The organism is Mucilaginibacter sp. L196 (assembly GCF_009765905.1).
Classification (GTDB): domain Bacteria; phylum Bacteroidota; class Bacteroidia; order Sphingobacteriales; family Sphingobacteriaceae; genus Mucilaginibacter.
The window spans coordinates 394,627-625,312 of record NZ_LMUO01000009.1 but is presented as its reverse complement, the minus strand read 5'-3'; the positions used below and the strand labels follow the sequence as shown (position 1 = coordinate 625,312).

General features: G+C 40.2%; 206 protein-coding genes, 3 tRNA genes, 1 pseudogene and 2 riboswitches (1 of these 212 cut by a window edge). Of the genes and pseudogenes, 79 read left to right on the top strand and 131 right to left on the bottom strand.

Annotated features, from left to right (window positions below):
* On the top strand, positions 1–1,014 hold the 3' portion of the coding sequence (locus GSQ74_RS06355) for a DUF885 domain-containing protein (RefSeq protein WP_158991201.1). The gene continues 297 nt to the left of window position 1, outside the view; 1,014 of the gene's 1,311 nt are visible here — the last part of the coding sequence; the start codon falls outside the window, past its left edge; it ends in the stop codon at positions 1,012–1,014.
* A 413-nt stretch (positions 1,015–1,427) separates the two neighbouring features.
* Here the strand turns inward: GSQ74_RS06355 and GSQ74_RS06350 are convergent, their stop codons facing one another.
* Together GSQ74_RS06350 and GSQ74_RS06345 are read right to left on the bottom strand one after the other, a co-directional pair.
* On the bottom strand, positions 1,428–2,228 hold the full coding sequence (locus tag GSQ74_RS06350) for an aldo/keto reductase (protein WP_174236916.1): 801 nt from the start codon (positions 2,226–2,228) through the stop codon (positions 1,428–1,430).
* A 119-nt stretch (positions 2,229–2,347) separates the two neighbouring features.
* On the bottom strand, positions 2,348–3,331 hold the full coding sequence (locus GSQ74_RS06345) for an aldo/keto reductase (protein WP_158991197.1): 984 nt from the start codon (positions 3,329–3,331) through the stop codon (positions 2,348–2,350).
* 151 nt (positions 3,332–3,482) lie between these two features.
* Between GSQ74_RS06345 and GSQ74_RS06340 the strand changes: the two genes are divergently transcribed.
* Positions 3,483–4,379, top strand: coding sequence for an AraC family transcriptional regulator (locus GSQ74_RS06340; protein ID WP_158991193.1), 897 nt, complete (start codon positions 3,483–3,485; stop codon positions 4,377–4,379).
* Positions 4,380–4,953: 574 nt separating this feature from the next.
* Here GSQ74_RS06340 and GSQ74_RS06335 read toward each other — a convergent pair.
* The gene (locus GSQ74_RS06335) at positions 4,954–5,247 is read right to left on the bottom strand and encodes a putative quinol monooxygenase (RefSeq protein ID WP_158991191.1); all 294 of its coding nucleotides are present in this window, start codon (positions 5,245–5,247) and stop codon (positions 4,954–4,956) included.
* A 151-nt stretch (positions 5,248–5,398) separates the two neighbouring features.
* Here GSQ74_RS06335 and GSQ74_RS06330 point away from each other — a divergent pair, with 151 nt between their 5' ends.
* The 6 genes from GSQ74_RS06330 to GSQ74_RS06305 all read left to right on the top strand — a co-directional run bounded on the left by GSQ74_RS06330 (position 5,399) and on the right by GSQ74_RS06305 (position 12,109).
* Positions 5,399–5,986 (top strand): Crp/Fnr family transcriptional regulator, encoded by a 588-nt coding sequence (locus GSQ74_RS06330; RefSeq protein WP_158991188.1) that lies wholly within the window; start codon positions 5,399–5,401, stop codon positions 5,984–5,986.
* 83 nt (positions 5,987–6,069) lie between these two features.
* Positions 6,070–6,822 (top strand): SDR family oxidoreductase, encoded by a 753-nt coding sequence (locus GSQ74_RS06325; protein ID WP_158991185.1) that lies wholly within the window; start codon positions 6,070–6,072, stop codon positions 6,820–6,822.
* A gap of 231 nt (positions 6,823–7,053) precedes the next feature.
* Positions 7,054–7,656, top strand: a complete 603-nt coding sequence (locus GSQ74_RS06320) for a peroxiredoxin (RefSeq protein ID WP_158991182.1) — start codon at positions 7,054–7,056, stop codon at positions 7,654–7,656.
* Positions 7,657–8,415: 759 nt separating this feature from the next.
* On the top strand, positions 8,416–9,354 hold the full coding sequence (locus GSQ74_RS06315) for a heme-binding domain-containing protein (RefSeq protein WP_158991180.1): 939 nt from the start codon (positions 8,416–8,418) through the stop codon (positions 9,352–9,354).
* 3 nt (positions 9,355–9,357) lie between these two features.
* A complete protein-coding gene (locus tag GSQ74_RS06310) occupies positions 9,358–9,831 on the top strand; it encodes a hypothetical protein (protein WP_158991177.1) in 474 nt (157 codons plus the stop codon).
* 532 nt (positions 9,832–10,363) lie between these two features.
* Entirely contained in the window at positions 10,364–12,109 is a 1,746-nt protein-coding gene (locus tag GSQ74_RS06305; protein WP_158991174.1) for a hypothetical protein, read from the top strand.
* A 474-nt stretch (positions 12,110–12,583) separates the two neighbouring features.
* On the opposite strand, the gene pepE is transcribed toward GSQ74_RS06305, so the two are convergent.
* The 5 genes from pepE to GSQ74_RS06280 all read right to left on the bottom strand — a co-directional run bounded on the left by pepE (position 12,584) and on the right by GSQ74_RS06280 (position 16,081).
* The gene (gene pepE, locus GSQ74_RS06300) at positions 12,584–13,285 is read right to left on the bottom strand and encodes a dipeptidase PepE (RefSeq protein WP_158991171.1); all 702 of its coding nucleotides are present in this window, start codon (positions 13,283–13,285) and stop codon (positions 12,584–12,586) included.
* 495 nt (positions 13,286–13,780) lie between these two features.
* Positions 13,781–14,617, bottom strand: coding sequence for an SDR family NAD(P)-dependent oxidoreductase (locus tag GSQ74_RS06295; RefSeq protein ID WP_158991169.1), 837 nt, complete (start codon positions 14,615–14,617; stop codon positions 13,781–13,783).
* A 23-nt stretch (positions 14,618–14,640) separates the two neighbouring features.
* The gene (locus GSQ74_RS06290) at positions 14,641–14,877 is read right to left on the bottom strand and encodes a tautomerase family protein (RefSeq protein WP_158991167.1); all 237 of its coding nucleotides are present in this window, start codon (positions 14,875–14,877) and stop codon (positions 14,641–14,643) included.
* Positions 14,878–14,891: 14 nt separating this feature from the next.
* Positions 14,892–15,284 (bottom strand): cupin domain-containing protein, encoded by a 393-nt coding sequence (locus GSQ74_RS06285; protein ID WP_158991165.1) that lies wholly within the window; start codon positions 15,282–15,284, stop codon positions 14,892–14,894.
* Positions 15,285–15,319: 35 nt separating this feature from the next.
* Complete coding sequence (locus GSQ74_RS06280; protein WP_158991163.1) at positions 15,320–16,081, bottom strand: SDR family NAD(P)-dependent oxidoreductase; 762 nt, start codon at positions 16,079–16,081, stop codon at positions 15,320–15,322.
* Positions 16,082–16,268: 187 nt separating this feature from the next.
* Here GSQ74_RS06280 and GSQ74_RS06275 point away from each other — a divergent pair, with 187 nt between their 5' ends.
* From GSQ74_RS06275 to GSQ74_RS06265, 3 genes are all read left to right on the top strand, one after another.
* A complete protein-coding gene (locus tag GSQ74_RS06275) occupies positions 16,269–17,165 on the top strand; it encodes an AraC family transcriptional regulator (RefSeq protein ID WP_158991161.1) in 897 nt (298 codons plus the stop codon).
* Positions 17,166–17,302: 137 nt separating this feature from the next.
* Entirely contained in the window at positions 17,303–17,860 is a 558-nt protein-coding gene (locus GSQ74_RS06270; protein WP_158991776.1) for a Crp/Fnr family transcriptional regulator, read from the top strand.
* A gap of 96 nt (positions 17,861–17,956) precedes the next feature.
* Positions 17,957–18,961: a zinc-binding dehydrogenase gene (locus GSQ74_RS06265; RefSeq protein ID WP_158991159.1), complete on the top strand. Its 1,005-nt coding sequence runs from the start codon at positions 17,957–17,959 to the stop codon at positions 18,959–18,961.
* Positions 18,962–19,141: 180 nt separating this feature from the next.
* Here the strand turns inward: GSQ74_RS06265 and GSQ74_RS06260 are convergent, their stop codons facing one another.
* The gene (locus GSQ74_RS06260) at positions 19,142–19,498 is read right to left on the bottom strand and encodes a nuclear transport factor 2 family protein (RefSeq protein ID WP_158991156.1); all 357 of its coding nucleotides are present in this window, start codon (positions 19,496–19,498) and stop codon (positions 19,142–19,144) included.
* Positions 19,499–19,616: 118 nt separating this feature from the next.
* Here GSQ74_RS06260 and GSQ74_RS06255 point away from each other — a divergent pair, with 118 nt between their 5' ends.
* The 4 genes from GSQ74_RS06255 (at position 19,617) to GSQ74_RS06240 (ending at position 23,919) form a co-directional block, all read left to right on the top strand.
* On the top strand, positions 19,617–19,892 hold the full coding sequence (locus GSQ74_RS06255) for a hypothetical protein (protein ID WP_158991154.1): 276 nt from the start codon (positions 19,617–19,619) through the stop codon (positions 19,890–19,892).
* 52 nt (positions 19,893–19,944) lie between these two features.
* Positions 19,945–20,763, top strand: a complete 819-nt coding sequence (locus GSQ74_RS06250) for an AraC family transcriptional regulator (protein ID WP_158991151.1) — start codon at positions 19,945–19,947, stop codon at positions 20,761–20,763.
* Between the two features lie 40 nt (positions 20,764–20,803).
* Positions 20,804–22,348 (top strand): FAD-dependent monooxygenase, encoded by a 1,545-nt coding sequence (locus GSQ74_RS06245; protein WP_158991149.1) that lies wholly within the window; start codon positions 20,804–20,806, stop codon positions 22,346–22,348.
* A gap of 203 nt (positions 22,349–22,551) precedes the next feature.
* Positions 22,552–23,919 carry a DUF4403 family protein gene (locus tag GSQ74_RS06240; protein ID WP_158991147.1) on the top strand — a complete coding sequence of 456 codons (1,368 nt, stop codon included), beginning with the start codon at positions 22,552–22,554 and terminating at the stop codon, positions 23,917–23,919.
* A gap of 533 nt (positions 23,920–24,452) precedes the next feature.
* Here GSQ74_RS06240 and GSQ74_RS06235 read toward each other — a convergent pair.
* From GSQ74_RS06235 to GSQ74_RS06225, 3 genes are all read right to left on the bottom strand, one after another.
* Positions 24,453–25,844: a YeiH family protein gene (locus tag GSQ74_RS06235; RefSeq protein ID WP_158991145.1), complete on the bottom strand. Its 1,392-nt coding sequence runs from the start codon at positions 25,842–25,844 to the stop codon at positions 24,453–24,455.
* A 441-nt stretch (positions 25,845–26,285) separates the two neighbouring features.
* Positions 26,286–26,777: a peptide-methionine (S)-S-oxide reductase MsrA gene (gene msrA, locus GSQ74_RS06230; RefSeq protein WP_158991143.1), complete on the bottom strand. Its 492-nt coding sequence runs from the start codon at positions 26,775–26,777 to the stop codon at positions 26,286–26,288.
* A 71-nt stretch (positions 26,778–26,848) separates the two neighbouring features.
* Positions 26,849–27,772: a Dyp-type peroxidase gene (locus GSQ74_RS06225; protein WP_158991141.1), complete on the bottom strand. Its 924-nt coding sequence runs from the start codon at positions 27,770–27,772 to the stop codon at positions 26,849–26,851.
* A gap of 362 nt (positions 27,773–28,134) precedes the next feature.
* Here GSQ74_RS06225 and GSQ74_RS22650 point away from each other — a divergent pair, with 362 nt between their 5' ends.
* Complete coding sequence (locus GSQ74_RS22650; RefSeq protein ID WP_216846681.1) at positions 28,135–28,326, top strand: hypothetical protein; 192 nt, start codon at positions 28,135–28,137, stop codon at positions 28,324–28,326.
* 4 nt (positions 28,327–28,330) lie between these two features.
* On the opposite strand, the gene metF is transcribed toward GSQ74_RS22650, so the two are convergent.
* From metF to murQ, 5 genes are all read right to left on the bottom strand, one after another.
* On the bottom strand, positions 28,331–29,290 hold the full coding sequence (gene metF / locus GSQ74_RS06220; protein ID WP_158991139.1) for a methylenetetrahydrofolate reductase [NAD(P)H]: 960 nt from the start codon (positions 29,288–29,290) through the stop codon (positions 28,331–28,333).
* 129 nt (positions 29,291–29,419) lie between these two features.
* The gene (gene metH, locus GSQ74_RS06215) at positions 29,420–33,112 is read right to left on the bottom strand and encodes a methionine synthase (protein ID WP_158991137.1); all 3,693 of its coding nucleotides are present in this window, start codon (positions 33,110–33,112) and stop codon (positions 29,420–29,422) included.
* A gap of 161 nt (positions 33,113–33,273) precedes the next feature.
* A riboswitch (SAM riboswitch) is annotated at positions 33,274–33,385 on the bottom strand.
* 199 nt (positions 33,386–33,584) lie between these two features.
* The gene (locus GSQ74_RS06210; RefSeq protein WP_158991135.1) at positions 33,585–34,319 is read right to left on the bottom strand and encodes a Bax inhibitor-1/YccA family protein; all 735 of its coding nucleotides are present in this window, start codon (positions 34,317–34,319) and stop codon (positions 33,585–33,587) included.
* Between the two features lie 114 nt (positions 34,320–34,433).
* On the bottom strand, positions 34,434–35,000 hold the full coding sequence (locus GSQ74_RS06205; protein WP_158991134.1) for a hypothetical protein: 567 nt from the start codon (positions 34,998–35,000) through the stop codon (positions 34,434–34,436).
* Positions 35,001–35,031: 31 nt separating this feature from the next.
* On the bottom strand, positions 35,032–35,856 hold the full coding sequence (murQ, locus tag GSQ74_RS06200; protein WP_158991132.1) for an N-acetylmuramic acid 6-phosphate etherase: 825 nt from the start codon (positions 35,854–35,856) through the stop codon (positions 35,032–35,034).
* A 362-nt stretch (positions 35,857–36,218) separates the two neighbouring features.
* On the opposite strand from murQ, the gene GSQ74_RS06195 reads away from it, so the two are divergent.
* Positions 36,219–37,814 carry a S41 family peptidase gene (locus GSQ74_RS06195; protein ID WP_158991130.1) on the top strand — a complete coding sequence of 532 codons (1,596 nt, stop codon included), beginning with the start codon at positions 36,219–36,221 and terminating at the stop codon, positions 37,812–37,814.
* A 93-nt stretch (positions 37,815–37,907) separates the two neighbouring features.
* On the opposite strand, the gene der is transcribed toward GSQ74_RS06195, so the two are convergent.
* Entirely contained in the window at positions 37,908–39,209 is a 1,302-nt protein-coding gene (gene der, locus GSQ74_RS06190) for a ribosome biogenesis GTPase Der (protein ID WP_158991128.1), read from the bottom strand.
* Positions 39,210–39,326: 117 nt separating this feature from the next.
* A complete protein-coding gene (gene era, locus GSQ74_RS06185) occupies positions 39,327–40,202 on the bottom strand; it encodes a GTPase Era (RefSeq protein ID WP_158991125.1) in 876 nt (291 codons plus the stop codon).
* A gap of 144 nt (positions 40,203–40,346) precedes the next feature.
* Here era and GSQ74_RS06180 point away from each other — a divergent pair.
* Positions 40,347–40,419, top strand: a tRNA-Met gene (locus GSQ74_RS06180).
* Here GSQ74_RS06180 and GSQ74_RS06175 read toward each other — a convergent pair.
* From GSQ74_RS06175 to GSQ74_RS06170, 3 genes are all read right to left on the bottom strand, one after another.
* Complete coding sequence (locus tag GSQ74_RS06175) at positions 40,379–41,941, bottom strand: recombinase family protein (protein WP_158991774.1); 1,563 nt, start codon at positions 41,939–41,941, stop codon at positions 40,379–40,381. The two genes, GSQ74_RS06180 and GSQ74_RS06175, sit on opposite strands and share 41 nt — an antisense overlap.
* A 14-nt stretch (positions 41,942–41,955) precedes the next feature.
* Positions 41,956–42,132, bottom strand: a complete 177-nt coding sequence (locus GSQ74_RS22605) for a hypothetical protein (RefSeq protein ID WP_174236915.1) — start codon at positions 42,130–42,132, stop codon at positions 41,956–41,958.
* A 576-nt stretch (positions 42,133–42,708) separates the two neighbouring features.
* A complete protein-coding gene (locus GSQ74_RS06170) occupies positions 42,709–43,137 on the bottom strand; it encodes a helix-turn-helix transcriptional regulator (protein ID WP_158991123.1) in 429 nt (142 codons plus the stop codon).
* 184 nt (positions 43,138–43,321) lie between these two features.
* Here GSQ74_RS06170 and GSQ74_RS06165 point away from each other — a divergent pair, with 184 nt between their 5' ends.
* On the top strand, positions 43,322–43,729 hold the full coding sequence (locus GSQ74_RS06165; RefSeq protein ID WP_158991121.1) for a helix-turn-helix domain-containing protein: 408 nt from the start codon (positions 43,322–43,324) through the stop codon (positions 43,727–43,729).
* 15 nt (positions 43,730–43,744) lie between these two features.
* Here the strand turns inward: GSQ74_RS06165 and GSQ74_RS06160 are convergent, their stop codons facing one another.
* From GSQ74_RS06160 to GSQ74_RS06130, 7 genes are all read right to left on the bottom strand, one after another.
* Positions 43,745–43,972 carry a hypothetical protein gene (locus tag GSQ74_RS06160; protein ID WP_158991119.1) on the bottom strand — a complete coding sequence of 76 codons (228 nt, stop codon included), beginning with the start codon at positions 43,970–43,972 and terminating at the stop codon, positions 43,745–43,747.
* An 81-nt stretch (positions 43,973–44,053) separates the two neighbouring features.
* Positions 44,054–45,196 carry a relaxase/mobilization nuclease domain-containing protein gene (locus GSQ74_RS06155; RefSeq protein ID WP_158991117.1) on the bottom strand — a complete coding sequence of 381 codons (1,143 nt, stop codon included), beginning with the start codon at positions 45,194–45,196 and terminating at the stop codon, positions 44,054–44,056.
* Entirely contained in the window at positions 45,171–45,527 is a 357-nt protein-coding gene (gene mobC, locus GSQ74_RS06150; protein WP_158991115.1) for a plasmid mobilization relaxosome protein MobC, read from the bottom strand. The genes GSQ74_RS06155 and mobC overlap by 26 nt, the downstream gene beginning before the upstream one ends.
* Before the next feature lie 648 nt (positions 45,528–46,175).
* Positions 46,176–47,498: an HlyD family efflux transporter periplasmic adaptor subunit gene (locus GSQ74_RS06145; protein WP_158991113.1), complete on the bottom strand. Its 1,323-nt coding sequence runs from the start codon at positions 47,496–47,498 to the stop codon at positions 46,176–46,178.
* Between the two features lie 2 nt (positions 47,499–47,500).
* Complete coding sequence (locus GSQ74_RS06140; RefSeq protein WP_216846680.1) at positions 47,501–49,744, bottom strand: peptidase domain-containing ABC transporter; 2,244 nt, start codon at positions 49,742–49,744, stop codon at positions 47,501–47,503.
* 28 nt (positions 49,745–49,772) lie between these two features.
* A complete protein-coding gene (locus GSQ74_RS06135; protein WP_158991111.1) occupies positions 49,773–50,981 on the bottom strand; it encodes a hypothetical protein in 1,209 nt (402 codons plus the stop codon).
* 21 nt (positions 50,982–51,002) lie between these two features.
* Positions 51,003–51,689: a hypothetical protein gene (locus GSQ74_RS06130; RefSeq protein ID WP_158991109.1), complete on the bottom strand. Its 687-nt coding sequence runs from the start codon at positions 51,687–51,689 to the stop codon at positions 51,003–51,005.
* Positions 51,690–51,758: 69 nt separating this feature from the next.
* Between GSQ74_RS06130 and GSQ74_RS06125 the strand changes: the two genes are divergently transcribed.
* Positions 51,759–53,405 carry a hypothetical protein gene (locus GSQ74_RS06125; RefSeq protein WP_158991107.1) on the top strand — a complete coding sequence of 549 codons (1,647 nt, stop codon included), beginning with the start codon at positions 51,759–51,761 and terminating at the stop codon, positions 53,403–53,405.
* Here the strand turns inward: GSQ74_RS06125 and GSQ74_RS06120 are convergent.
* The 23 genes from GSQ74_RS06120 to GSQ74_RS06010 all read right to left on the bottom strand — a co-directional run bounded on the left by GSQ74_RS06120 (position 53,378) and on the right by GSQ74_RS06010 (position 77,992).
* The gene (locus GSQ74_RS06120) at positions 53,378–54,739 is read right to left on the bottom strand and encodes a TolC family protein (RefSeq protein WP_158991105.1); all 1,362 of its coding nucleotides are present in this window, start codon (positions 54,737–54,739) and stop codon (positions 53,378–53,380) included. The two genes, GSQ74_RS06125 and GSQ74_RS06120, sit on opposite strands and share 28 nt — an antisense overlap.
* A gap of 944 nt (positions 54,740–55,683) precedes the next feature.
* Positions 55,684–56,739, bottom strand: coding sequence for a DUF2931 family protein (locus tag GSQ74_RS06115; protein WP_158991103.1), 1,056 nt, complete (start codon positions 56,737–56,739; stop codon positions 55,684–55,686).
* Position 56,740: 1 nt separating this feature from the next.
* Positions 56,741–58,366, bottom strand: coding sequence for a DUF2235 domain-containing protein (locus GSQ74_RS06110; protein ID WP_158991101.1), 1,626 nt, complete (start codon positions 58,364–58,366; stop codon positions 56,741–56,743).
* A 5-nt stretch (positions 58,367–58,371) separates the two neighbouring features.
* Complete coding sequence (locus tag GSQ74_RS06105; protein ID WP_254060821.1) at positions 58,372–59,373, bottom strand: DUF2931 family protein; 1,002 nt, start codon at positions 59,371–59,373, stop codon at positions 58,372–58,374.
* A gap of 92 nt (positions 59,374–59,465) precedes the next feature.
* Positions 59,466–59,909, bottom strand: coding sequence for a DUF4280 domain-containing protein (locus GSQ74_RS06100; RefSeq protein ID WP_216846679.1), 444 nt, complete (start codon positions 59,907–59,909; stop codon positions 59,466–59,468).
* A 19-nt stretch (positions 59,910–59,928) separates the two neighbouring features.
* Positions 59,929–60,834 (bottom strand): hypothetical protein, encoded by a 906-nt coding sequence (locus GSQ74_RS06095; protein ID WP_158991097.1) that lies wholly within the window; start codon positions 60,832–60,834, stop codon positions 59,929–59,931.
* 74 nt (positions 60,835–60,908) lie between these two features.
* Complete coding sequence (locus tag GSQ74_RS06090; RefSeq protein WP_158991095.1) at positions 60,909–61,511, bottom strand: hypothetical protein; 603 nt, start codon at positions 61,509–61,511, stop codon at positions 60,909–60,911.
* A 15-nt stretch (positions 61,512–61,526) separates the two neighbouring features.
* Positions 61,527–61,865 carry a hypothetical protein gene (locus tag GSQ74_RS06085; RefSeq protein WP_158991093.1) on the bottom strand — a complete coding sequence of 113 codons (339 nt, stop codon included), beginning with the start codon at positions 61,863–61,865 and terminating at the stop codon, positions 61,527–61,529.
* A gap of 106 nt (positions 61,866–61,971) precedes the next feature.
* Entirely contained in the window at positions 61,972–62,319 is a 348-nt protein-coding gene (locus tag GSQ74_RS06080; protein ID WP_158991091.1) for a hypothetical protein, read from the bottom strand.
* Positions 62,320–62,321: 2 nt separating this feature from the next.
* The gene (locus GSQ74_RS06075) at positions 62,322–64,007 is read right to left on the bottom strand and encodes a hypothetical protein (protein ID WP_158991089.1); all 1,686 of its coding nucleotides are present in this window, start codon (positions 64,005–64,007) and stop codon (positions 62,322–62,324) included.
* Positions 64,008–64,009: 2 nt separating this feature from the next.
* A complete protein-coding gene (locus GSQ74_RS06070) occupies positions 64,010–65,878 on the bottom strand; it encodes a type VI secretion system Vgr family protein (protein WP_158991087.1) in 1,869 nt (622 codons plus the stop codon).
* 18 nt (positions 65,879–65,896) lie between these two features.
* On the bottom strand, positions 65,897–66,505 hold the full coding sequence (locus GSQ74_RS06065) for a hypothetical protein (protein ID WP_158991085.1): 609 nt from the start codon (positions 66,503–66,505) through the stop codon (positions 65,897–65,899).
* Between the two features lies 1 nt (position 66,506).
* On the bottom strand, positions 66,507–67,400 hold the full coding sequence (locus tag GSQ74_RS06060) for a hypothetical protein (protein ID WP_158991083.1): 894 nt from the start codon (positions 67,398–67,400) through the stop codon (positions 66,507–66,509).
* A gap of 90 nt (positions 67,401–67,490) precedes the next feature.
* Positions 67,491–67,883: a type VI secretion system tube protein TssD gene (gene tssD / locus GSQ74_RS06055; protein ID WP_158991081.1), complete on the bottom strand. Its 393-nt coding sequence runs from the start codon at positions 67,881–67,883 to the stop codon at positions 67,491–67,493.
* Between the two features lie 70 nt (positions 67,884–67,953).
* Positions 67,954–68,355, bottom strand: a complete 402-nt coding sequence (gene tssD, locus GSQ74_RS06050) for a type VI secretion system tube protein TssD (RefSeq protein WP_158991079.1) — start codon at positions 68,353–68,355, stop codon at positions 67,954–67,956.
* 107 nt (positions 68,356–68,462) lie between these two features.
* On the bottom strand, positions 68,463–69,032 hold the full coding sequence (locus tag GSQ74_RS06045) for an NAD(P)H-dependent oxidoreductase (protein ID WP_158991077.1): 570 nt from the start codon (positions 69,030–69,032) through the stop codon (positions 68,463–68,465).
* Positions 69,033–69,142: 110 nt separating this feature from the next.
* Positions 69,143–70,522, bottom strand: a complete 1,380-nt coding sequence (locus GSQ74_RS06040; protein WP_158991075.1) for a DUF5458 family protein — start codon at positions 70,520–70,522, stop codon at positions 69,143–69,145.
* Positions 70,523–70,563: 41 nt separating this feature from the next.
* Positions 70,564–71,001 (bottom strand): type VI secretion system contractile sheath small subunit, encoded by a 438-nt coding sequence (locus GSQ74_RS06035; RefSeq protein ID WP_158991073.1) that lies wholly within the window; start codon positions 70,999–71,001, stop codon positions 70,564–70,566.
* A gap of 90 nt (positions 71,002–71,091) precedes the next feature.
* Positions 71,092–73,566: an ATP-dependent Clp protease ATP-binding subunit gene (locus tag GSQ74_RS06030; RefSeq protein WP_158991071.1), complete on the bottom strand. Its 2,475-nt coding sequence runs from the start codon at positions 73,564–73,566 to the stop codon at positions 71,092–71,094.
* A 1-nt stretch (position 73,567) separates the two neighbouring features.
* Positions 73,568–75,967: a type VI secretion system protein TssR domain-containing protein gene (tssR, locus tag GSQ74_RS06025; RefSeq protein WP_254060820.1), complete on the bottom strand. Its 2,400-nt coding sequence runs from the start codon at positions 75,965–75,967 to the stop codon at positions 73,568–73,570.
* A gap of 7 nt (positions 75,968–75,974) precedes the next feature.
* Positions 75,975–76,937 (bottom strand): PKD domain-containing protein, encoded by a 963-nt coding sequence (locus GSQ74_RS06020; protein ID WP_158991067.1) that lies wholly within the window; start codon positions 76,935–76,937, stop codon positions 75,975–75,977.
* Between the two features lie 41 nt (positions 76,938–76,978).
* Positions 76,979–77,467: a type VI secretion system transmembrane protein TssO gene (locus tag GSQ74_RS06015; protein WP_158991065.1), complete on the bottom strand. Its 489-nt coding sequence runs from the start codon at positions 77,465–77,467 to the stop codon at positions 76,979–76,981.
* A gap of 6 nt (positions 77,468–77,473) precedes the next feature.
* A complete protein-coding gene (locus GSQ74_RS06010) occupies positions 77,474–77,992 on the bottom strand; it encodes a type VI secretion system TssO (protein WP_158991063.1) in 519 nt (172 codons plus the stop codon).
* Between the two features lie 213 nt (positions 77,993–78,205).
* Here GSQ74_RS06010 and GSQ74_RS06005 point away from each other — a divergent pair, with 213 nt between their 5' ends.
* Both GSQ74_RS06005 and GSQ74_RS06000 read left to right on the top strand, forming a co-directional pair.
* The gene (locus GSQ74_RS06005; protein ID WP_158991061.1) at positions 78,206–78,640 is read left to right on the top strand and encodes a GPW/gp25 family protein; all 435 of its coding nucleotides are present in this window, start codon (positions 78,206–78,208) and stop codon (positions 78,638–78,640) included.
* 17 nt (positions 78,641–78,657) lie between these two features.
* Positions 78,658–80,511: a type VI secretion system baseplate subunit TssF gene (locus GSQ74_RS06000; RefSeq protein ID WP_158991059.1), complete on the top strand. Its 1,854-nt coding sequence runs from the start codon at positions 78,658–78,660 to the stop codon at positions 80,509–80,511.
* On the opposite strand, the gene GSQ74_RS05995 is transcribed toward GSQ74_RS06000, so the two are convergent.
* On the bottom strand, positions 80,512–81,447 hold the full coding sequence (locus GSQ74_RS05995; RefSeq protein WP_158991057.1) for a type VI secretion system baseplate subunit TssG: 936 nt from the start codon (positions 81,445–81,447) through the stop codon (positions 80,512–80,514).
* 112 nt (positions 81,448–81,559) lie between these two features.
* Here GSQ74_RS05995 and GSQ74_RS05990 point away from each other — a divergent pair, with 112 nt between their 5' ends.
* The 3 genes from GSQ74_RS05990 to GSQ74_RS05980 all read left to right on the top strand — a co-directional run bounded on the left by GSQ74_RS05990 (position 81,560) and on the right by GSQ74_RS05980 (position 84,683).
* Positions 81,560–82,453: a TssN family type VI secretion system protein gene (locus tag GSQ74_RS05990; RefSeq protein ID WP_158991055.1), complete on the top strand. Its 894-nt coding sequence runs from the start codon at positions 81,560–81,562 to the stop codon at positions 82,451–82,453.
* A 20-nt stretch (positions 82,454–82,473) separates the two neighbouring features.
* Positions 82,474–83,613 (top strand): hypothetical protein, encoded by a 1,140-nt coding sequence (locus GSQ74_RS05985; protein WP_158991053.1) that lies wholly within the window; start codon positions 82,474–82,476, stop codon positions 83,611–83,613.
* Positions 83,614–83,807: 194 nt separating this feature from the next.
* Positions 83,808–84,683: an AraC family transcriptional regulator gene (locus GSQ74_RS05980; protein WP_158991051.1), complete on the top strand. Its 876-nt coding sequence runs from the start codon at positions 83,808–83,810 to the stop codon at positions 84,681–84,683.
* A 24-nt stretch (positions 84,684–84,707) separates the two neighbouring features.
* On the opposite strand, the gene GSQ74_RS05975 is transcribed toward GSQ74_RS05980, so the two are convergent.
* A complete protein-coding gene (locus GSQ74_RS05975; RefSeq protein WP_158991049.1) occupies positions 84,708–87,584 on the bottom strand; it encodes a glycosyl hydrolase 115 family protein in 2,877 nt (958 codons plus the stop codon).
* A 13-nt stretch (positions 87,585–87,597) separates the two neighbouring features.
* On the bottom strand, positions 87,598–88,686 hold the full coding sequence (locus tag GSQ74_RS05970; protein ID WP_158991047.1) for an endo-1,4-beta-xylanase: 1,089 nt from the start codon (positions 88,684–88,686) through the stop codon (positions 87,598–87,600).
* A 692-nt stretch (positions 88,687–89,378) separates the two neighbouring features.
* Between GSQ74_RS05970 and GSQ74_RS05965 the strand changes: the two genes are divergently transcribed.
* The 3 genes from GSQ74_RS05965 (at position 89,379) to GSQ74_RS05955 (ending at position 95,726) form a co-directional block, all read left to right on the top strand.
* Positions 89,379–92,489, top strand: a complete 3,111-nt coding sequence (locus tag GSQ74_RS05965; RefSeq protein ID WP_158991045.1) for a TonB-dependent receptor — start codon at positions 89,379–89,381, stop codon at positions 92,487–92,489.
* Between the two features lie 18 nt (positions 92,490–92,507).
* A complete protein-coding gene (locus GSQ74_RS05960; protein WP_158991043.1) occupies positions 92,508–94,286 on the top strand; it encodes a RagB/SusD family nutrient uptake outer membrane protein in 1,779 nt (592 codons plus the stop codon).
* Between the two features lie 81 nt (positions 94,287–94,367).
* Complete coding sequence (locus tag GSQ74_RS05955) at positions 94,368–95,726, top strand: acetylxylan esterase (RefSeq protein ID WP_158991041.1); 1,359 nt, start codon at positions 94,368–94,370, stop codon at positions 95,724–95,726.
* Between the two features lie 144 nt (positions 95,727–95,870).
* Here the strand turns inward: GSQ74_RS05955 and uxuA are convergent, their stop codons facing one another.
* A complete protein-coding gene (gene uxuA, locus GSQ74_RS05950) occupies positions 95,871–97,061 on the bottom strand; it encodes a mannonate dehydratase (protein WP_158991039.1) in 1,191 nt (396 codons plus the stop codon).
* A 301-nt stretch (positions 97,062–97,362) separates the two neighbouring features.
* Between uxuA and GSQ74_RS05945 the strand changes: the two genes are divergently transcribed.
* Both GSQ74_RS05945 and GSQ74_RS05940 read left to right on the top strand, forming a co-directional pair.
* Positions 97,363–98,394 carry a LacI family DNA-binding transcriptional regulator gene (locus GSQ74_RS05945; protein WP_158991037.1) on the top strand — a complete coding sequence of 344 codons (1,032 nt, stop codon included), beginning with the start codon at positions 97,363–97,365 and terminating at the stop codon, positions 98,392–98,394.
* Between the two features lie 16 nt (positions 98,395–98,410).
* Positions 98,411–99,157 (top strand): SDR family NAD(P)-dependent oxidoreductase, encoded by a 747-nt coding sequence (locus GSQ74_RS05940; protein WP_158991035.1) that lies wholly within the window; start codon positions 98,411–98,413, stop codon positions 99,155–99,157.
* A gap of 74 nt (positions 99,158–99,231) precedes the next feature.
* Here the strand turns inward: GSQ74_RS05940 and GSQ74_RS05935 are convergent, their stop codons facing one another.
* The 3 genes from GSQ74_RS05935 to GSQ74_RS05925 form a co-directional block, all read right to left on the bottom strand.
* The gene (locus GSQ74_RS05935) at positions 99,232–100,920 is read right to left on the bottom strand and encodes a sodium/solute symporter (protein ID WP_158991033.1); all 1,689 of its coding nucleotides are present in this window, start codon (positions 100,918–100,920) and stop codon (positions 99,232–99,234) included.
* Positions 100,921–100,984: 64 nt separating this feature from the next.
* Positions 100,985–102,316 (bottom strand): xylose isomerase, encoded by a 1,332-nt coding sequence (xylA, locus tag GSQ74_RS05930; RefSeq protein WP_158991031.1) that lies wholly within the window; start codon positions 102,314–102,316, stop codon positions 100,985–100,987.
* Between the two features lie 24 nt (positions 102,317–102,340).
* Entirely contained in the window at positions 102,341–103,825 is a 1,485-nt protein-coding gene (locus tag GSQ74_RS05925) for a xylulokinase (RefSeq protein WP_158991030.1), read from the bottom strand.
* Between the two features lie 135 nt (positions 103,826–103,960).
* Here GSQ74_RS05925 and GSQ74_RS05920 point away from each other — a divergent pair, with 135 nt between their 5' ends.
* Positions 103,961–104,998, top strand: coding sequence for a LacI family DNA-binding transcriptional regulator (locus tag GSQ74_RS05920; RefSeq protein WP_158991029.1), 1,038 nt, complete (start codon positions 103,961–103,963; stop codon positions 104,996–104,998).
* 20 nt (positions 104,999–105,018) lie between these two features.
* Here GSQ74_RS05920 and GSQ74_RS05915 read toward each other — a convergent pair whose 3' ends face one another.
* Positions 105,019–106,977, bottom strand: a complete 1,959-nt coding sequence (locus tag GSQ74_RS05915; RefSeq protein ID WP_158991028.1) for a sialate O-acetylesterase — start codon at positions 106,975–106,977, stop codon at positions 105,019–105,021.
* Between the two features lie 183 nt (positions 106,978–107,160).
* The gene (locus GSQ74_RS05910) at positions 107,161–107,802 is read right to left on the bottom strand and encodes a FadR/GntR family transcriptional regulator (RefSeq protein ID WP_158991027.1); all 642 of its coding nucleotides are present in this window, start codon (positions 107,800–107,802) and stop codon (positions 107,161–107,163) included.
* A 294-nt stretch (positions 107,803–108,096) separates the two neighbouring features.
* On the opposite strand from GSQ74_RS05910, the gene GSQ74_RS05905 reads away from it, so the two are divergent.
* The 5 genes from GSQ74_RS05905 to GSQ74_RS05885 all read left to right on the top strand — a co-directional run bounded on the left by GSQ74_RS05905 (position 108,097) and on the right by GSQ74_RS05885 (position 111,741).
* Complete coding sequence (locus tag GSQ74_RS05905) at positions 108,097–109,278, top strand: cupin domain-containing protein (protein WP_158991026.1); 1,182 nt, start codon at positions 108,097–108,099, stop codon at positions 109,276–109,278.
* Positions 109,279–109,458: 180 nt separating this feature from the next.
* Complete coding sequence (locus GSQ74_RS05900; RefSeq protein WP_158991025.1) at positions 109,459–109,818, top strand: hypothetical protein; 360 nt, start codon at positions 109,459–109,461, stop codon at positions 109,816–109,818.
* A gap of 298 nt (positions 109,819–110,116) precedes the next feature.
* Positions 110,117–110,187 (top strand) — tRNA-Cys (locus GSQ74_RS05895).
* A 165-nt stretch (positions 110,188–110,352) separates the two neighbouring features.
* Positions 110,353–110,424, top strand: a tRNA-Cys gene (locus GSQ74_RS05890).
* A gap of 30 nt (positions 110,425–110,454) precedes the next feature.
* On the top strand, positions 110,455–111,741 hold the full coding sequence (locus GSQ74_RS05885) for a DUF4010 domain-containing protein (protein ID WP_158991022.1): 1,287 nt from the start codon (positions 110,455–110,457) through the stop codon (positions 111,739–111,741).
* Here GSQ74_RS05885 and GSQ74_RS05880 read toward each other — a convergent pair.
* A complete protein-coding gene (locus GSQ74_RS05880) occupies positions 111,691–112,806 on the bottom strand; it encodes a cysteine desulfurase family protein (protein WP_158991020.1) in 1,116 nt (371 codons plus the stop codon). The genes GSQ74_RS05885 and GSQ74_RS05880 overlap by 51 nt on opposite strands.
* Before the next feature lie 83 nt (positions 112,807–112,889).
* A riboswitch (SAM riboswitch) is annotated at positions 112,890–112,990 on the bottom strand.
* 226 nt (positions 112,991–113,216) lie between these two features.
* Here GSQ74_RS05880 and GSQ74_RS05875 point away from each other — a divergent pair.
* The gene (locus tag GSQ74_RS05875; RefSeq protein ID WP_158991018.1) at positions 113,217–113,429 is read left to right on the top strand and encodes a hypothetical protein; all 213 of its coding nucleotides are present in this window, start codon (positions 113,217–113,219) and stop codon (positions 113,427–113,429) included.
* A gap of 398 nt (positions 113,430–113,827) precedes the next feature.
* Here the strand turns inward: GSQ74_RS05875 and GSQ74_RS05870 are convergent, their stop codons facing one another.
* Positions 113,828–114,061, bottom strand: coding sequence for a hypothetical protein (locus GSQ74_RS05870; RefSeq protein WP_158991016.1), 234 nt, complete (start codon positions 114,059–114,061; stop codon positions 113,828–113,830).
* Positions 114,062–114,325: 264 nt separating this feature from the next.
* Between GSQ74_RS05870 and GSQ74_RS05865 the strand changes: the two genes are divergently transcribed.
* The gene (locus GSQ74_RS05865; RefSeq protein ID WP_158991014.1) at positions 114,326–114,847 is read left to right on the top strand and encodes a hypothetical protein; all 522 of its coding nucleotides are present in this window, start codon (positions 114,326–114,328) and stop codon (positions 114,845–114,847) included.
* Positions 114,848–114,938: 91 nt separating this feature from the next.
* Here the strand turns inward: GSQ74_RS05865 and GSQ74_RS05860 are convergent, their stop codons facing one another.
* From GSQ74_RS05860 to GSQ74_RS05800, 13 genes are all read right to left on the bottom strand, one after another.
* Positions 114,939–116,240 carry a hypothetical protein gene (locus tag GSQ74_RS05860; protein ID WP_254060818.1) on the bottom strand — a complete coding sequence of 434 codons (1,302 nt, stop codon included), beginning with the start codon at positions 116,238–116,240 and terminating at the stop codon, positions 114,939–114,941.
* 161 nt (positions 116,241–116,401) lie between these two features.
* The gene (locus GSQ74_RS05855) at positions 116,402–116,761 is read right to left on the bottom strand and encodes a hypothetical protein (protein ID WP_158991012.1); all 360 of its coding nucleotides are present in this window, start codon (positions 116,759–116,761) and stop codon (positions 116,402–116,404) included.
* A gap of 24 nt (positions 116,762–116,785) precedes the next feature.
* Complete coding sequence (locus tag GSQ74_RS05850) at positions 116,786–118,861, bottom strand: acylase (RefSeq protein ID WP_158991010.1); 2,076 nt, start codon at positions 118,859–118,861, stop codon at positions 116,786–116,788.
* An 83-nt stretch (positions 118,862–118,944) separates the two neighbouring features.
* A complete protein-coding gene (locus GSQ74_RS05845) occupies positions 118,945–120,120 on the bottom strand; it encodes an AraC family transcriptional regulator (protein ID WP_158991008.1) in 1,176 nt (391 codons plus the stop codon).
* Between the two features lie 102 nt (positions 120,121–120,222).
* Positions 120,223–121,962: an ATP-binding protein gene (locus tag GSQ74_RS05840; RefSeq protein ID WP_158991006.1), complete on the bottom strand. Its 1,740-nt coding sequence runs from the start codon at positions 121,960–121,962 to the stop codon at positions 120,223–120,225.
* 827 nt (positions 121,963–122,789) lie between these two features.
* Entirely contained in the window at positions 122,790–123,566 is a 777-nt protein-coding gene (xth, locus tag GSQ74_RS05835; protein ID WP_158991004.1) for an exodeoxyribonuclease III, read from the bottom strand.
* Positions 123,567–123,610: 44 nt separating this feature from the next.
* Positions 123,611–124,573: a Gfo/Idh/MocA family protein gene (locus GSQ74_RS05830; protein WP_158991002.1), complete on the bottom strand. Its 963-nt coding sequence runs from the start codon at positions 124,571–124,573 to the stop codon at positions 123,611–123,613.
* Between the two features lie 167 nt (positions 124,574–124,740).
* On the bottom strand, positions 124,741–125,820 hold the full coding sequence (locus tag GSQ74_RS05825) for an efflux RND transporter periplasmic adaptor subunit (RefSeq protein ID WP_158991000.1): 1,080 nt from the start codon (positions 125,818–125,820) through the stop codon (positions 124,741–124,743).
* Positions 125,817–129,062: an efflux RND transporter permease subunit gene (locus tag GSQ74_RS05820; RefSeq protein WP_158990998.1), complete on the bottom strand. Its 3,246-nt coding sequence runs from the start codon at positions 129,060–129,062 to the stop codon at positions 125,817–125,819. The genes GSQ74_RS05825 and GSQ74_RS05820 overlap by 4 nt, the downstream gene beginning before the upstream one ends.
* Positions 129,063–129,068: 6 nt before the next feature.
* Positions 129,069–130,451: a TolC family protein gene (locus tag GSQ74_RS05815; protein ID WP_254060817.1), complete on the bottom strand. Its 1,383-nt coding sequence runs from the start codon at positions 130,449–130,451 to the stop codon at positions 129,069–129,071.
* 704 nt (positions 130,452–131,155) lie between these two features.
* The gene (locus GSQ74_RS05810; RefSeq protein WP_216846678.1) at positions 131,156–133,132 is read right to left on the bottom strand and encodes an OmpA family protein; all 1,977 of its coding nucleotides are present in this window, start codon (positions 133,130–133,132) and stop codon (positions 131,156–131,158) included.
* 436 nt (positions 133,133–133,568) lie between these two features.
* Positions 133,569–134,369, bottom strand: a complete 801-nt coding sequence (locus tag GSQ74_RS05805; RefSeq protein WP_158990996.1) for a polysaccharide deacetylase family protein — start codon at positions 134,367–134,369, stop codon at positions 133,569–133,571.
* 29 nt (positions 134,370–134,398) lie between these two features.
* Positions 134,399–134,857 (bottom strand): hypothetical protein, encoded by a 459-nt coding sequence (locus GSQ74_RS05800; RefSeq protein WP_158990994.1) that lies wholly within the window; start codon positions 134,855–134,857, stop codon positions 134,399–134,401.
* A 132-nt stretch (positions 134,858–134,989) separates the two neighbouring features.
* Here GSQ74_RS05800 and GSQ74_RS05795 point away from each other — a divergent pair, with 132 nt between their 5' ends.
* From GSQ74_RS05795 to GSQ74_RS05785, 3 genes are all read left to right on the top strand, one after another.
* Positions 134,990–138,742, top strand: a complete 3,753-nt coding sequence (locus GSQ74_RS05795) for a gliding motility-associated C-terminal domain-containing protein (protein ID WP_158990992.1) — start codon at positions 134,990–134,992, stop codon at positions 138,740–138,742.
* Positions 138,743–138,813: 71 nt separating this feature from the next.
* Positions 138,814–139,128 carry a hypothetical protein gene (locus GSQ74_RS05790; protein ID WP_158990990.1) on the top strand — a complete coding sequence of 105 codons (315 nt, stop codon included), beginning with the start codon at positions 138,814–138,816 and terminating at the stop codon, positions 139,126–139,128.
* Entirely contained in the window at positions 139,112–139,783 is a 672-nt protein-coding gene (locus GSQ74_RS05785; protein WP_158990988.1) for an ATP-binding cassette domain-containing protein, read from the top strand. The genes GSQ74_RS05790 and GSQ74_RS05785 overlap by 17 nt, the downstream gene beginning before the upstream one ends.
* Here GSQ74_RS05785 and GSQ74_RS05780 read toward each other — a convergent pair.
* Positions 139,780–140,535, bottom strand: a complete 756-nt coding sequence (locus GSQ74_RS05780) for a hypothetical protein (protein ID WP_158990986.1) — start codon at positions 140,533–140,535, stop codon at positions 139,780–139,782. The genes GSQ74_RS05785 and GSQ74_RS05780 overlap by 4 nt on opposite strands.
* A 59-nt stretch (positions 140,536–140,594) precedes the next feature.
* Positions 140,595–141,734: an FAD-binding oxidoreductase gene (locus GSQ74_RS05775; protein WP_158990984.1), complete on the bottom strand. Its 1,140-nt coding sequence runs from the start codon at positions 141,732–141,734 to the stop codon at positions 140,595–140,597.
* A 117-nt stretch (positions 141,735–141,851) separates the two neighbouring features.
* On the opposite strand from GSQ74_RS05775, the gene GSQ74_RS05770 reads away from it, so the two are divergent.
* Positions 141,852–142,826 carry a YXWGXW repeat-containing protein gene (locus GSQ74_RS05770; protein ID WP_216846677.1) on the top strand — a complete coding sequence of 325 codons (975 nt, stop codon included), beginning with the start codon at positions 141,852–141,854 and terminating at the stop codon, positions 142,824–142,826.
* 400 nt (positions 142,827–143,226) lie between these two features.
* On the opposite strand, the gene apaG is transcribed toward GSQ74_RS05770, so the two are convergent.
* Both apaG and dusB read right to left on the bottom strand, forming a co-directional pair.
* Positions 143,227–143,613, bottom strand: coding sequence for a Co2+/Mg2+ efflux protein ApaG (apaG, locus tag GSQ74_RS05765; protein ID WP_158990982.1), 387 nt, complete (start codon positions 143,611–143,613; stop codon positions 143,227–143,229).
* Positions 143,614–143,658: 45 nt separating this feature from the next.
* Positions 143,659–144,651: a tRNA dihydrouridine synthase DusB gene (gene dusB / locus GSQ74_RS05760; protein WP_158990980.1), complete on the bottom strand. Its 993-nt coding sequence runs from the start codon at positions 144,649–144,651 to the stop codon at positions 143,659–143,661.
* Positions 144,652–144,689: 38 nt separating this feature from the next.
* On the opposite strand from dusB, the gene GSQ74_RS05755 reads away from it, so the two are divergent.
* The 4 genes and pseudogenes from GSQ74_RS05755 to GSQ74_RS05740 all read left to right on the top strand — a co-directional run.
* On the top strand, positions 144,690–145,634 hold the full coding sequence (locus GSQ74_RS05755) for a CPBP family intramembrane glutamic endopeptidase (protein WP_158990978.1): 945 nt from the start codon (positions 144,690–144,692) through the stop codon (positions 145,632–145,634).
* Complete coding sequence (locus GSQ74_RS05750) at positions 145,635–145,847, top strand: putative signal transducing protein (RefSeq protein ID WP_158990976.1); 213 nt, start codon at positions 145,635–145,637, stop codon at positions 145,845–145,847.
* Positions 145,844–146,656 (top strand): phosphatidate cytidylyltransferase, encoded by an 813-nt coding sequence (locus GSQ74_RS05745; RefSeq protein ID WP_158990974.1) that lies wholly within the window; start codon positions 145,844–145,846, stop codon positions 146,654–146,656. Before GSQ74_RS05750 ends, GSQ74_RS05745 begins: the two co-directional genes overlap by 4 nt.
* A 56-nt stretch (positions 146,657–146,712) precedes the next feature.
* Positions 146,713–147,366: pseudogene (locus GSQ74_RS05740) on the top strand (phosphatidylserine decarboxylase family protein); the annotation flags it as partial.
* Positions 147,367–147,905: 539 nt separating this feature from the next.
* On the opposite strand, the gene rplS reads toward GSQ74_RS05740, so the two are convergent.
* From rplS to GSQ74_RS05715, 5 genes are all read right to left on the bottom strand, one after another.
* Positions 147,906–148,253 (bottom strand): 50S ribosomal protein L19, encoded by a 348-nt coding sequence (gene rplS, locus GSQ74_RS05735; RefSeq protein ID WP_158990970.1) that lies wholly within the window; start codon positions 148,251–148,253, stop codon positions 147,906–147,908.
* 129 nt (positions 148,254–148,382) lie between these two features.
* Positions 148,383–149,411, bottom strand: a complete 1,029-nt coding sequence (locus tag GSQ74_RS05730) for a hypothetical protein (protein WP_158990968.1) — start codon at positions 149,409–149,411, stop codon at positions 148,383–148,385.
* A 47-nt stretch (positions 149,412–149,458) separates the two neighbouring features.
* The gene (trmD, locus tag GSQ74_RS05725) at positions 149,459–150,139 is read right to left on the bottom strand and encodes a tRNA (guanosine(37)-N1)-methyltransferase TrmD (protein ID WP_158990966.1); all 681 of its coding nucleotides are present in this window, start codon (positions 150,137–150,139) and stop codon (positions 149,459–149,461) included.
* Positions 150,140–150,226: 87 nt separating this feature from the next.
* Complete coding sequence (rimM, locus tag GSQ74_RS05720) at positions 150,227–150,751, bottom strand: ribosome maturation factor RimM (protein WP_158990964.1); 525 nt, start codon at positions 150,749–150,751, stop codon at positions 150,227–150,229.
* A 154-nt stretch (positions 150,752–150,905) separates the two neighbouring features.
* Positions 150,906–151,448 carry a 30S ribosomal protein S16 gene (locus tag GSQ74_RS05715; protein ID WP_158990961.1) on the bottom strand — a complete coding sequence of 181 codons (543 nt, stop codon included), beginning with the start codon at positions 151,446–151,448 and terminating at the stop codon, positions 150,906–150,908.
* A gap of 165 nt (positions 151,449–151,613) precedes the next feature.
* Between GSQ74_RS05715 and GSQ74_RS05710 the strand changes: the two genes are divergently transcribed.
* The gene (locus GSQ74_RS05710; RefSeq protein WP_158990959.1) at positions 151,614–151,898 is read left to right on the top strand and encodes a hypothetical protein; all 285 of its coding nucleotides are present in this window, start codon (positions 151,614–151,616) and stop codon (positions 151,896–151,898) included.
* A 42-nt stretch (positions 151,899–151,940) separates the two neighbouring features.
* On the opposite strand, the gene GSQ74_RS05705 is transcribed toward GSQ74_RS05710, so the two are convergent.
* From GSQ74_RS05705 to rsfS, 3 genes are all read right to left on the bottom strand, one after another.
* On the bottom strand, positions 151,941–152,579 hold the full coding sequence (locus GSQ74_RS05705; protein ID WP_158990957.1) for a lactate utilization protein: 639 nt from the start codon (positions 152,577–152,579) through the stop codon (positions 151,941–151,943).
* 76 nt (positions 152,580–152,655) lie between these two features.
* On the bottom strand, positions 152,656–154,776 hold the full coding sequence (gene ftsH / locus GSQ74_RS05700; protein ID WP_158990955.1) for an ATP-dependent zinc metalloprotease FtsH: 2,121 nt from the start codon (positions 154,774–154,776) through the stop codon (positions 152,656–152,658).
* A gap of 66 nt (positions 154,777–154,842) precedes the next feature.
* Positions 154,843–155,217, bottom strand: coding sequence for a ribosome silencing factor (gene rsfS, locus GSQ74_RS05695; RefSeq protein ID WP_158990953.1), 375 nt, complete (start codon positions 155,215–155,217; stop codon positions 154,843–154,845).
* A gap of 54 nt (positions 155,218–155,271) precedes the next feature.
* Here rsfS and GSQ74_RS05690 point away from each other — a divergent pair, with 54 nt between their 5' ends.
* The 4 genes from GSQ74_RS05690 to pfkA all read left to right on the top strand — a co-directional run bounded on the left by GSQ74_RS05690 (position 155,272) and on the right by pfkA (position 159,368).
* Positions 155,272–156,045 carry a biotin--[acetyl-CoA-carboxylase] ligase gene (locus tag GSQ74_RS05690; protein WP_158990951.1) on the top strand — a complete coding sequence of 258 codons (774 nt, stop codon included), beginning with the start codon at positions 155,272–155,274 and terminating at the stop codon, positions 156,043–156,045.
* A gap of 12 nt (positions 156,046–156,057) precedes the next feature.
* A complete protein-coding gene (locus GSQ74_RS05685) occupies positions 156,058–156,513 on the top strand; it encodes a protein-disulfide reductase DsbD domain-containing protein (RefSeq protein ID WP_158990949.1) in 456 nt (151 codons plus the stop codon).
* An 18-nt stretch (positions 156,514–156,531) separates the two neighbouring features.
* Positions 156,532–158,244: a protein-disulfide reductase DsbD gene (locus GSQ74_RS05680; protein WP_254060816.1), complete on the top strand. Its 1,713-nt coding sequence runs from the start codon at positions 156,532–156,534 to the stop codon at positions 158,242–158,244.
* 146 nt (positions 158,245–158,390) lie between these two features.
* Positions 158,391–159,368: a 6-phosphofructokinase gene (pfkA, locus tag GSQ74_RS05675; RefSeq protein WP_158990947.1), complete on the top strand. Its 978-nt coding sequence runs from the start codon at positions 158,391–158,393 to the stop codon at positions 159,366–159,368.
* 5 nt (positions 159,369–159,373) lie between these two features.
* On the opposite strand, the gene GSQ74_RS05670 is transcribed toward pfkA, so the two are convergent.
* Positions 159,374–161,116 (bottom strand): PAS domain S-box protein, encoded by a 1,743-nt coding sequence (locus GSQ74_RS05670; RefSeq protein WP_158990945.1) that lies wholly within the window; start codon positions 161,114–161,116, stop codon positions 159,374–159,376.
* 68 nt (positions 161,117–161,184) lie between these two features.
* A complete protein-coding gene (locus GSQ74_RS05665) occupies positions 161,185–162,297 on the bottom strand; it encodes a metallophosphoesterase (RefSeq protein ID WP_254060815.1) in 1,113 nt (370 codons plus the stop codon).
* Between the two features lie 354 nt (positions 162,298–162,651).
* Here GSQ74_RS05665 and GSQ74_RS05660 point away from each other — a divergent pair, with 354 nt between their 5' ends.
* Positions 162,652–163,722 carry a PA0069 family radical SAM protein gene (locus GSQ74_RS05660; protein ID WP_158990943.1) on the top strand — a complete coding sequence of 357 codons (1,071 nt, stop codon included), beginning with the start codon at positions 162,652–162,654 and terminating at the stop codon, positions 163,720–163,722.
* 138 nt (positions 163,723–163,860) lie between these two features.
* On the opposite strand, the gene GSQ74_RS05655 is transcribed toward GSQ74_RS05660, so the two are convergent.
* The 4 genes from GSQ74_RS05655 to GSQ74_RS05640 form a co-directional block, all read right to left on the bottom strand.
* Positions 163,861–164,256, bottom strand: a complete 396-nt coding sequence (locus tag GSQ74_RS05655) for a hypothetical protein (protein ID WP_158990941.1) — start codon at positions 164,254–164,256, stop codon at positions 163,861–163,863.
* A gap of 28 nt (positions 164,257–164,284) precedes the next feature.
* Positions 164,285–165,502 (bottom strand): metallophosphoesterase, encoded by a 1,218-nt coding sequence (locus GSQ74_RS05650; protein ID WP_158990939.1) that lies wholly within the window; start codon positions 165,500–165,502, stop codon positions 164,285–164,287.
* A 206-nt stretch (positions 165,503–165,708) separates the two neighbouring features.
* Complete coding sequence (locus GSQ74_RS05645) at positions 165,709–166,452, bottom strand: zinc ribbon domain-containing protein (protein ID WP_158990937.1); 744 nt, start codon at positions 166,450–166,452, stop codon at positions 165,709–165,711.
* On the bottom strand, positions 166,452–167,549 hold the full coding sequence (locus GSQ74_RS05640) for a Nif3-like dinuclear metal center hexameric protein (RefSeq protein WP_158990935.1): 1,098 nt from the start codon (positions 167,547–167,549) through the stop codon (positions 166,452–166,454). Before GSQ74_RS05640 ends, GSQ74_RS05645 begins: the two co-directional genes overlap by 1 nt.
* A 63-nt stretch (positions 167,550–167,612) precedes the next feature.
* Between GSQ74_RS05640 and GSQ74_RS05635 the strand changes: the two genes are divergently transcribed.
* Positions 167,613–167,810: a DUF2683 family protein gene (locus GSQ74_RS05635; RefSeq protein ID WP_158990933.1), complete on the top strand. Its 198-nt coding sequence runs from the start codon at positions 167,613–167,615 to the stop codon at positions 167,808–167,810.
* Positions 167,801–168,091 (top strand): Txe/YoeB family addiction module toxin, encoded by a 291-nt coding sequence (locus GSQ74_RS05630; protein WP_158990931.1) that lies wholly within the window; start codon positions 167,801–167,803, stop codon positions 168,089–168,091. The genes GSQ74_RS05635 and GSQ74_RS05630 overlap by 10 nt, the downstream gene beginning before the upstream one ends.
* A gap of 12 nt (positions 168,092–168,103) precedes the next feature.
* Here GSQ74_RS05630 and GSQ74_RS05625 read toward each other — a convergent pair whose 3' ends face one another.
* The 3 genes from GSQ74_RS05625 to GSQ74_RS05615 form a co-directional block, all read right to left on the bottom strand.
* Complete coding sequence (locus tag GSQ74_RS05625; protein ID WP_158990929.1) at positions 168,104–168,478, bottom strand: TM2 domain-containing protein; 375 nt, start codon at positions 168,476–168,478, stop codon at positions 168,104–168,106.
* 130 nt (positions 168,479–168,608) lie between these two features.
* A complete protein-coding gene (locus GSQ74_RS05620; protein WP_254060814.1) occupies positions 168,609–168,920 on the bottom strand; it encodes a DUF2752 domain-containing protein in 312 nt (103 codons plus the stop codon).
* Positions 168,913–169,320: a DUF4199 domain-containing protein gene (locus GSQ74_RS05615; protein WP_158990927.1), complete on the bottom strand. Its 408-nt coding sequence runs from the start codon at positions 169,318–169,320 to the stop codon at positions 168,913–168,915. The genes GSQ74_RS05620 and GSQ74_RS05615 overlap by 8 nt, the downstream gene beginning before the upstream one ends.
* 154 nt (positions 169,321–169,474) lie before the next feature.
* On the opposite strand from GSQ74_RS05615, the gene mfd reads away from it, so the two are divergent.
* The gene (gene mfd / locus GSQ74_RS05610) at positions 169,475–172,828 is read left to right on the top strand and encodes a transcription-repair coupling factor (protein ID WP_158990925.1); all 3,354 of its coding nucleotides are present in this window, start codon (positions 169,475–169,477) and stop codon (positions 172,826–172,828) included.
* Positions 172,829–173,017: 189 nt separating this feature from the next.
* Here mfd and hpt read toward each other — a convergent pair whose 3' ends face one another.
* Positions 173,018–173,548, bottom strand: coding sequence for a hypoxanthine phosphoribosyltransferase (hpt, locus tag GSQ74_RS05605; RefSeq protein WP_158990923.1), 531 nt, complete (start codon positions 173,546–173,548; stop codon positions 173,018–173,020).
* A 76-nt stretch (positions 173,549–173,624) separates the two neighbouring features.
* On the opposite strand from hpt, the gene GSQ74_RS05600 reads away from it, so the two are divergent.
* Positions 173,625–174,854: a pitrilysin family protein gene (locus GSQ74_RS05600; RefSeq protein WP_174236918.1), complete on the top strand. Its 1,230-nt coding sequence runs from the start codon at positions 173,625–173,627 to the stop codon at positions 174,852–174,854.
* A gap of 18 nt (positions 174,855–174,872) precedes the next feature.
* The gene (def, locus tag GSQ74_RS05595; RefSeq protein ID WP_158990919.1) at positions 174,873–175,445 is read left to right on the top strand and encodes a peptide deformylase; all 573 of its coding nucleotides are present in this window, start codon (positions 174,873–174,875) and stop codon (positions 175,443–175,445) included.
* Here the strand turns inward: def and GSQ74_RS05590 are convergent.
* The 3 genes from GSQ74_RS05590 to GSQ74_RS05580 all read right to left on the bottom strand — a co-directional run bounded on the left by GSQ74_RS05590 (position 175,442) and on the right by GSQ74_RS05580 (position 177,675).
* Positions 175,442–176,104, bottom strand: a complete 663-nt coding sequence (locus tag GSQ74_RS05590; RefSeq protein WP_158990917.1) for a hypothetical protein — start codon at positions 176,102–176,104, stop codon at positions 175,442–175,444. The two genes, def and GSQ74_RS05590, sit on opposite strands and share 4 nt — an antisense overlap.
* Positions 176,105–176,211: 107 nt before the next feature.
* Positions 176,212–176,490, bottom strand: a complete 279-nt coding sequence (locus GSQ74_RS05585; protein WP_158990915.1) for a NifU family protein — start codon at positions 176,488–176,490, stop codon at positions 176,212–176,214.
* Positions 176,491–176,586: 96 nt separating this feature from the next.
* Entirely contained in the window at positions 176,587–177,675 is a 1,089-nt protein-coding gene (locus tag GSQ74_RS05580; protein WP_158990913.1) for an Mrp/NBP35 family ATP-binding protein, read from the bottom strand.
* A 547-nt stretch (positions 177,676–178,222) separates the two neighbouring features.
* On the opposite strand from GSQ74_RS05580, the gene GSQ74_RS05575 reads away from it, so the two are divergent.
* Positions 178,223–180,424: a transglycosylase domain-containing protein gene (locus GSQ74_RS05575; protein WP_158990912.1), complete on the top strand. Its 2,202-nt coding sequence runs from the start codon at positions 178,223–178,225 to the stop codon at positions 180,422–180,424.
* 155 nt (positions 180,425–180,579) lie between these two features.
* Positions 180,580–180,969, top strand: a complete 390-nt coding sequence (locus GSQ74_RS05570) for an RNA-binding protein (RefSeq protein WP_158990910.1) — start codon at positions 180,580–180,582, stop codon at positions 180,967–180,969.
* 233 nt (positions 180,970–181,202) lie between these two features.
* On the opposite strand, the gene GSQ74_RS05565 is transcribed toward GSQ74_RS05570, so the two are convergent.
* On the bottom strand, positions 181,203–181,388 hold the full coding sequence (locus GSQ74_RS05565; protein ID WP_158990908.1) for a hypothetical protein: 186 nt from the start codon (positions 181,386–181,388) through the stop codon (positions 181,203–181,205).
* Between the two features lie 560 nt (positions 181,389–181,948).
* Between GSQ74_RS05565 and GSQ74_RS05560 the strand changes: the two genes are divergently transcribed.
* Entirely contained in the window at positions 181,949–182,428 is a 480-nt protein-coding gene (locus tag GSQ74_RS05560) for a hypothetical protein (protein ID WP_158990906.1), read from the top strand.
* A 234-nt stretch (positions 182,429–182,662) separates the two neighbouring features.
* Here GSQ74_RS05560 and dapF read toward each other — a convergent pair whose 3' ends face one another.
* The 4 genes from dapF to GSQ74_RS05540 form a co-directional block, all read right to left on the bottom strand.
* Complete coding sequence (dapF, locus tag GSQ74_RS05555) at positions 182,663–183,622, bottom strand: diaminopimelate epimerase (protein WP_158990904.1); 960 nt, start codon at positions 183,620–183,622, stop codon at positions 182,663–182,665.
* A 285-nt stretch (positions 183,623–183,907) separates the two neighbouring features.
* A complete protein-coding gene (locus GSQ74_RS05550) occupies positions 183,908–184,150 on the bottom strand; it encodes a hypothetical protein (protein WP_158990902.1) in 243 nt (80 codons plus the stop codon).
* A 55-nt stretch (positions 184,151–184,205) separates the two neighbouring features.
* A complete protein-coding gene (locus tag GSQ74_RS05545; RefSeq protein ID WP_158990900.1) occupies positions 184,206–185,789 on the bottom strand; it encodes a hypothetical protein in 1,584 nt (527 codons plus the stop codon).
* Positions 185,790–185,858: 69 nt separating this feature from the next.
* Positions 185,859–187,919, bottom strand: coding sequence for an ATP-binding protein (locus GSQ74_RS05540; protein WP_158990898.1), 2,061 nt, complete (start codon positions 187,917–187,919; stop codon positions 185,859–185,861).
* 107 nt (positions 187,920–188,026) lie between these two features.
* On the opposite strand from GSQ74_RS05540, the gene GSQ74_RS05535 reads away from it, so the two are divergent.
* Positions 188,027–188,416: a YidH family protein gene (locus tag GSQ74_RS05535; protein ID WP_158990896.1), complete on the top strand. Its 390-nt coding sequence runs from the start codon at positions 188,027–188,029 to the stop codon at positions 188,414–188,416.
* A 64-nt stretch (positions 188,417–188,480) separates the two neighbouring features.
* On the opposite strand, the gene GSQ74_RS05530 is transcribed toward GSQ74_RS05535, so the two are convergent.
* Positions 188,481–190,748: an aconitate hydratase gene (locus GSQ74_RS05530; RefSeq protein WP_158990894.1), complete on the bottom strand. Its 2,268-nt coding sequence runs from the start codon at positions 190,746–190,748 to the stop codon at positions 188,481–188,483.
* On the opposite strand from GSQ74_RS05530, the gene GSQ74_RS05525 reads away from it, so the two are divergent.
* Entirely contained in the window at positions 190,747–190,890 is a 144-nt protein-coding gene (locus GSQ74_RS05525; protein ID WP_158990892.1) for a hypothetical protein, read from the top strand. The genes GSQ74_RS05530 and GSQ74_RS05525 overlap by 2 nt on opposite strands.
* 246 nt (positions 190,891–191,136) lie before the next feature.
* Here the strand turns inward: GSQ74_RS05525 and GSQ74_RS05520 are convergent, their stop codons facing one another.
* Positions 191,137–191,364 (bottom strand): hypothetical protein, encoded by a 228-nt coding sequence (locus GSQ74_RS05520; RefSeq protein ID WP_158990890.1) that lies wholly within the window; start codon positions 191,362–191,364, stop codon positions 191,137–191,139.
* A 357-nt stretch (positions 191,365–191,721) separates the two neighbouring features.
* Positions 191,722–192,369: a polysaccharide deacetylase family protein gene (locus GSQ74_RS05515; protein ID WP_158990888.1), complete on the bottom strand. Its 648-nt coding sequence runs from the start codon at positions 192,367–192,369 to the stop codon at positions 191,722–191,724.
* A 17-nt stretch (positions 192,370–192,386) separates the two neighbouring features.
* Between GSQ74_RS05515 and GSQ74_RS05510 the strand changes: the two genes are divergently transcribed.
* The 5 genes from GSQ74_RS05510 (at position 192,387) to GSQ74_RS05490 (ending at position 197,206) form a co-directional block, all read left to right on the top strand.
* Complete coding sequence (locus tag GSQ74_RS05510; protein ID WP_158990886.1) at positions 192,387–193,829, top strand: TolC family protein; 1,443 nt, start codon at positions 192,387–192,389, stop codon at positions 193,827–193,829.
* 96 nt (positions 193,830–193,925) lie between these two features.
* Positions 193,926–195,257, top strand: a complete 1,332-nt coding sequence (locus GSQ74_RS05505) for an efflux RND transporter periplasmic adaptor subunit (RefSeq protein ID WP_158990884.1) — start codon at positions 193,926–193,928, stop codon at positions 195,255–195,257.
* 267 nt (positions 195,258–195,524) lie between these two features.
* Positions 195,525–196,532 carry an NAD(P)H-dependent glycerol-3-phosphate dehydrogenase gene (locus tag GSQ74_RS05500; RefSeq protein WP_158990883.1) on the top strand — a complete coding sequence of 336 codons (1,008 nt, stop codon included), beginning with the start codon at positions 195,525–195,527 and terminating at the stop codon, positions 196,530–196,532.
* 25 nt (positions 196,533–196,557) lie between these two features.
* Complete coding sequence (locus GSQ74_RS05495; RefSeq protein WP_158990881.1) at positions 196,558–196,836, top strand: hypothetical protein; 279 nt, start codon at positions 196,558–196,560, stop codon at positions 196,834–196,836.
* Between the two features lie 43 nt (positions 196,837–196,879).
* Positions 196,880–197,206, top strand: coding sequence for a hypothetical protein (locus GSQ74_RS05490; RefSeq protein WP_158990879.1), 327 nt, complete (start codon positions 196,880–196,882; stop codon positions 197,204–197,206).
* A 92-nt stretch (positions 197,207–197,298) separates the two neighbouring features.
* On the opposite strand, the gene GSQ74_RS05485 is transcribed toward GSQ74_RS05490, so the two are convergent.
* Both GSQ74_RS05485 and GSQ74_RS05480 read right to left on the bottom strand, forming a co-directional pair.
* Entirely contained in the window at positions 197,299–199,200 is a 1,902-nt protein-coding gene (locus tag GSQ74_RS05485) for a DEAD/DEAH box helicase (RefSeq protein WP_158990877.1), read from the bottom strand.
* A 116-nt stretch (positions 199,201–199,316) separates the two neighbouring features.
* Complete coding sequence (locus tag GSQ74_RS05480) at positions 199,317–200,906, bottom strand: alpha-amylase family glycosyl hydrolase (protein WP_158990875.1); 1,590 nt, start codon at positions 200,904–200,906, stop codon at positions 199,317–199,319.
* Between the two features lie 281 nt (positions 200,907–201,187).
* On the opposite strand from GSQ74_RS05480, the gene GSQ74_RS05475 reads away from it, so the two are divergent.
* A complete protein-coding gene (locus GSQ74_RS05475; RefSeq protein WP_158990873.1) occupies positions 201,188–201,640 on the top strand; it encodes a 3-oxoacyl-ACP synthase in 453 nt (150 codons plus the stop codon).
* Positions 201,641–201,769: 129 nt separating this feature from the next.
* Here the strand turns inward: GSQ74_RS05475 and GSQ74_RS05470 are convergent, their stop codons facing one another.
* The 3 genes from GSQ74_RS05470 to ileS are packed head-to-tail and all read right to left on the bottom strand — an operon-like array spanning position 201,770 to position 206,144.
* Positions 201,770–202,375, bottom strand: coding sequence for a lipoprotein signal peptidase (locus GSQ74_RS05470; RefSeq protein WP_158990871.1), 606 nt, complete (start codon positions 202,373–202,375; stop codon positions 201,770–201,772).
* On the bottom strand, positions 202,375–202,758 hold the full coding sequence (locus GSQ74_RS05465) for a TraR/DksA C4-type zinc finger protein (RefSeq protein WP_158990869.1): 384 nt from the start codon (positions 202,756–202,758) through the stop codon (positions 202,375–202,377). Before GSQ74_RS05465 ends, GSQ74_RS05470 begins: the two co-directional genes overlap by 1 nt.
* On the bottom strand, positions 202,758–206,144 hold the full coding sequence (ileS, locus tag GSQ74_RS05460; protein ID WP_174236914.1) for an isoleucine--tRNA ligase: 3,387 nt from the start codon (positions 206,142–206,144) through the stop codon (positions 202,758–202,760). The genes GSQ74_RS05465 and ileS overlap by 1 nt, the downstream gene beginning before the upstream one ends.
* 257 nt (positions 206,145–206,401) lie before the next feature.
* On the opposite strand from ileS, the gene GSQ74_RS05455 reads away from it, so the two are divergent.
* Positions 206,402–207,637, top strand: coding sequence for an ABC transporter permease (locus GSQ74_RS05455; protein WP_158990865.1), 1,236 nt, complete (start codon positions 206,402–206,404; stop codon positions 207,635–207,637).
* 198 nt (positions 207,638–207,835) lie between these two features.
* Here the strand turns inward: GSQ74_RS05455 and GSQ74_RS05450 are convergent, their stop codons facing one another.
* The 4 genes from GSQ74_RS05450 to GSQ74_RS05435 are packed head-to-tail and all read right to left on the bottom strand — an operon-like array spanning position 207,836 to position 211,928.
* Positions 207,836–208,579, bottom strand: coding sequence for a tyrosine-protein phosphatase (locus GSQ74_RS05450; protein ID WP_158990863.1), 744 nt, complete (start codon positions 208,577–208,579; stop codon positions 207,836–207,838).
* A 32-nt stretch (positions 208,580–208,611) separates the two neighbouring features.
* Positions 208,612–209,637: a UDP-glucose 4-epimerase GalE gene (gene galE, locus GSQ74_RS05445; RefSeq protein ID WP_158990861.1), complete on the bottom strand. Its 1,026-nt coding sequence runs from the start codon at positions 209,635–209,637 to the stop codon at positions 208,612–208,614.
* Positions 209,637–210,617 carry a UDP-glucuronic acid decarboxylase family protein gene (locus GSQ74_RS05440; RefSeq protein ID WP_158990859.1) on the bottom strand — a complete coding sequence of 327 codons (981 nt, stop codon included), beginning with the start codon at positions 210,615–210,617 and terminating at the stop codon, positions 209,637–209,639. Before GSQ74_RS05440 ends, galE begins: the two co-directional genes overlap by 1 nt.
* A complete protein-coding gene (locus GSQ74_RS05435) occupies positions 210,618–211,928 on the bottom strand; it encodes a UDP-glucose/GDP-mannose dehydrogenase family protein (protein WP_158990857.1) in 1,311 nt (436 codons plus the stop codon).
* A 60-nt stretch (positions 211,929–211,988) separates the two neighbouring features.
* On the opposite strand from GSQ74_RS05435, the gene GSQ74_RS05430 reads away from it, so the two are divergent.
* From GSQ74_RS05430 to GSQ74_RS05400, 7 genes are all read left to right on the top strand, one after another.
* A complete protein-coding gene (locus GSQ74_RS05430; protein WP_174236913.1) occupies positions 211,989–213,275 on the top strand; it encodes a 3-deoxy-D-manno-octulosonic acid transferase in 1,287 nt (428 codons plus the stop codon).
* Positions 213,276–213,281: 6 nt separating this feature from the next.
* Complete coding sequence (locus tag GSQ74_RS05425; protein WP_158990855.1) at positions 213,282–213,914, top strand: lysophospholipid acyltransferase family protein; 633 nt, start codon at positions 213,282–213,284, stop codon at positions 213,912–213,914.
* A 65-nt stretch (positions 213,915–213,979) separates the two neighbouring features.
* Complete coding sequence (locus GSQ74_RS05420; RefSeq protein ID WP_254060813.1) at positions 213,980–214,999, top strand: glycosyltransferase family 2 protein; 1,020 nt, start codon at positions 213,980–213,982, stop codon at positions 214,997–214,999.
* A complete protein-coding gene (locus GSQ74_RS05415; protein ID WP_158990851.1) occupies positions 214,978–215,649 on the top strand; it encodes a carotenoid biosynthesis protein in 672 nt (223 codons plus the stop codon). The genes GSQ74_RS05420 and GSQ74_RS05415 overlap by 22 nt, the downstream gene beginning before the upstream one ends.
* Before the next feature lie 264 nt (positions 215,650–215,913).
* Positions 215,914–216,441, top strand: coding sequence for an SHOCT domain-containing protein (locus GSQ74_RS05410; protein WP_158990849.1), 528 nt, complete (start codon positions 215,914–215,916; stop codon positions 216,439–216,441).
* 71 nt (positions 216,442–216,512) lie between these two features.
* Positions 216,513–217,364 (top strand): 4-hydroxy-3-methylbut-2-enyl diphosphate reductase, encoded by an 852-nt coding sequence (locus GSQ74_RS05405; protein WP_158990847.1) that lies wholly within the window; start codon positions 216,513–216,515, stop codon positions 217,362–217,364.
* Between the two features lie 121 nt (positions 217,365–217,485).
* Positions 217,486–218,172 (top strand): fatty acid desaturase, encoded by a 687-nt coding sequence (locus tag GSQ74_RS05400; RefSeq protein ID WP_158990845.1) that lies wholly within the window; start codon positions 217,486–217,488, stop codon positions 218,170–218,172.
* 10 nt (positions 218,173–218,182) lie between these two features.
* Here GSQ74_RS05400 and GSQ74_RS05395 read toward each other — a convergent pair whose 3' ends face one another.
* The 4 genes from GSQ74_RS05395 to GSQ74_RS05385 all read right to left on the bottom strand — a co-directional run bounded on the left by GSQ74_RS05395 (position 218,183) and on the right by GSQ74_RS05385 (position 220,277).
* Positions 218,183–218,503, bottom strand: a complete 321-nt coding sequence (locus GSQ74_RS05395) for a hypothetical protein (protein ID WP_158990843.1) — start codon at positions 218,501–218,503, stop codon at positions 218,183–218,185.
* On the bottom strand, positions 218,503–218,625 hold the full coding sequence (locus tag GSQ74_RS22860) for a hypothetical protein (protein ID WP_256366261.1): 123 nt from the start codon (positions 218,623–218,625) through the stop codon (positions 218,503–218,505). Before GSQ74_RS22860 ends, GSQ74_RS05395 begins: the two co-directional genes overlap by 1 nt.
* A gap of 565 nt (positions 218,626–219,190) precedes the next feature.
* Positions 219,191–219,916 (bottom strand): DNA repair protein RecO, encoded by a 726-nt coding sequence (recO, locus tag GSQ74_RS05390; protein WP_158990841.1) that lies wholly within the window; start codon positions 219,914–219,916, stop codon positions 219,191–219,193.
* Positions 219,906–220,277, bottom strand: a complete 372-nt coding sequence (locus tag GSQ74_RS05385) for a diacylglycerol kinase family protein (RefSeq protein ID WP_254060812.1) — start codon at positions 220,275–220,277, stop codon at positions 219,906–219,908. Before GSQ74_RS05385 ends, recO begins: the two co-directional genes overlap by 11 nt.
* A 578-nt stretch (positions 220,278–220,855) precedes the next feature.
* Between GSQ74_RS05385 and GSQ74_RS05380 the strand changes: the two genes are divergently transcribed.
* Together GSQ74_RS05380 and GSQ74_RS05375 are read left to right on the top strand one after the other, a co-directional pair.
* Positions 220,856–221,632, top strand: coding sequence for an SDR family oxidoreductase (locus tag GSQ74_RS05380; protein ID WP_158990839.1), 777 nt, complete (start codon positions 220,856–220,858; stop codon positions 221,630–221,632).
* A gap of 114 nt (positions 221,633–221,746) precedes the next feature.
* Entirely contained in the window at positions 221,747–222,157 is a 411-nt protein-coding gene (locus GSQ74_RS05375) for an SPW repeat protein (RefSeq protein ID WP_158990837.1), read from the top strand.
* A gap of 523 nt (positions 222,158–222,680) precedes the next feature.
* On the opposite strand, the gene rpiB is transcribed toward GSQ74_RS05375, so the two are convergent.
* The 9 genes from rpiB to GSQ74_RS05330 all read right to left on the bottom strand — a co-directional run bounded on the left by rpiB (position 222,681) and on the right by GSQ74_RS05330 (position 229,840).
* Positions 222,681–223,118, bottom strand: a complete 438-nt coding sequence (gene rpiB, locus GSQ74_RS05370) for a ribose 5-phosphate isomerase B (protein WP_158990834.1) — start codon at positions 223,116–223,118, stop codon at positions 222,681–222,683.
* Between the two features lie 54 nt (positions 223,119–223,172).
* Positions 223,173–224,024, bottom strand: a complete 852-nt coding sequence (gene tatC / locus GSQ74_RS05365; RefSeq protein ID WP_158990832.1) for a twin-arginine translocase subunit TatC — start codon at positions 224,022–224,024, stop codon at positions 223,173–223,175.
* Between the two features lie 63 nt (positions 224,025–224,087).
* The gene (gene accC / locus GSQ74_RS05360) at positions 224,088–225,428 is read right to left on the bottom strand and encodes an acetyl-CoA carboxylase biotin carboxylase subunit (protein ID WP_158991753.1); all 1,341 of its coding nucleotides are present in this window, start codon (positions 225,426–225,428) and stop codon (positions 224,088–224,090) included.
* Between the two features lie 109 nt (positions 225,429–225,537).
* Positions 225,538–226,014 carry an acetyl-CoA carboxylase biotin carboxyl carrier protein gene (gene accB / locus GSQ74_RS05355; protein WP_158990830.1) on the bottom strand — a complete coding sequence of 159 codons (477 nt, stop codon included), beginning with the start codon at positions 226,012–226,014 and terminating at the stop codon, positions 225,538–225,540.
* Positions 226,015–226,198: 184 nt separating this feature from the next.
* Complete coding sequence (locus tag GSQ74_RS05350; protein ID WP_158990828.1) at positions 226,199–227,194, bottom strand: beta-ketoacyl-ACP synthase III; 996 nt, start codon at positions 227,192–227,194, stop codon at positions 226,199–226,201.
* 11 nt (positions 227,195–227,205) lie between these two features.
* A complete protein-coding gene (gene plsX, locus GSQ74_RS05345; protein WP_158990826.1) occupies positions 227,206–228,141 on the bottom strand; it encodes a phosphate acyltransferase PlsX in 936 nt (311 codons plus the stop codon).
* Between the two features lie 14 nt (positions 228,142–228,155).
* Positions 228,156–228,347, bottom strand: coding sequence for a 50S ribosomal protein L32 (rpmF, locus tag GSQ74_RS05340; RefSeq protein ID WP_158990824.1), 192 nt, complete (start codon positions 228,345–228,347; stop codon positions 228,156–228,158).
* A gap of 15 nt (positions 228,348–228,362) precedes the next feature.
* Entirely contained in the window at positions 228,363–228,887 is a 525-nt protein-coding gene (locus GSQ74_RS05335; RefSeq protein ID WP_158990822.1) for a DUF177 domain-containing protein, read from the bottom strand.
* 464 nt (positions 228,888–229,351) lie between these two features.
* Positions 229,352–229,840, bottom strand: coding sequence for a DUF1003 domain-containing protein (locus GSQ74_RS05330; RefSeq protein ID WP_158990820.1), 489 nt, complete (start codon positions 229,838–229,840; stop codon positions 229,352–229,354).
* A gap of 153 nt (positions 229,841–229,993) precedes the next feature.
* Between GSQ74_RS05330 and GSQ74_RS05325 the strand changes: the two genes are divergently transcribed.
* Entirely contained in the window at positions 229,994–230,416 is a 423-nt protein-coding gene (locus GSQ74_RS05325) for a DUF2147 domain-containing protein (protein ID WP_158990818.1), read from the top strand.
* Positions 230,417–230,686: the final 270 nt, after the last annotated feature.

Here is a 230,686-nt window from a genome sequence, read left to right as displayed (position 1 = left end):
CTGGAAAGGCTGGAATTGGAAACAAAATGGTTAACCTATTCTCCGGCGACAGTGCCCGACAATAATATAGCTGCAATTCCAGACGGCAAAGCATGGTACGCTTATCTGTTAAAGAGGTGGCTGGGTGCAGATGTTACTCCGGATGAAATTTTTAAGTTTGGATTGAATGAAGTAGATGATGCAAATACGCACATAAACTTTATTCGCCGGCAAACAGGACTGGATTCAATTGCTTTTTACCGTAAAATTAATAGCGCCGAATTTTTGATAAATAATCCGGAGATTATTCAGGAACGTTTTGAACAGACCCGGGAAAATATAGACAGCAGGTTGAACGTCTTGTTTTACCCCCATCAAATCCCGGTAGTAAAAATTAAACAGGGGCCCAAAGAATTGGTGGTGCACACGCCTGGTTTTTACAGAGACGGAACATTTTATTATAACTTATCCGGTAAGCCCTATAACAGCAGGCAGTTCGGATGGCTTTTTCTTCATGAAGCGATACCGGGGCATCATTATCAAACTTCCATAAATGAGAAGGAGCCGCATAGTAACGTGCAGGACCTTTTTTTTTACGTAGGTTCTGCTGAAGGATGGGCGGCCTACGTGGAAAGATATGGTAAGGAACTTGGTGTTTACAAAACGCCTTATGATGAGCTCGGCCACTGGGAATGGGACCTGGTAAGGGCGGTAAGAATCCCAATGGATATTGGAGTGAATTATTATGGATGGACGGATCAGCAAGCGCTGGCGTTCTGGAAAAAGCATGTAAATAATCAGGATGACATTGCCATGCGCGAAATTCAAAGGGTAAGGCACTGGCCGGCTCAGGCCATTACCTACAATTACGGTGCTGCACAAATAGCCCAATGGAAAGCCGAATTACAGGTCAAATTAGGAGATAAATTTAATATAAAGGATTTTCATGAATGGGTTCTGGCAAACCTTTCATTGCCGTTTGCCATCGCTAGAGATGGTGTATTTAAAGAGGCTGCATTAAAAACCAGTAACTAGGCCATTTTTTTAGCGATATAGAAAATAAAGCCCAATGCGCTTTGAACCGGTCATTTTTTTGTAGATATAGGTTTGATATTTAGAATTGTTTAAAGGGCCAATTGTGCCCCCCGATTCTCCAATGAAAGGATTAAACCCCATTAATTTTTCAATTATATTTTTCGCATTTATAATCGCCTCAACATCAATAACAAAAGCCGCCCAATTGCGTGTCCCTTCTACAAACGAGAAAGCCTCAAGTCGAAAGATTTGAGGCTTTTTTGCGTTTGGGGTAGTCGGAGGCTATATGCATAATGTTATCCATAGATATAATCTACGGATAACAGAGAAAAATATTACTGTTTGGCGCAAGGGCTTGATTGGATTGGAGGAGATGTCTTCGATGATTACATTCGATTACCATTAAACGTCTTTTAAACATGATAAATTAGTCCACTACCTTTATCTAGCGATTTGATAGTTGTCATATCATCGGAAGACAACTCAAAGTCAAATACATTGAAATTTTCATTTATCCTTTTCATATTTGCTGATTTCGGAATAACCACGACTTCTTTTTGAATTAACCATCGTAGAACCACTTGGGCAATACTCTTATTATATTTGCTTGAAATCGCTTTTAAAAGTGCATTATTAAAAAGATTGTTTTTACCCTGAGCAAAGGGGGCCCATGACTCCAACTGGATGCCTTGAGATTTCAAAGCTTTCTGCATTTCTGTTTTTTGGGAAAATGGATGTGTCTCCACTTGATTGACTGCTGGTATCACACTATGCTGCTTAAGTAAATCCTGAATCTGATTCATATTGAAATTACTTACACCTATAGCCCTTACTTTACCTTCTTTATATAATTCTTCCATTGCTGTCCAGGAGGAATTGAGGTCTCCCTGCGGGATATGAATCAAGTATAGATCAATATAGTCAAGACCCAATTTTTTTAGTGATGCTTCAAAGGCGCGCTTTGCTTTCTCATACCCGGGATCCACTGGCAAAAATTTTGTGGTCACAAAGATTTCTTCTCGTTTGACATTACTTCTTTTAATCGCTCTGCCCACCGATTCCTCATTATTGTATGCCGCGGCTGTGTCGATCAGTCTGTAGCCAATATTTAAAGCATTTAGCACAGACTGCTCACACTCTAAACCGTCTCGAAGCAAGTAAGTGCCAAAACCAAGCAGTGGCATTTTTATGCCGTTATTTAATGTTATATTCATCACTTTATACCTATCTACTTTAGATTACTTAATTTTGTATGCAAGCTGAACTATTTATTCAATTCCGGTTGCGGCGGTCCATAGAAATTAGAAGCCATATCACCGGGAGTATGGCTTGCTTACCTGCCTTGCAGGTCTGCCATGCTTGTGGGATAGCGTTCCCCCTGAAGGCTGATGTTGTCCAAAGCCTTGTTGACATTGGCTAAATCATCATCGCTTAAGTTGATGTATGCACCACCTATATTTTCTTCTAAGCGAGTCATTTTTGTGGTTCCCGGAATAGGTGCAATCCATGGCTTTTGCGCCAGCAGCCATGCCAATGCAATCTGCGCTGGCGTTGCGTTATGTTCTCCCGCAATCTTTGTTACAAGGTCAACAATGGTTTGATTCGCTTCGCGGTTTTCTTTGGTAAAACGAGGGAAGATATTTCTGGCATCGGTCTTGTCAAATTCAGTGTCCGCATTCATCTTACCCGTTAAAAACCCTTTGCCCAACGGGCTAAACGGAACGAAGCCAATGCTCAATTCTTCAAGCAATGGAATGATTTCTTTTTCAGGTTCGCGCCAGAACATGGAGTACTCGCTTTGCAGGGCTGCCACGGGTTGTACGGCATGCGCTCTGCGTATACTTTGCACGCCGGCTTCACTCATACCAAAGTGTTTTACTTTGCCTTCGGCAATCAAATCCTTTACGGTTCCGGCAACGTCTTCAACAGGCACATTCGGGTCCACACGGTGTAGATAAAACAAGTCGATATAATCGGTTTGCAGATACCGGAGCGAGTTTTCCGCCACCTGCCTGATGCGTTCCGGGCGACTATCCAAACCATCTGTATTCTTGCCGTTTTTAAAGCCAAACTTGGTAGCGATGATTACTTTATCACGTACATCGTGCAATGCTTTTCCTACCAATTGTTCATTGGCGCCTTGTGCATACACTTCTGCGGTATCAAAGAAAGTAATGCCCAATTCATAAGCTTTTTTTATGAGTGCAATGGCATCGCTTTCATTTGTTGCCGGACCATAACCATGGCTTAATCCCATGCAGCCGAAACCAAGTTCGGACACTTCTAATCCTGAGGTTCCTAATTGTCGTGTTTTCATTTTGTATGTTTACTGATGCAAAATTGCGGAAGAAGGGCGAGCCGTTTTGTATACAGATTACGGTTTTTCTTACCAATAACACTGATTGGGAAGGCCGGTATCAAAAAAGCTTGCGAAAACCTGTAATTTTGTAGCGATAAAAGAACAAGGTATGGAAGAGATTGTAAAAATCAGCAGCATCGCGCAATACAATACCATGCGGGGCATAACTACCAAACATCCGCTGGTTGCGGTGATTGATCTCTCGAAAGCGCAACCGATGCCCGCCAAATCATTCAACATTGGTTTGTATGTGGTGGGTCTGAAAGAACTGCACTATGACCAATTACGCTATGGAAAAAGGCACTATGACTACCAGGAAGGAAGCCTGATATTTGTAGCGCCCGGACAGGTGATAGGTGTGGAACCCGGCGTTGAACTATTTGCCCCGAAAGGCTGGGTATTGCTCTTTCATCCCGACCTGATAAACGGCACTCCATTAGGCAAACACATTCAGGATTATTCTTTCTTTTCGTATGATGTAAATGAAGCGCTTCACCTGTCGGATAAAGAGAAAAGTATTGTGATTGATTGCTTCGCAAAAATCGAGTATGAACTGGATCAAAATATAGACAAGCACAGCAAAGGACTGATTGCATCCAACATCGAGTTACTGCTCAATTATTGCATCCGTTTTTACGACCGCCAGTTCATTACGCGCGACAATGCAAACAAAGGAATCCTGGAACGGTTTGAATACTTATTGAAAGGCTATTTTTCATCCGATAAACCGCAGAGCGAAGGCCTGCCTTCCGTAGCTTATTGCGCCGAAATCCTACATTTATCACCCAACTATTTTGGTGACCTGGTGAAGAAAGAAACCGGCAGATCTGCTCTGGAATACATTCAATCAAAAGTGATAGATGTGGCGAAAGAGAGACTGTTTGACATGAATAAATCTGCGAGTGAAATTGCCTACGAATTGGGCTTTAAATACCCGCAGCATTTCACCCGTTTATTTAAACAAAAAGCAGGCGTTACGCCGAATGATTACCGGATGATGAATTAAATGAACTCATTTAAAATTTCATCTTTAGGGATTTTGAAACTTTCGTGCCAGCCCGATCATTACTCTTTAATCTTACAGGCAAACTGATACTCACCCGCTGCCGCCGTTACAACACTCCATTTATTTGTAAGCGCAGCATCAGCAGATTTTATTTACTTCAATCCCAAAATCATCCAAAAAAGTTAAATGGCATAGGTGTTGAATAGTACTCTCTCCTTTTCAAACGAAAAGAGTTAAACTACGTTAATTCTTTCAATTATATTTTTCGCATTTATAATCGCCTCAACATCAACAACAAAAGTCGACCGATTGCGTGTCCCTTCTACATAAAAATCAGCCTGTTACATTTATTTGCAATGGGCCTTTTCATTCTTGTTAACGTATTGTTAACGGTTCTTAGCTTGACTTTGACTTGATTAAGCTTACGAATAATCAGTCGAATTACAAAGAAAATCATACGAGTAACTAATCCTAAAGATACTTCAGAGCATTGCGGCGCCGATTACTTTATTTGTAAGCCACCAGCGCCGATTACCGCTCCCGCAGGTTAAAGCCTGTGGTAAGTAGCCTGGAATTATTTAATCGCCAGCAAGTTTACTTTTTCGATTATCGGACTTGTAGCCAGCAACTCAGGTGCTTTAGCCATCAGTGCTTTGGCGATCTCGCCGCCCAGGTGCGCGTTGCGGCCGGCCTCATCCGTAAAGGTGTCGAAAATACCGAAAGTAGATACCCCGATTTGAAGAGCGTACCAACGCACAGTTTCTGTTTCGGCTTGAGCCAAAGGTAAAGCGCTTTTTATAAAATCAGCCACTTCCTGTTCTTTGCCGGGTTTAGCTTCCAGGCGTGCGAGTAATGCAAATTTTTCCATGATGTTTATTTGTTGAATGCGTTAAAAAAAACACTAATCAGGATCAGCCCCAATAGCAGATAACAAAACTACCCAACCTATCCCTCAAAAAAGGTGAACTGGTTCACAAAAAATGCTTCCCGAAAAATGCGTTAATTTGTAATTGAATACCATGGAAGACCTGTCGCCCTTTATCGAAAACATAAATCATAAAACCCGCCTTTCGCCTGAAAATATGGAGCGGCTGATCACCGCATTCCAGGTGGTGAAGGTCAAAAGAAAACAATTACTCATCCAACCCGGTTTTGTCGCCAAATACCGGATTTACGTCTTGAAAGGCGCTTTTCATTCTTATGTGATAGATGATAAGGGAAACGAACATACGATACAGTTTGCAGTTGAGGACTGGTGGCTTTCGGACTATAACAGTTATATTCACCAAACGCCGGCCACGCAGTTCGTAGAAGCCTTAGAAAATAGTATCATTCTCCAGATTGATCACCAGGCCGAGCAGCAACTCAAAGACTCCAATTGGGAATTGGCGACACTGTTCCGGGTGATGGCCGAGCATTCGGCGGCTTACCTTGCGCGGCGCATCGTATCTAATTTAACGCAAAGCGCCGAAGAACGTTATAATGAATTTGCTGCCAAATACCCGCAAGTGGTGCAGCGCCTGCCGCAATACGCGCTCGCCTCTTATCTTAATATGACCCGCGAGTTCCTGTCGAAGATCCGTAACGACAAGGTGCGAAAAAAGTGAACCAGTTCACGTGTTTTTCTTAAGCTAGTTCATCGTTCTGTAAGTACGATTGTCCTCAACTTTGTGGTCTAAAATTTAATATTATGCCACAAAAATTGAACAATAAAGTAGCCGTTATTACAGGGGGTAGCAGCGGTATCGGTTTAGCCATCGCCAAACGTTTTGCACAGGAAGGCGCTAAAGTCGCCATTACCGGCCGCAACCAAAAAACTATAGATCAGGCCATCGCCGAGATCGGCTCCAACGGCCTCGGCATCCAGGGCGATGTTTCCAAACCGGATGACCTGACCCGAATCTATCAAACAGTAGCAGACCATCTGGGTAAGATAGACACGTTGATTGTGAATGCAGGTGTTTATGTTTTAGCGCCACTGGCGAGTTTTACTGAAGAACAATTTGACCAAGTAAGCGATATTAATTTCAAAGGCGCTTTTTTTTCGGTACAAAGAGCACTTCCGGTATTAAAAGACGGCGCGTCGGTGGTACTGATTTCTTCGACAGTCAACGGTAAGGGTATTCCTAACCATTCGGCTTATTCAGCAACCAAGGCCGCCGTGCGTTCACTGGCCCGCAGTTTTTCTGCCGATTTGCTTGACCGAAAAATACGCGTTAACACATTAACGCCGGGGCCTGTAGATACACCGGTGTTCGCATCGGTCACCGGTAACGCAGAAGAAGCCAATGCAATGAAAGAAGCTATGGGAAATTTCACACCGATTAAGCGCGTAGCTATGCCGGAGGAACTTGCGGCTGCAGCTCTTTACCTGGCCTCGGACGACTCTGCCTTTATGCTCGGTGCCGAGCTATTGCTGGATGGCGGTCTCAGGGATCTCTAATGTTTCCTATTTTGACAGACTTATAGAATTACAAATCATCTAGCTGATTCAAATTTAGCACGAATGGTTCGTAACCATTATTGCTCCGCCACAAAGTTAAAGCCTCAAGTCGAAATATTTGAGGCTTTAATGAGCTGTAAACCCACAGTAAAATTTTAATGACAGATAAACCTATATTCTATTACTATCGTAGATTTGACATAACAACATAAGAAATTAAAACCATCTGCTATGATCAAAAAATATTATTGTCTGTCTTTGTTAATTTTCAGCATTTCACTCCTAACAGCCCTTTCTGGTTTTGCCCAATCGAAGATGTTGGAAAAAGGAGATGCAGCACCTATATTTACTGCTAAAGCCAGCCTGGCAGGTAGTGAATTTAATTTTTCATTAAAAAAATCCCTGGCCAAAGGGCCGGTTGTAGTCTACTTCTATCCTTCTGCCTATACCGGTGGCTGTGATGCGGAAGCTCATGCCTTCGCTGAAATAAAGGATAAATTTACAGCGGCAGGAGCCACTATTATCGGTGTTTCCGGAGACGATATTCAGCGACTGAATACATTCTCTGCCGATCCGAATTACTGTGCGGGCAAGTTCGCAGTCGCGTCAGACGCCGAAGGTAAAATTGCGGCAATGTACGGCCTGCTAATCAATCCACCAAAGCTTGGAATGAAAGACGTACGCGGTATAGAGGTTAACCACGGTTTCATCCCGCGCACCACTTATGTAATTGGTAAAGACGGTAAAATTATAGCGGTTTTTTCATCAGAAAACGACCACATTTCACCTACCGAGCATGTCGAAAAATCACTGGCGATTGTAAAAGGATTATAATTCACGGGCCTGGATTAAAATTTATCCTACTACCGCTACCTGAAAGAAAGGCAGTTACTATATAAAGTAGCTGCCTTTCTTTTTTGCTATTAACGTATTGTTAACTGTCTTTGGCTTAGTTAAATTTGCGAATAACAAGTGTAACTACGGTAAAGTTATTTTAAGCAACAAAAAATCCCTGTTTCCGGAAGAAACAGGGATTTGAAAGAAACTTATACTTTTGAAACAATTATTTTTTGCGTTTTGGTGAAACCATCGTCAACCAATAATCCCGTCTTATTGTCTTTCAGATTGGGGAATTGTACACCGAAAGAAAATTGTCGGGAAATAATGTTCGTTCTTTGTTGGGTGTTGAACTTCCCGAGTAAATTTTGTGTCTTTATTTATTGCTTATTTACAGCGGATTATAAGCAATGAAAAAAGCGGCATACGGGAATTAAATCTGGATTTTGCCGCTTTAGCCTGTTTAGTAGAAGGAACACGGAATCGGTCGACCTTTACAGTTGGTACACAAAACCATCAAAAAACACCCAAAACGACCTAAAAAAGCCTGTTTTTAAATCCATTTTAACGCATTTTATGGGTCAAAAACGTCTATTTGGGCTCAAAAACCATTCATTTTTTACCTTTTCCACTCGTTTTTACCCGTTAATTACCGCATTTTCCATCAAAAAAGAGTCACATTTTAATACCACCGTAACATATGTACAGCTACGGTGTCAGTTTATAAAACGTACCTTTAGAGAAACAAGATCCCCTATGTCATTCAAGAAAATTTCCGTCAATATCATTGCGGCGTTATTCATTTGTTTTGTGCTGATCCAATTTATCCGCCCGACGATCAGCCACCCATCGGGTACAGGCGACATCCAGGCCCCTGTACAGGTCAAAGCCATATTGCAGCGAGCCTGTTATGATTGCCATTCCAACCAAACCGACCTGCGCTGGTACGACCAGATCCAGCCTGTATACTGGCAGGTGGCAGCCCATGTAAAAGCCGGGCGTAAAGGCCTGAATTTTTCAGACTGGAAAAGCATGGCAAAACCCGACCAGCAGGCCAAACTTTGGGAAGCGGTTAACCAGATTGCCGAGGGTGCCATGCCCATTAAGAGTTACGCCATGGTTCATCCTTCAGCCAAAGTTTCGGCAGCCGACTTGCAGGTTTTGAAAGCCTACCTGCTCACCATGGTAAACAATAAACCTGCCGACACCTCCAAAACTAATGCGCTGGAAAAACAATATCTGCAACAACAAAACCCACACCCGGCCACTCCCCTGCCTACAGCGCTTAATGGCATCACTTATATACCCGACTATAAAAACTGGCAGCCCATCAGCACTACAGATCGTTTTGATAACGGCACCATGCGGGTGATCTTCGGCAACGACGTAGCCGTTAAGGCAATTAAAGACGGGCATATTAACCCCTGGCCAAACGGTACTATTTTCGCCAAGGTTGCCTGGGATAAGCTATCGGATAAAGATGGCAATACCAAAACCGGTGCTTTTAAGCAGGTTGAATACATGATTAAGGACGACCAAAAGTACGCCTCGACCAAAGGCTGGGGCTTTGCCCGTTTCAAAACGCCAAAAATGGTGCCTTATGGTAAAACCGTAATGTTTGCCACCGAATGCATAAACTGCCACCGCCCAATGAAAGACAATGATTTTGTATTTACCGAACCCCTAAAATTTTAAGCCATGAAACCGTTAAATTATAGCATATTATTCATTCTCTCGTTATTCGTGGCCGCCTGTTCAAACCCGCCGGGCAACCCGCTAAATCAGGAGGCATCCTTCCCGCCATCGTTCGATCTTACCAAAATGGGGCTCAAGGTAATTACCTCGTCCATCAACAAAAAGCAGGCAACCATGAACACCCTGTATGGTAACGCGGCTGCATTAAAAGACGCCACCGACAGCACCCAACACCAACCCGGCGAAACGTTTGCCCTGGTAACCTGGAAACAAAAAGCCGACGGCCACTGGTTTGGCGCCAACATCCCCGGCGACCTGCAATCCGTCACCATGCTCAAAACCAGCGGACAATCCGGCGCAATAACCCTTAACTGCCAAAAATACACTGGCAAAAACTTAACGATGTCTGCTGATACGGTAGGCAATTCAGCAATCACGAAATTTATTTTAAGTGAGCGGGCTTCGGTGATGCCTTGAGATTGTTTGGGCGTTTTCCGCTGATAGAAGTGGGCAGGGTTATCCACTCATACGCCTGCAAGGCCTTAAACCTACCTGAACGTAGTCGAAGAGCATTGTAGGCTCTAACGCATGGGCTTTACACTCACCACCCTGTCATTGTTGTGAGTACCGAAGACAACCGGCCAAAGGGGCTCATTAATATCGATAAAACAAACACATCTTTAATAATCGCGAAGATTGCATACTTCGCCTTGCTTTCGTGCGGTTGCTTTGTTCCTTACAGCAATGACAAATTTTTTAGTTTTCCACACCCGCTGTTTGTGTCCTCACAAACAGCATTAATTCAGCCGGTCTTCGGTGTTTTCACCATAAATGTTCAAAAGATGAAAAAAGAGTGTTATGCTGGTACGAAGCATCTGGACACGCGTAAACCGACTTACAGATTTTTCGAATTTTAAAATGGATGATTGAACTTTTACAGCGTTAATTGCTATAAATAAATCGCACGTATCAGGGCAACTTATAATACCTTTATGAACTAAAGTGAAACATGATCAGCTTTAAAAAGTATAAGAATGGATTATTATCGTTGACCGATGTGGTGGACCAACTAAAAACAACAATTGTGAAAGAAGACTTCTTTAGGTTGTCAGACACAGAACTTGCCTATAAAGCGCTGCGACAGTTCAATTTTAAGAAATTGGAGGCAACCCAAGAATCTATTTCTCAATATGCGCAAAGGGTCATTGATGTGACTGGCTTTTTAAAAAACTCTGATAACCCTACTAGTTCCTTCTTACGTATCTACCTTAATCTTGGATCAAAATTACTTCAAGTAAAAAATCAACTTGAAGCAGAGGCAAAAAAACATTTGAAGCAGATAAATGACTTGCTTAACTATTATGGGACACTTCCTTTCATTATTAAATATAAAACGGAGCCCACTGCTCCCCGCAATAATGAAGAACGAAAGCAGCTTGAGTTTTATAAAAGGACGCTTGTAAAAAAAGAACAGATTATCGCCTATCTGCTGGATGGAATTTTGGATCGTGCACTGGAAAAATCAGCCACTGTAGTCCGAAGCGAATGGGGTGAAAACCTTAAAGATATTATGGCAGAAATAGAGAAATCCGAAGACTTCCCATATCTGGATTTTATATATGGCCTGGAGTATAAGCATGCCCTTGATATGGAAAGACTGGATTTCCGTCAAATAAACCCGCTGAAAAATAAGTTTCAGTGGATTGACAAGGCGCTATTGGAGGCTTCATCTTATACATCAGAAATTGACGAAGGTTTTGAACGGCATATACTGCCTGTGATTTTCTTTTCCAAAATGATCGTTAAGTTGAAAGACATCCCTATAGTGAAAGATAGACTGAGCATCTTCGAGGAAATGGACGATCTTTTTACCGCACAAAAATGGTATGCATTATACGCACTGGCATTACCACAAGTAGAAGGCATTTTCACTGAAATGCAAGAAATGACACCCAAGAAGAGAGTAAAAAACTCATTGACTGAAAAGGTAAATAATTTGCGTAGTGTTTATGAAATGGCACAATACACTTTTGATTATTATGAATTCACACTTGCTGATTTGCGAAATAGCTTTTCACATACCGGGAAAATAGATCAGCCTAAGAGGAAATGTTACCACCTGTTGGCAGATATCTGGTACTTACTTGAGATTTGCACAGAACTCGATACGCCACTGAGCAAACTTGCCAAACTCATAAAAGAGGGAAATACTTCGTTCAAGCATATAGGGAACTTCAGTGGTTTTATTAATCTGCTCATGGAGATCGACAAGAATAGTCAATTAGCTCTGATTAAATCGCAGGCGGATGAATTCATTTATAAGGATATAGTCAAGAATATTAATCTTAGAAAGCTCATCGATAGTTTAGAAAAAGATTTTGAAAAATCGGTAGCTAATTTTAATACAAATATGGCTACCCTCATGCAAGTAATGGGTGAAAAGCCGCTAGTCCTTTTTGCCGCCTCCATCAAAGACATCCGACCCAGAATAAGTGCTATTGAGTCAGCCTTTAATAAATTACCGATTTTGGTAAATGAAGATCTGAAATTGCTGCTCGACAGCAATAATTTCCTGCATCATTTTGTCAAAATCTTCCCAAAAATCCACAAGTCGGTAAGGGATAGGATTGAATTGTTTCGCTCCAAACATAAGGACACACTAAAAATCATCAACTTTTTGAACGAACAGGTAAAGCTGGAAGTTCCAGATGATTTTCTCTTGTTTACCAGAAAACTGGAACATTATATTAAGTAGTGCCAACACTTTTTAATTCTCGCAGGGCCTACCCTGCGCTTCAAATTCCACGGTTCTGTACAGCAAAGAGATTGCTTCGTTCCTCGCAATGACAATCGTAAAAAAAGCACAAACCCTCCGTTAACCGCAAAAACCGGCATCGTCTGGTTCGGCAACCACGCCAGAAGTAGTCGCACTAACACTAAAAGAAGCAGGCGCAGCCGGGAGTTTATTCACAAGTTTTTTTGTTTTTTAATGGTGTTCATGAGGTCGCTCCGCTTAGTTTCTTTTGGTTACTTTCTTTTGCGGAAAAAGAACGGCGGAGCCCTCTTGAGAGCCGTTGAAAACAAACAATCGAAAAACGTGACGCCTTAGCGGCCAGCGATACCAAAGAACAACAAACGGATACAACAATAACACACGTGCTTTAAGAGTTAACATCGCACTCTTAATCCGGCTAAAAAACTTCTTTGTTGCTGTTAAAAAACCAAGACTTTAAAATAATAACCGGTTGCCAGGAGCAACTTCATAGGCATCCCTACCCTGTTCAAATATCCTTGAACCAAATAAACCCTCGGTGGTGACGGTTTCGCCTTGTACCCTGATCCAGCTGCCTTCCCGTAATCCAATTACTGGCATGGCATGCTGTGTATGAAATTCCTTAATTCGCGTTTCCCTGGTTTCGCCATTATGCTTCGAATTAGGATCGGGATCAAGATAATGTGGATTGAGGTTAAACGGAACAAGCCCCATAGTATTTAAGCTTGGCGGCAAAACAATAGGCATATCATTGGTAGTATGCATGGTTAGTCCGCCTATATTGCTACCCGCGCTTGTACCGAGGTACGGCGCGCCTTTTTCCACAGCCTCCTTCAATGCATTCATCAAGTCCCGTTCGTGCAAGGTTTTTACCAATAGAAATGTATTACCGCCACCGGTAAAAAACCCTTTTGCTTTGCGAACGGCCGCCGCGGGATCCTCGAATGTATGAAGCCCGGTTACACGAATATCCATAACAGAAAAAGCGTCCGCAACCTTTTTAGTATAATCATCATGCGAGATACCACCCGGACGCGCAAAGGGAACAAAAATAATTTCATCAGCTCCGCTAAACAGATCGGCTATATATGGCTTAAGATAAACCAGGTAGTCTTCACCAAACAATGCAGAGGTGCTGGCAAGCAGGATGTTTTTCATATCCCGAATTTAAGAAATTTAAGATCATGATTTTGTTTGTAGCTAACCACGATCGTAAAAATCTGTGTTTCGGGTAAATTTTTATTGCACCCAATTTATTTAAGTATGAGCAGCTTTTTTTTACCATTTGAGATAAACAACAAAGGCCGGTGATTAGCCGGCCTTTGTTGTTACCTGTGATGTTTAACAACAACTACGTGACGCCTAACAATTACGTGACGTTTTTTGTAATGTCTTTTTCTAACGTGATGAACCTGCGCGTTAACCGCACCATAACTAAATACCATTAGCATTAATGCTACCAAGATTTTCATTGCTTTCATAAGTGAATTGTTTAATAAGATTCAAGGTATCTATATAATAATAGATGCCTAACTGTGTAACATTTATTTTACCCAAACACATTTAAAATCTCCCGCTATCCTAAGTTTATAAATCGGACACGATAAGTTGGTAATCTGCTACACATTACAAATCCTATTTTTAAACTTAACCTTAATCGTACGCTAAGGATGAAGACAATTCCCGGTAACTATCAGTCTGCTCCTTAAGCGTTACAACCACCTGATCGGCAGTGCCAACAGCATCTGCCCCGGCAATAAAACGCAGCGGTGGTTTTTCTTCGTTCGCGATGGTAAGAATGGCTTGGGCAAGTTTGGCAGGGTCGCCGGATTGTTGTCCGTTCGCACCTTCCCAAAACGTAATTTGTTGCTTTCTTCCCTCGTCATAATCTGCTATAGGCTTATCGGCATATTGTGTTGATTCTTTGGTGAGTAATTCGGTACGAAAAAAACCAGGATTCACAATCGTAGTTTGTATCCCGAATTGTTCTACTTCGCTTTGCAACGATTCCATCCAACCATCCGTGCCAAACTTAGATGCAGAATAGGCCGAACAAAAAGCATAACCAACTAAACCGCCAGTTGAAGAAATTGTAATAATATGCCCCGAACGTTGCTTACGCATTTGTGGCAATACCGCACGCGTTACTTTCATCGGCCCGAAAAGGCTGGTCGAAAATTGCAGTTCGATTTCTTCCATAGATAATTCCTCAAAGTAGCCTGCGTAGAAACTGGCTGCATTGTTAACCAGCACATCAATTTTACCAAATTTTTTAATTGTTTCCGCAACAGCGGCTTCGGCTTCGGCGGAATTTGTAATATCCAACTTTACAACCAAAAGATTTTCAGATGTACCTATTGCTTTAGCAACCTTATCCGTGTTTCGGCCTGTTGCTACTACTTTATTCCCCGCAGCCAGTGCAGCCTTCGCTATATCAAGGCCCATGCCGCGCCCGGCGCCGGTGATGAACCATACTTTATTATTTTCCATGATTTGTATTATTATTTAAATATTTACTTGTTGCCCAAAGGATCATATTCGGGCTTTTTGTATAACTGCTCCCAATGGCCAAGTATATCCGGCTTATATACCTTCTCGGTCCAATCAACTTTTTCAACGTCTTCAATACTTATCGAGATATTGCCTTCTTTAGCTCCAACTGCATTTACTACAGCTTTAGTAATCTCTTGGGCTAGCGCTGTTTTTTCTGCTTCAGATTTACCAACTATTTTAACATGTATATGTGGCATATTCTTTTTGTTTATTATTTATACTGCGCGTCTGTAACATGTTCCATCCAGTCAACCGGTGAGCCGTTCAGTTTTTCCTGTATAGCGATGTGGCTCATCGCGGTAGTATCGGTTGCACCGTGCCAGTGTTTTTCATTTGGGAAAAAATACACAACATCTCCCTGAAAAATATTTTGTTTTGCTTCGCCTTCGCGTCGTACCCATCCCGCGCCTGCGGTAACAATTAAAGTTTGCCCAAATGGATGAGTGTGCCAGGCCGTACGCGCGCCAGGCTCAAATGTTACCAATGCCATAGACACCCGTGATGGTTCCGGTGGATTAATAAGCGGATCAATCCGTACTGTTCCTGTAAAATAGTCTGCGGGGCCTTTGCCCGATGGCTGAGAGCCATTTCGTATAATTTCCATATTGATCGTTTTTTACTAATTACTTACTTGTTAAATTACTGTATGCTATAACCACCATCTACCATTAATGTGTGACCTACCACCATACTGGCCGCATCGCTGCAAAGGAAAAGAACGGCACTCGCAATTTCCTCCGGGCGACCAAGCCGGGCTACCGGTACTTGTTGTAGTATGGCATCCAAAGCTTCCTTCTGGCCTTCTGCTATCATTTTGTCAGACATCGGCGTTTGAAAAAGACCCGGACAAATACTGTTTATCCTGATACCTTGTGCAGCATATTCCAATGCTGCGCTTTTGGTTAAACCAATAACGCCATGTTTTGCACCATGATAAGTTCCGCGTTGCGCACCGCCCAAAATACCCCCGATAGACGAGCAATTCACAATAGCGCCGCTACCCTGTTTGCGCATGTGCTGTAGTTCATATTTCATGCTGCTCCAAACACCGCCATAGTTAATAGCGGTAACACGGTCAAAATCATCTCTTGTCTGGTCAGCCGCATCTTTCAGCTCATTTTGTACACCGGCATTATTATAAGCGGCGTCTAAGCGGCCAAATGTAGCTATCGTTTTGCTTACCATTTCTTCTACCTGTTTATCATCAGAAACGTCACATTTTATAGCAAGCGTTTGATAACCTTCGGCTGCCAGTTTTTCCGCCGCGGCTTGTACGGCTTTTTCGTCCCAATCCGCTAATGCAACAGCTGCGCCAGCTATGGCAAATGCCCTTGCTGTAGCAAATCCTAATCCCGATGCTGCGCCTGTAACCAGCGCTACTTTACCTTTCATTAATTCCATAACTTAATTCTATATTTTAATTGATAGTCTTGGATGTTATCCTTATGTCGATACAAAGGTCCTGTCATTTAAGCAATCATCGGTTACCCCGGTTACGGATGTCCCTACCATTTTTACTGATTTGCCAGATATGAATGGCTGAGCTAAGAATAAACGGTAAATTTGTATCAACTAATAAGTTAAAGACATGGACAAAGTTTTGAAGATTGATACCGTTAGCGAACACGACGCTTTCTATCAACAGGAAAATTTGCACCCGCTGGTTAGTGTTATCGACTTTAAAAACACAGCACCTAAGATATTGGCAAGCCGGATGAATTTTGGTTTTTACGCGGTATACTTAAAAGATGTACAATGCGGTGACATTAAATACGGGCGTAATACCTATGATTACCAGGACAGGACATTAGTATTTGTAGGCCCCGGACAAGTGATTAATGTTAACATTTACCCCGACTATAAGCCACAAGGTTTCGCGCTTTTGTTTCATCCTGATTTGCTCCATGGCACTCATCTGGGTAAACATATAAATGATTACTCTTTTTTTTCCTACGAATCAAGGGAAGCCTTACATCTGTCTAAAAAGGAACGGATAATTGTTTTGGATTGCTTCGCGAAGATCAAATACGAGCTAGAACAAGGAACGGATAAACATAGCAAAAAACTTATCGCCTCAAATATTGAGTTGTTCCTTGATTATTGTGCGCGTTTCTATGATCGTCAGTTCATCACCCGGAACGATGTAAACAAGGATATTTTAGAAAAATTTGAGGATATACTAAACAGCTATTTTCAATCGGATAAGCCGCAAACAGTTGGCTTACCCGCGGTAAGTTATTGTGCAGACCTGTTGAATCTTACCCCAAATTACCTTGGCGACCTTATAAAAAAAGAAACCGGTAAAACGGCTCTGGAATACATCCAGTTAAAGGTTATGGGCATGGCTAAAGAAAAAATATTGGACACCAATAAATCGGTTAGTGAAATTGCCTATGAGTTAGGGTTTAAATATCCGCAGCATTTCACTAGGGCATTTAAGAAAAACACGGGCTACACACCCAATGAATATAGGATGGTGAATTAGCAGGATATACTTACAATATCAACCTGAATAAATAGGTTTAAACTGTTTTTTCATCTACTTTTAAATCTTAATCAAACAGCGCAAAATAATCAGTCGTGCAGGAAGGGATCAAAAATAAAGAATTGCTTTTAGCACATATGAGTTCGGCTTTTTCCTTAACAGGTGACGAGATAGAAGTACTGATCTCGCTGTTTGCCGAACGACAAGTAAAAAGACGTGGTTTTATACTCCACCAGGGCGACATTTGCCGGCATTTTACTTTTGTTGTTTCCGGATGCTTTAAGATGTATACAATTGATCGCGGCGGCAAAGAATTCAACCTGGAATTTGCCGCGGAAAATGAATGGATAAGTGACCTCAACAGTTTTTATGCTGAAAAGCCCACAACTGTTTACATTGAAGCGATAGAACCCTCGGTTATCCTTCAAATAACGAGGCAGGACCTTATCTATCTTTATGGCAACTACCCAAAGTTCAACAGCACTTTCCGCATTATCATTGAACGCAAATACATGGAGCTGCAAAACCGTGTGCTGCAGAATATTAGCGCAACCGCAGAAGAACGGTATAGCAATTTCTTACACCAATTCCCAACACTGGCTGCGCGGTTACCCAACACCCAAATCGCCTCATACCTGGGAATCACTTCAGAATTCCTAAGCAAGGTAAGGAAAGACCTGGCCCATAAACGCTGAACCCTTAATATATATTAAGGGTATTTCTTAAGATTGTTTATTGGTGGTTGATCCTCCCGATACGGACATTTGTATTGTTATTAAAAACAATATAAAATGGACGAATTAATGAAAGCAATTGTGTTGTCGAATGATATTTTGACCGTGCAAAATTTTAAGAAACCAACCACCACAGAACCCGGTCATCTCATAGTTAAAATGAACTCTTCTGCTATAAATTCCGGGGATAAGTTTTTCCTGAAACATCCCACGCCTCCTGGCGCGCCAAAAAGCCTTTATGATATTAAAGGCGTATCAGGCGCAGGTATGGTATTACAAATTGGCGAAGGTGTGCCGGAAGAATACTTGGGGAAAAACATTACTTTTTATCGCCAATTAAAGTATAGTGAAAGTGTGGTGGGTTCATGGAGTGAATATGCGCATATACCTTTTTTGGATTGCGCGATCCTTCCCGCAGATGCAGATCCCCAAGATTATTCAGGTTCAATGGTGAATATCATTACGCCTTTTGCTTTCTTAAAACAAATTATTGGTGAAGGACACAAGGGCATCATCAGTACGGCGGGTAATTCAGCAACAGGTATTGCGCTGCTGGGTTTTTGCCTCACCCATAACTTCCCGCTGATCTCCATCGTGCGAACCGATGAAGGCAGGAAAGAACTGGAATCACTTGGCGCCAAAAACATTATTGTTCAAAGCGACCCGGATTTTAGTGGACATTTGTCCGATATAGCTCAAACCTTAAATGCAACAGCAATTTTTGATGGCGTGGGCGGTGATATTTTAAATAAAATATTAACCCTGATCCCAAGAAGTTCGGTCATTTATACCTATGGTTATGTTGGTGGCGACGTGCCATTTACATTTCATACCAGCATTTTAACCCTTAAAAACATAATAATAAGGCCGTTTTCCAATCTTAATACCGAGACAGTTAAAAATCCAGGAAATTTAGAAAAAGCGTTAAAAGAAATAACTGCGCTGCTTCATATGCCTCATTTCAAAACTAAAATAGGAAAGAAATTCCGCTTGGAGGAAATTAATGATGCATTAACTTACGCCGGAGGCAACGGCAAAAAAGCTATTCTATATCATAAATAATTTTAGTTCCCGCAGGGTTTCTCGAAGAGAACCCTGCGTTCAAGTTCCACGAATCAGTACAGCAAAGAGATTGCTTCGTCCCTCGCAATCACAATTTAAGGGAAAATCTGCATAAAATGTCGCTGTCCGAAATTTATAACTTCGGATACAATAAGCTTGTAGTCTGCGACTACATTACAATCACATCTGCGCTTTCAAATAATATGCGATTACTTTAACAGCCAACCCTTCAGCATTTAGCTCAACAGCATCCAGTACCTGGTTATTGTTTTCCCGATGATAAAGTACGGCATAACCATTTGGCGACCATAAAATCTGGTCCACTTCAAAACGAATTTCCGGGGCCAGTTCCAAACCTTTTGCAAAATGTTTTCTTAATTCAATTTTGCCTACAAGCTTTCCGTCAGTTTTACCCCACCTTGCAACAACAGTTTGAGCAGTGAACTCAATTTCTTCCGCATAGTGGGCCATTATCCTGTCAATGTCATGGCAGTTCCAGGCATCCAGCCAGTCTGCAATAATTTCATTTTTTTCCATAGGATACTTAAAAAAGATAATTTACATAGTCAATAAAGATATACATTGAAAATAAGGACGATCGTTCATCATGTATTTAAAGTTTGTAATTTGCACTTGGTATAATTAAGATTTAGAGATGTGGAAGAAATTATCGTATGAACTAAAAACGCCAACGGGCAACAGGCAACTCCAGATTTATTCAAATTTTCAAAAAGATGATGATGAATATTTGGTAGACAAAGGGAAATATACCGTAAAAGAGAACTCAATTAAGCTAGGTGATTTGCATATCGACCTTTACATTGGTGACGGTATAACCTGGGAGGGTAAACCAAATGAGTTTACTACTGATCAGTTAACAGAGATTGCAAATTATATAAAGGGCCATGATTCAGGCGATGAACTCGAGTGACATATAAATAGAATTGTCATTATGAGAAACGAAGAAGATGGTATCTTTGAAAATGCAGCATCAAGAATTTGAACCTCCTGAAGAGCTACGGGATACCATAAAGTGCTTTTGGTACAACAGAAGAGATTCCGGAGAATTGCAATCGAGTTATGAGGTAGTACCTGATGGCTACGCCGAAATTATTTTTCATTTCGGAGGTGACCTTAGCATTTCTTACAATGGAGGTTTGCAGCCATTACCATCACCTTTTATGATGGGGCTGCTTAATCAGCCTGTTATTTTTCACACAAAAAACTGTTTAGAAATCATTGGTATCAGGTGTTTTCCCTGGACCGTATTCGATTTGCTCGGACTGCCGTCCGGCAAAGACGGTGTGCACATATTTGAGCACCCTATCGCCCAGCTTCAATCCGCGTTGAATAAGTACATTGATGCTGGTAAGATAGATGAAGCACTCACCCAGGTAAAACAATACTTCTTGAATGCACGGTCGGGGATTGCTAGTGAGAGTATGTTATTCAAAGCGGGAGTTGCTATGACTAAAGCAAACGGCACCCTGCCGGTAAGCCTGGTAGCGGCGGCGGCTCATGCCACGGTTCGTACATTGGAAAGGAAGTTCAAGCAATCGTCTGGCTATACTGTTAAAGATGTATCTGGTTTGATGCGCTTTGAGCAGGTACGAAACCAATTATGGCTTTATCCGGATGCTGACATTGCCCGCTTAGCTTATGAGCTGGGCTATGCAGATCAATCCCACCTAAGCAAGGAATTCAAACGCTACAGCGGCACTACGCCAGCAGCATTCGCGCGAAAAGCAAAGAAAAGGAAACAGGTTATAGACAGCGATTTTGTCGCGTTTGTACAATCCTAGCGCAGGAGCATTCCATAATTTTGTGTTTCAATCATTCTATATGAAAGCAACACTTGAAAACAATAAATCCGCACAAGATAATTCTATCCACGATGTAATTATTTCCGGCGCAGGGCCTGTAGGCCTGTTTCTCGCCTGTGAACTGGCCCTGGCCAAATGTTCAGTACTAATACTGGAAAAGGCCGAGAATCCGCACTCGCCATTAAAACAACTTCCTTTCGGGATGCGGGGACTTTCGGCCCCAACTATTGAAGCGCTTTATCGCCGTGGCTTGCTAAAAGAACTTGAGCTACATAAACGACTTAAAAACCCCCACCAAAACGCCATACAAGGCCCCCGTCGCCAGGTTGGTCATTTCGCTGGCATTCCACTTCATGAAGGCGATATTGATACCTCGCAGTGGAGTTATCGACTGCCAAGCTCGACCGAAACCAGCTTAATTTCAGAACTGAAAGAACTTGAAACAGTGCTGACCCGCCGCGCAGAAGCCTTAGGTGTAGAAATCAAGCGCGGATTTGCTATTACCGGCTTTCATCAAACCACGGACGGGGTAACTGTTCAATCAGGTAACCAATCGTTTCAAGGTAAATGGCTTGTGGGTTGCGATGGAGCCCGTAGTGTTGTTCGAAAGGCGGGCGGTTTTGAATTCGCCGGTACCGAGCCGGAATTTACGGGTTATTCTGCTAAAGTTGATATTGTCGACCCGGAGAAACTAAAACCCGGCCGAAACGTGACACCAACAGGCATGTATCTCCAATCGCAGCCGGGCTACCTGAATATACAAGATTTTGATGGCGGGGCTTTTCATAGTTCAGATAAGCCAATCACGCTTGAACACGTACAGGAGGTGCTGCGCCGTGTCTCGGGCACCGACGTTACGATCAACGCCCTGCACATCGCAACCACATGGACTGACCGGGCACGGCAGGCCACAACCTACCGCAACAGACGGGTACTTTTAGCCGGCGATGCCGCGCATATCCACGCACCGTTGGGAGGCCAGGGGCTTAACCTTGGGCTGGGCGATGCCATGAACCTGGGCTGGAAGCTCGCCGCAACTATCCATAAGGAAGCGCCGGAAGGCTTGTTGGACAGTTACTATACCGAACGGCATCCAATTGGGGTACAGGTCCTGGATTGGTCACGCGCCCAGGCTGCAATCATGGGATCAGAACCACATGCCCGTGCGCTGTATGCGATTATCCGCGATCTAATGAATACGCGCGATGGTGCCACCTACTTTGCAGGAAGGGTGTGGGGCGTTTCCACACACTACAATTTCGGTAGCAACCACCCGTTGGTCGGCCACAGCGTTCCCAACTTTGAGTTGGAAGATGGCACAACGATTGGCGAGTTAATGTATGATGGCCAGGGGATACTGCTTGATTTTGATAAGAATACTTCACTTAAAACTTTGGCGGGTGAATATGGCAACCGAATCAAATATATTTCAGGCAATGTAAAAGACCAATTAGGCTTGAGTGCTGCACTGATACGCCCTGATGGGATTATCGCCTGGGCTGCTGACAATGACCCCGATTGCAGCGAACTCCAAAAGGTTGTCGCTCGCTGGTTTGTTTTGTAATTAAGCTAAAATTTATTTTGAGTGAACGTGCTTCAGCGATACCTTAATATTGAGATGGGCGTCTCCCGCCTGTAAAAGCGGGAAACGCCCATTAACCTATTCTTCAGTAAAAACCTCTTTCCCTCTGTAAAATTATGGATATATCATAAACACTTATACATTACCAGCATAGTTGACCGTTAGATTGATTTTAAACCAACAATTTGAAAGCTTTCCCCTTCCTGGTAGTCGCGTTATTGATTCTTGCTTCGTGCAGCAGTATAAAACCCGCCGCACCTGATTTGCCGCTATCTCAACTTAACGAAACCGAGCTCCCCGAGTCAAAAATTGACATACCGGTCAGCATCAATCTTCAAAATGTTTTAAACGATTATAGCGCTAAAATCCCATTGCAAATTTCGGGCGAAGGTAAGCTTGGCCCTGGTAAATATACATGGCAGGTAAACAGGCAACCTTTTCAATTAAACTTTTTGGGCGATACCATGCATATTGCTGACGATGCAGGGTTTAACATCAATGGCTTTATAAAAAACCCCTTTAACGGGCAATGGAAAAATATAGGCCACTGCAATGCTACGCTGAATATTGGCTTAAGCACCAACTTTGGTATTTCCGCGAATTATGGGTTGTTTAAAAACACACATCTAACGCAGTTTGACTTGAATGCCTGCAACCTGAATATTGCCGGGCTAAATATTACACCAGCCATAAAGCCACAGGCGAAAGAAGTACTTAGCAGGATACTTGACACCCTGGGCAATAGAATAGATAATTATAACTATAAGCAATTACTCCAACCCATTTGGTCATCGCTTAATAAGCCGGTGAAGATTGGCGACATTGGTTATATCAACATTAACCCTTCAGCAATCAGAGTCGGACAGTTGGCAACATCGGGTAATACCTTAAGTTTGGTAGCTGGGATAACAGCAAAACCTGTTTTTTCGCTTGCTAATCCGGCTAAAAACACGGGCTCCCCTTTACCTGATCTCCTTACAACCGATGCGGGTGGTAATGGATTTAACTTGCATATTGATATTCATTTAGATTACCAGCCCCTGAACCAATTACTGAATAACACGATAGCGAACAAAGAGATAGCGGTTGGCGCCAAAGGGCATCTTTTAATAAAATCAGCAGAGATTTATGGCACCGGTAATGAGCATTTATTGATAAAAGTAAACTTTACCGGCCGCCAGAATGGGATACCCTATCACGGCTTGCTTTACTTCACCTGTCTGCCGGTCTATCAGCCCGAAACGGGTGATCTATATGTAGAAAATATCGACTTTGATGCCAATACAATTACCCGGTTAAAAGAGGGGCCGACTGTATGGCTGCTGGATGCCGGAATAAAAAAATATTTACATGATCAGCTCCACTTCAATATCTCCAGTCAAATAAACACCTTAAAAGACAAACTCAACCAAGCTTTAAACCAGCCAGTTAATAACAGGCTGGTACTAAGCGGGCATATAGATACTATTAAGGCTGATGGCTTGCTACCGCTGAAAGATTATGTATTATTGAGGGTAAGTACTGTTGGTAATTTATCAGTCAGCGTTAATTAAATTACGCCGGATTGAGTTGGCCTTCACAAGTTAAGGGAAAATATCTTCCAATGCTTTTTACCCTCTTTTTTGCTTGCAAAAGAGAGGGTGGTCGAGCGAAGCAAAGACCGGGTGAGTAAAATATACGAGCGGCATTAGCGCAATTGCCCGGCGCATAGTCGACTCACCCCGAATGCGCTGCGCTCTTCGACCCTCTCTCCGGCAAACCGGAAAGAGGGTGAAAATATTTCTCCTTAACTATCCAATTCCCAACCATACTAATTTAGATAGCGAAGCTATTGGCTCGCTGCCTCTTCTAAATTAGTCTCAGCCCCGTGCGGCGTAAAGTGCGGGCAACTATCCCGTGCGGAAAGGTAAATCTCATTATAACTACACAAACCGTCCCGGTCCCGCACCGAGGCGAACCCCGAGCTCATGACCGTAAGCCCAGGATAGGCCGCTTCAATGAGAGACGGATCGTTTTGAAAATAGGTACATTGCTGGCAGCTCGGCCCGGAATTACCTAACCCTATCGAATTAAAAATCTTCATCCGTTAATGCGTCACAATAGATGACCAGTAATGGCCGAATACAACTACTGACAGAACATATCCCAAAGCCACGTTTACCACCACCCCGAAAGTAAACGCCACAAATGGCTTGAAACCTGTACTCGCCAGATCACGGAACCTTGTCGTAAGTCCGATACTTAAGAAACTAAAGGTGAACGCCCAGGTCCGCAACGCCGTGATGGGTAATATAAGGGATGGTTTTACCAGTTTGTTGTAATCGGCCAGTGAATTGCCATGGACAATCAGTGTGGTAACCACGGAAGCGATCAGAAATCCGATTACGAATTTCGGGAAGCGCCACCAGATCTGCCCCACCTGTACTTTTGAATCGGTTTCATTGCGTTCCCAAACGGTAACGGCAATGAGCGCCAATACAAACGACCAGATACCGATCCAAATATCCCGCCCGATAACTTTGATCAGCGTATAAGATGCAAGCGCCTGGTCTGCTGTGCCTGCAATGCCCAGGTGATGGCCTGCTAAATTACCATAGGATTGGGCAGCGGCCAGGCCGGCAGCATCCGCAAATTCCGATGTACCGATCCAGGCACCGGCTACGCCTGTAGGTAAACCAAGTGCGCGGCAAACCAGTGGCAACACGAAGATAAGGACGATAGCCCACAACACTACCAGGCTTATAGCAATTGGCGGATGCTCCTTTTTAGCCCTTACAGCACCAGCAACTGCAATCGAAGCGGAAACACCGCACACAGCGCCACCGGCTCCTAATACCGCTGCAAGGCGGTGATCTAAACCAAGTTTTCTGGCCGTAAGGAAAATTACAAAAAAGGTAACCAGCGAAACAATAGAAGCCTGTAAAATAGCAACAGGACCAGCCCAGATAATTAACGTGAACGGCAAAGTGGCCCCCAACAGCACAATACCCAGTTTAATATAAAATTCCACCCGGAAACCCGCATCGAGCCAGCGGGGCAACCCGATTACATTGGAGATGATCAGCCCCAGCAGGAGCGCCACCAGCGGTGGTTCCAGGTTATAGCGATTGGCCTGATCCCAGGCACCTACAATGTAAATGATTGTTGAGAGTATAAAGATAAAAATGAAAGACTTGATAAATGCCTTTGGCTTTTGCCCGATGAATGAGATTACGATGGTAAAAAGGACCAGGAAAGCGGCGAGCAAAGCGAGGTACTTAATGCCATTCTTTGAAAGTTGCGCGCCAAGCTGTGACAAGGTCGACCATTTGCCCGGAGCTACCGCGATCCATGAAATGCTGGAACCGGCAAGATAAAAGATATAGGCCAGCGCCACAATGCCCAGCCCTAGCCAAACCGCCCACCAGTCTTCCTTCGACCAGAATTCCTGCCAGCCGGAGGTTTTTACACCTGTTGTTTCAGTAGTGTTTGTTGCCATAATGAGTTTTTTGTTTTATTAATTATGTAAGGTTGATTGCTAAAAGAAAAATTGACAGGCATATTCATAAATGCCATTTAAAGAAGCCGGTAAAATATCAGCAGCCTTGTTATTTACAACAACAATAAAAACATTCACTTTGAAAAAGTGCTGTTGGGTAAGTAGTAAAAGATCCTCTTTTTTGAGTAAAAGAAGTATTCATTGCATTAATTTTTAAGCCATTGTAAATATATAGAATATATTACTATAATTCCTATAGATAATATAGTAATTAATTAAATTGGGCTTTTATTTATAAAATACGATTTATGTTTCCCTATTCATCCACCACCAAAACCATCATATACAAAAAATGCTGCCCTGATAGGCAGCATTTTTGCGGTTTAGTATTTTTACTGCTGATAGTCTGAGTTCTGTCGCCGCGCTGCAAAAATCTCCTAATTACGCCAGTTTCCATTCAGGCCTTTCAAAGTGACAGGTATACCCATAAGGATGTTTTTGCAGATAATCCTGGTGTTCTGCTTCGGCGTTCCAAAAATCAGTGGCAGGTGCCACCTCCGTAATTATTTTCCCCGGCCATTTGCCTGATGCTTCCATCTCAGCAATTAACGCTTTGGCGGTTTCCTGCTGTATTTCATCGGTATAAAAAATAGCTGAACGGTAAGACGAGCCAATATCGTTGCCCTGTCTGTTTCTTGTTGTCGGGTCATGGATCTGGAAAAAATATTCCAGCAGTTTACGATAGGATAATTGCGCCGGATCAAATACGATCTCAATGCCTTCGGCATGTGTTCCGTGGTTTCTGTAGGTTGCATTCAGCACATCACCGCCGGTATAGCCAACCACAGTTGAAATAACACCAGGCAATTGCCTGATCAATTCTTCCACGCCCCAAAAACATCCGCCGGCCAAAATAGCTTTTTCAGTATTCATATATTATCTTTTGTTTCTGTATCGTCAACGCTTAATTCCTTAGAAAAGTTTTCACCCATGCACTAGCGTAATCAACCTGAAAAGTCATCTATCATGTTAAATGTCGGCACAAAAAATAAAGTGCCGGTTTTAGCTGTGCTGAAATCTAATATCCTGTCATAATTCCCTTCAGACGAACCAATAAACATGTTATTCAGCATTTTTTGCACCGTAGTAAATGTGCTTGCATAAGCTATAAAATAAGTCCCCATTTCATTGGTAGACATATTACCAAATGGCATATTATCACGAACAATTTTAAAGTCGTCGCCAACATTGGCCAAAGCTATGTGCGAGTTAGAAGGTTTTACTTCGTCCGACATCTCTATATCATTTGCCTTATACCTTCCGATTACTTTTTCCTGATCTTCGATAGTGAGGTCTTTCCACGCTGATAAATTATGGATGTATTTCTGCGTAAAAAGATAACTTCCACCTTTATAGTCTGCATCTTCATCCCCTATCATACTAAATAGCTCCCTATCCTGCCCTTGAGGATTTTCAGTACCATCAACAAAACCTAAAATGGAACGGCTATCCCAATACCTAAACCCATGAATCTCTTCGGTACTAATGGCCACAGGACTTAAAACATCCGAAATAGCCTCTGCCATATCGTAGCATATACTGGTAGTATCTGCCCTGATATGAAAATGCAGGTCTCCTTTGGTAGATACCGCGGTATGTTTCCCGCCAACGATGGGAGCAAAATCTGCCAGTTCCTTAGGTAACGGAACAGGGAGTTTCAGTTTAAGCCAGGCATCATAGCCAATCCCCATTACACAGCTCGCCCTCGAAACCGGAAAACGGACATTAGCCGAATTATTAAGGTTGATAATCAATTTGCAAAGCTTGCTAAAAACTGCCCCAACCTCCAGGTTGTCCCTAAAACTCCAAACCATAAATATGGTATTGTTATTGGTGTAGTCTGTTACATTTTGTGAATCCGGATTCATAAGCTTATGATGTGTTTCTATCGTGAAAAGCCCTTTCAGTAAAAACAGGAGCTTTTTGTTATTTTGATAAATATCCAAAAATAAGTTTTTAATATATAGATTATCCGATTATTTAGTTGCTGATGGATAACAACCTATGATGCGGTGAAGTTCGGAAGATCAAAAAAGGTGTCATAAAAAGGGTGTCATGCTAAGCGTAGTCGAAGTATGTGGGCGGGCCTCTGCGCCAACCCGCTGCTGTACGAAGTTTTAATCTTTACCGGACAGTAATAGTCCAGACTATAGGCTTTGTGAGTTCGTAGACATAGTCTACGAACAGCAATCTTAATTAAAAAAAACAAAGAGTATATTAGATACCTATTATGATTAAACCCAACCCTTCTTTAATACTCGGCTCCATAGTTTTAGGACTACTTATGATATGGGCCGGTTCATCCTTTGACTTCGCTAACTCTTTTAAAATCACATTACTATTTGGAGGAGCTTTATTAGTAATGGCTGCCTGCGGATATTGCGGGTATCAACTTTACAAAATCATATCCGGCAAGTTTTAATCTATTAAAATATCGCCTCAGCAATCTTTTTAGTCGGGCCAGGATTACTCATGGTATAAAAGTGAAGCACAGGTACACCAAAAGCCATTAGCTCTTTACATTGATTAATCATCCACTCAATACCTAATTCCTTGACTTCCTTCTCTGATTTACAGGCGTGTACAGCATCGCTCAAATCCTCCGGCATATCTATATGGAAAGTTTTGGCTAAACCTGTTAATTGTTTTGAGCCGGTGATAGGTTTTAAGCCCGGGATAATCGGTACATTAATACCATTAGCCCTGCAATTATTTACAAAATCAAAGTATCTCTGATTATCGAAGAACATCTGGGTCACGATAAAATTCGCCCCCATATCAACCTTTTGTTTCAGGTACTTAAAGTCAGTTTTAAGGTTTGGCGCTTCGAAATGTTTCTCAGGGTAACCGGCTATGCCTATACAAAAATCGGTTCTCAGGTTTTCATCGCTATGCTGCTCATGCAGGTAAACACCATTATTCATATTTACCACCTGCTGTAACAGGTCGGTAGCATAATTATGCCCGTTAGACGTTGGCACAAACGAAGCATCACCACGACGGGCGTCACCACGTAAAACCAGTACATTTTCAATACCTAAAAATTGCAGATCAACCAAACCATTCTCGGTTTCATCCTTAGTAAAACCACCACACAACAAATGCGGAACGGTATCCACCTTATACTTATTCATGATAGCAGCGCAAATAGCAATAGTACCAGGGCGTTTGCGATAACTCAATTTTTCGAGCAAACCGTTAGGATGTTCCTTATAAATAAAATCCTCACGCAACGATGTTACATCAATAAACGGTGGTTTAAACTCCATTAACGGATCGATAGCATCATAAATCCCTTGTATGCTGTGGCCTTTTAATGGCGGTATAAGCTCGAAGGAGAATAAGGTTTTGCCGTTGGCGTTTTTGATGTGTTCTGTGATTTTCATTTAGCGTTGATATATAAACTCTATATTTTTACCGTCATTGCGAGGTACGAAGCAATCTCTACATAAGCAGATCCGCTTTGTAAAGCATAGAGATTGCTTCGTACCTCGCAATGACGTTTATTTTTCATATTAATAGTTCAAATTCGGCCCCAGCCATCTTTCAACAGTTTCCAAATCCATCTTTTTCCGCTTAGCATAATCCTCAACCTGATCCTTACCAATCTTACCCAAACCAAAATAACGTGATTGCGGGTGAGCGAAGTAAAAACCACTTACCGAAGCAGCCGGTGTCATGGCAAGGCTTTCAGTTAAATGCATATGGGCATTATCTTCAGCTTTCAACAATTCAAATAATGTTGTTTTTTCGGTGTGATCCGGGCAGGCAGGATAACCCGGTGCCGGGCGGATACCCTGATATTCTTCTTTGATCAGTTCAACTGTATCTAATTGCTCCGTTTTCGCGTATCCCCAGTAATCCTTGCGGACAAGCTCATGCATTTTTTCGGCAAAGGCCTCCGCAAAACGATCAGCGAGTGCTTTGGCCATGATGCTGTTATAATCATCATAATCCCTTTCAAACTCGGCCACTAACTCATCACAACCTATGCCCGTAGTCACGGCAAAACCACCCCAGTAATCAGGTACACCGCTATCTTTTGGCGCGATAAAATCTGCCAAAGCATAATATGGTTCTCCTTTAACTTTTTCGCCTTGCTGGCGAAGGGTGTATATGGTAGTTAATACTTGCGTACGCGTATCATCGGTATACAATTCTATATCATCACCAACGCTGTTAGCAGGCCAAAAACCAATTACTCCATTTGCTTGTAATAGCTTTTCTTCCACTATCCTTTTTAGTAGCTGTTGCGCGTCATCATATAATTTCTTCGCCTCAACCCCTACAAATTTATCATCAAATATTTTGGGGAAACTGCCGCGCAATTCCCAGGTATGGAAAAATGGCGTCCAGTCGATATACGATATTAATTCTTCCAACGGATACGCCTCAAAAACCTTTGTACCGGTAAAGGTTGGTTTAGGTGGCACCATACCGTTAAGGTTGATCTGGCATTTTGAAGCGCGGGCCTGATCAATGCTCACAAAACGTTTATCCGATTTTTTATTCAGATGCGCTTCGCGTGCTTTGGCATATTCATCTTTTATACCTTGTATATATTCATCCCTGCCTGTTTCGCTCATTAAACTGCTACAAACCGTTACACTCCGCGATGCATCCAGCACGTGTATAGCAGGCCCTGAATAATTCGGCGCTACCTTTACGGCAGCATGTATGCGGGAGGTGGTTGCTCCACCGATGATCAATGGAATAGTAAAGTTTTGGCGCTCCATCTCTTTGGCGAAGTGCACCATCTCATCTAATGATGGCGTGATCAATCCACTAAGGCCAATGATGTCAACTTCTTGTTTAATGGCTTCTTCAATTATTCGTTGGGCTGGTACCATCACCCCCAAATCAATCACCTCGAAATTATTACAGGCTAAAACAACGCCGACAATATTTTTACCAATATCGTGTACATCACCCTTAACTGTCGCCATTAATATTTTACCGGCATTGGCACGTGAATCAGCCGCAGTATCCTCGCCGGAGGCTAAAACACGTTGTTTTTCCAATTCGATAAACGGCAGCAGGTAAGCCACAGCCTTTTTCATTACACGGGCCGATTTTACCACCTGCGGCAGGAACATCTTACCCGAGCCAAACAAGTCGCCCACAATGTTCATACCATCCATCAGCGGGCCTTCAATCACCTCCAGCGGACGGGCATATTTTTGGCGAGCCTCTTCGACGTCATCATCCAGATATTCAATAATACCCTTTACCAAAGCATGCGATAATCTTTTTTCAACCGGATCTTTACGCCATTCCTCATCACGCACAATTACTTTGCCTTTGCTTTTGATGTTATCGGCAAATTCAACCAATCGCTCGGTAGCGTCCGGGCGACGGTTTAATAGTACGTCTTCAACAAGCTCTAATAAGTCTTTGGGAATTTCCTGGTAAACCTCAAGCATACCGGCATTCACAATACCCATATCCATACCTGCTTTAATAGCGTGGTACAAAAATGCGGAGTGCATAGCCTCGCGCACCACGTTATTACCGCGGAACGAGAACGAAATATTACTCACCCCCCCGCTTACCTTAGCATATGGCAGGTTTTCTTTTATCCAGCGGGTCGCATCAATAAAATCAACCGCGTAATTGTTATGTTCTTCTAAACCGGTTGCTACAGTTAATATGTTTGGGTCGAAGATGATGTCCTGCGGTGGGAAACCAACCTCGTTAACCAATATATCGTATGACCGCTGACAAATCTCTTTACGTCTTTCCAGTGAATCAGCCTGACCGGTTTCATCAAAAGCCATTACCACCGTGGCAGCGCCATAGCTTAATATTTTGCGGGCGTATTCTTTAAATTTCTCTTCGCCTTCTTTTAGCGAGATAGAGTTAACGATGCCTTTACCTTGTAAACATTTCAACCCGGCTTCAATAACCGTCCATTTAGATGAATCCACCATGATGGGCAGCTTGGCAATATCAGGTTCAGAAGCTACCAGGTTCAGGAATTTCACCATCACCGCTTCAGAGTCGATCATCCCTTCATCCATGTTGATGTCGATCACCTGCGCACCGCCTTCTACCTGTTGCAAAGCAACGGCAAGGGCAGCTTCATAATCCTCACCCAAAATCAACTTGGAGAACTTTGGCGAACCTGTAATATTTGTACGCTCACCCACATTCATAAATACACTTTCGGGTGTTAGCGTTACCGCTTCCAAACCGCTTAAGCGCATATTGGGTTGTATTTCGGGTATTAACCTTGCGGGATATTGGGCAGCTTTATCAGCAATACATTTGATATGCTCAGGCGTTGTACCGCAGCATCCACCAACGATGTTCACCAAACCGACTTGCATAAAATCATCTACCTGGTGGGCAGTTTCATGCGCGGTTTCGTCGTACTGGCCGAATTCATTCGGCAAACCTGCATTGGGATATGCTGAAATAAATACATCAGCAATATTTGAAAGCTCCTCTAAGTGCGGGCGCATTTCTCTTGCACCTAAAGCGCAATTCAAACCAACAGATAACAAATTTGCATGGCGGATAGAATTCCAAAATGCCTCAACGGTTTGCCCCGATAAAGTTCTGCCCGAAGCATCAGTAATCGTACCGGAAATCATGATCGGCAAATGCTTGCCGGATTCCTCAGCATATCTATTGATCGCAAATAATGCCGCTTTGGCATTCAGCGTATCAAAAATGGTTTCAACCAAAAGCAAGTCCGAACCACCATCAACCAAACCCCTAACCTGATCGTAATAAGCCTCTGCGAGGTCATCAAAAGTAACGGCACGGTAACCCGGATCGTTAACATCCGGCGATAAAGATGCGGTACGGTTTGTAGGCCCAACTGCACCGGCTACAAAGCGTGGTTTTGTTGGATCTTTTTTGGTGTATTCATCGGCAACTTCTTTTGCTATACGTGCACCTTCAAAACTTAGCTCATAGGCCAGCTCTTCCAGGTGGTAATCAGCCAATGAAATTATTTGCGTACTGAAGGTATTAGTTTCAATAATATCGGCGCCGGCATCTAAATACTCGGCGTGTATTTCTTTTATAATATCGGGGCGTGTAATATTCAACAGGTCATTATTTCCCTGCAGATCAGATAAATGATCACGAAATCTTTCCCCACGAAAATCCGCTTCGGTTAACTGATACCGCTGTATCATGGTACCCATTGCCCCGTCAATTACGAGAATGCGTTTTTCTAATTCTTTTCTGATATCCATTTTTTAGTATCAAGTAATTAGTATCAAGTATCAAGTACTAAAACAGCCTTGATTTGTAACTAATCCATACAGCAAGCAAATAATCTTGCTACTTGATACTAGCTACTCGATACTACTATAAAAACATGCTTATGTCGAAAAGTCGGCGATATATTGACTTTCGCTTATCTTTCCTAACCCTTTGTATTTGAGTTAAGTAGAATGTAGCACCTTGTGAAGCACAGGTTGCTAAGACATCGCAGGGTCTAATCCCTCCGTCTTTCTCTATAAGCAGTGCAAATGTGCGTAATTAAGTTGTAAAATGCAATAGGACATATATATCCTATTGTCATTTCGAAGTGAACTGTAAGACTTACGAAGTTTTTAAAAACTTCGTAAGTCTGTTTACTATTTCTCTCTCCGGTCGAGATGGTATTAAAACAAAAAAAGCCGTCTCTCTTGAAGACGGCTTTCAATAAATGTTTCTTTATGATTAGCGTCTTCTACCGAAAATACGCATCATTGACATAAACAGATTTATGAATGTAGTATACAGTACAAATGCACCGATAATTACTAATTTTTTCGATTGCTCGTTACCATACTCAATACCTGCGCCAATGCGTTTCAGCATTTGCATGTAGTAAGCGGTTAAACCAACCATAATAGCTATAAATAAGAAGCTAATGATGTAATCCAATTGAGCGCTTCTGAAAAGGAAGTTAACTAAACTTGCTACAAATACACCGATAAATACCATGAACAAGATAGAACCGAATTTACTAAGGTCCATTGAAGTTCTGTAACCGGCGATGGCCATTATACCAAATACAAGTGATGCGCTTAAAAACACGCTGAATATAGAACCTGAAGTGTAGATCAAGCCGAAGATACTAAGCGTTATACCTATAGCAACCGAATACGCAAGATATAAAACCACCATTGCCACATACGACAAGCGGTTAAAACCAAAATTTATCACCAGTGAAAATGCTAATGGTGCAAATATGGCCACATAACCTAAACCTGTAAAACCACCTGCAACCGGATCAATGATCAAACTCAACAAGCTTGGTGTCAGGAAAAACTCAAACGCGGTAAAAGCTGAAACACCTAATGCCACAAACATCCAGGCAAAAACTTTTGCCAGATATTTGCGCGATGCGGTTTCGCTGTCGTCTAATTGTACTACACTATTATACGTGTAGTTAGGATTATTACTTTCCATTTTTAAATTTATTTTCTTTTTGGGTTATACAATTATAAATATTAGATATGATATTTTGAATAGTTAGATACCAATATCCTGATATAGTTTAATCTCAAATGTTATACCGTAGTATTAATTAAGCCTTTTTGTCAGTTGTTCTTCAATAAGCTTGAATACTTGCAGTGGTTTTAACCCACGCCAGTTCAATTCATCAAGCGCACCGCCAAAGTTTATATAATAATCAATGTTGTTGCGTTTAAACTCTTCGATCACATGCTCCCGGAAATTGATACCCGCTATCCAGCCATCCTCAACCTCCTGAAACCACTCCTCATAATAACAATCATCGGATGAATGGAAGTTAAGCACATTTTCGCCGATCAATATAAAACAGTTAATACCCTGATCTATCATCAAATCGATCAACTCCCGCTTCATCAGCATAATATCATTATTGATGGCGTCGTTCCATTCACCTATAAATTCGATAATGGTATAGCCGCGATCATAATCAACAAACAATACTTTTAAATATAAAGTATTTGAGCCGAAAGAATCCCATTGCGGGTGCAGCAAATAGTTATATACCTGCTTATCAAATTCAAACTCACTGTACTGCGTAGCGTAAAAAGGCGAAAATTTGTCCTCCGATGCTACGTAGTCATCTCTCCAACGGTAATATGGTTCTATTTCGTGCATTAAATCTAATTCAAAATTCTAAAGTCAAAAATCACTTTGTTGGACTTAAACTTAATTTATAACTATCAACGGCTTTTCTAACACTGCCATATTGCTTTAACAGGTCGGCTGCGGTTGGTTCATCTAATCCTGTTTCGTTCATTACCATGTGGGTACCGCGATCTACCAGTTTGTTGTTGGTGAGTTGCATATCCACCATTTTATTGCCTTTCACCCTACCCAGCTGTATCATCACCGCGGTACTCAGCATATTCAATACCAGTTTTTGTGCCGTACCCGCCTTCATCCGTGTAGATCCCGTTAAAAATTCAGGTCCGGTCACTACCTCAACCGGGTATTGTGCCTCGGCAGCAACCGGGCTGCTACTATTACATACGATGCAACCCGTTGCAATATTGTTTTGGTTAGCCATTTTTAGCCCCCCGATGACATAAGGCGTTGTGCCCGATGCCGCGATACCTACCAAAACATCTTTATCATTAATGTTATACTCCTGCAGATCCTTCCAGGCCTGCTGGGCATCATCTTCGGCAAATTCAACCGCTTTACGGATGGCGCTATCCCCACCTGCAATTATTCCAACCACCATATCAAAGGGCACTCCAAAGGTTGGCGGGCATTCCGATGCATCAACCACACCTAAACGGCCACTGGTACCTGCACCAATATAAAATAAACGTCCGCCAGCTTTCATTCTATCAGCAGCAATACTTACCAGCTTTTCAATTTGCGGCAAAGCCTTGGCTACCGCGAAAGGAACAGTTTGGTCCTGGTCATTTATATTTTGGAGGATTTCTGCAACAGACATATTCTCCAAATCATTATACAGCGAGCTTTTCTCGGTGGTAAGTTCCATTTCGGGCGATGTTTTTACAAAATTGGTTAAAAATGAAACAGGATTATAATTTTTTTAGTATGCGTTGACTAATAAAACGAAAGGATCAACTATTCTGCCAAACATTAAGAAGCTGTTTAAAAATGACAAAACTATCGTTATTGCGAGGTACGAAGCAATCTCTATACTTTAGAGAGCTGCTTTGCAGGTTCAATGCCTTGCCTATGTAGAGATTGCTTCGTACCTTACAGCAATGACGGTTTGCTTTTAGATAAACACAAGATTTAGTAGTTTTTAAACAACTTAATAAAATTTAGCAAAAGTTAATTTTATAATTTTTTCTGATCGCGGCAATTGGCTAACTTTGTGTGTGACAATTTAGTATGAAAAAGGGCGCGGGCATCATCTTCAGATCTGTTATTTTAATTTTAATAGGTGTAGCTATTGGCCTTCTTATCGGCGATAACGATTTTTCATCGAGATATCTTGATGAACCTACCGTAAGAAACGACAAACTGGCTAAAGTGCTGCAACTGGTACGCCAAAATTACGTCGACTCCATAAATGTAGATAGCGTTGAAGGCGTAGCAGCCAATAACTTGTTGCAAAATCTCGATCCACACTCAGTTTACCTGCCCCCAAAACAAGCGCAGGCGATTAATGAAAAACTGGAAGGCGGCTTTAATGGTTTCGGCATTGAGTACCAGCTTTTGCGCGATACACTTTTCATCACCCAGGTTTATCCAAACGGACCGGCTCAAAAGGCTGGTTTAGTTAGTGGCGATGCGATTATCGACATTAATAATAAAAAATTTGCGGGCACCAATCTTACTACCGATAAGGTTGACAATGTATTTACCGACGAAAATAATAAACAATTAGCCTTCAACGTAATAACACCTATCGACCAGCATAGTAAAGCATTCACCGTGAAGCGTGGCTATGTTGACCTGAGCAGTATTGATGCTTATTATATGGCAATACCAACCATTGGCTATGTTAAAATAAGCAAGTTTGCCTCCACTACCGATAATGATTTCAGGCACGCCCTGATTGACCTTAAACAAAAGGGGATGAAAAAACTGATACTGGACATCAGGGGCAATGGAGGTGGATATTTAAACACCGCTACCGCTATGGCCAACGAGTTTTTAACCAAAGGCCAGCTGATAGTTTACACCAAAGGCTCACATGAGCAGCGTACAGATTACTTCGCTACAGATTCGGGGGTATTTCAACAAGGCAAAATGGCCGTTTTGATAGATGAGTATTCTGCTTCGGCAAGCGAGATATTGGCGGGAGCCCTACAGGATTTGGACCGTGCAGTAATCATCGGCCGCCGTTCATTTGGTAAGGGGTTGGTACAACAGCAATTTCCGTTTGATGATGGCTCAGCAGTTAATTTAACGGTGGCGAGGTATTATACTCCTTCAGGCAGATCGATACAAAAATCATATGCTGGTGGCATTGATAATTACCATCAGGAATTATCAAACCGGATGAAAAAAGGCGAACTATTTTCGGCCCAGAGCAATATGAATGATAGCCTTTTCAAACAGCAATCGCCTTACCATACCTTGAGCGGAAAACAGGTTTACAGCCACGGTGGTATTATGCCAGATATTTTCATACCTGCGGATAGCTCCGAGGACACCCAACTGGTACAGGAATTAGACGACAATCAACTTTTTTCTGCTTATGTGCTGGACAGAATGCAGCCAGTATTGGGTAAATACACCTCAGCAGAAGATTTTATAAATCACTTTACAGTAACTGGAAACACGTTTGATGATTTTATCATCTATGCATCAGGCACTATAAAAGAGATGGACCCGGGAGATATTATCGTATCCAAAACAACCATAAAATTGCTATTGAAAGCCTACTCCGCGCGTTTTAAATGGGGTGATGAAGCCTATTTTGAAACCGTGAACAACGAAGATGTCGGGTTTAAAACTGCAGTGAACACGATTAAATGATGAGAACCTGGATTAAACGGATTTATTAGATTTACAGGATAACAAAGCACTATCCTGTAAATCATCTGTTTAATCAAATAAATCTTGATTCACCTATTTTTGTCTGAACCAAATCTGCACAGGTGCGCCGGTAAAATCGAAATGCTCTCTTAGTTTATTCTCAACAAAGCGATAATATGGTTCTTTAACATACTGCGGCAGGTTGCAAAAGAACGCGAACATTGGCGATGAGCCTGCAATTTGGGTGATGTATTTAATTTTAACGTATTTGCCTTTTATTGACGGTGGCGGCATAGCATCGATAATCGGCAGTAATACTTCGTTTAATTTTGATGTAGGGATGCGTTTAGCACGGTTTGCATAAACTTCGTTAGCCACCTCAATAACCTTTAACACACGTTGTTTTTCGGTAACCGAAGTAAATACGATAGGTACATCAGTAAACGGCGCGATCTTCTCGCGGATCATTTCCTCAAATACTTTAATGGTTTTGTTGTTCTTCTCGATCAAATCCCATTTGTTTACTACAATAACAACACCTTTTTTATTCTTCTCAGCAAGGTGGAATATATTAATGTCCTGCGACTCGATACCTTCAACAGCATCAATCATCAGGATGATCACGTCCGCCTCTTCAATCGCCTTAATGGTACGCATAACCGAGTAAAATTCGATATTCTCCTTTACCTTGGTTTTTTTACGCATCCCGGCAGTATCAATCAACATAAAGTCATGACCGTACTGGTTGTAATGAATATGGATTGAGTCACGGGTTGTACCTGCTATCGGGGTAACAATATTACGATCCTTACCAATTAATGAATTGATGATTGATGATTTACCCACATTTGGGCGACCAACAATCGCATATTTTGGTAAAGTGTTTACTTCAGTTGGCTCGTCATCAAAATGCTTAACAACATCATCCAATAATTCACCTGTTCCTGAGCCGGTCATGGATGAGATATTGTATAACTCGCCCAAACCTAAACTATAAAATACCATTGAATCAGACAATAACGATGTGTTATCCATTTTGTTAACCACCACAAATACTGGTTTTTTGCCTTTACGCAGTAATGCAGCAATTTCATCGTCTAAGTCGGTGATACCTGTGGTTACATCAACCACAAATAAAATAACGGTAGCTTCTTCAATAGCGATAACCACCTGCTCGCGGATGGCGGCCTCAAATACATCTTCAGAATTTGCTACATAACCGCCTGTATCAATAACGGTAAAGCTGTGATGCGTCCATTCAGATACACCGTAGTGCCTGTCGCGTGTTACGCCGCTTACGTCATCAACAATGGCCTTGCGGCTCTCAGTTAAACGGTTATATAATGTTGATTTGCCTACGTTGGGCCTGCCCACTATGGCTACTATATTGCTCATATTCTATTTTAGATTTTAGAATTACGATTTACGATTTTAAATCGCCTTCATAATTCCATGCTAATTTACTAACCCTATCAGTTAAATCTGAAATCGTAATTCGTAAATCGTAATTAACTATTCGTACCCAAATTTTTTCAGGTAATTTTTTTTGCTGCGCCAGTCGGGGATCACCTTGACAAACATTTCCAGGAAGATCTTCTTTTGGAAGAAGTCTTCCATATCGCGGCGGGCGTAAGTGCCAACAATTTTAAGCATGCTACCGTCCTTGCCTATCAATATATTTTTCTGCGAATCGCGTTCCACAATAATCTCAGCACTTACACGGTGAAGCTTTTCGCCCTCAACAAATGCGGTGATGATTACCTCGCTGCTGTATGGAATTTCTTTTTTGTATTGCTTAAAGATCTGCGCACGTATCATCTCCGAAGCAAAAAACCTGTCGTTACGATCAGTCAAGGCGTCCTTTTCGTAATACGGCGGATGCTCAGGCAAATGCTCAATAACAAAATTCATTACCGCCAATACGTTATAATCCTTTAATGCTGATATTGCAAAAATCACTTTTGGATTTAGCTTTTCTTTCCAAAATTCAACTTTAGCTTTAACTGTTTCCTCGTCAGATTGATCTACCTTGTTGATCAATACAGCTACCGGCGCTTGCGTGCCTTCCAGCTTTCTTAATACGTCGGCTTCATCATACTCCTCGTAGATGTCGGTAACCAATAAAATCAGGTCAGCATCAACTATAGAACCATCAACCTGGTGCATCATACTTTCGTGCAGCGCATAATGCGGTTTAATAACTCCGGGGGTATCAGAAAACACAATCTGGTAGTCCTCTTCGTTAACAATACCTAAAATACGGTGACGTGTAGTTTGCGCCTTTGGGGTAATGATTGACATTTTTTCGCCCACAAGCGCGTTCATCAGTGTTGATTTACCTGCATTTGGCTTACCTATTATACTTACAAAACCTGCTCTGTGGGCCATAAAAAAATAAATGAAATAATATTTGGACTGCAAAGAAACGAATTATATCTTTGCAGTCCAATTTAAACAGGATGTAAATTGCATTTTTGGTTTAACTGGAACACTTTTAGCAGTTATGAGCTAAGAGTTATAAAACAAACACAGTGCGGGATGGAGCAGTTGGTAGCTCGTCGGGCTCATAACCCGAAGGTCGTAGGTTCGAGTCCTGCTCCCGCTACCGAATCGGACAGCTTAGATAAATCTAAGTCTGTCCGATTTTTTTTTGCGCCTAACTTGCTGTTAATCAAAAACATTAGTTGTGCCGCTTGATTCGTTTCAGCGGTTCGATAAGCAGAACCGTCAAAACATAGCTTTTCTGGATATATCGAACCAATGATGGCGCGTTTACCAGTAGTGTCAGAACTGGTGTAAAGCGTATTTAAGCGGGATAGGTTATTCAATGCCTTATTTGTACAGTCATTCAGATTAAATACCTCTGGCTTAACAAAGTCAGATAGCTTTGCTTCAAGTCTCAATAATTTGGTTTCGCATTCTGCTTTGATCAGTTTGTAATCAGTGCTGTCAATCGCATCTTCCAGCAATAGTTTCCTTGCCTTTGTTACTTTGTCATTCTCAACCTGCATTTGATTCAATAATTCTTTGCGCCCATCTGTATATGGACTTGTCTGCTGATTGAAAATATCTTTAACTACCAGCTTATACAATTCAGCAATTGCTGCTGTTTTAGGTACGAATTTATTTAGCTCTTCTATAAAGGCTTCATTAGCCTGCTGTGCCTTAAAGCGCATACCACATGAAGAAACACAATGATAGTAGTAGTAATAGCTATGTCTTCCTTTAGATGCACTTCCCGTTAGCTGTTTGCCGCATTTGGGGCAAAGTAAAAATCCTCTTAAAGGAAGTTGCTGCTCGGTTGTGGTCTTTACAAGCTGAACCCGTTTCTTGCCATTCAGAATATCCTGCACTTCATAGAATAATGATTCACTGATAATAGCGTCATGCTGCCCTTGGACAAGCTGCATTTCTTCATCCCGGTAAGCCGGAACTACAATCTTCCCGCAATAAACAGGATTTCTTAATAGCGTATAAAAGTTGCTTTTACTGCAATTCAATCCTTTACTGTTAACCTCGCGTCTGATCTCATCGATATGATACCGCTGCCTGGCAACTTGCTCAAACGCCCATTGAACAATACTGGCTTTCGACTCCACTGGAACAATCATTTTTTTTCCACCCTCTGTAGTGCGGTTGATATAACCATAAGGACCGGTTGTCAGATACCTGCCTTCCTTTCTCGCTCTGCGCATACCATAAAAAGTATTAAGCGCTCTCCTGTCATTCTCAACCTCGGGTGCTGCAAGGTAGAAAGCCAGCATCATCTTATTTTCAGGTATCGAGAGATCGAGCGGCTGTTCCACAGCCTGCGGGTCGATACCGCATTTACGGAGTATGTTAATCATTTGATAAGCATCACCCGCATTCCTGCTGAACCTGTCCCATTTGGTAAAAAGCAATAAGTCGGTCGATTTACCTTTCTCCTTTTTAACTCGGTTAAGCATTTCAGTCCACGCTGGCCGATTAAAAGTTTTGGCAGAATAATCTTCACAAATTACTCTTCCAACGGAAATATTCTGAATGCTGCAGTATTTACGCAATACTTCTTCCTGGCTACGAATGGAATAGCCTTTATCTGCCTGCTCATCAGTACTTACCCTCACATATAGATCTGCTTTTTTCATAGGAAAACAAGTGATTATTTATAATTAGAAACCTCTTTAATGTATTGTTCTACAGACAATTTAGCAAAAAAATACATTAAATCCAAGAGCTCTTTGGCTTCTTTTTCAGTTACTTCTACACCTTTTTCAAGAAGTATTTTTTTTGCTTTTTCAGGAGTGATGCTCCTGTTTTCCGATGTTCCGGCTTTCATGAGCATTCAATTAAGACGTTAATGGGTAACGCCGGAAAGCATCAGACACCAGTACAACTCCAGGTGCGTATCTCCCGACGGTTTACATAGTCCCTTAACATTTGTCTTAATCCGGTGCTTACAGGAAAAGTACAGGCTTGTGAACCATGTAAAACTTTTTGTAAACACCGTACGCTTCCTGCAAGAAAATCCGCAGGTGGTTAGAAGTACAGTAACAAGGTGGTGCCTTATTATACATTAGACGCTCGTGCTTTCATTTTATTACACCATCATAAAAGATAATTTTTGTACACACTATCCCATTGCTCCGCTTAAACAACAGGCAGCAGCAAACAGCAAAATTGTCAAGGCTGGGCTAAAAAAAACAAACACCGCCCATTTACATGGCCTTTATAGTTTTGCTGTGCGGCTAATTTTGTGATTGCGGTGCAAGGGGACTTTTCCTGCTTTCTTTTTGCAGGTGTAAAAACGAGGTACAAGTTACTCCTGCATTTGCGGCGAGGCTGGCGGAGAATGAATATAGCGGAACGCGTGATGTAATGAACCGCCTGCCGCAGCCGCTTTTTACATCAGCTTTTATATATTTTTTACCATAGTTTTCAACTCCGCATTCAATTGCCTGAGCGCCTCGTTGTCTTTTTCCAGTTCATATTGCCGGAAAACACAATGGTTCAATTCAACCTGAAGAGAAAGTGCAGTATTCCCGAGATTTACAATATGAAAAAGGTGTTGTGGTGGCAGGTCATTCAATATCCCGCTTTGTTTAAAGGTGGCAATCTCGTCCATCGCAAATTTTACCAAACGTTGTTCCCGCCCCTCTGTATAAATAAACAGTTCCGCATCAATATTAAAAAGCTTCGCAGCCCGCAGGGCAATGGTTGCCGTAACATCTGTTAGGGATGCTTCTAATTCACGGTAAGTGCTTTCTTCTATTTGCAAAGCTTTTGCCACCTGTTTCTCCGTAAAACCCTTGGCTTTACGTGCTACATAGAGTACCTTATTCATCGTAAGCGTATTAATGTTAATGCAGCTATGCCGATAGTTGCCTATCTGTCTATACCTATAGATACCTATTCCTTTAGCTGTATACAAATTAAAGGCAGATTGGTGCGGTACTAAACCCAAAGCATTGGTATTTTACTCACGAAAGCGTTATTTTTACAAGCAAGAAAATTTGTATTTTTGAGATATGGAAACAACTGCAAAACCATCAAATACACATATCGGCCGTAAGATTTGCCGTATCAGGGAATTACGTAGCATCAAACAGGAACATCTTGCTTCTGAATTAGGCGTAAGTCAGCAGACCGTTTCGCGTATGGAACAAGCAGAAACCATTGAAGATGATGTATTGGAAAAAGTAGCCGGGATTTTAGGCGTATCTTCTGAAGCTATAAAAAATTATAGCGATGAAGCTGTGATCTATAATATTCAGAATAATTACGAAGGTTCAGTAAGTAATTACAGCGGAATATATAATTGCACATTCAATCCTATTGAGAAAATAGTTGAATTATATGATGAAAAAGTAGCCCTACTTGAACGCCTGTTACAATCTGAAAAAGAAAAGGTCGAATTATTAAAAGGCGGTAAATAATTATAATCAGAGTTCCTACCAGGGAAACCTCTTGTCTGGATATTTAGGCTTATCGTACCTTTTAAACTGCTCATATAGCCGCATTTCCACCCGTTCAACGGTAATTCCGTCCGGGTCGCCTAAAGGAACACCCTCCAGTGCCTCATACCATAAATTAAATTCGCCAAGTTGTTCAATGCTGATGTCACCTGTTTTCCAGCATTGGACCAAAGCGAGAATACGCTGATCGTAGGTTAATGACATGACTTTTTATGAGGTATATAAACGATAATGGTATTACAAACATAGATTTTCCATTGATAAATTCAAGCGATTTATCTGAATCTACCGCCCACGCCCCCTGCGACGGCTTTTCCCATATACCGCTTCGTCATCCACATCATCGCTTATTTGCGGGAAATCAATATGATCATTGCCGTAATACTCATGATCAGCGGAAGCAGGATAAGAAAGATCAGCATCCTGACCTGTGTCCAGTGATCTTTCTCTACCCGGGTAACCTGCTGTTGCAGTTTCCTGATCATCGCTCCATTCTCCTGCGCCAACTTCAAAATCTCCTGCACCGCCTGTAAGAAGTTGATCACTTCCGCTTGGGATGCGATGTCCTGTAATTCGTTCACCTGCTGATGTTGCGTCCCCGTATATTGCTCTTGTCCGGCTATTCGCTTCGCTAACTGCCTTGCAGTCTCTAACTTGTTCATAGTTTATTTTTTTTAGTAACTCCGACCATTTGAACTGGTTGCCCAATACTTTTCCTTTTATCTTAAAACCGTTATGGAAATAGGTAATTCCGGTTATCCTTCCCGTCGATGCCTGATTAAAAAGAAAATGAATACCCTGCGCTTCTCCCTGCTGAATTAAAGTTTGTAGGTATATATTCTTTTGACTAGTCAGCTGCCGGAGCTTTTCCTGTAACAACATCTTTTCAGATGGCTTGCCAGTGCGAAGGGCCATCTCTATTTCATCCTTTTTTGCGGCCCTTTGTGTGACATCTTTGCTGGGTGCTACTGTTGTCAAATTATAGCGCAGTTCTAGCTTTCTTAAAATAGCTTCGCTTTTTTGATAGTTATTGCTGTCCGATACCACGCTGCCGTCAAAACGGATACGGTTGACCAACAGGTGGACATGCGGGTGCCCGGCATCGTAATGCCGGAATATCAAATACTGGTTATTGTTAAAGCCATTTTCTTCGAGGTATTCCTGCGCGATTGCCAATAGTTTTTCATTACTTAAAAATGCTTCATCTTCTACAGTAAAGTTGAGACTGGTATGGTAAACATAGCGGTTAAGGTTCGGTCTTAACTCCCTCAGCAACTCTACCTCTTTTTTCACCTGTTCCAAGGTGTCACAATCGAAATTCGTATCCAGCAGCTCCGCCCGCCGGTTAATGTCCGGATGGTTCATCTTTTGGAGATTGTAGTTTAATGCCCCCATAAAGCTTTTACCTATTTTCTGACTGGCTATCATGGATGAGTTGATTGATGATAATTTCCTGCTGCTGTTTAAGCTTCATCAGGATAGGCAGCAGACCTGTAGCCAAAAAACCGGAATTGACCTTTTTTGTCAGCTGGTTCAGATTGACACCGATCTTTCGTAGTTCCAAAAAGGTATGCAGGTCGAGCTTCGCTGTTTTGGGTTCAGGAAACCTTCCCCTGAACAGTTTTACCCGCACAATGGTGCCAGGCGCTTTACCGCAGGCTTCTGCTGCTTTATTCAGCCGGTTCAATTCATCCTCGGTCAGCCGGAATATAAACCGCCGGGATAGTTTCTTATCCCTTTCCATCTTTGGCCTTCCCATAGCTTAAAGGCTCGTTAATAAAAAGAAAATAATACTGCTTCCAAAGCTATTACCGCTATGTGAATAGTTTAAAAACGGCTTAATAAAACGCTCTGGCTGGCCTTGCTTTTCCCGAACAAGCGGCAGCAGATAAAAAAAGGTAAAAAATAAAAGGGTGTCCATAATGCATTAATTTTTCAGTAAAGTAAAAATTGAGGCTGCGAAAGACATTCGTTCGCATTATGGAAAATTGATCACAACGGGCGGTTGCCGCTGCGGTGATTCAAAGATAAATAATATTTAAATGGATCGCCATACGCGACAAAAAAGATTTTTCTAAGGATTGAAGATTGATAACAATATTTTGTGCCGGGGTACTTTGTACCGAGATTTTATACCGGGGTACTTCATACCGGGGTACATTGTAACGAAGGCAATCTTTTATACCGGGGTACTTTATACCGGGATAAAATCTATATCATACCGCGAGACTATATACCGCGAGACTATATATCGCGATATAGTTTTACCCCATGCTAAACGAAGTGCGGCATAGCGGGTTCGGGTGTCCCGGCAAGCGTTTTGGTATGACCAAAACATGGCTTGCTTACTTAGCGTCACATTCCTAATCATCCTAATTATTGATCGCGATAATTTATTCAGGTTTAATTATTTGTTTACTGAATATTTAAGATTGTCGAAAAATCTTTGAATTAGTCTACGGTCATTGGTTACTATCTCTGCCGTTCCTTTGATCCCATATTTGAATTCGAGCTTTGATCCATAATTCGTTTCCAAATTCTCCGGTAGTTCGATATCAACTAAATAAGTATCCAAGTTATTTTGATTGACTTTAGTCAGATTAGTAATCAACGAAATTGAAGAGACTTTGCCATTTACATAACCATACTCTTCATATGGATAATTATCCAATTTAATAATTACCTTTTGTCCTACTTTTACTTTACCAGCCCCATGTGCTGGAAGCTGAACATGTCCAATAATTTTATTCTGCTTGGGAACTATTGAAAAAATTTCCTCATCCGCAGCAACAAATTCGCCATCATTTAAAAATTTTAAAAATTCGACTTTACCGTTAAATGGAGCTTTAAAAACATAGTGTTCTTCCCAAGTTTTTATGTTGTCTTTAAGATCGTTATCAGCGGATAACAAATCCAGGTTCATTTGCTGTTCTTTAACTTGCTTTTGAGTAATTAGTTGCTCTAATTTACTTTCTTGATCTTCTATTTGTTGTTGAGCAGAGTTAATTTCATTGTTTACTGTTTGGTAACTTTCCTTACTGTTCAAAAAAGTCAGCCGGCTATGATCGGCATCGTCTTCAGCAATAACCTTTTCTGAATACAACAATGAATCACGTTGAAATATCTTTTTTGATGTCTTATAATCTAATTCTTTAGTATTTCTTAAGCTTTCATCGTTTGCAAGCGATTCCTTTAATTTTGATATGGTTACATTTATTTGATCTTCCTGCTCCTTGAAAAGATCTTTGGTATGATATGTATATAATTGCTGTAATGCATTTAAAAAACCATAATACTTTACGTTTATATCCCCCAATGACATTTTCGATGGAAAAGAAGTAAACGATTTGTACAAGTCGGTTCGATTACTATCAAAAGACTTTAAAAGTCCATTTAACTTTATTACATCATTGGTGCTCGATGAATTTTGGATAATTGCTATGTAGTCTCTCTCTTTGACGTCATCTTTAGATTTGAACCCTAGTAAGCTAATTTTTCCAGGCGAATTAGCTACTAATTTTACCGGTGCATAACGCGAACTGATTACTATCTCACCCGTTGCTATGTCAGGATATTTGATTAACCATCCAAATACAAATAATAAGGTGACAATTAAGAGAATAACTCCGGTCACCCAAAATGCAAAATTTGTAGGCATTTTAGAGATAATATCTTGAACCTGTTCTCCTCTTTCAGCACATGGTTCACTAGCCGGTTTAAGTGTTTCCATTATTATATAAGGTCAGAATATTTTTCCGCATTTTCGGATGCAGCAAGTTGCTGTTGAGGAACCAGCTGAGCGTCTAAAAATTGGGTTTTTGTAAGCTGATAGTATTGACCCTTCCTTTGCAATAATGATTCATGATTACCAATTTCCATAATTTCACCCCCTTTCAAGACAACTATTTGATCTGCTTTACGGATTGTACTTAGCCTGTGCGCGACAACAATAACTGTCTTATTATAAAATGCCTTTTCCAGAGCATTCACAATTTTAAGTTCATTAATAGTATCTAAAGAATTTGTCGCTTCATCGAAAAAAAGATAATCAGGGTCTTTATACAAAGCCCGGGCTATAAGTATTCGCTGCTTCTGCCCACCGCTTAATCCCCGCCCCATTTCACCCATAACCGTGTTATACCCCAAAGGTAATTGCTCTATTTCGTCTGCAATATTTGCTGTATCAACGGCTCTTTTTAGCGTGTCATAATCAATATTCTCGTCGTCTAAAACGATATTATTCATGATCGTATCATTGAAAATCTTACCGTCTTGCATGACGGTTCCACATTTATCGCGCCATTGCCGAAGACTGATATTATTAATATTCATTCCGCCTATCAAGATTTCGCCGTATGTTGGTTTGTAAAGTCTCAGCAACAGTTTTAATAGTGAAGTTTTACCGCTACCACTATCGCCAACGAAAGCGGTGACTTTACCTTCCGGAATTATAAGACTTATGTTTTTTAATATCAGAGCACCATTCAAGTTATATTGGAATGAAACGTTTTTCACCGTCAGGCTCTTGTTGGCAGGTAATGTGATATTGTTTTTTTGATCGTGTTCTTCTTCATCATCCATCTGGTGTATTTCGTTCAATCTTAAAAAACTGATCTGCGCATATTGTGCAGAAATTATAAAAGAAATAAACTGGTTAATTGGCCCATTAAGCATGCCGATGATAAACTGAACAGAAATCATTACGCCAAATGTTATCTCGCCATTAATAACAGCCTTAGCGGCGAAAAATGTTATCAATAGATTTTTCATACTATCGATACATTGTCCCCCTGATGTTTGCCAATTGGTTATAGTTAAAACTTTTTGATTAAGCTTGAAAAGTCGGGCCTGTATTTTCTCCCATTTCCATCTTTTTGCCTTTTCATAGTTGTTCAGCTTTATATCTTGAATAGCAGAAACAGTTTCTACCCAAAAACTTTGGTTCTTTGCGGTTAAGTCGAAATACTCCCAGTCAAGCTTTCGCCGGATTTTCAAAAATGCCAAAATCCAGCATACATACAAGACGCTTCCAATAAAGAAAAATAAAAAGATGATTTTATTGAAAATGAGTAATATAACGCTAAAAATTAAAAAGGTTATTGTTGAAAAAATAAGATTTAATGAATTATTTGTAATAAAACTCCTGATACGCTCATTATCATTAGCCCTCTGTAATATATCTCCCACCATTTTATTTTCAAAAAAGGTAACTGGCAATTTCATGATTTTTACTAAATAGTCCGAAATAAGTGCGATGTTGACTCTGGAAGTTATATGAAGAAGTATCCAATCACGAAGAGCGTTGGAAAATGTAATACTTAAAATTATAACGATGTTGGCTATTAAAACGATATTGATGAAACTTAGATCGTTCGTATGAATGCCCACGTCAATGACAGCTTTAGAAATGAATGGCAGGGTAGCTTGTAGCAAGGTAGCGACAAGCATGATTACAAATAGATTTATGAAACTAGATTTATAGGGAGAAAAGTAGCCAATAATGTTTTCCAGTTGTTTTTTTCTCTCTATCTTTTCGCCTTCCTCACGTTGTTTGAAGTCGGCTTGCATTTCTAAAACCAATGCAGAACCCTGCTGGCTATTTAAATAGTACCAGTTATTTATAAATTCTTTTAGTGTATAAGTAATGAGCCCTTTTGCAGGATCAGCAACATGAACTTTTTTTTCGGTAACTTTATATACTACTACGAAATGACTGTTAGCCCAGTGTATTACACATGGCAAGGGCATGACTTTTAATTCGCTTAATGATATCTTTAGTGCAAGGGTTCTGAATCCTATACTTTCAGCCGCATAGCTCAAATCCAAAAAAGAAACTCCTTCCCTGGTTGTTCCGCATTTGTCTCTTAAATACTGTAAAGAATAATACTTGCCGTAAAATTTAGAAATCATTTTAAGACATGATGGACCACAATCAATCATGTCCAATTGATAGTCAATAGGAAAACTTTTTAACAAAATCTGGAACTATTCGTAGTTGAAATAATTAATAACTCGTAACATCCTCTCCATCAATATCCTCTTCTACATATTCCGGGAAGTCTTGATATGCCGATGAAGACGGAAGATCGTTTCCATACGGGTCTGTTGGAGGATTATAAGTAGGTATAGCATAATCTGAGCTACTGCTATCATAAGCGCTTGCATTGCTGCCAAAATAGTCCAAATTAGCGAAGTTTTGGCTATTACCTGCACCCGCAGGTACATCGTTGTCATCAGCCGGATCATTACCCCCGTCATTTTCACTGGGGTTAATCGTAGGACTGATGTAATACACTGTTCCCGGAGCATAATCTGGATTTTGCGTCATCCATTTATAAACATTTTGTGTATATTGACTACCATAATCCGCATTAAATAATTTATAAAGACTATTATTTGAATTTACACCTAAAGGTACAGATGAACTCAAACTTCCGACGTAGGTTGTGCCATTGACGAAGTTATTTAGCATGTTATTATAGTCAGCTAATGTACTATTACCATTCTGTAACACATCTTTCCAGGCGGCATCGAAAGCTGTTACAGCAGCAGCTGTTTCATGAGAATTAGTGCCAACCGGATTTGAATTATCCATGCTAATATGGGAATCGGGGGAAAATATACTCAGATTTGCCTGAATATCAAATTGTACATCAGCCATTGCAGCGAAAAGTGATGCGTCTAATTCATTCTGAACGTTTGGTGTGCTCATATTAGTTAAGTGCAATACATCGTTTTGATAGGCATGGAATAACTCATGTGCTATAGTACCAAAATCTGTACAATTTGAGCTATAACTAGTATCCGTAGGCAAATTCCCCAACAGCACCGTATTTGTACTCGACTGGTACGCAGCCAAGGCACTAGTGTTAACTGTGCCATTTGGATTAAGCGGTTTACTATCAGTTATTTTGATAACTGTTTTTGAGTTTAAAAGTCCATTCAGTACGTCTGCTCCAATGGCTGTTTTTGCTAAATCAGTTACTTCCTGAATAAATATCTTCGCATATGCAGATGTTGCCCCTAATTCTGACAAATCAAAAATTCCTTTATTTCCTGCAGTGCCAAAAAGTTGCTGAACCAAATTCGCAGGAATTGGTCCATTTATAGGTGTTACACCGTCTCCGCCTTTTATAAGGCGCTGCTGGTCGGCATTAATAACACAATGTTTTTCCTGTTCTATCTCAAAAATTGTTCTTTTTGTATTTTTCATAGCTTATGGATTTAGATTTGATTAGTGAATGGAGGATAATATGTCTAATAATTTCTCCTGTTTAACAAATTCCGGTATTGACAACAATGAAGGCTTGGTATTCTCACCGATTGAGTGGTAAACAATATTTCTAATTTTATTGTTGTATTTGACCTCATAAATAACCATAGCCCCGTCAAGCTTTAAATAATGGCTAAGTGGGAAATTAGCGGTCGTCAAATGATATTTTCCATAAAGGGCAGCTTCGCTCTGAAGTGAAAAAAGCCCGTTGGCAATTAAACCATTCATTATCTGCTCCCAAGATTCTTTAGGTTTTACAAAATACCTCCGGGTGTATGTATTTCCCCAAGAAGGGATATGCCCAATAAAAGTTAAGCCAGTTTTTGGCGATAGTTTATTGTCTGTGTGTGTAATGGAAATTACTTTAGCTTCCATTTTATCCTTATTACCCGATATCACAAGGATTCGGGCCATTTTTGAAACGTTGTAAAATGTATAACAACGAATCTCCAACTCATTTTGAGATTGAGTTATCGGTTCAATAGCGCCTGTTTTAACTTGGTCATTAAAAACTGAGACAGCGGTGTCGGCAACAAATGGAATGTTTTTGAGCGATGATAAGTCATAATGATCTTGACAAAACCCATTTAACGCTGAAAATAGTAATAAGAAGAAAAACGAGAGTTTTAAAGTCGGTTTAGGTATCATTTTTTATATTGTTAGACAATACGACTAAATTAAAAAGAAAAAATAACTTTAGAAATTAATTTGGAAATAATGCTGGGAAAAGAAGAAATAGGTCAGATAATAAAAAATTGTGCTAAGATTTATCCCAATTCAAAAGGCTTAATGCTTACTGGCAGCCAATTAAATAATGAAAAAATTAATGAGCATCACGATATTGATATTATAATTTTCGGTACGCAGTTTAGTGTAGTTTCCCCGTTTACCCTGACTATTGATAATGTCAAATATGATTTCACCCAATTTCCATATACCGATATTTTCAATACTCTCCTCAATGAATTTGCAGATCCTAGGGGAACGTTACTTTCAATGATCGTAAAAGCAACTATTTTGAAGGACTCGGATACTGAAATATTGCATACTGTTCAAGTAATAGCTAAACAATATTATGAACAAATTAACCCTGCAAATTATGAAGATTTTCGAGCTAGCCTTAAGGAGTTAATCAAGATACGAAAGGATATGGATCGTATAAACGACAATCATCGTAGATTTTTTTTGATCACTGAATTCGCCACGCTTATTAGCAGTGCAGAACTCATTAAGCTTTCTAAATGGAATAACCTCGGCAAGCATAAAGCGGACTTCTTAAAAGAATTTAATCCAAGATTTATAGATAAAGTAAGTGCACTGGTAGAATATTCAATAGTAAATAATACATCCTCAGCTTTAACCCGAATTGGCACATTCATTGACTACTATCTCTCTCTACCAAATAAGCTTCATCACCCTTCTTTGATAAAAAAGAGGTTGATAATCGATTTTAATTACAATGAATTGAGTTATGAATCTTTTATCCTAGACTTGCTGCCATTGTTACAAAATGACGAAAAGCTCTGGGGAAGTTATAAATACTTTTATCTTTCTCCTGCCAACTACAAGAGAATCTATAAGCGAGTGCTAAGTATCGTTTTTGAGATAGAAGAAGACGAAGAAAATTTCGTGAAACAATTTAAAGATTTGATTTTACAGGTAAAGACAAACGTTAACACATCCCTACTTCCAGGCTATTATCAAGTATATAAACATAGTCAGCCGTTTGATCTTTTTCTCGAACCAATATTAATAAAAACAAGCAATATGGTTCGGCAGTCTGTCCACATGAATCGAATATATGATGGGAATCGAATGATATTTACAACCATAATTATCATGTCCTCACTTATTAGTATCATGGGATTGACCGAAGCAGAAGGGCTGAATGTTTGCAAATATTTATTAAACAGGTACTTGTTTACAAGACGAGAACAGGATCAAATAGGTAATCCTATTAAGTATAATGGAACACTGAAAAGTAAATATTCAGCATTAAATGTATTTATCGCAACTCATATCGACGTTATAAAGCCCTGCTTCGAAAAAGGAGTCGAATACGAAAACATTGAAAAGGAACGGCTATACTTTCCGGTAATTGAAGCAATACGTGAGGCAACGGAAAGATATAAAGAAGATAAAAATAACCGTTTCGATGATAATAACCTAACAGGAAAGATTCTTTTTAACGATTACGGCATTTCACAATTTAATGAGGGTGTCACGGCGTGTACAATTTATGAAAACATTATTCAAGGCTTGCTATTGTCCCCTTCACAAAGTGCGTGTGCTCTCTTTTCTGTAATGCGCTTAATTGCAAATAAACAAGATGTTCGTCAAAAATCAATCGAGGTGCCATTATAAAAATTGATGACTTTAGCTTTGAATATAAAATCATATTTAGCAGCGATCAAGCTAAATTTTGCAGAATTGAGTTGAATAAATGCTTGATTATAATCTGTAAAGTTCGCATTTCCAGCGTTGTATCGCTTGTTCATATTTTCAAAGATCTCTTTTGCTAATTCAAGTGATCGCCCTGCCGAAAAATAAGTTGATTTGGCCGCATCTAAATCAGATTTAGATTGCAAAATCACTTTATAAAGCTGACTTTTAGCTATTTCCAGATTTATCAATTGGATCTCTTGATTTATTTTTGCTTTTTTCACGGCAATCTTTGCGCTACCATTATTAAATATGGGAATAGACAAATTCAAGCCTAAATAGCCATATCTATTGTCTCTAAGTTGATAGAAAAAAGGAACTTGTGATGTCTGGAGATTAAATAAAGTAGGCTGGTAATGAAATTCATAAACGTAATTGCTAGCTAAAATACCTGACATTGACAAAGTTGGATAATAGGTGGAATTGGCAATTTTGGTTTGTTCAATTGATGCTCTTAGATTATAATCAGCTTTTTTTATTTCCGGAAGGTTTCGGCTTGCGTAGTTATATAAATCCGAAATATTGGGTTCGATAAAATCGTGTAAATCACTAACCGGTTCGACAACATTAAATTGCTCGTTACTTTGAAGATTCATTAATTGCGCCAACTGGAGCATTGAATTGTTAAATTGATTATTTAAGTTTATTATGGCAATATCTGCTTGCGAAGCCAAATAGCTGTCTTTAGCCGTATCAGCCTGAACTTTTTTACCAACAATTAACTTTTTAGTGTCAATATCTAGTTGTTGTAATGCCAAATCCTTTTGTTGCTTGCTCGCGACTAATTGATCTCTATAACTGAGTATTGATAAATAACTTGAAACTACTTGAATAGTTAAATCATTCTTCAGTTTTTCAGTACTACTCTGGTCACTTTCAAACAAATATTTATTTTGAGCTATTTCATGTACTTTTTCATGGCCCTGGAAAAGTACAACAGTAGAACTGATATTGTCAGCGGACGAAATGGCGTTTTGATCCAAATATAAATTGGTAGTAGGGTCTAAGGTTCTCCCGAAGTTTGCGTTTCCGCCAAGATTAGCGGATAAATTGGGGTAAATACTGATCTTAGATTTGTACAAATCTAAATTAGACGAAGATTCTGTTAATACAGATTGCCGGATTTGTGGATTATCTTTTAGCATTTTCTCAATAGCCTTTCGTAAGGTAATCGTTTCCTGACCATTGCATATTAAAACTTTTGATAACACAAAAAGTATTAAAATTAAAATTGTTTTCCGGTGTAGGTTCATCATTTTCGAATCGCAAATTATGATTTTTTTGTTGCGAAAAAAACTAAAATACGAGCTTTAAACAACCTTATGTTGGTATTCAAATAAAAATTATACGTTTGTACAGCTAACTGCCAATATGATTACAGAATGTTCTCTTTTCTCAAAGGGAACCGATTTTCAATTTATATTCAAAAGGTCCGAACTTCCCGTTATTGTATTTATGTTTCAGTTTATAACGAATTAAACATTACTGTCGCTTTCGGTTCGATTTTATTAAAGCTCGTTTCATCAAATGGTTACTACGCCTATGACTTATATAATATACTGATATAAAGCCTTCTCTTTCATTTTGCTTATAAAAAATATGGCTTGCTTAAACCTTTTTACAGATTAAAAATTATTGTTGGATATAACGGATCGAACTCCTGCTTTCAAGACGCTATTTTTCGTAAGTCTTCCAGAAAATAGTTCGAGAACTGCCCAGTACGGGCTCGAGAATATAAGAGCCTGTAACAGGATCAAACTAAATAAGTTGGGTAAATAATTTCAAATCTTGCATAAAGCGGTTCGAGTTTAGTCCGATTGGGGCTACCCAAGTAATGGAAAAGCCTTTTAGAGTGATCTGAGAGGCTTTTCCTTTTGAGAAAAGTGAGGGACAGGGTATACCTAGAGGTACACACCCTAAAATCTCGAGGTACACAATAAATTCTTTACAAAAGCCTGTATACCAATAAGTAGTATCGGTACTCTGATTTTTCATTTTTTAAATCAGGACACAGTGGTCCTCCCGCCCCGGTGATTCCAGTCAAATTTCTCTTCGTCAACTATTTTAAGATTTTGGCAAGATGCAAAACAGCATGATAGCAGTATTGATAATACTAAAAATGCATTTCTCATATTATCTCATAAAATAAACCTCTATGCATAATTTACCAACCTCGGAAACACACGCTTTGGAATTAAATTTATTGTGCCAAGTAAATCTCACCCTTTGCTTTTAAACGCTCTGTATTTTTGGTTTGGCTTTTCAAAAATATACGATAATGATCATTACCAGGGTTTATTTGAACAGTTAGTTCTGCCTCCTGCTTAGGATTATCACCATAAACTTCTTTGTAAGCATTAAATATTTCCTTTTCATCCATATTTAATTCCAGTATATATTTCTGCTTTTTTCCCGCCCAGTCGTCCATCCATTGAAAAGCTACCTTTTTTATTCTTGCCCTCGGCGAAAATTCATTTTTCAGAAGTTTATCTAATACCAGATCGTCCTGTTCACCATTATAAAATTGCATATAAATGCTACTTGTTTTGGCGTGATGAGATTGATCAAAGATCATTACAGGCCGTATATTAAAGCGTTGTCTATAGCTATCCCACAAGCCCAGCTGCAACCCTTTTACTTTAAGGTTTTCTACCGCCGCAGGCTCGTCCTCTAATGTTGATTTACAAAGTGCAGTACGATCATGCGTCATATCTGATGAGAAACCTTTGGCGGCTATGTATTCCCCCATCGTCATATTTGATTCTTTTGCCTGATATCTGCCTATTTCTAACTGATGATTTATTCCCTGTATCCATACCACAACAACCCCACCTGGTGCCATACCCACTGCAATACAATCATAGGTAGCCGGTTTTAAGGTTACCGGATCGGTATACCCCTCTTTAAACCATTTAATTATACTATCTTTTGGCAGATCAAACCTGCCTGAAAAAAACTTATTCTCGGTGTATGATAACCAGGTTATTTCTAATTTTACTGGTACGGGTTTAAACTCGTCTCCAATAATGGCCGTTGACCCATGTTTACCCCACCCGTTTTTTATAGGATCGGCACTTGGTATTGAAATTTCATTACCATCTTCAAACAGCAGAAAGCCTTTGGCAATGTTCATAGGGTATAATTCAGGTGCGCACTCGGTGGGCAACCATTGAAATTTTTCTATAGTTTTTTTATTTTGGCAAGATGCAAAAAAGTATGATAGTAGTATTGAGCATACTAAAAATGCATTTCTCATATTATCCAGGTAAAACTAACCGTTCACGTTTTCCGTCTACCATTCTTGGATAGTTGGGCATCACGCGGAGAGTAGCTCTGTCATATTTGGCACTGAAATGCAGATAACTATATCTCAAATTAATCAAGTCCTTATCTTCCGGGCTTATTGTATTGGTCATTAAAACTTGAGGCTTAGCATAAGTATTATCTATTGCGTTATTAGCCGACTGACTGTGCTGCGCGATTTCGAAATGCGGCTTCGTATAATGCAACTGGACTGGGTCGCCATTTTTAAACGCATACTTATTTAATCTGTCGTATATTTGTTCCAACAATTTGTTCCCTTTTATTGAAGTTTTAGCATTAGTTCTCAACCCGTCTATATCAAAAGGGATGGGGTTCGTTTGCGCATCTACCTCTAATGCAAACTGACACATTATATATAGCGGAATAAAACTATATGTATTAGGCAGTGCAGGCTTTGTACCCGATAAACAGTGTTGCACAGCAAGCAAGCCCCCTCCATAAACTGTATGCTTACTTAAGTCATTCCGTTTATACCATCCTTCTTCTACAAGCCATGCTGCCTGTTCATCTAATTTGTCATTAAAAATCTCTTTTGCTCCATTAATAACATTGGCGATGGGATTAATCGCATTGTAACCGTCTATTTGCATTAGCCGCTCAATGTAATCGTTATCCTTTTCATTTTCATATGAGCCACCAACATCACTATGAACACCCGGCAGACTAAGTTGTATGCCCTTTCTGCCGGTACTGTTAATATTGGTAAGTGGGAAATTTGCCCTATGTTCATCAGCCGCAGATAACTGAACTGCTTTGCGTGCCAAAGCAACGGCATTAAGCTTAAGTTCTTTAGTATCATCAGTAAATGGCTTCGGGGTATCTGTTGGGGATGTACTAATTACAGCTGACGGGATTAAACTTTCAGAATAAGATGCCACCGTATCGAACAAGCCTGCAAAACGGATAGCAACATTATTTATATGGACTTTTTGTTGGTTACAGTAAGCCCCCAAGTATCCTCTCATAGGAAATTCTTCAAAAGGAGTTTCATTATGGTATTCATCAGTATAGTAGGTAAAACCAGGATCACCTTCTCCTGCTGATACAATTTTAAGGTTTGATTTATAAGCAGCCTTTGTTATTTCATAAATAAAATGCCTGGCGGCGGCGGCACCCCGGCTAAAACCAAAAACATCAACCGTTAATGTACCAACTTTCTTTTGTCCATTAATTTTTGGTACAGCTTTTAAATTATCAGTTACGAGCTGACAGGCTTTGGCTACACGGGCGGGAATACCGCTCTTTCCACGGCCGAGTCCTTCGCCATTCAAAACATCATCAGGCTCATCTTTAAACGTACCCATCCCTTCAATATAAACACCATAAACAAAGGGTTTTTTAGATTTATAATTTTTAAATAACCTTGCTACATTAGAGTAGGCATTTTCATAACTGCTACCCTCATCAAATTTAGTGCCTTTCGGTGCATTACCACGTGTATCGGTATTATACATATTATTACCGGTTCCGTCAAAAAAAACTGTAACGGTAACATCTGTAAGTGGTGTAACTTTTACCTTTTGATTTCCTGTCCCAGATTCTATTTTTGCTAAACCCATAATTGTTAATTTGCGTTATACAATGAAAATTCCCCTTTTTGTTTTAACAACTCCACTTTTTTATCTCCTACTTGTAAATATATTTTATAGTGATCGTTCCCCCGGTTAATTTCAGTTATTAGCTCACCTGCTTGATTTGGATCATCCCCGTAGGCTTCTTTGTAAGCTTTAAACATTTCGGCTTCATCAAACTTAACTTCTAAAATGTAATATTGTGATTTTCCTCCCAGCGAATCTGTCCAGCCTATGCGCATATCTTTAACCATAGCACGCTGTTTAGAATCATTTTTTATCCATTTTTCAGCAAATAAAGTTTCCTTCTCTCCATTGTAATAATTCAAAATTGTATTATCAATTCCTACATGGTGATTTTGGTCAAATTTTATAATTACCTGCTGGTTAAATCGCTTGCGATATTTATCCCACAAGCCAAAGGGTATACCGTTTTTGTTAATATTGTTAAGAACGTCTTTTTGTGTGGATAGCTCTTGCTTTACATATGAATTTTGATCTACCTTAATATCGGTTCTTCCGATAAAATCCTCCATATTCACTTTTGTTTCCACAGCCTGGAATCTCCCCACCTCTACATTAACATCGCCTCCGTTCACCCAAACTACAACTACCCCGCCGGGTGCCATACCCGCTATTATATTATTATAATCCATACGTTGTATTGCTAACTCGCCATTATCTTCGCGAACCAGCTCTTTATGGCCTTGCTTAAAAAGTTGTAAAATTTTATCGTGCGGTAATTGAAAATGACCTTTATAAAATTTATTTTCGGTATAAGAAAGCCAGGTAATATCTAACGCTACCGGTATTGGTTTCATCATTTCGCCCACTGCTGAACTGCCGTTTTCCTGCCCCCAGGTACCATCTTCAAGATTTGGAGAAGCAGGGCTTACCCCGTCGCCATCGGGATAAATATAAGTACAGCGATAAAGCTCCATCGGGTATAAATGGGCCGCACCAACTCCCGGCGACCATTCAAATGTTTCTTCCATTTGTTTATTTGTTATTTTTTCTTTTTTATCCTGGCAAGCTACCCAGCTAACTGAGCAGCACAACAGTATTAATATAGATAGATGTTTTATTTTCATATTGCCTTTGCATTAACCAGAGGATTTATTTGTGCAACAGAATTTGAGGCACTTTTTTGAACATCTTGCACAGCGGGTGATGCAGTTTGCCCATGCCAGGTTATCGTGATGCAATCCTTTGCTCCTGTAGGACAAGTAGCTTTGCTGCTATCAATCAAGGGATGACCACCGGTTTCAATGGTTACTTTATCGTAAAAATCACTCCACTCGGTTACATTTACTTTACATGCGTTGTTATTCATTTTACTGCAATCACCAAAAAATGGCGACTCAAAGGGTTGCCCTAATTCTTTATGTGTAGCTAACAATTTTTCGCCGCCCTGGGGATCATTTATATAATGCTTCTTTTGAGTGAGCACTTTAAACTTGGCAGGTGATTTGCCAAATTTGCACTGGCACATTGCGCCGGCACATACCATAAATCCTGTTTTATTACCCATGTTCTTTTCTAATTAATTACTAAAAAACAGACCACCAACTTTTAGATTTTGCATCTTCCTTTTCAGGTACTGGTGTTTCCTTTGTTTCAATTTGATAACCGTTTAACCATAAATGATGTTCACCTTTATCGGTAATAACAGTTGCATGGCAGCTAATGTTTCTGATAGTATGGCCTGGAATATCTATATCATACGTTGCTTCAAGTTTCCCGCTTAAAAGTGTTTCGCCTTCAATTATGGTTGTGCCATCCAATGCAGTTTCAACAATTAATGCCTGTGACTTATTATCAAAGTTGGGTTTATCTATCCTGATTGTTCCATTAAAAACCAATGACTCCTGAAAACCAAAAAACGGGAGATTAATTGATAGCGGTTTTGCCTTTCCAATATTATACTGGCCGATAATTGGGCTGAAGAATAACGAAAGCCAAAGATCTGTTGTTATTATTTTTTTTAATTGCTGCGGCTGATTTAATGCCTGTTCAGTTGCATCAATATATTGCAATGCTATATCGCCACCAAAATCCCGAAACAGAATCTCTTTAGCTTCTGCAAAGCGTTTTTTTATTATTTCAGTATTAAGCAAACTTTTTATAATTCCATCCTTACTTGCTGCAAACTCAAAAGGGTAGCAGGGTTCCGCACAGGCAATAGCTAATAATTCAAGAGGCCCTTCCGGCCTTATATTATCTAAGTAGATATTATTTTTAGATATTTCCCAGGTAGCAATATCATCCTTTATCTCCTTGCAATGCATCGCCATATCATAATACATACTTTTTTCACCCGAGGCAGATTGCCAGTTTACCTGCACACCATAGATACGCTGCATATCCGAATAATGCCACTGTACCACAGGACCTCCACCTCCCCTTTCATTGGGTTTTTCACCAGGATTTAGTATTGTGTCTGTTATAGCTGTCATTTAAATAGTATATTGGGATAAATCATAAACCTATCTTTCTTATCCCTTTAGGTTATTACTGTAAACATTGATCGCTAAAAGCGTAACGACTTTAGTATTCCACTATATAATTTATCATCCAGTTTCACACCATCCGTGTAAATTTTTATGGTGATCTTTCCGTTTGATAAATAGATATTCTCACAGCCATCTAACAACTCCGATATAACATCGCCATTACTTTTCACAATGCTTTCGCCCCGACAAACGTGTACCTCCTGTAGGCCTGTCCATCCGTTACCACTTATTTTATTGGCTTTCAGGCTATCGTCTGTTGGAGTGTTGAAGTAATAATCACCATTGGCCCGTTTATCATAACCGTAAATCGATAACGTCGAATCTAACGTCAATTTACTAATTTCCATAGTAAATATATATCCTTTATTAGCAGCGTATTTTTTCCGGGCGTCCGGTGTGACTGCTTTGCAATTATAGTAAGACTCATCGCTGCTTGGAGTTATTTTTAGATAAGCGGGTATTGAAAACGAAAAGCCATACTTTTTGTCAAAATAGGTATTAACCCGCGAGTTACGATTACTGGTATTAGCCAGCGCAACCGCGTTGCAAAAGAACAGCGCTATTATTGTAGCGAGTAGTATAAACTTTGTTGAACGATATGACTTATAATGATCTTTCATATTAATTACAACGGGTTATTGTACAAAAAGGTCATTTGTTAAAAGACCTGCGGTCATGTACCAGATGAAAATGTAAGCCGTTAAAAAAAATGCACAGCACAGAATAATTAATGCCGACAGATATAAGGTCCAACGTATTTTAACTTTTTTATATAGCGCATATATTATCAGGTATGAAATTGTGGCTGGGGTGCTTAGCACAGCTCCATAATGTATAAAAATATATACTATTGAATTGAAAGTAATATGTGGGACGGATGATCCTATATTCAATACAAACCAAAGGGTAACAATTATATCTGACAATAAAAATACAATTACACTATAGCCAATTATTTTATATATATTTTTCATAGTCTTATTTTTTGCTGGTGGGTTTCCCAGAACTAAAAGCGCTTTTTAATCCTTCTTCAACCTCCTCTATTCAAAACCATGTATGAATTGAATTATGCTATGAAATTTAAAAACGAAACAATGAACTTACAAACGATTCTTTATCTTCAATATGATAAAATATCATATGCAAAATAAACCAATAGGATATAAAAATAAATAATATGAATATCAAAGCCATAGATAGTGTTGATAGAAATAAATTTTTTATTCTTTTCAATAAAAAGACAACCACTAAAAACATTAAAGTAGTAATTACTCCAGCTGGTAGTCCTACTTGAGATAATATTTTTATAATAGATTTGGTATCAAAATTCATTAGAATATGATCGCTTATATACCAAAAAGTTATACCAATCGAAGTAATTGAAAACATTATCAAACTGATGATGGTTATTTTTTGAGAATTTTTCATAATTATTTCTTTTTATAACCAGGATTCACTCCTGAACTAAATGCGCCTTTTAACCCGCTTTCAACTTCAGGCCAAAACCGAGTATGGCTCAAACTATGTGATACCATAGCTAAATAAGGTATTGTCCCAGGTCTTTTGCCTATATCCTTAATTTCTTTTTCATCTTTTTCGGTAACTAAATTTGCATTGTATTTAGTAACAAGTAATAAATATTTTTTCAAATTTCCCTCTAAAATTTTAAGTTGTTTATCTAAGTCACCGGTTACAATATATTCAGCATAATTCACATAATCATAAATCTTTGATATTTGAGACGGTTTAATAAACTGACTAAATAACCTCATTAACAGATCTTCCAAATTATTACTATGTACAGCATTTTGTGTTCCTTTTAAAAAAGCATCAAATTGATCTTTTTTATTGCGAGAGTTATATGGGTCGTATTTAAAGATAGGTACATCTAAAATAGATAGTTCTTTGGTTTGTTTTTTGGGATTCCAAGATGTCTCATCAATACTGTCAGTAATTCCTTTGCTTTCACCAAAAATACCGGCCAATAAACTTAATATATAACTATCCTTAACACCACTTTTAATATCAAATAGAATATTTAAGACTTTTAAACCTTGAGTCAAATTTAAATTTTCCACCCATGTTACTTTATCGTATTTTTCTTTTGAACTACTATAATTTTCATGTACATCATAACTCCATTGAAGGAGATTATTTAAAAGATTGACGAATGAGTTTTTTTCTTTTTGCAGATTAGAATTATCAATTTTTAGTGAATTAATATACTTGATAAGCTCTGAGGTTATTAGGTTAATGCCAAAGAAAGCTTTTGTCATTTCTTTCCATGCCAAAATTGCTTTTTCATCAGAATACCAGCCTTTTAGGTAATTTGTAATAGCATCAGTATTTACACTTTTAATTGTTCTTATCCCTTCATCAAATTTATCCATTTGGAAGGATTTGAGCAGCACTTCCAAATCCACCAAGCTGAAATCGGCTACAAGCTGTTGTGTTAAATCATATTCATTGTGTACGTTAATAATTTTGCACTCTTTATGAAGTTTTACATGATTTAATTGATGCTTTTTCTGAAAAAAAGGAGTGGATAAATAAGTAATACTTTTAATTTTCCATAGTTTAGGGAATCTTTTATCTGTTACAATCAGGTTTGTAAACTGGTTGATTACATTTCCCCCATGTGAGTGCCCTATTAAATGAAGATGGGTTTCGTGATTTTTATAAGCAGGGTATACTCTCATCAATAAATCCAACAAACGATCTGCCGCTTTATTTCTTTCGTCTGTATTGTTAGCACCAGACCAGCTAAAAAAACTACCTTCTATATGCAAATCAAGATACTGCGGCGCTAATTCCTTTGTTTTTTCCCAAAAACTTTGCAGGCCGTCTTGCCAATAGCTTGTATTTGCTTGATGTTTTAAACCGGCGATGTTTATAGGATCGGTAGTTCCTGCAACAAACATTACAACATCAACAATTCCTTTTTTATGCGGCGGAGACTTAGGCGCACCAAATTTAACCCCTTTGTTTGCTCCGGATTCAAGTACGCTTTTGCCCGCCGTATTTATAATATGCCGGCCTGCATAAATATTGTAGTCGCCATCAACGGTTTCTGTAATGGAGCCGCCGGCTGTTTCCGAATAATTGCCTCCAGCCATAATTAATTATGTTTAGTGTTTTGGCCGCTGTTATTTTGTAGTTCCTCCTGCGCGTGCTTATTAATATTACCGTTTGTGCTGGTAATCTGCACATCCTGACCGGCCTGTTTACTCACCGATTGCCCCTGTACACTTATATTGCCGGTAGCTACCTTCTTAATATTTGCCGCTTGCAGGCTATAATCCTGTACAGCATTATGCAGCATCATTGCTCCGGCGTTATCTGTAATATCAGCTCCCGCGTTACTGGTTATATTTTGCCCGGCATTGTTGTTAATAGCTGTTCCTGCGTTTGATAATATATTAGCGCCTGCATTTAATGTGATGTCTCCGCCTGCTATCACCGTGAAGTTTTTAGGCGCGGTAACGCTGATGTTTCCCTGGCCATCCATATACCATATATTCCCTGACGGATCTGAAATAGTGATGCTGCCCTGACTATCTGTATCATTAAAAAGAATAAGACAGCCGCTGCGCGTACTAAGGCTTTTAAGGTGATTATTAACCTGCTGAATGCTATCGCCATTGTTATTATGGTACACACTACCCATAACTACAGGCCGCGCTATATTTCCTTCTTCAAAACCTACCAGCACCTGATCGTTTAATTCGGGTATGGCTATAAACCCACGGTTATTTTGTCCCTGGCTATTGTTACCGGCACTTGGGGTAACTATTCTTAACCATTCCGTATCATCATTTGAGGTACATTGCCATTTAAATTTAACCTTTATCCGGCCTTGCTTACCAGGGTCGTCATTGTCAACCACGGTAGCAATCTGCATGTCTGGTTGTGGCTTTTCAACCTCTTTAACGGGCAAGCGTTCTGTATCTGAGGTTACACCTTCAAATGTGTTTTGATAGTGGCCTACGCCATCTATTTGATGATAAACGGCAGTAACCAAAAATTTACCGAACTCCTGCACCTGGAAACTAACACCAGTTCGTGTACTCATGCTAATATTAAGCACTTTGCCCAAGCCAACCTGTGGGTTATCGCCATTGCCCACAATGCTCACCAAATCTGACACAAGCGCTTTTTGTTCGTTATTTACAAAATCATTTATCTCTTTAGTAGTATTTACCCTAACAGATAAAGGCTCGTTATATATTTTACTGAAAACTTTATTTGAGGCATCAATCGCGTGTGAACTGTCGGGGTTGCCGCCCATTGCTGCCTGCGGTTCAGCATAAAGCAATTCGTCCAATGTTGGGCTATATGCAAATTTGTTTTGTTTAAGGGGCGCTATCTGTAAAGCATATTGCAAACTATGCAGATCGCGACCATAAATAAGGTTCACTTCGTCTAACTTGTCCGGCTTACCAAAATTTAGTTTAACCCCATCGTAATAAAACCATTCATAATACTCGGCCGACAAGCGATTGATAAAATCATAATCACTTTCGCGATACTGGATTATGTAATCAATAACAGCGCCATTGGTTGGTTGTATATTAAACTGAAGATCGTTTTGCGGGGCATCCTGTGTGGCTAATTGTACAATACTTTTTAAATTTTTATTCAAGTACGATCCCAAATCCGGCCCTCTATCCAGCAATATACCCGGGCTAAAACCACTAACTAATATATCGCCATTAAACCCATGGCTTTGCGATAGTTCAACTTTGGTTACAATACCACTAAATACATTGTCACCGCCGTCGGCAGTTCCAAATTGTACCGTTATATTTTTACCTATAAAGCTTTTAGATTTATCCAGCGTTACCGCATTATACTCCTCAACCATATCATGGTTAAAGCGTAATTGAAAGGTGTGATGCTCGTTAAAACGCTGATCAAGGTTAAAGTTTGAAAAATGCGTTATAGCGGTACCTTCAATATTTATTTCTACATTCAGTTTCTTTTCCATAATTCAGCATATAATCCATTAGCTTTTAACAGGCCATGGGCAGAAATAACTGATAACTTTATAATGGCCTTTTACTTTGCCAAACACAAACCCATATGAAGTTTCTTTATTATTGACTTGCACATATTGCTGCTGCAATTCATATAATGTGCTGCCTTTATCAGTTACAGCTTTTAATGTTTTATAATAACTCTCATTCGTATTATTATCAATTTGAACCAGGTTGTCTTCGGTGCTTGCAGGTATTAACCTTATGGCATCCTTAGTAAAAATATTCCCTGCATATTGCGGATATTCCTGCTTTGTAATTAAGCCATCCGCAGGGCTTATAGTGGTTGCTTTTAAATCTTCATTACTCCACTGGGGCTGTGTTTGTAATGGAAAGTTTAGAAATGTACTTAGTTTTTGCTTATCACCGTTTTTCACTCCTTGTTTAAACGCCTTTAAAAATTGCCTGAACTCCTTTTCATCATTGTTTACAGTTTGGTTTTCAGTGTTTTTTTGTTGTTTAACCTGCGCGGGCTTTGCTTCGTTGTTAACTGAAGCGCTTCCTTTGCATCCATTGTTTAACAATAGCAGCCCGAAAAAAAGCAAGCCCGAAAAAAAATATGTATCATTTCTTTTCATTTTAATTTCGCGGGATACTGATGAGGGCCCTATCTTCCATTCGCTTAAGTATCACAGCAGCTCCCATTTGTTCTGATACGGCATTGGCACTGAAGGTTCTGTCCTTTGTATATTTACCTTTTACATATTGATTAGAATAACTCCATAAATAAGGCGAGTTAATCCCCCTATTGGTGTAACCGAAACCATTGTACCCTTCTAGTTTTTGCAATATAAATGGCAGGCTCCAATTGGTTACTTTATCGTAGTTCATTAACTTTAAAGCATCAACAGCACTCTCTTCAAATGTAAACGGAGCGCCATGACCTACTTTTGGTCGATGAACCGGTACGTGTATTGTGTAACCGGATAGCGGATCACCGTTATGAAGGTGCTTTTTAAAACTGAATGAACATTCAAGGTAATGCACACAAGCAATAAAATACCAGGGGATAGTTGAACCACTTGAAAAATAATTGTTTATGCCCAGTATACTGCTGTTTTGCAAGGTACTGCTGTCAAAAAAACCTGTATTATTCAAATAATTACCTGTATCCCTAAGCACCGGTGCTGTATTTAATATGCTTACAGTTTGCTGGCCTGACTGAACCGATGTTAAAGAAGAACCTGAATTATAACGATCAAAAAAAGGTGTATAACCCGAAGCGAATAGTCCCTGGTTTAACGGAAGGTTGCCGTTGCCCAAGCGCACCAGATTGGCAATACTTTCATACCGACTGCGGTTAACAGTAATATTCTCATCAATAGCTTTATCAACCTGGGCTAGCTTGTGCTTATTAATCTTGCAAGAGTTAAAAAGCAACAAATATTCCATAGCCGTAGGTATCGATGACTTTATTACTTTTTTTTTAACGGTAGGTAAAACATGGCCTATTATTCTTTTTTTCTTCTTCATAGGTTTAGTAAAGAATGAAATAAAAAGCTTTGACAAAATATGGAGAAAGCATATCAATACTTTCTCCGTATTTACTTGTGATCTAAAAACTTATTGTGGCCAATCGTTTTCATGTTGCGCATTACCAATTTTAAGGGTGCGCGCGGAAATAACGAAGCTTAAAGTCATTGGATTATTACCCGTTATAGAAATACCTTCATTATACTGGATAATATATCCTTCTGTAAACGAAAGCTCTTTCATTTTTGCATCTTCGTCAGATTTTTTGAAAGTTATAGTGCCATTGATGGGCTTGTATTGGTTATTAACCATTGATTCAATAACCGACGTATCTTCTGTTGATTCAACTTCTACCTGAATTGTACCGCCATATACACCTGATGATGGACGGCCTTTGGCGTCAACATCCCTGTTTAATGCATAACTGCATTGCAGTACATCAAACGTTTTTGCGCCTAAACTAATTGTTGCTTTGAAAGCCATGATTTTTAAATTTAAAAGTTAAATAATAGACGGACCTGTACAGGCCGACCCAATTTTGATCAAAAATAAATTAATTAACCTTTCCAGGCCAATCATTTACATGCTGCGCATTGCCTAATGTGATCTTACGTGCCGAAATCACAAATTTTAAGCTCATTGGTGAGTCACCTGTAATATCCAAACCTTCCTGGTAACTTACAATGTAACCATCTTCAAAAGATACTTCTTTCATTTTAGCATCTTCATCCGATTTTTTAATTTGTAAGGTGCCTGCAATCGGCTTGTACTGGTTATTCACCATTGCTTCGACGATAGAAGTGTCTGCGGTCGACTCTATTTCTACATCGATTGTACCGCCATAAACGCCTGAGGATGGGCGTCCTTTTGAATCAACATCGCGGTTAAGTGCATAAGAGCAAGTAAGAACATCGTAATCCTTGCCCGAAAAATTTAGTCTTGCTTTGAAAGCCATAACGATAAATTTTGAGGTTAATAATAAATAAATGGATATTGCTTCTCAATATCTGTTTATTACAACGAATGAACTTTTTTTTTGTTTTACGAAATGTTTATTATTTTTTAGATAAGTTTCAACCCAAAGGAATGTAACTTTTGAAGCCATTTTTTGCTATACTCGTTTTCCAGGGAGTATAAATGGCCAATAGTACTGGTGTGCACCGGGGTGATCTGCCGTTTCTCGAGCATATTTTTTTTAATAGCCAAATAGGTGGGGTGTTTATTGGCTTGCCAGTCTGTCCAGGCAGGTTCATCTAGTATGGATATTATCCTCGCAGATCTTCCACCGAAATGATTCATCGTGCTTCTTTCATTACTGATAAACACCTGGTCGGGCATAAATACACGATCAAAAAAGCCTTTTATTTTTGTGTTTATCGAATCTTTATAAACTGGGCAAAAAATAGCAATATGCTTTGCCCATTTTAGTAAGCTGATGGCTTGTTGCAGATCGGGCTCATTTTCAGTAGCGTGTAATGAAAATTGCCTATTGGAGTTAAATTTCATATCGGCTATGATAAGTTCTTTTATCATAACCTGTGAAGTTGTCGCGCCGCTTTTATAAGCGTTAATTAATGCCGCGGTGGTTTCACTTTTATCTATGTCTGCATTGATAATTAATAGCTGGCCCATTTGTTGCAAACATAGGCAGTATTTAACAATAAATAAAGTTGAGCATTAAGTTAAATTAACACAAAAACAGATCAGCCATATAGTTGATACGGCTGATCTGTTTACAACAATTATTGTTGCTTGTATTCTGTATCCCAGGTGGTGCTTTCGTCGTCACCTTTTTGGCCGTCAAGTTTTACCACAAAACTTTTTGCCGGGAAATAAGGGGTAATATTAATATCCAGGTGTATCCTGTCTTTTTGTTGTTCATCCCGTTCAAAACGAATAATTTTGAACCGTTCGATCAGCCTGTCTGGGCCCTGAATATTATCTAAGAATTTTACTATTTGAGAACGTAGGTCCTGTTCGGTTTTTGAGTTCCAGTTTTCAAAAGCTCGCCTGTTTAAAAAATCAAACAATACTTTAGTTATGTAATCAAATACCCGCACCACCGAGTAGGTTTGTAAGCCAATATTATCCCCATTAAACAATGTTTTGGCAGAGAAAGCCATCACCTTACCGTACTCATTAACCATTGGTACAAGGCCTATGCGTTCAAGGTGCGAGATCTCACTTTTTTTCAAGTCAAAACGAACACCATCAACTTCGTTCACTGCACCGTGTTTTTTACCTGCGGTAACCTGCGACATTAAGGTATAATACATTTTACCTGCAAGCGCTGCTGAACCTGGTACATACAGGTCTTCTTCTTCACCCGCTTCTGCAACCTTCCCACGGCCTACAAGCCAGTTACAGGTCATTATCGTATTAGATTTAAAGGCATCCCCACCAGTTAAATTGGCAGATGTAAAAAGGTCTATTACATCATCAGGCTGTTCCAGATCGGCAAAATCGGTAACCAGCATTACCTTATTATCAAAAGCTATTTTTGACCAGCGCTCAACCACTTTGTTTGAGCCCAGATAGCCGGGTATTACCAGGATTGAATAATTTTGTCGCAGATCAAGCCTGTCATAATTTTGCTTTAACTCGTTAGCGGTATATTCAATAAACCTTGGGTTATCCAATTCCTTTAACTGATCAAGCGAGGCATTCATAACCACCAGGTTCTTTAGCTTATCAGTTTCGGTATTTTTATAAAAAAGATGCACAGAACGGTAAGCCTGCTCAAGCTCGCGCGTCGCCTGCAGAGTGTTAAATAAATTCTTACTTAAATTTTCCTCAGCATTTTTCAAGCTCTCGGTGCTTTTTTCAATAGTTTCACTTACTGATGCACCTTCTTCCAAGGCATTTATCCATTGGTTAAGCTTTAGTTTTAGCTCTTCGCGTTCACTTTTCTTTTCATCATCTGTTAAAAAGATCTGTTTACGGGCTTTGCGCTCAGGATTAAGATTTTGCAGTCCATCTATCGTTGCTTCTAATAAATCAAAACCACCTACGCGCGAAAGTTTATCTAAACTATCCTGTAATGATGTTTCCCTGGTACCTTTAGCTTTATAGGCCTGCTCTTTGCTATTTTCATTAAGTGACTGGTCATTTGCTGTTGCCATCGTCTATTTTTTTAATGTTTAGGATTGTGATTAAAGCGCTGTTATTGCAACTCTTTAACTATACTTTTTAATACATCAATAAATGCCTCTTTAGTTTCGGCATTATCAAGTGTTGACTTTAAAGTTTTATTTGTTTTAAGCTGCTTAATGATATTTGAATACATTTCGCGTTGCAAGTTTAGCTTGCGCAGATAGTCGCTTTGTACTATCAGTTTTTTAGGGCTAAAATCTCCAAGTGTTTCAAAGTGCAAGGTTTCACTTACATTTGATCCATCTTGTTTTTCCATAGCAACCCTAACCTTAGGTTTATAGTGCTTAAAAACTTCTTCAACATTTTTTAGCCCTTCTACCTTTTCAGGCTTCAGCGGTTCATTGTCTGTAAGTTTTTGAATAAACAGTGTTTTATTTGGAGCAATGTCACCAAATGCTTCTGAGGTATCGACCTTTTTTTCGTTTCCTCCTATTTCGTAGTTAAACATAATTTTCTATATAAAATGGATAAGTTTGGAGTTTATATTAATAATGTAATTAATTGAAAATTGTTTTAGTTACTCTGTTTCAGTTAAAAATTAACTAATCACCCACAACAATTCCTCACTATTTTCTTTAATGTTAACAGCTATTGTATTACCTTTTTTTAATTCGCCAGATATAATGTAACGTGAAATGGGGCGTCGTAATTTATTTCGTATTACACCGGCTAATTGCCTCGCACCATATTTTGGTGTAAACCCGCCTAAAGCTAGCATGCTTTTAACTTCGGGGGATATGTTGAACCCGATACCCATCCTATCAAGCGCCTGTACCAGGCTCGTTAATTGTATCTCAAATATTCTGACTACATTTTGTTCAGATATTGGTGCAAATGGTACAATCTCCGAAAGGCGGGCTAAAAACTCAGGTCTGAAATTTTTGCCCATTACTTCCATTAATTGACTTGATGTAGGCATTGAGCCAGCTTGTATTTGCCCTGCAATCCATTCACTGCCAATGTTTGATGTAAATAATATAAGCGAATTGGAGAAATCGCCTTCTTTTCCCAATCTGTCATGTATTTGCCCTTCATCCAAAATTTGCAAAAAGATATCAAACACAGATGGGTGCGCTTTTTCTATCTCATCAAATAATACTACAGAATAAGGCTGCTGCCTGATTTTATTAACTAAAAGGCCGCCTTCTTCATAGCCCACATAGCCCGGAGGCGCGCCGTATAATAAAGCTGCCGAATGCTCTTCTTTAAACTCCGACATATCAAACCTTATCATGGCTTTTTCATCGTTAAATAAAAACTCTGCAATTGATTTGGCCAGTTCAGTTTTACCAGTACCTGTCGGACCCAACAAGAAAAATGAACCTATCGGCTGCCCTTTTTTATTTAGACCACTCCTTGATTCAAGTATGGCATCTGATACCGCTTTTAGCGCCTGATCCTGGCCTACAACTCGTTTTTTCAAAAAACCTTCCATGTTCAAAAGCCTTTCTTTTTCGTGCGCTTGTATTTTACCTAAAGGGATGCCGGTTTTATAGGAAATAATTGCTGCGATATCAAATTTGTCAATTACTTCTGTTTTGCTTTTGGCCAGCGTTTCCAGGCTTAATAAATTTCGTTCAAAATAGCTGATGTACTCCTGCGCGGCCTCAAAGCTGTCAACTTGTGTTTCATCTTCAAGCCTGCCTAATAATACTGCGCTAATTTTATTCCGCAATAATGTATATAACCACTTGTATGATGTTATAGTATCTGCATCATCTTCTGCAGCTTTGATCACATCAAATTCAGACCTCAGCTCCACCAGGGATGCATCGGTTGTATCATTCATTAAGCGGATAGCAGCCATTGTACGGTCCAGCAAGTCAAACGCGGCATCAGGCAGGCGCTTATCTTTAAGATACCTTTGCGCTAACCGCACACATTCTTCGGCAGCGTTGTCATCAACTTTTAAATTATGATGCTCCTCATACCGCGGAATCAACCTTTTAAGCATTTTAATTGCGGAAGCGGTATCGGGCTCATTCACCTGTAATACTTCAAACCTTCGGCTAAAAGCCTGGTCAGGTTCAATAATTTTACGATACTCATCAATGGTGGTTGCGCCAATAACTGTTATTTCGCCACGAGCGAGTTCAGGTTTTAAAAGGTTACCTACCCCCCCGCCAATCGGTCCCTTATTATCCAGGAGGGTGTGTATCTCATCAATAAATAATATAGCCTTATCAAACTGCTTTATTTCACGGAGAATATTTTTAAGCCGGTCTTCAATTTCGCCTTTATAGGATGCGCCAGCTATTAATGAACCTAGATCTAACTCAAATAATTGTACATTTTTTAATGAGTCGGGTACCTGTCCGTTTATAATATCAAGGGCAAATCCATCAACTAAGGCGGTTTTACCAACCCCGGCATCACCCGTAATCATAACATTGGGTTTGGTGCGCCGGCTAAGTATTTCCATTACCATACGTGTTTCACGTTCCCGCCCTATAATAGGGTCTAACTTACCTTCACGGGCAAGCTCCACACGATCTATGCAGTATTTTAATAATGCGCCTGTTTGTTTGGCTGTTCCATTAACCCCATCTACCGCAGGAGGTAATATCGCTTGTTGTAATTCCTCTTCCTGCAAATACACATCAAGCAATTCTTTTTCCTTAACCGGGAAAGATTTAAGCTGGTTTACATCAAAACCAACATTAGGTTTCACCAGGGCCACTAAAACACAAACCGGAGTAATAAGGTCCTGCCCTAATTTTATCCGTACATTATCAGCTTCCTCAAAAACTAATCTTACCTGGCTATTGCCCAGCATTTCGTCAGGAACAGTAATTGATGGTTGATAGTCTTCAATGCGCACATCAGCCCAATCACTAACATAAGTGGCATCCTTACCTATCGCGAGTAACAAGTTTTTTAGGCCCACTTCCTGGTACATCAGTCCTTTTAAAAGATGCGCCGGGCCAAACTCCTTATGATGATACTCTTTTGCTAAGGACTTTGCTACACGTACCGCCGTTTTAACCGCCTCACTTAAATTTACTACTTCCATCTTATTTCAGGTTATCCTGAGTTATATAAACAAATGTTTTTCCGTTTGATGTAAAGTATTGATTAACCATAACAGCATGCTTAATCCGCTCATTGCTATGTAGCAAAAAGCTGATATAGGTTTCAAATGCTTGTTGTGGCATAGAATCGGTGTGCTTAATATCAATTACCTTATGATTTGCAAAATCCTTCCCATCCGGTAAAGGCAACCCTGTAACCTTTTTAAAATATGCGCCCAGGGTCATATTCTTAATATCGCTGCGTGATGCCTTTTTCTGGTTTAAATTCTTTCGAATAATATTCAAATAGTTTTTAAACAATTTACTGCGATAATCAGACGCGTCCTGCTGCAGGTTTTCTCCAATCATTAATGACAGTATATCACTAAGCTGTTTGTACTCCTGCTCGTTTAAAATAAGTAGGTATTGCAACCGGCCGGGATGTGCACTTACAATGTTTGCAGGTACTTCGGCGCTTATATAATATTTAAAAGCGTTATGCGGCATATTGTTTCCCAACTCACTTGATGCCGGGTTCAATTGCAAACTCACCACCTGTTGCACATACCGGTTTTCGCGGCCGGTAAGTCTGAAAGCGCTATCCAAACCACGTATTTGTGTATGTATATCAGCATCTGTTTCATGCATAAACCTATCAATCGACAACCGCATATCCTGGTTTGATTTTATCACTCCCTTTGGCGGAAAAACAACCGCGCCTTGTATCAGGCTATTTTTAGGATAATCCAGGTAAAATGAAACGGAATCTGTAAGTGAAGTACTAAATTGCTGAACATTAGATAATCCTTCGCCTGTTATCATGCGCTGTTTTTTTCGATCCGCAAGTTTTATAGCTGCCTGCGAAACCATTTGCCTGGCCTGTATTACAAAATCATTATATATTGAATTGTAATCGCTGTATAACTGTATAGCCAGCATGCGTGCATCAGCACGTGCTATATTATCAGTAATCGCGGCAATGTCTTCTGTGGTGTAATCAGGCGTAGTAGTTGTGCCTATTAATACAACTAAATTGGTTTCATTATCATGCCCTCTGAACATATTTAAGCCGGCATTTATACCATCAAGTACGGGCTGAGGTGCGATATTTGTTGAGCAGCCAGCGGTTAATGCTGATTGTTTATCCAGATATTGCACCAAGTTACGGTAATCTGTTGTAAAAGGCATACCTTGTATCTCACCTGCGGTACAATCAGATGGGTTACGATATACCACTGCGCTATATTTTAACTGATTACCTTTGTTGTGCGTGGTAAAGGATTCTTCAAATGATTGTATCGCACTTGTAAGTCCTGAAAAATAGTTATGCATCGTGCTGCCGCCATCAATTACAAATACAACATTAATATGATGTATGTTTCTACGGATCTTTAAGTAATCAACGTATTTAAGGTGGCCGCCTTTAATGTTGATAATAGTGTTATTGGTTTTATCATAAACATCTGTAGCCAGGCCAATTTTTAAATTTCCGGAGGCGGAAGTGTCGGAACCACCTGATATTACAGGCAAACTACGCAGCAATGGTTCATCATAACCAATTAACGGATCATATACAAAAGCTCCTGAAGAGCCATTGTCAGTATGTATTGCCTGGTTTATAATTGCCGCGGTAGAATCATCAGATTCAGCACTGCCTTGTTTTTCAGAACCAATATATAAACGATCCCCCCAGTTATGAATAGCATCCGCAGCTACCCAGCCGTATACGCTCTTTGCAGCACTATCCGCAATGAGCTGATTGTCTGACCCAACTAATAACTTGTTGCCGTCATCAGATTTTTTATAAACGTAAACTATGTTATTTAAGGCAATTTTGCTTTTTTTATGATCCAGATCGGGCGATGTATACACATACATCGAGTCTGTTTTATCATAATAAAAGTCAGGTATCGTTAACGGATTTTTGCCGTTGATTATAGCAATATATTTTGCAGGGTAACCGCGTTGGCCAACAAAGGATGACTGCCAAAGCAATACTTTTGATTTACTTATCCATCCGTAGCTTTGGCTGGCCTTTCTGTTAACAAGTTTGCGACCCTGCACCATACCCTGCTCATATTTTATTAGTTTGATATAGCCATTGTTTTCTTCGCTTACATAAAACGGCTCCATAAAATGGATTTTCTTCATAACCAACATTCCGCCGGGCGATGTATAGGTGTAGTTTTCGTCGCGATCTGAAAAAACCACCCAGGGTAAGGATGTTTTTTTCTCTTCATCGTAACTGTTTGTATGTTCATTAGGTTTTTCAAATGCAGCAGGCAGGGTTACCACCTTTTTGCTTACAGAAACAGGTGATTGGGCGTTTACAACAAAACCTATGCATAATAGAGATATGGTTAATATATTTTTCATAATGGCTTTTGCAGATAATTGAATCATGATAATATTATTGTTGGGCCTTTTTTGTAGCCGGGTTTGAAATTGACGAATGTTGTTTCACATCAAGCATGCTTGAGCAATTTGATTTTGGTTTTAAGGTCACCTGCGCCTGATCAATACTAACGCCGCCACCAAATGTGAGCCTCATGCAATACGAATAAAGATCCGTTTGCTTGCTTTCGCCGTTGGTTTCCAGGTTCACAGCAACTTTTTCATCGCCGCAAAAGTACTTGTTAACCAGGTAGTAGTAATTGGCGTTAAAATCGGCCCCATTGGCAATGGCCTGAAGATGCGCCCGGATGTCATCAATTTCCTTGCGTTCACCTTCTCCGGGAGTTACGATCTGGTTTACAGTAGAATCGGGATTGGTAACATACATTTTGTGGTATATTGGCCTGCTGCTTTTATCGGTACTAAGCCTAATAATGTATATACCAGGATTATGATAAGTATAAAGCGCGGTAGGTCCTTTGATATCTACCCTGCCAGTCTCGCCGAATGACCATTCGTAAATTCTGGCATTGCCTTGCGCATCAAGCCTAACCTGTTCATTAACCAATGCCTGGGTAGGGCCGTTTATAGTTACCAAAGTATCAACTACGGTTGCAACAGTATCCTTTACATTTACCGGAAATTGCTGTTGCAGGTTCCCATCAACAGTAACCCTTATAATATAATCCCCGGCCTTGTTAAAACGGTAACTACCGTTTTGCTGGGTGGATTTATCGCCATTGCCAAACTCCCATAACCATTTTTTCGCACTAGCGGTGTTATCGGAATAAACAAGGTTCTCGTTCAGGAAAATTTCGTCTTTTAATATTCTGGCATTAACTACTCTTTTTTCAAACAGGGAACTTTTTAGTAAAATGATTAGCCCTGCTATTAACAGTATGCCCAACACTATATATAAAAAAATAAAGGTTTGCCTGTTGGTGTTAACAGATCGGCCATTGTTGTAGTCTTCTTTCATTGGATTTAAGGTTATTTTTTATTGTTGCTGAAATATTGTAATTAATGATTTACACCTAAGCTTTGTTGGAGTTGCCTGGTAGATAATTTACATTCATCAAGCAGTTTCGTCATCCTTGCGATGTCATTACCGTTGCCGGCTAACTCGCGTTTATCGTAAAATAGATTTTCGTATAGTTTTGATGCATATAAAAAAGATTGGTAGCGGCTATCATAAGGCCGACGGTAATAGTAAGATTTTATGGCTCCTATTGAACCTTTGATATCATTTTCAAGAAATAGAGCCTCTACATTCGGATTGAATTTTTCAATCTTGGCATATGTTGTATCGGCTGTAGGTAATGCTTCGGCAACTAAGGTTTCAAATTCTTCTTCTTCATTAACTTTTCTTGAAAATTCAGTTTTTGAAACGGTTACTTCATCTCCATAATTATAAAATATGGCTGTGCATAATATAGCCGAGGTAATCAAAAACATTCCTAAAAAAAATAGGAATTTCTCTCTTTTTTCTTTTAAGCTAAACTTTATCATAGATTGTTAATGTGCAAAGGGGCCGCTAAGTTTATGCATTGCTGCTAGATTTATTTTGTTGCATGACTCTAATTGCGACCGCAGGCTCTCAATTTGGTAGCGTGTGGTAAATAGCGAATCCTTAATTGTAGCGATGATTACAACATTGTTGCTGAGTTTTTTATACAATTCAAAGCTTTTTAATGGATATGGATTGTTTTGTAATTTTTCCTGGATGAGCTGGTTATCAGTTTGAATATCATTTAAAAGGATGGTTTGATTGTTCAACTCATCTGAATTCATTTTTGAATATTCTGATAGTTGCTGCATCTTTAGTAGAATGACCTGGAAGTTTTTATTTATATCGTTACGAACGGTAACCAGCTGGTCTGTTTCTTTAACCTTAGCATTTAACAGGACTACTTCTTTATCAGAAGTAGAAAAGAAAAACAGAATTGTTAGGATGCTAAAAATTAACAGTATAACAAAATACAGTAAGAATATTAAATAAGAGTGGTTCAGATCCTTAATATTTACAGGCTTCATTTAATTATTGTTTAGGCGTAAACCCCAACCACACGTTAAATAAGTATTTATTTAAAATAAGTATTTTTATTTAACCAATAAGAAATTATAGACGCCTTTACAACGTTTATAGCTAATTATTAAACCTTTGCAACATTACTACAACTATTTTGAAGAAAAATTGTTTAACAAAAAAATACAAAATTTCACATAGCACTTAATAATTGGAGTTTTATGCCTACTCACTTATATTCAAAACCTTTAAATTTTTCGAACATTGGCAAAGGGCATGACCTGGAAACTCAAGACCTGGGCGCGTCAATTTCTCAATATATTGAACTGATAATATTTACAAGATATGGTGAGCATAGATATAATCCACAGTTTGGCTGCGAGATTTGGGATATGGATTTTGAGCTGATACGTAGTGAAAGTATATGGGAGGAAAAGCTTCGACAATCATTAATTACCTCAGTAATGAATTTTGAAAAAAGGATATATGATGTTAATGTTGATGTCCATATCAGTGAGATTAACAAATTCTATCCTTTAAGGAACGTAAGTGAAATTAAAAAACGGGTGGAAATTGTTATTAAGGGAAAATTAAACAAAACTGGCGAAACCTATGTTTTTTCTACCGCATTGTTTCTTAGCCCTTTATCTTCATAATTATTTTAGTACTAAATATGAATAACTTATTTTCTAATTCAAAAGAAGAGATTAAAAGCAGGATGCTTAAGCATGCTATGGACTTTTGGGGTACTCTTAATGTTAACGATATTGACCCAATGGTTAAGCTGTTGGTTGAAGCACTTAGCACAGAATTATTCAATCTGTCAAACGATGTAAAAAACCTTGAAAACAGGGTTTTAAATAAAATATCGCGCATACTTGCTTCCGATTATCTTACAGCCCCACTGCCCGCGCACGCTATTTTAAAGGGCACCCCGGTTGAGATAACAGAAACACTGAATGTAAAAAATCACTTTTATTACCGTAAGAATATTACACCTGATACTGCTAAAACACCGGATGAACCCATTGATATTTTTTTTACCCCAGCTGGAGAGAATAAAGTTTTTAATGCCGAGATTAAGTATACATTAATTGAACGGCAGCTTTTTGAACACACTTCGCCCACATTAAAAAATCAAATTAATACTATTGCCCCCGATGTAATGATTGAGAACAATACCTTGTGGGTGGGTATTGAAACTTCGCCAAAACTTAACTCGCTTAAAGATGCAGGGATTTATTTTGAATGGCCGGGCTACACTACCAACAATAATTTTTACAACCTTTTACAGGTGGCTAAATATTATTTAGACGAACGAGAAATAGAAATAACGCAGGGCCTGGTATACCAGGAAGATAACAGCCTTTTAAACAAACCTATATTTTACGATCAGGATATTATAAATCTTATCACCCGTGATATTAAGGCTTATTACCACAACCGTTTTATTTCATTAACTGATGATATATTCGAAAACCTGTCGGATTTTAGAAAAAATCACCCCGATCAATTTCTAACCTTGTTTAACCCCGCCGATATTGGAAAGCTGAAGCCTTGTGTTTGGATAAAAATTGTTTTTCCGGCGATGATCTCTATTGACGTCATCCGCGAGCTGCAGTTAAGTTTAAATTGTTTCCCTGTAATTAGCCGAAAATTGCACGATCAGAAATTCAGAATCAAGGAATTAAATAATATTATTCCTATTAAGCCTGCCGTTCAAGACAGTTTCTTATCTGTATATAAGTTGCATGATGATTTGAATATGAGCTATAACGAAATACCTTATAGCCAGGCCGGACAAAATTTTGAAGGTAGTTATTCGATAAGAAATGGTGGAGCCGAACGATTCGACTCACGTAACGCGCAACAAATAATTGAATACCTGTTTGAATTACTACGCGATGAAAAGGCAGCATTCGCTGCTTTTGGTAATGATTTTTTAACCAGTACCTTAAAAACACTTGAGCAAAATATCGCCCTTATTGAAAAAAAATCAAACCTGACAAAGCATAACCATGAGTTGATAAACTATCTGATCTTAAAACCCCAAAACAAAGCAAGCATGTTATACTTGCAGTTTTGGACCACACTCTCAAATACTGCCAATAATGTACGAAAGGGATCGAGGTTACAACAATTTGAAATGGTAAAATTAAAAGCAGATAGCTTACGCCTGGTTACCACTTCTGTTGGTGGCAGAAACAGCCTTGGAGCTACAGAACGTATACAGGCTTACAAGTATGGGATGACCACTAAGGACAGGATTGTTACCAAAGCCGACCTGGTTAGTTTTTGCCAATATGAGTTGGGGGCAAAATTGAAAAGTATCCGGATAAGCAAAGGTGTTACCATCTCGCCCGACCCCAAGGAGGGTTTTAGAAAAACTACCGACATTTATTTTAAACCCGATACCGACAATAAACTTTCTGTGAGCGAATGGGATACTTTATTAGGGCTTTTGGAAACAAAATTACAGGCTAGAAGCATAATTAATGCCAACTATCGCTTATTTATTGAGTCGTAATTAGTTGCCCAGGAAAGTTGTATAACCCAGTATTGCGTTTGCCTGTTTACTGCCAATCACTAATTTTCGTGAATCTGTATTTGAAATCAGGTTTAGTTCTGTACCCATTTGCATAGGTATAAAATAAGATAATAAAACATCAATTGCAGTAACTGCATTGCTTCCCGGTAAAAAGCTCACCATTTCGGCTGCGCTAACAGGCCCTATATTTACCTGCAAACTCTCTTCAGCCTCAGCTAAATTCCCTGCAATAAAGTTCACCCCTAATATTTTGCCTCCCGCCGGGATATCCGTTTTAGTTTTATTCGATTTTTCTTTAGCATAACTAATTTTATAAGTGAGTTCTACAGGTATTTTAAACATCATACTTAAAACTTTGCTTACAAAATCAATGTTATTTCTTTGTTCATGTATTATCGGTAATACATGTATTAAGATGAGCATTTGCTTATTAGTAAAACATGCAAATTCGCTCCATTCCTTTAAAAATATGTTTATCAACTCGTCATATTCATTCTTTTTATCAATCCTGTTTTCGTAAAGTTCAATTGTGGTTTTTAAATAATTAATTTCAGCTTCAAAGGGGGCAAAAAAGCGCCTGGCCTGCTTTTCTTCGGCCCGTCTTTCTTTAATATCCCTTATCATGTCCTCTTCAGTAATCATTACACTTGAAGCCGGCCCTTTATGGAATAAACCTTCGGGAAGCATATCATATATGCCGTCGCGGTTTACATTTATATAAGTGATAAGACTATCGTTGCTATCCGATTGTTTTACAGTAATACCTGCAATTTCCTTGTCATAAGCACGTTTTTGAGGGCCAACGGGCAATACTAATAACTCGTTAATCGCAACCGAATCATTTTCAATTAATTCCGCAGCAATTGTTACTGCTTTAAAGTCTGTATCAATTTTGTTAGGACTTTTATTCTTCATATTCGTGTAAATTGCTTGCCATAATAAAACAATAACCCTAATTATTCGTAATTGATTATGATATATCAAAATATATTTTGAACACTACCAAAACCGAACTTACTTTTGACTCATGGACGTAAAATCGTTTTTTATACGTTATCTAATTTTTCCTATAATTTTTGTTATTGCCACAGCAATAATGAGCATTATTAATAAGAAGAATAAACTTTTAAGCAATGCCCGCCTTATAGTTATTGTACTTTTAACAGCCATAACATTAGGCATACCCGGGCTATTGGGGTTTTTAGACATCCAGTTTATGCCCTGGGGGTATCTGTTTTGCCAGTTCATATACCTTATTTTAGGTATAGTGTATGTTTGGCTGGCCGGTAAATATTACGAGAATGAGCTTATTAATAAAAAAGCGATGTTCTTGTTTTGCAGTTTGATCTCCTGTTTACTCGGGTTTTATCTATTTAAACTCGGGTTTGATTGGTTAAACAACCTTAAATATGGGTTATGGGCAGCCAGTAGTATGTTTATATTTTTATTGCCGATGTTTTTTTGGTGGGCCTACGTTGCATTTTTAAGCATACCCGTTGAAATATATAAAGTGTGGCAATACCCCACTATTGCAGAGGATATAAGCATGGAACATTTAGACTTTGACAAGCTTTTAGTATTGGAAATAGACCTTTACAAAAACACCAAGGATAGCGAACCTTTAAAGGTTAAAGCCAAGGCGCCTGCTAATATGAACTTTGGCTTATGGGTACAAAAGTTTATTGATGATTATAACCTAAAATTCCCTAATTCGCCGATACAGTATAAAATTGATGATATTGAAAATTATCAGTGGATATTTTACATAAAATCTTCCTTTTTTAAACAAAGGCAATTTATTGACCCGGATTTAAGTATCGAGGAGAATAATATTATTGAGGCAAACACTATATATGCTAAACGTGTTTCTGAAATTGTGAGCGAACCCGAATACTCCGCCGACCATGCCGTATATTTATAAAACATTGCTAATTTAATGATATGCTTAATCCATTAAAACATAAACCGGTAAACTGGATTGATGGGATGAAAATTTCCAGTGACCATTTTATCAACACAGATAATTTCATACAGGATATTGTAAGGGATGGAAATTCGCTGCAATTAAATAATAATAATTTCGGCTTGCTTCCACCTGCTTATAATGAAACGACTTCGCTTGATATACAAATTACCGAAAGGGCATCAAGTTATGTTGAAGTGAAGATAAACAAATGCAATGCTATTACAGCAGAAGGGTTAAGGATAGATATTAGCCAGGCGGAACAGGCTATCACATTTAACCATTATTTTACCCAGGATACCGCTATAGAAAATTCAGAAACCTATTACGTATTATTAACTGTTAACCCGTTTGAACGTGTTACATCAGGCATGCCTGACCCCGAAGAAACACCAATAAGGCACCCTAATGTTGATAAGCACTACCAAATAACCATATCCCCTGCTTCGCAGATCAATAATAAGAACTCACAGTTCATGGAAGTGGACAAGTTTATACGTAACGGCGCTTCTCTACAAACTGATATTAACTATATCCCGCCTTGTACGGCAATCGTAAGTCACCCCGAACTTATTAAATATTATGAAGATTTTAGTAATCAACTAAACAACCTTCAATTGCTATCATTCCGTATTATCGACAAAATCACCTCTAAGGATTCTGTTTCAACTATCGGAAAAAACGTAAAGGTATTATGCGAAAAATTGCTCGATTATATAGCAAGGATATACTTCTCTTACAGAAATATTGTTTACCAGCAACCGCCAATACATCTTGTTGGCTGTTTTTCAGAAATGGCTCATATATTTTTTAGCGCTGTAAAAAGTATTCCGGGAGCCGAACGTGAGGAATTACTAAAGTATTTTTATGAATGGAAAGACGTAACACCAGGGAATTTTGAAGAACTTTTAGCCCGGTTAATTGAAATAGTTTACAACCATCATGATATACGTTCATCAATGCTTACTGTTGAAGAATTTTTAAGAGTAATTAATGCGTTATGGAACAAGTTAAGCTCATTGGAATATATTGGCCAGCGGAAGGAAAATATTGTTGTGGCGGAGCAGCAAGTAATTCAAACTGTACAGGCCAAAAGAACCTGGACTTTGTTAGATTAGTTATTTCAAAGTCAGATGAGGTACTGGCAACTAGCCTTTAATCGAAAGATTAGAGGCTTTTTTGCGTTCAGGACATATTGAAAGTTTAACGCTTTTAGTTGATCATTAAGCGATATTGGATAAAAACGGTTAAATTATTGATTCGGAAGGCTTTTTAGTTCATTTTTGTTTATATTGGATCGCCAATATTCCTCATGAAACCGCAATTATTAAAAATATCGAAAGACCAGGTCAATTCCTTTTCCGCACGTAAGGACGTTATGCCCGATATAAATAATCGTTGGCATTATCATCCAGAGGTGGAATTGATCTATTTTAAAAATGGTAGTGGTACACAGTTTATTGGGGATAGTATTAGTCCTTTCCTGACAGGAGATGTTGTATTAGTGGGCGCTAATCTTCCCCATTTCTGGCAATTCGACAATAGTTATTTTAGCGGGCAGGAGGATATATCTGCAGATATTAATGTTATTCATTTTAATGAAAGTTTTTTGGGGGAGTCATTTCTTGCCTTACCAGAAAATCAAGTCATCAAAACTTTACTTGAAAAATCAAAACATGGCATACAGATAAGACAAACATCTGGCACAAGCATTGGCGGTTTGATAGAAAGCATCATTAATACCGATGGACCGCGCAGGATTATGTTATTATTAGAAATATTAACATCCATCTATGAATGCCAGGAGTATAATTTACTGTCTTCACTTGGTTTTCGGAATGATTTTAATGCGTCGGAGAAGGATCGTATAAATACAATTTATAATTATTTGATTGAAAACTTCAAAAAAGAAATATCGTTAAAGGAAATAGCTGCCGTTGGTAATATCAGCCCAAATTCCTTTTGTAAATTCTTTAAATCGCGCAGCCGGAAAACCTATACGCAATTTGTAAGAGAGATACGAATTGGACATGCCTGTAAGCTACTGATTGACAATAATTTAAATATAAAAGAGATTTGTTATGAATCTGGCTTTAATAATTTTTCAAGTTTCCATAAGCACTTCAAAATTATCAAGGGAAAAACTCCTTTGGAATACCAAAAGAACTTTCTAAAAGAAAATAAATAACACCATAATCATCTTACTAAAAGATTAATGATAATAACTCTCCGGCGGACCAAGGTATGAGGGGCGCTCAGTACCTGAATCAATCACTATCTTTTGCAAAACAACCGCGGGATTAACCATCCAGTATTTCAAAACATGCGCTCCGCTTTTGGTGATATGGAATTTAGATTCCATAATCTTTATATTATCACTAACGTCTTTGCTCCACGCTTTTGTTGATTCATCGGCATTAATGTTAATTATTTGCGGTTTTTCATTATCTATGGATATGGCAAAATGCAGCCCGTTTGAATTTGTAAAGTCGAGCGTTGGCGATATATAGGTTTTCACGCTCACCCATCCTGTATCAACCATATTAACAACATACTCCAAATGCGGACTGTTACCACCCGGCACCTGAGCTTTTGCCGTAACAGGCGCAGGCATTACACCCGATAATGTGCGGCCATAATCAGGGATTACTTCCCATTTAATATTAGCAGAGTTGACAGCTTTATTATAATGCGCCGCTTCAATGCTTACATAACCATTATTTTCATTAAAGCCGGTGCCATTCAATAGCAGCACATTATTGACGATTGCATGAATAATGATCTTACTATTATCCAACCCGCTAATAGTGATGGGCACATCTGTAACACCTTTAGGTGCTTTTGCCCAGTTTACATTTATCCATATACGTTGCTGTAGGCTAACACTTCCTTTTTGCGGTGCGATAGTAATGTATGGCGATGAACTTGTCGCTGTAAAATTAAAATCGCCTTGTCCCCGATTGAATACTTCGATGTAATGACCTTCACAGCCGGGATAAAATCCGGGCAAAATGGCTTTGGATTGTTGCTGCGGCCACCACAATTCAGAACCTTCAATAGCTATCCCCATTTGAGGCTGGGCGGAAAGCTGAATATTTTGCACCGCAGGCATTTTATTAGCCCGGGGCTCTTGCCAGTAGGTATAGCCAATATGTGTCTGATCCATCATATGATCCCACTTACCATTCGCCATTATTTTATCATAATAATGCGATATGGCAGAATCCTTTTTAAACAACTCTTTTACATCAGTCGCCATTAAATTGGTTGCGGCCCTACCCTGCGCGGCGTATAATTTATTCTTTGCGGCATCAAAATACAACTCATTTAGATTGGCACATGCCTCAACGGGATGAAGCACTAACTGATAATAAGCATCCTTATATTGTTGCGGCAAGGCATTATATAATCGCCTCGCCTTTACTTCCAATTGATTATAATCATTTACCACTCGCTCAAATTCACGGTAATTAGTTAAACTATAGGTATTTTGATCAAGTTGTTCAGGCTTGCGCCGGCCATTATACTTGGTATATGTCGTTAAAATATCTGCAATCTCAGCAGCGTGAGTATTTCCAAATTGCTGGGCTGCCCATTGGCGGGTATATTCATCAAGTCGGCTTGCAGGCCATTTATCCGGCGACCATGCATAATCTAAAAAGAAACTAATAGGGAATTCCATCGGCTTCAAATCGCCCACATTTACTATCCACACTTGCTTGGCATCATACTCGTAAGCAAGATGCATTTGCTCCCATGTTTTACTAATGGGGTTTGTATTTAACCATTTATAATTACGCGGATCGCCAACATAATCAAAATGATAATAAATGCCATAACCACCTTTTCGGGCAGGTTCATTTAACTTGGGTAGCTTACGAATGTTGCCCCAGTTGTCGTCGCAAAGCAATAAAGTCACATCATCGGGCACACGCATACCCTTATCATAATAATCCTGAACCTCTTTATACAGGGCCCACATTTGTGGCGTTTGCGAAGCATCTTTATGGGTTACATCAGCAATTATCGAGCGTTGATCAGCTACAATTTTTTCCAGCAGGCTGATGTTACTACCATCAGTCATCGGTTTATCGCCATCGCCGCGCATGCCAACAGTTACTATGGTTTCCTTGTTATCCATATGTTCTATGCCTTTTCGCCAGAAACTACGCAAGGTATCAGCATTAGTTTCATAATTCCACGGGCCTGAGCCATATCGTTTCCATTCCTGTTGCGCCCTGTCCATTGGTTCATGGTGCGACGTTCCCATCACAACCCCATATTCATCAGCCAGCATCGGGTCAAGTTTATCATCGTCATTAAAAGCATTCCCCCACATAGCTGGCCACAAGTAATTGCCTTTTAACCGTAGAATGAGTTCAAACATTTTAGTGTACACCAAATGATTAACACCACCGAATTTTTCCTTAGCCCAGCCCGAGAATGACGGTGCCTCATCATTAATAAAAATACCGCGATACTTTACCGCAGGCCCGCCATCCACGTATCTTCCGGGAATCACATACAAATTTTGCTGTTGTTTTACCGGCACATCGGCCCACCAATACCATGGCGACACGCCTATTTGTGTCGAAAGATCATATATCCCATAAATTGTACCCCGTTTATCGCTGCCCACAATTACAAGTGCCTGCTTAACTCCCGGGAAAGGATTGTTTATCACTTGCGTGATATGTGCCTCCCACTTGCCCTTAATGTTACTGACGTTCAGCTTTTTTTCGCTAACAAGTCGATCGATCAATTCATTTTTACCCAGAGTACCGATGAGTATGAGATTTTTTGTTTGAGCGATATTCCCCGTTAACAATAAAGCTGAATCAGTAGTAACTTTCCTGATATCCGCTTGCAGACTTTTCGAAGCGATCATCACGCCGGGATAATCGGTATCGGCAGTATATATGGGTACAACTTTACCTTTTACCGCTAACGGAAAATACCCTCTACCATTATTTGAAGATATATAAGCTTTATCGCCCGGCGCCTGGGCAAAAACCATACGGGGTGTTATTAATAAACCTAATGTTGCCACAAGCAGGCAGAAAGAAACTTTTATATTACTGCGATTCATATATAGTTGTATATTATTGTTTAAAGTCGACAACACTCCAATAAGCTTTCTTACGCTGTAGTTGCTGATCGAATAATAACGGATAGTTTTTGCGGCCCGCAACCGGGTAATCATCAAGCCATGTACGTTTGTCGGATATATTCCAAAAAGTAACACCCGATATTACATTTTTATACTCTCTGAAAATTTTAAATACCTCCGCGTATCTTTCATCTTGCTTTTTCTCCAGTTCAGGTGTATATGCATCTTTCTCTCCCGGCCTTAAAGCTCTTTTGTTTTTTTCCCATGGGTAGATAGATATATCCAGTTCGGTAACTTGCACCTTTAAACCCAATGATGAAAATTTCTTTATCGTAGCGATCAGATCCTGTTGCGATGGTTCATCTATTGACCAATGCGCCTGGATGCCCACCCCGTTTATAGGCACCCCGGCATCAACCAGTTTTTTCAATAAACGATAAACACGCTCCCGCTTTTCCGTTCGCTCGGTGTTATAGTCGTTGTAAAATAAAACAGCTTTAGGGTCGGCCTCGTGCGCGTATTCAAATGCCTTGGCAATAAAATCCTCCCCGCATATCTGGTACCATAACGAGTTACGTAAAAACTTGGTACTGTCATCGTCAATGGCTTCGTTTACTACATCCCAGGCATATATTTTTCCTTTATACCTATTAACTACTGTAGTAATATGATCTTTCAATCTTTTCAACAAAACATCTTTAGTAACCAGTTTACCGTCTGTGCCTTTAAATAACCAGGGCGGTGTTTGTTCATGCCAGCAAAGGTTATGCCCCCTTACCCGTAAACCGTTTGTCTGTGCAAACGCCACAATGGCATCGGCATCTTTCCAGTAATACCTGTTTTCTTCAGGATGTATAGGCCCCATCTTCATGGCATTTTCAGGTGTAAGGCTATTAAACTCATGTAATATAAGGTTAGCTTCCGCGGTATCCTTAATATCATGCGCCGAAACCGCTACACCAATAGGGAAATAGTTTTTATAATAATCTTTCAAGCCCTGGGCCGACTTTGATTGCGCCTTTAGCTGGATCACACTGCATAACTGCAGTATTAAAAGAAAACATAATTGTTTCTTTAACATATTAATGCTTAAATAAATTGACAACAAGCGGTGTTATAATGGCAGCTAAAATCGAACAACGCGATTTCAGCAATCGATTACAAATATATGAGAATATTTTTTGAAATATTTTGATTAAATTGATATGTAGCAGTGATTTTACTATTCTACCAGATCAACAAAATCGCTAATATTTGCTCAAACTATCTACAAATTATTTATATTTTATAAAAATGTAGCTATTCCACCAATAGCTATAAATACAATATTATCAAACATTTGTACACTTTTTTAAAAAATAAGACATCAAAACATTGCTATAAATAAAAAATATGTAAACCACTAAATAGGTTAAAATGTTTTTTTGGAAAAAAGTAAAAAATCATTGCAATCGATTGCATTTTTAATTTTTTGTTTCTACTTTTATTCCAAGTTAATAACCAATTATAACTTCAATAAACTGCCCAATAAATTAATTACCTGGCCGTACTGGTGCTTGCCAATACTTTCGGACGATTTTTTTTGAGTGCAAAAAACTTACAATCAATTTATAACCCATAAAACCAATCAAACTTAAATGAAAAATCATGATGAAAATTCAACTTAACTACCTGCCTGTATTTCTATCGGGCCAAAATAGCTTATCAAACTAGCATAAGCTAACCATTGCAATAACATCAATTAAACAAACCATTACACCAATTAATTAAATTATGGAAATACTTAAACCTATTAAATATTGGAAAACCATGCTTTTACTATTGAGCATAAGCATACTTTCCGTATCGGCTTTCGCGCAAAGCTCAACCGTTACCGGTAGAGTGCTTGATGAAAAAGGCGAACCGATTCCTGGCGCGACCGTAAAATTAAAGTCGCATGAGGGTGCTACATCAACCGATATAAAGGGCAAATTCAGTATAAATGTGCCTGAAAACGAAAATACAATTGTTATATCTTTTGTTGGATACAACAAACAAGAAGTGCATGTAACTGCAAAAAGCATCAACATTAGAATCGCACTTACGGTAAATAACAATAACTTAAACGAAGTTGTGGTAGTGGGCTACGGCACGCAACGCAAGCGGGATGTTACCGGTGCAATTTCAACCATTAGCGAAGAATCCTTAGCGGTGGTACCGTCTGATAACGTTGTTGACCAATTAAAGGGCCGCATGGCCGGTGTTGATATTGTGAGTAACAGCACCCAACCGGGCGCCAGCAATCAGATCAGGATTAGAGGTAACCGTTCATTAGGTGCATCACAATCACAAAATGATTCTCAAAATCAACCTTTAATCATTTTGGATGGTGTGCCATTTGTTGGCGGCTCTATTAACGATTTAAACCCGGATGACATTGCCAGTCTTGATGTTTTAAAGGATGCATCGGCAACCGCGATCTACGGATCAAGAGCATCGGGAGGTGTAATTTTAATCACCACCAAAAGAGGAAAAGCAGGAAAAGCGGTAACTACGTATAACGCTACTTATGGTATCAGCCACATTACCAGCGAATATCCTGTATTCAATGGCACAGAATATGCTGCGTTTAAAGCAGAGGCATCCGCTGGTAATACAGTTAATCCAAATACATCTGCTTATGCACCTACCACCGCCGAGCTGGCAGGACTTGCTAACGGAACAAATACCAACTGGCAAAACCTTATCTTTAGGCCTGGATATACAACCGACCAATTATTGGGAATTTCCGGAGGATCGGAAGATACACAATATGGCATAAGTGCCGGTTACCACAAGGATCAGGGTACGGTTTATGGTCAGGACTTTGAAAGATATACCTTACGAACCACCATCGACCACAAAATAAATAGTCGTTTAAGAGTGGGATTAAATAGCCTTGAGAACGTAACTACCACTAATGGCGGAGATTTATATCCTTTGTATAACACTATCAGCCTTAGCCCGCTTACTTCACCATACAATGCAGATGGATCTATAAACTTATTGCCTCTAACCGGATCAATTGATCAAGCCAAAGTTAACCCTTTAACTATACGTAACCCCGCCATACAGGATTTGAGCAGAAGGTTGAATACCTTTAATAGTCTTTATGGCGAAGTTAACATCCTTAATGGTTTAAAATACCGCGCTAACGTTGGTTTAACATACGGCCAAACACAGGGAAATCAATATACCCCCGTAAGTAATTTTTATAATACCGCGACTGCTACTTCGCAAACAAGCGAACAAGTAGCTAATTCACAGAATTATACCTACTTGGTTGAAAACTTATTGACCTATGATAAGACTTATGGTAAAAACCATTTAACATTAACAGGCTTATACAGTATTGAGAAAGATCATAACGATGGATCGACTTTTAATGGTGTTGGTTTACCTGCAGATTATATCCAAAGCTATAACCTTGGCCTTGCGAATTCAGTAAGCGCAACCAACGGAACATATTCCGAAAAAGGGTTGATCTCTTATATGGCCCGTGCAAATTATTCATTTGATGATAAATACCTGTTAACAGCCACTGTTAGGCGCGATGGCTCATCTGTACTTTCTGCAGGTCACCAATATTTAACCTACCCGGCTTTCGCTTTTGGCTGGAATGCTGACAGAGAGGAATTCCTGAAAGATGTTTCATGGGTATCAAACTTAAAGTTAAGAGCAGGTTATGGCGTAACTTCTAACCAATCGGTAGCCCCTTACTCAACTTTGGGTACATTAACCAATAATGCCTACAATTTTGGCCCGACTGGTTATAATGGCTATCTGGTTACCAGCTTACCTGATAATTTAAAATTTGAAACGACACAAAACTACAACCTTGGTTTAGATTTCGGGCTCCTGCACAACCGGATAAGCGGTAGTATTGATGTGTATGATCAAAGAACTAACAACATTTTACAAACCATCAGCTTACCGCCAAGTAACGGGGCCGGGTCAACCTTAATTAATGCGGGTAAAACCAAAGGAACAGGTTTAGAAATAAGCTTAAGCAGCATTAACGTTAAAACAGCAAGCGGCTTTACCTGGAATACTGATTTTAACATCAGTTTTTATCGTGATGCGATTGTTGCTTTACACAATGGTTTACAGCAAGACCCTTTGAATGGATGGTTTGTTGGGCAACCATTTGACGTTATTTACGATTATAAAAAAATAGGCATCTGGCAAACAAGCCAAGCCACAGAGGCAGCAAAGTATGGCGAAAAACCGGGTCAGATTGAAGTTGAGGATGTAAACCATGATGGTGTAATAAATGCAAGTGACAGGCAGATAATAGGAACCTATCAACCAAAATTTGAAAGTGGCATAACTAACCGTTTCTCCTACATGGGTATTGATGTTACATTTGTAGCATTCGCACGCATAGGTCAAATGGTAGCAGTACCTTATTTAGGCAGCGATAGCGGCGCATCAGGTTATCCGTTTTTCAACACCGGCCGTGTTAACCAAATTAAGGTTGATTACTGGACACCAACCAACCCAACCAATGCATTCCCTCGTCCGGATGCAAGCGGCACGTTCCCTTATGCGTCAACACTTCAATATCGCGATGGTTCATTCATCAAAATGCGTAGCATCAACTTAGGTTATACCATTCCTTCCAATGCGCTTAAGAACTCAGGGATCTCTTCTATAAGGGTATTTGCAACCTGCTCTAATCCATTTATTATCTGGTCTCCGCTTACAAAGAGTGGTTTAGGTATTGATCCGGAAGGAAACGGTTACGGTGGCACACTTACAGGTGCATCCGGTTATTCTTCTAACGCACTTGGCCGGGCCGTTACTGTTGGTTTAAATGACCCGCTAACCCGTGCATTCCTGTTGGGCGTAAACGTAAAGTTTTAAATTTTTAAAGAAATTGACATGAAACTATTTAAGAAAATATCGATTTTAACTATATCACTTATATCAATTAGTGCTGTAAGTTGTAAAAAGCTACTGGTTGAAAATCCCAGGGCAAATATAACCCCGCAATTTTCCACAACTCCGGGTGGTGTTTTGGGAGAAATAATTGGTGTATACGGTGATATGCGTAATTTATGGGGAACCGAAGGTTTTACCAACATTACGCTTGCCGGTACCGATGAATATCTTGCCGGTGGTAGCGCAACGTCATCTACTGTACCATTTTTCACCTATACCAATTTAGTTGGCAACATAACCGCGTATAACGCGGTGTCTATTTTTGGTGTTGCCTACCAGGATATTAATACATTAAACGGTGTATTACAGTATGGGCCGTCTGCTTTCCCGGATGCAGCAACCCGCACAGAGTACCTGGCCCAGGCCAAGTTTTTACGCGCCTTGTATTACTTCTACCTCGTTCAAACCTTTGGGCCGGTACCTTTGCATACTGCATTTATCACCACGCCAACAACGTCTGATTCCCGCGCCGCAATCGCAGATGTATATACACAGATCATCACCGATTTAACACAGGCATCAACTGAATTACAAACTATACCCGGCGAAACCATATCATCAACCGGTGCAGCTTCTCCATTTGCAGGGAAAGCAGCTACCAAAGCAACTGCACAATACCTGCTGGCAAAAGTTTATTTAACACGGGGATGGTCAACTGCTGCCCAGCCTACTGATTTTGCCATGGCACTTAGTACTGCTCAAGCCTTAATTAGTAATGCATCTGCTTACAAGCTGGGTTTATGGCCCGATTTTGCATCAGCTAACGCACCGGGCAATGAATATGGACAGGAAACACTTTTTGTAGTTGATGAAAGCAATAGCACCAAATATGGTAACTATGTTGCAGGTGGTGCAGGTGGATCGTATAACATCACCAGCAACCTATTCAGGCCCAACTACCCTACAGTGAATGCCAATTATCCTGCATCCGGGGGATCAAGCGTAATGACGAGGGACATTGCAAACGGGCGCCCTTTCATCCGTATCAGGCCAAACCCTGCTTATGTAATTGAACAGGCTTTTGCTGAGAAGGTAAATGATTCACGTTATTATAAAACGTTTCAAACTACATGGATCGCTAACACTGCAGGTGTAACCACTCCAAGAGGAACACTTACCGTTGGTGCTGACACAGCAATCTGGATGCCTCCTTATGATCCTGGAGCCACTAAAAGGGCTACCTTTAAAGGCATAATATTAACGCCACCTGAAGATAACGCGCCAAACCCGTATACCACTGTATTTTTCCCATCTATGAAAAAATATGATGATCCTAACAGAACTGGTGTTAATGATCCATCGACCAGGCCATTTATATTGTTCAGATATGCGGATGTTTATATGGTTGCCGCAGAAGCAGCATTTAAAACTGGTGACTTAACAACAGCTGCTGCCATGATTAACGTGATTAGGAGCAGAGCTGCTTATCGCTCGACCAACACACCGACGCAAAACACAGCTGCTGTAGCCGCCATGCAGATAACCCCGGCACAAGTTACGCTTGACTTTATATTAGACGAGCGCAGCAGAGAATTTTATGGCGAGTGCCAGCGCTGGTATGATTTGGTGCGTACACAAACAATAGTAAGCAGAACACAGAAATATAATGCTGAGGGTGGACCAAATATCCAATCTTTTGAAGATTTGAGGCCTATACCACAAACAGAAATTGATTTGGTAACAACAGGGCCAAAATTCCCGCAAAACCCGGGTTATTAATAATGGTTAACCAGTAATTGTTTTACTTTGGCAAAGGGTCGTAATAGCGGCCCTTTGCTATTTTGATTAATTTAAAACAGTATGAAAAACTTAATTTCATTTTTCCTGATAGTGTTTTCTTTTACAAATGTTTTTGGTCAAAATAATACCCCCACTTATGCGCCGCCAGTAAACTTTACAGCAGAGCAAGATCATCAAAACATGATGGATCAATTGCATATTAAATCACTACGCCCGGGTGCAGACGGCAACAATCCAACGGCTCCAAATGCGGCCAATTATGATGAAGCTAAAGCAAACCCATATCCCAACCTTCCTAACCCGCTGGTTATGAACAATGGCAAACCGGTAAACACCGCTAAACAATGGTGGAACAAACGCCGACCTGAAATTGTGGAAGATTTTGACCGGGAGATATATGGCAGGATGCCCGCAAACACCCCTAAAGTTAACTGGGAGGTGATTAGCATCACCCATGAAAAAATTGGTGATATCCCCGTTATTACTAAAAAACTGGTTGGGCATGTAGATAATTCGTCCTATCCTTTGGATACGATTAATATACAGTTAACGCTATCAACACCAACTAACGCCACTGGCCCGGTACCCGTAATTATGCAGTTTGGTTTTGTATTTCCTCCGGGATTCCATTTTCCAAAGCAACCTAATGTAAAAGCACCGGCTATGCCTGCGGGGCCAAGCTGGCAACAACAGGTTTTGGCTAAAGGATGGGGGTGCGCCATTATTTATCCAACCAGTGTGCAGGCCGATAACGGAGCAGGATTAACCAAAGGCATTATCGGCTTAATGAATAAGGGACAGCCGCGCAAGCCGGATGATTGGGGCGCGTTAAGAGCATGGGCATGGGGCGCCAGCCGTGCCCTGGATTATTTTGAAAGCGATAAGGCGGTAAATGCAAAGGAAGTAGGACTTGAAGGGCATTCGCGCTTTGGCAAGGCGACTTTGGTTACAATGGCTTATGATCAGCGATTTGCTATTGCTTATGTAAGTTCTTCGGGCGAAGGCGGTGCTAAACTGTCGCGCCGTAATGCCGGGGAGTTAGTAGAAAATGTAGCAGGCGCAGGTGAATATCATTGGATGGCAGGCAATTTTCTAAAATACGCAGGGCCTTTGCATTGGAACGATATGCCGGTTGATGCGCACGAATTAATTGCGCTTTGCGCGCCAAGGCCGGTATTCATTAGCGGAGGACAGAAAGGTGATGGCTGGGTTGATGCCAGGGGAATGTTTATGGCAGCCGTTGCCGCAGGGCCAGTTTACAAACTGTTGGGTAAAAAAGATTTAGGCACAACCGATTTTCCACCTGTTGAAACTTCGCTTACCAACGGCGATCTTGCTTTTCGCCAGCACAGCAGCGGGCATACCGATGTACCTAACTGGCCTTTCTTTATTGATTTCGCAAGCAGGTATTTTAAGTGATACAACTGTCGTCATTGCGAGGAACAAAGCAATCTCTATACTTTACAGAGTTGCTCTACAGGTTCAACCCTTCTAATCGCCCTGCCTATGTAGAGATTGCTTCGTTCCTCGCAATGACGCTTATTTTAAACATTTTCTTAGAACTCAGACAATACTCCTTTTAATCCCCATCTCCAATCCCCTCAATTCGGCTAGGCCTTTTAATCGCCCCGCTACTGAGTAGCCCGGATAAGTATCGTAACTAAAATCATCTAATATCTTATGCCCGTGATCCGGGCGCATCGGGATAGCAATATCTCCACGACCGCTTGCAACCCGCTTTTGTTGTTCCAAAATCACGTTTTTCATAATGGCGTACATATCATTGCTACCACCTAAATGATCAGCTTCGTAAAAACTGCCATCGGCTTCCCTTTGCACATTTCGCAAATGTAGAAAATGGATATGCTCACCCAACCGGCTTACTATACCCGGCAAATCATTATCGGGCCTTGCGCCTAACGACCCTGTACAAAAAGTGATACCATTATTCGGCGATGGGCAAGACGCGACAACATCGGTCAAATCTTTTTCCGTACTAACCACCCTTGGCAAACCCAGTATCGGAAATGGCGGATCATCCGGGTGGATACACATTTTTATGCCTGCTTTTTCTGCGTGAGGGATGATCGCCTTTAAAAAGTAAGCAAGGTTTTCTTTTAGTTTATTCGCATCGGTATCTTGATATTTTTTAAGATGCTCTTTAAATTCATTAATCGTAAACACCTCATCGGTACCGGGTAAACCAGCCATTATGGTATTAGTTAACAGTTCTTTTTCTGCTGCGCTGATACCATCCAGAAAAGCTTTCGCGGCTTGTTGCTGTTGTTCACTAAAATCAGCATAAGCTCCTTCACGCTCCAAAATATACAAATCAAAGGCTGTTACTGCCGGTGCATCATACCTCAACGCAGACGCATCATTTGGCAGCCGAAAATCAAGATTGGTACGTGTCCAGTCGAGCACGGGCATAAAATTGTAGCAAATTACCTTAATACCTACGGCGGCTAAGTTGTTAATGGTGGTTATATAGTTTTCTATATAATGATCTCTTAAACTACCGGCTGTTTTAATACTTTCATGAATATTAACACTCTCCACTACCGACCAGTTAAAACCTGCCGCTTTAATAATGGCATCACGTTGTTTAATTTCATCTACGCACCATACCTCGCCGCAAGGGATATGATGCAGGGCGTTTACAATACCAGTTGCGCCTGCTTGTTTTATGGCGGCTAAGGTTACCGGGTCATTCGGGCCAAACCAACGGAAGGTTTGTTCTAAATTATTAAACATATACTTTATAAATTATATTCTTTTTAGGTTGATAAAATAAACACCGTTTCCAGCATCGGGAATATTCCTGTTAGCTCATCAGTCTAAGATCTTTTTCGTGCTTATTTAAATTTTTAACATTTTACTTGATTGAAGATAGAGATAAAAAATATATCTTTAGCAATCGATTGCATAAATTTAAAAATAAACTTATCCAGTCTAATTATTAATGTTAATTTTAATAGTTTTTTAACATATAATACTTAATATTTAGCATTATATGCGCTGTAACCGATTGTAATTATTTAAATCAACTGTAATAATGAGTAACCCCGAAAAAGAAGTTACCATATATGATATTGCCCAAAAGCTGAATATATCCGCCGCGACGGTGAGCAGGGGGCTAAAGGATCATCCTGGAATAAACAAGAACACCAAAAAGAAAATACTAGCAGCGGCAGATGAAATGGGCTATCGTTCCAATTCATTCGCCAGCAGCCTGCGTACCAAACGTGGTAATGTCATTGGTGTTATTGTACCGCGGCTGAACAGTAATTTTATGTCGGATGTGATTGCGGGGATTGAAAAGGTAGTTAATGAATCGGGGTATAATCTATTCATCAGTCAATCGCTGGAGACCATGGAAAAAGAGGTGAGCAATGCCAAAGCCATGTTTAATAACCGTGTTGACGGATTACTTGTTTCGCTGGCTTACGATACCAATAACATTGATCATTTTGAGGCATTTATTAAAAGGGGTATCCCGGTAATATTTTTTGACCGTGTGGTAGAGCATGAGCATTGCCCAAGTATTTTTATTGATAATTATAAGGCGGCCTATAACATCACCACACATTTAATTGAACAGGGTTGTAAGCGCATTGTGCATATTAGCGGCAACCAACTGCGCAATGTTTACCGGGACCGGTTTAATGGTTATAAAAAAGCATTGGAAGATCATCAGATCGCTTTTGACGATGACCTGCTTATTGTTAATGACCTCAGTGCACATGCAGGTATACAAGCAGCCCAACAAATAGTACAAATGGCGGTAAGGCCTGACGGGGTGTTTGCTTCGAATGATCTTTGCGCGATCAGCTGTATGCAGGTTTTAAAATCGAAAGGAATAAAAATACCGGAGGATATTGCCTTCGCGGGCTTTAATAATGATCCTACCTCTTGTGTAATTGAACCCAATTTGACTACCATAGATTACAAAGGATATGAAATGGGCGAAGTGGCCGCCAAAGTATTAATTGGCCACCTCGATCATAATAACGACCTACAACAAACGCATAGCCTGATATTACGTTCGGAATTGATCGTGCGTGATTCATCAAGGAAAAAAGGATAGTATATTAAATATTTAAATGGATACTGAATTAAAAATAGCCATCGTAACCGGTGGTGCATCGGGGTTGGGGTTGGCGACTGCCACTAAATTGGTTGAAAATAATATCAAAACGATTATTATAGGAAGGAATGAACAGAATTTAAAAGAGGTTACCGCAAATCTGGGCGAGCTATGCCACTATAAAGTTTGCGACTTAAGTAACCTAAAAGCTATACCTGAACTAATAGCAAACATCGTAAATGAATACGGTAAGATTGATATACTGGTAAACAATGCAGGTATCAACCTTAAAAAAGCCTTTACCGAAGTAACTGATGAAGAATTTGAATTAGTCATTAAAACTAACTTAACCTCGGTTTTTGCTTTAAGCAGAGAGGTAGCCAAGGCTATGTTGAAGGAGAAATCGGGGAGCATAATAAATATAAGCTCCATGGCGGCGCAATATGGTATACCTTATGTAATTGCTTATACCGCCGCTAAAACCGGGATTGAGGGGATGACAAAAGCCATGGCTGTTGAATTATCGCCGGAAGGCATACGGGTAAACTGCGTGGCACCGGGATTTATTGCCACCAACATGTCGGCAAAAGCATTGGACAGTGACCCGCAGCGTAAACAAAAAGTTTTATCAAGAACACCGATGGGCAAATTAGGATTGCCAGAGGATGTTGCCGAAGCTATTGTTTACCTATCATCAGATGCTGCTAAATATGTAACCGGTGTTATTTTACCGATTGACGGAGGGAACTCTATCGGTTTTTAATTGCATTTCGGTCTAAGTAAAAAAGCGATGAGTTATAAAAACCCATCGCTTTTTTTATTTAGACGTTATTTATACTACCAGAAGATAGTGTAAAGTGCTGTCAGAATAACGCAAATTACGATAGCGCCAATTGTAAAACTTTTATTGGTTTTGAACATGGATGCATCCACTTCCAATCCGTTTGTACGTAGGCCTTTTGAGTTTTCAATCATGGAGATGATATACATCCCAACAATACATATTATAAATACAAAGCCCATTCTATCCAGGAAAGGGATTTCATATACACCATCGGCATTCAATTTTGAAAAACCGTAAGGCGACATAAAGGAAAGGTTGGTCCAATAAGGCAAAAACTTGAATACAATAGCGAATGCCAACCCGCCTATAGTAGCGAATAATGCAGCATTTGAAGTTGCCTTTTTCCAGAAGAAACCCAGAATAAACATGGCAAATATACCCGGTGATACAAAGCCTGTATATTCCTGGATATATTGGAAACCCTGTTTGCCTTCGCCCATCAGCATATCGCCAATAACAAAAGATAACAAAACGCCCAATACCATGGCAACCACTACGGCCACCTTACCTGTATTTACCAGGTTTTTTTCTGTTGCATCTACCTTTATCGCCTTTTTGTATATATCCAATGTAAATATGGTAGCTATACTATTGGCTTTACCCGCCAGCGATGCTACAATAGCCGCTGTTAAAGCCGCGAATGAAAGCCCTTTAAGATAATTTGGCAATAAATTAAGTACCGAAGGATAAGCCTTATTAACATCTAAAACACCTTTAGAACTCATCATTTCCTGGTGGAACATACCCTTTTGATAAAGCACGTACGCGGCTATTCCGGGTAGTACTACAATCACAGGCATCAGCAACTTCAGGAAAGCAGCGAATAACAAACCACCACGGGCGGTTGGCAAATCGGCACCAAGCGCCCTTTGGGTAATGTATTGATTACAGCCCCAATAGTTAAGATTAGTGATCCACATACCGCCAATAAGTACGCTAAGGCCCGGCAGATCCAGGTAATTGGCATTATCCTTTTTAAATATCATATGGAAGTGATCCCCGGCATCTGCCCTTAGCAGCTTAAAGCCGTTCCAAAGCCCCGTAGTACCCGATTTTTCACTTATCAAATGCAAGGCTATGTAGCTGGCTGCCAGCCCTCCTAATATCAGGAAGAATACTTGTACAACATCGGTATAACCAATAACCTTCATACCACCCAGGGTAATAATTATGGAGAAAGCCGCCAACATTACAATTACTAATTTTAGACTTAGCCCTGAAATACCCGCTATAGCAACCCCACCTAAGTAAAGTATCGACATTAAGTTTACAACAATGTAAAGCATTAGCCAAAATATAGCCATTATCATAGCTACAGTACCATTGTACCGCTGATGCAGGAACTGCGGCATAGTGGCTATTTTATTTTTCAGATAAACAGGAATGAAAAATATAGCTACAATAACCAGCGTTAACGATGCCATCCACTCATAAGTTGATATGGCTAGTCCCATTTTAAAGCCGGAACCACTCATACCCACCATTTGTTCGGCAGAGATATTTGAAGCGATTAGTGATGCACCTATTGCCCACCATGTTAATGAACCTTCGGCTAAAAAATAGCCTTTGGATGTGGCATCGCTTTTGTTTTTACGCTTGTATACCCACCAACCATAAAAGGATACTATTATAAAGTAGATGAAAAATACGGCGTAGTCACCATTGCTTAATCTGTTAGTCATAATCAGGGTTTAATAATTAAAAGATGTTATTTTGACGGTTATTATTGGTAGATGCAATAATAAACTATATAAATCTATTTATCAAATTTTCTATATATTCCTGTTTACCACTTATTGTGGCTGGTTCGCCATTGGCAATCGCGTAGGCTTTTAGCTCTTCAAGCGTTAGCTTGCCGTTCTCAAAGTCTTTTCCTTTACCTGCATCAAATGAAGCGTAACGATCTGTACGTACTTTTTTGTAATCAGATTTCTTCAGGATGTTATCAGCGGAGATCAATGCGCGGGCGAAAAGATCCATACCGCCAATGTGGGCATAAAATAAATCTGCCGGGTCTGTTGAGTTACGGCGGATCTTTGCATCAAAGTTTATACCTCCACCTGCAAAGCCACCTGCTTCTAGTATAATCAGCATAGCTTCAGTAACCTCATTAATATCGTTAGGGAATTGGTCGGTATCCCATCCATTTTGGTTATCGCCACGATTTGCATCTATCGACCCTAATAAACCCGAGTCAACAGCCACCTGTAATTCATGCTGAAAAGTATGGCCTGCTAATGTAGCGTGGTTAACTTCCAGGTTTAACTTAAAATCATTTAACAAATCGTATTTCTGTAAAAAGCCAAGCACTGTTGCGGCATCATAGTCGTACTGGTGTTTAGTTGGCTCACAAGGTTTTGGTTCGATAAAGAAGTTACCTTTAAAGCCTTGTTTGCGGGCGTAATCTTTTGCAGTATGTAAAAAACGTGCAAAATGTTCTTGCTCGCGTTTCATATCGGTATTAAGCAAGGTCATGTAACCTTCGCGTCCACCCCAAAAAACATAATTTTCGCCGCCAAGTGCTATGGTAGCATCTATCGCCGCTTTTACCTGGGCAGCTGCATGGGTTAACACATGAAAATCAGGATTGGTTGAAGCACCATTCATATATCTTTTGTTGCTGAACAAATTGGCAGTACCCCACAGTAATTTTACACCGCTAGCTGCTTGTTTTTGTTTAGCATAGTCAACTAAAGCCTGTAAACGTCTGTCGTTTTCATTCACGTCATTGGTATAATCCACCACATCAACATCATGGAAACAGTAGTATTCCATCCCCATTTTGGTGATGAACTCAAATGCTGCATCCATTTTGTCTTTGGCGCGTTCAACAGCATCAGCCTTTGCATCCCACGGATGAATGTGAGTAGGTTCGCCAAAAGGATCGGCACCGTTACCTACAAATGAATGCCAATAAGCGCAGGCAAAGCGCAAATGATCTTTCATTGATTTGCCACCAACGATTTTATTTGCGTCATACCACCTGAACGCTAAAGGATTGTCAGATTGTAACCCTTCGTATTTGATCTGTCCGATCTGTTTAAAAAACTCTTTGTCACCTGTTACTATACTTGCCATTTCAATTATATTTATTTGTATTTATTAATTATTTAAGAGTTGTGTTTTAAGCAATGCCTGCCATTCCTGGTAAAAAGGTTCCAGGTGTTGTGATTTTGATGGTTCAATAAGCTGAACAGGGTGCATATTTTTAAATGCTTCGGCAGCAGATGAAAAAACAGACGCGCCAATACCCGCGCCAAGCGCCGCGCCAACACTACCATCATTTTTATAAAGCTCAACGGGTACGCCTGTCGCGTTAACAAATGTTTCGGTAAAGAGCTCGCTTAAAAACAGGTTATTTTTTCCTGCGCGGATGACCGTTGGCGTCATTCCATTCTCGCGCATAATATCAAGCCCGTACCTGAATGCGAAGGCAATCCCCTCCTGCACAGCCCTGAATAAGTGAGCTTGTGTATGTAGGTTCAGATCGATATTATGCAAATGCGCGCCTACTTGTTTGTTATTTAGCATACGCTCGGCGCCATTACCAAAGGGTAATACCTGTAAACCATCAGAGCCAACAGGGGCATTAACCGCATCGATATTCATTTGCATGTAGCTTAAGCCTACCCCAAAGCTATTTTTGGCCCAACGATACATACTACCGGTGCCATTTATACATAGTAAAACACCTAAACGTTTTTGTTCCTCTGTATAATTAACATGTGCAAAGGTGTTTACCCGCGATTGTTTATCATAAGCTAGCTGATCACTCACACCATAAATAACACCTGAAGTACCTGCCGTAGCGGCTACTTCTCCCGGGTTTAATACGTTCAATGATAGCGCGTTATTGGGCTGATCGCCAGCTTTATAACTTACCGGGATACCGGGTTTTAAGTTTAGTTTTTGGGCTATAGAAGCCTGTAAATTTCCGTGAACAGAAAATACCGGTTTTATTGTGGGAAAAAAGGATTCATCAAAGCCAAAATACTCGACAATTTCTTTAGACAATCGATTGCCGATAAAGTCAAAAAAAATGCCCTCGGATAAGGCAGATACAGATGTAGTGATTTCGCCGGTGAGTTTCATCGCGATGAAGTCGCCCGGAAGCATTATCTTATTTATTTGCGCATATATTTCCGGCTCATTCTCTTTAACCCATGCCAATTTTGAGGCGGTAAAATTACCAGGGGAGTTTAAAAGGTGACTAAGGCAATTTTCCTCGCCGATGGAATGAAAAGCTTTTTCGCCAATTTCAACCGCGCGGCTGTCGCACCAAATAATGCTGTTTCTTAGGGCTTTCTGATTTTTATCAACTAAAACCAAGCCGTGCATTTGGTAGGCAATACCTATTGCACCGATATTAGCGGGATTGTATTTACCTGTGTTATTGCAGATAGCCAGGGCCTGCTGAGCCTGATCCCACCACGTCTCGGGCGACTGTTCTGCCCAGCCGGATTTAAGGGCCAGTATAGGCGCTTCAATATCGGGATATTGCGCGGAGGCTACGGTTTTTTGCGTAGTTGCGTCAATAACGCTTACTTTTGTTGACGACGTGCCTATATCTATGCCTAATAATAACATATACGCTGTATATAACGGTTTATATTAAATGAATAATTTAGTTTATATCTTGGTGAAGATTTCTAAAACGAAATTATATAAAATTTTGTATTCTGCAATCGATTGTCGAAATTATTTTTATTATCTTACCTAAAGATGAAAAACAAGAAGAGAACCACTATCTATGACATAGCTGAAAAGCTGAATATTACTGCCTCATCCGTTTCAAGAGCGCTGAATAACAGCAATTATGTAAATGAAAACACCAAAAAGCTCATCCTAAAAACAGCTGAAGAACTAAATTATAAACGTAATACACTTGCCTCCAATTTGCGCAAGGGGCATTCAAAAACTATTGGCATTGTAGTACCACGCATTAACCAGAATTTCTTTTCGAATGTAATAGCCGGGATTGAGGAAGCGACATATCAAAAGGATTACAATTTAATCATCTGCCAATCCAGCGAATCGCAGAGTAAAGAAATTAAATGCGTAAACACGCTGATTAACCAACATGTGGATTGCATTGTAATATCGGTATCGGTTGACGGAACTGATTATCAGCATTTGCAAAATGTGCTGGACCATGGTATTCAGTTGATACAATTTGACCGTGTAGCGGATGAACTGGAAACCCTGAAAGTTATTAATGATAATGAGCAAGCATCCTTTGAGGCGGTTTCGCACATGATTGAGCAGGGTTATAAAAGGATTAGTTTGTTGGAGGGGCCGCAAAACCTGCAAATTTTCAGGCAACGTAAAACCGGTTATCTAAATGCTTTGAAAAAATATGATCTGCCAATAATTGACGAACTTATTGTTGAAAATGCATGGACCAAAGAATTGGGCGCTGAAGCAACAAGAAAAGTATTAAGTATAAGTGAACCACCGGATGCCATATTTGCGTCAACATCAGATTTCTCAGCGCTGGGTGTTTTGGAGGTAGCTACAGCAATGGGATTTAAAGTACCCAGTCAATTAGGCATTTGCGGCTACTCGAACGAGGCATTTACGGAGTTAACCAGCCCATCCATCACTACCATCGACCAATTCAGTAGCTATATGGGTAAAACCATCGCCAATCTTTATTTTCAGGAGATGGAAAACAAAGAGGAGATTGAGGTTGTGCCTAAGATCATCAGCATTAAACCAAAACTGATCATACGTTCCTCAACAAAAAAGAACGGCGACTAATTTGCTTAATACCGGTTATCTTATTGATCTGGGTCTGTAGAAAATGGTGATGCTGGCAATCCATCAACATTGTATAAGTTGGCGCCTTCGGGATTATCGGCCCAGGCGTATCGTACATACAAAGGGTGACTAACGGCATCGCCCCAAACAATTACCTGGTTGTTTTTAATGATGGCGTGCGCCCAAACATATTTTTTGTCGGCCCCCGCAATGGCAAATTGCGTTAACTCATTGCCGTTATTTATTTTTAACCCGTGACCCACACTGGTAAAACTGATGATGATTTTATTGTCCTCTATTTTAGCGGATTTATAAATGGGCCCAGAGCTCACTATAGCCGTATCGCCGTAGGCTAAATGCTCCGCAGCTAATGCCAGTCTATCGCCTACATCTTTTTTATCTAAAGGATGTATATCGTTCCATTCGCCAAGCCCGATGTTAACTGTCATTGCCGTATTGGGCATTGATAACGCGTGTAGTTGAGCTTGCCTTAATTCGGCCCAATGACTTTCCGACGGTGAGTATTGCACTTCCATAAAATTAGGCAGCTGCACGTAAATGAATGGAATATTACCTTCATTCCATTTTTTGCGCCAGTCGGCGATAAGTGCAAGTAATAATTTCTTGTAATCATTAGGCTTGTCGGTATTTGATTCACCCTGGTACCATACTATGCCTTTTATTTTATAAGGAATAACCGGTGCAACCATGGTGTTATAAAGTCCCGCAGGCTCATTTTGCGCTACAAAAGGCTCATGAGCTGATGGGTTTTTAGGTAGCTCAAACACCTCACCCACCTGGTATTGCCAATCGCCACGAAGATCAATGGTATCTTTTCCAACGCTTAAAAAATAGGGCTTATCCGGCACAAAACCACCTTTGCCAGCGGTATTACTTATTTTTGTGACGATGATGTTTTTGCCTGCTTTTAAAAGGCCTGCAGGTAAGATGTATCTGCGGGGAGGGTATTGGTATGTTGTTGAACCCACTAATACACCATTTACATAAGCATCATCCGCATCAACAATACGTCCCATAAAAAGCTTTGCCGGCTTACCGGCCATGGATGCAGGCAGGTTAATTTCCTTGCGGAACCACACAATACCGTTCAGACCTTTTATGCCCTGATCTGCCCAGTAGCCTGGCAGCCAGAAATGATGCCAGTTTAAAGCTTTATAGGTAGTATCAAACCAAGGCTTTTCGCCGTTTAGCCCTTTATCGCGCAGGTTTATTTGCCTGTTCACTTCTACATCATTTACTCGAGGTTGCTGCTGAAGCTGATGCAGATAAGCAGCATCCTGTAATTGGATAACCCGGGTGTGGTAAGTTGGCAAATCGTTCAATCCGTTGGCGCTTATCCATGCCTGTATCGGTGTGCCACCAACACTGGAATTGATGATGCCGATTGGGATGTGGTATTTATCAAACAATCGCTTTGCGAAAAAATAACTCGCGGCACCAAATTGAAGCACAGTATTAGAATCACAAGCGATCCATTTGCTTTTAGGAAGATCCTCAGCAACCTGACTTACATTGGATATTGTGGGAATAAAAAAGTTCCTGATCTCGGGATAATTCGCTTTCGCTATTTCCTGCGGATATTTCTCTTTAACCCGTTCTATCGGCAACACCATGTTCGATTGTCCGCTGCAAAACCATACATCCCCAACCAGAATATCATGAATGATGATATGATTAGATGCGCTGATGTCCATGGTATAAGGCCCCCCACTTTTCATCGCGCCAATAAATACCGACCATTTGCCATTGGGTAACGTGGTGGTCTTATAGTTTTTTTGATGGAATTTAATGTTGACCTTTTCGCCCGGTGATGCCCATCCCCAGATGTTTAGTTTGGTATCCCGCTGCAAAACCATGCCATCACTAACCAATTGCGGCAAGCGCACCTGCGCCAGTGATAATTGGTTAATGCATAAAACTATGCCTATTAAAAACAGTTGTTTAACATCGATTTTCATTCAGAGTAATTTATGACGGTTACCTACTGTGGTTATAATGGTATACCCGGCAAATATCAATAAAAATATTAGAAATGCAATCGATTGCAGTAAATTACAAATAGGTGATAATTATTTTACGATTTGTACAAGTTCCGGAAACTGGGAGATAACTATTTCAAATTATTAGATCGCTTACACAACTTAGTAATTATTATCCAAAATCTTTTGGAGCACGGCCTGCGACTGGTTAACCTTTCCGCTTTTGATTGCTTTATACAATTGCTCGTGAAGATGGTGGTTCATCGCGAAGTGACTAATACCCTGTACCTCTCTCGCAGAAAAAAAGCTACGAAGAATAAGCGTAAAACTATAATATAACTCAGACAACACCGTGTTGCCTGCAGCATGGGCAATAGCCATGTGAAATTTAATATCAGCATCCGCGGTTTCCTGGGGATTTTCCGCATGTATAGCGACTTTACGTTGCTCCAGCGCCTCTTCAATCTCAATTATTTGAGCTTGGGTGTGGTTTAGCGTAGCCAGCTTCACAATTTCTTTCTCCAGCAAAGCCCGCACTGAATTTATTTCATCAAAGTCAGCCCGGCGTAAACGCTGTTCAATGCTGACATCCTGAATATTGGTGTTAACAAATGTGCCGGAGCCTTGCTGCACCTGAAGAATACCCGACATAGCCAATGTTTTTACGGCCTCCCTTATGGTTGAGCGGCCAACGGTATATAATTTCATCAGTTCAGGCTCGGCAGGTATTTTTTCACCTGCTTTAAATTTCCCTGTATTGATATCCTCCTTTATCCGGCTGACTATTTTATCGTAAAGTTTCATAAGCTGCCTTATATGTATGCAATACCAAACATACGATGTTTTATGTTCAGGCACAAAAACTCAATTCAAAAACATTTCTACATCTATAATACTTTTTGAATTCATCCCATAATAAAACTACACTGATTCTGTCATTTCAATCCTAAAATCCTATTATTAACTCTATTTTAACATTCAGATTAAAGCAAGATTAGAATTTACAATTTCATCATATGATTTAATAAAACATATGATGTTTAATTTTTATTTTCAAACTTTGTTCTCTACGTTTGCTTTATATTAAATCAAAAAATCATGGAAAACTCAAGACGCAAGTTTCTCACAACAGCATCCTTATCCTCAATAGGCTTGGTTGCAGCAGCAGCCAGCATTGGCACCTTCATACCCGAAAATCTAAAAGCAAAGGGCTTATCTCCTGCTCTGGCTAAAAAAACAATCGCGAAAGTGCAGGAACCACTGGAAGATTTTGTTTATGATATTGAGAATGGAAGCACTGGCTATAAAAGTGAGGGCGGTTCAGCAAAAGAGGCTACTGTTGAAGAGTTTCCAGTTTCTCAGAGCATAGCGGGTGTATCGATGTATTTACAACCGGGCGCGTTTCGTGAGATGCACTGGCATTCTATCGCTGCTGAATGGGCTTATATTTTGGACGGCCAAGTACGCACGACCGTCATTATCCCCGACGGCACCACCTCAACCGATGATTTTGAAAAAGGTGATATCTGGTATTTCCCAAAAGGACATGGGCATATGCTACAATGCCTTGGAGATAAACCATGTCATTTTTTATTAGGTTTTGACAATGGTCACTTCTCTGAATTCGGTACCTTTAGTATTACGGATTGGGTGAGTCATATTTCTCCGGATATTATGGCCCGCAACACCGGATTACCGGCCAGCCTTTTTGCTAATCTGCCTAAAAAGGAATTGTATATTGGTGTTGGCAAAATTGCTGTAGAACCAAGGCCAAAAAACATTAACCCGGCTATTCCTTACAGTAATTCTTCGCATAAGTTCCGCATGGCTAAAGACGGGGTTTACCAACAATTCAAAGGTGGATCGGTAAAACTAGTTTCTTCTTTGGAATTCCCTATACAGCAAACCATAACTTCTATGTTAATGGAAATTGAACCGGGAGCAATGCGGGAGCTGCACTGGCACCCTAATGCCGACGAGTGGCAATATGTAATGGAAGGAAAAGGAGAGGTAAGCATTTTTGGTTCGCACGGGCGTGTAAAAACAATGCCTTACAGTAAAGGGATGGTTGCCTTTATAAAGCAGGGCTATGGCCATTATATTGAAAACACCGGGACAGAAACTTTAAAATTGATCGTACTATTTAACAGTCCTATTTATCAGGAACTATCGTTGAACGACTGGATGACTTCAAATCCACCTCAATTAATAGCTGATCATTTTGGAATGACGCTCGAGCAGGCAAATTCGCTTATCAACCATAAAAACGGTATATATTAATTTTAATAGTTCAGCCTATATCAAGGCTATGCTATTACATTCGAACGAATAGAAAAATTAGCAAGCCTTCGATTTAAAAATTGAGGGCTTGCCTGCGTTTAATAGCAAAATAATATTGGTTAAAAACTCTCATAACGATTTATTTAAAAACAATTAAACGTCAATATCTATTGATTAGGAATGATAACAGTGATCGGAATATTTAAAGATTTCAATTTGGCCGAAGATGCGAGTTTGTACCTCCTAGCCAACGATTTTGAAAATGCGAATATAGATCTGCATTTAGTTGGTAAAGACGAAAAAGTGGCGGATTTTTTCAAACATCTTTTTGAAGATAAAGCAGAAGCCAAAGCACACGTTGTTGCTGCACAAAATGGCACTATTCTTACTGTTCATGCTCTATCCATTCGGGAAGCACAGGAAGCAGCAGATGTGCTAAATAACTACGGTGCTGTTGATGTAAGCATCCCCGGCAATAAAGAAACACTAAGCAGAATTGTGGAACAAGCGGTGAATGAAAATATAAGGTTGAGAGGATAATTATTTAACCTGGGCTATCAATGAATCACTTGAATTATTAACCTGCCATTATAGAATTTCTATTGGCCATCCCATCAAAAAATAAAAAGTAAAATAAATTTTGAGTTAATAATTTAATCTCTACATTTGCAATGTCTATAAAATTGGTAGACATTAATTAAATGATCCAACACAGCAAAATAAACACCGCGATCTCAATCCGAATATCCTTTAGTCCGAAGGGTATGTATAGCTGTTGTTGTTGTTAAATTTTACCTGCATAATTAATTAGCTTATTGCTATAAGTAGTATTTTATTAGGTCAGATGGCCGAGCGGTTAGGCACAGGTCTGCAAAACCTGATACAGCGGTTCAAATCCGCTTCTGACCTCAATTATCTAAGTGGAAATAGATAATTAGTTGATTTATAGTTTTTTTTAGTTTGGTTATTCAGCAAGAACAGTGGAAGGAGCATAAATTGCTGCTGCCATTTACAGCTCCTCCCCTGTTTTTCTGAATTATTTTTTAATAAAAACCCTAAACTTTTAAACAATAAGGCGGAGTGGCCGAGTGGTTAGGCGGGAGTCTGCAAAACTTCTTACAACGGTTCGAACCCGTTCTCACGCCTCATTTAAGTTGAAAATGCTTAAATTTGTAAATGAGCCCTGATTTTCTTCATTATCCGGCAGCTCCTGTTGCGTTAAAGATGGCTGTATCGGTTGGTATAGGCATGCTTGTTGGGATGGAGCGAAAATGGTCGCACAAAGAAGCCGGCATCCGTACGTTTGCTATTGTTGCTTTGTTAGGCACATTATCAGCCTTAATTGGTACTGAGTTTATTATTACTGCGATGGTAGGTGTTTTTCTGCTGGTAATAGGCATGAATACCCGCAGTTTAATTGTCGAAGAAACACTTGAGATCACAACATCAGCGGCATTAATTGTAAACTTTATATTAGGTGCTTTAGTAGGGCTTGGGCACATGTTCACTCCTGTGGCCGGAGCCATCATCATGACCATGCTATTAGCCTGGAAAACGGAGCTTAATCGTTTCGCAGGCGGGCTTCAACCCTCAGAGATCCGAAGCGCTATTTTATTGGGATTGATTGGCTTTGTAATTTATCCCATTTTACCGAACAGGTATATTGATCCCTGGCAATTATTTAACCCAAGTGACGCCTGGATCAGCATCATCGCGATAGCTGGAATTGGCTTTGTTAACTACGTTTGCCTACGGATATTTAGTACCAGTGGACTTTATCTGGGTGCTATTTTCGGTGGATTGGTGAATAGCAGCGCTACCGTTGCGGAGGTTAGTTCAAGGGCGCAATCGTCAAATTTGTCATCAAAAATGACATCCCTTTGCCTGCTTACCACAATAGCCATGTTTGCACGGAACCTGATTATTGCTACAATTTTTGTACCGGCATCATTAAGCGCTACGCTAATCCCACTCGCTGCCATGTCATTGGTTGCATTCTTTTTTATTATTAGAGATAAGGTTTTGGAAGGTAAGCTAACCAGCAATGACGCCCCTTTAGCTTTAGATTCACCCATATCTATCAAGAAGGTTTTAGGCTTCGGTAGCTTATTTATTTTAATAGCCATCGGCGGCACTTTGCTCAACCGTTTTTTTGGCAGTTATGGATTGCTGGCAACCGGCTTATTTGGCGGGTTGGTAAGTAGCGCCAGTACTACAGCAGCCGCGGCAACTATGGCCATGCACGGAAAGATCACGGCTTCCCTTGCCGGAAATGTTGCTATTATTTCGTCTTTGGCAAGCGCGGTCATTAATCTACCTCTTGTTTGGAGAAACATTAAGGATAAAGCCGTGATCAGAAAACTAACGATAGAACTATCGGTAGTTATCGGAATTGGCATTGCTTGTGTTGTTTTAGATCGAATATTCAACTTCTCTGATTTTATTATTAGTCACCTTAAATAACTTATACAATATATCAGCGGTGTAATCTATTTCTTCCGCAGTATTAAACTTACTGAACGAAAAGCGGACGGTATCTTTTAATCTATCACTTTTTATAGCCTGAAGCACATGCGATGCAGACCCAGTTGAACATGCGCTGCCGCCTGATACGGAAATATTATTTTGATCAAGCAAAGCCAAAAGATCAATACCGGTTGAAGGAAAATTCACACTCAACACCGTGTAAAGGCTATCTTCAGTAGCCGACGTACTGTTAAATGTGATACCAGGTAGATTTTTCAACCTTTCAACAAGCCGACTTTTTAAGCCTTGGATATGTTGCTTATGTTCATCTATACCCCGACAGGCAATCTCAAAAGCTTTAGCAAGGCCGATGATACCGGCAATATTTTCCGTCCCGGCACGCAATTTTCGCTCCTGCGAACCGCCATGTAATAACTGTGATAAATTTGTGCCCTTACGACAATACAAAAATCCCACTCCCTTTGGACCATGAAATTTATGGGCCGAACAGGTAATATAATGAGCCTTTAATTTTTGCAGATCGTGGCGATAGTGTGCAATGGTTTGTACCGTATCGCTGTGAAAAATCGCACCGTAGCTTTCACACAACCTGCCGATAGCCTCAATATCATTAACAACCCCAATTTCATTATTGGCATGCATGATGGACACGAAAGACGGCACACCATCACTAAGTAAAAGTTTCAGTTCTGTCAGGTTGATTTCGCCTTTATTGTTTACAGATAGATAATGTGGTTTGTTTAATGCATGCAATACCGCATGGTGTTCTAAAGGTGTTGTGATAATCCTTCTGCCTTCGGCTGATATTAAAGCGGTATTATCGGCTTCGGTACCTCCTCCGGTAAAAATAATTTCGGATGGATCAGCATTAATCAGGCTTGCTATAGTATTTCTTGCTTGTTCAATAGCCCGTTTAGCCTCGCGGCCATGAGCATGATGCGAAGAGGCATTGCCGTAATGCTCTAATAAATATGGAGTCATTGCGCTAAATACTTCAGAGTCGAGTTGTGTAGTTGCTGCGTTGTCGAGATAGATTTTCATGTTGCTGTGCTTTAAATTAAATAAAATACTTACCACAGCGAAGCAGGAGAAATACCCATTATTAGGATATTAAATCTATCATCATCTTATCTTTCTTCGCAAGCGAAGCAGGATTTAGCACCTTGTAAGGTTACAGGTTGCTAAGACGTCATCGGGCCTTTCCCTCTGTCTTTCTGGATAAGTATTAAAGAACTATTATGATGCAAATATATCAATAAACTACTAGTTCCATAGAAATTATATTTATTTTTTGAAAACATGGGTTACCTTTTTAATTTTGAAGTATTAACTACTAAAACAGGGCAATTAAAAATGGGAATACAGGCTGTGCAGGGGACGTTTTTTTAAAGCCAACAACGATAAATAAGAAATAATTAATCACAATTTATATACACAAAAAACAAAAAAACATGAAAAATTCAATCAAAGTTAGCGTTTTAGCTATCGCTATCGCTTGTTCATTTGCAGCTTGCAAAAGCAAATCATCAACTGCTGCTGCAGATTCTTTAAAAGCTGCTGACTCAGCTAAATCTGCTGATTCAGCTAAACTTAAAACTGATAGCACTAAAGTTGACAGCGCTAAAGTTGATACTGCAAAGAAAGATACCACTAAGAAGAAATAATTAATTTTTTTTAGTGATTTTTAGTTTTTAAAAGGCTCAAAGGTCAATCATTATTTTTTTAAAATCGTGAATTGGCTTTTGGGTTTTTTATTTTATATCTCAAGCCGCTCTCGTTATTCTAATGCTTTTTCAAGCATCCCCCAGCAGTCGATAAGAACTTGTTTTTTGAAAAGAAGCTGATTAAACAAGGCGAAAGGTAGTGTATACTTTTGACCTGGACGGAAAGAGATTTGAGTTATCCCGAACAAACGGAAAACAGATATTGGATAGCGGCGACTGTTATTTAATGGTCGGCTCACAAAAAGTAAAATTGAGGTAATAGATTAAGTAAAATCTACCATGAGTATTGTTTTATCAATACATAGAAAGCCTTTAATCGAAAGATTAGCTGCTTTTTGCTACATCCTTAAACGCAAGGAAACTGACCGGCCTAAAGCCTGTATCAACTCCGAATCCAATTCCTGAGCGCCTTCTTTCTGTTTCCAAACCAGTTTTATATCTCTTACAATACCGATTTTTTCACCGTTGAGTAATAGCTCAATTTCAGTAGTATTATGATTTATATGTTTACTATCAATTATTTGGTAAACGTAATCATTGTCTTTAAAAGTTATTCTTAACGGTAATCCCATTCGCGTAATCCTCCGCCGTAAAGATATAAGTTCAAAGCTTATGACAATGGAGTATTGAAAATATATTCTACTTATTTCGTTTAACTGCCTTAAAATATTTCAGTATAGCAAATATTTAATCTATACTATATTTTCATTTACTTATTGATTTTTATCATTTTGACAATTAACAATATTAAGATGCCTAATTTGACATTAACAACCTAAACTAATCATTAGCCAGCGGCTACTACCAATTAAACCATAACCTAAAATTAATTCATTATGAAAACTAACAAAAAAGTAATCCAGATTAAATTCATCGTTTTATTAGTTACCTTGTTTGTATTGATATTTAATATTAGTTCAGCAAACAATAGTCTAAAATCAGGCAAAATCAATAGCATCGACAGTAAAACAGTACTCGCTTCCGCTAAGTTACCCAATGCATCTGCGTACAATCCTTTGTGGTATATCCCATTCACTAACCCCACCATTACTTATACTTTTGAGGTTTCGGCTGAACATTGGGTTACAACCCTGTTTACCATATCCGTAAATGGTGTAAGTATTTCGGGTACTGAAAGTGTGATATCAGGCTCCCCTGTTTATGTATACGACTTTAACCCTGTTTCAAATGGCTCAACAGTAGTGGTAGATGTAACAGGCGGAGCAATGCCGGGACAACCTATTGTGCTGGAAGGACCATTCGCGGCAATACAGGGGGTAGTTAGTGGCAGCACTATTACATTTTCAGACGTGCCGCTAAATAATGGCTACGATTCATGCGGTCTGATCTTCAACTAAGTTTAATAACAAAGTAAAGCCGCTTAAGTAATAGATGCCTTTAATCTTTCAATTAAAGGCATCTTATTGAAGGCAGTATTGATTGGATCAATTAAAACGCCTCATTCAAATTCAGGAAGAAGCCTCTATTGCCAAATCTGCCGAAAGCATAATCAAGAGCCAGGTTAGTTCTGGTTGCTTTGTTAAACAACACCCTTAAACCGGCACCATAACCCGGTTGAAATACCTGGAAAATTTTTGTGCCTTGCTCATCGTTACCGGTTTGCGCGCTAACAAAGGTAACGCCGCTTATAAATTTGTTCGCTAAAATAGGGAAGCGATATTCTAATTCGGTATCATTAAACTGTGTGCCTTTAAAGTATTGGGTAGTATATCCTCTTCCGCTCCTAAAAGTTATATCCCTTGCGGTGCCGGGCAATTCCAGGTAAGGAATATTACCGCTTATAAGATATGAACCCCAGTTCCAAAAAGCCAGCACTTCTTCAGGGTTGCTATCAGAAAGACTAAAGTATTTCCTGAAATCAGAGTTTAATTGTACCTCGTTTTTGGTACTGCCTATCCAGGTTTGGTTAATGCGCAGGCCCAAATCGGCGTAAATACCTTTGTAGGCACGATTAGGGTTATCACGAGAGATATATTCTGCATCAAATAAAAATCCATTTGATGAATAATGATCTTGAGGGAACCCATGCTGGTTATTATATACGCTGGATGGCGTAGCATTATTCACGGTATCCTTATTTGTGATATTACGCCTGATAGCAAAATCAAGTCCCGCGCCTAAAAATAAATTTTTCGCCACATTCTTGTATACTTTTTCTCTAATATCGTAATACATGGAGTGTACGGAGTAAGCTTTGTGTTCCGGATCGGCAAGTATATCATCTGCTGCACTACCTCCTGTAATACCACGGCCTATCCCTAAGCCATAATCAGGTATTACCGTTTTTGCAATGACAAGGTTACCCTGAAAATTCCATTTATTGCCGGGGGTAAATATGTTATGATTTACGTAAAAATAAATGATCCCTTTACTGGTAATCGAAGCTGATGTAGCAGCAACCGATAAATAGGTATTAGGGTCATTACCTAATCTTCGGCCTGCTACGGCTTTAATGCCAAGCTGTTCGCCAATGGTAGGATTAGCAGCAACATTAGGCACTACTATAATACCCGAACTTTTTTTAAGGGTATCAGCTTTTTTGTGCGGATGAATGACATTCCGGGTAAGATCGCCAAAATCATACTGTTTATTAATATTGTTGGCTATTTGCATTTTTTTGATGCTCTTAGCATGTGCCGAGTCGGCCTTGATCGAATCCCTTGTTTCCTGAATCTGGCCATAAGCCAAGCCCTGCATACTGACAAACAGCACGAAAAAAGTAAATTTCAATAAAGGAAATCTTTTACAAGACAGCCTGTGCTGTACTGCTTTGGTATAAATGTTCAAATTCAAATGATATTAGCTGTAATAAATCATTTGTTAAACTCACAGACTAGCTAAATGTTTGCCTGCTAATGTATATACACCAGCAGGCTCTTAAAGATTGGCCTTTACTGGCTAATTTTTATTAGTCTGTCTGTGCCCCTAACCAATATACCAGTTACCTTTTTATCCGTGTCCCGAAGAAACTTTACCGACCAGTCATAGCCAATGACGATGAAATCATCGTCGTGTAAACGTTTAAACTGTACTTTGTTTCCATCCCATAACTGTGTTCCCACCAAATCGCCATTAACAACGTCAATATGAATATAAACCTCACGGTCGCTAAATTTATACTTTCCTATGTAGTTAGCCAATGAATCATTTTGGGTTAAACAATATTTGTTATTGGCTAATTTTATGTTTGCAGCGTTGCATAGTGATTGTGTTAAAACAATCAGGGTAAATGCGATTAAGTATCTTTTCATATTTATTGATATTAATTGAGTTTGTTATTTACTACTGATAAAGGTTTGCCCCTGTTTAATTTCGGTATAAGCTATGTGCCCCTTGAGTTGTTCGGGATAAAACCAGGCATCACGGAGTTTTTTCTCCGAAAATAGTTTTAGCTGATCGCCATTATGCGGCGAATTTGCCTGCGATGAATTACCATAGCCTAATAACACTTTAGCTTTAACCCGCTTACCGAACTCGACTATAGTTACCCACGAATCCCCCGAAACAACATTAGCCGTTTTTCCTAAAACCTGTGGATTAGCTACCCTGAATACGCCGAGCGCACTCTCAGTCCCGTTCGCGGGCAAATCAATACCATTTCTGTTTAATCTACTGAATGTTCCCCACGGAACGGCAAGATCGCCATAAACACTTTTAACCTGCAAGGCTGCATGTTCAAGCAATCCCTCACAACATTTCACGTCCCGTAAACCCATAGGGGTTGTATTAGGTTGATCGTGATTCCACATAACCCTGTAATTATAGTCATTAAAAGGATGGAACGCCATTGCCCAGGCATAAAACAGTACCATTCCTTTGCTGTCGTTCTCAGCATTCCGATCCCATTTACTTAGCACCTGTTTTGCCTCCTGCAATATGGGCGATGATGTTCTATCAATTCCGCCAAGCAAATCACCTAATACCCGGTCAGCAAGTTCAACGTGGGTTGATAGTTTATAGTCAATAAGGTGTTCAAAAGTAATTGAGCTATCAGCCAAAATCATATTCGCAGCACGTTGCGGGCGTAATTCCATTCTATCCGGTGCTATATAGTCTGGATAATCTTTTTGATTCAACTCCCTTGGCAAAGTCACTGTCCAAGGCGGGTCATTAGCATTTTGCAGCCAACCCGAAGCCGGATTTTTTAACTTTGGTAATTCATCATATTTTAAATAGCTGCTCCATATTTTTTTGGATGAGTCGCCATCGATAATAGTGTCCCAGTATTCGTAAGGACCATGTGGCCTTTTGGGCACGAGGCCGTTAAATAAATAAAATATATTATGGGCATCATCAGCATATAAAACATTCCAAAACGGGAGTTGCTGCATTTTTAATGCTGATTCAAACTCATTAAAATTCCGGCTGGTAGCCATTTTCCACCATTCGAGCAAAGCGTTAGGGCTGTCTGTACCGGCTACTTTTAATGCCAGCGCTTTGCTTTTGCCCATTTTCATCACATTACCAAATGCAGAATTATAAAATTTAACTGGTTTAGCTAAAATCTTTCCATCGGCTTGCTTTACCCATACCGTGTCGTTTCGGGTAGTAAACTCATGCTTTTGGCCATCCATCAAATAACCACCATCCTTTAGGGTTAATTCAAAGCTATCGGCATTATCTAAAGTATTGTCAGTATGTGTCCAGCCGAGATGTTGATTAAAACCAATAGCTACTCCCGGGAAACCCACCAAATCCGCACCGTAAACCGCATTGCCATTTAAAGTAAGCTCTGATTCAAAAAAAGTAAATTCACCGCCCCAGGGCAAATGCGGGTTGGCAACAAGCATCGCGTTGTGTGATGCTGATCTTTTAGCACCGATAGCATAGGCATTTGATCCCATATCCTGCCAATCAGGAATAATGCCAAATTCTTTACCACCCGTAAAGCGTAGTACAAATACAAACAGACATTGCAGGTTTACATCATTGGGCGTAATGGGCAAAACTATTTTTTTATCGCTGTCGATAGCTTCGGGATGGGCTTTGGCGTAAGCATTCATACCTGCTATAAATGAGCTTATAATTTGTCTTAGTTCTTGATTTTGAGTTTTACTTTGTAAATGCGCGATGTGCGAAAAGTTCATGCTATGCACCAGCATATCCGACTGTTCATATTTATCGCCCCAATAAGCGGCGGCCTTGCCTCGCGCCGCGCCATATAGTTGAAGTACTAAATTAGCATGCGCCTGCATCTCGGCCCAGCCCTGGGCAAAGAACAGGTCTTTTTCATTATTGGCCATTATGTGGGGTACGCCCCATTCATCCCAATCAATTTTGGCTGATTGCGCATGAGCCTCCTGACAGTAAAATACGGCAAAAAGTAAAAGCAGTGATAAAAGGCGTTTCATTCGGGTTTAGTTTAATGATTTGTACAAATAATTGGCACTGGTTTTTTTGTACAAAAGAGCCTTTTACAATACTACTTGCCTACTCAAATCGGGATTTGAGTAGTATTTACCTGCAAGTCGACTGAAGAAAATCCATTTTGGTATTTACTGGGTGTAGTACCTGTAAACTGTTTAAAACAGCGTTGAAATGTAGCCAGCGAGTTAAAACCACATTCGTAGGCAATAGCGGCTATGGTAAATTTATTGAAGGCTGGGTCCATTAGTTTGATTTTAGCTTCTGCTATGCGATACTCATTCACAAAATCATTAAAGTTTTTGCCGATATGCTGATTTAACAAATTGGATATTAATTTTTCAGGTATATTCAATTTGGCAACCAGTACGTCCAGCTTTAGTTGCGGATCTAAATAAAGTCTGTCTTTTTCCATCAGCGCAACCAGTAACTGATGGTATTTTACCGCCTCATTATCTGAATAATAAACTTTTGCCGGGATGGCATTATATTGCAAAACATCGTCGCCGTACATTTTGGTCTGCCTAAAATAGGTTGACATGCCGACCCAATAAATAAACAGCGTTACTGGTATGTACAAGAAATACGCTATATAACCATTCCAGCCTATTGTGGCTATTAAAACAGTATTAAATGTATAGATTACTACCAGGGCAAAAAAGCCATATAATAGGTTTTTCACCCATTTTAAATCGGCAAGTTTGTATTTTGATAAGCCGCCACCAGCAATTGCCTTGTTAACCATGCGATAACTTAATGTAGAATAAATGACCAATGATAAAAAAGTTGGCAGGTTATCAAATATAGTATGGTTAAATAAAAAGTTTTGCGTTTGCGGAAGGAAATAAAAATCAGTTACCGCCGGGATTGAAAGAATGCCTGTAATATATAGCAAGTAAATTATCTGTGGTTGCATATCCAGCAACACCGGCAAAAATTGGATGTAATCCTTAAAACCTAATTTCCTATCGCCGTAGGTAAGGCTACGTGTATAAAAATAAAGCAGCGGCCCTATAGCTAGTCTTAAAACCAACATTAATGGAATTAGCTCCGAATGTTTTTGCGATAACCCGGAGTATTGAAACTCCATAAACAATGTAGTTTCTGCTACAACCAAAATAAAGTAGGCGATCCATCGGTTACTGCTTATCTTTTTTGATGTATATAATAACAAGGCCGCCAATACCAATCCCTGTAACACCAGGGCAAGTATAAAAAAGTCGGCGAGGCCTAATGAAATCTTCATGTATGAAATTTGATTATAGCTGAATTGATTAGATAACGTATATGGCTGCCCTAATTTAATAATTAAAAACAAGGAAAAACTGTACTAGAAATATAATACTGTTTACAGTAAGATTGTTGGCGAAGACTTTTTAATCCCGGGCGATTGTATGGCATATTTTTTAACCTGCGAAAACAGTTGTTTGGGATGAAATGGTTTGGAGACACAATCCTCGAAACCAACCTCAATTAACCTGGCCAGCATCTGTCCGTCTATTAATGAAGCGGTAAATGCCACTACCGGAATATGAGGGTATAGTTTTTTCATTTCTGTTACAACCTCATACCCGTTCATAATGGGCATTTCAAGGTCGAGCAGTATAATGTTGAAGTTCTTATTTTTCTCGAGTATCTCTAACGCCTCTTTACCATTATAAGCGGGTGTACAGGTGGCTTTATAGCCTGTGAGCATTTTACGCGCAATGGTCATGTTGATTTGGTTATCCTCAACAATCAATATATTTAAACCTACTAAACCTTCGTTTTCATTATAACTGCGTTCAACTTTATGGGTACGTTTTTCAGCCTTGTTAAAGGTTAGTGAAAATGCAAAAGTAGTCCCCTTTCCTTTTTCGCTGGTTAATGTCAATGTACTATCCATCAGGTTTAATAACCTTAAACAAATATTTAATCCTAAACCGGTACCGGTATGTTTACGGGTGCTTTCGCTATATACCTGTTCAAATCCGGCAAATATGCGTCCCTGATCTTCTTTGTCAATACCCATGCCGGTATCCTCTACAATAAAATTGGCTTTAACTGACGTTGCGGTAACATTTTCGCAGGTAACATTTAAGCGGATATATCCTTCCTCGGTAAACTTTAACGCGTTTGAAAGCAGATTATTAATAATCTGGATTATCCTTACATCATCAGCCAAAACAATGGCATCAAGCTGCGGGTCGAGCTCAACCTTTAATTGTAAATTCTTTTCTTCGATATTATTATAAAAAGGCAGCGTAGAGTTTGATAACAACTCTTTTAAATTCACTTCGACTAAATGGATATTTAATTTACCTGCTTCTATCTTATTAAAATCAAGTATATCATTAACCAACTGCTGCATATGGTTTGAGCAGTATTTAAGTATCTGAAAATACTCGTTTGTTGCAAATTGAGGCTGCTCATCGGTGAAAATATTCAATGCTCCTATAATGCCGTTTAATGGTGTCCTTAACTCATGCCCCATTGTTGAAAGGAACTTAGTACGCTCAGCAATAGCGCGGTTTTTTTCTTCAACTAATGCCCTGATGTATTTCCTTTCATAATAAATATAAGCCAGGGCAAAATATAGCGTTAACAAAATAGCACAGCTTGCATTGGTAAACATCATTCGGTTAGCAACATCCGCTGGTATATTTTCGACAGGAGGTATATTATGGCCCACATAAAAGTTGACAAAAAACGTCACTATTCCCATTAAAAAGTAGGCCCCTAGTTCAATAAAAGAAGATTCTTTGTAATTCACCACTATCGGTATAACCACAATTACTGGAAAAAAATAGAAGTACTGCCCAGTTACCGAACCCTCAACAAATGAACTAATAACAAGTAGGACACATATGGATGCCAGCAATAGTGGCTGAACGTTTTCCATTACGCGATATAACTGCAATAAAAGAATTATGAGCACGCAAAAGCTAAAGCAGCCAACCATTAAGGCCGATACTTTTAGCCCCAATGCAAAATAATATACTGATATGCCAAGGCTTAGCATCAACACAATAAGGCTTAACTGGCTTGTCCTTCTGGCAATACCTTTAAACTTAAATGATTCGTTATTAGTTGTTTCGTGGTTAATCACTATATGCTTTTACGAAAACTCACAAATATAGTTTTCATGATAATAAGGTTAATAGCAGTAAATACTACTATCCTGTTTTTATATTGCTGCTAAGCATATTTCAAACAGGTAGGTATATATCGAAATTTTACTCCAAAAAGATTTTTAAAAAAGATATATTATGTGAATGTAATGAAAAATCAATTAAATTACCCCATAAAATAAAGCATTTCCTTTAATCAGGACATCGACCAAGTCCATTAGAATGCAGCTTCTGTTGTTTAAATATACTAAAAGTAATAAAGATAATAATGCAAAAGAGTTGCAAATTTATGCCAGATTAGCCAATCGGAAAAGGACATTCATAAATAAAAGCATACCAAATTAGTCGGTCATAAATGCGCTAAAAATCACAAAAACCGGCCAAAATTGGTCTGTTTTTATTGGATTTCTATCCTATCCAGGCCTCAAAAAGCACCTAAATGGATATTTTAAATGCTTTTTCACCACAAAATCTTATCAAAATGGTATATTTTAATATTTAAAAGAAAGAAACGAAAATTAAACTACGATTTTTTTTAAATATAGGCTGATTATCCAAGCTGGGCGAAAAAATTATTGTAAAAATTTGCAGATTTTCTTTATAGGTAAAATACAACATTCTCTTTTACAATTAATTACAAACACCAAAATGACAAATCTAATGATTTTCTAATTTCATTTTTCAAAAATATCACGTAGATTTGTCGCTTCATACAGCAGATGTTCTTATCTGCTTATTGTGATAAGGTTTAGGTTTAGGCCCCCAAACAGCGAGTGTGAGGGGGTCTTGTTTTTTTTAAAGGATTTCATACTTCCGTCAATTCTATCCATACCGGCGCATGGTCGCTGGTTTTTTCCCAACCTCTAACATTTTTATCTACACCACCTGCCATTAATCGCTTGTCCAATTGTGGGCTTAGCAAAAAATGATCTATTCGTAAACCTGCATCTCGGCCATAGGCATTGCGGAAGTAATCATAAAAAGTATATATTTTCTGATCGGGGTAAAGTTTTCGGATAGCATCCGTCCATCCCTGCCCAACTAAGGAGTGAAATGCCTCACGTGTTTCCGGGCGGAATAGTGCATCCTCAAGCCAACGCTCCGGTTTGTAAACATCCAGATCGGTTGGTATTACATTATAATCCCCGGTAATTACAACGGGCTTTCCTGATGCGAGCAGATCAATAGCATGCAATTTCAATCGTTCAAGCCAACGCATTTTATAATCAAACTTTGGGCCCGGTGCGGGATTGCCATTTGGCAGATACAGGCAGGCAACAGTAATACCATTAATCACCGCCTCAATATAACGGCTATGCTCATCCTCAGGGTCGCCGGGCAGAACATGCCTTACTTCCTCAATCTCTGCATTGCGGGCCAATATAGCCACGCCATTCCAGCTTTTTTGTCCATGCCATATAGCATTATAGCCAGCATCCTTAATAGCCTGTTCGGGGAATTTTTCCTGCGGTGCTTTAAGTTCTTGTAGGCACGCCACGTCGGGCTGGGTTTCTTCCAACCAGCGCAGCAATACCGGCAGCCGGGCATTAATGCTGTTTACATTGTAGGTAGCTATTTTCATATATATTAAATGCTTTTATGGATAAATCGTTATTACAATATATGTTATTCTCCTTTAAATTTTAGGCCGATGGTTTCTCTTACATCATCCAACATGGCTATCATTTGCCTTGAAATTTGATGTGTAATAATTGGGCTTTCTATTAAACCTGCTTTTATCAATTCACAAAAATGTTCGGTTTCATAGTTAAGTCCGCCTGCTGTAAATGGCTCATCAAGCTCAACAATTCGCCCATCTAAATAATTGATGGTAGCGCGGGCCGGGTTCCACCAGTTTTTGTGTATGGTGATATGGCCCAATGTACCACAAATCAACGCATCCCCTTTACCATGTAAATCAAATCCGCAATAAAACTGTCCGTAACCTTGTTCATGCTCAGTTTGAAAGATGGAGAACATATCGATCTTATTATAGCCAAACCGCCCCATTGCCTGTACTTTTTTAGTGTCGCCAAGCCACTCAACCGCCAGATATGCTTCGTATATGCCGATGCCCATAGTTGCGCCACCTACCAACTCATAACTAAAATTAGGATGATCCGGACTGATGTCCGCAACTGATGATCCTGCCCGCACATAACCCACATTGCCGATAGAATCAGTAAGAAGATATTCTTTTAAGCGTCTATATAAAGGAAAGAATGGCGGTTTCATGCCTTCCATAAATAATAGTTTCTTTGCTTTGGCTACTTTAAGTATAGTTTCCAAAATATGCAGGTTGATAGCAGCGGGCTTCTCGCATAACACATGCTTACCGGCATTTAATGCGGCAATACTGTATTCGGCGTGGCTATCAGGCAAAGTAGCTATATAAACGGCATCAATATCGCCAGCAAGCAATTCCTCAACACTTTTACAAGCTATGCCACCATATTGCTCAACAAAAGCGATCACAGTTTCCGGCCGCCTCGACCACGAGGCTACCAGCACACAATCAGGCAATGCGTTTAAACCCTGCATAAACCGGTGTGCAATACGGCCGCAACCTATTATCCCCCAACGGATCATATATTATTTTTTTAGGTAGACGAAAAGTAATAAAATACAATTGCCGGTTTATTAAAAACCAGCCATCTAATATCCTAATTGATTTGCATTAATTCAATCCAAAAAACCAATTAAAAACCAAAACGGCCCATAAAGGGCCGCTCGGTAAAAACAACAAAAAACTAAGATTATTCAACAGCGTCACCCTGCTTAATTTCATCAGACGCGTGTACCAATATTTTATCATTCGGTTTTAGGTCACCGAACACTTCGGTAGAATCATTACCTACCAATCCTTCTTTAATGTTCACCAGGTTGGCTTTACCTAAACTATCCTGAATCACATACTCATGTTCTGTTGAACGGATGATAGCCGCGTTAGGCACAAGCATAGATTTCGCGCCTGAAAGCAATGGTATATTTACCTCGGCATACATACCCGGCTTTAATTGGCCGTTTTTGTTTTCTACGTCAATTTCTATTGCTTCCTGCTGCATGCTGCCTAATGAATTTGCCGAGCGGCTGATCTTAGCGGTTTGTGTTTGACCCGGCATAGCATTAAATACAAACGATACCGGTTCTGAAAGATCAACCTTGTCAACATAATCTTCAGGAATATTTACAGTAAGCCTCATTTTATGAATATCCTGCAAAACTAACATAGGTTGATCGGTTGCTTTTCCCGGTGCAACCAAAGCGCCCGGTGAAACATTACGATCGATGATCATGCCATCAAAAGGAGCTGAAATTCGTAAGTAAGAGTTCATTGTTTGAACAGATTGCACGTTTGATCCTTGTGCCTGCACCATAGCTTGGTCGGCTTTCATTTTGGATTGAGCATCATCTAAATCCAATGGTGAAACTGACCCAGGTTCTTTAGCGGCTTCTTTTAAGCGTTCATATTTTTCCTTGCTTGCCTCCGCGTTTTCCTTAGCCTGATCGTATTGGGAAGTAGCAGCAGCCAATTCGGATTCCATTTCGGGTGCTTCCAAAATCACCAATAGCTGGCCTTTTTTTACTACCGAACCGCGATCGACAAATAGTTGTTTCACAAACCCGTTAACTTTTGGGAATATATTCACCTCATTAAACGGTATTAACTGCCCCGGTAATTGCGCCGAGGTTGACAGCACCTTTTCGGATACTGTTGCATATTGATATTTATTGGCTTGTTTAACCGATTGTGCTGTAAGATCAACCGGTTTTTGGTTGCCGCTACAGGCTGCAAAAAACAAGCATATGGTTATTAAACAAATTAGGTATTTCATGATATAGTTGTATTTAAGTTTTCAGTATCGTTAGCTGCCCCAGGCATTAGTGAAGGCTCGAGGTAAGTGGTTTTTTCCTGTATCCAGGCAAACATTAATGGTAAAATAAACAAGGCGGCCAGCGTTGAGGCTGCTAAACCACCAATAACCGCACGGCCTAATGGTGCAGATTGCTCTCCGGCCTCGCCCATGCCTGATGCCATCGGGATCATACCGGCTATCATGGCAAAGCTTGTCATGAGTATTGGCCTTAACCTGATGGATGCACTGGTGATAGCCGCACGGGTGGAATCTTTAAACTCCAACCTGAGGCTTTCGCCATTGGTCACAATTAATATCGCGTTAGCAACAGATACACCTGTTGACATGATCATCCCCATATAGGATTGCAGGTTAAGCGTTGAACCTGTAAGCAACAAGGCTGTAATTGAGCCCAAAATTACTGCCGGTATAGTTACCAAAACCGTAAGCGATAGTTTAAACGACTGATAATTGGCCGCCAGCAACAAGAAGATAACCAGAATCGCGAAGCCCAAGCCATTTTGCAAACTGGTTAACGTATCTGTTAACAAATTCGACATACCCTCAATAGTTGCTACCAATCCTTTTGGCGGTGTACCTAATGATTTTACAGCCTTTTGCACAGCTGCGGTTGCTGTACCCAAATCCATTTTACTGATATTGGCACTTATCGTTATAAATCGGCGAGGGCCGGTGCGGTCATACTCGGCAGGGGTATAGCTTTGTTTAAAGGTAGCTACATCCGCAAGGGTTGGGCTGCTTTGACCTTTTACCAACGGGATCTCCTTTAACGCACTCATCGAGTTCATTACATATTCCGGTATTTCTGCCTGTACCTGGTAGGTATAGGAGTTGTTTTCATCCAGCCACAAGTTCTTCGTTGTAAAACGGCTTGATGAGGTACTCGCGGTAACAGATCTCGCGACATCGCTCACGTTTAGCCCCAACTGTGAAACTTTTAAACGATCCAGCGTGATGGCAATTACCGGGTAATCCAATGGCTGGTTGATCTGCACATCCCGCAAGTATGGAATTTGCTTCAGCTTGGCTAATACCTTATCGCCATAGGTTTTTATTTGTTGCAGATCTTTACCTGCAACCTGAACCTCAATTGGCGTATTAGCACCTTGGCTCATGATCTTTTCCGTCATGTCAATAGGCTCGAAGCTGATGCTCATTTCCGGAATTTCGGCTGCGATATTTTTTCGCAGCGCATCCTTTAAATCATCCATATTAACATGGTAGTTCTCATCAAGGTTCACCTGTAAAACGGCTTCATGTGTACCCGTGTTAAACACATACAAGTTACTACTACCAAAACTACTTGGCACCAAACCAATATAGCCCGAAGTGATCTCTACGTGATGATTTACCGTTTTATCGATGATTTGCAATACCTGTTTAAACTTATCTTCGGTAACCTCAAGCCGGGTACCCTGCGGTTCATCAATCCTCATCTGGAACTGCCCGTTATTTAGTTTTGGCATCATATCCTTACCAATAACCACAAATCCAACACCCGCTAAACCTACAACCACCACCAGGTATACTAAAATAATCAGCTTTTTATTGGGCATCAATTTGTCCAATATCAATATAAAGCGCAGTTTAACCCTTTCAAAAAAGTCGTTCTTTTCAGGCTCAGCTTCTTCTTTTTGCAGATGCTCGTTTACTTGTTGCTCTTCCGCTAAATCAAAATCTTCGCCGGCATGGGCATGTGGTTTGCCGTGGTGGTACTGGTAACGCTCGGCTTTTATCATCCAGTTACTTAAAATTGGCACCAATGTTTGCGCCAGGATGTATGACACGATCATGGTTAAACCAATCGACATTGAAAGCGGTAAAAACATCGCTTTCGGTACGCCATTCATCATAAACGATGGCGCGAATACTGCCAGTATACACAACAAGATTAGCAACAATGGGAACGAGATCTCTTCACACGCATCATAGATGGCCAACCGCTTGGGCTTGCCCATTTCCAAGTGCTGGTGGATATTCTCGATAGTTACCGTAGCCTGATCCACGAGGATACCGATAGCCAGCGCCAACCCGCTCAAAGTCATAATGTTGATGGTTTGCCCAAACAAGCTCAGCAGTAAAACACCAATTAATATAGATACCGGTATGGTGATCACCACAATTAAGCTGCTTCGCCAATCGCGCAGAAATAACAATACCATTAAACCGGTAAGCAATGCGCCTAAACCACCCTCTGTCATCAAACTTTTCACCGCGTTTATTACGGCAACCGATTGATCAAACTCGTATGATATTTTCACATCATTGGGTAATAAATTCTGCATCTCGGGCAGCTTGCTTTTTAAATCCTTTACTACCGACCATGTTGAGGCTGATGCAGTTTTTACCACAGGGATATAAACCGAGCGTTTGCCATTTATAAGCGCGTAATCCACCGTAATATCGGCGGCATCACTAACGCGGGCTATATCTTTTATGTAGATAGGCACACCATTTTTGGTTAGCACCGGGATGTTACCAAAGTTGGCTGAGTTTTTAATCTGCGAATTAAGCGTAGTTAAAAACATAGTATTATCTATCCTGATATTACCTGACGGCGACATTACATTGTATTTTGCCAGGGCATCTACAACCTGATCGGGTGTAAGATTAAAGCTCCGCAATTTATCAGGGTCGATGCTGAGGATGATTGACCTCGCGTTTGAACCGAACGGTGGCGGAGCCGATAATCCCGGAATGGTTGCAAACATTGGCCTGATGCGGGTAGCCGCCAAATCATAAATATCTTTCAGGTTTTCTGTTTTACTATCCAGCACCAGTTCACCAACAGGTAATGATGAGGCATCATAACGGATTACCTGCGGAGGCAACGCGCCCGGCGGGAAGAAACTTTGTGCCCTGTTTACCTGCAATGCCACTTCGGCCGAGGCCTCAGCCATATTGGTGCTTTCGTAAAAGGATATTTTAACAATTGTTAAGCCCTGTATGCTTTTACTGCTGATGTTTTTTACACCATCAACATATAAAAATTGATTTTGCAAACCTGTGGCAAAAAAGCCCTCCATTTGCTGCGGCGACATACCACCGTAGGATTCGATAACATAAATTGTAGGAAGATTAAGCTTCGGAAAAATATCTATCGGTATATTGATTGCACTGAGCACTGCAAAAATCAAAAGGCTCATGGTTATCACCACTACGGTGATAGGCCTTTTCAGTGCGGATGTGACCATTGACATAATTAATTATTTTAATAAGTTTAAAACTGTATTTACCTGGTTCTCGGTAATCGCTTTCTGGAAAAGCGCATTCGAGTAATCGTATTTGGCCTGCATATAATCTGTTTCGGCACGATAAAGGATGTTTAAGGAAGCATCCAGCGTAATAATATCCGATAAACCATTTTTATATAATGACAGGTTCTGCCTGTAACCGTCGTTTGCCGCTTTAAGCTGTTTTGGAATTTCCTTTAGCCGGTTTATAGCCGTCTCCATTTCCACATTGGCCTGGCTGGCGCTTATATCAAGCAATTGTTGTTGCTCCTGCAGTTTTTTCAACGAATAATCAGTACTGGCTTTTTGTGTGCGGAGTTTTAATTGCTTTCTGCGCAAATCAAATAGATTATAGGATATCCCTATACCCACCAAATAATTAGCGCGTTGAAAACCATATCCTGTTGAAAGGCTGTTATACTGCCCCGCGCCATCGATACTTGAGCCGCGATCCCAAGCTGCAGCCTCCAATGATATTTTAGGATTATATTGCTTTTTCACCAAATCTTCCCGTTGTAAACTATTTTGATAAACAGAGCGGTAATAATTTATCAACGGGTGATTCGTAGTATCAGCAGGAAATAAATAAGCAGTCGGCTGATCGATTAAGGTCATTTCCACTGTAGTATCGGGCACTATTGACTGATATGGGAACCCGCTAACCGCCGACAGCTGCAATTGCACCTGCTTAAGCTGATTGCCGACTTCGATGTAGTTTAACCTTGCTTTTGATAGCTCGGCTTCGGCTATGCTGGTATCTACCCCTGCCCGTACTCCACTTTTAGCCAGCGACATAATGGAAGTCAAAATTTGCTGCGTGCGGGTAATATTGCGGTATTGAATACCCAACAGATCCTGCAAACGCAGTAATTGCAGATAATTACTGATGGTATATGCCCGCAAATCATATTTTGATTGGGCATATTGGTTTTGCTGAACCGTAATGTCTGAATTGGCTACTTTATTTTCAGCGTGGTATTTACCAAAGTTATAAACCTCCCAATTAAGGGCCGCAATACCCAGATTGTCTGACACCGCGCTGGTTACACTGGTTGTATGGATGCCACCTGAACTTGATGGGATAATCCCGAACCCGAAATACGGGCCAGTAGTATTGTTGCTGGTACCAATATCGGCTTGATAGTTTAAATTCAGATCGGGCAGCCAGTTACTTCTTACCTCGGCAGCCTGATCCTGTTTAATTTTGATGATGGATGAATCAGTAAGCAATTGCGGCGCTTTCTGATCAACGTTATTTAATAATTGCTTAAGTGTAATAGCAGATTGTTGCGCATTTGCTGTTATTGCAAACCCTAACAATAAAACAGCACTAAAGCATCGTTTTAAAATATACATAATGATTTTATAAGTTCATTTACAATCAGTTACCCACATAGAGATAACCCATTTGAAAGAAAAAAGTTCAATAAATTAATTGCACTTAATTAGTGAATTAACATAATGATGATTGAGCCTGCTGTAAAACAGCTAGGGCAAATGAACTTTGATCAGATCCGGAAGGTGCAAAGCGTTAAATACGCGTATTGGTGGCTAAAAAAAGAATAGGAATCAGTGAAAACTAATTTCCGTTTTCTTCTTAAGGCTTCAAAAAAGGAGATTAAGAAAAGAAAGGAGATGCATAATGGAAAGAATACTGAATAAAAGCTTATCGTTTTATCATTGATAATAACCTTATCCATGCGCTGAAGTATCAAACTGCTTGATGCTGGTGCAAGTTCCTTACGTTTAAAAATAGAATTGTGTGATTGGTTGATGGAAAAATTTTGGCTGCTATAAGATGGCAGCAGCGTAATGTGTGTTACAGTTATAAAAGCATAAACAAACAGGACTAATATTATATTCCATTTTATTTTTTTTATACTGTTGGGATTCATCACAATAAATAATATATGCTATTTATAATAATACATAACGCAATAACCATGCAAATGTGCTAACAAATCAGCGGCTTAACCAAATGTAACACAAAAGTTGCACTTGGTTGTACAAAAAACTCCCGGCAATAATACCGGGAGTTTAAAAAAAGCTTTATTAATTTATTATCTGTGCGTTAAGTCCGTCATTCGTTTATCGTTTCCTTTTACAACAAACTCAATACGCCTGTTTAACTGCCTTCCATCGGGATTGTCTTGCCCGCCAGGTAAAGAGTTAGGTGCAATTGGCCTGCTTTTGCCGTAACCTACCGCTGAAATCCTTGTCGCGTTGATTCCTTTGCTTATCATGTAATCAACGCATGATTGTGCTCTGTCTTGTGATAATTTCAGGTTATAAGCATCGCTACCTACCGAATCTGTGTGCGCGCTTAATTCAATAACAACTTTCGGGTTATCTATCATTGTTTTAACCAAGCCATCAAGCACCGTGATTGATTCGGGCCTTAATGTTGCATAACCATAATCATATAATATGTTATTAATTACTATTGGTTTATTAACAGCATAAGCTTGTAAGCGTATAGCAGGGCTAACAAATGCACCATTTGCTATTTTGCCGCTTTTTGCTAATTCCTGTGATGTAGGGCCATTAGCCGATGCATTACCAGAATCACCGTTTGATGAAGAAACATTTGATGCGGATGGTGCAAAACCTGATGATGAACCACCAGCAAATGACCTTGTTGCTGAACCGCCAGTTGTGTTTCCTGATGCTGATGAATCTGTTGCCGGGCTACCTGCTAACAATCCTGATTTAGCTGCTGCATCTGAAGCCGCTTTTTGTTTAGCCAATTCACGCTCATGCTGCAGATGCAGTTTATAATATATTGAATGCTTGTAACGGCTCGAGTGTATGTATCTCATATATCTGGCTGATAAATGATTACCTGTTGCACCTATACCAGTTATTGCGCCATCTGTGACAGCCAATGAACCAGTTGCTGCTGCTCCGGTTGTTGCTCCATTATTTGCAGAGCCATTTGCACCATTACCATTAGCAGAGCTGCCTGTTGTTAAACCTACGTTTGATGACCCGCTATTTGCAGATGATGAATTATCAGCAAATAGTTTTCCGGCTGATGCTGCTTCGCCTGTTAAGTTTTGTGTAAAGAAACCATTCTTTTCAACTTTTATACCAAACGGGCGCCTATCAAGCACATTAAACTCATAACTACCAGTTGTACTTGTTAATGTTTGTTTAACAACTTGCTGGCTTGCTGAGTCAACATAACTTACAGTGGCGCCAACTACACCTTTATGGGTGTCGTTATCAATTATAGTACCTTTAAATAAATATGGTTTAAACAAATCTGCAGTGCTTTGAGCCGGAGTTGGGGTTGGTTCCGGTGCTTCAATTTTTGGAGCATATATTTGGTTGTAATCATTAAATGCCGCTATAATACCCTTTGTTTCTGCACGTGAGGTGAATATTGTCCTGTTGCAAATTTCTGATAGCCTTGTAAACATTGAACCATCAACGTCTGGTTGATTACCGTAAGCGCCGGTTGAATATTTTTGTAATATCTGAGGGGTATCTTGAAAATACGATGCTAAACCATAGCTATATGCATTAACAAAATGCTTGGCATTATTCTTTTTAAAGATGATCCTGTATTTTATCATCGCGTTGTCGTTTCCGGCAGGTTCTGTTTGATCACCTTTAGGATCGGCAAAGAAATAATCGAAAAATTCAGGAGGATATGAATAGTACATATAGGCAACAAAACGGCCGTTTGCTACTCTTTCCAGCATCCATGAATTTGTATAAAGATTTCTTAGCTTCAAATCAGCCTGATCAACGTAGGTTACTTTAACAAATTGGCGTGTGCCTACCTGATAAAATTTCATACCAGACGCGTAAATCTTTTTTGCGCTTACATTAGGATTTGCTGCCAGGGCTGCTGAATCTTTTAACCAAATGAACCGTTGATTTTTCCACGGAGCATTTTTATATAGCTTTATCTGACCGCTAACGCGTTTACCGCTTTTAAGAATAACGAAACCGGGCTGATAACTATCTGCCTTGCAAATAGTTAAAGAAATCGTTAATAATAAAATCGCTAATAAGTAAATTTTTTTCATGTTAATGTTTTGGTTGATCACAATTATTTACCTGATTTATCTACCAGGTATTAATTAGTCCATTTTTTACGTGTATCACAACCCAAAAGTTTCCCACGATAATTATTTAACTTGAATAGTATTTTTTTATAATCCTATAAATACTCAAAACACAGCCTCCATATATACCCCTTTCTGCACTTTTTATACTTGATTTATGGCCGAAACCCCAAATTAGCCCCGAGTTGATATTTGATGATAAAAGGCAAAAAAAATGTTGAAAATATTATTCAAATTCATTTGGCACTTGCAGACAATTTGATTACTGATTGAAAGAAACGCCAATTTTTACCATAAAAAAGCCCGCCTTTTGTATAAAAGCGGGCTAAAAGGAGGCATTCGTCAAATAAAGCAAATGATTAAAGAATCATAGACATAAACTTCTGCAGTTATCCTATTAATGTTTTATCTGAGGGTTTTTACTAGCTGCTATTGCATAATCCATTGCCTGCTGAAAAGTAGCCACCCAAATCTCTTTGCGATGTTTTTTAAGGTAGTTTATTAGCTCCTGGTGTGCTTTAACAGAGGTGGTAATGTAATCGCCACCAATCCCATGAAACATAATAACACCCATCCCTCCGGTTTTCTCGGCCAGTTTTACAAAGGCTATCAGTTTATCGCCCGGGGTATTATCATCCAAACCATAAGATGGTATTTGCAACGGATCAAGATTTTTAAAATCGGTTACCACGGCATCCACATCACCACCAACACGGGCATATTTAACAAGGCCATATTTTCTAAGCGTATCTACATAATCTTTACCATTGCCCACGGTAGTTTCGGTACATGGATACGCGTAGGTACGGGTATTTTTACCATCAACGGCGAATAAAAAATGGTTCATTACATCTATTTCCTTAATTATGCCATATGGGGTATAATCATCAGAATGTGTAGGATTATCATCGGTGCTTAAACAGGGATGGAATATGGTATGGTTACCTAATTCGAAACCCTTTTTACTCAACGCGCGCCATCTTGGGATAGTTTCGCTATTAATATCGCCGGTTAAAAAAAACGTAGCAGGAAAATGGGCCGCCTCTAATTGAGGAACTGCATTATCTAGTTGTGATTCGAGCGCATCATCATAGGTTAATACTATAACCGCTTTTTTATGGTGCGGCCAGATAATTTTTTGCTGTGCCTGGGCGGTAAAACCTGAAATTAAGAAAAGGAGAATGGCAAGGTATTTCATAGGGACATTCATTATTAATATTCGCTTTTTTATTTTAGTCTGATGTATTTTTCAATTATCACCCTATCGATGTTTTCATTCTCAACCTTCTCCGCTCCTTTTTGAATCAGGGTATCGCCTTTAATTTGCACGGTAAAGTTAAACGCTTTGTTTTCCCAATTCTTATCAGCGTAAAAATCTAAATACTCGGTGTATTGATCGCCTTTTAAAGTATAACGACCACCACCTGCATCAAAATGATTGGTTGAATCCTTTTTGCTATTTATATCATGTTTTAAAAAGGCAAAATGGGTGTCATTTATAATTTTTATCATTTGTTGGCCTTGGGTATAATTAGTGATGGTGCTTACCTCTTTTGTTATGGTTGTACCCGATATTAACACCCACGTACCATTTAGATTAGTGGTAGAACGCTGGCGAGTTTTCACCAATGTAAATGATAGTAGTAAACCAGTAGCCAGCACCGCGATGATAAGTTTAAATTTCATGAATAGGTTTTTTGCTAAAATAATTATTTGTTTAAGGATTTAGATAGTTATACTATTCAAGATTATTTTGCCTGATACACAGCTATATTTTATTCAGCAAATTAGTTTATTTTTGGTTACTATTAAACCCTGATGTTCAACGCTAAACCCACTAATCATTACCAAATACTTATTAAGGGCTATAGCGTTATTTTATTATTCGCGTTAATATTTAATGCTAAACTAACATATGCCCAAACGCCAAATATTAGTTACACTACTCCCCAGGTTTATACTGTTAATACTGCTATTTCACCATTAATCCCAGCAAATGCAACCAATTCACAAGTTACAACATTTGCAGGCACTGGTGAGCAGGGGCTTATTAATGGCCCGGCATTAACTGCTGAATTCTATGAGCCATCCGCCATAACATTTGATAATAATGGCAATTTTATAATTGCGGACGAGGTTAATAATGCCATCCGTAAAATAACTCCGGATGGCATTGTTAGTACTATCGCAATTACCACACAAAGACCGAGCGGGGTTGCTGTAGATTCTCATGGTAATATATATGCCAGTGAATACACCCTTATTGACAAAATAGACCCTACTGGTAAACAAACGCTTTTTGCAGGCGATTTATCAGCAACCGGTTACGTAGACGGATTGGGAACAACCGCAAGATTTAATAGTGTAAATGATATTGTTATTGATGCATCCGATAATATTTATGTATGTGATTTTTATAATTATACTATAAGAAAGATAACCCCTGATGGCAACGTAACAACATTTGCAGGGAATGGTACACGAGGCCAAAACAATGGGCCAGCTAACGTGGCAACTTTTAATTCACCCTACGGCATTGCCATTGATGCAGCCAATAACTTATACATTGCCGATCAAACTTTAATAAGAAAAATAACGCCGACAGGCACCGTTACTACATTTGCCGGGAATGGATCACAAAAGGATGTAGATGGCCCGGTTGCTTCTGCAAGTTTTTATGGAGCCATTGGCCTTACCGTTACTAATAATGGTGACATTTATGTATCTGATGAGGGATATGTTCCACCTAACGGGAACCGTATCAGAAAAATAAGTAATGGCATAGTATCAACCCTTCAGTTATACAATGATCCAAATTCTATTCAAACCTATATTGATTCACCAACGGGGATTATTATGGACAATACTGGTAATTTATATGTCACTAGTGACAATGAGATAGAAAAGATTGCCGCTATTACCTATTCTATTGACAAACCGTTGCCACCAGGATTAGTATTTGATACAGCAACAGGAATTATTAGCGGTATACCTACCCAGGTATGGCCAAGTACAAACTACACCATAACTGCCACTAATTCAGGTGGCAGCAGTAGTGCTGTTGTGAATATTACAGTTATTAAAGCTGCCGTAGCGTTGCCTCCAAACCCACCAAATATAAAATACCAAACGCCACAAACCTATACTGTAAATACCACCATTAACCCCTTACCGCCAGTTAATACAGGCGGTGCAGTGCCCGCTACAATTTACGGGCAGGTAATAAACTTTGCCGGCAGTGCTACCCACGGCAGTGCAGATGGTAACGGCATAGCGGCTACTTTTAACAACCCCACACGCGTTGCAGAAGATGCAACCGGCAACGTATTTGTTGCTGACAGGGATAATGGATCTGTAAGAAAAATTACACCAAGCGGTACGGTAACTACGTTTGCCCAAGGCTATAGCCAACCCAATGGCTTATGTGTTGACCCGGCCGGAAATGTGTTTGTTGCCGATGCAGGAAGCAATTCTATAGAAAAGACAAGCCCGGCAGGTGTAATTACTAATTTTGCATCAGGCTTTAATTCTCCTTATGACGTTACAATAGATGCCTCTGGAAACTTATATGTTGCTGACGGAGGAGATCACCAAATACGTAAAATAAGTACGGCGGGTGTGGTTTCAACACTTGCCGGCAGCGGTGCAGGAGGGAGTACCAATGGCGCAGGCAATGTGGCGAGTTTTAATGCGCCTAACTGTGTTTCGTTAGATGCATCAAATAATATATACGTAAGCGATCCTGGAAATAATGATATAAGAGTGGTAACCCCTGCCGGTGTGGTAAGCACAGTTGCAGGAACTCCCGTTGGCGGATCATTAAATGGCCCTGTTGCTGTAGCTACTTTTTCCGGCCCGTGTGGCGTTGCAAAAGACATCCCGGGTAATATTTATGTGGCCGACTTAAGCAATAACTTAATACGTAAAATTGACCCGACAGGTATCGTAAGCACGCTTGCTGGTTCAGGCAACCCGGCAGCAGTTGATGGCGTGGGTTTAGCGGCAAGTTTTAACAGGCCTAATGATGTACAAGTTGATCCGAATGGTTTTTTATACGTGGATGATTACGGCAACAATATTATAAGAAAAGTAATAATTACCGGTTATACCATTAATAAACCACTACCCGCTGGTTTATCATTCGACCCTACAACGGGTATAATTAGTGGCACGCCGACAGCGGCATCTCCTGCCACCAACTATACCGTAACCGCTTATAATACTGGCGGAAGCAGTAGCACTATTGCAAATATCAAAGTAATTTTAGCTGCCCCGCCCCTTATTTTTGGGCCTTTGCCTAATGAAACCGAATGTTCTTCGGATTTCGACCCGGGAGCTACAGGCGGAACCGGTACTTACACTTATAGTAGCAGTAATACTGCGGTAGCAACCATCATAAACAACAAAATACATATAACCGGCTCCGGCGTTACTAATATAACCGTAACCGATGGTGTTAACACATTAACACAGTCATTAACCGTTGTCGGGGCTTTAACAATAACGGCTAATATTGTCCAAACTAATATTGCTAACTGCCCAGGTGAACCAAATACCTACATGGTAAATTATACCAATGGCATAACCCCCACAAATTTTCAATGGCAGGTAAATAATCAAAATGCGGGTGGAAATACCTCTACATTTAGCACTAACACAGTTAAAAACGGTGACATTATTACTTGCATAGTAACTGATGCCGCCATTTGCACAACCGGACCGGCGACATCCAACAGCCTAACCGTAATGTTTAAACCAACCGTCACACCATCAGTAACTATTCAATCTTCCGCTGTAGGATCTGTCCCGCCGAATACCCCCATAACCTTTACCGCAACACCTGTCAATGGCGGTTCCTCCCCTTCATACCAATGGATGATAAATGGCATAGCAATAGCAGGTGCCAACAACCAAACTTATACCAATACCTGTTTAAATGATGGCGATATAGTTGATTGCACTTTAACCAATAATGATGCAACTTGTGTTATAACACCATCTGTACAGTCCAATAATATTACAATAGCAATAACAGCTGCAACAAACCCCGCAACAGTTACTATTACACCATCAGTAAATAATGTTTATGCAGGCACGCCTATAACTTTGACAGCCACGGTAACAAATACCAATGTAATAAACTATCAATGGCAAGTAAATGGTAAAGACAATGGCAATAATAGCTCTATATTTAGTAGCTCAACATTCCATAATGGCGATAAGGTAACTTGTATGATTACCTCTCAAAACAACTGTAATACATTAATAACTAGCAATACAGTTGTGATTGAGTTACTACCGCCTTTGGTGCTTACAATTCCAAATACATTTACACCCAATGGCGATGGGATAAATGATTTGTGGGAGATTCCTGGCCTGGCTTTTTATCCAAATTGCGAAGTAACTGTTTATAACCGTTACGGATCATTAGTTTACAAATCGAAAGGTTATTCAAAATCATGGGATGGCAATTACAACGGAGCACCATTACCGTCATCAACGTATTATTACATCATCGACCCGGGCAACAAAAACCCTAAAGTAAGTGGATATGTGTTAATATTAAGATAGCAGCATTAAATATCAGGTTATTACACAATATTTGATTAAAGTTATCAGTTATACAGATTCAACCCAGTCTAATGACAATTCCCGGTAAAAGTCAGCTTAAACTAGTTTTAGTATTTTATAAAAGCACGTTACTTTTTAGCATAGCCTGCGGGGTAATGTTAGGTGCGCTTAATTTTCCGCTATTTTTTGTGGCATTTGGTTTTGGCTTTTTATCCGCCGGTACGGTAATTACCCTGCTATATAAAGAAATCTCAAAGCAGCACGAATACTATTTTTACTACAACAAGGGCATAACTAAACAAACCTTGATTTTAACCTGCATCCTTACCAATTTGGTTATTGGGATGTTGCTCATCATAATTGGCAGCTATGCAAAGCATTCTTGAGATTGACAGCGTAATGCAATCGTTTGATGGGCGAAAAATACTATCAGACATCTACCTGAAATGCGAAACCGGCGATATTTTAGGCATGCTGGGCCGCAATGGCAGCGGAAAATCAACGCTGTTAAAAATATTGTTCGGCGCTATGAAAGGAGATCATAAATTCATCAGGATTGATGGAAAAATTTATAATAAACCTTTTAAAACTCCCGGCCTGGTTTGTTACCTGCCACAACACAGCTTTTTATTAGGGCATTTAACTGTTACAGCTACGGTAAATATGTATTTAGATGGCGTAGGGGTTGATGCTTTTTTGGATGATGAACTCCTTGGCAAGCTTCGGGACAATAAAATAAATTCCCTATCTGGTGGTGAATCGCGGTATCTTGAAATTAAGTTATTACTCAATATGCCATCAAAATTTGTTTTGCTTGATGAACCTTTTAATGGTGTGGCGCCGGTAATGATAGAACAACTTAAAACCATGATCGTCCAGCATTCGGTAACCAAAGGCATTATACTAACCGACCACGACTATAATAATGTGATGGATGTTGCCAACAAGTATTGCCTGGTTTATGATGGCGGTATTAAGCATATTGAAAGCAAAAATGATTTAGTTAGATGGCAATATTTAACAGTGAACAGCCTGGATTAAACCTTTACGTTATTGGGTTGCGAGCCTGCAATTAACAACGCTATTCCTGAAAATATTAATACAACAAACATGCTTGTCCACTCCGTTTCGGTATGCGGGCTGGCAATTACCCGTGGGATATGCAGTATGCAGAACCATATAAAAAACATAAGTGCCAATAACGATGTTGATAGCCTCACCAGCACCCTGAAGAACAGGCTGATGGAAGCCGCAAAGAAAGCGACCATAACTACATAAGCCCAAAACAATCTGAATGGTAGCCATGCCGGTATAAGTGTCACTATAAAATCGAGATATTTTAGATGCAGTACCGCAAATACGAATATGGATACCGCGAAAATATAACTGCCAATAAGTATTAACCTGCTACTGTTTGTTTTAACGCTGCTATTGCCTATTAGTATTAATGAACCTGCAAATATACCTGCAACTTCAAATGTTGGTGTCCACTCACTGGGTGAGTTGTAGGTAGTGATGAGCTTAGGCAGATGTACTATCAACAATAATATGAACCATATAACCGAAGCTATATACGCGCCCGTATATTGATACTTTTTAGAGAAGATCAATAAACCGATAATGACAAGTAACACTCCGTTTATATAAGCAAGGATACTTGCTGCAGGGAATTTCGGATCAACAAATAACAGCCCTGAAGGAAAATGCCCGGTAACTAAATGGATGATTCCGATAGTCAGAATAGCCACGGCAAAAAACAGCTTCCCAACAGCTAAGTAAGTATTATTGTTCATGATAAAGATTTATAATCAACGGTTTATAAATCTAATATATGAAATATTTAAATTATCAATCAACCGTTTAACGTTAATTTCGCAACCTCCTCGCCTACCAAACTCCCCATTGCTACGCCCATGCCATTACACCTTACCGCGCAAAACACATTCGGTTCTACTTGTCTAACTATGGGGCTAATATCCTCGCCAAAGCCCATGATGCCGCTCCACCAGTAATCAATTTCAGCATTTTGATCGGGTAAAATTACTTCATTTAGGTAAGTGGTTAATTGCTGCTTTACTTTTTCGGTATGACCAAACTCCCAGGTGGCCTCGGCATCAAAATCAATGTTGCGCCCACCGCCGAAGAGGATGCGGTTATTGATGTTCCTGAAATAATAATAGCCCTGGTTAAAATGATAAGTGCCTTTAAGTTTTAACCCATCAATTGGTTTGGTTACCAATACTTGCCCACGGCCGGGGATTACTTTCAGCTCCGGAAATAATTGATTGGCAAAGGCATTCGTTGCTAAAATTACTTTAGTCGCTTTAAAGTTGCCCTGAGAGGTTATTAGTTGAATCCCGGTATCGTGTTGCTCGATACTGGTTACAGCGCAAGAATTCAGAACCAAAATACCGGCGTCATAAACTCTATTCAGCAAAGCCCGCATCATTTTGCCGGTGTCTATCTGTCCTTCAAAAGGGTTATAGATCATCCTGCTGACTTTATCAAAACCAAAATCAGCAATTTTGTTATTAGCAACCGAGTAAATATTATCTGTGCCAATGGCTTGCTTTAGCAAATTGTTCAGGTAAGATATTTTTTCGATTTGCCTATCGGCATGAGGTTTTTCATCAGCCATAAATAGCTCATATCCGCCATGCTGCTGGTAATCGATATTGCTATCGCCCAAGTTTTGTCTTAAACGCTGCAAACCTCGCCATTTGTAATTTACAAGGCGGGCAACATCTTCTTCGGATGAATGTTGTAGTAATTCCAATTGTTCTGATACCGTACCAAAACAAGCAAAGCCAGCATTTTTAGTGCTTGCCCCCGATGGCAGAAAGCCGCGTTCTAACACCAATACCTTTAACGAGGGTTCATTTTTCTTTAAGTACAGCGCCGCGCTTAAGCCAACTAAACCGCTACCGATGATGATCACATCAGCATTATCAATAAATGAGCTGCGCTCCCAGTATGAAAATTGTGGTTCCAAACTCAAATGTAAATAATAGGATTTCAAAAACTACTTGATTTTCTAATGCAATTCTAATCTAAACCTTCGAACTTAAATCCTGTCACATTGTAGTTACATAAAAACAAAATAATCACAATGAAAAACTTCGCAAAAGCATGCTTACTTATGATGGCCGCCTTTTTTATGGCGCCCGGAGCTCATGCACAAATCAGTATTGGAATTTCTATTTCGGCGCATATTGCGCCACCCGCGTTGCCGGTATACGTACAACCTGCCTGCCCAACAGATGGGTATTTATGGGTTCCCGGCTATTGGGCCTATGATAACGACGCCGAAGACTACTATTGGGTACCGGGTGTATGGGTTGCCCCACCAAATCCCGGCCTATTATGGACACCCGCTTATTGGGGATATGATGGTGGCGTTTATGGCTTCCACACAGGTTATTGGGGCCCGCACGTAGGTTTTTACGGTGGTATTAATTATGGTGGCGGTTATGGTGGTGTTGGCTTTGGCGGTGGTGCATGGTCTGGCGGTTCATTCCGTTACAATACAGCAGTTGTTAATGTTAACACTACTGTAATCCATAACACCTACGTTGATCGTAGTGTTATCAATAATAACGTTACCGTAAATAACCATACCAGCTTTAATGGGCCGGGTGGTGTAACTGCACAGCCACGCCCGCAAGAATTGGCGGCAATGCATGATCAACACGTAGCACCAACCAGCCAGCAAATGTCGCACCAGCAAAATGCACATATGGATAAAACCTCGTTTGCCTCAGCTAACCATGGCAAACCTACCAATGTAGCTATGAATAAAGTTGGTGGTGCCCATTTTAATCCACAGGGACAAAGAGCGCCACGTGCTAATAATGCAAACGCAAACAGGCCAAACACAAACGGCCAGCCAAACCAACAGCAGCATACGCAGCAAGCTAATGACAATGCGCACAACGATGCCCAGGCACAGCCGCAACAACATAATGCAGCACAGCCACAACAGCATAATGCCCAGCAGCCTAAACAACAACATCAGCAGCAAAGGCAGCCACAGCACAAAGCAGCGCCAAAACCTCACCCTCAAAAGCAAGAACACGAGAGGTAAGAGTTGATCTATAAAGCAAAAGCCCCGCCTGAAAATCAGAGGGCACTGAAAAAGTGGCTATTTATTAAAAGGGGCTGTTTTCAATATTGAAAACAGCCCCTTTTTCTTTGATATATTCGGATAGGTGGTGGAGAGCACCTTCGTACAGACGATTCTCAGCGCCTCTATTTTCTTTGAAAAACCACCTCTTTAACTTTAAAGGACTTTTTCAGTGCCCTCGAAAATCAGGTGGGGCTTTTTTATTATTACGGTTCCTGCTGACAAAACAGTGTCAGCACTTATTCCAATTCAATTTCCGAAATTTGAATGTACCGGTAATACTCTTGTGAAAGAGTGAAAATCAGTTCTTTGAAAATTTAAACAATTGTGGTCAGATAAAGCAACGGCCTCGTGCGATTCCCTAATTCATCCTGTACGGAGTGATCAAATAAAATTCGGGGATTTTTACGTTGAAGATGGAATTATCCATCAGGCGCATCATTTGGTATTCGCCTTTCATGCTGCCCATGTCAGTTTTCAGGTTACAACCTGACACATATTCATGCGACTGGCCGGGCTCTATCATCGGCTGCTGACCAACTACACCCTCGCCTTCTACTTCACGTTTGGCACCGTTAGAATCAAAAATATACCAGTGTCGCGCTAAAAGCTGTACAGCATAATCTCCCATGTTTTCAATTTTTACCCGGTATGCAAACATAAAATGATCATTACCCGGATTGGAGTATTCGGGTTGATAGATCGTTTCTACTGAAACTTTTACACCATCGGTAATCGTTGTAACCATTGAGGACTGTTGTTATAAATCAAATATAAATACATATAGCAAATTTTACGCCATTGTAAACGCATAATTTTCATTTATTTGCGATAAAATATCATATAATTCTTCTTGTGTGCCCGCTTTAACCAAATTCATGCGGTATTCTTTAAAATTCTCTATCCCTTTAAAGTAATTGGAGTAATGCCTGCGCATTTCAAAAACACCTGTTTTAGGGCCTTTCCATTCAATAGATTTACCTAAATGGGTTTTGCAGGCATCAATTCTTTCGGCGATAGTAGGTTTATCTAAATGTTCGCCGGTTTTAAAGTAGTGTTTTATCTCGCGAAAAATCCAGGGGTAACCAATTGCTGCCCTGCCTATCATCATACCATCCACACCAAACTCCATGCGCCAGTCGGCAGCCTTTTCGGGCGAGTCGATGTCGCCATTCCCAAAAATGGGGATTTTAATCCGCGGATTTTTTTTAATGTCACGTATCAATGCCCAATCGGCAACGCCTTTATACATTTGTGCACGGGTACGGCCGTGTATCGTTAAGGCTTTTATACCTACATCCTGTAAGCGCTCGGCAACTTCGTAAACGTTTTTGGTATTATCATCCCAGCCTAAGCGGGTTTTAACAGTAACAGGCAAATGCGTGGCCTCAACAACGGCTTTTGTCATGGCTACCATCTTATCAATGTCCTGTAATAAACTGGCACCAGCGCCACGGCAGGCCACCTGTTTAACCGGACAGCCGTAGTTAATATCCATCAGATCCGGACCAGCTAATGAGGCAATTTCAGTAGCCTCACGCATGTGGTCAATATCGCTACCAAAAATCTGGATTCCTATAGGGCGCTCGTATTCAAAAATATCTAGTTTCTGACGGCTTTTGGCGGCATCGCGAATTAAGCCTTCGCTGCTGATAAATTCGGTATACATCATATCGGCCCCATGTTGCTTGCACACATAACGGAACGGCGGATCGCTCACATCCTCCATCGGCGCTAACAACAGCGGGAATTCGCCTAAATCAATATTTCCTATTTGTACACTCATGCCTTATATTCGTTGCAAAAATACAAAATTTACACCGGATGATAAATACGCCTGATAAACATGACATTAAGCAGAATGTAGGCATACACCCGTTCTTTCAAATGCTCATACTTTTTTCTTTGCTGATAGGCTTGGTTATGGTTGGCTTCTTCGTGGCAAGTGCTATAATCACCGCGAAATACGGCGCTAATACGATGACCGATGTAATGGCTTACAACATTAGTAACGCTCATGCATTAAATGGCTTGTGGATATTGCAAATAGTAAGCACAACCATTCCCTTGTTTATTACACCTATATTTTTTGCATGGGTAATTGTTCGCGAACCGCATGAATATTTAAGGGATACCCCAAAGTTTCCGCTCGTTTTACTGGGCATCGCATTTATCATTATGTTCTTTTCTATGCCGTTGATAGAGCTGTTAAGCAATATCAACCAATCCATGGTGTTCCCTCATTTTTTAAAGGCAGTTGAAGACTGGATGCGCAGTACCGAAGCCTCAGCACAAAAAGCACAGGACGCTATGCTGAAAATGAATACCCTTGGCGATATGTTTTTTGTATTGGCAGTTGTAGCTTTTTTGACCGCCATTGCCGAGGAATTTATGTTCAGGGGATGCTTGCAGACGATCTTCGTAAAATGGACAAAAAACCAACATGCGGCCGTATGGATTACTGCGTTTTTATTTAGCGCTTTCCATTTTGAATTTTTTGGATTTTTACCAAGGATGATGCTGGGCGTATTATTCGGTTACTTTGTGGTATATAGCGGTAGCATTTGGCCTGCAGTTGTAGGTCATTTTGTAAATAATGGCACCGATGTGGTGATAACTTATCTATCGCAACACAAAAAAATAAACATCAACCCTGACGACCAGCATGTATTTAATTACGCGGGCTATATCATTAGCCTTATAATTATATTATTTTTGTTTTGGGTATACCGCAACATTGCATTAGGCAAAAAGCAGGTGCTGCTATAGATGGAAAAAAACTGGGTCAAAATTTACAAGTCAACAAATTTTTATCAGTCGGAGATTGTGAAACAGATGCTTTTACAGCATAATATAACAGCCGTTTTGCTTAACAAGCAGGATTCATCGTACCGCAGCTTCGGCAATGTGGAGGTTTACGTTCACCAGGAGGATTTTGACCATGCTATTGAGCTGCTTATCCTCAATCAAATCGAATTATGAAAACACGTGCTATAACAGGCTTCTTTTTTATTATTGTTATGCTGGCATCAGTGCTGTTAGGGCATTGGGTGTTCGGTGGCTTTTTTTTACTACTAAGCCTGTTTTGCTTAAATGAGTTTTACTCGCTTATTAAACAAACAGGCATCAGCCCAAACCAAGCAACCGGGATGCTTAGTGGCCTTGTTATTTATACGGTATTCGCGCTTTTTAGCTCCGACAGTTATAACCTGCTATACCAAAAATTAATCTTTTTAATAGTGATCGCGATAACAGCCGTGTTTGCACAGGAACTTTTCAAAAAAACGCCTGCTCCGTTCACCAACTTGGCTTATACTTTTTTAGGTTTGATATTAACTGTTGTCCCGTTCACTTTTTTCCATGCATTGGCTTACATCCAGCTTGGTTTTAATTTCCATTTCCCGTTAGCCTTTTTGCTGATGCTTTGGGCTAACGATACCGGCGCTTACCTTAGCGGTATGGCCATCGGCAAGCACAAACTATTCGAGCGTCATTCACCTAAAAAAACATGGGAAGGCTTTATTGGCGGCGTAGCCATTAGCGCCGGTGTAGCTTTTATCATCAGCAGGTTTTTTATTGAACTGCAATGGCAGCAATGGGTAATCATGGCAATTTTAATTGGCACCGTAGGTACTATGGGCGATTTAGTGGAATCCATGTTTAAACGCAGCATTAACGTAAAGGATAGCGGTGGTATACTGCCCGGCCATGGTGGTTTACTTGACCGATTCGATGGGCTATTTTTAGCGGCCCCAATTGTATATAGTTACCTATACTTAATTTCAAAATAGTAATTTTGCATAATTATTGCTCTCATAACTTATCTTTAAAACAAAAAAACTGACTAATGACCATCCATAAAGAAGGATACACTTCCCTAGCCATCTGCATCCTGTTCATATTTGTATTGAATGCGGTAATACAGTTTTATTATCCCGAAGCACATTCGTTAAAATGGTTTGTATACGTTTTATCGTTCCTGCTTTTTGTTATCATACTGCAGTTTTTCCGCAGTCCATCAATCAGCATCGCCCAAAATGAAACACATGTACTTTGCCCTGCTGATGGTAAGGTTGTAGTAATTGAGGAAACTACCGAAACTGAATACTTAAAAGATAAACGCATACAGGTATCGGTATTTATGTCGCCGATTAATGTGCACATTAACCGCAACCCTATAAGTGGTGTGGTTAAGTACTTCAAATATCACCCGGGCAAATACTTGGTGGCATGGCATCCAAAATCCTCTACCGAAAACGAGCGCACAACTGTGGTAACCGAAAACAGCGTGGGCACGCAAATCTTGTTCCGCCAGATTGCTGGTGCTTTGGCCCGCAGGATTGTTTGGTATGTGAAAGAAGGTGATAAAGTAGAGCAAGGAGACCAGTTTGGCTTTATTAAATTTGGATCGAGGGTTGATGTTTATCTACCGCTGGGCACCGAAGTTAAAGTTGCCATTGGCGATGTTGTAAAGGGCGGCAGAACCGTTTTGGCTGAACTGGCCAAGGAAGTGCCCACCAAGAAAATTAAAGTTGAAACCGCGGTTGAGGTGGATCAAGCTTTTATCGCCACAGATGTACCCGTTAAACCGGTTGTGGTAGTTGAGACTGATAAGAAAGCCCCTGCCAGGAAAGCGAAAAAAGATATTTCTTAATAGCGAAATACATTTTATATAGAAAATCCCATCTTATTAAAGGATGGGATTTTTTTTGCGCCTGTTTAAAAATAATAAAACCGCTTGGTGAGTATTATTGTGCGTAAAGGCTGTCATACTGAGCGTAGTCGAAGTATGTGGGCAGGCCTTTGCGCGCGTCCTTCGACTACGCTCAGGATGACAGTCACTCCACAACGGTAAAGAATCTAACAAAGCCGACCTCCAAATCGGGGATTGCCATGCTCCGCAATGACGATTTTTAAATCGCTGCCCCACTTTCCGGCCCGACAATAAAAAATCAAACGCACGAAAAAGCCTTTACAGAAAATCTGTAAAGGCTTTTATATTTTATAGGCATTCCCCATAACAGGGAACAACAGATATAATTAAACTCTTTTTGATTTAATACGAGCGGCTTTACCTGTAAGGGCACGCAGGTAGTAAAGTTTAGCACGACGCACTTTACCGTGGCTGTTAACTTCTACTTTATCAATGTTAGGAGAGTTTACAGGGAAAATACGCTCAACGCCTATTCCGTTTGAAACTTTACGAACAGTGAATGTTTCGTTATTACCAGTACTGTTACGTTGTATAACAACACCTTGATAAAGTTGGATACGTTCTTTGTTTCCTTCTCTGATTTTATAATGAACGCTCACAGTATCACCTGCCTTAAATGAAGGAAATTGTGTTGCTACTACTGATTGCTCTTCTACAAATTTTACTAAATCCATGATTTTAAGCTCTTAAAGCGATTTTTAACCCGTAAAAATCGGATTGCAATTATAGGGATTTTATTTTAGAATTAAAAATGGATTTTAAAATAATATTTATTCCATGCGATTGGAAAATAACCACCTCCGTTATTTAACAAATATACAACTGGCGTTACTGCCGGCAGGCCCAAGGTTTGTAATTGTTCCGTTTTTCCAGTAAACGGCGCTTTCTGCCCCATTGGCATCAGTTAAAGTACCAGCCACATAAACATCTCCATTATATACAAATATCGAATTGGCCGCTGATGTTTGTGTTGATAAATGGGTGGCTACTCCGTTTTTCCAAACTGTTGCTACACCATTACCTCCGGCGGTCAATGATTCAAACCCGGATACATACACATCGTTTTGATAAACAAAAACACCCTGTGCAAAACTGCCAACTTGCTTACTTAGCATAGTAACTGTGCCATTTACCCATAGGGTGGCGTAGTTAAATATTCCCTGGCTATCATAACCGTAGCCTGCCGCGTAAACATTAGCACCTGCAACATATAGCGATAGTATAACACCACCAACATTGCCGGTACTGATATCTACAACCGAGTTATTCTTTTCATACATAGCATCCGAAATAGCGTTACTGCCGTTATAATTGCTATTCATCGTATAACCAGCAAGGTAAACATCGGTTCCTGAAACAAACCCGGTAATGGCCACACTGCCAGCATTTACATAACCATTTTGCTGTCCGTTCTTCCAGTAAACAGCATGCGGGTCATCATTTCCTTTTTCAATTAAGCCTGCAATATATACGTCGCTACCGGAAACCGATATGAAGTTAGCTACTACATACGCGCCACTATCCGTCAAAAAATTAGCTTGCCCGTTTTTCCAGTAAGTAGCTAAAGAATTACCCGACGTTGCTTCCGAACCGGCTACATATACGTCATTATTAGGTGTTACAAAAATTGAGCTGGTAGATGCGCCCTGTCCATTATTAGTTAAGTGTACTTCCGTACCGTTCTTCCAATAAACAGCATCCTTATTGTCTAAACCGGAAATATATACATTGGCAACAGGCGATACCTTGCCTGTTATTTCGCTTTTTTTGCAGGATGACAGTATGAATAAAAATGAAAAAAAAATTAGCGTGTTTTTTAAGATCGGGCGCATCAGTTCAGGATTTAATCAGGCTAATATAACAAAATATTGCCAGCGAATTAATCTCCCTCTAACAAATCAGGCCTGCGTTGTTTAGTACGCTCTATAGCCTGCTCAAAGCGCCATTTTTCTATTTCGGGTGTGTTGCCGCTTAATAGTATCGCGGGCACTGTATGCCCCTTCCAATCTGCTGGGCGGGTGTAAACCGGGGCATCAAGCAGGCCATCCTGGAAAGAATCAGATAATGCTGATGTTTCATCCGATAATACTCCCGGGATCAATCGTACCACCGCATCTACCACAATAGCCGCGGGCAACTCGCCCCCTGATAATACATAATCGCCAACAGAAATTTCCTTAGTTACAAACAGATCCCGTATGCGCTGATCGATACCTTTGTAGTGGCCGCAAAGAATGATAAAATTCTGTTTGATGGATAGTTGGTTAGCCATTGCCTGGTTAAGCGTTTCCCCATCCGGCGACATGAAGATGACCTCGTCATACTCACGTTCCGATTTTAGCTTTTCAATGCAGGCCGCAAAGGGCTCAATAGTCATTACCATGCCGCTGCCGCCGCCGTAAGGATAGTCGTCTACACTTTTTTGCTTGCTGGTGGAGTAATCCCGCAGGTTATGCACATGAATTTCGGCAATGCCTTTTTTTTGCGCACGCTGTAAAATGGAGTGAGCAAAAGGACTTTCTAATAAACCGGGCAATACAGTAATGATATCGAAACGCATGGGGCAAAGATAGGTAAACCCCCCAACCCCCTAAAGGGGGAGCAATTAAAAAATTTTGCAATTATTCCCCCTTTAGGGGGCGAGGGGTTACTCTAAATAAATATCCAGCAAACCATCCGGCAAATCAATGAATACTTCATTCTTCACCACATCGATAGCCTTGATGATGCTTTCATTTAGCGGAAAAAGTACATCACAATCCTTATAATTCACCGTAGCGATTAATTGCTGCGGGAATTCGTTTATCTCTGTAATAACGCCTAATTCGCCTTCGTTTTCATCAATCGCTGTAAAGCCTAACAGATCTTTTAAAGTGAACTCACTCTTTTTCTTTTTAGGTTTTAGTTTGTTGGGCAGATAGACATCTTTTTTTACCAACGGCGTGGCTTTTTCAATGGTATCAATATCCTCTACATAAATATAGGCGATGCCTTTTTGTGGATATTTTATCGATTCAACAAAATAGGGAACCAGCTTACCTGCCATATCAATAAAAATGGCTTCGATATTTATATCGTGCAGGTTTTCAAAGTCGATATACAATTGCAGTTCGCCTTTCAGGCCTCTGCTTTTTAATATGGTACCTACCCTGAAACAATCTTCGATTTTCATAAAAATGCAAATTTAAATGCTCGCGTTTTTATCCCCTCCGTCTCCTTTTAGTCGACACCTCCCCCTGATATCAGGGGGAGGCCGGGAGGGGGTAAAAGCAAAAGGCGAAGAACCTTAAACAGATCTTCGCCTTTTGTATAAAAAATTAAAAAAATTATTCAGCGCTTTCTGCTTCTGCTGAAGTTTCTTCAGTTGCTTCTGCTACCGGAGCTTCTTCTTCTGGAGTTTCTTCAACTACAGGAGCATTTTTAGCTGCAATTGCTGCTGCTTTTTCTTCTTTCTTAATAGCTTCTGCTGCTAACGCTGCTTTGCGGGCTTCGTCTTTTGCTGAAACTAAACTTGTTTTTTTACCGGTAATCTTACCTTCTTTGTGATCTAACCATTCCTGGAACTTAGTAGCAACTTGTTCTTCAGTTAAAGCACCTTTCTTTAAACCACCTTCTAAGTGTTTTTTGTACAATACGCCTTTGTATGAAAGTATTGCGCGACAGGTGTCAGTTGGTTGTGCACCGTTATTAACCCAATCAAGAGTTTTGTCGAAATTGATGTCGATAGTTGCTGGGTTAGTGTTAGGGTTGTATGAACCTAAACGCTCAATAAAACGTCCGTCTCTTGGAGCACGTGCGTCTGCCACTACGATGTAGTAAAAAGGTTTTCCTTTTTTACCGTGTCTTTGCAATCTGATTTTAGTTGCCATTCTTTAAATTTTTTATGTGTTCAACATTATCCCCGGAGTTAACTTTCAGCGGGGCTGCAAAGGTAGGTAAAAAATATATAATAAAAAAATTATGTGAAAAGCTTATAAAATATTATCTATACGGTAGATAAACCCTAATTATAATTAAACTTTTAACCTTTAACAATGAAGAAATTCAAACCTCTTATTGCTTTATTATTAATCATTTGCACATTATCAAGTTGTGCTACCGTTTTTGGTGGCCATGTAAATGCCTACCAGCGCACCAAACCGCTTGCAGGGCAGCGAACTCGTCCGTTGCGCGTAGGTGCTTTTATCTGCGACCTGGTTCTATTTTGGCCGGGACTGGTTGTGGATTTTGCCACATGTGCAATTTACAGGCCTCATTCTCCTGACGCACCTGAGGCTACACCAGTACCTGTATCTTCAACACAAGGAACAAGTAACTAAAATAACATTGGAAGCCGGGTAATCCGGCTTTTTCATTTTCTATTATCCATCCAACAAAAACACAAACAGCTCCTTAGGGCCATGGGCACCTAAAACCAGTGTTTTTTCAATGTCTGATGTACGGCTTGGACCCGTTACATTGGTAATCATTGAGGGTAGCTGATGACCGTATTTAGTTTTGATGAGTTTAAAGCCGTCCTTTAAATCGGTAACCAGCTGCGAGGTGTAGGCCAAAACAATATGTACCGGGGGATAAATACTTAACCTGCGGCCTGCCATATTAGCGTTTGATAGCAAAATACTGCCATTACGTGCAATTAATGCTTCGCAAAGGGTAAAGCCTACCTGGGCTTGCTCAAAGTCTTTATCGGTTTCAAAGTAAGGATACTCGTATTGTGTTAGTATTTCCTGCAATGGTGGTTCCCAGCAGTAAATTTTGTGCCATTTGCGTTCCTCGGCAAGGGTCAATAGGTTTTCTATAAACTGGATCTCGTCCTCACAAAAAACAAACTGGCCCGCTATGGCGGTAAACTGCTCAGCAAACAGCACTTCCAGCATCTCCTCATTAGGTGCATACATCGGCAGGTCCTCTAAATTAGGATAAGGGTTATCCCGCTTCTCAAGCAAGGCCTTACGTATCTTTTTTAGTAGTTTCTCCTTAGATGTAGTTATATCTCTCATGGTAGAAAGTTTAAAAGCCGAAAGTCCAAAATCACCTAATGACTTCGGACTTTCGACTCAAGACTTTGGACTTAAATTATTCTTTATCAGAACTTGCGTCGTTCTCTTCTGGTTTTCTTTCGAATGTTCCTGAATGATCACCAACACCTTCATGCACTAATCCTTGTGCCGCAGGATCCTGGTTTGATTCAGCAGGTGTACCGTTCACAAATTCGTCGTAAGTAGTACGATTATCAAACGGACGCTTGCCTAATATTTCTTCCAGATCTGATTGGAAAAGGATTTCTTTTTCAATCAATTTGTTAGCTAAAGCTTCTAAACCTACACGTTTCTCAGTTAGCAGTTGTTTAGTCCGCTGATATACCGCATTGATCTGGTTACGAACTTCGGAGTCAATTAATTCAGATGTTTTTTCAGAATATGGCTTATTAAACTGGTATTCGCCTTGTTGATCATTAAACGATACGTTACCAACCTTCTCATTCATACCGTATATTGTAACCATGGCGTAAGCCAGTTTGGTTATACGCTCCAAATCATTTTGAGCACCGGTTGATATTTTACCGAAGACAATATCTTCAGCAACACGGCCGCCTAACGTCATACACATACCGTCTTCCAACTGCTCAATGGTATATAAGAATTGTTCTTTGGGTAGATATTGGGCATAACCCAAAGCTGCAACACCACGCGGAACAATAGATACCTTAACCAATGGATCAGCATGCTCCAGGAACCAGCCTGCAATAGCGTGGCCAGCTTCGTGATAAGCTACAATGCGTTTTTCTTCCGGAGAGATGATCTTGTTTTTCTTTTCTAAACCACCAATCACACGGTCAATCGCATCCTGAAAATCCTGCATGTCAACTGCCTCTTTGTTCTTACGGGCGGCTATCAAAGCTGCTTCGTTACAAACATTGGCAATTTCAGCACCAGCAAATCCCGGGGTTTGTGCCGATAATTTTTTAGCATCAACACCTTCTGCCAGTTTAACCGGTTTTAAGTGTACTTTAAATATCTGCTCACGGCCAATTAAATCCGGTTTATCGATAGATACTTGTCTGTCGAAACGTCCCGGGCGCAATAATGCTGAATCTAGTACGTCAGGACGGTTAGTAGCCGCTAAGATGATGATACCTGAATCGGTACCGAAACCATCCATCTCCACCAATAATTGGTTCAATGTGTTTTCGCGTTCATCATTACCACCTACAATATTGTTTTTACCACGGGCGCGGCCTATCGCGTCAATCTCATCAATAAAAATGATACATGGCGCTTTATCCTTAGCCTGACGGAACAAATCACGAACACGTGATGCACCTACACCCACAAACATCTCCACAAAATCAGAACCTGAAAGGGAGAAGAATGGCACCTGCGCTTCGCCTGCAACGGCTTTAGCCAACAATGTTTTACCTGTACCCGGCGAGCCTACCAATAGAGCCCCTTTAGGTATCTTACCACCCAGGTTAGTGTATTTTTTAGGGTTTTTAAGGAAATCTACAATTTCCATTACTTCCTGCTTTGCTTCTTCAAGGCCAGCAACATCATTAAATGTTACAGATACCTGGGCCTCTTTATCAAACAAGGTAGCTTTTGACTTACCAATATTGAATATCTGACCGCCCGGGCCACCGCCTGAACCACCTGACATGCGGCGCATTACAAACAGCCATAAGCCAACTACCAAAATAACCATCAGTACAATTTGCACCAGCGGATTTGAGAAAAGGCTGTCGTTTGGTTTGTATTCTACACCGATCTTCTGTGTATCAGGCATGCCTGTTTCAGCAGCTAAGATGGCTTGGTTTAAGCTTTCTAATGTAGGGTATGTGAATTCATATTGCGGACTGGCACCAGACATGTTTAAAGTGCCCTGATCTTTAGCTACATCAGCATACTGCGATTTTTTTAACGCTGCTTTTGTAAGGTAAATATCAGCGGTAACAAAATCACCTGTTTTTGATGCTACAACCTTATCTACATCACCAGCCTTAAGCATGGTTGAAAATTGCTGAAAAGTAACTGTTTTACCGGGTATATCATTCATCATGTATACAAAGGCAAACATTGCAGCTAAAATAATTCCGTAAATCCACATAAAATTGAATTTAGGTGGCTTCACAGACTTTTTATTCGATATTTTCCGTATTGGTTTGGGTTTTTCCAACTTATTATCTTTAGTATCTTTCATTTCTTTACAACAGCAAACTTACTATTTACAATTTAACATTTAAAAGGGGCCTTAAACGCTATTCTATCAGGCGCTTTTATAAAATTTAATTTCGGCATCTCCCCACAATTCCTCTACACCATAAAATTCGCGCTTGTCGGTCCTAAAAATGTGTACAACAACATCTATATAATCCAGCAAGATCCATTCACTATACTCCAACCCTTCCTTGCGCCAGGGCTCCTGTTGCGTAGCTTTAAAAATCTCTTCCTCAACACTGTTTGCTATTGCTCTAACTTGCGTAGTCGAGTCAGCATGGCAGATCACAAAGTAATCAGATACTGAACTGAAAATATTACGGAGGTCTAACCTTACAATCTCATTTCCCTTCTTTTCCTGCATGCCATGTATGGCAAGTTCAGAAAGATAAGCGGATTCCTTTAACGTTTTACTTTTTACCATCAAAAAGAGTTAGTTTTGAACGACTTTGATTTACAAATATTATATTAATATACTTTGCAAAATAACATTATTTCAGGATTATTTGTTGGACAAAATTTAATCATCCTCAAAGAAGTTGACTCCACCAACAATTTCCTTAAGAATACCTTGTCAAATTCCAAGCCATTGCCTGAGGGAACGGTCATTATGGCAGAAAGCCAATACGCAGGCCGAGGGCAGCAACAAAACCGTTGGCATAGCGATGCAGGGAAGAACTTAACATTCAGCATTCTGCTAAAGCCCTCTTTTTTAGCTATATCCGACCAGTTTAACCTTACCCGTACCATAAGCTTAGGTGTGTATGATGCACTTTATCCACTGCTTGGCAAGGGCTTAAAAATAAAATGGCCAAATGATATTTATTACAATGATATGAAACTTGGCGGCATGCTGATTGAAAATGCCATACAAGGCAGCCAGATAAAACACTCCATAATTGGCATTGGTTTAAACATAAACCAGGATAGTTTTCCTGAAAGTATACCAAATGCGGCATCAATTAAGCAAATCTTACAACGGGATTACGATTTAAGGCAGATATTATCAGACATTTGCAGCCATATTGAAGCATGGTATCTTAAATTAAAAGCCGGGCAGGTTGATGTTGTAAGGAAAGAATACTTATCCCGACTATATTGGTTGGGAGAGAATAAACGTTTCAGAAGCGCGACAGGTGATTTTGAAGGGGTTGTTAAAGATGTGTTAAATAACGGCCTTTTGGTTGTTAAAAACAGTTTTGAAACAGAATTAACGTTCAATTTTAAAGAAATAGAATTTTTAAATAAATAATTTAGATCTACAATGAAGAAGTTATTATTGTTGGCATTTGTATTGGTGATGGGCACAAGCGCATTCGCGCAAATTGAAGCGCCTGTAAAATGGGCTTACGCCGCGAAAAGGATCAGTGCTACCGAAGCGGTAGTTTTTATCAGGGCTACAATTGAACCTGAGTGGCACATCTATTCTATTAATCAAAAAGATGGTGGCCCGGTTAAAACCTCGTTCACCTTCCCTGCATCTAAGGATTATGCACTGCTTGGCAAAGCATCAGAACCAACACCCGCTACCAAATTTGAAAAAGCTTTTGGTATTGATGTAAGCTATTTTGAAAAGACAGTAACCTTCCAACAAAAAATAAAATTGAAAACACCGGGAGCAACCGTTGTTAAAGGCAGTTTAGAATACATGACTTGCAACGATCGCAAGTGCCTTCCACCGGATGATGTTGATTTCTCTATCCCAATCAACGCTAAATAATTATATCCGGCTGAAAAGATGAAATTTTCCAAGAACAGATTTGCGATCAGGTTTATATTAATGGCTTGCCTTGCGGTTGCGTTTTTTTTAACCACACAAGCTAACGTTTACGCCAAAACCGCTGATACCGCATCATCAAGCGATGTACAGTTTACCAGCATACCCACCGCTGCCGATAGCATGGCTGCCAGAAAACAGGCACAAGCCAAATTAGCAAAAGCTAAACCACCCACCATAAATAAAACTGCTAATACAGAAAAACCAAAAACACTTTGGGCCATTTTTTTAGCCGGACTTTTGGGTGGATTCACCGCGGTTTTAATGCCTTGCATCTATCCCCTTTTACCGTTAACTGTTAGCTTTTTCACTAAAAAAGCAGGATCGAGGGCTAAGGGTATTTTGCAATCCTGTATATATGGCTTGTCAATTATTGTAATCTATGTGGCGCTGGGTATGATCATATCGATCGTATTTGGATCAGACGCATTGAACGCGCTGGCTACTAACGGCATTTTTAACCTGTTCTTTTTCTTATTACTGGTTGTTTTTGGCATATCATTTTTGGGGGCATTCGAGATCACTTTACCAAGCTCGTTAGGCAATAAGCTGGATGCTAATGCCGATAAAGGTGGATCTGCCGGTATATTTTTTATGGCTGCAACTTTGGTTGTGGTATCATTCTCCTGTACAGGTCCAATTATTGGAACGTTACTGGTTGATGCCGCATCAAAAGGTGATCGCCTTGGGCCAGCAATTGGTATGCTTGGTTTTTCGGTAGCATTGGCATTGCCGTTCACAATATTTGCACTGTTCCCATCAGCCATGAAAAGCCTGCCAAAATCGGGCGGTTGGTTAAATAGCGTTAAGGTAATACTGGGCTTTTTGGAATTGGCTTTTGCCCTTAAATTCCTTTCAAACGTTGACTTAGCCTACCATTGGAACTGGTTTGACCGCGAGATATTTTTATCATTGTGGATAGCGATTGGCTTGATGATGGGTTTGTATCTGATCGGCAAGATCAAATTTTCGCATGATAGTGATACGTCTTATTTATCAGTACCAAGAGCATTTTTATCTATCATCGTATTCGCGTTTGTTGTTTATATGATACCGGGTTTATGGGGTGCGCCATTAAAATCCATCAGCGCGTTTTTACCTCCGATAGCTACGCAGGATTTTGATCTTTCACAATCACCGGGCGGTAACTCTGGCGGACCTGCGGATACCGCATCTGTAAAAAACAGGAAATACGCCGGTAACTATGACCGTATAAAAACACGCGGACTAGATGCATGGTATGATTATGACCAGGCTTTGCAGGAATCAAAAAAAATACACAAACCGATTTTGATAGACTTTACAGGTTTTAATTGTGTTAACTGCCGTAAGATGGAAGCTAATGTTTGGAGCAATCCGCAAGTTTTCAATCACCTGAAAAATGATTTTGTACTGCTGCAATTAGTGGTAGATGATAAAGCGGCATTACCAGCCAGCGAACAATTTGTATCTACCTACAGCGGTAAAACTATCACCAATCTGGGTGGCAAATGGAGCGATTTGGAAGCAAGCCGCTTCAATTCAAATTCCCAGCCATTTTATGTGATGCTGGATAGTGATGGCAATTTGCTTACTGACAAGAACGGCGCTACTATCAATCCATCCCCTGCAGATTATGATATAGCTGATTATAATAAATTTTTAGAATCGGGTATTGCGGCTTACAAAAAATAAAGCACCCCAAACTCACGTTAAGTTTAAAAAACAAAACGCGCTCACAAAAATTTAATGTAAATTCGCCCGATTTATAGATTGTGGTTTAACCATAGCTTATAAAACCGCAGATTGATTATTTAACGCTCAACAGCGCCCTTTTTAAAATGACGCAGATTAAAAATATAGGATTATACACATCAGGCGGCGATGCGCCGGGCATGAATGCTGCCATTAGGGCAGTTGTACGTTCAGCATTATACTATGATATTGAAGTTACGGGCATATTACGTGGCTACGAAGGAATGGTTAGGAACGATATGTTCAAGATGAACCGTAAATCTGTTTCCAACATTGTTCAGCGTGGCGGTACTATTTTAAAAACTGCACGTTGCGATGCGTTCAGAACTCCTGAAGGCCGCAAACTCGCTTATGATAATTTAAAAAAGAATAATATTGATGCCCTTGTTGCCATTGGCGGCGATGGTACATTTACAGGTGCTAAAATCTTCGGGCATGAGTATGATATACCTATTGTTGGCCTGCCGGGAACCATTGACAATGATTTAATGGGCACTGACTTTACCATTGGCTACGATACTGCTATAAATACGGTAGTTAATGCGGTGGATAAGATCAGGGATACAGCAGAATCGCACGATAGATTGTTTATTGTTGAGGTGATGGGCCGTGATTCAGGCTTGATTGCTTTGAGGACGGGTATTGCGGCAGGTGCAGAGGCGATATTGATCCCTGAAAATAAAAACGGCATGGCAGGCTTGCTTGACAGGCTGGAGAATGGCCGTAAAGACAAAACATCAAGGATTGTTATAGCGGCTGAAGGTGATGATGCCGGTGGCGCTTTTGAAATAGGAAGAATAGTTACCGAACGTTTCCCGCATTATGATACCAGGGTTTCCATACTGGGGCATATACAACGTGGTGGCAAACCAACTTGTATGGACCGTGTATTAGCGAGCCGTGTGGGTGTAGCCGCTGTTGAAGCATTAAGAGACGGGCACCGTAATGAAATGATTGGCGTTATTCACAACGAAATTTCATACACGCCGTTTGAGCATGCCATTAAACATGATCACGAGATCAGTAATAATTTCCTGAAAATTGTGGAGATACTATCGCTATAAGCGTTTTATTCACTTATAAAGGTTTTGTTAACTATAAGGCGTATAACATCGTCTATCTCGTTACCAACAACCAGCAGGTGATTAATTATTTCGATATTCTCGGGACTGCTAAAGTTTTCCATGTCAATAATATTAAGGAGGCCGAGCATGGTTGCCACTGGGCGGCGTAATTCATGTGAGCTTAACGATGCAATATTCCGCAGGCGCTCATTTTGATCAATTATTGATTTACTGGTATTAATCCGCTCGGTAATATTTCGTGCAAAACACCCCATACCTGTTATTTTACCTTCAGCATCAAATATTGGGTTAAAACTTGTTTCGTGAAAAACCGATTTGCCTGTATTCGGATCCAAGAGCTCTTCTTCAACAACAAAAGACTCTCCATTGAAACCCCTGGCATAATGTTCCTTCCATTTTGTTAAAACTTCATCACCAAAAACAGTATGCATTGCGCTATCTCCAGGTTGCGGCTCTGCTCCTGTTTGCGCGCTAATTGTATTTTTATATGACTGGTTCAAATATAAATAGCCAAAGTTACGATCTACAGACCAGATCAGATCTTCCGTATTATTGATAATAGCCTCCAGGCTCTTTTTCGTCCAGCTTATTTCTTTTTGGTTGTTTATTTTATCGGTTATATCCTGCCCCACCCCCTGTATACCGGTAACTTCCTTACTTTCATTGGTAACCGCAATAAACTCCCATTCCACATCATGCAAATTGCCATTAACATCCGGTTTTTTATGGATGAGATGAATTATTTTACCCGGGTTATTAATGCAGGTATAAAAAGCTTCTTCACATAAATAAACTTCTTCGGGCAGAGCGGTAGTACTAAAATGTTTACCGATAATATCGACTTTATTGTACCCAAGAATCTTCATAAAACGCTTATTAACAAACGTATATTCTCCGGCCATATTTATCCGCACTAAAAAATTTGTTTGCGAATCTATAAGTGAGTTAAGGAACTGCTCACGTATTTTTGCTTCTTCCTGGTAATAAAGCCTTTCGGTAACATTTGTGGCAACTGTTAAGCGGCAATCATAATGTTTGTATTGAATGGTATCGCCATACATTTCAGCATGTATCAGTTCGCCGCTTTTGGTTAAATGCCGCCAGATGCCCGAATTGCTATACCCTACAAATTTAGCTTCGGCAACGCCCCTGTCCTGCAAAAAATCATTCAGCGCCTTTTGATCCGCTTTAGGGCGAATATCCTGAATAGTCATGGTTAAAAACTCTGCTTCACTATAACCGTAGGTTCTGATAGCAGCACCATTTACTTTTAAAAACCTAAGCGAGGACACTTCATATATCCACATAGGGTTCGGGTTATTATCAAATAATATTCCGTAACCGCTTATAGCTTCTTCCTTATTGTATCGATCCTCATCTTCACGCTCCAGATCTTTAATAATGCTCAGTAAAACATTTCCTCCATGTTCCTCTGTATATAAACATCGCTTCTCGTTTATCCACTTGGTTTTTCCTTCGGCAGTAGTAATGCGATAGGTTATACTGGTTGATTTATCGTTATCTAATGGCTTGTCATATAAGTCTTCAACCTTTTTAATATCCCGCGGATCGATAAGACTAAACCACAAGGATGCGTTATTCTCAAACTTAATAGGCTCATAGCCTGAAAGATCGGCTATATTGCTACTTATATACGAGTAATTACCTTCATCCTGATTAAGGGCAAAGGCATAATCATTTAAAGCCGCCAGTATATGATTGAGCATAAGGGGTGCAAACGTGAATTATAAAGTTAGGTAATTTTACAAATAATAAGGGATATAGCTATACGTGGCTACATAATTTTCAGGTCTTCAAGCTTACTTTCTTCTAAAATAACTCTTTCACTTTCCTTTCCATGTATGTAACGCCATTTTATCAGCCTGATGCAGCCATCTGCAATTTCTATCCCGGTAATATCCCCGTCATCAAAACAACAACATCCGCTATTAAAATAGGTATCCAGGTATCCGGTAAAATCGGGTAATTTATCCCCTTTACTTTTCCGTTTGCCAATTTGCTTCTGCAAATCAGTTATCGCATTTTTATCATTTGCTTTTTCAGCTAATCCCAGTTCGTTGTATAGTTTTTCGATATGGGTAAACGATTTAAAAACAGGTTGATGGGTATGCCCGGTAATCAATAGTGTATTTTTTCGTTTCGAGCTCCATTGATACATCATACGGTTATGGGCAGTTTTTAAATCATCGTTATTAGCGGGTGTATTGGGGTTAATCCGCAGGTACGACTGGAAAGGCGCCCAAACATCAGAAACAAACCATTTGCTGAACCAATTACCGTCGCTTTGCAGATCGCCCTGGTGACCATGAGTCATGTAGATGGAAAGTGTTTTATCTTTTATTTTAGTTTGAAGGATAGCACCTTCATAAATTTTCACGCGTTCGCCATATATCTGCAACAAACTAACCGGCGCCAGCGGATCATTGGCCCAGTACAAGTCATGATTGCCAAATATTTTAATAAATGTCTTACGATGCAGAAAAAGTTTCTCCTTTTCGAACGTGGCCTTGTTATGTCGCTTTACGGTGATGAACAGATTTTCCCAAAGTTCTTCGCTATCACCTAAATTGATGTAGAAGAATTCATTTTTATGATAATGATCCAGCGCAGCCAAATAGTTTTTAGCCGCTTTGGCAAAAATGTCCATACCATCACGCGCGCCTTTATGCTGATCGGACAGAATGATGAATTTATCTTTTTGAGGGTCGAAGTTTATGATCTGGCCTTTATCTCCAGGATGGTCTGTAATATTTTTGTATAGCTCACTCAGCGCAGCATCCACGCGTTTCCTGTCGGGCCTTGAAGACAAGGTATTAGCCAGGCTAACAACCCGTTTAGTTAATAAACGTTGCAGGAATTTGCGCATATAGGTGATAACGTTAAACATAGTTTTGTGTTTTGATTCGTCTCTCCTGCAGGTGTTTGGAAGATCAAGAAAGGGTCATGCTAAGCGTAGTCGAAGCATGTATATGGGCGGGCCTCTGCGCAAATTAACGCTCTTCATAGACTAAAGTCTACGAAGAAATTATGACTGTAGTCTGAGACTACAGTCATAGTCGTCCGAAGTTGGAAACTTCGAACAGCTAAGGGGCCTCAGCATGACACCCTTTATACATAACGTATTGAAGTATAATTCAGATTAGATAATCTTCCGAACAACTATGATCTCCCCTCAAAAATCTTGATAAATATTTATCATACTCATATTGTAATTTACTAAAAATATTAGCAATTTTGTTTTATGTCGCACGAGGATAATGAGGAGTTTTTTAAGGGGAGAGGTGCCCAGGTTAACACGCATAACAAGTTCATCAAAAACAAATATGTGCGTGAGCATATTGAAGGACTGGATGAACCGCTGCTTGAAAACATTGCGACCCAGCTTTTTGAGGAGAACCCTAAAAAGATAGTAAGCGAATCAAAAAGTCCTGACCTAAGTCACATGTTCTCCATTAACCCCTACCAGGGTTGCGAGCATGGTTGCATTTATTGTTATGCCCGCAACACGCACGAGTATTATGGCTTTAGCGCTGGGCTCGACTTTGAGCGGAAGATAATTGTAAAACGCAATGCCGCCGAATTGCTGGAACAGTACTTTAATAAGAAGAACTATAAGCCGGTTTGCATATTGCTGTCAGGCAATACAGATTGTTATCAGCCGATAGAGCGTAAGCTGAAGATAACCCGCTCGCTGCTACAAGTGTTTTTGAAGTACCGAAACCCGGTGAGCGTCATCACCAAAAACAATGTGATACTGCGTGATTTGGATATTTTAACCGAATTAGCCGCGATGAACCTTGTGCATGTAAATATGTCTATCACTTCGCTAAATGAATCTTTACGGCAAAAATTAGAGCCTCGTACGGTAACCGCGACAGGGAGGCTGGCAGTAATTCAAAAGTTAACTGAAATTGGTGTGCCGGTTAGAGTGATGGCAGCACCAATCATCCCCGGATTGAACAGCGAGGAAGTACCGAACATTATTAAAGCCGCTGCAGACAGAGGTGCTTTAGCTGCAGGCTTTACTATTGTAAGGCTGAATGGCAGCATTGCTGAGATATTCAACGACTGGATATACAAAGCTTTTCCTGACCGTGCGGAGAAGGTGCTGAACATGATTAAGTCCTGCCACGATGGCAAGCTTAACGATAGTGAGTTTGGCCGCAGGATAAGCGGCGAGGGGCCTGTGGCGGAATCAATACATCAACTATATCGGATGGCTTGTGTCCGCTTTCTTTCAGGAAGAGAGATGCCGCCGTTTGATTATACTTTGTTTACACCTAAAGGTGGTAAGCAGACGGATTTGTTCTAACTATTCATTGTCGTTTTAATACATTTGCAACATGAATTCATCCGCCCTTTGGCCTGTATTAAATGGTTTAGTTGCGCTTACAGGTATTGCCCTGATCTATTTTTTCCTGATAAGACCTTTGTTAAAAAAATAGCCGAATCACCTGGTTTTATAGATCATTATTACTGAATCCTTAGTGGCTTTACTGCTATCACTTTTAAACAGGATGTACAAGCCTAATTCATTAGCAGTTAATTTAATGATTTTGTAAGCGGCATTATTATTTACAAAAACGGTATCGTGCAAGATGTGGTAAGCGTAAGTTGTTGGCTTATCTTTTACGGATTGATAACTAAAGCGCAGTGTGTCTTTATTGGTTAAATCGAGCAGGTTTTTGCCTATTAGTCCGGGATTCTTCGCGACTGATCTTACGGTATCATATTTCCATAGTTTATGGATAGAAACCGTATCGGCATTGCTGCTAGCCTGTTTTTTATTGTTGGAACAGCCTGCGATTATTGCAACTATCAGAAAAAATCCTAACCCGTATTTCATTTATACAAGTTAGGATTTTTCAGCAATATTATATCAAATCAACACTAATCGTATCGAACAGATTTTTAGTGCCCGATGAGTCTACCGTTGTGATTACAATCGTCAACTTACTTTCAGTAACAGTAACGGTACCATAACCATATGTAGACAGTGATTTATCGAAAGTGTGTGATGAAGGTACTGTTGTAGCATCGGTAGTTTTAACACCGTTAGCTGAAGGTACATGAGTAACCGGGCGACCGCCGCAACCTAAAATTACATAAGGTATTTGCACCTCTTTGCCATCAACGGTTATGTAGCGGGTATAACATTGGATATTATGCGAATGCCCTGAAAGAAATGCATCAGGAAAAATAGATGCCTGCGTACAGCTGTCATCAATATCTATCAGCATATCGGTACTGGATGAGTGGCTGCCCGCGCTAAATGGCGGATGATGCGTAGCAATAAGCAACGCCTTACGCTTTTCGGTTTTACGGGCAGTGGCAATGGCTTGTAATGTTTGGGTTAACCAGTCTTTTTGCGCTGTGCCGATAGTTGAGCCGGATATATAGCCGGGGTTTTCAGCAATATTCGAGTATAAACCAATAATATCCGCAAATGGTGTATTCAAATACCAATAAACGGCTGGTTGACTGATCATTTCTCTATAAATAGTTCCTGCAGCAGGTGGCACACCAGTTACTGCCTGGCAAAAATTAGCCTGAAATTCTTCTAATGTTGTTGTTTGGCCTGTGCTTACCCCGTTATATTTAAATATTTCACCATCGTGATTACCCGGTATGGCTATTATTTTGCCGGGATAGGTTTTATATGGCTCATAAAATTGAGCGTGATAACCCTGGTCTGTATTATCATAATAATCCACATCGCCTAAATGAAAAAAGAAAGCCGGTGAAGAAGCCGGTTCAGCAGCATTATAATCAGCCGACATGGCATCTGCAACCAATTGTTGGGTACTCCCGGTTTCAATTCCGGTATCGCCAACGGTATGAAATATCAATGTGCCGGCTTGTTCAATTTCAGTAACACCCGCATCACCAATAATCTCTGAGAGCATCATGATTGGGTTGCGTATTGGGGCAGGTATGGGTAAAAGCTGTGTTTGGACGTAATCCGTCATCCTGGTACCTATTCCGCTTACTTCGCTTCTTTCAGCAATTGGGGTTGGAGTGTAAAACGGATGCGCGAAGCGCAAAACCTCGCTAGTTGATTTTTTCTGAGTTGGATTTAGTTCAGCTGCCATAATAAATTAATAAAGTTTAGGCTAATAACAATTAAGAATGACTAGTTGTTATTAACATTATGATATGTTTTTATTAAATTTTTAGCTTATGGTTGGCGTTTCTACGTGCGATTGCTTCGTTCCTCGCAATGACAAGCGAGTATCAACAAAAAAGGCGCTCAATGAGCGCCTTTAAAATTTTGTATAGCTTTCTTAGGGGAAAGGGCTTAAACTGTTTCGGCTTCCAATGCCATTTGCTCATCAACCAAAATACGGCCGCAGTGTTCGCAAACGATAATCTTTTTACGTTGACGGATGTCCGACTGGCGCTGTGGAGGTATCTGGTTAAAGCAACCTGAACATGAATCACGCTGGATGGTTACTACTGCCAAACCGTTTTTAGCGTTGCCGCGTAAACGAGTGTAAGCAATTAATAAACGCTCATCAATTCCTGCTTTTGCTTTTTCAGCTTGTGCAGTTAGTTCGTTTTCTTCTTTTTCAGTTTCAGCAGTAATAGTACCTAGTTCAGCTTTTTTAGCATCAAGGTCGCTTTTACGTGCATCTAAATCAGCAAGCGCTTTTTCGTAAACCTGTGTTTTGGTAACGATTTCGAAACCAAACTCACGAATTTTTTTCTCACTTACCTGTATATCCAAACCTTGAATCTCAACTTCTTTCGAAATTGCATCATACTCACGGTTGTTTTTAACCTCATTAAGTTGCGTTTCGTACTTTTTAATGTTCGCTTGCGACTCTTTAATCAGGTTTTTACGGGTAACTATATCATCTTCCAAATCATCCAGCTCAGATTTGATTTTCTGAATGCGGGTTTCAAGGCCTGCAACATCATCTTCAAGATCTGCCACTTCCATAGGTAATTCACCTCTTACCTGGCGAATTTTATCAACTTTGGTGTGGATGGTTTGTAGCTCGTATAAAGCCTTTAGCTTTTGTTCTACGGTTTGTTCCATTAAATAAAATATTTGACGGGGTTTGTATTAATCTCTGTTAAACGGACGGCAAAGGTAGTAAATTTTTTTCTAATTATTTCATACAATAATTGTTGCGTAAATTGCTCACTTTCAAAGTGCCCAATATCCGCTATTAGTATCTTTCCTTCGGCATCAAAAAACTCGTGATATTTATAATCGGCAGTGATAAAAATATCTGCTCCCGCGGCTATGGCCTGCTTCAATAAAAAGCCACCGGCGCCACCGCAAACAGCCACTTTGCGGATGTGTTTACCCGTGAAAGCAGTATGCCTGATGACATGCGCCTTCATCTTATCCTTCACCTCAACTAAAAAGGCATCTTCAGGCATTGGATATTCCAGTTCGCCTATCATGCCTGCGCCAACCTGTTGATTTTGGTTGGTAAGGTTAAACAAGTCGTAAGCAACCTCCTCGTAAGGATGCGCTAATATTAGCGCCATTAATATTTTGCTTTCCAGGTTGGCGGGATAAACCACCTCTACCCTAACCTCATCTTCAGTATGCCTTACGCCTATTTCGCCAACGTAGGGATCGGCATTTTCATTGGCTGTAAACGTACCTTTACCCTGGGCGTTAAAACTGGCTTCGCTATAATTCCCAATATTACCCGCACCCGCATGGAATAACGCATTACGTACCTGCTCCGCCTGTGCAAGCGGCACATAGGTAACCAGTTTTTTAATAGTGTTATACTTTGGGGCTAAAATGCGGGTATTGGTTAAGCCTAAAGTTTCGCAAATGCGGGCGTTAACACCCGTATGCATATTATCCAGATTGGTGTGGATGGCATACAGCGCGATATTATTCCGGATAGCCTTTTCAACCACACGCTCTACATAGGTTTTACTATTGAATTTTTTAAGTCCTTTAAAAACGATGGGGTGATGGGATATGATCACCTGGCAATTGTTAGCGATCGCGTCATCTACCACAGCTTCGGTACAATCCAAGGATATCATCGCCTGAAAAACTTCCTGATCAGGCTTGCCTACTATCAACCCGCAATTATCATAATCTTCCTGATAGGCTAAAGGCGCCAGGCTTTCGAGGTAATCGGTTAAGAGCGATAGTTTCATGATATTGGCTAAGCTATAAAATTGTGAATAAAAGTGAAAAAATAAAATTGTAAATTTGAAATTATGGGAACATTAATTGTACATCCTGAAAACAAAGAAAAATTAGATGCATTAAAAGCATTTATGAAAGCGTTTAAAATTCGCTTTGAGGAAAACAAGTCTCCTTATGACTCCGAGTTCGTGGAAAAATTAAATCGTAGTAATGAAGATTTTAAAGCCGGGAATTTTACGGCGATAAAAACTGAAGACTTATGGAAATAATTTATTCAGAAGAAGCACAAAAGGATATTGAATACTGGAAAAGATCAGGCAATAAAATCATTCAAAAAAAAATCACTCAACTATTAAATGCCATTGAGGAAGATCCTTTTGAAGGAGTAGGAAAGCCCGAACCTTTAAGGTATAATTTATCAGGACTGTGGTCGAGACGAATAAATCAGGAGCATCGCATTATATATCAAGTCTCGGACGGATCGACTCTCTATAAGAGTTCATTCCTTAAAAGGGCATTATTAAAAAGCTTAACGGGTTTTACTCGTTAAGCTTTTTAATAATTATAGTCCCGCCTGCCCGCCCATTTGTGCTATATGGTAGCTTTCATAAGCCATCCTTTTATTATATTCCAAAGCAAGCGATTTGTGATTAATCAAATCAACAAGTGTACCTATCCCGCAAAAACCACCTGTAAATAAAAAAAGAAGCCCCATACCTATTTGCCCCATTGCAAATCTTTGAATTCCGGCAACACCAAAGAAGCCAATAGCTGCGAATATTAGTATATCTTGTGGGTTCTTTCTTTTGCTTGAATAAACCATAAAGAAGTATTTCTGCTGATTTTCATTCAAGCCATTAGTTGCCTGTTGTAAAAAGCCAATTTCTTCGGCAGTTACTCCCGGAAGAGTTATGTAAGGATTTTGAAAAGGGTCCATTGTAATTCTTAGTTTGGTTATTGTGTTGTTTTAATTGTGATGTAAAACTAAGATAGGCTTAAAATTTTGACAAATCAAAACTGGCGGAGACTTACAATAAGTCGGTAGGTGGCGCAATAATAACGGTGAATTACAACGGCTTGCTAAGTATATACAATGGCTTTGATATGTTTTGCCTGATTAAATCACAGATGCGATATAGAATGATGATGAGCGCAGGCAATCCCAACCAATGAGCATGGAATGAGTTGATAAAATCGCCTTGGAGTAAAAAAGCAATAGAGTGCCCCAGGCCGCAGCCAGGGCACCAGTTTATGCCCATTAATTTTAACGGGCATAAGGTAAAGTGTGTTGCTTCTGTTGGATGGCTTACACCCAGCGCTATCAGCGCGGTTACCCAAAAGGCTAATTCAAAATACTTTAAGAAAAACGCTTTAATCAACTTTGTTCGACTTGGTGGTGAGTATTAATGACATGGCTAATGAGCTTAATACGCCGATCAATAACGCGGCAAACATACGGCCCGAAAAATCGCGGGCATTGTTACCTGCATCTACATAACTAATGTATAATATCCCGGCAAAAATGGCAATAATACCGGCCAGTATTAATATTTTAAAGCACTGTATTAAAGCTTCTAAAAAACCCATATTACCGCCAAGATCATTATCACGGTAGCTTTTCAATCCAAAAAACAAACCGGCGATAGGGATAATTACAGATACATATTCAAAAGGGGAAACCTGGTCTTTAGTTAAATCATACCCGGCAATGTGCATAACGAATAGCCACAAGCCGCTTAAAACTCCGATGATAACTCCGGTTATAAATGCGTTTTTCATTGTAATATAATTTGGTTTAACAATTTAGATTTAATAGCAATTTGGTGTATTAAATCTATGATTAAAAAGTAAAAACCAAGTATATTGTTTTATTATTTGTCATAATTTGTGTTGGCGTGGGTAAAAGTGCTTTTTTGCGTATCTTCGCAACGTTTTGAACATCCGTGATATATTAGAAAAGTATAAAGCTGATGACAGGATTAAAGCATTGGCGCAAGCCTTAAATGCTTCAAAAAATCCGAGAATTCAGTTACGTGGGCTAGTGGGGTCGGGCGATTCTGCTATGGCGGTAGCTTTGTATTTTTTGCAGCATCAGCACATGATATTTGTGTTGCCCGAGCGCGAGGAAGCCGGTTATTTCCAGGCCGATTTAGAAAACCTCACCGGTAAAGAAGTTTTACTTTTTCCGTCATCATACCGTAAACCATTTGAATTTACCCAGCCCGATAGCAGCAATGTGCTTGCCCGTGCCGAGGTATTGAATGAGCTTAATCATTCTTCCGAATTTGGCCAGCTGATTGTTACTTACCCCGAGGCTTTGGCCGAAAAGGTGATTGACCGCGCATCGCTCGAAAAAAACACACTGGAGATTTCTGTTAATAACAAACTCAGCATTGATTTTATCAATGAGTTTTTGGTGGAGTATGATTTTGACCGGGTTGATTTTGTATACGAACCGGGCCAGTTTTCTGTCCGTGGCGGTATCGTAGATATTTTCTCTTTCTCGCATGAATTGCCTTACCGTGTTGAGTTTTTTGGCGACCTGATAGAATCTATCCGGACTTTTGAGATTGAAAGTCAGCTTTCGGTTGAGCAGGTGAAGAGCATCACGATAGTACCTAATGTTCAGTCTAAATTTTTGACAGAAAGCAATATTTCTTTATTGGAATATGTTGATGCCGGTACGCAGGTTTGGATAAAGGATGTGCAGTTTACTTTGGATATTATCCAGAGCGGTTATAAAAAGGCAACAGCTCTGTGGAAGGCATTATCCCCTGAGGAGAAAAACCAAAACCAGGATTGGATTGACCCGAAATTTGGTTTTACCGATGAAAAACTAATTGCCGACCAGTTAGCCGATTTCCCGATCATAGAATTTGGCAAGCAGTTTTTTTATACGCCTAACGAGACTATTAACTTCGAAATGCGCCCGCAGCCATCCTTCAACAAGGATTTTAGTTTGCTGATACATAACTTTAAAAATAACGAGGCAGAGAGGATAGAGAACTTTATTCTTACCGATTCGGCCCGTCAGGTTGAGCGGCTTTATGCCATTTTGGAGGACCTGGACAAAACGGTAAAATTTACGCCGATAAGCGTTTCCATCCGCGAGGGTTTTGTGGATAGGGAACAGCAAATCGCTTGTTATACCGATCACCAGATATTTGACCGCTACTATAAATACAAACTAAAAAAGGGCTACCAGCGTTCGCAGGCCATCACCCTAAAAGAATTGCGCGAGCTTAAGCCCGGTGATTATGTTACCCATATCGACCACGGTATAGGTAAATATATGGGGCTTGAGAAGGTGGAAGTCAACGGCAAAATGCAGGAAATGATCAGGCTGACTTATGCCGATAATGATTTGCTTTATGTGAACATCAACTCTCTTAACCGCATATCAAAATACAGCGGCAAGGAAGGTGCCATACCTAAGATGAACAAATTAGGCACCGACACCTGGGAGCGCCTGAAGAAAACCACAAAAAAAAAAGTTAAAGACATCGCCCGCGATCTGATTAAGCTTTATGCTGTGCGTAAATCGCAGCAGGGTAATGCTTTTTCGCCCGATAGTTATTTGCAGACCGAGCTGGAAGCATCCTTTATTTATGAGGATACCCCGGACCAGGAAAAAGCAACCACCGACTTTAAAAGAGACATGGAGGCGCCGCACCCAATGGACAGGCTAATTTGCGGTGATGTGGGTTTTGGTAAAACCGAGGTGGCCATCCGTGCAGCTTTTAAAGCTGTGGCGGATAGTAAACAGGTAGCTATTTTAGTGCCTACAACTATATTAGCAGCCCAGCATTATAAAACTTTCTCGGATAGATTGAAAGGTTTTCCATGTAATATTGATTATGTGAATCGCTTTAAATCGAGCAAGCAAATTAAGGATACTTTAGAAAAACTTAAAGAGGGTAAGGTTGATATTATCATCGGTACACACCGCTTGGTGAGCAAGGATGTTAAGTTTAAGGATCTTGGTTTGATGATCATCGATGAAGAACAGAAATTCGGCGTATCAACCAAAGAAAAGTTGAAACAAATGCGTGCCAATGTGGATACGCTGACGTTGACGGCTACGCCTATCCCGCGTACGTTGCATTTCTCACTGATGGGTGCGAGGGATTTATCTATCATATCCACCCCGCCGCCAAACCGTCAGCCTGTTGTTACCGAGCTGCATGTGTTTAACGATAAGCTGATCAAAGAAGCCGTTGAATTTGAACTGGAGCGTGATGGTCAGATATTTTTTATCCATAACCGGGTAAATGATTTACCGCAATTAGGCGGTATGATCCACAAACTGGTGCCAAAAGCAAGGATTGGTATAGCACATGGGCAGTTAGAAGGTGATGCATTGGAGGATGTGATGCTGAAATTTGTGAACCACGAGTACGATGTATTGGTGGCTACCACCATTATTGAGGCTGGTTTGGACATTCCGAATGCTAATACCATCATTATTAACCACGCGCATATGTTTGGCCTGAGCGATTTGCACCAGATGCGTGGTCGTGTAGGGCGAAGCAATAAAAAAGCATATTGTTATTTGCTGAGTCCGCCATTATCAACCCTGACTAATGAAGCCCGTAAGCGTTTGAGCGCTATTGAGGAATTCAGCGATTTGGGTAGCGGCTTTAATGTTGCCATGCGGGATTTAGATATCCGCGGCAGCGGTAACTTACTGGGTGCCGAGCAAAGCGGTTTTATTGCCGAGATAGGTTTTGAGATGTACCATAAGATACTGGATGAGGCCATACAGGAACTAAAAGAAGACGAATTTAAAGGTGTTTTCCCGGATGATAAACCACGGCCGTTTATCGCGTTCACGCAGATAGATACCGATCTGGAGATATTGATACCAAACGAATACGTAACCAGCCTCTCCGAGCGGTATAATTTATATTCAGAACTATCCAAACTGGAAAATGAGGTTGAGCTGGATGCTTTCCAGCAACAACTACACGACAGGTTTGGCCCTATCCCGCCGCAAGTAAACGACTTGCTGAATACCATGCGCCTGCAATGGCTGGGTAAGAGTATAGGGTTTGAAAAGATCTCGCTAAAAAAAGGAGTGCTACGTGGCTACTTTATTACCAACCAGCAATCGGCTTATTTTGAAACGGAGATGTTTCGGCAAGTGCTTGGTTTTGTGCAGTCTAACCCTCGTCGTACCAATTTAAAGGAGGTGAAAAATACGCTTCGTTTGAGTGTTGAAGGTGTTAGGGGAATTGATGAGGCTATTGAGTTGTTGGGTGGGATTGTGGAGGTGGTTACTGCCTAAGGTGCCCATTGTCTGTGTCCCCACGGGCAATTATTGCTGTTTGTGAGGACACAAACAGCGGGTGTAGAAGAGCAATTTTCTCCGTTATGTCATTGCGAGGAACGAAGCAATCGCGAATAAGCAAGGCAACCTTGTATAGCATGAGATTGCTTCGTTCCTCGCAATGACATGATGGATAGCAAATAGTACTTACACCTTCTTATAAATATCTTTCAAATTCCTGCCCATTTCTTTATAATCCAAGCCGTAGCCTACCACAAAATGATTTTCAATTTCGAAGCCTATGTATTTAAGCTCATCAACTTTTTTTAGCAGAGATGCTGGTTTAAGCAACAGGGAGCATAATTTGATGGAAGCGGGCTCTTTTAGCTTCAGTTTTTCTATGAGGTAGTGGGCGGTGTTGCCGGTATCTACAATGTCTTCAATTATAACAATATCGCGGCCTTTTAGGTCAACGCTGATGTCAATATCATCGCGGATCTTCAGGGTGCTTTTGGTACCGCCGTAATAGCTGGCCAGTTTGGTAAAGGTGATTTCGCAGGGAATGTCAACTTGTTTTATCAAGTCGGCGATAAATAGGAAGCTACCGTTTAGTACGCCTATAAATAGCGGTTTGGTATCTTTGTAATCCTCGCTAATCTGCGCGCCGATGGCTCTAACACGTTTCTCAATAGTATCGGCATTTATTAGGGGTTCAAAATCGAGGTCGGCAATTTTCATGTGTCTAATTTAGAATAAATAGACTGAATCCACTAAAAAATAATTGTAACTTATATAACTATCTTTGCCCCTCATGATCGACTACCAGGTTCATACTTTAGCTAACGGCATCCGCATACTTTTTAAGCATTCACCGTCAACCATTACACATTGCTGTTTTGTGGTTAATGCCGGCTCACGCGATGAGCCTGAGCAAAAAGAAGGTTTGGCGCATTTTATTGAGCACCTTGTTTTTAAGGAAACCGAAAAGCGCAGTACCAGTCAAATACTTAATCGGCTTGAATTAGTCGGCGCCGACCTGAACGCCTATACCACCAAAGAATATACCTGCATACATGCCTCCCTGTTAAAACAGCATTTGGAGCGCACTATTGACCTGTTTGAGGATATATTATTCCACTCTACGTTCCCCGAGGATGAAATGGAGAAAGAGCGTGGTGTGATATTGGACGAGATCGCATCTTATCTCGATCAGCCGGAAGAAGCTATACAGGATGATTTTGAGGAATTATTATTTAAAGATCATCCCATCGGGAAAAACATATTAGGCACGCCCGAAACGGTAAGCGCTTTTGATAAGGCGGATATTAAGAATTTCATGGCGGCCACCTACAATACCTCCGAAATGGTTTTTGGTGTTTTTGGTGATTATGATCTGAATAAACTCATCAAACTTTTCGAAAAATATTTCGGTTGGATACCTGCTAATAATGCTGTTAAAACCAGGATAGCGCCAATAGCAAATGCAGGTAAAGAGCTGATATTGCATAAACCCATCTCACAAACACATTGCATTACCGGCAGCAGCGCCTATCCATCAAAACATGAAAAAAGATACGGCTTATTGCTGTTGAACAACCTATTGGGTGGCATGGGTATGAGCAGTAGATTAAATTTGGAGATCCGCGAAAAGCATGGCATCGCTTATACTATTGAATCCAACTATACTTCGTTTTCCGATACCGGGATCTTCTCGATTTACTTTGGTACAGACACTGAAAAGGCTGATAAAGCTATGCGCCTGGTGAATAAAGAGCTGAAGAAATTACGTGATAACAAACTCGGCACCTTACAATTACAGCAGGCCAAACAAAAATTCATCGGGCAGATAGCTTTAGCCGAAGAAAACAGGATGAGCCTTATCATCGGCATGAGTAAAAGTCTGCTTGATTTTGGAGAGGTAGATAGTTTGGAACAAATATTCGCAAAGATTAATGCGGTTACTGCCGATGAATTGCTTGATATAAGCAACGAGATTTTTGATGTTAGTAGTATGACAACCTTGCTATTTGAGCCTAAAGAATAAACCTGTATTTTTGCAGTTATGAAGTACCCGATTATAGCTTACGGCGATCCTGTTTTACGTAAACGAGCGACATCCATTGAGCCGGATGAATATCCAAATATTCAACAGATCATTAACGACATGTACGAGACCATGTATGGTGCGCGCGGTGTCGGGCTGGCGGCCCCTCAGGTGGGCTTATCTATGCGTTTATTTGTGATTGACGCATCTGTATTCGCCGACGAAGAACCAGGCTTAGAGGGCTTTAAAAAGGCCTTTATCAATGCTGCTATCTTAGAGGAAACCGGCGAAGAGTGGGCTTTTAACGAAGGTTGCCTGAGCATCCCTGATATTAGGGAAGATGTATACCGCAAACCGGTAGTTAGATTATCATATTACGACGAGAACTGGAAACACCATGAAGCTACCTTTAAAGGTTTAGCCGCGCGTGTTATTCAGCATGAATATGACCATATTGAGGGTAAATTATTTACCGACAAATTGAGCCCGCTACGTAAACGCCTGATTGAGAAAAGGCTTAACGGCATATCAAAAGGTGAAGTGGACGTGGAATATAAAATGAAATTTCCTGCAGTTAAAAAAGGCCGTTAATTATCGTAATTAGTGGCATTAGCGTTTGCACGAGCTTTATCACCCTGGGTTATTTCATTTATAAAGCTACCCCATGCAAGTGGGTTCAATAACGGGTTTGGTGTTAGTGAATGCGAGTTTTCTATAGAAGTATTCAGGCCTTGGTAAAGCGCGTCCTGTATTTCCTGTCCATCACGTGGTAAAGTGGCAACTAAAGCCATTAGGGTTGTACGGCTAACATTCTTTTTGGCAATCTCCAAATCATCATCTGCAACTTTCAGCGCTAAAAAATCCTTTTTGAACTCATCGGTAGTAGCCCAAGGGAACACATGAAAAGTTGGCAGGTTGATAATGATCGGCTGTATCATTACCGGTATGGTATAGCTCTTATTTTTAACATCGGCCGGTATAACAACCCTTGTAGTTGCATAACCAACGCAGGTAAATATTAAGGTATCTTGTTCATGCGCCACAAATGAGAAATAACCTTCGTAGTTTGATGCGGTGATTGTTTTGTGTGTAGCAGCATTGGTAATGTTCACATATGGAACTATAATTTTCGCGCTATCGGCATTATGCACAATACCCGTGAATTGCACCAAAGGTTTCTCTTGCTGCTGTTGCTGTGCAAAAGCTGCTGTGGTTGCTAATAAAAAGAATATGCCAATTAAGTATTTCATCCTGCTCTAAAGCCTTTCTGTCTTTCTATATCAAAATCTATTCCGAAAAACAAAACAAAAATAGTTTATTCATATTGCTATGCATGTAACTTTAACAATACTTAACACTATCGTAAATTTTCAGGGAGTACGGCGTTCGGATCGTCGATATCCGTTAGGTTTATTGCCTCAATACTTGTAATCTCGGGAACAGCCTTCATTATAGCTTGCTCAATGCCAGCCTTTAACGTCATTATGCTCATTGGGCATGAACCGCATGAACCCAGCAACTTTAATCTTACAACATGATCAGGAGTGATCTCCTCGATAGAAACATTCCCGCCATCAGCCTCCAAATACGGACGAATACTGTCCAGTGCTGCTTCTACCTGCTCTAATAAACTCATTTTTACTAATTTATATAAGTAAAGTTATTAATTATTTGCAACAATTATAATTGTTAATAGTGTTTTTACACGACAATGAAATTATCATAAACTAAATTACTGACTAACAACCGGCCTGTTCAACACTTTTGCATTGGATATTGACACCTGCTGCGCCACTCTTTTTGCCATATCAATAAAGGCTTTTGATTGTACCGAATCTTCATCCAAAACGATCGGCGTACCTGCATCGCCTGAATCACTGATGCCTTTTACCAACGGAATTTCACCCAGGAATGGCACATCCAACATATTAGCTAATTTCTCGCCGCCGCCTTGTCCGAAGATGTAATATTTATTCTCTGGCAATTCGGCCGGGGTGAAATAGGACATATTTTCCACAATTCCCAAAATAGGTACATTAATGGCATCCATCATAAACATGCCAATTCCTTTTTTAGCATCGGCCAAAGCCACATTTTGAGGTGTAGTAACGATAACCGCGCCCGTAACTGGGAAGGTTTGTGTTATGGTGATGTGAATATCACCTGTGCCTGGAGGTAAATCGATTACTAAATAATCCAGTTCGCCCCAATCAGCATCATTAAACAATTGTTTTACGGCCGTTGAAACCATTGGCCCGCGCCATGGCACAGGTTGATTTGGATCGGTAAAGAAACCTATGGATAACAGCTTAACACCGAATTTTTCTATAGGTTCAATTCGGGTTTTGCCGTTCTCTAACTTACTGGCTTGGGGGCGTGCATTCTCCAAACCAAACATGATCGGGATTGAAGGGCCATATATATCGGCGTCAATCAAACCAACTTTAGCCCCTGTTTTTACCAAACCCAAAGCTAAATTGACCGCCACAGTTGATTTACCTACACCGCCTTTGCCCGAAGCAACGGCAATAATATTTTTTACGCCCGGCACACCGGTATTCTTCTGTGTGGTAACATGCGAAGTCATATTGATATGGATGTCGGCCTCCTTGCTGATAAAGTGCAGGATGGCATTGCGACAAGCATTCTCAATCATTGCTTTTAGCGGGCAAGCCGGGGTAGTTAATATTACTGAGAAACTAACGCGGTTGCCATCGATATGTATATCCTGGATCATATTAAGGGTAACCAGGTCCTTTTTCAGATCCGGTTCCTCAACATTACTCAGTGCTGCTAATACTTGTTCTTTAGTGATAGTCATATATTAAAGCAAATTTACTAAAACACGGGGGATTAGTGTCATGTGAATGATAAAATGAGGACATTCAATCGCAAGCTGATACCATCAACTCATTACACTGTACCGCGGTACAACTGGAACAGGTGGTACATTTGGTACACTTTTGTCTCAAAAAACAGCGTTTTTGTATATAAAAAGACGACTTTTACATCATTTTCAGTGTCGTTTTCAGGGGAAAAAGTGCGTTTTTAGATCAAAAAAGAGTCAAAATAAGCAGTTTTTTAGGCTTTTTTATCCTAAAAAGTACAATTTTAACCCAATTTTAAATTACCACCACTGGCTTCAGTCTGCGACTGAAGCCTAACAAATCAGGAAGGTTTATAACTTTCTTTTAATACGCCTGTTGGTATTGCCAGTCACAGACTGACTTTATCTGTGTACTTCAATTACAAACTGAAGCCCGTTAGATGCAATAATGCATTATTCATCAATAACCAGAGAAACATTTTCCCAATCTCCACGTTTGTCTCCTATAAGATTTAGTTTAGTTTTGGATAAATTTTTATAGATGCAGCGCCTCAAGCCTAAATATATACGTATTGCCGGTATTGTTATAGTTTTATTAGTTATTGTGATTTTAATTGGTGGTTATATCGCTTATACCAAGCGCGAAGCCATACTGGAAAAGGAGCTTGCCAAAGCTGAATTAAAAGCAAAAACAGATTATAACCTCGATATAAAAATAGGTTCAGCCAGCTTTACTGGGCTTAGTACGGTAGCTTTCTCCAATATCACCATAGTGCCCGATGGGCGCGATAGCTTATTGAAGATAGACAAGCTATCCATCACCGTAAAACTGATGCCGCTTATTTTGGGCGAGGTTAAATTATCTGACGTCGCGCTTGAAAACGGACACCTTAACCTCATAGACAGCAATAAGGTTAAGAACTTTGATTTCCTGTTCAAAAGGAAAAAAGACACTACCGCTACTACTTCAAAAACCAACCTTGCCGATTTGGCCAACAACCTGGTTAATCAGTTCTTATATAAAATCCCGGACAATCTCGACCTAAAAAACTTCCTGATAACTTTTAAGGGTGATAGTAGCACCATAAAAATGCTAACCACTACAGCCAGCATTCAAAATGGTAATTTAACCTCAAACATTATTGTTGATGGAGGCGTGGCAACCTGGCATTTTGTGGGTAAAATGCACCCATCAGATAAAGAAATTAATGTTAAACTTTATGCTGATGGCAAAAAGATTGAGCTGCCCGTTTTGGAAAACAAGTTTAAAACAAAATTCAGTTTTGATACCATTAGCACCCAATTAATCAAAGTTAAGCGCGAGGGAGGTGAAACACAGATCTACGGCTCGTGGTCGGTAAGCAATTTACTGGTTAATAACCCACGATTATGTGAGAATGACATTATTGTACCCTCGGCATCAATTGATGCCAACGTATTTGTTGGGCCGAATTATGTGTCGTTGGATAGCTCATCAGTTATCCATCTAAAAAATATTACTGCCAATCCCTACATAAAATACACCCTTAGCCCTGTTAAGATATATGAGCTCAAGCTTAATACCGGGTGGGTAAACGCGCAAGATCTTTTCAACTCCTTCCCTACCGGATTGTTTGAAACATTCCAGGGCATACAGGTTGCGGGCAAAGTGAATTACAGCCTGAATTTTTACCTGAACACTGCAGCCCCTGATGATGTACAGTTCAGCTCGCAATTGAATAAGCAGAATTTTAAGATCCTAAAATTCGGCAAAACGGATTTAACCAAGCTTAACCGCCCATTTTTACAACAACCGTACGAAGTAAAATCGCAACCGCCACCTTTTATGGTAGGCCCGCAAAACCCTGATTTTACGCCACTGAGTGACATCCCCGCAGACACCCGTAACGCGGTAATGACTTCGGAGGATCCATCATTTTATACCAATAATGGGTTTGTGGAGGAATCAATCCGTAAGTCTATCGCTACCGATTTTAAAAAGAAAAAATTTAGTCGTGGTGGCAGTACCATATCCATGCAGCTGATCAGGAATACTTTTCTTGATCGCAATAAAAACCTGGCCCGTAAAGTTGAAGAAATTTTAATTGTGTGGATGATAGAGAACAATAACCTAATGAGCAAGGACCGCATGCTGGAGGTTTACTTTAATATTGTGGAGTTTGGTTATCACATTTACGGCATTGGCCCGGCAGCCCGCTATTATTTTGGCAAAACACCATCGCAGCTTACGTTGGGCGAAAGCATATTTTTAGCGAGCATTTTGCCCAACCCTAAAGCTGGTTTATACGCCTTTCAGCCTGATGGCACATTACGGCCCGGCCTGCACGGTTACTTTAATTTGATTGGTAATTTAATGGCAGGGCATGGTAAAGCCCAGCGTGATAGCAATGCCTATGGTTTTTATAATGTGCTACTTAAAGAAAGCCTGCGCAGAGGCGTTGCCAATATTGATACCGCCAAGGTTGATAGCCTGATGCAGCAGAACGATGATGATGATAACGGCGCTGTGCCGGTAATAGAGCCTGAAAAGAAATTAACCTTCTTCCAGCGCTTATTTGGAAAGAAAGATACTACCGAGAACAAAAAGGTTATTAAGAATAATAAGCATTCAACAGTGGTTGACTATGGCAACGGCATACAGATTGACACGGCCGGAAAGACAAAAAAAGAGATAAGGCAGGAGAAACGGGCCTTGAAACAACAGCAAAAAGAGCTGGAGAAAGAAAATAATCCGGGCGGTTGATAACGATTATATCCTTTTAGCAATTATTTTTTTAGTATAAATAAAATAAAACGAACATTAATTGCATATTAGGCTAATAATAAAACAACTTTATTATATTTGGTGTATAAACAAAATACAGGGCAGAATAATTTTGCCGTTTAAATTAAAGATTGATGAACATATTTGTAGGAAGCCTTCCTTTTAAGTTAGAGGAAGCTGATTTAAAAGAACTTTTTGAAGCGTATGGCGAAGTAAGCTCCGTTAAGTTAATTAATGACAGAGAAACTGGCAGAAGCAAAGGTTTCGGATTTGTAGAAATGCCTGATGATGAAGGTGCACAACAAGCTATTACAGCTTTAAATGGCAGCGAAGTTGGTGGCAGAACTATAGCTGTAAGCCAGGCTGAAGAAAGAAAACCTAATGATCGCAAAAGCTTCGGCGGCGGCGGTGGAAACCGTGGCGGCGGCGGTGGTTACGGCGGCGGCGGAAACCGTGGCGGTGGCGGCGGTGGCTACTCTAAAGACAGCAGAGGCGGCGGTGGTGGTGGCGGCAGCCGTTGGTAATCTTTTAAACAAGATTCCTTATATATAAAAAACGAACGCCAGAAGTTTATTCCGGCGTTCGTTTTTCTGTACTTGTATTTTCCTAAACTTTATTATTGGTATTTGCTTTGTTGATTTATATCAAGGGGGATTTATACCGTTGTGTTAACAGAAACCCGGCAAATCAATTAAGTTATAAATAGAAAGCCCATCAAAATTTGACGGGCTTAAAATCATAATGATTTTAAAATAACTTACAGAACATGATGGTGATCATCTTTATTTGTTCTTAAATATTCCAGTAAACCATCTTCGTTTACATATAAGTTGCTTTTTTCAGCAGCAGTTTTTTTGGCTTTAGTGTTTTTTGGGCCGGCTAGTGGTAGTACTATAACTGTCAGTAGCGCACATATCTCAAACACCAGGTAAAAGGTTGACATTGCTTTAGTATTAAATTATTGAATATATATATTTAATATCAATACGCTAAATACATGCCAAATATTTCAAATTCCAAAAAATTGCTTTCGCAGATGTATAATCACCCGAAACTTAACAATTCAATTACTAAAACGGCACTTGTATTATAATTTTTGCAGGAGTTGAATTATCAAAATGAAACGGGGATGTATACAATACCTTTCAGTTTGATAAGATCCCTTTAAGGTTATTACACCCAAAGCCTGGATCAAGAACCGGTTAAAACCATGCCATTGCTGTAAGAACGACATGGCAATACCCGACTTACATAGCAATCGCTACAACTTTATCGTCATTGCGAGGTACGAGCAATCTCTATGCTGTACAAAGAAAACAGGCAAGACTGATCCGCCTACATGAGATTGCGTTGCTCCTTACAGCAATGACATTTTATTATTCCCCCTTGTCATTCTTCGCTGCCGCTCAGAATGACAAGGGTATTATTGAAATAAATACATTACCCTGTAGCGCTTCTACTATTTGTTTCGTACTATCTATATGTAAACTTAAATTTTCAGGAATGAAACATAAAATCTTACTACTTATAATAAGCGGCATATTATTATGTATGGTTAGTTGCAAAAAATCAAACACAGGCAACAGCTATGCATTAACCGGTAAATGGCAGGAAGTAAAGTTAAGGACGTATACTTTAGATAGCAGCAAAGTAACACATGATACGACTTATCTGAGCTCATTTACTAAGCTGGATTATGCGCAGTTTAACGGCAGAGGTACTTGTGAAATATCTACCTTAAGATATTATTATACACCTCAGGGTGTTTATATAAATCCTCAAAGTATTGATACCACCCATTACACTGCTATAGGTAATGGTAAATTCACTTTAAATACTCAAAGCACACTTGTTACACCCGGTGGTTTTGTTACAGCAGATACTGTATCTGAGATTAATACTAATAATATATTAATTCATAGTGTATTTTATTCACATGTGCCCGAATATGAATCCATAACTGATGCTTATTATCAAAAATAATTATGCCCGAGAAGAATACTAATGCAAATTATACAGGACAAACCATCTGCCAGGTTTCGAGGATCAAGATTTATGAATACGACTTATTTTATATAAAAAAATAAAGCCTCCTCGCACTCGCTGCTTGGAGGCTTAAACCTAAACCTTATCACAATAAGCAGGCAGGAATGCCCGCTATTTGAAGCTATAAATATAGCTATTTTGAATTAATATTTTTGCTTAGTAACAGCATTTTTAACTTAGCTGATTTACATGTGCTAAAAGCTTTTCATAAGCACCTGTTTCATGGCTATAATCGCCGCTATTAACTGAGGAAATAATATTATTATTTTCAAAATCGAAATCAATATCTGCGGCATATATATATGAGGCATTACCTATCATCCTGCCACTCAAATCATCATTTACCAAACATTTGGTATAACCACCCTTATTAAATAAGGTAATCCATTCACCTTTTTTAACATGGCCACCGTTCACGGCAGATAGCGTGGTCGCGAACATCCCTGTTCCGCATGAGTAAGTTAGCCCAACCCCGCGTTCGTAGGTAGCAACGTATATACTATTATCACTTATTATTTTCCCGAAATTAACATTAACACCATTCGGTAATATTTGCGGTGATGAGTTAGCTTTTTCGCCCAGCGTACGCAAATCCTCCTCTACAATATCATCCACAAAAGCAACAATATGCGGGTTGGGTAATGATAATGCCGTGAATTTTATGGTTGATGATAATTCGGGGATCAAACCGTTTATTAACTCAGTACTGTTATTTTGAATAAGGAAATTACCCGAATCAAAATTCGCTTTAGGGAATGCTAATTCAAAAGCGGTAAGCTCCGGATAGAAATCTTCAACCAAATTAAGCGGGTAAGGGATGCCTGTTTTATTTTCAATAATAACCTGCGGTTTTTCCAATAACTCCGATACATAGCGGGCCACAATTCTTATCCCATTGCCACACATCTCAGCTTCAGAGCCATCAGCATTAAATATTACCATCTTACCATCACCAACCGCACTGTTATCCACGTAGAGTATACCATCGGCCCCAAAATCAGAGTTCCGGTTACATAAGTGTATTGCAAGCTGTTTTTTCATGGCATCCGTTACAGTGCCATTATAATGCCTGATATCGATCAGGAAAAAATCATTACCAGATCCCTGGCTCTTTAAAAGTGAAAATTGCATATCAATCGTTCCAAAAAGCAATGCCTCCCATTGCCGCAGGTACAAAATTACATTTTATACCCTCAAATATCGGATACCACGTATTATTTAATGTCATTCATAAACAACATTCAATATAATTAATACATTTAGGGAATAAACCTAAGCAACTATGAACAAGAAACTTAAACTTACTTTATCTGCTATCGTTATACTAGCGAGCGTTGTATTTATGGCTTACCACGGATACCAATTTGGGCAATGGTTTAAAACACATGATCTTTTTTAGGTATTCCCTTAACTTAACTAAGCAACAATAATTTGCTTTCCTGCTTTCTTAGCCTTGCCGGATATCAGCACAGCCAATACAAAAAGTAAAATAATCCTGGTAGCCTCACCCGCTGTATATCCCGACATATAATTTGTCATATAACCACTATTGCCTTTATAGGTAGCAAGTGAGTGAAAAAACTTAGGTATTGTACTTATAGCTGTAAGCAATGCCCAAATACTAAAAACAAATAATAGTGTGGCCGAAGGTTTACGCATGATATTAGGTTTATAAAGCTAATATACTGGTTTAAAAACCTTTATCCAAACAACATTATTCTTTCCGCACAATTTGGCTGTTTACCTCAATCTCGTTTAACAATCCCGGAGATTTTACTGTGCTGCTAAAGCTTCTGTCAGTATTGGTTTGTGATATTTTATCCAGATCGATATTGGTTTGATCCAGTTGCTTTAACAGGGTATTGATCTCCTTTAGGTGCGAGTTAAAGAATTTCACTTTATTATTATACGTATCAATTTTATAATTGCTGGCCGTGGCCGAAGCCTGTTTTGAAGTATCAGGCGCCATATAACTATAAGGCGATAAATTATTTATAGTAGTTTCAATAGGTACGAGCGATGGTGTCGCATCTTTCGGATCGATGGCCTGCAAGCTAAGCCTTACCGGGTCGGGGTTATAGGCTACCAGGCTTTTATACTCATCAACAATGGCATCAGTAATTTTGTGCTGATTGGCGTAGGTTTCAGCAATTATCTTATTTTTCACATTGTTTTTGAAGCCATTAAACAACAGCGACGTTAAATCATACGCTTTCGTTCGCAAAACAGCGCCTTGTATCGAATAATAATTACTAAGCGTTTTGCTTTTGGCATACATTACGCCCAAACTGGTACTAATAACCTGTGCGGGCGTGCTTAACGACAGGTCGGCTTCATTACCGAAATTATAATACTGTCGGCCATATATCTCCAGATCATCGATCCGTTCATAGGATGACAGAAAATACAACCGATAGCGTTGATATTCTACATCCGGGTTGTCTATCTGGGCATAGCAATTCTGTAAAAAGTCGTCTACTGCTTTATCGTTAAAAATCTGGTATATATCAGCACTTGCCGTTGGTTTCCACCGGATGAGCGAAAGTTTACCCTTAAATTCAAGCTCAGCGGTATTATTTACATGCAGCGAATCGAACATTTTGGCAACAAAATAAGCTACCTGCGCATTAGCCATTCCCCGCTTATCTTTATCAACCATGGCATATAAACTATCCTGAATGGTGAGGTAATCTTCGCTGTTATTCCAGAATGATGGTTCTAAAGGTGGCAACAAAAGCCGGTTGGTTTTGGTATCTACAAAAATGAAAGTCCCCAGCGGATAAACGTTTTGAAAATTATTCTCGATCATGGATAAGCTGCTCATTGAACTTGAATCCATCTTCAATAAAAAATTAAGCACTTTGTTATGTTCCAGCTTAACGCTTAAATCTTCGAGCGACTCAAAATTTGATGCCTGTTTTTCGGGGATTATGATCGGTATATAGTATACCGTTTTTTTGTTTTGAGATAATATGGTGAAATCCTTTTTCACCAAAACCGAAGTTTCATCTTCCGCGTCCTGCCCATAAAAAGCAATCGTATCGCCTTTATCAACCGAAATATCTTTGATTTTTTCTTCGCCCGGTTTAAGGTTTAATAATGCTTTCAGCTTAAACCCGCCGGATTTTTTATTGATACGATAAAAAACCGCGACATTGGTTTTAGCGGTATTTTTTATTTTGAATTTAAAGCCTGTTGCATAGCTGGGTAATGCCAAACAGCAAAAACAAATGCCGAAGAATAATAATTTGATGATAGATTGTTTGTGGTTTGCCGTTGGCGTTTCAGATGTTTTCATTTTCGGGGTAAATAACAATAACGCCCTAAGCCTTGCTTTAGTTTGTATTAATTAATAAACCAGTATTTGTTAGCTATTTAATGGCAAGGTAAACCAGAACGTACTTCCCTGGCCTAAGGTGCTGTCAACCCCAATTTGGCCGCCATGTTTGCGGATGATCTCGGCGCTAATATACAGACCTAAACCCAAGCCTGAATTATTAAACCCCGCTGATTGCGCCTGGTAATAACGATCAAACAAAAAAGGGAGTTTTTCCGGATCGATACCCGGCCCAGTATCTTTTACAGAAACTTTTACCGAATCACCTGTTTTTTCAACCTTCATGGTAATCACCAAAGAATCAGGCGCGTATTTCACCGCATTATTAACCAGGTTTACCACTACCTGATCAATAGCATGCTCATCTGCATTAACTTTTAAGTGCAGATCGCCTTGTAATATAAGTTCATATTTACCGGCAACCCTAACGTGATTACAACAGTTATTAAGTAACTCCGCTATCAAAAACTCTGTTTTGTTTAGTGTGAGATGGCTTTGTTGTGAACGGCTAACATTAAGCAGATCCTCAACCAAGGTGCTTATTTTCTGCATGCTTTTTAACGACTGATCAATAAGTCTCGGTACCACTGGCGCTGTTGGGTTATCTTTCAATTTTTCGAGCAATTGCAGTGATGCCTTAAGACTGGTGATAGGTGTTTTAAGCTCGTGGCTGGCAATGCTTATAAAGTCGTCCTTTTGTTGCTCCAGGCGCTTAAATTGGGTAATATCGAGCAGTGTACCTAAAATTCTTTGCGGTTTGCCCGCTTTATCATAATACACATTGCCATGTGCCCTTATCCAGTGTATTGATTGGTCGACATAAATCACTCTGCCCTCATAAAATAGCTTTCCGCTAACCAATGCGCTCTTATGTGCCGCATCCCGGCCTGCCCGGTCTTCAGGATGTATCGCATGGGTGTACAGTGCCCAATCCACATGCTTATCGAACCCAAAAATCGCATCAAACCTTTCAGAGGTAAGCATTTCTCCGCTTACCAGATTTAAGTCAAAAGTACCAATCTCTGCCGCTTCTACAGCTAGTCTTATACGTTCTTCTACATCCTCTATACTGCGCCTTGCTATCACTTTATCCGTTACTTCGATGGCCAAAACCATAATAGACTGAACCTCATTATCATTTAACATCGGCTCGTATACAAAATCTATAAAAACCACTTCAGGAACACCGTTCCTTATCAGTTCCAGTTCATGTTCCTTTGCTATAAAAGCTTCGCCGGTAATAATCACATTATTCATTATGGGCCCATAAGTTTCAGCGGCCTCTGGCACAGCTTCCCAAATAGTACGCCCTTCAATTTCATTCCGCGGCTTACCAACCAATTCCAGATAAGCAGTATTTACAGCCTCAATAAACAGGTCCTTTGCTCTTATAATACATATGCCAACCGGCGCTTGTTTAACCATGTTACGGAAATAGGCATCACTTTCTGCCAGGTCCTGATACAGTTCCATCAGCTGTTTCCGCGACTCGCTTAATTCTTCGTTTGAAGCGGTGATCTCTTCATTGGCGGCACGTATCTCCTCATTAGCAGCCGTAATCTCTGCGTTAGCGACTGTCATTTCTTCATTGGCTGCACGGATTTCTTCGTTAGCTGCCCGTATCTCTTCATTGGCTGATAGCAGCTCCTCATTAACGGTTCTTAACTCTTCAATCAGGTCCTGCTCCCGTTTTCTGCCTAAAACAACATCGGTAACATCCTTGGCCATGTGCAAAATGCAATACGTTTCGTCGTTAGCATTTTTTATGGCGCGATATTCAAAATTAAAATAAAAGGTTTGCAGCTCACCATCTACAACAAGGTCGGCCGCAGTTTCGGTTCCTTTGATGGTAACCCCTTCATTCCATACCTGCTTAAACAAATCAATAAATGGCTGGCCTTTAAGTTCCGGAAGGGCATCTTCCAATGATTTACCAAAAACGTCTCTTCCCTTACCCCAAACAGCCAGCATGGCATCATTCGCATATTGAATAACCGCATCTTCGGTAACATGAATAGCAGTTGCATCTGTGGAGAAAGCTAAAACTTCTAATAACTGTTTATCGCTTAAAAGGTAGTCCGTATAACTCATTTATGGGTTTTATCGAGGATAAAGAATGAAATATAATAACTTATCAGGCTAAAAAATGTTTGAAAACGTAACTGGTAATTTATATTGCGATAATACTATTTAATTTTATGAAAGAAGAGAAAAATCAAACCATAGCCAACCCATCTGATCATTTGGCTAATGAGCGTACTTTTTTGGCCTGGATACGTACCAGCATCGCCATAATGGGCTTTGGGTTTGTGGTGGTAAAATTCTCGCTTTTTGTCAGGCAGATTGCGCTGGTATTAAAATCGAACCTGGATATATTACCTGAAAAAGGCTATTCCGCCCCAATAGGGATATTACTAGTTGCGGTAGGTGCTTTTATGGCGATGTACTCGTACTTAAGTTACCGAAACACCGAAAAGCAACTGCTGAACCAGGCTTACAAACCATCGGTATTGCCCGCCTTGATTTTAACCATAGGCATTGTGACCGTTGGGACTTTGTTGGTGATATACCTAATACCGGGATTATAGCCAGCAAAAAAGCCTCCCCAAAATTGGAGAGGCTTTGAACCTTTAACTTTATACTTTTAACTTATTAAGAAGCCATTTGTTTCCTGATGATATTTAAAGCGCCGCCTGCTTTAAACCATTCTATCTGCTGTGTATTGTAAGTGTGGTTTACCGCAAATGATTCTGTTGAACCATCTTTATGGTGCAATACAACGGTTAACTGTTTGCCCGGGGCAAAGGTTGTTAAACCGGTGATATCAAAAGTATCGTCTTCCTGTATTTTATCGTAATCGGCATTGTTGGCAAAGGTGATGCCTAACATACCTTGTTTTTTAAGGTTGGTTTCGTGGATACGGGCAAATGATTTTACCAGTATGGCACGTACACCTAAATGGCGGGGTTCCATAGCCGCATGCTCGCGTGATGAACCTTCACCGTAGTTCTCGTCGCCTACTACGATAGTACCAATGCCATGCGCCTTATAATCACGCTGAGTGGCAGGTACCGGACCGTATTCGCCGGTTAATTCATTTTTAACGCTATCGGCTGTATTATTAAAGTAGTTAATAGCACCAATAAGCATATTGTTAGATATGTTATCCAGGTGGCCACGGAATTTCAACCATGGGCCAGCCATAGAGATATGATCCGTTGTACATTTACCTTTTGCTTTGATAAGCAATTTCAGGCCGGTAAGGTCTGTGCCTTCCCAAGCTTTAAACGGTTCAAGCAATTGTAAACGTGCTGATTTTGGATCAACAATAACGCTAACCGCGCTACCATCCTCTGCCGGTGCCTGGTACCCTGCATCCTGTACAGCGTAACCTTTAAGCGGCATTTCAATACCTTCCGGTTCATCAAATTTAACTTGCTCGCCTTTATCGTTGGTTAACGTATCAGTTAACGGGTTAAATGTTAAATCACCTGCTATCGCGAACGCGGTAACAATCTCCGGCGATGCAACAAACGCATGGGTATTAGGGTTACCATCCTGACGTTTCGCGAAGTTACGGTTGAATGAAGTAATGATTGAGTTTTTGCGAGTTGGGTCATTAGTATGACGCGCCCACTGGCCAATACAAGGGCCGCAAGCGTTTGCCAAAACAACACCACCCATTTGCTCAAAAGTGCCCAGATAACCATCACGCTCAACAGTATAACGTACCAGTTCCGAACCCGGAGTGATGGTAAATTCTGCTTTTGTTTTTAGATGTTTATCGGTAGCCTGTTTAGCAATAGATGCCGAACGGGTAATATCTTCGTATGATGAGTTGGTACATGAACCGATCAAACCAACCTCTAATTTAGTAGGCCAGCCGTTTTCTTTAACCGCAGCAGCGAATTTTGAGATAGGCCAAGCCAAATCCGGAGTAAACGGACCGTTTACATGTGGTTCTAATTCGTCAAGGTTTATTTCGATAACCTGGTCAAAATATTGCTCAGGGTTAGCGTAAACTTCATCATCACCGGTTAAGTGTTCTTTAATAGCGTTTGCTAACTCAGCAATATCTCCGCGTTTTGTACCGCTCAAGTAAATTGCCGCTTTTTCGTCGTAACCAAAAACTGAAGTAGTCGCGCCGATCTCAGCACCCATATTACAGATGGTTCCTTTACCTGTAGCAGATAATGAACGTGCACCTTCACCAAAATATTCAACAATAGCGCCTGTACCACCTTTTACGGTTAGGATACCTGCAACTTTAAGAATTACGTCTTTCGCCGAAGTCCAGCCTGATAATTTACCGGTTAATTTTACACCGATCAGTTTAGGGAATTTTAGTTCCCAAGGCAAACCTGCCATCACATCGCAGGCATCAGCACCACCAACACCAATCGCTATCATACCCAAACCACCTGCATTAGGTGTGTGTGAGTCGGTACCGATCATCATACCACCCGGGAAAGCATAGTTTTCTAATACTACCTGGTGAATGATACCCGCACCCGGTTTCCAGAAACCGATGCCATATTTATCAGATACAGAAGCCAGGAAATCATAAACTTCCAGGTTCACATCTTTCGCTGTCTGCAAATCAATATCAGCGCCAACTTTAGCCTGTATCAAGTGATCGCAATGCACCGTTGAAGGGACAGCAACCTGCGGACGGCCTGCTTGCATAAATTGCAATAGTGCCATTTGCGCTGTTGCATCCTGCATCGCTACGCGGTCTGGTGCGAAGTCAACATAGTCAACGCCACGACCAAATGCCTTTTCAGCATCACCTTCGGAAAGGTGGGCGTATAATATTTTTTCAGTTAAAGTAAGGTGTTTACCGGTCGCTTTACGGGCAGCAGCCACACGGGTGCTGTAGCGATCATAAACCTTTTTGATCATATCTAAATCAAAAGCCATGGTATCGATCTTTTTAGGTAAAATAATATTTCAAACACAACAAACAGCCAAGCGACTGCCGCTGAGCGGCGAATTTACAAAAATTGCAGGGAATATGCTGTCAGCCAAATACGTAAATGCTATTTGGATAGGTTCTAAATAGGCGATTGGGGATTTGAGGTTGGAGATTATGTCTGAACCATGATTTATAGGATTTATGGATTGCCATGATAAAATCAAGAAAATCCATAAATCCTATAAATCATGGTTCAGACATAATGCTAGCAAGGCCGGGTGATTAAACTACTGACAAAACAGTGTCAGCACTTATCTCAACTCATTTCCCGAAATTTGAATGTCCCGGTAACATGCGTTTGTGAAAACGTATAAAATGTTCTTTGAAATTATTTTAGCGCCTATAGATCTGTCGTATCCATTCACCCTTATCCATTTTTGTAGTATCGATTGAAGTTTCGATTTTTAAAAAAGGTGTTATTGGCCTTAAGACAACAGTTTCATAATCCCCGGGTTCTGTACCACCGCCAAATGCCCCTTCGTCAAGAAAACGGCTAACTATTTTAAGGTTTGGGTTACTACTGCTTATGTAAATAGTGGTGGCGTCACTATAATGAAACATAAAGCTGAAAAGAGTAAATACTCCAAGTATTAATGACACACCTAAACCAACAATAAAAGATGAGGCTATTGAATATATTTTATTCCTTTTTCTGGCTTATAATTACGTTTAAAACAGACAATGAAAATAGAGCCCAGGGTCAAAAGATGAATTACCAGGTAATAAATTGCTTTAAATTTTTCGTTCTGAAAGTAAATCGGTAAAAATCTACCTATTGTGAGTGTAAACAGACAATATATCATCAACCAAAATAATATACGATAAAATAAACTGCATTTAGGTTTCTTTTCCTTCACCATACTAATTTATTGTTCTACTCATTTATTGATGTAACCGCCACCAAATTGCATCTTATAATTATTCTATAAATTCAGGTTCAGACAATATAGTCAGACATCCAAACTCAAACCCCTTCTCACTCCACACCTCCATCGCCCTCGGCAACACATATTCCAACCGGTCAAACGCCTTCAAACTATCATGAAAAACTACTATTGACCCACTCTCTGTATGCTTCAAAACATTTTGCAGGCATTTTTCGGGTGATAGGTTAATATCGAAGTCGCCGCTGAGCACATCCCACATAATAATTTTAATATCGGGCTTAACACTTTTTAACAACTTTATTTGCGATCTTTTGATGCGTCCATACGGCGGGCGAAAAAGATTGGTTTTTAGCTGTTCATTGGCTTTTAGTGTGTTTTCTATATAGATATTATCGGCTGTTTTCCAGCCTTTAAGGTGGTTATAGGTGTGGTTGCCGATGGCATGGCCGTCGTTTTTTACCTGATTGAAAATGTCGGGGTGTTTGCTTACATTGTCGCCAATACAAAAAAAAGTAGCTTTGGCATTATACTGCTTTAAAATATTTAATACAAAGGGTGTAACAATGGGGATAGGTCCATCGTCAAAAGTGAGATAAATGCAAGGTTTATCGGGTTTTACATCCCATATTAACGAAGAATAGTATTTTTTTAACAGCCGGGGTGATTTAACCAGGTACATACAACAAATATAACCTTATGACTTTATATATATTAAATTTTAAACGGCTAAGCCTACTCGGTATACTGCTTGCGGCAACATTGGGCTTTAATGCCCATGCGCAGGAGGTGATTACCCTGCAAAAAGCGATAGACCTAACCTTGCAGAATAACCTCACCATTAAACAGTCAAAAATAAACGAGGAGCTAGGTACCGCGGATTATCAGCAATCAAAATACAACTTGCTGCCAAGTTTAACGGTTAACCCGCAGGCATCATATAACTTTGGCCGCAGCCCTAACTTAACTACGTATTCTTACACAAGCCAATCGTTTTTATATGTTAACGGGCAGGCATCGTTATCGTTAACGGTATTTCAGGGTGGCCAATTGCGCAACCAGATATTGGCTAACAAAATCACACTCGATGCTGATAAAACCACCACCGAAAAAACCAAAAATGATTTGGTATTAAACGTGGTTACCGCCTATCTGCAAATATTAACTAACCAGGATTTGGTAACTGCAGCTAACCAGCAAATAGGTATCGCCAAAATAACGTTAGACCGCGCACAAAAAAACTTTGATGCGGGCAATCAAACACTCGCCGATCTGTCACAAGCAAAAGCCGGGCTTTCAACTGATGAATATAATTTGACCACGGCGCAAAATCAACTGGATATATCCATCCTGGCGTTAAAACAATATATGGAAATGGACCCTGCTACCCAGATTACTATAGACAGGCCTGATGTATCAAAATTAACCAATATTCAAACCGCTTTCGCCGCGCCCGATGTTATTAAAACAGCGCTTGCCATTAACCCCGACATTAAACTTGCCGAAATACAACAAGATGGTTATCTGCAAGCCATAAAAATTGCTAAAGGAAATTACTATCCAACGGTATCGTTATTTGGTGGTTTAGGAACTAACTATTCAAGTATATCGCAAAACGTTATTGGTACTACTACCGTGCAAGCACCAATTGGTGTGGTACAGGGCACTAATACACCGGTTATCGGGCAGTATGAGTCGGCGGTTTATTCAAAATCTTATTCTATAGGTAGCCAGTTCAACAATAACCTTAACGAATCGTTTGGTGTGAGTGTGCAGATACCGATATTCAATAAATTCACCGCGCATACCGCTGTAAAAAAGGCCAAACTGAATTATGAATACGCGCAGCTAAGTACCCAGCTTGCTAAAAACACACTAAGTAAAACCATTACTCAGGCAGTACTGGATGTGCAGGCTGCCGAAAAGCAATACGTATCGGCACAACAAACTTATTACGCCAATAAAGAGGCTTTTAACGTAGTACAACAGCGCTATAACGTAGGGTTGGTTAACTCACTTGATTATAATACATCGCTTACCAACTATAACAAAGCTGAAACTGATATGATCGAGGCGAAATACGCGGTAGTATTTCGTAGCAAGGTGATTGACTATTATTTGGGCAACCCGATAACATTATAAAAAGTCAGAAAAGTCCGGTAAGTCAGAAAGTCGGGCCCATAATAAAGAAAAAAATAAATACGAAATTGAACATCCGAAACTCGAAATAAAAACATCATGGGAAAAACTACTAAATATATATTGATAACGCTTGGCGTTTTTATACTGCTTTTAATAGTGCTGAAAATAGCAGGTGTGATTGGCGGGCCGGGTAAAACGCAGGTGGCAACTGAAAAAGCTACCGAACGCGAAATTACCGAAACGGTTACCGCCAGCGGGAAAATAAAACCGCACCTGGAAGTGAAGATCACGGCCGAGGTTTCGGGTGAAATTGTTGAGTTGCCGGTAAAAGAAGGCGATGTGGTTAAAAAAGGCCAGTTACTTTGTAAGATCAGGCCGGACATTTTGAAATCGGGTTTTGAGCGCGCGGTGGCATCATACAACTCACAAAAAGCAACCGTGGGCAACTCTAAACAAATGTTAGCGCAGGCACAGGCAACTTATGATAACCAGGCATCAATTTACCAACGCGATAAAGCACTCTTAGATAACAAGGTACTTACTGTAGCCGAGTTTGAAGCCGCCAAAGCCAGCTACGAAGGCGCTAAAGCCGGGCTGGAAGCTGCAAGGCAGAATGTGATCGGATCAAACTTTGGGTTGGCACAGTCGTCAGCTTCGGTGCAGGAAGCGCAGGCCGATCTGGATAAAACCAGCATCTACTCTCCTATCGATGGTGTGGTATCCAAATTATCAGTTGAAAAAGGCGACCGTGTGTTAGGAACCATTCAAATGGCGGGTACTGATATTATGACAGTATCTGACCTAAGCAAACTGGACGTAAACGTTGATGTGAATGAGAACGACATTAACCGTATCGACCTTGGCGATTCATCAAATATTGATGTGGATGCCTTTGCCGACAAAAAGTTTGATGGCGCGGTATCGGAAATAGGTAGCTCGGCAAATGTGGTAGGCACCAATGCCGACCAGGTGACCAACTTTACTGTAAAGGTGAGGATCAACCCGGAATCATACATAAACTTGTTGAAGAAAACAGCGGCTAACCCATCGCCGTTCCGCCCGGGATTGACCGCGACTGTTGATATCAGGACCAACCAGGTAAAAGGGTTATCTGTTCCGATCCAATCTGTTACTACTCGAGAGGAGAAAAAGAATACCGGAAAACCGCAGACAGATGATGATTCGCAAACCGTAAAAATGAACGCGCCTGTAAAAGAGTATGTGTTTGTTTATAAAGCGGGCAAAATTAAACAGGTATTGGTAACTACAGGCATACAGGATGATAGCTACATTCAGATATTATCAGGCCTTAAATCTGGGGATGAGGTGGTTTCAGCGCCTTACGCAGCAATATCAAAAGACCTGAAAGATGGCATGATGGTTGAAAAGGTAGATAAGTCGAAGTTGTTTGATAAGCCTGCTAATTAGATATGAGATTGGAGATGTGCGATTGGAGACAACTTCACATCTTCTTAATAAATTATCGTCATTGCGAGGTACGAAGCAATCTCTACATAGGCAGGTCGGACTTGCATGTTTTCGCTGCATAGCATAGAGATTGCTTCGTACCTCGCAATGACGTTTGTTTGTATTTAATAAAAATCTCACGTCTCCTATCTCCTATCTCATATCTATTCCCATATATTTGTCCTGCCACTGAAAAACATTTTTCGCTGGCGGGACTTTTTATTTGGAATGGACACGCAAAAAAAAAGAATAGCAGTTGTTGGTGGTGGTAGCTGGGCTACAGCCAATATTAAAATGCTAACTGATAATATTAGGCCTAAAGAAGTTTTTTGGTGGATGCGCAACACGCATGCCGTTGAGCATATCCGCAAATTTGGGCACAACCCCAATTATTTGAGTTCGGTGGATATTAAGCTGCCTGCTCATAATATCTCAACCGATCTTAAACACATCATCCATAATTCCGACTTTATTTTGCTGAACGTGCCTGCCGCGTTTTTAAAGCAAGCCTTAGAAGGCATTACGCCAGAGGACTTCGCTGGTAAAAAAATCATATCGGCCATTAAGGGTATCGTTCCTGATGAAAACCAGATCATCGGTGAGTTTTTGAATCAGCACTACAATATATCTTTTGATAATTTCCTGGTGATCAGCGGGCCGTGTCATGCAGAGGAAGTGGCGCTGGAGAAATTATCATACCTGACTATTGCATCCAGCGATATTGAACTGGCGACTGAATTTGCCGGGATGATCAATACCCGCTACATCAAAACCAATGTATCCGACGATATTTATGGCACCGAGTACGGCGCTGTACTTAAAAACGTTTACGCTATTGCCGGTGGCATTTGCCACGGTGTTGGTTATGGCGATAACTTCCAGGCGGTGTTGATTTCAAACGCTATACGCGAGCTGGAACGTTTTGTAGATACCGTACACCCTATCGATCGTGATATTAAAGAATCTGCTTATCTGGGCGATTTGATGGTTACCGCTTACTCCCAATTTAGCCGTAACCGGACTTTTGGCAATATGATAGGTAAAGGGTATACCGTGAAATCGGCACAATTGGAAATGAACATGGTTGCCGAAGGTTATTACGCCGTAAATTGCCTCCACGAAGTGAATAAAAACTACCATGTACACATGCCTATTTGCGATGCAGTATACAATATTCTCTATCAAAAGCATTCTCCGGCAATTGAAATGAAACATTTAGCCGAGCATTTGAGTTAATATTTCAATCAACAATTGAAATATCATGAAACACACACTCAAAATTGCTTTATTGGCAACGGGATTATTCGCCGTTACCCAAGTACATGCACAAAGTACCATTAGCAAAGATGCTCATGCCGTAGGCCACAAAACATCAGAAATTGCCGCTAAAAGCAAAGCTACTATTGTAGACAAAAAATACAGAGGCAAACAAGGCCCCGGCGGCCAAACTGTTTATATTGATAAATACTCACATTACTATTATGTAAACTCAAGGGGCCATAAATATTATCTAAAAAAATCTCAGATAAGAAATAAATAATATGGTTGGTTTATAGTAGATTCAGCTTTTACATTGCCTGAATATGAAAATAATAACTTTTGTAATTATTGGCATGGCCTGCGCCATGATGCTTTTATCTGTTGCCTGTTCGCCGAAGCAAAAAACTGACCCCAACCTTATAGGTGAGTGGAAATCAACCGCAGATGGCAGCAAGCTCAATATTACCGATAAAAGTTTTATGATGACAAGTGATTCGCCGGAGCCGGAGGATTATTTTGTTAAAGGCGATACGATCTATACTTCATTTGAGGGCAACCTGCCTTACACCAAGTATGCTATTAAGCATTTGGATGAGCATCAGCTAAAGCTATTTACCCCTGATTCAACGTTGGTTGAATTTACCAAATAAAAAAAGCTCCCGGTAAACTACTCCGGGAGCTTAACTAAACTAACTAAACTAATTGCATCCGGTTAAAGATGCGGTATGAAAACTAAAAAAAACTAAAATCTTTTGCGACGCTCCGGGCGATCTTCACGGCGTTTGCCAGAGAAATCACGGAAACCACCGCCGCCGCCACCTTCACGTCTTTCGCCACCTGCATTGCTGCGTTCACGGTTAAATCCGCCTTCGCGTCTTTCACCACCACCGCTGCTACGGTCGCGGTTGTAACCGCCACCACCGCCAGATCTGCCACCGCCGCTGTAACCACCACCTTGGCGTCTTTCGCCTTCAGGACGGGTTGTGCTTGTGCCTTCGCCAGATACTTCAATCCTAACTTCACGGCCTTTAAAGTCGATGCCTTTAAAGCCTGTCATTACTTTTTCAACATCTGCATTAGCTACTTCGAAGAAAGAGTAAACACCCTTAACATCGATCTTGCCAACAGTACGGCCGCTTATTTTGGTATTGTTGCAAATGTAACCCAGCAAATCGCCACGGTTAAATTCATCAACAGAACCCAAGTTTATAAATAAACGTGTAAACTCTGCTGAACCAGCGCGAGGGGCACGTTCACCGCGTTCTCCTCTTTCGCCACGCTCACCACGTTCGCCTTCAAACCTTACACGGTCATCAGCAGGCGCGTTCAAATCCGGCGCGTTTTTGTAATATTCTAAAAAGCGGTTAAACTCTAATGATGCAAAGCGTTTAATAATATCTTCTTTGCTCAGCTCCTTAAACTCTTCCATTATACGTGGAACATATTGTTCAATTTGCTGCTCGTTAACCTCAACATTATGTACTTTATGTACCAGGGCAAAAAGTTGTTTTTCAACAACATCAAATCCTGTTGGTATTTCGGCTTTAACAAATTTCTTACCGATAACACGCTCTAACTGGCGTATTTTACCAAGCTCTTTACCATTGATGATAGAGATAGATACACCTGTTTTACCTGCACGGGCTGTACGGCCGCTACGGTGAGTGTAGTTTTCCATTTCATCAGGCAACGAGTAGTTAATAACGTGTGTTACATTATTAACGTCAATACCACGTGCAGCAACGTCAGTAGCAATAAGCAACTGTAAGCTACGGTCGCGGTAACGTTTCATTACTTTATCGCGTTGTTGTTGCGATAAATCGCCGTGTAAAGCATCAGCATTGTAACCATCTTTAATTAAAGATTCGGCTATATCCTGAGTTTCAATTTTTGTACGGCAAAATACGATACCGAAAATTTCAGGATTGAAATCAACGATACGTTTAAATGAGGCATACTTGTCACGTGCACGGATCACATAGTATTCGTGCTCAATGTTGTCATTACCTGTGTTTTTTGTGCCCATAGTAAGCTCATGCGGATCGGTCATGTATTTTTTCGCGATCCTGCGAACTTCGGCAGGCATGGTGGCTGAAAACAGCCATGTTTTTTTCTCGTCGGGTGTTGTAGATAGAATACTGTCAATGTCTTCCTGAAAGCCCATGTTGAGCATTTCATCAGCTTCGTCTAAAACTACAAATTTCACCTGCGAAAAGTCAATCGCTTTACGATTGATAATATCAAGCATACGGCCAGGTGTTGCAACAACAATTTGCACACCACGCTTAATCTGGCGTAATTGATCAGAGATACTTGCTCCGCCATATACCGCAACAACGTGTACGTTGGGCATATTTTTAGAGTAGTTATTCAGATCGTTCGTAATCTGTAAACAAAGTTCGCGCGTTGGACACAATATAAGTGCCTGCGGATAATTTTCTTCGAAATCCAGCAGTTCTAATAATGGTAGGCCAAAGGCAGCAGTCTTACCGGTCCCGGTTTGGGCTAATCCGACAAAATCGTTGCTGCCTGTTAACAATACCGGAATTGACTGTTCCTGGATTGGCGTAGGGTTTTCGAACCCTAACTCAGAGATGGCATTAACAATATCATGACGGATTCCCAGTTGAATAAATGGGTTCATGAATTTAAATAACGAATTTGACAACATCGTCAAATCGGGCGCAAAGGTAGGGTTAATAATCCACAATTCAAAGGGTGTATTTACAGTTTAAAATAAAGACGATTTTTAACCCCTGATTAATGGGTGTTAAGCTTTATTACATTAACACCAAATTCATTTAAACTTAACCGAAACTTATTGCCAGTCACCAGCGGTTTATTCCCCATTAAGGCTGTAATATAGGTTTTATTATCAGCGTTTATATCAACTATCACATGCTGTTTTTCGGCTGATAGGTTTACTACTACAATAAACTTTTCATGCCCGTTATATCGCATAAATGAAAAAACATGATCATTATTATTCACCAGGTTTGTATAAGTGCCGGTTGTAATTATTGTATTATTTTTTCGTAGGCTGATGATTTCACGGTAAAAGTTCCAAAGCGATTTGGGGTCGTTTTTTTCTTCTTCCAGCGATATGCCATCGTTGGGGATATCGGTATTATTCTCCGTCCACCAGAGGCCGTTTTTATACCAGTAGGCCATGCCCGGGCCTTCATCGCTTTTATACCATTCAAATGCCTGCCTATCGGGGATGTCGTTTGCATCAGTCATGCCGAAGCTTCCTTTGTTGCCTTTCATGCCCAGCTCCTGTCCGTAGTAAATTGATGGCACGCCACCCATTAATAAATTCAGGGCACAGCCTACCTTTAGTTTACCGGGGTTTCCTTTTACTGCATCGGCAAAGCGTTGCATATCATGGTTCTCTATAAACACCACCTGCTGCTTATTTGCCGGGGTTTGCAGGAAGGTTGAATCAGCCACCAGCATCAATTCCTTTTTGTTAAAGTTGCGGATAGCAAATGCCAGGCGAAAAGCGAATACCCTATCCACGCCACCCGCTTTTAAATTATCAATACCGAATGAACCCCACTCAGCCTGCTCGGCTACAATTTTTATTTTAGGGTTGATGGCACGGAGTTTAGCTAATAATGGCCGCCAGAATGTGGTGAACAGATGCGGCAGTCGGTTAGCATTATCCAGGTTATCCATCATATGATCTAATCGAAAGCCATCTACCCCATCATCAAAATTACCATCATGATTAGGATCCATCCAAAACTTAAACAGGTTATAATTAAATTGCTGTACCTGTTTATTATTCAGGTTAACCATTACCAGTTTACGGGTAACGCCATCATAGCCGGTAAAGTCCGTTATGCCTGCGACTATTGATACGGGTTTTTTGTTGCCTTTATCAGCATAAAAAATATAATCGCTGTATTTTGATGCAGGTTTTTTATACGAATCCCTGAACCATACGTTATCGCTGGCTACATATTGGGTTTCCATATCCATGTAAAACTTCATGTGCCTGCGGTGGAGTTCTTTTATCAGCCTTAAATAATCTGCCATGGTGCCGTAGCGTGGGTCTATCTTATAAAAATCGGTAGCGAAATAATTATGATAGTACATGGATTCATACAGCGGCGTTAACAAAATAGCGGTAACGCCTAACTGCTGCAAGTAATTGAGCTTTTGATAGATGCCATTCAAATCGCCATGATTATCGCCATTGCTATCAAAAAAACTACGCTGAAAAATATGGTAGATGATCTCGGTATTATTTTTTGGACCAGCAGCTTTATCATGCCGCATGGCCTGCCCCTGCGCGAACGGCAAGCACAGTAAAAACGCGAACAATAGTAATTTGAGCTGTTTCACAGGCTTAAATTGGTTTACCAAAGTACAAAAAATATCACATCCAATTAAACCATTAAGATAATAAACAAGTAATGTTATTAACTCAATATTATCATTTTACTGTCAGTTTGAAATTTTTTTAACGGTACATATATCCAAACGCACAATTTTTTCGTTTGTATTGGAGTATGTGATTCTTACATACATTGTGATAAGGTTTAGGTTGAAAGCCCCCAAGCAGCGAGTGCAAGGGGGCTTTTATTTTTTGATACCTTCGCAAATCAATATTCAGCATAAACTAAATGTCCAATATCAAACAAGAACTTTATAATAAATGTGTTGCCTACGTACAAAGCCGTATGGATGCCGCCGAACAGGCTTTTAAAGCAGCTGAACAGGCATCAAACGATGATACCAAAAGCAGCGCGGGTGATAAATACGAAACCGGCCGTGCCATGATGCAGCAGGAAAAGGACCGCAACACCATACAATTGAATGAAGCTAATAAATTGATGGTCGCTTTAAACTCGATAAGCACCAAAGGCGCATCTGATATAATTGAAACAGGGAGCTTGGTGCTGACTAATGGCGGTAAGTTTTATATCGCTATCAGCGCAGGGACTTGGGTGGTTGATAATGAAAGTTATTTCGCGGTTTCGGCAGCGGCACCTATTTGTATGCAGATGATGGGGAAGAAAGCGGGTGATGAGTTTGTGGTGAATGGGAAGAAGTATGGGATTGAAGGGGTTTTATAGTTTATGCCGCCCTCTTTGTCATTCTGAGTGGAGCGAAGAATCTATCGATAGGCTCACCGCTTGCAGTTAGCGGATAGATACTTCGTTCCTCAGCATGACAATAAAGTTTAAAAATAAAAATGGTGGAGATTACTCTTCTACCATTTCACTATTTGGGCTACTTAACTCAGGCACTTCGTGCTTGAAGTAGCGTTTTTGGAATATCAGGATGGCGATAACACCTACTGAGATCGCTGAATCGGCAAAATTAAATACCGGGCGGAAGAATATATAGTCCTGCCCACCCCATATAGGCACCCATTGCGGGAAATTGCCGGACAGCAGTGGAAAATAGAACATATCAACTACGCGACCATAAAATATCTGCCCATGCTGATATAATACACCATAAATGGTTGAATCAACAATATTGCCTAATGCCCCGGCTAAAATCAGCGCTACGCACATGACTAAACCACGGTGATATTTGTGTTTGATTAAATATACCAAACCATAACCGATAGCCACCACAGCCGCGATGCGGAACATGGTTAACACCAGCTTACCAAAATCGCCGCCCAGCTCCATGCCGAAGGCCATACCGTTATTTTCGGTATAGTGCAGCATGCCGTGGTCGCCTAAAAAGTGGATATCCTGGCCGAGGTACATGTTTGTACGAACCCAGGTTTTGATAATCTGGTCGATTAATACAATAAAAACAACAATTAAAAACGGTTTTAAATACGCCGGCTTCATTATTGTTTTAACTTGGCCTCCATGCTCAGGGTAGTGTGTGGAACCGCGCGTAAACGCTCCTTAGGTATCAACTTGCCAGTTTCGCGGCAAATACCATAAGTTTTATTTTCAATACGTACTACTGCAGCTTCTAATTGCTCAATAAATTTCTTTTGGCGGGCAGCTAATTGGTTAATCTGTTCTTTCTCCAATGTTGCTGATCCATCCTCTAAAGTTTTATAAGTACCCGCGGTATCATCAGTACCGTTTGCATTGGGTGAACTTAATGATGTAGCAAGCGCGTTTAATTCTTCGCGTGCAATACGCAGTTTATCTAATAAAAGGTCTTTAAATTCTTTTAGTTCGTTGTCTGAATATCTGGTTTTAATAGTTTCGTTTTCCATTATACTTTACTTATAGCAATAAAAATTTCAGTTTCGTCAATTAGTGTTTTCTCACCTTCATTTAGTTGGTTATCAAGCAGTACGCTATCAGCCAAAATTTCGGCGCAAATATATGTTAAATTACTTTTCACAGCACCGTTAATTAGCGGGTGGTCGCTTAACCTTACATTTATCCTGTCGGTAACCTCAAATCCCTTTCCCTTACGCAGATTCTGTATGCGGTTGATCAATTCTCGTGATATACCTTCCTGTTTAAGTTCGTTGGTAATCGTAACATCTAAAGCCACGGTTAGTTTTCCTAAATTTGCAACTTGCCATCCCGGAACGTCTTCCGCGATGATTTCTACATCAGATACTAGTATCAAGTACTTAGTATCAAGTACAGAAATGCTACCTTCTGTCTCTAATTTAGTGATCTCATCCTGACCGAAATTTGTGATGGCTTCGGCTACGGCTTTCATGTCTTTACCTACTTTTGCTCCTAAAGCTTTAAAGTTTGGTTTTACCTTTTTGGTGATAAAACCGGCTGCATCGGTAATGTACTCAATATCCTTGATGTTAGTTTCGGATAATATTAAGTCTTTTACCTGCTCAACCTGTTGTTTAAAGCTCTTATCTAAGATAGGTAATAATATCTTGCTTAATGGCTGCCTTACGTTTATTCCTACCTTTTTACGCAACGACAACACTAAGGATGAAATGTCCTGTGCCATTTGCATACGTTCTTCCAGCCCTTTGTTTACCAATGCGGCTTCGGTAGTTGGGAAATCAGCCAAATGCACTGACTCGAAAGTTTCTTTTCCAGATACTTTATTCAGATCATTATATAAACTATCAGCAAAGAATGGCGCAATTGGCGACATTAATTTAGCTACCGTTGTTAAACAAGTATATAAAGTTTGGTAAGCAGATAGTTTATCATCAGAGTTATCCGACTTCCAGAAACGGCGGCGGCTTAGGCGCACATACCAGTTGCTTAAATGCGCATCCACAAAATCCTGGATGGCACGGGCAGCTTTGGTCGGCTCAAAATCAGCGTAGAAAGCATCAACCTCTTTGCTTAAAGTATTTAATAAGGAGATGATCCATTGATCGATTTCCAGGCGGTTACTTAATTTAATTTCCGCTTCGCTGTAAGTAAAGCCATCAATGTTGGCATACATGGCGAAGAAATTATAGGTATTATAAAGCGTACCGAAGAATTTGCGGCGCACCTCATCAATACCATCTAAATTAAATTTCAGGTTATCCCAAGGGGATGCATTGCTGATCATGTACCAGCGGGCAGCATCAGCGCCATATTGTTCAATGGTGGCGAAAGGGTCAACGGTATTGCCTAAACGTTTAGACATTTTATTGCCGTTTTTATCCAGCACCAAACCGTTTGATACCACGTTTTTAAACGCGACGCCTTTATTACCTATCTTCTCATTTATTTCTTTTATCTCGTCGCTTGCTTCGCTCAACAATACCGCGATAGCGTGCAGGGTGAAGAACCAGCCACGGGTTTGATCCACACCTTCGGCGATGAAATCGGCAGGATAAGCATTAGTAAACGCCTCTTTATTTTCAAATGGGAAATGCCATTGTGCATAAGGCATGGCACCGCTATCAAACCAAACGTCAATCAAATCAGGCTCGCGTAACATTGGCTTACCGTTCGACGACATCAAGATCACATCATCCACATAAGGGCGGTGCATGTCGATCAGCTCAAATGCCTCAGGCATTAAGCCCGCCGCTTTGGAGATCGCGATTTCCGCTTCTAATTCTTTTATGGAGCCTATGCATTTTTCTTCGTTGCCATCAACTTCACGCCAGATCGGCAGCGGAGTACCCCAATAGCGGGAACGTGATAAGTTCCAATCCACCAAATTCTCCAGCCAGTTACCGAAACGGCCCGTGCCGGTTGATTCCGGTTTCCAGTTGATGGTTTTGTTTAGCTCCACCATTTTATCTTTAACAGCGGTGGTTTTTACAAACCAGCTATCCAAAGGATAATATAATATCGGCTCGTCCGAACGCCATGAGTGCGGGTAGCTGTGCTCATATTTTTTTACGTCGAACGCCTTATTTTCTGTTTTTAGTTTGATGGAGATGAGTACATCTGTGGCTTTAAAGCCCGGTTCGGCACGTTCTTCGTCGCTATAATATTCTTCTTTAACGTAACGACCTGCATAATCGGTAACCTCATCAACAAACTTACCTTGTTTATCAACCAAAGGAACTTCCTTGCCTGCTTCATCCTTCACCATTACCGATGGCACGTTGTTTTCCTTACATGCCCTAAAGTCATCCGCCCCAAAAACAGACGCTGTATGTACTATACCGGTACCATCTTCAGTCGTAACGAAATCAGCAGGGATAATGCGGAAAGCATTTTCCTCTAAGTCGGCATTGGTTACATATGGCATTAACTGCTCGTAGTGTAAGCCTAATAATTGCTTGCCTTTGTATGATCCTTTTACTACCCACGGGATGATTTTATCACCGCCTTTGTATTCTTCAAAAGATGCATTTTCGCCTTCGGCCTTAAAATATTTACCTACTAAATCCTTAGCCAAAATAACCGTTATCCGCTCGTAAGTATAAGGGTTGAAGGTGCCGATTTTAACATAATCGATTTTTTCGCCAACAGCTAAAGCACAGTTTGATGGCAGTGTCCACGGGGTGGTTGTCCATGCTAAAATGAAAACATCGGTATCAACACCTTCAAATAAAAATGCTGAATCTTTATCATTTTTAACCTTAAATTGCGCAACTATGGTGGTATCCTTCACCATTTTGTAGGTGCCGGGCTGGTTCAGCTCGTGCGAGCTAAGGCCGGTGCCTGATTTTGGCGAGTAAGGCTGTACAGTATAACCTTTGTATAGATAACCTTTATTATAAAACTGCTTCAGTATCCACCAAAGCGATTCGATGTATTCGTTTTTGTAGGTGATATATGGATCTTCAAGATCAACCCAGTAACCCATTTTCTCGGTCAGGTCGTTCCAAACATCGGTATAGCGCATTACTTCTTTGCGGCATTCGGCATTGTAATCTTCAATCGAGATCTTTTTGCCGATGTCGTCCTTAGTAATACCTAAAGCTTTTTCAACAGCAAGTTCAATAGGCAAACCATGAGTATCCCATCCGCCTTTACGTTTTACCTGGTAACCTTTAAGAGTTTTGTAACGGCAAAAAATATCCTTTATGGCGCGCGCCATTACGTGGTGGATGCCGGGCATACCATTGGCACTCGGCGGGCCTTCGTAAAATGTATAGGGGTTATTGGCCGGGCGGCTGCTAATACTTTTTTCAAAGATATTTTGCTTTTTCCAGAACTCCAATACTTCCTTACCGGTATCCGATAGATTTAACTGCTTATATTCCTTGTATTTCAATTTTTTACACCTAAATTTTAGAGGTTGCAAAAATACGGAAATTATGCTTAAAAAATTATATGGAATGTTGAAATTAAAGCGTCGATAATGTCTGAACCTGATTTTTTAGAATTAAAAGAATTTTCAGGATTCCAAAAATTCTTTTAATTCTAAAAAATCGAGTTCAGACACCCACGCTGTCGTTAATAATTAATATCTTGAGCCTGTAACAAACCCGTACAAGCCTAAGTCTTATACAGGCAACCATAGCCATCAGCATGCCGGTAAAAACAACTTATAAAGAAAACATAGCCATTGCCTTAACCTCTATTAAGGGGAACAGGTTGCGTACGTCGCTTACGGCGCTGATCATCGCTATTGGCATTATGGCACTGGTGGGTATTTTAACAGCTATTGACGGCATCAGACAGCAAACTAATAACGCATTTGCCGGATTAGGCGCAAACTCCTTCACCATAGCTAATACCGCCGATCTGGGCTTCGGGCAGGGTGGCCACCAAAAAATATATCCACCGATAACTTATGAGCAGGCCGTTAGTTTTAAAAATAAGTTTGCCTTGCCTACTGTTATCACCATTAACTTGAATGTGACGGGTACGGGCATTGTAAAATACGGGAGCATCAAAACCAACCCCAATATATCAGTAGCAGGCACTACAGATGGCTATATGGCCACCACCGGGCATAAAATGGCTTATGGGCGATTTTTTTCTTCGGATGAGTTACTGCACGGGGAAAACGTGGTGGTTATTGGCGATGAGATAAAAGATAAGCTTTTTAAAAAGGATGACCCGGTTAATAAATCAATTTTGATTGGCAGCAATCGTTTTAAGGTTGTGGGTGTTTTCGCAAAAAAGGGATCGAGCATGGGCGCGGGTGATAAATTTTGCGTGATACCTGTTTTAAAAGCGAAACAGATTGACACGGTTAGCAACCCTACATTTAACGTTACAGTAATGGTTGCCAGTCCGGAGGCGTTGGATGCTACGATTGGTGAGGCGACATCGTTATTTAGAAATGTACGCGACCTGCATATCGGCAAAGAAGATAATTTTAATATCCAGCGCAGTGATTCTATTCAGAAACAATTGGCGGGCCAATTAGATGGTATTACTTATGGTGGTATTGCCATTGGCGTTATTACATTGATTGGTGCAGCCATTGCGCTAATGAATATTATGCTGGTATCGGTTACCGAACGTACCCGGGAAATAGGCTTGCGAAAAGCTATCGGCGCCACGCCATCCATCATTCGCAAACAGTTTTTAATTGAGGCTATAGTAATATGCCTGATTGGCGGTGTTTTGGGGATATTTTTAGGAATGTTGATTGGCAACATGATCGTTATTTTAACCCAGGGTAGCTTTGTAGTACCTTATTTATGGATAGGCATCGCACTAGTAGTTTGTACCGGGATCGGGCTTCTATCGGGCTTTTATCCTGCCAATAAAGCATCAAGATTGGATCCGGTGGAATCGTTGAGATACGAGTAATAGATTCAAGAAGTAAGAATCAGGAATCAAGGTTTTGCATTGTGATAAAAAAGATTTGTCATTCTGAGCATCGCGAAGAATCTGTAAAGTAGTTTACGCCGGATAGATTCTTCGCGATGCTCAGAATGACAAAAGGCTTATTAAGATCGAAAGGCGTAAATTTTATTTTTTAGCCTTGACTCTTGTTTCTTGACTCTTTCACAAAAGCATTATATTCTTAAGCGGGTATTCAAAAAGCAGTTTTTCTACGTAAGTGGTTTTCAAAGCATCATAAAACGCGGCGGCATGTTTCAGGTGGTGCATATCGCTTGAAATGTAGTCGATCAGTTGGTTATCGATCAGGCTTTCGGCGGTGGCTTTGGTTTCTTTGCCGTAGTAGCCGGTTAGGGATATGGTGTTCAATTGAAAATCGCAACCCCAGGAGTGTACCATTTTGTATTGATCCATGGTCATGTATGGGTAGCGCTCGGGATGGGCCAAAATTGGCTTGTAACCCAAATTGACAAGTTTTTGTATTACCTGTATGTAGTTTGGCGGCAGGGTGATAAACGAGAATTCAAAAAGCACATGGTTATCGCCAAATACCATCAATTCTTTTTTATCGATACGAGGATCAAAGGTTTCGTCGAAGTAATGTTCGGCGGCGGCTTCAATATCAATATCAATTTGTTGTTTTTTTAGTTCTGCTTTCAGTATTTCTAGCGCACTACCAATTGTTTGGGCATTGTTGCGGTAAAAATCAACCATGATGTGCGGGGTGGCAATTATTTTTTTAATACCCAGCGCCATCATTTTTTTTACCAGAGCAACCGAATCCTCTACGGTTTGCGCGCCATCATCAATCCCCGGCAAAACATGGGAGTGCATATCTACAGCAATCGATTCGTAATTAAAAGTAACTTCCTTTTTACTATCGTTCTTCTTTTTAAATAACCCAAACATGCTGTTTATACTTTACCCATAATAACCATTAACTAACTTAATGGGTTTTGTTTTATATATTTTTCCCACTCCCAGGCAGATTGCATCATGTCGCCTATGCCTAATTCTGCAGTCCAGCCAAGCTTTTGGGTCGACTTAGTTACATCGCCCCAAACCTGCTCTACATCACCTTCGCGACGGGGGCCTATGCTATAATTCAGCTTAACACCCGTAGCACTTTCAAATGCGTGGATGATTTGCAATACGGTAGTCCCCTGCCCTGTGCCGATATTGAATACATCATAACCTTTAAATTCAGGCTGTTCCATTAATTTTAACGCGGCAACGTGTGCCTTAGCCAAATCAACTACGTGGATGTAATCCCTAACGCAACTGCCATCGGGTGTATTGTAATCGTTGCCGAATACAGTGATTTTTTCGCGTTTTCCTATGGCAGTTTGGGTGATGAATGGCACTAAGTTTTGTGGTACACCTATTGGCAATTCGCCAATTAATGCAGAGTCATGCGCCCCTACCGGGTTAAAATAACGTAGCGAAATAACTTTATAGTTACTACCAGCCGCGACCATATCTTTCAAGATCTCTTCGGCAACCTGTTTGGTATTCCCGTACGGTGATTGTGCCGCTTTTACAGGTGCCTTTTCGGTAACGGGCAATTCATCGGGCTGGCCGTAAACGGTGCAGCTTGATGAGAACACAAAATTTAAAGGTTTTCCGTAATAGGCTTCCAATAAATTCAGCATCGAAGAAAAGTTATTGCGATAATATTTTAGCGGCTGCTGAACGGATTCCCCCACAGCTTTGTAAGCCGCGAAGTGGATAATCCCGGTAACATCGGGCTCTTTTTCAGCCAGTTGTTTTACGGCTTTTTCATCACAAAGATCAAGCTGATAAAAGGATGGTTTGTAGCCAATGATCTTGGTAAGCTGATCTAGTATTTTAATATCTGAATTCGACAGGTTGTCGATAATAACAGGTTCGTAGCCTGAATTTACCAGTTCAACCACGGTGTGTGAGCCGATAAATCCCAGCCCGCCGGTAACTAATATTTTAGCCATTATTTATTGTAGTAGGTAAAGTCTTTATGCAGAATTTCTTTTTCAGGCAATGATTTAAAGTATTCGTAAGTGATCTTTAAGCCTTCGCTGCGCGATACTTTTGGCTCCCAGCCTAAAATAGCCCTTGCCTTGGTAATATCAGGGCGGCGTTGTTTTGGATCATCTGTTGGTAAAGGTAAGCTTATCATTTCCTGATCGGTGCCTGTTAATTTGATAATCTCATCGCCAAATTGTTTAATGGTGATCTCGTCAGGGTTACCGATGTTCATTGGTTGCGCGTAATCGCTGTGCAATAAACGGAAGATGCCTTCAATCAGATCATCTACATAACAAAAAGAACGGGTTTGTGAGCCATCGCCAAACATGGTTAATGGTTCGCCCCTTAAAGCCTGACCTATGAAAGCAGGCAATACACGACCATCATTCAGGCGCATACGCGGGCCGTAGGTGTTAAATATACGTACGATACGGGTTTCTAAACCGTGGAATGTATGGTAAGCCATGGTGATCGCTTCCTGGAAACGTTTAGCTTCATCATATACACCGCGAGGACCAACAGGGTTTACATTACCCCAATATTCTTCGGGTTGCGGGTTCACGTTCGGGTCGCCATAAACTTCGGATGTTGAGGCGATTAGCATACGCGCTTTTTTAGCACGCGCCAGGCCTAACAAGTTATGGGTACCTAATGAACCAACTTTTAATGTTTGGATAGGAATCTTTAAATAGTCGATAGGGCTTGCAGGCGACGCGAAATGCAGGATATAATCCAAATCGCCGGGTACATATACAAATTTGGAAACATCGTGGTTATAAAACTCGAAATTTTCCAGTTTGAAAAGATGTTCGATGTTGCGCAGATCACCTGTTATCAGGTTATCCATCGCGATAACTTTATAGTCCTCTTTTATAAACCTGTCGCATAAATGCGAACCTAAAAAGCCGGCTGCCCCGGTAATTAATATTGTTTTACGTGCCATTTAGCTAACTACTTTTCTGCCTATACTGTTATAATAAAACCCACACTCTTTTACCCTATCCAAATCGTACAAATTACGACCATCAAAAATAACAGGCGCTTTTAATTTTTCTTTGATCAGATCAAAATCCGGTGTGCGGAAAACCGACCACTCGGTGATGATCAATAACGCGTCAGCACCTTCAAGCGCTTCGTAGCGGCCGGTAGCGTAGGTTATTTTATCGCCTAATAATTTTTTAATATTTGGCATACCTTCAGGGTCGAAAGCAATTACTTCGGCACCATCTTTTAACAACTCATCAATAATGTACAAAGCAGGTGCTTCGCGTATATCATCAGTTTCTGGTTTAAACGCTAAACCCCAAAGCGCGAATTTTTTGCCTTTTAAACCATCTTTATAATAATTCCTTAGTTTTTCAACCAATACTTTCTTCTGGATCTCATTAACATCCATAACAGCATTCAGGATCTTGAAATCATATTTATTTTCTTCGGCTGATTTTGCCAGCGCCTGCACATCCTTCGGGAAGCAGCTACCGCCGTAACCAATACCCGAGAATAGGAAACGTTTTCCGATACGCTCATCAGCACCAATACCGCGCCTTACCATATCTACATCGGCACCAACCAGTTCGCAAAGGTTAGCAACCTCGTTCATGAATGATATTTTGGTAGCCAGGAATGAGTTGGCAGCATATTTTGTAAGCTCGGAAGAGCGCTCGTCCATAAAAATAACCGGGTTACCCTGGCGTACATATGGAGCATATAATTCAGCCATTAGCTTGCGGGCACGCTCGTCCATAGTACCAACTACTACACGGTCGGGTTTCATGAAATCCTCAACAGCAACACCTTCGCGCAAAAACTCAGGATTTGATACTACCGCGCACTCCACGGTTGTATTCGCTTTTAAAACAGCGGTAACTTTATCGGCAGTGCCAACCGGTACGGTTGATTTGGTTACGATAACTTTATAATCCTTAACCAATTTGGCAATATCCTTTGCCGCGCCTAATACATAGCTTAAATCGGCAGAGCCGTCACCCCCCGGAGGAGTTGGCAGTGCCAGGAAAATAATTTTGGCATCAGCTATCGCGTCTGCAAGGTTGGTGGTAAACTGCAACCTGTTTTCACTTATATTACGATGAAAAAGTATCTCGAGGCCGGGCTCATATATAGGCAACTTGCCTTCTTTCATCATTTTAACCTTTTGTTCGTTTATATCAACGCAGGTTACCTGGTTGCCCGTTTCTGCTAAACAGGTGCCTGTAACTAACCCAACGTACCCTGTTCCTACAACAGCTATTTTCATAAAGATGTATTGTAATTATTGTTATACTTTTATACCGACGAAGATAATCAAATCAAAATAATGCTGCTAATATATAATATAGGTATCAGTTTATACTTCTGCGCTATATACGTTGCCTCATTTTTCAATAAGAAAGCCAAACTCTGGCTCACAGGTCGGAACAACGTTGTTTACAAAAAGTTTGAAAAAAGTTTATGGTTTCACTTCGCCTCGCTGGGCGAGTTTGAGCAGGGGCGGCCTTTGCTGGAGCATGCAAGAAAGAATCAACCTGAAACAAAAATCGTGGTAACGTTCTTTTCGCCATCGGGTTACGAGATCAGGAAGAATACGCCCCTTGCCGATACCGTTTACTATTTACCGCTTGACACCGCGAGCAATGCCCGTGAATTTATTGAAGCTATAAATCCCGAAGCAGCAATATTTACTAAGTATGAGTACTGGTATCATTATTTTAACGAACTGCATAAAAGAGAGATCCCGCTGTATGTTATTTCAGGGATATTCAGGCCGGAGCAGGTATTTTTTAAGTGGTACGGGGGCTTGCACCGCAAGATGCTGGGCTTTGTAACGTACTTTTTTGTGCAGGATACCACATCAAAAGAATTACTGCAAACCCTTGGCGTAAGCAATGTGGAAGTTAGCGGCGATACCCGTTTCGATAGGGTTTGGGCGAATGCGCAGCATCCTACTGAGTTACCCGTAATCAATCAATTTAAAAACGATCATAAATTATTTATAGCAGGCAGTACCTGGCCCGATGATGAAGCCTTGGTAGCTACGCTGGTGAAAGATTACGCGGATTGGAAATTCATTTTCGCGCCGCATGAAATTGGAGAGGATAAAATTGAAAAGCTGATTAGTTTATTGCCATTAAATTCGGTAATTCGGCATTCGCAGATTGCGGTGAAAGCCCCACCCAACCCTCCCCAGAAGGGAGGGCTTTTAATAACTACTGATACAAAAGTCTCCCCAACCGGGGGAGCTTTAGAGAGGGCTTATCAAACATTGATTATTGATAATATTGGGATGCTGTCATCGCTTTATCAATATGCTGATGTGGCTTTTATAGGTGGTGGTTTTGGTGTGGGGATACATAATACTTTAGAGGCTGCGGCTTTTGGTTTGCCGGTGATATTCGGGCCAAATTATGATAAGTTTAAGGAAGCTAAGGATTTGATCAGCATTAAAGGTGGTTACAGCATTAATGATGAACCCGAGTTAAAAGCTACCGTAGCTTATATTACGGAAGATATACAGCGCTATAATGAAACCTGCCGGGAGGTGAAGGATTATGTAATGCAAAATACCGGGGCTACGAAAACAATAGCGGATCATATACATTTATAATCGGTTATGATCTACCCAAAACAAAGCAGCATCCTATTTTGGTTTTTTAAATGGTATGTAAAACGGATAGTTAGCAGGAGTTTTGATGAAGTAGTTTTTGACGAAATTAGTCTTGATCCTTCAAAATCCATCCTTTTAATAGCCAACCACTTTAGTTTTTGGGATTCGCTGATCTTATTTTGTGTGAATGAACGCCTGTTTAAGAAGAAAGCATATGTAATGGTTTTGGAAGAGACCATGCGCAAGGATCGTTTTTTAAAATACGGCAGGGCGTTTTCGGTAGGGAAAAAGCCAAGGGAAATAATTGAATCATTAAACTATGCCGCTGGGCTATTAAATGAGCCGGGGAATGTGGTGCTGATGTTTCCGCAGGGTAAATTATACTCCAATTTTGTGGAGCAGGTACATTTTGAAAAAGGGGTGTTAAATATCATCCAAAAAACAAATCCGGATGTGCAATTGGTGTTCGCCGCTACATTTGTGCAGTACTTTAAACACAAAAAACCCACCGCAACCGTTTATTTAAAACAAGAAACGGTAAATTATGCCGATAAAACCATTAATGATTTACAACAGGCCTACCAGCAGCATTACACGGCATCAAAGCTGCTGCAAACCGAAATAGATATTGAACAGTGATAGTAGCCATTTTTATAACTTTTATTTTTATTGTATTACGGTTCACGGTTACGTTGTTCAACTTCATGTCGAACCCCAAATTGCCGCATGTAAAAAGGCCTTATACGCAACTTGTATCTGTTTTAATACCGGTACGTAATGAGCAGGATAATATTTTAACGCTATTGCAATCAATTTATGATCAGGATTATATTGATTATGAAGTGATCATTTTGGATGATGGATCTGATGATAATACTTATAGTATCTGCGAAGAATTCGCGGCAAGGCACCATCAATTCCGCGTTATTAAAGGTAAAAAGTTACCCCATACCTGGCTGGGTAAAAACTATGCCTGCCACCAATTGGCCGAGGAGGCCAAAGGCGATTACTTTTTGTTTTTAGATGCTGATGAAAAGGTTAATAACAGTTTATTGAATAGTGCTATTCATCGTATGCGCCTATATAATCTGGGCTTGCTGAGCCTGTTTACCAACCAGCAGATGGATACTTTTGGTGAAAAATCGGTTGTGCCGTTAATGCATTATATTTTATTGAACCTGTTACCGCTTCGGCTGGTTTATTTGGTTAAAAACAGCACGGTAGCGGCAGCAAGCGGGCAATTTATGCTATTTGATGCTGAAATCTACCGAAAAAACGAGTGGCACAAACAAGTTAAGGATCGGGTGGTTGAGGATGTAGAAATTATGCGGATTGTAAAAGCGTCGGGCTATAACGGTGAGGCTTTGCTGGCTAACGGCATGATCAGCTGCCGCATGTATAAAAGTTATACTGAAGCGGTGAATGGCTTCAGCAAGAATTTTTTGGCGGGTTTTAATTATAGCATTATTACGCTGCTTATCTACTTGGTTATTATTATTGGCGGACCGATGATTGTTATGATGACCCTGAATTTGCAGCTGATCGTATTTATGATCGGCTTAATTATATTAACCCGTATTATGATCTCATTATCTGCAAGCCAGAATGCCTGGTTAAATGTATTGCTCCATCCGCTGCAAATGATCAATTTAACTATTATTGCATTTATGGCGATACAAAAACATTTAACCAGAACAACGGTATGGAAGGGGCGCCAGGTTTGAAACTAAACCCGCACGAATCGACCCGAAGAGAGCAAGGCCTACTTATATTGGTTATTATAATATTTCATGTTGTTGGTTTAATTGGCTTTGCGTTTCCAACTATGCGCCCACTTTTTTTACAGATAGTACCCTGGCACATATTATTAATGCTGGTGGTGATTATTTGCAGTCACCGCCCAATGGAGGGTAAGTTTATATTATTTGCCCTGCTGATATTTATAAGCAGCATAATTGTGGAGTGGTTGGGCGTGCACATGCACTGGATCTTTGGCGATTATAGCTACGGGCAAACATTAGGACTAAAAGCAGATGAAATACCTTTAATAATTGGTGTGAATTGGTTTTTGCTGATCTACTCGGCAGGGGTATTGATGCAACGCACAAGGATCAGAAGTATATTAATAAGAGTAATTTTTGGCGCCATTATTTTGGTGCTGCTGGATTTGATTATTGAGCCCGTGGCACAACACTTTGATTACTGGCACTGGACGAATAACACTGTTCCGCTTAAAAATTATCTCAGCTGGTTTTTGGCTAGCGCAGCAATGCTTTTTGTTTTTGAAAAGTTTGGTTTCAGAAAGCAGGGTGTGGTTGCACCGGTATTTTTATTGGTGCAGTTTGTGTTTTTTATGGCGTTGTTGGCTATTTAACTCACCCCGACTTCGCTGCGCTGGTCAACTCTCTTCTCCTTCGGCGGAAAGAGGGGAAAAAAAAGTTTTCACTCCCTCTTTGTCGCGCAGCGAAAGAGAGGGAAAGGTTGAGCGAAAACCGGGTGAGTCAAAGCGCTAATGGATTATTGCTTAGGGGCGATAACTCTACCTTGAAAAAGATTTAAAAACCAGGAGGAGAAATCAACATCCCGTTTAAAGATCATTTGCATTTTTACTATTTTAGTGCCCTAAACCAATCACAACATGAAAATAACAGTTACTTTATTATTGCTAATTTGTTTCTCTTTTGTTTGTAATGCGCAAAAATTAACAGAATACAAGGCCGTTAATGGCATTACCTACAAGCTGGGCGATACGGTAAGATTGGGAAGAGGATCGTCGCCAAGTGGTACCTTTCTTTATCTACAAATGGGAGGCTGGGGAGCTGTTTTAAATTATGATGCAAATGCAGGCCCGAACCAATTAAATATAGGGCGTGGCTATGCTAATACCGCTGTTATAATTAAGAAAATAAAAACAGGTAAAATACAAGGCATTGTAAAATATTACTTTACAGTTGGCGGTGGCAACATAACCAATTATGTTTTAACCATTGATGATGCTATACAAGCTTGCGAGGTAGTTCCGTGTTCTTCAACCGATAACATGGCAGTTGTTCAACAATCAGACGATCAGTTTGATAAATTAAAAAAGCTGAAAGGCCTTTTAGATAGCGGCGCCATAACGCAATCTGAATATGACACTCAGAAAGCTAAGCTACTAAATGAGTAAAATCCGAACTGAGACTAGAGTCAAAATACGTAATTTATCATATAAATATTTTAACGTAATTTTGTAATACTATGGGTGCACATAATTTACAGGTAACTATCGACCAGGATTCGGGCTTTTGCTTTGGGGTGGTTTATGCCATTGATATGGCGGAAGAAATACTGGAAGAAGAGGGCTACCTGTATTGCCTTGGTGATATTGTACATAATGACGAAGAGGTTGAACGCCTGAAGGCAAAAGGCCTGCGTATTATTGAGCATGACGCGCTGAAGGATTTGCGTAACGAAAAAGTACTCATCCGCGCGCATGGCGAAGCTCCTGATACTTACCGTACTGCTTTAGAGAATAACATTACACTGATTGATGCATCCTGCCCAGTGGTATTGAAGCTGCAAAATCGCATCAAATCATCATTCGACCAAAACGAAAAAATATTAATATTTGGCAAGCATGGCCATGCCGAGGTTATAGGTTTACAGGGCCAAACTAATAATGAAGCTCTGGTTTTTCAGGATATTGCTGAGCTGGATAATGTGGAACTTCCGCAGAACATTACGCTTTACAGCCAGACCACCAAAAGCATGGATAAGTTTTATGGCGTAAAGGATGAATTGATTGCCCGTGGCTATAACCTGAAAGCGAACGATACCATTTGTCGCCAGGTGAGTAACCGCGATAAGGACCTGCCTAAATTTGCCCAAAAGTTTGATAAGGTTGTATTTGTATCGGGTCGTAAATCATCAAATGGTAAGGTGCTTTATGAAGTATGCCTGAAGAACAACCCTAATACATACTTCATCTCATCATCCGGCGAATTGGATGTTAATCTGTTTACACCGGGTGATAGTGTAGGTATAGCCGGCGCTACATCAACCCCAATGTGGTTGATGCAGGAAGTTAAGGCAGCGCTGGAAGCGTTTTAGGTCTACCCTTTCCCCTTTTATTTAAGCTTGTCATTGCGAGGAACGAAGCAATCTCACGTAGAAAAGGGCTCTGCATAGTTCGCGATTGCTTCGTTCCTCGCAATGACATATTATATAGATCATGCAAAAATCACTCTCCAATATTGGTTTATTAGTTGCCTTAATGGTACTGGGGTGTTGGGCTGTATCTATTATTTTGTTGATGCAGTGGCGGGTCAATTTTGCTAATCCTTTACTTTACATGTTTATTTTGGTGCAGATGCATTTGTATACCGGTTTATTCATCACCGCGCATGATGCCATGCATGGCTCGGTATCACCCAACAAAACTTTGAATAATTTAGTGGGTTATGCTTGTACTTTGCTTTATGCATCATTTTGGTACCCTAAATTATATACCAAGCACCATCAACACCATGAGCATGTACATACTGCCGAAGATCCGGATTATCACGGAGGCAACTTTGTGCAGTGGTATGTACGGTTTATCCGCAATTATTTATCGGTTTGGCAAATAGTGGTGATGGCGGTGCTGTTTAATGTTTTGAAGCTGTGGATTCCGCAGGCTAATTTGCTGCTGTTTTGGGTGATGCCATCATTACTAAGCACCTTGCAGCTGTTTTATTTTGGCACATACCTGCCCCATAAGGGCGAACATAATAATAAGCACCAATCGCGCAGCCAGGCTAAGAACCATGTGCTGGCATTTTTTTCCTGTTATTTTTTTGGCTACCACTATGAGCATCATGATGCGCCGTGGCTGCCGTGGTGGAAATTGTGGCGAGCTACCTCATCCACAACCACCTAACAGTATTTATTTAGTGCCTTAACCTGTTTGGGTTGTAAGCAATTAAATATTGCAAACCGCTTTCGGTTACGTTGTGGGTACCCGCTTTTTCGGCATTGTATTTTACGTGTACCAACTGCGATTTAACCTGGTGAAATAACTCAGATAAAAACTCAGGCAATACTTTAGCAGATATAGTTGGGAAGTATTTCTTTTCGAGAGCTACCTTTTCCAGATCAGTTGCCAGGCTAAATTCCCATGTTTCATCGGGTTTAAAACCATTTTCAGTAGCGCAGTTGTTCAAATCGTATACATACATTTTCGCTTTGCGTTCAATCGTTTCGTTTATCATTATTTTTTCTTTTTTGTCGGGGGTGCAATTTCAGTTTTAGCCGTCGAGGTTTTACCAGACTGATAGTCGGATGGCCCCTTTTTCCCTACCGGGTTGGGCATATTTTTTTTGTCTTTACTCATGATTTTTCAATTAGCATAAAGCTTAAATATTACCGTAGCAGATTAATGGCAATGCCTAAGTGGAGAGGGTTTTAAACCACAATTATGGGTTTTTTCTAAGTTAGTTAATATAAATGGCTTAACAGCAGGTATTGGATATTATGACAGTTGCTGGTTTTAATGAAACCGGAAGTAAATATTAACCCAGGTGACAAAAATTTTATTTTGAAGGCTTTCCCCTCTGAAACAATCAAAAAATATGCATTTTTTCAATTTTTACAATGATAAAGGTCGTTTTAAGTCATTTTTCATAAAAAAGGTCTTTTATTGGGGTAATTAACAATGAATATTATATTTTTTTGAGTGATTTATGCTTTAAACCGGGTTGATTTTGTTGTTTTTCAGCAACTTTTTTGTTAAAAAATGTAAAAAAATTATACAAGTATTGTTTCAAATTATATATTTGTGCTATTGTTATTATCGGTCTAACAAGCTTGTTCTTTATGATATAATAATGAGGTCAGTTAAAATGAAAAAAAGAGACAGTCTGAAAGCTATCTCTTTTTTTTTGCCCAAAATTTCGGGATCAGCTCAAAACCTCTTCGAGCACGGCCTGGGAGCGGATATTCCCGAAGCTTTCAATATGCAAAGCATAATACTCTAACAACTTATTCAGCAGGTAGCGGCGGTCGTCGTTAGTTAACTTTAATTGGGGGCTATTCTCAAAACTACATTCCAGCAGATTATAAAAATTGCGTGTATGCGGTGGCGACAGATACGAAAAGCTATCCGGTTTGTAACGGGTAAAAACGCCGTTCTTCATATCAAAATATTCGGCATTGGCGGCAAATGTGGTATCGGGGTAAAAGCCCAGGTATCGCGTAAGCTGAATTAAAAACAGTAAGTGCAAATTCGCCAAACCTTCCGCCTGGTGATCCAGCCACTCTATCGAGCTAAAAACAAAACCAAATAAACTTTCATCTGTGCCTTGCTGCTTAACAGCTTTGTACAGCACTTCGTTCAAAAAAATAGCTATACAGCTTTTTATTACATCATAAGGCAGCGATAATAATACCGGCGAATTCTTTAACTCGGAGATCCGTTGTATGCTGTTGTTATTTTTATGATAAACCACTACATCCAGCAAATGCAGGGGCTGCAGCATATTGCCGGTTATTTTGGCGCGCGGCTTTTTTACACCATTGATGATGTAGGACTGTATTCCAAATTTTTCGGTAAAAAGCTGAACGATGACACTGCTTTCGCCGTAATCGGTTGTTTTAAATACAATAGCCCGCGTTTTATGCAGCATGATGAAAAACAAGGATGAGTTTAGGCAGAAAGATTACGATACCGGCAATCAGCGCGAAACAGGCCGCCACAACTACCGCCCCGGCACATATATCTTTCACATGGCCTGCTTTCTCGTTATAACCTGGGGATACCAGGTCGGTTAGTGTTTCGATGCCGGTATTGGTGAGCTCGGTTAGTAAAACTATAGCAATGCTCAGCGCAATCCATAGCCATTCGGTTGTTGCTATATTTAGAGCGAACCCTAAGGCAATTGCTATAACTGATGCAAATAAATGTATCCTGAAGTTGAGTTGACTTCTGGTTGCATAAGCCAAACCTTTAAATGCATAGCCAAAGCTGCGGATCAGTTTTTTAATCATTGCATCAAATTTAGTTAAAAAAGAATCAAGAGGAAAGCATGGTGACGATTGACTAACCTGGCTACGCTGCGCTAGCCGACCTCTCTTCGCCTGCGGCGTAAAGAGGTGAGGGAAGTGTCTATAATTATTGTTTGGGAAATGTATCTTCGCTTATGGCCTTTGATATTCACAATCCCGGTAAAGTCCTACTAACAAACTTAATTCACTTATTGGGCTTTTATATATGCTTGGAAATATCAGCAATTATAAATATTATTTGTTACCATGGATTTGATAGCTGGCTCGGGACAATTGGGGGATTATTATTGGGTATACCTTTTTTCCTGCTTAGCTATGGTTTGATATTTATAGCTGCATTTATGTTAGCCATAGTTCTGTTAGATTTAATCCTTTTTTCATTTATAAAAAACAACATCTTACTTGTAATGGTAATTGAATGGTTGGTAATAGTTCCGATATTTATTTATTGGGCCTTTATTTATGAGTATTGGACATGGATATGGCTATCGGGGGCGTTTTTAATTACTCAATATATCAGAACCAAGAAAATTGAAAAACTACTAAACAAGGCTTAGGTAATGGATTTAAAACTCACCAACAAAGTAGCTATCGTATTAGCTGCCAGTAAAGGATTAGGCAGGGCAATTGCCACCATGCTATCCGCCGAAGGCGCAAAGGTTATTATTGGCTCGCGCGACGTGGATGAGTTAAATAAAACTGCCGCCGAAATCAAAAAGCAAACCGGTAACGAGGTAGTGGCTATCCCGATTGATGTGAGCAAGAGTGAGGATATTGAGGCCTTTGTTAAAAAAGCCGCTGCTGCTTTTGGGCGGATAGATATTTTACTAAATAACGCCGGCGGGCCACCATTTGATAAGTTTGAAAACTTTGATGAAAGCGCCTGGCAAAAGGCTTTTGAGCTGAATTTACTGAGCGTAGCGCATATGAGCAGATTGGTTTTGCCTTATTTAAAAGAATCGGGTAATGGGCGTATTATTAATATTGTGAGTGGGTCGGTGAAGTCGGTATTAGCAAATTCGGTGCTATCAACCAGTATGCGAATGGGTATTGTTGGGATGGCTAAGTTAATGGCTGATGAATTCGGGCCATATAATATTACCGTAAACAATGTAGCGCCGGGCTTGATACTAACTGACAGGATAAAGCATACCGTTCCTAAAGGCGTTGACCCCGATGCGGCCTTAAAAGAAAAGGCCAAAGCTATTCCATTGGGAAGAATTGGTAAGCCTGAAGAACTTGCTGCAATGGTGGTATTTTTAGCTTCGGAACAGGCTGCCTATGTTTCGGGGACTACTATACAGGTTGATGGCGGGGCGAATAGGAGTATATTTTAGGGTAAAGAATTATTATTGAACATGCTTTCAAATAAAATTTCAACTTTCAAAACAAACTCACGCTATAAATTATTAATTTAGCAGCGTTATTAGTAAATAAAAATAAAAAGCAGAATGAAACCATTCATTTCACTATCAACTTACGGAGTTATCAACTGGTTAGCAGTTGTTTTGTTATTAGGCAGCCCATGGGCTTTAGGTTTTTATAAATTAGGCGGCGCGGCTTTATTTTTGCCTTTGTTGTTTGGATGGATAGAATTTATTATGGCTGTTTTCAGCAATAATAAGCATGGGTTTATTAAACAAATGCCAATGGAAATGCATTTATTTTTAGATGTGATTATGGGTTCGTTCTTGTTGATGTCACCATTTATTTTCCATTTTTCTGATAAAGTGGTTTGGCCACAAGTTTTAATAGGCGGATTGGTATTTATTGCCGGTGCATTCACTCACAAATCTCCTTTTACTGATAGGTTCCGTCATCATTTACCTGAAGGACAATTACAGTCGATAGATTCAGAATAATATTTCTTCTGAATTTCACCGATTTTTGAGGTGATTTCATAGATATAGAAAAAGGCAATTGGAGATGATCCGGTTGCCTTTTTTTGTTTGTTGCTTCTTACCCTCTTTGTCGCGAAGCGATAGAGAGGGTGGTCGAGCGGAGCTAAGACCGGGTGAGTAAAGCATACAAGCGACATTGACGCAAACCGCCAGGCCCACAGTTGACTCACCCCGAATGCGCTGCGCTGTTCGACCTTCTCTCCGGCAAGCCGGAAAGAGGGTGAAAAAATATTTTTCTTAACTTAATGATATTGGCCGTAGGTGCGCAACCTATTAATTTTAAACATTGGAAAGTGTCTAAAAACAATAAAACTATCGTCATTGCTGTAAGGTACGAAGCAATCTCTATACTTTACAGAGTTGCTCCGCAGATTCAATACCTTTCCAAACGCCCTGCCTATGTAGAGATTGCTTCGTTCCTCGCAATGACGTTTGGTTTTTGTGTTTATATAAAATGATATTCAATAGTTTTTTAAACCGCTTCTTAGCAGCTCATTTTGTTTACACGGTTGGCGTGGCGACCACCTTCAAAATCGGTGCACAGGAACATGTTTATGATTGCTTTTGCTTCGTCGATAGAAATAAACCGGGCCGGGATACAAACAACATTGGCGTTATTATGCTGGCGTGCAAGGCAAGCTAATTCGGTATTCCAGCAAATGGCTGCACGGATGCCCTGATGCTTATTGGCGGTCATGGCTACACCATTAGCGCTGCCACAAATCAGTATACCTAAGTCGTAGTCGCCGCTTTCTACAGCGAGGGCTACAGGGTGGGCAAAGTCGGGATAGTCAACAGAATCGACGGAATAAGTGCCAAAATCCCTTATTTCGATGGCGGTAGTTAATGCCGCTGCTAAAGGTTGTTTATAGTCGAATCCTGCGTGATCTGCACCAATGGCAATTCTTAGTCCCTCTTTCATTTTAGTTTGTAATGATTAAGGGGCTAAGATAAATATTTTGCGAAAATTAGTGGCTTATGATTCCATTATCTCTTCGTGCTTTTTAAGGCGACGTTTTTCGACAATAGAGGCTACTACTATACCTACCTCGTACAATGCAAACAACGGTACTGTTGCTATCATGGTAGTCAGAAAATCTGGCGATGGCGATATAATAGCGCCGACAATCAGCAGAATAACTATCGAATACCTGCGGGTTTTACGCATGAATGTACCTGATAATATACCTATTGAGGCAAGAATATAGATTAAGATAGGAAGCTCGAACACGATACCAATTATCAGGGTAATTGTGGCTACCATAGAAAGGTAGGAGCTGATGGTAAACGTGTTATGAATGGTAGGGCTAACAGTGTACGCGGCCAAAAAAGAAATAGATTCAGGGGCTATAACATAGTAGCCGAACAATATGCCTATAATAAAAAGGATAGAGGCATAAAAAACAAAGCCGCTTGCAGCTTTGCGTTCCTTATCCAGTAAAGCGGGTTTTATAAAACGCCATATCTCCCATAAAATGTATGGAACAGCCAATATGATGCCTATTAATATGGAGGAGTTTATTTTAAGCATAAACTGCCCGGCCATTTCGGTGTTTATGATAGTACCGTTAATATGGGTGATGCAAAATCCGTTGCCGAACTTACACATCATACGATACGTCCAGAAATCGGGATGCATTGGGCCCATGATGATGGTCCCGAAGATAAAATCATAAAAATACCAAGCGACACCAGTAAAAACAACTACACCAATAGCTGAGCGCATCAAGTGCCACCTTAGTGCTTCCAGATGGTCGAAGAAAGACATTTCAGATTCCATTGTCTTTCCTTTGTCCTTTATTGCCTGCACTATGTTTTTCTCGCTCATCTGATTTTTTGAATACCGTGTAGTAAACGTTATCTACGTTTTAACTTATTGCTTCAGTTTTAATTATTCTGAATATTCAAAAGTTTCCATGAATTTGGTGGTGAAGTTACCAGCACGGAAATTAGGGTCCTGCAGTAATTTCAGGTGGAAAGGAATGGTTGTTTTTACTCCTTCTATCACAAATTCGCTTAAGGCGCGTTCCATAGTGCTCAGGGCTTCTTCGCGTGTTTGCGCAACGCAGATCACCTTGGCTATCATCGAGTCGTAGTTAGGCGGGATAACGTAACCGCTGTACACATGGGTATCAATACGCACACCGTGACCACCCGGAGAGTGGAAGTTGGTTATTTTACCCGGTGACGGGCGGAAGTTGTTAGCAGGATCTTCGGCGTTGATGCGACACTCGATGGCGTGCATGGTTGGCTCGTAGTTTTTGCCTGATATCGGGATGCCTGCTGCAACCTTTATTTGTTCTTTTATTAAATCGAAGTTGATTACTTCCTCAGTTACGGGATGCTCCACCTGTATACGGGTGTTCATCTCCATAAAATAGAAGTTGCGGTCCTTGTCAACCAAAAACTCAACCGTACCTGCCCCTTCATATTTAACAGCTTTAGCGCCTTTGATGGCAGCCTCACCCATTTTTTTACGGAGTTTTTCGGTCATGAATGGTGAAGGAGATTCCTCAACCAATTTTTGGTGACGGCGCTGGATAGAGCAATCGCGTTCAGATAAATGGCAAACTTTACCATACTGATCGCCAACTACCTGGATCTCGATGTGGCGAGGGTCCTGAACATATTTCTCCAGGTACATGCCATCGTTACCGAAAGCGGCACCTGATTCTGCTCTAGCTGAATCCCAGGCTGCTTCAAATTCTTCATCTTTCCAAACAATACGCATACCGCGGCCACCACCACCGGCAGTTGCTTTAAGTATTACGGGATAGCCTATTTTTTTAGCGATGGAGATACCTTCTTTTACGCTTTGCAACAAACCTTTGGAACCCGGTACGATAGGTACACCAGCTTTTTCCATGGTTTCTTTAGCCGAAGCTTTATCGCCCATGGAATTGATCTGCGCAGCAGTAGCGCCTATAAATTTGATGCCGTACTCGGCACAAATAGCGGAAAATTTAGCATTTTCAGATAAGAAACCGTAGCCAGGATGGATTGCATCGGCATTGGTTAACTCAGCGGCTGAAATGATATTCGGGATATTTAAGTAAGAATCGCGGCTTGGCGGCGGGCCAATACATACGGCCTCATCGGCAAAACGTACGTGCAGGCTATCGCGGTCGGCAGTAGAATAAACAGCTACGGTTTTAATACCCATTTCTTTGCAGGTACGAATGATTCGCAGGGCAATTTCACCACGGTTAGCTATTAATATTTTTTTAAACATAGTATGATCTTTATTGCCTTCACCGATTGTAATTGACGTCACAGTTTTTGTGTTTAAGAACTAATGAAATTAATTGTCAACAATAGGTGTTGTGCACCTATTATTAATATTATTTAGGCTCAACCAAAAATAATGGCTGGTCGTACTCAACAGGCGATGCGTTATCAACCAATATTTTAACAACACGGCCTGATATTTCAGATTCGATCTCGTTAAACAGTTTCATCGCTTCAATAATACAAAGTACAGTGCCAGTGTTTATCTCGTCGCCAACATTAACCATCATTGGTTTATCAGGGCTTGCTGAACGATAGAAAGTACCGATCATTGGTGATTTGATAGTTACGTATTTTGAATTGTCATCAACAGCAACAGGCGCAGCAGCATTAGCGATAGGATCTACAGGTGCAGGCGCGGCAGCAGCAGCCAAAGGCTGGTGGGCAACAACAGGTACAGTTGCGTTAACATACGTTGCGGCCTGGTTAGTTTTAATGGTTATTTTAAACTCATTCTGCTCAATAGCAACTTCGTTTACTCCTGATTTGGCAACAAAGCGAATTAGGTCTTGTATTTGTTTAATATCCATGCTGAGGAATTGATTTTAGTTATCTGCAAATGTGCGGATATGCAAATGTGCAGATTTTTAATTAGTTAGATTTAATTAAGTTAGTGAGTTACTACAAACAAATAAACAAAACATTTTTAATAAAGTTTATTTGTTTGTTTTTCTATTTGCACATCTGCATATCAGCACATCTGCACATCAAAAATTATGAATTATAGGCCCATTTTAAATAAAGTGAACCCCATGTAAACCCGCCACCAAAAGCGGCAAATAACAGGTTATCGCCTTTTTTAAATTTATTTTCCCACTCCCATAAGCATAAAGGGATGGTGGCATTGGTGGTATTACCGTATTTTTCAATATTGATGATAACCTTATCGGCACTTACACCGGTACGGTTAGCGGTTGCATCAATAATACGTTTGTTGGCCTGGTGTGGCACTAACCACGCAATATCATCTGCTACAAGGTTATTGCGTTCCATTACTTCGGCAGCAACATCGGCCATATTGGTAACCGCGAATTTGAATACTGCCTGACCTTCCTGGTAAGCATAGTGCTCGCGGGCGTCAACAGTTTCGTGGCTGGCAGGTTTTATTGAACCGCCTGCTTTTTGGTGCAGGTAAGGGATACCCGCGCCATCGCTTTTTAATACAGAATCGATCAAACCGTAACCATCGGTATTCGGCTCAAGCAGGGCACAGCCCGCGCCATCACCAAAAATAATGCAGGTAGCACGATCCTGATAATCTATCATGGCCGACATTTTATCGGCACCCACTACTAATACTTTTTTGTGTTTGCCGTTCTCGATAAACTGGGCACCTGTTGTCAGTCCAAATAAAAAACCTGAACAAGCGGCCTGTAAATCAAACCCCCAAGCGTTTTTAGCGCCAATTTTATGGCCTAAAATGTTCGCGGTAGCAGGGAAAGGTAAATCGGGTGTGGTGGTGCAGAAGATGATCAGGTCGATCTCTTCGGCGCTGATGCCGCGTTTTTTTAGTAAACCTTCAACAGCAGGAACTGCCATATCCGATGTACCCAGGCCTTCGCCTTTTAGTATGCGGCGCTCTTTTATGCCTGTGCGGCTCATGATCCACTCGTCGTTGGTATCCACCATTGTTGCGAGCTCGTCGTTAGTTAGAATATATTCAGGAACGTAACCGTTTACAGCAGTAATAGCCGCATGAATTTTACTCATATATATATTTTTTATTGAAACGCCTGCGTGATCTTATCAACCACACCACTTTCAAATACTGTTTTTGACAAAAGTACCATGTTTTTGATAGCCTCGGGCGGCGAAATTCCGTGGCCTACAACCACCGCGCCGTTCACCCCTAATATTGGGCTACCACCATATTGCTCATAATTAAACATATCGAAAAACACATCATTGATGTTTTTACGACGGGCAATTTCATAGAAAGATTCGGAAAGTTTGATAATGGTATTGCCGGTGAACCCGTCGCAAACCATTACATCGGCCACATCATCAAAAAGATGGCGGCTCTCCACATTACCCACAAAGTTTAAATGGCTCGCGGCCTTTAACAACGGGAATGTAGCTTGTGTGAGGATATTACCTTTTTCTTCTTCCTCGCCAATGTTTACCAAACCAACCCTTGGGTTAGCAATTTTGTAAACATACTCCGCATATAATGCGCCTAATGTGGCAAACTGGACCAGCATATCGGGCTTGCAATCGGCATTGGCGCCAACATCAAGCAGGATACCGAACCCACCTTTAACCTGAGGAACGATAGAAGTAATAGACGGGCGCAACACACCCGGGATAGCTTTTATGCTAAACATGGAACCAACGAGCATAGCACCGGTATTACCAGCAGAAGAAAAGGCCTGTATGGCTCCTTCCTTCAACAGTTTAAACCCGACGCTAATACTAGAGTCGGGTTTTTGAACAATGGCTTTTGTGGGATGCTCGCCCATGCCAATAACTTCGGTTGTGTGTACAAACTCGAAATTATCGGGGTTATAGTTGTTTTCCTGAAGAATTTTTATGGCGCTGTCCTTATCACCTATAAGCACTAGCTTTGGGCCGGATAAGGCTTTATGGGCCAATATCGCGCCTAAAACGGCTGCTTCGGGGGCAAAATCACCCCCCATAATATCTAAGCCGATCTTCATTTGCAGAAAATTACTTAGGCTACAGCTGCTTTCTCAATCAGTAATTTACCGTTGTAGTAAACGTTACCATCAACAGTATATGCTCTGTGTGGCAAGTGTACCGCGCCGGTAGTGCTACAAGTTGTTAAAGTAGGCGCTACAGCTTTGTAATGGGTCCTGCGTTTATCTCTTCTTGATTTGGATATTTTGCGCTTTGGATGTGGCATAACTTAATTTTATTATTATTTAATTTTTTTGAGCGCGTCCCACCGTGGGTCCACTATCTCGTCTTCTGGTTCATTATTTACTGCAAGCTTGTTAAGGCTGTCCAGCATTTCTTTATCACAATACTCGGTGTTACCCTCGTTGCCGCAACTGGCTACAAAAGGCACCGCGACGTTAATATATTCATAAATCAGCGGGGCTATGTTGATCTCGTGATCACTTTTACCCAACGTGATGATCTCATCGTCCTCATCAATCTCCTCTTCACTAAACTTCGCTATCTGCTGCTCGCTTATATCAAGCGGCTGCGGATATGGCGCCAGGCAACGGTCGCAGGCTAAGTCGATGTGGCCGGTGATACGGAAGTCCAGGATAATTAATGTTTCCTGTTTTTCCAGCTCAACAACACATTTCAGGTTTGCTTTTTTTACGAGAGAGTAATCAAACTCATCAAAAAAACTATCTGTAACATCAAACTCAAACTGATGCTTGCCTAACTTTAAACCTGTAAAAGGAATAGCGTATATCCTAAGCGATTTCACTGAGCTACAATTAGCCCGCAAATGTAAGGGAAAAAATGGATATGTGGAAAGGGTTTTTAAAAATAGTGTTGATAAGTGTTAACAATTGTATTTGAACACGAAATTGGCCGGCTTGTTGTCACTCCCGCCTCTGTTGATGTTCGGAAGATTGCATCTTCGTTTTTAATCCCCTCTTTTTTGCTTGCAAAAGAGAGGGTGGTCGAGCGAAGCAAGGACCGGGTGAGTAATTATACGAGCGACATTGCCGCAAATGCATGATGAACAGTCGACTCACCCCGAATGTGCTGCGCTGTTCGACCCTCTCTCCGGCAAGCCGGAAAGAGGGTGAAGAATTATTTCCCCTTAACTTAATTATATAGTCCCCAGCCCAAGGCGGGAATCGCACAAGGCCAACGCTTCCTTTTTTCCATCTTCCGCACACCTATGTGATGGAAACAACAAAGACGAAACATTAATTTGCAGGCTTATTGTTGCCCCCCTGATTGCTCCTCATCAATGGTTTGATGAATTTGCTTTACGTCAGTCATCTCCTTCATTTCTTCCAGCTCTTTATCTTCTTCTGTTTTCAGGCCGAGCTTTTGATGGATCTCGTGCAGCATATTCAGCATCATGGTAATCTCGCTTTCGGCACGAACATTTACTTCAAACTCGACCTGCTGGCGTATTTTATCCATATGCCCCTGCCGGTTTTGGTTAATAAGCACGGTTACCGACAGGATGATGGCGAACAGGGATACCACCATCTCCAGTACCGGGAAAGGAAAACGGTCGAACGAGTTGGGCACGAACAGGTTCCAGATGATCCATGCCGCGAAAAAAGCTAAACTACACAGCAGAAAAGTCATGCTTCCTAACACATTGGTAGTAAAAATGGCAAACTTGTCGGTAGGTGTTTTCGTAAACTCTAACGAGGACTTAAGCTGACTATCAGGTGGTGGGGTTTGCTTTATCATATATCATGAACAAAAATCAGCCTTTAAAGTTGTACCCAATAATGCCGCGTTTACGTATTACCTATAATATTGTGACACAGCAATTAAACTAATTGCTCAAATAATCGTTATATTTATATGTGTGTGCCTGTTAAGTATTGCATTTTACTTTTTATGCTGATAGTTTTTGCCGCAGGTAATACAAAGGCACAAACCTTAAAAGAAGAGGAAAGGATTTGTGGCAAATGGGAGTCGACAGATAAGGAGCTGGATATAAAGGTTTACATGCATGATAATGAGTTTAGGGCAGAAATAATTTGGTTTAGTGATACCGATGGCAAGCCACTGGATTACTGGAAAGATATACACAACCCCGACCCCGCGTTACGCGACCGTAAAATTTTAGGCATGAGTGTTTTAAGCGGCCTTAAATACGATACCGATACCCATACCTGGGAAGATGGTATGGTTTATGATTCGCGGCACGGGAGGGAATGGAACGCGTCGGCTACGATTGATAAAAAGGGCATGTTGCATGTTAGGGGTTACTGGCATTTTAAATTTATTGGCAGAACCATGAATTTTGTAAGAATTTGATTAATAACAAATTGCAACAGCATTGTTTATAACTATTGAAATGTGATAAAAAACCCGCGACTAATTATTAACTATCCGCGCAAAAAATCGTAAAACGCGTATGTTTTATGTAACTTTTAAGCGTTATAACCCTGAACCGCACAATGAAATTTAGATAAAATATATGCAAAGTGAATAGATAGATCCTCAAAAACAAGCAAAAATGCCTTAAAAGCCCGTTTTTTACAAATAATATTCGGATGACACAGGCAGTTATTTAATTACGTTCAA

Excerpts from the sequence above, each read along its gene's own strand:
- GSQ74_RS06350 (WP_174236916.1), bottom strand. The coding sequence starts at position 2,228 with ATGAATATAACATTAAATAACGGCATAAAAATGCCACTGCTTGGTTTT.
- GSQ74_RS06345 (WP_158991197.1), bottom strand. The coding sequence starts at position 3,331 with ATGAAAACACGACAATTAGGAACCTCAGGATTAGAAGTGTCCGAACTT.
- GSQ74_RS06340 (WP_158991193.1), top strand. The coding sequence starts at position 3,483 with ATGGAAGAGATTGTAAAAATCAGCAGCATCGCGCAATACAATACCATG.
- GSQ74_RS06335 (WP_158991191.1), bottom strand. The coding sequence starts at position 5,247 with ATGGAAAAATTTGCATTACTCGCACGCCTGGAAGCTAAACCCGGCAAA.
- GSQ74_RS06330 (WP_158991188.1), top strand. The coding sequence starts at position 5,399 with ATGGAAGACCTGTCGCCCTTTATCGAAAACATAAATCATAAAACCCGC.
- GSQ74_RS06325 (WP_158991185.1), top strand. The coding sequence starts at position 6,070 with ATGCCACAAAAATTGAACAATAAAGTAGCCGTTATTACAGGGGGTAGC.
- GSQ74_RS06320 (WP_158991182.1), top strand. The coding sequence starts at position 7,054 with ATGATCAAAAAATATTATTGTCTGTCTTTGTTAATTTTCAGCATTTCA.
- GSQ74_RS06315 (WP_158991180.1), top strand. The coding sequence starts at position 8,416 with ATGTCATTCAAGAAAATTTCCGTCAATATCATTGCGGCGTTATTCATT.
- GSQ74_RS06310 (WP_158991177.1), top strand. The coding sequence starts at position 9,358 with ATGAAACCGTTAAATTATAGCATATTATTCATTCTCTCGTTATTCGTG.
- GSQ74_RS06305 (WP_158991174.1), top strand. The coding sequence starts at position 10,364 with ATGATCAGCTTTAAAAAGTATAAGAATGGATTATTATCGTTGACCGAT.
- pepE (WP_158991171.1), bottom strand. The coding sequence starts at position 13,285 with ATGAAAAACATCCTGCTTGCCAGCACCTCTGCATTGTTTGGTGAAGAC.
- GSQ74_RS06295 (WP_158991169.1), bottom strand. The coding sequence starts at position 14,617 with ATGGAAAATAATAAAGTATGGTTCATCACCGGCGCCGGGCGCGGCATG.
- GSQ74_RS06290 (WP_158991167.1), bottom strand. The coding sequence starts at position 14,877 with ATGCCACATATACATGTTAAAATAGTTGGTAAATCTGAAGCAGAAAAA.
- GSQ74_RS06285 (WP_158991165.1), bottom strand. The coding sequence starts at position 15,284 with ATGGAAATTATACGAAATGGCTCTCAGCCATCGGGCAAAGGCCCCGCA.
- GSQ74_RS06280 (WP_158991163.1), bottom strand. The coding sequence starts at position 16,081 with ATGGAATTAATGAAAGGTAAAGTAGCGCTGGTTACAGGCGCAGCATCG.
- GSQ74_RS06275 (WP_158991161.1), top strand. The coding sequence starts at position 16,269 with ATGGACAAAGTTTTGAAGATTGATACCGTTAGCGAACACGACGCTTTC.
- GSQ74_RS06270 (WP_158991776.1), top strand. The coding sequence starts at position 17,303 with ATGAGTTCGGCTTTTTCCTTAACAGGTGACGAGATAGAAGTACTGATC.
- GSQ74_RS06265 (WP_158991159.1), top strand. The coding sequence starts at position 17,957 with ATGGACGAATTAATGAAAGCAATTGTGTTGTCGAATGATATTTTGACC.
- GSQ74_RS06260 (WP_158991156.1), bottom strand. The coding sequence starts at position 19,498 with ATGGAAAAAAATGAAATTATTGCAGACTGGCTGGATGCCTGGAACTGC.
- GSQ74_RS06255 (WP_158991154.1), top strand. The coding sequence starts at position 19,617 with ATGTGGAAGAAATTATCGTATGAACTAAAAACGCCAACGGGCAACAGG.
- GSQ74_RS06250 (WP_158991151.1), top strand. The coding sequence starts at position 19,945 with ATGCAGCATCAAGAATTTGAACCTCCTGAAGAGCTACGGGATACCATA.
- GSQ74_RS06245 (WP_158991149.1), top strand. The coding sequence starts at position 20,804 with ATGAAAGCAACACTTGAAAACAATAAATCCGCACAAGATAATTCTATC.
- GSQ74_RS06235 (WP_158991145.1), bottom strand. The coding sequence starts at position 25,844 with ATGGCAACAAACACTACTGAAACAACAGGTGTAAAAACCTCCGGCTGG.
- msrA (WP_158991143.1), bottom strand. The coding sequence starts at position 26,777 with ATGAATACTGAAAAAGCTATTTTGGCCGGCGGATGTTTTTGGGGCGTG.
- GSQ74_RS06225 (WP_158991141.1), bottom strand. The coding sequence starts at position 27,772 with ATGAATCCGGATTCACAAAATGTAACAGACTACACCAATAACAATACC.
- GSQ74_RS22650 (WP_216846681.1), top strand. The coding sequence starts at position 28,135 with ATGATTAAACCCAACCCTTCTTTAATACTCGGCTCCATAGTTTTAGGA.
- metF (WP_158991139.1), bottom strand. The coding sequence starts at position 29,290 with ATGAAAATCACAGAACACATCAAAAACGCCAACGGCAAAACCTTATTC.
- metH (WP_158991137.1), bottom strand. The coding sequence starts at position 33,112 with ATGGATATCAGAAAAGAATTAGAAAAACGCATTCTCGTAATTGACGGG.
- GSQ74_RS06210 (WP_158991135.1), bottom strand. The coding sequence starts at position 34,319 with ATGGAAAGTAATAATCCTAACTACACGTATAATAGTGTAGTACAATTA.
- GSQ74_RS06205 (WP_158991134.1), bottom strand. The coding sequence starts at position 35,000 with ATGCACGAAATAGAACCATATTACCGTTGGAGAGATGACTACGTAGCA.
- murQ (WP_158991132.1), bottom strand. The coding sequence starts at position 35,856 with ATGGAACTTACCACCGAGAAAAGCTCGCTGTATAATGATTTGGAGAAT.
- GSQ74_RS06195 (WP_158991130.1), top strand. The coding sequence starts at position 36,219 with ATGAAAAAGGGCGCGGGCATCATCTTCAGATCTGTTATTTTAATTTTA.
- der (WP_158991128.1), bottom strand. The coding sequence starts at position 39,209 with ATGAGCAATATAGTAGCCATAGTGGGCAGGCCCAACGTAGGCAAATCA.
- era (WP_158991125.1), bottom strand. The coding sequence starts at position 40,202 with ATGGCCCACAGAGCAGGTTTTGTAAGTATAATAGGTAAGCCAAATGCA.
- GSQ74_RS06175 (WP_158991774.1), bottom strand. The coding sequence starts at position 41,941 with ATGAAAAAAGCAGATCTATATGTGAGGGTAAGTACTGATGAGCAGGCA.
- GSQ74_RS22605 (WP_174236915.1), bottom strand. The coding sequence starts at position 42,132 with ATGAAAGCCGGAACATCGGAAAACAGGAGCATCACTCCTGAAAAAGCA.
- GSQ74_RS06170 (WP_158991123.1), bottom strand. The coding sequence starts at position 43,137 with ATGAATAAGGTACTCTATGTAGCACGTAAAGCCAAGGGTTTTACGGAG.
- GSQ74_RS06165 (WP_158991121.1), top strand. The coding sequence starts at position 43,322 with ATGGAAACAACTGCAAAACCATCAAATACACATATCGGCCGTAAGATT.
- GSQ74_RS06160 (WP_158991119.1), bottom strand. The coding sequence starts at position 43,972 with ATGTCATTAACCTACGATCAGCGTATTCTCGCTTTGGTCCAATGCTGG.
- GSQ74_RS06155 (WP_158991117.1), bottom strand. The coding sequence starts at position 45,196 with ATGATAGCCAGTCAGAAAATAGGTAAAAGCTTTATGGGGGCATTAAAC.
- mobC (WP_158991115.1), bottom strand. The coding sequence starts at position 45,527 with ATGGGAAGGCCAAAGATGGAAAGGGATAAGAAACTATCCCGGCGGTTT.
- GSQ74_RS06145 (WP_158991113.1), bottom strand. The coding sequence starts at position 47,498 with ATGGAAACACTTAAACCGGCTAGTGAACCATGTGCTGAAAGAGGAGAA.
- GSQ74_RS06135 (WP_158991111.1), bottom strand. The coding sequence starts at position 50,981 with ATGAAAAATACAAAAAGAACAATTTTTGAGATAGAACAGGAAAAACAT.
- GSQ74_RS06130 (WP_158991109.1), bottom strand. The coding sequence starts at position 51,689 with ATGATACCTAAACCGACTTTAAAACTCTCGTTTTTCTTCTTATTACTA.
- GSQ74_RS06125 (WP_158991107.1), top strand. The coding sequence starts at position 51,759 with ATGCTGGGAAAAGAAGAAATAGGTCAGATAATAAAAAATTGTGCTAAG.
- GSQ74_RS06120 (WP_158991105.1), bottom strand. The coding sequence starts at position 54,739 with ATGATGAACCTACACCGGAAAACAATTTTAATTTTAATACTTTTTGTG.
- GSQ74_RS06115 (WP_158991103.1), bottom strand. The coding sequence starts at position 56,739 with ATGAGAAATGCATTTTTAGTATGCTCAATACTACTATCATACTTTTTT.
- GSQ74_RS06110 (WP_158991101.1), bottom strand. The coding sequence starts at position 58,366 with ATGGGTTTAGCAAAAATAGAATCTGGGACAGGAAATCAAAAGGTAAAA.
- GSQ74_RS06105 (WP_254060821.1), bottom strand. The coding sequence starts at position 59,373 with ATGGAAGAAACATTTGAATGGTCGCCGGGAGTTGGTGCGGCCCATTTA.
- GSQ74_RS06100 (WP_216846679.1), bottom strand. The coding sequence starts at position 59,909 with ATGGGTAATAAAACAGGATTTATGGTATGTGCCGGCGCAATGTGCCAG.
- GSQ74_RS06095 (WP_158991097.1), bottom strand. The coding sequence starts at position 60,834 with ATGACAGCTATAACAGACACAATACTAAATCCTGGTGAAAAACCCAAT.
- GSQ74_RS06090 (WP_158991095.1), bottom strand. The coding sequence starts at position 61,511 with ATGAAAGATCATTATAAGTCATATCGTTCAACAAAGTTTATACTACTC.
- GSQ74_RS06085 (WP_158991093.1), bottom strand. The coding sequence starts at position 61,865 with ATGAAAAATATATATAAAATAATTGGCTATAGTGTAATTGTATTTTTA.
- GSQ74_RS06080 (WP_158991091.1), bottom strand. The coding sequence starts at position 62,319 with ATGAAAAATTCTCAAAAAATAACCATCATCAGTTTGATAATGTTTTCA.
- GSQ74_RS06075 (WP_158991089.1), bottom strand. The coding sequence starts at position 64,007 with ATGGCTGGAGGCAATTATTCGGAAACAGCCGGCGGCTCCATTACAGAA.
- GSQ74_RS06070 (WP_158991087.1), bottom strand. The coding sequence starts at position 65,878 with ATGGAAAAGAAACTGAATGTAGAAATAAATATTGAAGGTACCGCTATA.
- GSQ74_RS06065 (WP_158991085.1), bottom strand. The coding sequence starts at position 66,505 with ATGAAAAGAAATGATACATATTTTTTTTCGGGCTTGCTTTTTTTCGGG.
- GSQ74_RS06060 (WP_158991083.1), bottom strand. The coding sequence starts at position 67,400 with ATGAAGAAGAAAAAAAGAATAATAGGCCATGTTTTACCTACCGTTAAA.
- tssD (WP_158991081.1), bottom strand. The coding sequence starts at position 67,883 with ATGGCTTTCAAAGCAACAATTAGTTTAGGCGCAAAAACGTTTGATGTA.
- tssD (WP_158991079.1), bottom strand. The coding sequence starts at position 68,355 with ATGGCTTTCAAAGCAAGACTAAATTTTTCGGGCAAGGATTACGATGTT.
- GSQ74_RS06045 (WP_158991077.1), bottom strand. The coding sequence starts at position 69,032 with ATGGGCCAGCTATTAATTATCAATGCAGACATAGATAAAAGTGAAACC.
- GSQ74_RS06040 (WP_158991075.1), bottom strand. The coding sequence starts at position 70,522 with ATGGCAACAGCAAATGACCAGTCACTTAATGAAAATAGCAAAGAGCAG.
- GSQ74_RS06035 (WP_158991073.1), bottom strand. The coding sequence starts at position 71,001 with ATGTTTAACTACGAAATAGGAGGAAACGAAAAAAAGGTCGATACCTCA.
- GSQ74_RS06030 (WP_158991071.1), bottom strand. The coding sequence starts at position 73,566 with ATGGAAGTAGTAAATTTAAGTGAGGCGGTTAAAACGGCGGTACGTGTA.
- tssR (WP_254060820.1), bottom strand. The coding sequence starts at position 75,967 with ATGATTCAATTATCTGCAAAAGCCATTATGAAAAATATATTAACCATA.
- GSQ74_RS06020 (WP_158991067.1), bottom strand. The coding sequence starts at position 76,937 with ATGAAAGAAGACTACAACAATGGCCGATCTGTTAACACCAACAGGCAA.
- GSQ74_RS06015 (WP_158991065.1), bottom strand. The coding sequence starts at position 77,467 with ATGATAAAGTTTAGCTTAAAAGAAAAAAGAGAGAAATTCCTATTTTTT.
- GSQ74_RS06010 (WP_158991063.1), bottom strand. The coding sequence starts at position 77,992 with ATGAAGCCTGTAAATATTAAGGATCTGAACCACTCTTATTTAATATTC.
- GSQ74_RS06005 (WP_158991061.1), top strand. The coding sequence starts at position 78,206 with ATGCCTACTCACTTATATTCAAAACCTTTAAATTTTTCGAACATTGGC.
- GSQ74_RS06000 (WP_158991059.1), top strand. The coding sequence starts at position 78,658 with ATGAATAACTTATTTTCTAATTCAAAAGAAGAGATTAAAAGCAGGATG.
- GSQ74_RS05995 (WP_158991057.1), bottom strand. The coding sequence starts at position 81,447 with ATGAAGAATAAAAGTCCTAACAAAATTGATACAGACTTTAAAGCAGTA.
- GSQ74_RS05990 (WP_158991055.1), top strand. The coding sequence starts at position 81,560 with ATGGACGTAAAATCGTTTTTTATACGTTATCTAATTTTTCCTATAATT.
- GSQ74_RS05985 (WP_158991053.1), top strand. The coding sequence starts at position 82,474 with ATGCTTAATCCATTAAAACATAAACCGGTAAACTGGATTGATGGGATG.
- GSQ74_RS05980 (WP_158991051.1), top strand. The coding sequence starts at position 83,808 with ATGAAACCGCAATTATTAAAAATATCGAAAGACCAGGTCAATTCCTTT.
- GSQ74_RS05975 (WP_158991049.1), bottom strand. The coding sequence starts at position 87,584 with ATGAATCGCAGTAATATAAAAGTTTCTTTCTGCCTGCTTGTGGCAACA.
- GSQ74_RS05970 (WP_158991047.1), bottom strand. The coding sequence starts at position 88,686 with ATGTTAAAGAAACAATTATGTTTTCTTTTAATACTGCAGTTATGCAGT.
- GSQ74_RS05965 (WP_158991045.1), top strand. The coding sequence starts at position 89,379 with ATGGAAATACTTAAACCTATTAAATATTGGAAAACCATGCTTTTACTA.
- GSQ74_RS05960 (WP_158991043.1), top strand. The coding sequence starts at position 92,508 with ATGAAACTATTTAAGAAAATATCGATTTTAACTATATCACTTATATCA.
- GSQ74_RS05955 (WP_158991041.1), top strand. The coding sequence starts at position 94,368 with ATGAAAAACTTAATTTCATTTTTCCTGATAGTGTTTTCTTTTACAAAT.
- uxuA (WP_158991039.1), bottom strand. The coding sequence starts at position 97,061 with ATGTTTAATAATTTAGAACAAACCTTCCGTTGGTTTGGCCCGAATGAC.
- GSQ74_RS05945 (WP_158991037.1), top strand. The coding sequence starts at position 97,363 with ATGAGTAACCCCGAAAAAGAAGTTACCATATATGATATTGCCCAAAAG.
- GSQ74_RS05940 (WP_158991035.1), top strand. The coding sequence starts at position 98,411 with ATGGATACTGAATTAAAAATAGCCATCGTAACCGGTGGTGCATCGGGG.
- GSQ74_RS05935 (WP_158991033.1), bottom strand. The coding sequence starts at position 100,920 with ATGACTAACAGATTAAGCAATGGTGACTACGCCGTATTTTTCATCTAC.
- xylA (WP_158991031.1), bottom strand. The coding sequence starts at position 102,316 with ATGGCAAGTATAGTAACAGGTGACAAAGAGTTTTTTAAACAGATCGGA.
- GSQ74_RS05925 (WP_158991030.1), bottom strand. The coding sequence starts at position 103,825 with ATGTTATTATTAGGCATAGATATAGGCACGTCGTCAACAAAAGTAAGC.
- GSQ74_RS05920 (WP_158991029.1), top strand. The coding sequence starts at position 103,961 with ATGAAAAACAAGAAGAGAACCACTATCTATGACATAGCTGAAAAGCTG.
- GSQ74_RS05915 (WP_158991028.1), bottom strand. The coding sequence starts at position 106,977 with ATGAAAATCGATGTTAAACAACTGTTTTTAATAGGCATAGTTTTATGC.
- GSQ74_RS05910 (WP_158991027.1), bottom strand. The coding sequence starts at position 107,802 with ATGAAACTTTACGATAAAATAGTCAGCCGGATAAAGGAGGATATCAAT.
- GSQ74_RS05905 (WP_158991026.1), top strand. The coding sequence starts at position 108,097 with ATGGAAAACTCAAGACGCAAGTTTCTCACAACAGCATCCTTATCCTCA.
- GSQ74_RS05900 (WP_158991025.1), top strand. The coding sequence starts at position 109,459 with ATGATAACAGTGATCGGAATATTTAAAGATTTCAATTTGGCCGAAGAT.
- GSQ74_RS05885 (WP_158991022.1), top strand. The coding sequence starts at position 110,455 with ATGAGCCCTGATTTTCTTCATTATCCGGCAGCTCCTGTTGCGTTAAAG.
- GSQ74_RS05880 (WP_158991020.1), bottom strand. The coding sequence starts at position 112,806 with ATGAAAATCTATCTCGACAACGCAGCAACTACACAACTCGACTCTGAA.
- GSQ74_RS05875 (WP_158991018.1), top strand. The coding sequence starts at position 113,217 with ATGAAAAATTCAATCAAAGTTAGCGTTTTAGCTATCGCTATCGCTTGT.
- GSQ74_RS05870 (WP_158991016.1), bottom strand. The coding sequence starts at position 114,061 with ATGGGATTACCGTTAAGAATAACTTTTAAAGACAATGATTACGTTTAC.
- GSQ74_RS05865 (WP_158991014.1), top strand. The coding sequence starts at position 114,326 with ATGAAAACTAACAAAAAAGTAATCCAGATTAAATTCATCGTTTTATTA.
- GSQ74_RS05855 (WP_158991012.1), bottom strand. The coding sequence starts at position 116,761 with ATGAAAAGATACTTAATCGCATTTACCCTGATTGTTTTAACACAATCA.
- GSQ74_RS05850 (WP_158991010.1), bottom strand. The coding sequence starts at position 118,861 with ATGAAACGCCTTTTATCACTGCTTTTACTTTTTGCCGTATTTTACTGT.
- GSQ74_RS05845 (WP_158991008.1), bottom strand. The coding sequence starts at position 120,120 with ATGAAGATTTCATTAGGCCTCGCCGACTTTTTTATACTTGCCCTGGTG.
- xth (WP_158991004.1), bottom strand. The coding sequence starts at position 123,566 with ATGAAAATAGCTACCTACAATGTAAACAGCATTAATGCCCGGCTGCCG.
- GSQ74_RS05830 (WP_158991002.1), bottom strand. The coding sequence starts at position 124,573 with ATGATCCGTTGGGGGATAATAGGTTGCGGCCGTATTGCACACCGGTTT.
- GSQ74_RS05825 (WP_158991000.1), bottom strand. The coding sequence starts at position 125,820 with ATGAAATACCTAATTTGTTTAATAACCATATGCTTGTTTTTTGCAGCC.
- GSQ74_RS05820 (WP_158990998.1), bottom strand. The coding sequence starts at position 129,062 with ATGTCAATGGTCACATCCGCACTGAAAAGGCCTATCACCGTAGTGGTG.
- GSQ74_RS05815 (WP_254060817.1), bottom strand. The coding sequence starts at position 130,451 with ATGTATATTTTAAAACGATGCTTTAGTGCTGTTTTATTGTTAGGGTTT.
- GSQ74_RS05810 (WP_216846678.1), bottom strand. The coding sequence starts at position 133,132 with ATGAAAAAAATTTACTTATTAGCGATTTTATTATTAACGATTTCTTTA.
- GSQ74_RS05805 (WP_158990996.1), bottom strand. The coding sequence starts at position 134,369 with ATGAAATACCTTGCCATTCTCCTTTTCTTAATTTCAGGTTTTACCGCC.
- GSQ74_RS05800 (WP_158990994.1), bottom strand. The coding sequence starts at position 134,857 with ATGAAATTTAAACTTATCATCGCGGTGCTGGCTACTGGTTTACTACTA.
- GSQ74_RS05795 (WP_158990992.1), top strand. The coding sequence starts at position 134,990 with ATGTTCAACGCTAAACCCACTAATCATTACCAAATACTTATTAAGGGC.
- GSQ74_RS05790 (WP_158990990.1), top strand. The coding sequence starts at position 138,814 with ATGACAATTCCCGGTAAAAGTCAGCTTAAACTAGTTTTAGTATTTTAT.
- GSQ74_RS05785 (WP_158990988.1), top strand. The coding sequence starts at position 139,112 with ATGCAAAGCATTCTTGAGATTGACAGCGTAATGCAATCGTTTGATGGG.
- GSQ74_RS05780 (WP_158990986.1), bottom strand. The coding sequence starts at position 140,535 with ATGAACAATAATACTTACTTAGCTGTTGGGAAGCTGTTTTTTGCCGTG.
- GSQ74_RS05770 (WP_216846677.1), top strand. The coding sequence starts at position 141,852 with ATGAAAAACTTCGCAAAAGCATGCTTACTTATGATGGCCGCCTTTTTT.
- apaG (WP_158990982.1), bottom strand. The coding sequence starts at position 143,613 with ATGGTTACAACGATTACCGATGGTGTAAAAGTTTCAGTAGAAACGATC.
- dusB (WP_158990980.1), bottom strand. The coding sequence starts at position 144,651 with ATGAGTGTACAAATAGGAAATATTGATTTAGGCGAATTCCCGCTGTTG.
- GSQ74_RS05755 (WP_158990978.1), top strand. The coding sequence starts at position 144,690 with ATGATAAATACGCCTGATAAACATGACATTAAGCAGAATGTAGGCATA.
- GSQ74_RS05750 (WP_158990976.1), top strand. The coding sequence starts at position 145,635 with ATGGAAAAAAACTGGGTCAAAATTTACAAGTCAACAAATTTTTATCAG.
- GSQ74_RS05745 (WP_158990974.1), top strand. The coding sequence starts at position 145,844 with ATGAAAACACGTGCTATAACAGGCTTCTTTTTTATTATTGTTATGCTG.
- rplS (WP_158990970.1), bottom strand. The coding sequence starts at position 148,253 with ATGGATTTAGTAAAATTTGTAGAAGAGCAATCAGTAGTAGCAACACAA.
- GSQ74_RS05730 (WP_158990968.1), bottom strand. The coding sequence starts at position 149,411 with ATGCGCCCGATCTTAAAAAACACGCTAATTTTTTTTTCATTTTTATTC.
- trmD (WP_158990966.1), bottom strand. The coding sequence starts at position 150,139 with ATGCGTTTCGATATCATTACTGTATTGCCCGGTTTATTAGAAAGTCCT.
- rimM (WP_158990964.1), bottom strand. The coding sequence starts at position 150,751 with ATGAAAATCGAAGATTGTTTCAGGGTAGGTACCATATTAAAAAGCAGA.
- GSQ74_RS05715 (WP_158990961.1), bottom strand. The coding sequence starts at position 151,448 with ATGGCAACTAAAATCAGATTGCAAAGACACGGTAAAAAAGGAAAACCT.
- GSQ74_RS05710 (WP_158990959.1), top strand. The coding sequence starts at position 151,614 with ATGAAGAAATTCAAACCTCTTATTGCTTTATTATTAATCATTTGCACA.
- GSQ74_RS05705 (WP_158990957.1), bottom strand. The coding sequence starts at position 152,579 with ATGAGAGATATAACTACATCTAAGGAGAAACTACTAAAAAAGATACGT.
- ftsH (WP_158990955.1), bottom strand. The coding sequence starts at position 154,776 with ATGAAAGATACTAAAGATAATAAGTTGGAAAAACCCAAACCAATACGG.
- rsfS (WP_158990953.1), bottom strand. The coding sequence starts at position 155,217 with ATGGTAAAAAGTAAAACGTTAAAGGAATCCGCTTATCTTTCTGAACTT.
- GSQ74_RS05685 (WP_158990949.1), top strand. The coding sequence starts at position 156,058 with ATGAAGAAGTTATTATTGTTGGCATTTGTATTGGTGATGGGCACAAGC.
- GSQ74_RS05680 (WP_254060816.1), top strand. The coding sequence starts at position 156,532 with ATGAAATTTTCCAAGAACAGATTTGCGATCAGGTTTATATTAATGGCT.
- pfkA (WP_158990947.1), top strand. The coding sequence starts at position 158,391 with ATGACGCAGATTAAAAATATAGGATTATACACATCAGGCGGCGATGCG.
- GSQ74_RS05670 (WP_158990945.1), bottom strand. The coding sequence starts at position 161,116 with ATGCTCAATCATATACTGGCGGCTTTAAATGATTATGCCTTTGCCCTT.
- GSQ74_RS05665 (WP_254060815.1), bottom strand. The coding sequence starts at position 162,297 with ATGTTTAACGTTATCACCTATATGCGCAAATTCCTGCAACGTTTATTA.
- GSQ74_RS05660 (WP_158990943.1), top strand. The coding sequence starts at position 162,652 with ATGTCGCACGAGGATAATGAGGAGTTTTTTAAGGGGAGAGGTGCCCAG.
- GSQ74_RS05655 (WP_158990941.1), bottom strand. The coding sequence starts at position 164,256 with ATGAAATACGGGTTAGGATTTTTTCTGATAGTTGCAATAATCGCAGGC.
- GSQ74_RS05650 (WP_158990939.1), bottom strand. The coding sequence starts at position 165,502 with ATGGCAGCTGAACTAAATCCAACTCAGAAAAAATCAACTAGCGAGGTT.
- GSQ74_RS05645 (WP_158990937.1), bottom strand. The coding sequence starts at position 166,452 with ATGGAACAAACCGTAGAACAAAAGCTAAAGGCTTTATACGAGCTACAA.
- GSQ74_RS05640 (WP_158990935.1), bottom strand. The coding sequence starts at position 167,549 with ATGAAACTATCGCTCTTAACCGATTACCTCGAAAGCCTGGCGCCTTTA.
- GSQ74_RS05635 (WP_158990933.1), top strand. The coding sequence starts at position 167,613 with ATGGGAACATTAATTGTACATCCTGAAAACAAAGAAAAATTAGATGCA.
- GSQ74_RS05630 (WP_158990931.1), top strand. The coding sequence starts at position 167,801 with ATGGAAATAATTTATTCAGAAGAAGCACAAAAGGATATTGAATACTGG.
- GSQ74_RS05625 (WP_158990929.1), bottom strand. The coding sequence starts at position 168,478 with ATGGACCCTTTTCAAAATCCTTACATAACTCTTCCGGGAGTAACTGCC.
- GSQ74_RS05615 (WP_158990927.1), bottom strand. The coding sequence starts at position 169,320 with ATGAAAAACGCATTTATAACCGGAGTTATCATCGGAGTTTTAAGCGGC.
- hpt (WP_158990923.1), bottom strand. The coding sequence starts at position 173,548 with ATGAAAATTGCCGACCTCGATTTTGAACCCCTAATAAATGCCGATACT.
- def (WP_158990919.1), top strand. The coding sequence starts at position 174,873 with ATGAAGTACCCGATTATAGCTTACGGCGATCCTGTTTTACGTAAACGA.
- GSQ74_RS05590 (WP_158990917.1), bottom strand. The coding sequence starts at position 176,104 with ATGAAATACTTAATTGGCATATTCTTTTTATTAGCAACCACAGCAGCT.
- GSQ74_RS05585 (WP_158990915.1), bottom strand. The coding sequence starts at position 176,490 with ATGAGTTTATTAGAGCAGGTAGAAGCAGCACTGGACAGTATTCGTCCG.
- GSQ74_RS05580 (WP_158990913.1), bottom strand. The coding sequence starts at position 177,675 with ATGACTATCACTAAAGAACAAGTATTAGCAGCACTGAGTAATGTTGAG.
- GSQ74_RS05575 (WP_158990912.1), top strand. The coding sequence starts at position 178,223 with ATGCAGCGCCTCAAGCCTAAATATATACGTATTGCCGGTATTGTTATA.
- GSQ74_RS05570 (WP_158990910.1), top strand. The coding sequence starts at position 180,580 with ATGAACATATTTGTAGGAAGCCTTCCTTTTAAGTTAGAGGAAGCTGAT.
- GSQ74_RS05565 (WP_158990908.1), bottom strand. The coding sequence starts at position 181,388 with ATGTCAACCTTTTACCTGGTGTTTGAGATATGTGCGCTACTGACAGTT.
- GSQ74_RS05560 (WP_158990906.1), top strand. The coding sequence starts at position 181,949 with ATGAAACATAAAATCTTACTACTTATAATAAGCGGCATATTATTATGT.
- dapF (WP_158990904.1), bottom strand. The coding sequence starts at position 183,622 with ATGCAATTTTCACTTTTAAAGAGCCAGGGATCTGGTAATGATTTTTTC.
- GSQ74_RS05550 (WP_158990902.1), bottom strand. The coding sequence starts at position 184,150 with ATGCGTAAACCTTCGGCCACACTATTATTTGTTTTTAGTATTTGGGCA.
- GSQ74_RS05545 (WP_158990900.1), bottom strand. The coding sequence starts at position 185,789 with ATGAAAACATCTGAAACGCCAACGGCAAACCACAAACAATCTATCATC.
- GSQ74_RS05540 (WP_158990898.1), bottom strand. The coding sequence starts at position 187,919 with ATGAGTTATACGGACTACCTTTTAAGCGATAAACAGTTATTAGAAGTT.
- GSQ74_RS05535 (WP_158990896.1), top strand. The coding sequence starts at position 188,027 with ATGAAAGAAGAGAAAAATCAAACCATAGCCAACCCATCTGATCATTTG.
- GSQ74_RS05525 (WP_158990892.1), top strand. The coding sequence starts at position 190,747 with ATGGTATCGATCTTTTTAGGTAAAATAATATTTCAAACACAACAAACA.
- GSQ74_RS05530 (WP_158990894.1), bottom strand. The coding sequence starts at position 190,748 with ATGGCTTTTGATTTAGATATGATCAAAAAGGTTTATGATCGCTACAGC.
- GSQ74_RS05520 (WP_158990890.1), bottom strand. The coding sequence starts at position 191,364 with ATGTTTCATTATAGTGACGCCACCACTATTTACATAAGCAGTAGTAAC.
- GSQ74_RS05515 (WP_158990888.1), bottom strand. The coding sequence starts at position 192,369 with ATGTACCTGGTTAAATCACCCCGGCTGTTAAAAAAATACTATTCTTCG.
- GSQ74_RS05510 (WP_158990886.1), top strand. The coding sequence starts at position 192,387 with ATGACTTTATATATATTAAATTTTAAACGGCTAAGCCTACTCGGTATA.
- GSQ74_RS05505 (WP_158990884.1), top strand. The coding sequence starts at position 193,926 with ATGGGAAAAACTACTAAATATATATTGATAACGCTTGGCGTTTTTATA.
- GSQ74_RS05500 (WP_158990883.1), top strand. The coding sequence starts at position 195,525 with ATGGACACGCAAAAAAAAAGAATAGCAGTTGTTGGTGGTGGTAGCTGG.
- GSQ74_RS05495 (WP_158990881.1), top strand. The coding sequence starts at position 196,558 with ATGAAACACACACTCAAAATTGCTTTATTGGCAACGGGATTATTCGCC.
- GSQ74_RS05490 (WP_158990879.1), top strand. The coding sequence starts at position 196,880 with ATGAAAATAATAACTTTTGTAATTATTGGCATGGCCTGCGCCATGATG.
- GSQ74_RS05485 (WP_158990877.1), bottom strand. The coding sequence starts at position 199,200 with ATGAACCCATTTATTCAACTGGGAATCCGTCATGATATTGTTAATGCC.
- GSQ74_RS05475 (WP_158990873.1), top strand. The coding sequence starts at position 201,188 with ATGTCCAATATCAAACAAGAACTTTATAATAAATGTGTTGCCTACGTA.
- GSQ74_RS05470 (WP_158990871.1), bottom strand. The coding sequence starts at position 202,375 with ATGAAGCCGGCGTATTTAAAACCGTTTTTAATTGTTGTTTTTATTGTA.
- GSQ74_RS05465 (WP_158990869.1), bottom strand. The coding sequence starts at position 202,758 with ATGGAAAACGAAACTATTAAAACCAGATATTCAGACAACGAACTAAAA.
- GSQ74_RS05455 (WP_158990865.1), top strand. The coding sequence starts at position 206,402 with ATGCCGGTAAAAACAACTTATAAAGAAAACATAGCCATTGCCTTAACC.
- GSQ74_RS05450 (WP_158990863.1), bottom strand. The coding sequence starts at position 208,579 with ATGTTTGGGTTATTTAAAAAGAAGAACGATAGTAAAAAGGAAGTTACT.
- galE (WP_158990861.1), bottom strand. The coding sequence starts at position 209,637 with ATGGCTAAAATATTAGTTACCGGCGGGCTGGGATTTATCGGCTCACAC.
- GSQ74_RS05440 (WP_158990859.1), bottom strand. The coding sequence starts at position 210,617 with ATGGCACGTAAAACAATATTAATTACCGGGGCAGCCGGCTTTTTAGGT.
- GSQ74_RS05435 (WP_158990857.1), bottom strand. The coding sequence starts at position 211,928 with ATGAAAATAGCTGTTGTAGGAACAGGGTACGTTGGGTTAGTTACAGGC.
- GSQ74_RS05430 (WP_174236913.1), top strand. The coding sequence starts at position 211,989 with ATGCTGCTAATATATAATATAGGTATCAGTTTATACTTCTGCGCTATA.
- GSQ74_RS05425 (WP_158990855.1), top strand. The coding sequence starts at position 213,282 with ATGATCTACCCAAAACAAAGCAGCATCCTATTTTGGTTTTTTAAATGG.
- GSQ74_RS05420 (WP_254060813.1), top strand. The coding sequence starts at position 213,980 with ATGTCGAACCCCAAATTGCCGCATGTAAAAAGGCCTTATACGCAACTT.
- GSQ74_RS05415 (WP_158990851.1), top strand. The coding sequence starts at position 214,978 with ATGGAAGGGGCGCCAGGTTTGAAACTAAACCCGCACGAATCGACCCGA.
- GSQ74_RS05410 (WP_158990849.1), top strand. The coding sequence starts at position 215,914 with ATGAAAATAACAGTTACTTTATTATTGCTAATTTGTTTCTCTTTTGTT.
- GSQ74_RS05405 (WP_158990847.1), top strand. The coding sequence starts at position 216,513 with ATGGGTGCACATAATTTACAGGTAACTATCGACCAGGATTCGGGCTTT.
- GSQ74_RS05400 (WP_158990845.1), top strand. The coding sequence starts at position 217,486 with ATGCAAAAATCACTCTCCAATATTGGTTTATTAGTTGCCTTAATGGTA.
- GSQ74_RS05395 (WP_158990843.1), bottom strand. The coding sequence starts at position 218,503 with ATGATAAACGAAACGATTGAACGCAAAGCGAAAATGTATGTATACGAT.
- GSQ74_RS22860 (WP_256366261.1), bottom strand. The coding sequence starts at position 218,625 with ATGAGTAAAGACAAAAAAAATATGCCCAACCCGGTAGGGAAAAAGGGG.
- recO (WP_158990841.1), bottom strand. The coding sequence starts at position 219,916 with ATGCTGCATAAAACGCGGGCTATTGTATTTAAAACAACCGATTACGGC.
- GSQ74_RS05385 (WP_254060812.1), bottom strand. The coding sequence starts at position 220,277 with ATGATTAAAAAACTGATCCGCAGCTTTGGCTATGCATTTAAAGGTTTG.
- GSQ74_RS05380 (WP_158990839.1), top strand. The coding sequence starts at position 220,856 with ATGGATTTAAAACTCACCAACAAAGTAGCTATCGTATTAGCTGCCAGT.
- GSQ74_RS05375 (WP_158990837.1), top strand. The coding sequence starts at position 221,747 with ATGAAACCATTCATTTCACTATCAACTTACGGAGTTATCAACTGGTTA.
- rpiB (WP_158990834.1), bottom strand. The coding sequence starts at position 223,118 with ATGAAAGAGGGACTAAGAATTGCCATTGGTGCAGATCACGCAGGATTC.
- tatC (WP_158990832.1), bottom strand. The coding sequence starts at position 224,024 with ATGAGCGAGAAAAACATAGTGCAGGCAATAAAGGACAAAGGAAAGACA.
- accC (WP_158991753.1), bottom strand. The coding sequence starts at position 225,428 with ATGTTTAAAAAAATATTAATAGCTAACCGTGGTGAAATTGCCCTGCGA.
- accB (WP_158990830.1), bottom strand. The coding sequence starts at position 226,014 with ATGGATATTAAACAAATACAAGACCTAATTCGCTTTGTTGCCAAATCA.
- GSQ74_RS05350 (WP_158990828.1), bottom strand. The coding sequence starts at position 227,194 with ATGAGTAAAATTCATGCGGCTATTACTGCTGTAAACGGTTACGTTCCT.
- plsX (WP_158990826.1), bottom strand. The coding sequence starts at position 228,141 with ATGAAGATCGGCTTAGATATTATGGGGGGTGATTTTGCCCCCGAAGCA.
- rpmF (WP_158990824.1), bottom strand. The coding sequence starts at position 228,347 with ATGCCACATCCAAAGCGCAAAATATCCAAATCAAGAAGAGATAAACGC.
- GSQ74_RS05330 (WP_158990820.1), bottom strand. The coding sequence starts at position 229,840 with ATGATAAAGCAAACCCCACCACCTGATAGTCAGCTTAAGTCCTCGTTA.
- GSQ74_RS05325 (WP_158990818.1), top strand. The coding sequence starts at position 229,994 with ATGCTGATAGTTTTTGCCGCAGGTAATACAAAGGCACAAACCTTAAAA.